We start from the raw sequence: 230,686 nt of genomic DNA on the forward strand, positions 1-230,686 counted from the left end.
TTAACGCCAAAATAAAAGCATTTAGAAGTCAATTTAGAGGTGTAAGAAAGATAGATTTCTTCTTATTCAGATTATCCAACCTTTTTGCGTAATCCCCAACTTTTGAACTTGATCCGATTTCTTCTTATTCAGATTATCCAACCTTTTTGCGTAATCCCCAACTTTTGAACTTGATCCAAAGTGTGTCTGGAAATGTGGTTTGAAAACAAAAAACCCGAAACTTTCGTTTCGGGTTTAAAATACTGGCGGAGAAAGAGGGATTCGAACCCCCGGACCTGTTACAGTCAACAGTTTTCAAGACTGCCGCATTCGACCGCTCTGCCATTTCTCCAGTATGTCGCTTTCATTACCTGATTGCGAGTGCAAATATAAGAACCTTTTTTGGTTATGCAAATCTATTTTTATAAAAAAAGCATCTATTTTTAGGACTACTTTTTAAAGGTTTCATTTTCTTTACTTTAGATGAAACTTATTTTCGCAAAAAATTAACAAACAGGTTTAATACTTTACATATTCTGTTATTTCTAACCCATATCCTATCATTCCAACACGTTTGGTTTGCTCAGCATTAGATACCAATCTGATTTTTGAGATGTCAATATCATGCAATATTTGAGCTCCAATTCCAAAATCTTTACTGTCGATGATAATTTTTGGTGCTTTCATTACTCCTTGAGTTTGTAATGATTTAAGTTCAGCTATGCGATTCAATAAATTTACGGATTGCATATCCTGATTGATGAAAATAACAGCGCCTTTTCCTTCCTCATTAATCACTTGGAACATATCATCCAGTTGTTGGTCTGCGTTATTAGTCAATGTGCCTAATAAATCATTATTCACCTGTGAGGAATTGATTCTTGTTAAAATCGATTCTCCCAAATTCCAAGTCCCTTTGGTCAAAGCAATATGAATTTGTTTATTGGTCGTTTGTTGATACGCTCGTAGTCTGAAAGTGCCAAAACGGGTTTCAATGTCAAAATCTTCTTTTTTAACAATCAAACTATCGTGTTGCATTCTATACGCCACTAAAGCTTCAATAGAAACTAATTTCAAATCGAATTTTTTAGCAACTTCCACTAATTGCGGGAGACGAGCCATCGAACCATCTTCGTTCATGATTTCTACAATCACACCTGCTGATTTAAATCCTGCTAATCTTGCGAAATCTATAGCAGCTTCGGTATGCCCTGTTCTTCTTAATACACCACCTTGTTTTGCAATAAGAGGGAATATATGTCCTGGACGTGCTAAATCATGTGGTTTAGTTTTAGAATCAACCAATGATAAAATAGTTTTTGCTCTGTCTGCGGCTGAGATTCCTGTAGTTACTCCATTACCTCTTAAATCTACCGAAACGGTAAAAGCGGTTTCCATTGGATCAGTATTGTTACTTACCATTACATGAAGACCTAATTCTTTACATCGGCTTTCCGTCAGTGGAGCACAAATCAATCCTCGTCCGTGTGTTGCCATGAAATTAATCATTTCAGGGGTTACTTTCTCGGCTGCAGCCAAAAAATCACCTTCGTTTTCTCGATCTTCATCATCAACAACAATAATAATTTTTCCTTGACGAATATCTTCTATCGCTTCTTCAATTGTGTTGAGTTGTATATTATTTATAACCATTTGTGTTGTTAATTTTGTGATGGTAGTATTTTTTTAATTATTTTTTGGAATGGAGCTAAAATAACATCCATGTTTATTAATCCAATGTCGTTTGTGGCTCTGTACGTTAATAGAACAGCTAATGGGGTTAGGATTAATGAGGATAACCAAGCTCCCATAAAAGGTGTCATTTCATTTTCCTGTGCTATTCTTTTTCCAAAAGTATTTATAAAGTGAAATGTTATAAAGATTAAAATAGCAAAAACAATTGGAAGCCCCAAACCACCTTTTCTGATAATTGCCCCTAACGGTGCTCCAATGAAAAACATTAGAAAACAAGCAAAAACAATTACAAATTTATCGTAAAAGGCCAATAAATGTTTATTGATATTCTTTTGTTTATTGTCTAACTCTGCTTTAGTGGTGTCAATGGAATAGGTCGTACTGGTAAGATTACTAACTGCTATTTTTAAAATATCCGATTTTTGTTCTAATGTATATAATGACAAAATATCTTTAGGAAGTGGTTTTCTTTTTGTTGCTTTCTCCATTTTTTTATTCAAAGGAATGCCAACTCGCAGATTACTGTTCTCAGAAAATGAAATAATGTCGTTTTTTATGTTCTTATTTAAGGAATCCAAGGTGTACTTTAATTCATTAACGTTTAGCATAGAGTTCGTATTAGCAACACTTTCATCGGTTACATCTGTCTTATTTAATTCAGACAAATCGATGTTGATGATGTGTTTCTTAAAGGAACTTTTTGCAAAAGGCATTTTACTGCGGTCTTCATATTTTTTTGGAACAATATCTTCGTAGTAATAGCCATCGTTTAGGACTAATTGTAAAATACTGGATTGTTCACTGCTGATTAACTCACCATCTTTTGCTTTAATCACGGTTTTACTTCCGTCACCAATGTTTGATTTTTTGTGAATTGTTACTCCGGTAAGAATATTGCCTTGTTCACCGGATTTTTTATTCACCTTGATATTGTAAAACCCCACATCGTTAAACTGACCTTCGGCTATTGCCAATGCCGGTTTTACCTGAGCTATGTTTTTTCTGAAATTGATGAATTTATATTCAGCATAGGGAATTACATTATTTGCAAACAAAAAAGCAACGATGCTTAATAATGATATAAAAACAGTTAAACTTCTCATCGCTCTTTGCAACGAAATTCCGGAGGATTTCATCGCTGCAAATTCATAATTTTCGGCTAAATTACCAAAGGTCATTATGGAGGACAATAGTATAGAAAGAGGCAATACCAATGGCACTATTCGAGGCATAGAAAATGCCAGGAATTTAATAATCATTAGTAAGTCTAAGTCTTTACCGGCCAATTCAGATATGAATAACCAGACTGTTTGAAGTATAAAAATGAAAAATAGGATTACAAATACCGTGGTAAATGTAGTCAAGAATGTTTTTAATAAGTATTTGTCAAGAATTTTCACCGAATAGATTAATCTAATTTGTTGATGTAGTAATTTGGATATTTACTTTCCGCAAATGTAAATTGATTTTTTGACAAAGGTTGGTTGGTTTTGAAAGAATTCACCGTTAAAGTTGTTTTTGTACCTTTTTTACCTATTTCTATTAAGTTATAGATGTGTTTTGTTTGGATATCAATTCCTAGTAATACTTCTTTTCTTTGATCTTTAGCGTTTGTAGGAACGAGTTTAATATACTGAATTTTTCGTCCTTTTATATCCTTTAAATCATTCATTGTACATTTATAACCTGTGTTGAAAAAGGTCAGCATCTTCGATGGAGTAATGGCATTATCGTCTTTTTCGTTGACTTTAGAAATAGTAATTTCCTCATCTTCCGGAACAATAGTGTATGTTTTTTTACCATCAAAAATCTTAGTCACTCCCATGAAATTCAAAACATATTGATTTCCCTTCATGGTTACATTTCCTTTACTATCCTGATTGATGTTTTCCTTGGCGTTATTCAAGGAATATTTGAAATCGATTACGATTGTATTGTAGCTTTTAACTTTTGCGGTAACTTGATCTAAAAGTTCTTTTGCTTTTTTGTCTTGTGCTTGTATTGAAAAACTAAAAAATAATAATGCTGCAATCAAAAGGAGTTTTTTACCCATACTTTCTGTATTGTTTTTTTTAGATTCTTGAATTTTTGATTTCATGGTATTAATTGTTTTGTTCATTGTTGAAAAATTGATCAAGAGAACTCATATCCAGAATGTTTACACTACGTGCTTTACTTCCTTCAAACGGGCCTACAATTCCTGCAGCTTCTAGCTGATCAATCAATCGACCTGCTCTGTTGTAGCCTAGTTTTAGTTTTCTTTGTAACAATGAAGCGGAGCCTTGTTGTGCATTTACAATGATTTCGGCAGCTTCTCTAAACAAAGTATCTCTATCGGAGATATCCATATCAAGATTAATGCCACTTTCCTCCCCAACGAATTCAGGAAGTAAATAAGCCGTTGCATATGCTTTTTGGGAACCTATAAAATCAGTGATTTTCTCCACTTCGGGTGTGTCGATAAAGGCACATTGTACCCGTACCACATCATTCCCGTTTGTGTAAAGCATATCACCACGTCCTATCAATTGATCCGCGCCCTGAGTATCCAGAATGGTTCGGGAATCAATTTTTGAGGTAACTCTAAAAGCTATTCTCGCAGGGAAATTGGCTTTTATCAAACCAGTAATTACATTCACCGAAGGCCTTTGTGTCGCTATAATTAAGTGAATTCCAATGGCTCGCGCTAATTGTGCCAGCCTTGCAATAGGTACTTCGACTTCTTTTCCGGCAGTCATAATCAAATCGGCAAACTCATCGACTACAAGAACGATATAAGGTAAAAATCGGTGACCGTTTTCAGGATTCAATTTTCGAGCCTTAAATTTATCGTTGTATTCTTTGATGTTACGCACCATCGCATCTTTCAATAAAGAATAACGGTTGTCCATTTCCACACACAGCGAATTTAGGGTATTCACCACTTTTGCATTATCCGTAATAATAGCATCATCCATATCTGGAAGTTTCGCTAAATAATGCCTTTCAATTTTATTAAAAAGTGTAAGTTCTACTTTTTTAGGATCGACCAAAACAAACTTAACTTCGGCTGGATGCTTTTTGTACAAAAGTGAAGTCAGAACGGCATTCAATCCAACCGATTTTCCTTGTCCGGTAGCACCTGCCATCAATAGGTGAGGCATTTTGGCTAAATCAACCACAAAAGTTTCATTCGAAATTGTTTTTCCAAGAGCAATAGGCAATTCCATTTCGGCTTCCTGAAATTTGGCAGAGCCAATGACACTTTTCATAGAAACCATAGTTGGATTCTTGTTAGGAACCTCAATACCAATTGTTCCTTTTCCAGGAATAGGGGCAATGATACGAATTCCTAATGCCGAAAGTGACAACGCAATATCGTCTTCTAAACTCTTAATTTTTGAAATACGAATTCCCGCTTCCGGTACAATTTCATATAAGGTAACCGATGGTCCAACGGTCGCTTTTATTTGTGCAATTTCAATTTTATAATTGCGAAGCGTATCGACAATTCTGTTTTTATTTTCTTCTAATTCTTCCTGATTGATGGTAATTCCACCAGTTGAATATTCTTTTAATAAATCAATCGTAGGAAACTTATAATTGGATAAATCCAAAGTTGGGTCGAATAATCCAAAATCAGCGACCAATCGAGAGGCTAAATTTTCTTCGATAATATCTTCTTCCGGAGCCGTTTCTATTACAAAAGAATCGTCAACATTCGAAATAACTTCTGGAGTTGCAACTGGCGTAACTTCCATAGCCAGCGGTTTTGTAACTGGATCTCTGTTAATATCAGATGAATTGCTGATGGTTGGTTTCAACGCTTCTTTGTTGATTTCGAATTGTGAACCATTCGTTTTTAAATGAATGTCATCCACTTCCTCAACAACAGCAAATTCTTCCAGATTATAACCACTTTTTCCATTATTTAGCGGATTGGTGATTGAAACTGCTTTCAGTTCTTTTTTGGTAGTATCAAAAAAGGCCTGAATACTCTCCGGCGAAAGTTTGATTTTGAAAATTATATAGATGATTAGTCCGAACAATAAAATCAATAGTGTGCCTGTTTTTCCAATGTAATCTTGCAGGAATAAATTCAATTCATATCCAATAGTCCCTCCTAATTCTGGGACTGAAGTGGCAAAAAATCCAAATAAAACGGATAAGATTATAATCACGAATAAATCCCAAAACCAAATATTCTTAAGCTTTCCTAAAGAAATCCCAAGAATCATGTATATGCCGGTAAGGAAAAATAAGCGTACGAATATAAATGCGGCAATTCCAAAACCTTTATAAATCAGTAAATCTGCTAAAAAGGCGCCAAATTTCCCCAACCAATTGTGAACTATTTCAGCTCTATTAGTTAATTCTCTAACAGCGCTTTGGTCTTGTTGTCCGTAAATGAAAAAGGAAATAAACGCAAATAGTAACGCTATTGAAAACAATACCAAAAGAGAACCAAAAACAATTTTGTGTTGTTTGGTGATTTTTGACGAATTATTTCCCTCAGCTTTAGCATCGTTTTTTTTATCCAAAGGTGCTGTTTTTTTTGTTTTTGCCATTCTTGATTATAATAATACCTAAAGTAATATTGGGATATATATGATTAAACCGATTGCTATTGCCGTTATAGCTGCCATAAATACAGCTCCTGCCGCAATGTCCTTTATAAAACCAATTCTTTCATGGTAATTTGGATGAATAAAATCAGCAATTTTTTCAATTGCTGTATTTAAACCTTCAACACTTAAAACTAAACCAATAGCCAAGGTTTGAAAAAGCCATTCTGTTTTAGAAATGCCAAAATAAAAACCAGCAATGGTAATCAATATTCCTATTGAAAATTGTACCATAATGCTGTGTTCTGTAGTAATCAATTTTACAGCACCCTTAATAGCATAAATGACGCTTTTTAATCTTCCGGTAAAGAAAGTATTATCTTTTTGAAATTCCATTCAGATCTTGTTAAAGTACTGCTAATGCAGCTTCGTAGTTTGGTTCATCTTTTATTTCAGGAACTTGTTCTGTGTGTGTAACTGTTCCGTTTTCATCAACAACAATTATAGCTCTGGAATGCAATCCTGCTAAAGGGCCATCAGTGATTTCTAAACCATTAGTTTTACCAAAATTTCCTTCTGGAAAATCAGATAAATTAACAACATTTGCAAGTCCTTCAGCACCACAAAAACGTTTCTGGGCAAAAGGTAAATCTCTGGAAATGCATAATACATTAGTGTTTTCTAATTTGCTCGCACTTTCGTTAAATTTTCTAACTGACATGGCACAGGTGTCGGTATCGATACTTGGAAAAATATTCAATACTAATTTTTTACCCGCAAAGTCGCTTAATGTAGCAATAGAAAGATCGCTTTTAACTAATTTAAAATCAGCGATTTTTGTGCCTATTTTTGGTAATTCCCCTGAGGTATGTATTGGATTTCCTCCTAATGTTATTGAAGCCATAGTGTTTGTTTTTTAATGAGGTTCAAAAGTATGAAAATTATTTAATAATTTGTCCTCAAATGTCGCGATAAGTTTACCATTTTGGCTCAAATTATCAACCATAAGATTCCAAAGTGTTTTTGGTTTATTGCATAAAAAAACGCACCAGTTTCGGAGTGCGTTTTAGAAATATTGAATTAAAAATTCTTTTATTTATCGATAGAACCCAAAACACGTTTCATGAAAGTGTTTAAAGCTTCTTTTTTATCGGTTCCGGTTTTTACCAGCTTATTAACTTCTAAAGCGCCGTACATATTAGAAATTAATTCCCCAATAACATCTAATTCTTCATCTTTCAATGACGAAATTTCAGTCATTGCTTCCAGAACTTCGATTGTTTCTATGATGTAATCTTCATCATTTTCTTCTATAAACTGCGTTAAATGCTTAATTACGGGTAATTTCATTTTTTTAGATTTTTAGATTGTAAGACTGCTTAGATTTTTAGATCACCTAGAACTCGTAATTGAGTTAAAATAAAAAAAACATTTTTAGATTTTCAAATCTAAGAAGTCTAATAATCTAAGCAGTCTATTAAATCAATTAAACGATTTCGTTTACTAATTCAATCAGCACTTCTTGTTTATTGGTTTGTGTTTCGTTTACCAGTTTACCATTTACAAAAGTGGCAAAAGTTGGTAAATTACTCACATTCGCTAATTTTCTGGATTCCGGAGAATTTTCGGCATCAACAAGAACAAAAGTGATTGTTTCGTTTTCTGAAGCTAATTTTTTAAATTTCGGCTTCATAATTCGGCAATTTCCGCACCATGATGCCGAGAATTGAACGACTACTTTTTCGTCTTTTGCAATTAAATCCTGTAACGTATCTTCGGTTAATTCGATTAACATATTTTTAAAATTTCAATTTCAATTTCAATATCAATGGCAATTTTTAATATTGAAATTGCCATTGAAATTGCCATTGATATTAGTTAAGACTTAGGTATTCAGCAGTACTTTTTCTGTCAGCGTTCATTGCTTCTTTTCCAGCTTCCCAGTTTGCAGGACAAACTTCACCTTTTTCTTGAATGTGCGTGTAAGCATCAACCATACGTAAATATTCATTTACATTACGACCTAATGGCATATCATTTACACTTTCGTGGAAAATTTTTCCAGTTTCATCTATAAGGTACGTAGCTCTGTAAGTAACATTTGAACCTTCAATAATGATAGAATCTGTTTCTTCACTATAACCAGTTTCTTCAATATCAAGGATTCCTAAAATGTTAGATAAGTTTCTGTTAGTATCAGCAAGAATTGGGTACGTAACTCCTTCAATTCCTCCATTATTTTTTGGAGTATTTAACCAAGCAAAGTGTACTTCATTTGTATCACAAGAGGCACCTATAACAATTGTATTTCTTTTTTCGAATTCTGGTAAAGCTGCTTGAAAAGCATGTAATTCAGTTGGACAAACAAATGTAAAATCTTTTGGGTACCAAAACAAAAGTACTTTTTTGTTGTTTTTTGTAGCTTCTTCAAAGATGTTGATTTTTAAATTATCACCCATTTCAGAAATAGCGTCTACTGCAATACTTGGAAATTTTTTACCTACTAATGACATTTTATTTACTTTTTTAGTTATTTTTTTTGATGATGCAAAAATAGCTCAAACAAAAGGCTATTGTTATAAATTATGATTATAAATATTTATTTTAAAATAAATATTTCTTATGCTTGTTCTTTTGCGAAATGCAAACGGTAAATTATAGACCACTAACCACCACAGGTAGAGTTCCTTTGCATTTTGAGTTTTCTAAAAGTTGCTCAGTAGCGGTTTCTTGAAATTCTGTAAAATCTTGATACATTTCTACAATTCCTAAAGCATGTTCCAGATTTGGAATAACTTGTAGTGCATAAGGATTCCCAAAAACATACAAAACACATTTTTTAGTGGTAAATAAGTTGCCTAAAAATTGAAGTACGGATTCTTCAATATCAAAATTATTTAAAGGTTTTGCCTTTGGAACAAATAAAGAAATGACTAGCGTGTCAAATTTATTCAGTTTTTTTTCTAATTCATTTAGAACGGAATCGCCTCCAGTTTTATAACTAAATTCAGGTGAAGGTAAAGCAGCAGATAAGTTCTTGAAAAATGAATTATCGGTATTCTTATAGATGCTGATTTTGGCAAGATCCTCTCTGTTTTTAGCATCAAAAACGGTCACGGTATTGTGATTGTCTTTTATTTTTGTAATGCAGTTTTGAGCAATTTTTAGATTTAATTTCGAAGTAGTTTCAAAATCAAAGTCATTCCTTGAAAGGTTTGGCAAACTTAGTTTTCCATCTACAATTCCTGCTTTTTCTTTGCATTTCCAGATGCGTTGAAAACTGGCTTCAATTCTTTCGGAGGTTGCATTTTTTAGGATTTCCTGGATTCCTTCGGGCACGTTTTCGGCAAAACATAACACATCATTTCCGGCATTGAAAGCTTCCCATTCCAGTTGTCCTTTTTGGTCATATAATTTAGAAACGCTGTGCATATTCAACGCATCCGAAATCACTAAACCATCATACCCCAATTGCTTTCGCAAAAGCGTTTCGATTACTGATTTTGATAATGTAGCCGAAGTGTCTTTTCCTTCATTCAAAGCGGGAACTGCCAAATGACCAATCATGATCGAATCGACATTATTCTCGATTCCTTTTATAAAAGGAACTAATTCATTGGCTAATAATTCTTCCAATGTTTCTTCTAAAACGGGTAATCCTAAGTGCGAATCGACATTCGTATTTCCGTGTCCGGGAAAATGTTTGAGACAACCTAAAATACCGACATCATTCATTCCTTTCAAATATTCAAGAGCAAAATCAGCTACTTTTTCTTTGTTTTGACCAAAAGAACGGTACCCAATCACAGGATTATTCGGGTTATTATTGATATCCGCCAATGGCGCTAAATTATAATGGATCCCAACTGATTTTAAGTCCAAACCTATTTGTTTCCCAACTTCGTAAACCAAATGTTTTTCACTATTCGGCAAAGCACCAAGTGTTATGGCATAAGGATATTGAGGTGTTTTTTCGACGCGCATGGCTAATCCCCATTCGGCATCAATACTCATTAATAACGGAGTCGAAGCACAATTTTGATACCTGACGATGAGTTCTTTTAGACGCTTAAAACTATCATCATTCAGGACTATTTTTTTCTTGGTTTCATAATTCGTCGCAGCGCTGGCTCTACTATGAAAAAAGGTCAATCCGCCTATATTGTACTCTCTGATTAATCGTTCGGTAGCTTGAATGTTTTCTTCTGTATCATTGATGAAAACGGCTGGGAAGAAAAATTGTCCTATTTTTTGTTCTAATGTCATTTTGAAATGAATATGATATTAATTTTAAACATATAAGTCATGTAAGTTAAATTATATAGAATAAATAATTACATAAAAGTGGTTGTAAAAAAACAGTTATTTTAAGAGAGTCTTACTTACTTAAATAAACTCATATGACTTATATGTTAAAAAAAAAAGCTAGTTTGTTTATTCTTGTTCGGATTTCTTTCCGAAATCGGCTGGAAAAATTAAAAAACGAGATAAAATTAATCCTGGAATGGTTGCCAAAAACACCCAAATAAAGAAATTTCCGTATCCCAAATATTCTTGGATATAACCGCTCAACATTCCCGGAAGCATCATTCCTAAAGCCATAAATCCGGTTGCGATAGAGTAGTGGGACGTTTTAGATTCCCCATCAGCCAGATAAATCAAATACATCATGAAAGCAGCAAAACCAAATCCATAGCCAAATTGTTCCGCGATTACCGTTGCATAAACATAAAAAACGGAACCAGGATGAAAATGAGACAATAAAATGAATCCTATTATGGGTAAGTGCATGGCTAAAATCATCGGTAACATCCACTTTCCTAATCCATCTCTAGAAATGACAATACCGCCCAAAATACCACCAACCGTAAGTGAAATCACACCAAAAGTTCCATAAATAACGCCAACATCCTGCGTAGTTAAGCCCATTCCGCCTGCAGCTATCGGATCGATTAAAAAAGGAGTCAGCATTTTTAATAGTTGCGATTCCCCTAATCTGAATAACAGAATGAAAGCCAAAACTAAACCAATTTGTTTCTTTTGAAAAAAAGTAGCGAAAACGGCTCCGAAACTCTTATTTGGAACCGATTCCGTTTTTGTTTCTACGATTTTTGTTTCGGTTTTTGGAGTCGAAAAATAATTGTAAATTGTAATTACGGTCATAATTAATCCTACAACTACCATCGTATACGACCATGCTTTTTGTTTATCGCCATATTCTTGTTCCAGATAACCGGCTATAACTACGATTAATCCGTTTCCGGTAAGCATGGAAAGTCTATAAAAAGTACTTCTAATTCCAAGAAAAAAGGATTGTTGGTCTTTTTCTAAAGCCAGCATATAGAATCCATCACTGGCCACATCATTAGAAGCTGAAGCAAATGCGGCAACCCAAAAAACGGCTAAACTGATAACGAAAAAATTACTCAAAGGAATCGTTAAACCCACAATTAAAAAAGCAACAGAAATTAGCAATTGCATGCTTAAAAACCATTTTCTTTTGGTCGAATAAAGATCAATAAACGGACTCCACAACGGTTTAATTACCCATGGTAAATAGAGTAAACTCGTATAAATTCCGATGTCCTCATTGTTAATTCCGAGGTTTTTATACATAATTACCGATACCGAAATAATGATGGCATAAGGCAAGCCGGAAGCAAAGTTTAAAACGGGAATCCAATACCAAGGTCTATTGTCTGTTTTCATTTTTAGCGTATTATATTCGATTAAATTTTATAGCGTAAAGTTCACTAAAGTTGCTTCACTTTCATTACCATAAAAATCAATGAATGTAATGGCGCAGGTTGTATTTTTGTCTAATTTATAAGTTGGTATCACAACTTCAACAGTATCAATGTTATCTTTGAATGCTATTTTGTCAATAATTTGGCTTGGATCGTTGACATCAATTTTTGAATTAAATTTAGCTCCATAAACAATAACATAACGCACTTTGCTGTACAAAGGATAAGTAACATTAAATCTTGATGAAATAGGGTCTATCAAAATGTTATTCGCTGTGGGTACGATAGCCATTTTTTTTACGGAACTAGGCACCACAGTAGGAAGAGCAGGATATTTGTATTGATTTTCTGTTAGTAATTTAGTCACACTTTGATTTTTGTTCAAAAATGATTTGGCACTAAAAAAAGCATTTCCCTGAATGTTTTTGTAGGATCTTGTAATGTCTATTTGATTCGGAATTTCATTTGGATTATTCCATCTTTTATCAGAATCAGTGTTAATTTTATAAGTTCCGTTTCCAATGTAGATTGCTGTATTCGTTGAGTTCTCAGACCACCAACGCAATAATTTTGAATACGAAGCTTTAGGATGGTCCATGCTCCAGTACAATTGAGGAACAAGGTAATCAATCCATTTATTTTCCATCCACGCTAACGGATCAGCGAATAAATCATCGTAATTAGTTTGTCCCGCTTCTGTTTCTGAACCTTTTGGATCCACTGATTTATTTCTCCAAACTCCAAACGGGCTGATACCAAATTGTACCCACGGTTTTATATTTTTAATCGAAACCGAAACATCTTTTACAAAAGTATTCACGTTCGAACGTCTCCAATCCTCTAAACTCATTCCGTTTCCATATTTTTTAAAAGAATCCGTATCGTTAAATACTTCTCCTTTTATTCTGTACGGATAAAAATAGTCATCAAAATGAATGGCATCAATATCATAATTTTGAACAACTTCTTCGACAACCGTCAATAAATGCTTTTGAACTTCGGGTAATGCCGGATTGTAATAATATTTTCCACCGTATTTGATCATCCATTCCGGATACTTAAAATAGTCATGTTCCGGACTTAAAAGCGAGGTATTGTAATCCATTGTAGCGCGATACGGATTTAACCAGGCATGAAATTCAAATCCACGGGCATGAGTTTCAGCAATCATCCAAGCTAATGTGTCAAAATAAGGTTTTGGGGCTTGTCCTTCTTTTCCGGTTAAAAAACGAGACCAAGGCGCTAGTTTTGTTGGATAAAAAGCATCGCCAACACTTCTAATCTGAACAATTACGGCATTATAATTTAGTTTTTTATACGTGTCTAAAATCTCAATATAATCCGCTTTTTGTTTTGCGATGTTATCTGTACTGCTTTTTGGCCAGTCAATATTTACCACGGTAGCAATCCAAACGGCTCTAAATTCATTTTTTGGATTTGTTGCCATGATTTGCGCTTTTACATTCGAAAACGAAAGTAAAAGAAACATAGTAAGAAATCCTATATGTTTGTAATTCTTCATTATTGTTGTGTTTATAAAGTATTCAAAAATAGTTTTTTTAGTGAAATTTACCAGTTAAAATCCTGATAAAATTTGACTTATTTCATTAGCGCAATTTCTTTGCCAAAATTTTTATATGTCGGTTTAAAGTAAATTTTCTTTCAAAATATTTACTATTGGATGAACTATAAATGTTACACTTTAAAAATTAGTTTGTTTTTGAATTAATCATTTACGATGCCTCTGTTACTGTAAAAAATCTATTTTCCTTTATGAATGAAATAGATTTTCAGTTGAGTTCTTAATTTGGGAATGATATTTTTCCCATAGAAACCGATGGAATTCCTTTGCGTGAACCAAAATCAGAGCCTCCGCCCGAAATCGTTTCATTGGCTAAAACAGCAAATAATACGGCTTCTTTTGCATCACCAGAAATCCCTAAGTCATTAGTCGTTAAAAAAGGGCAAGGCAATAGTTCTTTTAACCAACTTACTAATAATGGATTGTGCGTGCCGCCGCCTGACATATAAATAGTAAAACTTTCTAAATCGTATTCTGTGTTTTCTATAGCATACTTAATTGCTTCGGCTATAGTTTCGGCACTAAATCTGGTTAATGTTGCCAATATATCAGGAACAGAAATGTTTTCTGTATTACTTTGGGCTTGGGCTTTTCTAACGTACTCGATATTAAAAAGTTCCGGACCCGTAGTTTTTGGGAAAGAATCCCTGAAAAATTTATTTGATTTTAAAGTCTCCAAAAGCGATTGATTTACAGTACCAAGTTTTGCGATTTCGGCATCTTTATCATAGGATTTACCAGGATAAAATAACCTGATACAGGCATCAATTAAAGTGTTTCCAGTTCCTGTGTCCGTTACGAAAACCTCTTCGGGGTTCATGCTTGAGGGTAAGTATGTGAAATTTGCAATACCGCCCATGTTCAGCATAATGCGATTTTCGCCTTTTTTTCCAAAAATAAAATAATCGCCGTAAACCGCCAAGGGAGCTCCTTCACCACCTGCGGCGAGGTGTTTTTGCCTGAAATCGGAGAGGGTTATAATTCCTGTTTTTACAGCAATGTGATCCCCATCACCAATTTGTAAAGTAGCATTTGGAAATTTTTCTTGCTGATGCAAGATTTTAGGAAGATGCATTACTGTTTGTCCGTGTGAAGCAATTAAATCTACGTCATTACTCGATACATTCCAGCTTTTCAGGCATTGTAAAATCATATTGGCATGCAGTATGCCAATCCATTCATTTAATAGTACAAGGTCATGAAAATTAATATTTTGTTTTGCAAAAACTTTCTGAATTTCTGTTTTTATTTCTTCGGAATACTCAACCGTGTCAAATTGTACTAATGTAACTTTTGTGCTTTCTCCAGCACCCGAAATTTTGCATAAAGCAACATCAAGGCCATCCATTGAAGTACCAGACATAAGACCAATAATCATACGGGCAGGTTTTTGAGCAATTTTATATAACAATTGTAGATTTACATTCATGATTCAATTTTTAGAGGGCTATTTTTAATTTCTGGTATTATTTGAACAGTATAATGTTCTTATTTTAATATATTCGGTCTAATGTACCACTTTTTAAAAATGTACCACTTCATCAGAAGTTTTACTGATCAGGTAAAGCCCAATAAATGTAATTAGCCCATTTAATAGGATTAATTCATTGTCAAATACGTACCCAAAAAATAATGTTTTAGAATTTTCACTAATGATATAAGTTAAAGCAGGGGATAATATACATATTAAAGGAACTAGTTTGTCATTTACTTTTTTTGATTTTAGAAATAAGCCAAAAGAATATAACCCTAACAAAGGACCATAAGTGTAGGAAGCAACCTTGAATATCATTCCTACTACAGAACTGTCGTTAATGGAATTGAAAATGAGTATTACTAAAAATACTAATGCTGAAAATCCGATGTGTACTAAATGTCTTCTTCTTACCACATTTTGTTTACTTCTATTTTCGGCTTTATCCATACCCAGAAAATCAACACAAAAAGAGGTTGTAAGTGCTGTCAATGCAGAATCGGTAGTTGCAAAAGTAGCCGCAATAATTCCTAGTAAAAATACAATGGCCGGAATTGTTGATAAATGATTTAATGCAATTTCAGGAAACAACAAGTCAGTTCTTGGTTTGTTTGTAACGAGATCAAGAGGAACTGCAATTCCATTTTTATTAGCATATATATAAAGTAGTGCGCCAACACTTAGAAAGAAAATATTGATAATAACAAAGATTCCGGTAAAGGTAAACATGTTTTTTTGAGCTTCGCCAATGTTTTTACAACTCAGATTTTTTTGCATCAAATCCTGGTCAAGGCCTACCATTGCTATCGTAACAAACATACCTCCTAAGATTTGTTTCACAAAATGAAATTTACTCGTCATAAAATCATCAAAGAAAAATACTTTTGAATAATCGCTGTTTTTAACTTCATTAAAAGCACCAATTGCATTTAAATCGAGACTGTCACAAATGAAATAAATGGTAAGAAAGACAGAAGTTACCAGAAAAAAAGTTTGTAAAGTATCTGTAATGATTATTGTTTTAAGACCTCCTCTGTAGGTGTAAGAAAAAATTAAAAGCAATGATATTAATACCGTCAAAAAGAACGGAATTTTATAAAAATCAAAAACATAGCGTTGCAGTACGATTACTACTAGATAAAGTCTGAATGCAGAACTAACGGTTCTGCTTACTAAAAAAATAGTTGCTGCTGTTTTGTAGCTATAGGACCCCATTCTTTGTTCTATATAGCCATATATAGAGGTCAAATTCATTCTGTAATAGAGTGGCAATAGTAATTTTGTAATTATTATAAATCCTATGGCATTACCCAATATAAACTGAAAATATTTGAATTGTTCCCCACTTGGAGCACCAACTTCTCCTGGAACCGATATAAATGTCACTCCGGATAGTGCCGTCCCTATCATTCCAAAAGCTACTAAATACCATTTTGAATTTTTATTAGCTTTGAAAAATGCTTCGTTACTGTCATCTTTCCTGCTGACTCTATGCGATATATAGAACAATATACCAAAATAAATGATGATAAGGATTAGGATTGCACTTGGTGTCATTTTATAAGCTTTAGATAGTTAGTATTTTAAATAATGGAGCGTTAAATGGCTAGATTTTTATTTTCAGCCAGTAAAACAGCTCTAACGCTTTTGTGTTTTTTTAATAATTGAGAAGCTAATTTTTCATCAATTTTCAATTCTTCTACAATCATTTCAACACCTCTTTGAACTAATTTTTTATTAGACAATTGCATGTCAATCATTTTGTTTCCATAGATCCGTCCAAGTTTTATCATAACGGATGTCGAAATCATGTTTAAGACTAGTTTTTGAGATGTTCCGGCTTTCATTCGTGTACTTCCAGTAAGAAATTCAGGTCCTACGATCAATTCTATAGGAAAATCAGCCTCTTTAGAAATCAGACTTTCACTATTACAAGAAATACTTCCTGTAACGATATTATTTTCTCGAGCTTTATTTAAACCGCCAATAACATAAGGTGTATTTCCAGAAGCGGCAATTCCTATTACTACATCTAAACTTGAAATGGCATAAGCTGATAAGTCTCTCCAAGCTTGATTGATATCATCTTCGGCATTTTCTACGGCTTTTCTAATGGCAGAATCCCCACCGGCTATGATGCCAATAATCCAATTGTCAGGAACCCCAAAAGTAGGAGGACATTCTGATGCATCAAGAATACCAATTCTTCCGGATGTGCCTGCTCCAATATAAAATAGCCTGCCACCCAGTTTCATTTTGGATACAATACTGTCTACCAGTTTTTCAATATTAGGGATTTGTTTTTCAATGATATCCGCTACTTTTTTATCTTCTTTGTTGATATTTAAAAGTAGCTCATGAGTACTCATCTTATCTAAATTCGAATAAAGGGATTCTTGTTCTGTATCAGGGTTGTTCTTTTTCATTTTTTGTAAATTAATTGATTTGGAAAAAATTGAGATTCATTTTTTTGTAAAAAAAAACGGCATAAACGACCTCTGAAAACTATTTTTTATAGAAAGTTATTGCTAACTTTTGTATAATAAAATAGAGATTTAGGGTGTTAATTGTATAAAAAAAACGAGGCGAAATAACGGATTAAATGCCTCGTTTGTGTTTTACATTTTTAATTAGCCGGGTCAGCTGGAGTATTTGGGTTGTTAAACCTTTCTGAATCGGGATAAGGATACCAATCGCGATTTCTTTCGGTATTAGGACGATTAAATCTTTTACTGTCTTCCAGTTTTAGACCAGACATGTATAATTCGATACAACGATTTCTGTATATTTCTGTCAAAATACTGGTTTGATTAACAGTACCGGTATAAGGGAGTAAATTAGCGCCAACACCAAATGCATCAGCTGCTGCAGTTTTTGTCAGCACTTTGTTTAGCTCTAGAATAGCTTCTGGTAATTGATTTTTTCGTGCATATGCCTCCGCTTTAATAAGCATTATTTCGCCAGGAAGATATAAAGTAATCAGCTTTGAATTTGAATCAAAAAAACCGGCTCCAGTTGTAGGATTAGAACCTGGTGTTATATAGAAATTAACTCGACCATCAGATGAAGTAGGGGCAAGTGCTGTTGGTAAACCAAAAGTACGATCAATAGGTTGGTAATTATTGGGTGTCAAGATAGCAGCGTTTGCAATAGGATTATTACTGATGGCATCGTATAAAAAAGTAGATTTAGAGGTTAAATCAACCAAGTTTGCATACAATAAAGCATTATCATTATCGCCGGCCATTAAATAAAAACGAGCCAAAAGAGCATTAACCGTATTCTTGTATTTGATACTACCCACTAAACCCGAAAATCCATTCGCTGTTGCTAAATACGGTTCGGTTGATTTCAAAGTAGCAATAGTTGCTGCAATAACTTCGGCTCTTGAGCTGAATGTCGCATTTTTCATGGTTTCCAATGGCACTTGTTCAAAGAATTGAACAAGTGTTCCAATTGCTAAAGCTTTGTAAATTGAAGCATGTACAAACACACTTGCTTTTTCTGCAGGGACAGTAATAATATCAATTTTATCTAATACTTTTTGAGCTTCGGCATTAATAACCAAACTTTGAGACCAAAGATTATTGATTAAAGCATTTTTAGAAGATACAGATACGCCTCCTGCTAAAAGTTCAGCTTCATCAGCATTACCTGCGTTTAATAAACGAAATTCGTTTGTGGTAAAGCCACTTCCAGTTATTATTGTATATACAGGACTTTGTCTTCCTACGCTCCATTTACTTTGTAATCCGTTTGCTGCTCCTATTAAACCGGATCTGCTCGAAAATACATCTTCTTCAGTTGGTTTTGTAGGGTCTAAAAACTCATCATCACATGAGGTTAAAGAGAGACCTAAAAATAGGAATAATAAAATTATTTTTTTCATGATAGTGTTGTTTTAAATTAAAATTGAAATTTTAATGCTATTGAATATGATTTAGGAATTGGAATAGATCCAAAGTTGTATTTTGCTACAGATGATTGCCCACCAGAGTTCGTTTCTGGATCATAACTAGTAAATTTGTCCCAAGAATATAAATTTCTACCACTAGCGTTTATAGTCAAATCATTAAAAAAGCTATTTAATTTACCAAAAGAATAACTCAAAGAAACTTCTCTTAATTTTATATAGCTTCCGTCAACTACTCTAAATTCTTGTATTTGATAGATAGACCAAATGTATCCCCTTGGCAATTCACCAGTAAGTTCTTTTGCTGCTAATTCCCCAGTTCCAACACCTTGACGTGTTCTATAATCTGCATCAAAAACATCTACACCCTGAACACCATCAAATAATACAGAAAAATTAAATTTCTTTACATTTAAATTTGCTCCAAATGATAGGATATAGTCAGGATTTGGATCTCCAATTTGTTTATTAAGAAAAGTTCCTATAGGCTGACCTGATGCATCTCTCTGCGCTGCTCCTGTTGTAGGATTTCCTTTTTCACCTTGTGGGTATCCTGACGGTGTTAGTAAAAAACTTCCATCATCATTTCTGGCATAATAAGTTCCGTAGTATATGCCTATAGGCTTACCAACTTCAACAAAAACAGGTGCTCCAGCAGGATTACTATCCAATTGAAATCTTGGTTGTGGTAAATCTGTTACAACATTTTTATTTTTGCTGAAATTAAAGCTTAAATCAAGATTAATGTTTTCTTTTCTGATAGCATTGTATTTAAAACCTATTTCTATCCCTTTGTTATTCATTTTTCCAACATTCTGAATTGTATTTGTAGATCCAGTTGATGCGGCAGATTGAACCGGTAACAATAAATCTTTTATATCTGCCCTGTAATAACTTAAAGATAGATTTACGCGGTCATTGAATAATCCAACATCAGCGCCAACTTCATAAGTTGAACTTTTTTCAGGTCTTAAATCTAAATTTCCTTTTTTGTTTCCTTCAATAGTAAAAGTAGTATTACCAACTAAGTTTCCTGTAGCATAATTTGTAAAACGAGCGTAAGGCCCAATTGCAGTTAAACTTCCGGATTCACCCCAAGAACCACGTAAACGTGCAGAACTGACAAAAGCATCCTTCATGAAATCTTCGTTAGATAATACGTAACTCGCACTTAATTTCGGGTAAAATTGAGAACGATTTTCTTTAGAAAATACCGTTGAGGCATCCAATCTGGCAGCCGCAGTAAAAAATAATTTATCTTTAATTCCTATTGTTTCTTGTAAATAGTATCCCCAAACATTATATTTTGCTTCTCCTGAACTTGGAGAACCGGCAATCAAAGTATTAAAAGCATTTATAGTTTCCACAAATGGTTTTAAATCCCTGCCTTCCACTGCAAAAAATTTGTCCCTGTAAGTCTGGATATTATAACCGGCAGATGTTGTTAGTTTATAATCCGGGTTGATTTCCCATAAATACCTTAAGTTTAAGTCGTTATTTAATTGATTTACTTTATTAGAAGATTCAGAAACATATCCGTTGTCAAAAAAACTAGGATTTACATTTGCATAAGGATATCTTGGAATAAATACATTTCCTTTTTGATTAAAATTATCTACCCCTACAATAAAGTCAGCAGTGAAATTTTTAAAAGGTTTGTAGTTCAATTGAAAATCCGAAACTATTCTGTCCGTTTCTTGTGTAATTTTAAAAGTTTCAATTACAGAAAGAGGATTTATTCTGCCCAACTCTACGGCTTTTAAATCACCATTTGCATCTCTCTCGTTTAAATCGTAAATGTTATTTGTAATTATTACGGAGTTTATAGGGCTCCAAAAAACATTTCCGTCAGGTTTTTCATTTGAACTCGAATTAATATAATTAATACCAAAAGAAGCCGTTAATTTAGAGTTGAATTCATGTTGTAACTTTACTTTAGTACCCAATCGTTTAAAATCAGAATTTTTAACAATTCCCTCATTTTTCATATATCCAATTGAAGCCGAATATTTTGTTTTATCATCTCCCCCTTGTAGAGAAAAATAGGTGTCATTTCCTAAACCCGTTGTGAAAATATCATCTTGATAATCATGTCTTGTCACATCAAAAGTTCTCGTGTCTAAATTTCTTCCTAATACATTTACAGTGTTCGCTGTTGGTGTAGCAGAAGCATTATTGATAGGATAAAGCCCTGCAGTAAGTGGATTCATGAATTGTTTGCCTACCAAATTTGTATATACTTTTTTGCGCAATGAATTTGTAGTTAAGCTTGTTGAAAAAGTATACTTTGTAGCTCCAGACCTTCCTTTTTTGGTAGTAATCAAGATAACACCATTTGCAGCGCGGGAACCATAAATAGCCGCAGCAGCACCACCATTTAACACCTCAATGCTTTCAATGTCGTTCGGGTTTATATCAGAAGATCTGTTTTGTCCAATTTGGATATTTGAGTTTCCTGAAGTTACATTTAAGTTAGTAACATTAGTTGTTGAATTATTCATAACAACACCATCAATAACATATAAAGGGTCAGAGGAACCAAGAATAGAAGAAGTACCTCTCAATTTGATGCTAAATCCTCCTGAAGGATCTCCTGAGTTTTGAGAGATTTGAGCTCCTGCAATTTTCCCTTGTAAAGCAGATGTTATTCCTATTGGTTGGGCTCTGGTTAATTCCTGAGCCTTAATACTAGTCACTGCATTTCCTAATTCTTTACGAGTTGCACGTAGAGTAGAACCGAGAACAATAACCTCGTTCAAAGTTTTTAATTCTTCGGATAAAGTAATATTTATAGAATTAGTGTTGTCTGAAATTTTAATTGTTGAAGTTGTAAAACCCATAGAACTAAAACTAAGTGTTTGTCCTACTGAGGCAGTGATATTGTATTTTCCATCCATGTCCGTCACGCTGCCGTTATTTGTTCCTTGAATAATCACAGAAGCTCCTGGTATAGGAATTCCATCAGCTTTGTTTTTAACAGTTCCTGTAATTGTTTTTGTTTGTGCAAATGCAGTTTGTACGAATAAAAACAACAATAAAATTAGGAATGATTTTTTCATAATTAGTTGGTTTTTTATGGTTATAAAGCAAATATATTTATTGCGTATAAATGCGATATTTCATATTTTATTTTTAAATAACGCAAAATAACGCATTTATTGATTCGTTTACTATTGTAAATTACACGTTTTTAAGCCATATATAAGCATGTAAAATGACTAAAAAACTAGAAGCAGAATAATAAAGCATATTTTTGATATATTTGTAATATCATAATTTATTTTATAAAAATGCTAAAAGTAGAAAGACACAATTATATAATGGCTAAAATTCTTAAAGAGCAGAAAGTCAATACTATTGAATTAGCCCAAGAGTTGAAATTATCAGAAGATACTATTAGAAGAGATTTGAATGAATTGAATGATAAAGGACTGCTTGTAAAAGTATATGGAGGGGCTTTTCCTGTAACAGATAGGCCTGCTAATATTTTTGATATAGTTATAGTCAATGAAGATAAAAAGAAAATAATAGGAAGTAAGGCGCTTTCTTTATTGTCTGATGGTCAGGTGATTATAATGAGTGGAGGGACTACGAATTTGGCTTTTTCAAAATTAATACCATCCGATTTAAAGGCGACTATATATACGTACAGTTTGCCGATAGCGATGCAATTGTCACAGCATCCCAATGTAGAATTGATATTTATTGGAGGTAAACTGCAAAAAAACGCAATGGTTACTATAGGTATGGATGTGGTGCAGGTACTGTCAACACTAAAAGCAGATATTTGTTTTATGGGGGCAAGTAGTATTAATGTGAAATTAGGGCTTACGGAGATGGGTTATGAAGTTTCGGTTGTAAAAAAAGCAATGATGCAAGCTTCTGATAAAGTGGTGTCTATGGTTACCTCTGAAAAACTAAATACCAAGATGCCTTATGTTGTTTGTGAGCTGAATCAACTGCATACAATAATTACGGATTTGAATCCTAAGGATTCAAGACTAGAAGAATATGTCAAGGCAGGAGTCCATGTATTGTGATGTTTAATAATAATCATGCGTTATTATGCGTTATTGTATGGTTTTATTTTAATTAACGCATAAATTAGCGTTATTTTCTTTTTCTTTTTTATATTTGCTATAATAACCTTTAATTAGTACAGGCAATGATTATGGGTATAATGGGAGTCTTAAAGAAAAAACAACAGCTTAAATAGTAGTTGTTGTATGGATTTTATAAATTTAATTTTCCTAAAATATACAACCTTGCCTGAATTAATACTAAAGAATCAATAATGTCAATCACGCCTCAATTACAGCAATTATCCCAGTCATTAGAAGGAACACTTTTATATGATGATCTCCATAAAACAGTGTATGCCACAGATGCTTCTGCGTATCGAATTATGCCACTTGCTGTAGCGGTTCCAAAATCAGAGGAAGATATTGTTAAAATTATTCGCTTTGCAGCAAAAAATAAGATTTCAATAACGCCTAGAACTGCCGGAACTTCCTTAGCCGGTCAAACAGTAGGTAACGGAATAATTGTAGATGTTTCGAAACATTTTACCAAGATTGTTGCTTTTGATCCCATAAAAAAAACGGTTACTGTACAGCCAGGTGTAATTCGGGATGAACTGAATTTATATTTAAAAGAACACGGATTGTTTTTTGGCCCCAATACTTCAACCTCAAATCGATGTATGATAGGAGGAATGGTGGGAAATAATTCATCGGGAACTACGTCGATACGATATGGCGTTACCCGAGATAAAATAGTGGACATTAAAGCGGTTTTGAGTGATGGAAGTTTGGCAGTATTTAAAGAAATAACTTCGGCAGAATTTATTGAAAAAACAAAAGGAAACACGCTCGAAAGCTCCATTTATAAGGCTGTTTATGAGGAACTTTCGAATACAGAAAACCAAAAAGAGATTATAAAGGAATTTCCAAAACCTGAAATCCACAGACGAAATACCGGATACGCGATAGATTTATTATTAAAATCGGAACTTTTTGGAGGAACAGAAAACACCATAAATTTAGGGAAACTTCTTTGCGGAAGCGAAGGGACTCTTGCCTTTACCACCGAAATTACGCTCAAAGTGGACCATGTGCCACCAACGTATAATGTTATGGTAGTGGCCCATTTTCATACCATTCAGGAAAGTTTAGAAGCCGTAGTTACTGCTATGAAACATCATTTGTATACGTGTGAAATGATGGATGACACGATATTAGATTGTACAAAAACCAACAGGGAACAAGCTAAAAACAGATTTTTTATACAAGGTGAACCAAAAGCGGTTATGATGTTCGAAGTGGCGTCGCATAACAGTATAGAAGATGCCGAAAGACAAGCTGATGATTTGATTGCAGATTTGGAAAGAAATAATTTCGGGTATGCTTTGCCTAAAATTTATGGGGCTGATATTGATAAAATAAATGAGTTGCGAAAAGCAGGTCTCGGACTTTTAGGAAGTATTGTTGGCGATAATAAAGCCGCAGATTCCATAGAAGATACCGCTGTTGAGTTGAGTGATTTACCCAATTATATTGCTGAATTCTCCGCCATGATGGAGCGTCACGGGCAGAGTGCCATTTATTATGCACATGCCGGAGCTGGAGAAATTCACTTGCGACCGGTTTTAAATTTAAAAACAAAAGAAGGTCTGCATCAATTTAGAAACATCGCAACCGAAGTGGCTATTTTGGTAAAAAAATATAGAGGTTCATTGAGTGGGGAGCATGGAGACGGGATTGTTCGTGGCGAGTTTTTACCTTTTATGATAGGAAACCAGAATTATGAATTGTTGAAAAGAATCAAACATGCTTTTGATCCCAACACCATTTTGAACGTGGGGAAAATTGTAAACGCCGACAAAATGGATGAAAATCTTCGGGTGGCAGCGGGCAGAGAGGAACCGGAAATACAAACAATTCAGGATTTTTCGGATAGTATGGGGATTTTGCGCGCCGCAGAGAAATGCAATGGTTCGGGCGATTGCAGAAAATTACCTTCGGCTGGCGGAACTTTGTGCCCCAGTTATCGCGCTACCCGAAATGAAAAAGATACGACTCGTGCCAGAGCCAATGCGCTGAGAGAATATTTGACACATTCAGAGAAAGATAATAAATTCGATCACGAAGAATTATATAAAGTATTTGACTTGTGCGTGAGTTGTAAAGCCTGCGCCAGCGAATGTCCCAGTAATGTGGATGTGGCAGCTTTAAAATCGGAGTTTTTGTACCAATATCAAAAAGCAAATGGGTTTTCATGGCGAAATAAAGTATTTGCTTTTAATGCGAAACTGAATGGGCTAGGAAGTATTACTCCAAGATTTACGAATTTCATGGTGAACTTGCCTTTGGTGAAAAAGAGCATGGGAATTGCTCCAAAAAGAGAAGTGCCGCTTTTGGCTCCGAAGACTTTTAGAAAATGGTACGAAAAAAATTGGAATCAGGCGCCAAGTGATTCTTTTGTAAACGGAAAAGTATGTTTGTTTTGTGACGAATTTACTAATTTTTATGATGTTTCGGTTGGAATCGATGCCTATGAGTTATTGACAACATTAGGATATGAAGTGATTCTGGTAGATCACGAAGAAAGTGGAAGAGCCTTTATTTCTAAAGGTTTTCTCGAAGAAGCAAAAGCAATTGCGAATATAAATGTTGCCGTTTTTTCGAATTATATTACGGCTGATTGTCCTTTGATAGGAATTGAACCTTCGGCGATATTGACTTTTAGAGATGAATACATTCGATTGGCAGATGATAAAGAAAGTGCCGAAAAATTAGCTAAAAATGTATTTACGATTGAAGAGTTTTTCAAAAAAGAGATTACTTCGGGTAAAATTCATTCGGAGCAATTTTCTGATGAGGAGAAAACAATAAAAATTCACGGACATTGTCACCAAAAGTCTTTAAGTTCTATTGAAGCGACTTTTGCGATGTTGAATGTGCCTAAAAACAGTTCGGTTACCATTTATAATTCGGGTTGTTGCGGCATGGCAGGCTCTTTTGGATATGAAAAAGAACATTATGAGATCAGCATGCAAATGGGTGAAGATACTTTATTTCCTAAAATTAGAGCTACAGATCCTAATGTAGCCATTGCTGCTGCAGGAACCAGTTGTCGTCACCAGATTTTTGACGGAACCAGCAGAAAGGCCTTGCATCCGATTACTATTCTAAGAAGTTGTGTGAAATAATTTTCAGCTTGAAATGAATTCTAAAAGAAATAGTAATTCTCTGTCTATTTAAATGATTTTTCTTTTATTGATTGAATTGTGTTCGATTTGACTTTTTAAATTAATAAAAAAAATCATTTTGTCTTTTTTGAAAAATAATATAAAAAAAAAGCTCGAGAAACTTTATTAGTTCAATTTGTTTTATACTTTTGATTTTTCAAGATAATCTGCATTATTTTTAAGATAAGAGCATATAATTTACAGTATATTAATTTTTAATGATAAAATTTACAATATGGCATTAAAGGGTTTATTCAGAAAGAAAACAGTACAAGATATTTTAAAACAGGTTGAAAAAAGGGATGCAGATGGATATAATGCTTTAGGTAAACATTTGACAGCGCGTGATTTGACAGCCTTTGGTATTGCAGCAATTGTAGGAGCAGGTATTTTTAGTACCATTGGAAAAGCGAGTGCTGATGGAGGTCCTGCGGTTATCTTTCTTTTCTTGTTTACTGCTATAGCGTGTAGTTTTGCTGCTTTTGCTTATGCTGAATTTGCTTCGATGGTTCCCGTTTCAGGAAGTGCTTACACGTATTCTTATGTTGCTTTTGGTGAAATTATAGCCTGGATTATTGGTTGGGCATTGATTATGGAATACTCAGTAGGTAATATAACGGTCGCCATATCGTGGAGTGATTATTTTACAAGTTTACTCGAAAGTGGTGGTCTTCATTTGCCAAAATGGGTTCAAATGGATTTTTTATCCGCCTCCAGAGGATTTGATGACGCTACTGCATTGATGCAGGGTGGAAAAGAATTTGTGAACTTGAGTCCTGCTTTGCAAGATGCTTATACCGCTTGGACGACTTCACCAGTTATTGGTTCGTTTCATTTTGTAGCAGATCTTCCCGCTTTATTGATTATTGTTTTAATTACGGCATTGATTTACCGTGGAATGAAAGAATCCCGAAATGCCAGTAATATTATGGTTGTGGTAAAATTATGTATCGTTCTTTTGGTTATTGCTGTTGGTGTTTTCTATGTAGATACTACTAATTGGGATCCTTTTGCACCTAATGGTGTTACAGGAGTTTTAAAAGGAGTTTCGGCAGTATTTTTTGCATACATTGGGTTTGATGCTATTTCAACAACAGCCGAAGAGTGTAAAGATCCGCAACGTGATTTGCCAAGAGGAATGATGTGGGCTATTATTATATGTACCATTTTATATATTGCTATAGCATTGGTGTTAACAGGAATGGTGAGTTATGACTTATTGAATGTAGGTGATCCATTAGCTTTTGTATTTGAAAAATTAGACCTGAAATGGATGTCAGGAATTATTGCGGTTAGTGCGGTTGTGGCTATGGCAAGTGTTTTATTGGTTTTCCAAATGGGACAACCTCGTATTTGGATGAGTATGAGTCGTGACGGTTTGCTGCCAAAACGTTTTTCAAAAGTACATCCAAAATATAAAACGCCTTCTTATGCAACAATTGTTACTGGTTTTGTAGTAGCGGTTCCAGCTTTGTTTTTGAACTTAACATTGGTTACCGATTTGTGTAGTATAGGAACGCTATTTGCTTTTGTATTGGTTTGTGCGGGAGTTTTGGCTTTACAAAATAAGACTGATATTCCAAGAGGGAAATTCAAAACACCGTATGTAAATTCAAAATTTATTATGCCGGTTTTACTTCTTATCGGATTGGTATTTGCTTTTGGATTCAATAAGAAAGCGACTATGGATTTTATCACTAATGAAACACAAATCAATAATTCAGCGGATATAATTACATCTTTAAATAAAGAGGAAACCCAAAAAGTATATGACTATTTAGTACGTATCGATGCGAAAAACAGTACAGATGAAACGCCGGATTTAGAACATTTGTTAAGTCAGTACCAACAAGATGATGCAAAATATGCTTCAGTAATTGCTGGTTTGCCAATTGCGGATTCTGTTAAATACGAAAGTGGCTTTGACTTGTTTAAGCATAAAATTCCAATGTGGATTTTTCTAATTGTTTTGGCTGGATTGATGGTTTGGTCTTACAAAGAAAATTTATCTTTAATCCCATTATTAGGTTTGATTTGTTGTTTGTATATGATGGCAGAGCTTAGTGTTTGGAATTGGATTTATTTTGGGGTTTGGCTTTTAATTGGATTAGTAGTCTATTTTAGCTTTAGCCATAAAAACAGTAAGTTGAATAATGTAGAAATTTAAAAGATTAATATACCATATAAGAAACCGTCTCGTTAAAGAACTTGACGGTTTTTTTATGCTGTTTAGTCAAGTCTTCAAAAAGAGGTAGTAAGCCTAAAATAAGTTCATTAGGCTCAAGAAACGTATTGATTTCCCAACTGTTTGATAGGTTTACAATAGCCCGAAAGAAGGTTTAATGAATGTGATTATAGTTTAGTAGTAAGTTCGTAAATCTTATTTTTAGTGTTGTGAGAGCACGATTAAGACAATCGCTATTAAAGCCAGAAAAAGGCCTATAAGATTCATTTTACTCAGTTTTTCTTTAAAAATTAAAGTACCCACAAGACTGCCTAAAATAATCACTCCCATATTCATGCCTGCAAAAACGGTTGAAGGATTTTTTGAAAATTCCTGATGTGCTTTAAGGTAGAAAAGAATATTTCCAAAGTTGAAAATACCGACTAAGCCACCAAAAAGAATATTAAGGATATTTAATGTTGCTTTTTTAAAAATCACTTCATAAGCAACCACAGTAATCATTATACTCATTGCTATTGCTAAGATGACAAATAGTGAAGTGGTATAAGGCAGGCTGGTATAAGTGGCAATTTGTTTGAAGAGAATGTCTATAACTCCAAAGCCTATCAAAACTACTGCTGGATAACCCCATTTATTTTTAGTGTTTTCGGTGTTTTTAGTGAGAATAAGCAACAGTGCCGGGATAGCCAATACGAAAGCCGAAATTTTCAGCATACTGAATTGTTCTTTGAAGAGTAGCCAAGCCGCAAGAATAGGAATAAATAATGAGAGGCGTTGGGCAGCGTCGGTTTTTACGATTCCCATGTGTTTAATGGATGCCGCCAAGAAAAGAAATATAGAAGGTAATAAAACACCAATGGTTATATAAAGCCACCATGGCGCTGTAGTTTTAACTGTATTTAAATCTGGGCTGAATGACAGGTAGCAAAATATGCATGCAAACACATAATTCCAAGTGACTATTTGGGTGTGGCTGATGGTATATTTACGGGCGACTTTAAATATCACGCCCACGGTTACACTGCAAATAATACTTAAGATTAGAAATAACATAGATTTATATATTTATGCTGTAAAATTACTGTTTATATGTTTGGATTGCATATCCATCATCTGAAAAAGGAATCGTACTTGTTTTTTGGTTTACTTTTTTTTAAATTGGCAGTACTAACTGGAGTAAGAGTACTGGGGTATAAACATAAAAAAACCCCAACTTTTGTTGGGGTTTTGTGACCTTGACTGGATTCAAACCAGTAACCTCTTGAGCCGTAATCAAGTGCGCTATTCAGTTGCGCCACAAGGCCTTATTGCGGGTGCAAATATAGGAATAAATATGTAAATTGCAAGACTAATTTTAGATAAAAATAAAAAAATATGCCACTAGAAAAGTATATACGTGATATTCAGGGATTTCCCAAAGAAGGAATTTTGTTTAAAGACATCACTCCCTTGTTAATTGATCCCGAAGCAAGGAAAAAATGCTTGAATATATTGGTTTCATCCCTTGCAGATAAAAAAATAGACAAGGTAATAGGAGTGGAGAGTCGAGGGTTTTTCTTTGGGATGCTGATTGCACAGGAATTAAATGTTGGTTTTATTCCGGTTCGAAAGCCTAACAAGTTGCCTTACGAAACCATTTCTGCAACGTATGATTTGGAATATGGAACGGATACTTTAGAAATTCACACCGATGCGATTCAAAAAGGAGATCGAATTCTGATTCACGATGATGTTTTGGCAACCGGAGGAACAGCCAAAGCAGTTTGTGAATTGGTGGAACGGTTGGGTGGCGAAATTGTGCAATGCAATTTCCTGATGGAATTGGCTTTCTTAAATGGAAGAGCAAAAATTAAAGGCAATGAAATTTTTGCTGCGATTACGTATTAATCTAATGCACGTGTGGTTACGTAATATCTAAAACCAATAATTGCCATCTGCCATTTTTTGGCTTTAGCCAAATCCAATCGCTGCTTGGTGAAACTAGGTAAAATGACTTTGTTGATTTGTGCCAGAATTTTATACATACGGTTTTGTTTTGGACAAAGATATAAAAAAAGACGGTCTTGATGAAGACCGTCTTTTTTTTGTTATTTATGGGAGTTGTTATTTTTTTCTTTCGCGTTCTAAGTTAGAATGATATTCTTCCATTTGTTGTTCATACACTTTCATTTTTTTCTCAAAAGCAGCCATTTCTTTATTGAATGGCTTCATTTTCTTTTCAAATTCTTCCATCTCTTTATCGAAAGCTTCTATTTGAGGTTCCAGTTTTTTCATTTTAGCCTCGTAGTCTTCCATTTTTTTATCGAATTCTTTCCAAGCTTTTTTATCACCTGCCGTGGGGTCTCCTTTTGGTGCCTTCGGTGCTTTGGGAAAAAGGGGTGCTTTAGGAGCTTTAAATTTAAAATTTGGAGCAATAGGTGGAGTTGGTGGCTCTGGTATCATTTCTTTCCCATCTAAATAGCTTTTAGTAATAATACGGATTGAATTCTTAGTTGAAGTACCATCTTTTTGTACATTTACTGAGCTTATATGATTCGGATTCATGCTTTCTGCCTCTAGCGGGCTTACTTTTTTTCCGTCAATAAAATATTCTGCATCTCCAGGAACGCCATTTTTTTCTGTCGTTACCTTTGTAACCGTATAAGTTCTTTTTGGTTTTTGAAGAATATTTAAACTATTAGGATCTACATTTTCTAATCTCAAATCCGTTGTTTGTACATCAGAATTAAATATACTTGTACTTTCTGCGGTTTTACCTTTTGTTACAATTCTTATTATAGATTTGTTATTATCCTTAGTGACATTCATTGTAGTTATGTCATCCGGATTGGTTCTATCTAATTCTTCTTTGCTCACTTTTTTTCCATCAATAAAAATTTCTGTATTTTGATCAATACCTTCATTTTTGGTATTATTAACTATGAGAGCTTTAATTTTTTTGATACTGTCTTTTTCTTGTTGTATTTCTATAGCAGCAGTAACCGGATGTTTTGATTGCACTTTATTGGTTTCTTCTTTTACTTTTTCCTGAGCAATTACCTCAATTTGAAATAAAGATATAAATGCCACTAATACGGGAAGAATAAGTGCATACTTCCAGGAATTTCTTTTGTTTGATTGATTTTTGTTTAACATAACGATTCGTTTTTTGATTAATGATTGATAAAAATGATTGGTAATGGCAACACAATTTTCATGTGTTGTTATTTTTAAAAGCGTGAACTGATACGCTTTTTTGTCGGATATCTTTTTTGTGGCTTCGTTGTCAGCAATGAATTCCAAGTTTTGCAAAATCGCCTTTTTATACAACCAAATGAATGGATTGAACCAAAAAAGAATACAAAAAACTCTGGAAATCAATGCGTCAACGGTATGGTTTTGCTCACAATGCACTTTTTCGTGTTCCAAAATATTTTCTAATTCGGAGTTGCTGTACAATGACGAATTGTAAACGATAGTATTAAAATAAGAAAATGGAGCAACGTTTTCAGTGGTATCAATAAATTTAAAATCAGCTTGATTTTGAATGGTTTTTCCTTTCAAAACGGTACTTAAGCTATAAAAATCGAAAGCAAATTTGACCAGAAATAAAACTATTCCAATTGCGTATGCAATTCCAAAAATTAAATACCAATTGATCTCAAAAGCGTCATTTTCGATACTATTTGTCACAGGAATTTTTGACCAGTCGATGTTTTTAGAACTTGGCGCTACCACTATTATTTTGGTATAAACGACTAACGGTAAAACTACAGAAGTGAGTAAACCCAGTAACAGAAACCAACGATTACTCGTGAAAAAGGTTTCTTTTCGCAACATAAAATAATAAGCCAAATAAAACAGTGCGATTAATCCACTGGATTTGATGAGGTAAATGTATAATGCTTCCATAACGATTCTTGATTTTATTCTGGAGTTATTTTTTTAAAGAAGGATTATTTTTCTTCTTTTTGAGTTTCAATCATTACCAAAATCTCCCGTAATTCGGCTGCAGAAATTTTCTCTTCTTTGGCAAAATGTGAAACCATATTTTTGTAGGAACTGTTAAAGTAATTATCGATAGCCGTGTTCATGAAGCGTTTTCTGTATTCTTCTAAACTCACGATAGGATAGTATTGGTGCGTGTTTCCAAAAGCATTGTGCGACACAAAACCTTTTTCTTCCAGATTACGCACAATAGTAGAAAGTGTGTTATAGTGGGGTTGCTCTTCTGTTATTTCTGCCATGACTTCTTTTACGAATGCTTTTTTGAGCTTCCATAAAATGTGCATGATTTCTTCTTCTTTGTTCGTCAGTTTTTGCATGATTTTTTTATTTGAATCAAACATACAACTATATTACTAGTTATGCAACTAAAAATATAGTTAATTAACTAAAAAAACAGGTTTTGTGCTAAAATCAAATTTATTTTAGCACAAAAACATCAAAATCAAACAAGTATATTGGGGAACTATCTGTTTTCCAGCTTAATTAATTTTTGCAGCCAAATACAACCGACTACCGAGAGAATTCCTAAACTACCCATGACAAACCAATTGGTTTGGTAGCCAAAGGCAGCAATGATTTCCAGTCCAGTTTTAGAGCTTGCAATGTGTGCTAAGCTGAAACTCATTGTAAACAAAGCCATGTAGCGACCTTCGTGACCTTTTGGTGCTCGGCTTAAAGCGAAAGAATTGGAGAAAGGGAAGATGAACATTTCTCCAAAAGTGATAAAAAGAATACTGACAATTAATATTCCCGCCCAAATATTAATCATTAAAACATAAAAACTAATGGACATTAGCAGCGAACCCCAAAGAATAATTTTGAGTTTATCGATGTTTTTTCTTTGGCTAATGCTCACAATTGGCATTTCCAGGAAGAAAATCAAAAGTCCATTTAAGGATAATAAAAGTCCGCTTTGAAATTCTGTCAGCCCAAATTTTTCATTGTGATACAATGGCAAAGTGGTAAAAAGTTGAAAGAAAAGCATTGCCGTTATAAAACAGATAAAGAGAAAAATCCAGAATATCTTGTCTTTGAAAACAGAAGCAGGTATTTCAGTTTCACTATTTGCTGTGTCTAAATCGGCTGGTTTTTTACGTTCTTTTACCAATAATGTGAAAATCAAAATAGATACGATACAGGAACTTCCATCTACCCAAAATAATCCGCTGTAACCTAAATTCATAATGATTAAACCTCCCAAAGCAGGTCCTGCGGTAAAACCTAAATTAACCGCTAATCGAACTAAAGTCAATGCTCTGGTGCGATTTTCAGGTTTTGCATACGTTCCCAGAGATACAAACATAGCGGGACGAAACATATCAGCAACGGTCATTATGAAGAACATTGCAAAACACAATCCCCAAAAAGTTCGTATGTATTGTACTAAAAACAGTAATATTCCGCTGGTGAATAAGCTGAAAACCATGATTCTGTAAAAACCTATTTTATCGGATAATTTGCCACCAAGCCAAGATCCTAACATAGAACCAAAACCAAAAGCAACCATAATCCATCCTACTTGAGCATAAGAAAAGCTTAAATCTTCTTTCAGATATTTGGATAAAAAAGGCAAAACCATTGTACCGGCACGATTGATAAAAGTAATCAGCGTAAGAATCCAAACTTCTCTTGTAAATCCTCTGAAATTATTTATGTAGCGTTGAAAAGCAGTTTTGAGCATATCTAAAGTTATAATTTCACAAAGGTAGAAAACTTTGTACCGATGCGTCTTTGTGTCCTAGTAACTTTTAAACTATTTTTGCATAAAAATCAGAACATGAGAACGCTATTCACTTTGTTGTTTTTAGTACAATTGAATTTTGGCTTTGGCCAAGAACAATTTGACGTTTCGGCTGTAGCCAAATTTCAAAAGGAATTAAACACAGAATATGCGGATGCAAAGACAAGTCCTTTGACTACAGAAGATTTAGCAGAATTTAAAACACTTGATTTTTATCCTATTGACGAAAAGTTTTTTGTGGCAGCTGCATTTCTCAGAACAGAAAACGAGCAGCCTTTTGAAATGAAAACATCAACGGACAGGAAACCATTGTATGTAAAATATGGTGAACTTTCTTTTACAATCGATGGTCGGGATTTTAAACTGAATGTGTACAAGAATATTGAGCTTTCGAAAAAGGAGGAATACAAAGACTATTTATTTCTGCCGTTTTCTGATTTGACTTCAGGTACCGAAAGTTACATTGGCGGGAAATATATCGATTTAAGAATTCCAAAAGGAAATACAATTGTGATTGATTTTAATACATCATACAATCCGTATTGCGCTTATAATCCTAAGTATTCCTGTCCAAAAGTCCCGTTGGAAAATGATTTGAATATTGAAATAAAAGCTGGGGTTAAAAAGTTTCACGACTAATGGAATTCTTTAATCTGCATACGCATAAATGTACCAATCAACCCAATGTGTTGGAATTAGTGAATCAATATCCACAGGAATTTGATGCTACGATTCCGTATTATTCCATCGGGATTCATCCGTGGTTTATCGTTGAAGAACGAATAGAAGCTGATTTGGCGATAATCGAAAGTAAATTACAAGAGGCAAATTGTCTCGCTGTTGGCGAATGCGGATTGGACAAACGCATCGAAATTCCAATGGAATTGCAACAAATGGTTTTCGAAAAGCAATTGCTTTTGGCACAGCAATATCAAAAACCAGTGGTAATACATTGTGTTGCGGCTTTTCAGGAATTGATTGCACTTAAGAAAAAATTGAATATTTCAGTTCCAATGTTGATTCATGGATTTTCGAAAAATGCACAAGTTGCCAAACAATTAGTGGACAATGGATTTTATATTTCGTTTGGAAAATATTTATTGCAATCCCGAAGCTTCGGGACGGAATTTGATCCCGATAGCTATCGGGATGTTTTTAAAAGCGTTCCCAATAATCGATTTTTTCTGGAAACGGATACTGTTGAAGAAGGAATTGAAGCAGTTTATGAATCAGCAGGAAAGTACAAAGGAATTTCGGTGGAAAAAATAAAGGAAATAGTGAATACAAATTTTAATGAAGTATTCAAGATTAAACTATAATTGATTTAAGAGTGAAGATTGCTTCGCCAGTTCGAGCAGAGCTCTCGGGTAACGATTTTTGATTTCAGATTTTTGAGAGCAACAAACTATAAACAATAAACTAAAGAAAATGGCAGAGTGGACAGAAAGAGCCGAACTTTTATTTAAAAAAGAAGGTTTAGATAATTTAAAAAATGCAAATGTATTGGTTGTAGGATTAGGTGGTGTTGGTTCTTTTGCGGCTGAATTTTTGGCAAGAGCAGGAGTGGGAACTATGACTATTGTTGATGGTGACGTAGTTGACATTACCAATATAAACCGACAATTACCGGCTTTACATTCTACTGTGGGACAACCCAAAGTGACTGTTGTTGGGGATCGATTGATGGACATTAATCCAGAATTGAAATTGACTCGTGTGCAGGAATTTCTTTCGCCGGAGCGTGCTTTCGAAATTGTTTCAGAGGAATTTGATTATGTTTTGGATTGCATTGACAGTGTGACTCCAAAGTTGAATTTGATTATTGGCGCCAAGCGAAAAAGAGTAAAAATCATCAGCAGTATGGGCGCTGGCGGAAAAATGGAAGCTTCTAAAGTGAAAGTGACGGATATTACCAATACCGTGAATTGTTTCTTTGCCAAAACCATCCGAAGACGATTGAAAGAAGTAAAAATTGATAAACTGAAAGTGGTTTTTTCTTCTGAAATTCAAGACGAAACGAGTTTGAAAATGACTGACGGATCCAATTTTAAAAAATCATTTTACGGAACTAATAGTTACATGCCGGGATTATTTGGTTTGTATGCTGCAGAAACCGTGATTCGCTATTTACTTAAGAAATAATGTTAAGTGTTAAAGGTTAGAAGTTAAGCGTAAGCAAGTGTAACTTCTAACTCATAACCAAATAATCAAAAAAACTCAAATGATACAAACCGTAATTTTTGACATGGATGGTGTAATTGTCGATACTGAACCCGTACACCGTTATGCTTATTTCAAACAATTCGATGAATTAAATATTACTGTTACGGAAGAAATGTACACTTCTTTTACGGGTTTTTCTACTCGAAATACGTTTCAGAAATTGAAGGAGGTTTTTGTAATTGAACAGGAAGTTGAAGATTTAATTCAAAGAAAACGGACTATTTTTAATGATGCTTTTGATAGTAAAGCTGATTTGGAATTATTGGAAGGTGTTGAAAATCTTATTAAAGAATTACACGAAAACGGAATGCAATTGATTCTGGCTTCTTCGGCTTCAAAAGTTACTATTGAACGTGTGTTTAGCCGGTTTAAGTTACATGACTATTTTACGCATGTGGTAAGCGGGGAAGATTTCCCTAAATCGAAACCACATCCTGCTATTTTTGAACATGCATCAAGTTTATCAATTGCACCAAAGGAAAGCTGTATTGTGATTGAAGACAGTACGAATGGAATAAAAGCGGCGAAAGCTGCCGGAATTTTGTGCGTGGGGTACAACAGTATTCATTCTGAAGCGCAAGATTTATCGGAAGCTGATGTTGTGATTAATCATTTTAACGAATTGGGTTTTGATGCCGTCAAGAATATTGACTCTAAATTAAGAAATAATTAACATTTGAAAGCCGCTGAATTTGTAAATTTGGAAATCATAAAAAATTATAACATGAAAAAAATAATCATTGTATTTGCCATTATTATAGCAAATTTCACCATTGAGGCACAAGTAAAAACACCTCAGTCAAGTCCAAAATCTACAATCATGCAAGCAGTAGGTTTGACAGATGTAGAAATTAATTATTCGAGACCAAGTGCAAGAGGAAGAGCAGTTTTTGGTAATTTAATCCCTTTTGGAAAAGTATGGAGAACTGGAGCGAATGAAAATACAACAGTATCCTTTAGCGACGATGTTGTTATTGATGGTAAAACGTTGAAAAAAGGAAAATATTCGTTGTATACGATTCCAAAAATAGAAAGCTGGGAAATAATATTTTATAAAACCACTGATAACTGGGGTAATCCAGAAGAATGGAAAGAAGAAAATGTTGCACTTAGAGTTACTGTTAAACCAGAAACGTTAAATAGAAAAGTAGAAACATTTACTATTGGAATTAGTGGTTTAGACAACAATTTTGCCTTTTTAGAAATGTATTGGGAGAACTCGTATGCAGCTGTGAAATTTGAAGTGCCTACACAACAAAAAGCAACGGCTAATATCGAGAAAGCATTAGCGGGACCAACTGGTGCAGATTATTTTTCTGCAGCTCAATTTTTATTTCAATCGAATGGTGACAATGCAAAAGCATTAGTTTATGTAAACAAAGCGTTAGATATGTCTAATGACAAACCGTTTTGGTATAACAGATTGAAGTCGTTGATTCAAGCAAAACTTGGAGATAAAAAAGGAGCGATCGAAACTGCAAAATTATCTCTTGCAGCGGCTGAAATTGCTAAAAACCAAGACTACGTAAAAATGAATAAAGATAGTATTGCAGAGTGGAGTAAGAACTAATTATTCTAACTGTTTTGCAAAAAAATCCCGTCTTGAATTATCGAGACGGGATTTTTTTTGTTTGAAAAATAAGGAATTATGATTTTAATTGTAGAACATAATACCATTTTATTTTTAAAAATACTGGAATATTTATTGGTAATATTGTCATTGCTTCGCTAGTTCGCTATCGCTCGTGCAATGTCATTAAGTTAAGGAAAAACGAATTGAATTTAGTAGGATTGTCGAGTTACTAGTGTGATCTCTCCTTTGTCGAGATGACAAACTTTCTTGATAAAACAACTGAACTACGCACGCTTTGTCATTGCTTCGCCAATTCGGGCATAGCCCTCGTGTCCGACGAAGGAGGAATCACACAATCTGAATAACTTGATGAGATTTCTCCTTCGTCGAATGGCAAATTTTGCGGTTGTTTATTACAGTAATTACAAAAGAAAAATGCTATTATTAATATAATCTGTGAATCTGCGGTTAATAGTTTTTAGAAACTAAACAATCATTTAGTTTTAATATTTTTATTTAGGCTGTAATCGCTCTCTGTTTCCTGAAAATGGTCCATTGCAATAGCAAGGAAATTACAATCGTTAACATTGCTCCAATGAAATTAAGCCATAAATATCCCAGTTTTTCTTCTCCGCTAGGGAAAATATAAATGGCGTAATAGTAAATGATAAAAATAGTAATCTGACTTACTACGGCGCTGTAAAAAATAGCTTTGGACTGTACATTTTTTAAATAAAAACCAACGAGGAAAATTCCCAATACAGTTCCGTAAAATATAGATCCAATGATATTTACCAATTGAATTAAATTTTCAAACAGCGTTCCAATACAAGCAAATAGTATTGCAATAACTCCCCACAATAATGTAAAGAATTTTGTAGCATAGAGGTAATGCCGTTCTGATTTTTCTTCTTTCAGATTACGTTTGTAAATATCAATTGCTGTTGTAGATGCCAATGCATTCAGTCCCGAAGCGGTAGATGACATTGCTGCTGAAATGATAACAGCCAGCAATAAGCCGATAAGTCCTTTGGGTAAATAATTGAGTATAAAGTGAAAAAACACATAATCTTTATCGTTGGTTTCACTGTTGCTATCGGCTTTCAGGATTATTTCTTTAGCTCGATCTCTTAAATCTTTTTCTTTATTGGACAAAGCCACTAATTCTTTTCGAAGGATTGGATTGTCATAATCTTGATTGAGCTGATCGATGTACAACAGATTAATTACTTTTTTATCCTCGGATAAATCGTCTAATTTTTTCTCCAAAGCATTGTATTCGCCTTTGTAAGCCGACTTTTCAATCATGGCTTTGTTGTTTGGATTAAAATTTAACGGAACAGGATTGAATTGGAAGAAAACAAAAACCATAACTCCGGTAAGTAAAATAAAGAACTGCATAGGTACTTTTAAAAGACCGTTCATAATCAGTCCCATTTGACTTTCCCGAACTGATCTCCCTGATAAATAACGCCCTACCTGAGATTGATCGGTTCCAAAATAAGCTAATGCAAGGAAAAAACCTCCTGTGATTCCGCTCCAAAAAGTATATTTTTCTTCTGGATCTAAAGAGAAATTGACAATATCCATTTTGTCATTTGCGCCGGCAATATGCAACGCACTGGTAAATGTCATATCATTAGGTAAATAATGTAATATCAGAAAAAAGGTGATTAGCATTCCGGACATAATCACAAACATTTGCTGTTTTTGAGTTACATTCACTGCTTTTGTTCCGCCCGAAAAGGTATAAATGATAACTAAAACACCAATAATAATATTCATATAGGTAAGATTCCAACCCAATATTGCCGACAAAATGATGGCTGGCGCATAAATGGTCAATCCGGTTCCTAAACCTCTTTGGAACAAGAAAAGAATGGCTGCAAGGGAACGGGTTTTTAAATCAAATCTTTCTTCGAGGTATTCATAAGCCGTATACACTTTGTATTTGTGGTACAAAGGGATAAATGTGACGCAAATTACCACCATGGCAATTGGCAATCCAAAGTAGAATTGTACAAAACCCATTCCGTCATGATAGGCCTGTCCTGGAGTGGAAAGAAATGTAATCGCACTGGCTTGTGTTGCCATAACTGAAAGTCCCACAATATGCCAAGGCGTTTCATTGCTACCCAGAATAAAGTCTTCAACATTTTTACTTCCTTTGGTTTTCCAAGCGCCGTAAATTACGATGAACAGTAAAGTAACTATCAGTATAATCCAATCAAATAATTGCATAGTTTAAGAGTATAATTTCATGATGAGACAAAAGATCAGGATGTATATTGCATTGGCTACGAGTACCCAAGTATAATTTTTTTTCCAGGTTTTTATTTTTTTTGTTTCCATTTTTGATTGGGTTAAGGCTTGATTTTTTGAGCAGGAATTTTTTCGGATGATTTCAGCGAAATGATATTGGAAATTAATTTATACGCACCGGTAACGCCCTCAGGTAATTCTCTAAAAAAGCTTAAACCGGTGTAAATATAATGCCCTTTTCCGTACGGAGCGATTAATAATGCACCATTTTTAGGGCTTTCTCCTTTGTCATTAGAAGACAGAATAGGAGTGAAGGCTTTGTCGTATTCGCTTGGGTAATACAATCCTTGTTCCTGTTTCCATCCTTCAAAATCTTTAGAAGTGATTTTGTTAGGGAAATTCAAAACGGGATGATTGGGCGCTAAAAATCGTACTTCAGCATTTTCTTCGGTTACACGGTCACGGGAAAGTTTTAATGGAAAGGGTGCTATATTTTCGGTTACAAGATCACCCGCAGTATTGTACTGAACCAGCATTGTTTTTCCTCCTTTTACAAAGTCAAAAAGTATATTTTGCTTATTTGCTAATGCTGCAACGGTATTGTAGGCACGAACACCTGTCATAACTACATCAAAATTCTCTAGTTTTTCGGGTGTTATTTCTTCGGGTTTAAGCAGTGTAACAGTATATCCCAATTGGGTCAGGCTGCTTGGGACTTCATCCCCGGCACCCATGATATACCCAATTCTTTCTTCATTTGTTTTTATATCAGTTTTGATGCATTTGGCTTCAGCCGATTTTAAAACTTGCTGTTTTGTGATGTGGTCATAATTAATGATAATTTGTTCTTTATCAAATCGTTTATTGTCAATAATTGCAACACTTTTGGCTACAGCTTCTTCGGATTTATTTGGTGCAGTTACTTCAAAATAAACAATTTGTTCCGTTCCCTTTTTTTCGATATTAAAAGGAATTGATTTTGGAGAAACACCCCAGTTTTGAGGAAGTTCAAGTTGTAAATTTCCTTTTACTGCATCTTTACCCGCTTTAATTTTTACGCCTACGTATTTAATTTTTGTGTCTTTAAAAAGTAATACTTTGTCCAAAATTGAAGTGGTAACCTCAGGAACTATGTCGAGATAATTATACACTTCGCCTTTTACATCATCATTGTATTTATAAACAACGGTTCGCTCAAATGGGATTTCTATTCCGTTAATTTGAATATTAAAGACCACTTTAGTTTCCCGAATAATATCCGGAATTCCTATGTTTTGTTGTAGATTTACGGCATACATCCCAACTGTTCCATTATCTTTTAACCAATATGGTTGTGTGTAGTTGATTGATTCGGGTAATTTTAAATCTAGGGTTATATTATTTAGAATATTATATTTTAATTCGCGATTTTGAGGTGTATTTATTTGTTCAGGCAAAGCCGTCACACTCATTAATTGTATTGGCGCAGAGCTTCTGTTAATAGCTTCAAGTTTCAATTTAATAATGCTTCCGGGAGTCGCTTCCTGATTTTGGGCTACGGCTTCAAGATACAAACCGGAACAGGCTGCTATAATTTCTTTTATGGCTGCGGATTTCAGTGGTACCCAGTGATTTTCGTCCAAAGCTTTCATCATGGAGTAGGCTTTCGCCAAATTTGGAATACTTGCCGAAGGATTATTATGGTCGAATTCAGCTGCAATAGTTGTCAATAACTCTCCAATTGCTTTTCCTCCTTTTACCCGGTTCCAAGAGGTATCAATTCCTTCAAAAAGAGATTTTTTTTCTTTTAAAAGATCTCCATTTATAAACTCTAAATACTCTGTTTCTTCGCCACGCGTACCAGTGCTTCCAAAACCTTGCGATTGATGACGGCTGCGACTTAATGCCGCTATTTCCTGATTTGATTTCCCTAATCCGGCATAATAAACCCCAGTTTGCAGGGCAATTAGATTCGTTTTATCGGCAGCATTAAATTTTTCGACACTTCCGTAAAACCACCAAGAAGTATTGAAAAACTGGCGTTTGGTTTGCCAAGGTTTTACAAATTGTAATTGTTCCGGAAAAATAGCAGGATTATTGGCCAGTTCAAAACTTTCTACGCTCAACATTGCCGATGCCGTATGATGACCGTGTGTAGTTCCGGCAGATCTATGGTCAAACCTGTTGACGATTACATCGGGTTGAAATTTTCTGATTGCCCAAATAACGTCAGCCAATACTTTCTCTTTATCCCAAATTTCTAACGTCTCTGTTGGATTTTTTGAAAACCCAAAATCATTGGCACGAGAAAAAAATTGTTCTCCTCCATCAATTTTTCGAGCTTCGATAAGTTCTTGAGTTCGTATCACTCCTAGTAATTCCCTTAATTGTGTACCAATTAAGTTTTGGCCGCCATCACCACGTGTTAAAGACAAATATCCCGTTCTGGCTTTTTGTTCATTGGATAAATAAGAAATTAATCGGGTATTTTCATCATCTGGATGCGCTGCTATATAAAGTACCGAACCTAAAAAATTAAGCTTTTGAATTTGATTGTAAATTTCAACAGAATTTGGTTTTTGTGGTTGTTGCGCATTTGTTATTTGGCAACAGAGAAGAAATATTAGAATAGCTGATACGTATTTTTTTTGCATTTTTTTAAATTTAATTTGCAGTAACTTCAAATGTAGGAATTAAATAATTTTTTCTGAAATATTTTGGGTTTTCTTTAATAATAAAAAATAGGACTGTCCGCAAAGCGGACTAAATTTACAGGATACAAACGCTTTGAAAAGTTAACCACGAATTACACTAATTTTTACTAATTTTTAAAAATTAAAATAGGAATTCGTGGCTGAAATAATTAATATTAGTTACGGGACTGTTATATAAAAAAAGAGAGAGAACCAATTTTGGTTCTCTCTCACTTTTAAATAAACGTTTAATTAATCTCTATCACGTCCGTTTCCACGTCCGTTTCCGTTCCCATGTCCGTTCCCATGTCCATTTCCATTATTTCGATTATCATGTTTTCTATATTCTCTGTGGTTATCATTATCATATCTTCTATGATCGTCATTCCCTCTTTGTTTTACATATACTCTACGGTTATTGTTATAGCCTATATTTCTTTGTTCTCTCCCATGATATCCTCTGTAATATTTTACTTTATGATTATTAAAGTGGCTATACGGTCTTGAACCATGATAATCATTTAATACTACTTTGTATCCATCATATAGATCATAGTTTCTATATTGATTTGGTAGGTATCTTGAACGTATCCATCTTCCACCTCCAAAATAAATGAATTGAGTGGCTCTTACATCGTAATACGCTTCAACATCTGGCAAATAATAATATTCAGCTTCTGCATATCCTACAGGTCCCCAAGATGGAGCCGTACCTATGTTTACACTTACTGAGACTTGTGCATGTATTGAACTTGATGCTAAAAGGATAATTCCTACGGCGAGTAATTTTAATGTTCTCATTTTTTCAAATATTTAATTAGTAATAGCTTTTTATAATAACTCTTTATTACGGTGCTTTTTTCATTAAGCCAACAACTGTGCCAAAACAAAAAAAAATACCATTTAATTATGACTTTGTGCTTTAAAAAAAAGAGAGTCCCAATTTTTTTGGAACTCTCTTTTTAAATTATATGAAATCAGTATTAATTTTTCCCATTTCCATGGCCATTATTTCCTTTTCCTCCTTTATTCCCATTTCCTTTATCCCCTTTATTTTTATATACTTTGTTGTTATGACTACGATTGGAACCTATTGATTTTTGAGGTTTACCTTTGTATCCTTTGTAATATTTTACTTTATGTGTATTAAAGTTACTGTATGGTCTTGAACCATGATAATCGGTTAATACTACTTTGTAACCATTATATAAATTATAGTTTCGGTATTGATACGGCAAGTTTCTTGAACGAATCCATTTTCCTCCACCAAAATAAATAAACTGAGTAGCTCTTATATCATAATACGCTTGAACATCCGGTAAATAATAATAATCTACAGCTGAGTAACCAACTGGACCCCATGCTGGAGGACTACCTATATTTACATTTACTGAAACTTGTGCTTGCATCGTATTACTGGATACTAAAAGTATAATTCCTGCGATGATTAATTTTAATGTTTTCATTTTTAAAAATTTTAATTAGTAATCAATTTATAGTAACTTTTCAATTACTATTTCATTTTATAATAAAGCCAACAATTGTGCCAATAGAAACTCATTAACATTTAATTGGGTTCCGTAAGATTTCATAAAAAAAGAAGCGATGATTCATTTCCTTTTTCTACAGCTATAAATTTATTTGCAATAAAAGTTAAGACGATTAAGCAAAACTTAATGACAATACCATCATCATTAAGTAAAAGGTGATTTTTTCATCTCTTTATATAGGTTTTTGGTTATTAATTTCTGTTCTATAAAAGTAAGCAATATTACTTAATGGAATCTTATATAATTATAATATTAAATTATATAATTTACACTCTTGGAATATTAAGAGTGTTTTAATGTTTTTAAAATCAGATTTTAAAATTGACTTGTACAAAATTACGGCAGCTAAATGGACCTTTTGTTATTTGAAAATTACGGTACGTGGCTTGGCTAATTCAAAATCCTGAAAACCAAAATCAGTAGTTTCAAAAGCGTTCGTTTTGAAAATATTTTCACCATTACCCGGTATCGATGGATAATAGGAAAGTGAAATTTGGAAAGAACTAAATACTAAAAAATCATTGTTTATTATTAATCCAATACCAATTTTAGAATATGCTTTATTTTCCAGTAATCCTTTTTTGGGATTTCCCAGCATCGCAACTGAATAGTTTAAATAGGGGTTTAATCGAAATCCCCAAAGATCCCATGGGGCATAGGTTTGAGTTTGTAAAGTCAGTATTGCTTTTTCGGTTCCATAGTCAGCACTGTTAAATCCCTGAATACCGTAGTTTTCATTAATATTAAGTTGATCGCCAATAATATTCACATGATTGGAACCAATAATTAATTGAGGTTTAATAAACTGCCGCAATTTCCATTTTCCAAGACTTATTAAATTAGTAAAATAATTAGCCTGAAAAGAAAAAGCATTCTGTTTCGTATTCGATTTTTCAAAAAAAGTACCCAACTCAAAATTAGCACTTAGAAATCCCCATTTATAATAATTCCCAAAGGCTGCCCGAGCTCCTAAATAGTAACGACCGAGATTGTTTTTATATTGATAGCCCGAAGTTATTCCAAATATTTTTCCAATAGGAACATCTTCAATAATTCCATTTTTGAAAATATAGCTGTCTTGAACGAACTTGCGGGAAGTGATACCAATACCTAAAAGCGAAAATTTTTCATTGGAATAAAAAGCATTAGGATCGTAATCAATTAGTGGACTATCCAGGTATTTTACATTCAAAAACCGACCAGCAACTACTAAATTTGTTGTTCTGTCATTCTCCGTATTGTTTTTGAAAATCCTAAAAGCACGGCCAAACCATGCATCTTGCGAATTGTATTTAAAATTTTGGAAAGCAAATGTTGCATTACTATCAGGAAGCGTATCTTTTCTAAACTGTTTGTCAAAATAGATTCCACCAGCCCATTTAGTAAAAGGCGAATAAAATAGGCGTTCGATGTTTATACTTTTACCATAATAATCATCTAAATCGATATGATAATTCACGGTGGTTTTAATGAATGTATTCTTGAAGTTGGGAATGATGTACCCTACGCGATAAGCATTTTTGCCATCGCTGAATCTGTTTGTGAATTCAGTACTAAATTCATGGCCTGAACCCAAAATATTACGATCATTTAGTTCAAAATTGACTTTTGAACTTGAAATAGACCCTTTTGGAATAATACTCCAGGTATCTAAAACCCGAATGTAAACGTCTACTGAATCCTTATTATTACTAATCAATTGCGGGGTTACATCAACCCGACTGATATATCTTTGAGTTCTTATTAAACGTTCCGATTCTTTTACTAATAAGGAATCTAAGGGTTTATTTTTTTTTATAAGTAAGAAATTCCTAATTGCTAGCCTATTCGTTTTAATGTGAATTCTGTTTCCGGTTCGCTCAGCCCAGTTTTTAGGTTGTTTTGTAGTATCAATTTCAGAATAGCCAAATGGATCTAATGTAACAATATTGATGTTCCTGATAATTTTTCCTTCAAAGTTTTTGAATTTTTTTGGTACTACTTTTTCCTTATTGTTTCTTGCAATAACAGGTCTGAAAACTAATTTATGAAAGAGTTTGGTGAATTTATTTTTTTTGGAATAGGTTTGAATTTGCTTATACACTACTGAAGAATCTTTTTCCTTTTTGTCTACTTGAGCAAAAGAAATCTGATAGCAGCAGCAGATCAAAATAGTTAGAATCAGTTTTTGTTTTTTAAACATGATAAAAAAATTAATTTTAAACATTGTTAACGAAACAAAAGAAAAAATCTTTTAAGTACTGGTTCGAATTAACAAAATTCAGAATTTGAATATTCGAATTTACTATTTTAGAAACGATTCATTGGTTTTATTAGCGTCTTTTTCTGTTGTAGTTTCAGTAAATACCGGAACTATAATATCTGTTTTAATGATAGTTTTTTTTGGTGTAGATTCAGAATCAAACAGCGGTAATTTAATATTACGCCAGGTATACGTTTTTGGTAAATGATCACCCATCAAGTATCCCCAAGGCTCTAAGGATTCTATCCTGTCAAAAATTACTTTAAGCACAGCCAGAACTGGAAGTGCTAAAAACATACCGGAAACTCCTGCAATTGAGCCACCGATAATAATTCCAATAATCGATACAAACGCATTTATCTCTACTTTAGAACTTACAATCATAGGAACTAAAATGTTATTATCAATTAACTGAACAATTATGGTAATAATAATTATCCCAACTATTATGGATAAATCCGGTGAACCTGTAAGCGAAGCCACAATACTCAGCACTCCGGCAAAAAGTATTCCTATGTAAGGAATTAGATTTAAAATCCCTGTAATTATGCCTAGCAAAATAGCATACTTAACACCAATAAGCATGAATCCGAGCGTAGTCATTACCGAAACTAAAATCATTTCTATAATTAATCCAACAATGTAACTGTTGATGGCTACTCTTATATTTGTTAAAATATTTTTTAACTGTTCATGATTCTCTTTCTTGAAAAGTTTAGATAAAAACAACATGAAATGTGTTCTGTACAGTAGTATTAAAAAAGTATAAATGGGTATTAAAGTCAAATTGACTAAGGTATCCGTAAATGACATTATAGTCGTACCAATCATTTCTTTTCCTTTTTCCATGGAATCTTCGGTGGCAGTATCCAAATATTGTTTTTGTTCCCTAGAACTTAAATGAAAATGATCTTTGATAAACCCTTGAAAATTTCTAATATGAATATTTATATTTCTTTCAATTTTATCAAAATCATTGGCAATGTCACTAATCTGAAAGGAGAGGAATACAAAAAGAGCAATAAAAGCGAATACAAAAAGGAGTACTGAAATCATTACTGCCAATACATGCGGGAAATGGAGTTTTGATTTTAAAAACTGAACGATAGGATACAATAATATTGCAAATAAAAACGACATCATTATGGGAACCAATATATCCTGACCAATATAAAAAATAAAAAGAAGAGCCATCAATCCCAATAAAATCAGGGTTAATTTAGCATAAAATGGAAGTTTTAAGATCTCATTCATATTCTCTTACTTTTTTAAATAACGAATTTATTATTCAATTATGAATCGCATTGTTTCTAATTGACAAATATGAAGTATTAAAGAAAGTAAAGTATTATATATTTCTCATTAATAGTTGTAAAATTATCACTTTTAATCAATTGATTTGCAAAATAGAATGAAATTGGTAATTTATTTTTTATAAAATTACAATTAATCCATGAATTCTCTATCCTCAAAATGGTCTTTTAGTATTGAAATCCCTTTTTGCAAAAGCAGGTTGTTTGGATAAATAATTTTTTCTCCATCAATGGTTTTTAAGTAGACATGAAAAGCACCAATATCCTCAATCTCTGCTTCAATGGGAAAATCTTTATCATGGATTTTTATGACATCCCCAATTTTAAACGGAAAAGAAAAAAACAAAATAACACCGGATGTAATGTTACTCAAAATAGACCATTGGGCAAACATAGCAACACCCACAACGGTTGTAACAGAGGTAAGTCCAATAAAAATGTCTTTGGTCTCAACTCCCCAAATTATGATTAAGGCAATAATTACTAAAATATTGATAAATAAGTGAATGTATTTAATCACTAAATTGGATCTATGCTCAAGGGTTTGGTTTGATTTTGCGTAGCGTCGTACCAGTTTTGTTGAAATAATACGGAATAAAATCAGCAAAATTCCCAGAATTCCTGTCGCAATTAGTTCTTTTGTATATTCTTGAAAAAAGGCCATATTCATAATTTAATTACGCTAATTTACTCAAATATTCATACACTTTATCCGTAGGCATTCCCATCACATTCGCATACGAACCTTCAATTTTTGAAACACCTATAAAACCGATCCATTCCTGAATACCATAAGCGCCGGCTTTATCGTAAGGTTTGTAGTTTTCTAAATAATAACGAATCGATTCGTCGCTTAATTCGTTGAACGTAACTTTGGTCACTTCGTGCAATACATCCGCTTTTTCATTGGTTTTAAAACAAACAGAAGTTATTACTTCATGCGTTGCATTTGATAATGATTTCAAGATTTCAAAAGCATCTTGCTCATCTTTTGGTTTACCCAAAGCGGTATTGTTATGCCAAACGATGGTGTCGCTGGTAACCAGAATTTCATTCGGTTTTAATTCTCCTTCAAAAGCGCTGGCTTTCAATTCGGCCAAATAATTAGTGATTTCCTCCGCTTTCAATTCCGGAGGGTAAACTTCTTCAATTTCTTTTAAACGAATTTCAAAATCCAGGTCTAAATCCTTGAAAAATTGCTGGCGTCTCGGTGAACCCGAAGCCAGAATTAAAGTGTATTTTTTTAATTTATTTTTAAGCATTGTATTTGATATTTAAACTTATAACAATAACGGACAGAATTCCAAATAGCAGAATCCATTTTAACAGCAGACTCAGCGTATGGAACTCTTTTTTAGATTTTGCAGTCCAAATTTTTACGGTGAAATAAAATAATGGTCCCACAACAAAAAGCAATAAATATACAGTTGTAAATACTAACTCTAGTAGGTATTTATTGATGTAATAAAGCATAAAAAGAATAGGAATAAAGCTCAATCCAAAAACTATTTTTGTGGTTCTCGATTTGCCTATTGCAATTGGTAATGTATTCATTCCTTGGTTATAATCACCATCAACATCTTCTATATCTTTAATTATTTCCCTCATGAAATTAAGAAAGAAAGTAAATAGGGCGTAATCTAAAAGGATTGAAAAAAGAACTCCCATTTGTTGTTGATTTCCTTCATGAATCGTTGGGAATAAATCAAAAATCCCAATGATAATCACACTAAAAGAAAGCAACAATGCCACAATAATATTACCAATAACCACCATTTGTTTCAGGCTTGTTGCATACAAATAAAGCGTGGCTGCAATCAGAATAAAAATAGAGGCAAAGCCAGGTTTTACTATAACATTTGAAAGATAAAAGCCAATAGCCACACCAGCAACAGTAAGCCCAATGTATAAATTATAGGCATTAGTTTCAGAAATGGTTTTGCCTACAATTACGTTGTTAGGTTTGTTGATAATATCCGTATTTTGATCAAAAATATTATTGATAACATACCCTCCCGCAGCAATTAAAATAGTTGATAAAACCAATAACCCATATTGCCAATCGGCTAATGCCAAAGGAATATTCTGAAATTTAAAAAAAACATACCTGAAAATAAGCTGCATAAAAGCAAGCATCAGTAGGTTCTGGTATCGGATTAGTTTTAAAAATGGAAACATTTATGTCATTTAAAATTTATAATTTAACATTTAAAAAATAATAACTAATCGTGTTTCCCATCAAAATGAGCCATCCATTTTCCTTGTGCTTTCATCACTTGTTCAATAACATCTCGTGCAGCTCCTTTTCCTCCGTTTTTATGTGAAATATATCTGGAAATAGCTTTAATTTCAGGGCTTGCATCCTGTGGACAAGCCGGTAATCCCACTAATTTCATCACGTGATAATCTGGAATATCATCACCCATGTACAAAACATGCTCTGGATTTATTTGGTAAACATCAGTATATTCATCAAATGTTTCTACTTTGTTTGGTGTGCCCAAATGGATATCTGTAATGCCCAGATTTCGTAATCTAACGCGAACACCTTCGTTGCTTCCTCCCGAAATAATACAAACATTATAACCGCTTTCTACCGCAGCTTTCATGGCGTAACCATCACGAATATTCATGGTGCGAAGAATTTCTCCTTCATTGGTTACAAAAACGGAACTGTCAGTAAGTACGCCGTCTACGTCAAATATAAACGTAGTAATATCATTCATTATTTCTTTATAACTTTTTGCCATTCTCTTGTATTGATTGTGTTAGTGTTTTATAAATTTTAAGGTGATTTTCATTGGATAAAAATGCCTCATGTGCTTCGATAGTTGCAGTGTCATTGCGTTTAGCCGGCCCGGTTTGAGCTTCTGACGGCGAAAGTAACATTATTTTTTGAGCTGTTTCTGTAATTAAAGGATTTAAAATTTCAAAAGGAACCTGATGCTCCTGACAAATTTCCTGACCTATTTGGTACAAATGATTGGTGAAATTATTGACAAAAACCGCTGCAACATGCAATGCTTTTCTCTGTTCGGAGTTGATAGCGAATATTTTATCAGAAATTGATTTGGCCACTTTATCCAATAATTGATAATCCGTTGCATTTTCGCTTTCTAAACAGATTGGAATTGTTCTGAAATCAACCGCCTTGTTTTTGGTAAAAGTCTGTAAAGGATAGAAAACTCCTTTTCGATTATTGTCATCCAAAGCATTCAAAGGAACACTGCCGGAGGTATGGACCACCAAGCGATTTTTGAAAGGAAGCTTCGAGGAAATGGCAGCAATAGCATCATCGGAAACGGCAATAATATACAAGTCAGCTTCAACTAAAGCATCCAAATCATTTGTAATATGACTTAAATCGAGTAGGTGAGAGACGCTTGCTGTTTGTCTTGAAAAAACTTGAACCAATTCGATTTCTGCTCCCAGATTTTGAGAATTTTGAAATGCCGCAATCAGATGTTGCGCTACATTTCCGGAACCAATAATAATAACTTTAGTCATGTGACAAAATTAGCAAAAAAATATTAAGAGTTTTATTCAATTTTCGATTGGGTAACAAACTGTAACTCTAATTAAAATATACTTTTATCCCAGAAAACAAAGTCACTTAATTTTGGATTAAATTAACAAATGCGCGGATATAGAAGTCAACAATTTTAAGTACTTTTGTGGCACTTTTACAAAACATAATCCCATAAAAATGGATAAAAAAATATTTTCTTTTTTGTTTTCTACTCGATTAATGGCCCTTTTATTTATTTCTTATGCCGTTGCAATGGCTACCGGAACTTTTATCGAAAGCAAGTACAATACCGACACAGCAAAAATTTTAATTTATAATGCCTGGTGGTTTGAGGCCATACATGTGTTTTTCATGATTAATTTCATTGGAAACATCAAGCGTTATCAGTTATTAAAAAAAGAAAAATGGGCTACTTTATTACTCCATTTATCTTTTATCATCATTATTGCTGGTGCTTTTGTAACACGTTACATCAGTTATGAAGGGATGATGCCCATTCGCGAAGGCGCTACTGAAAATCAAGTTTTTTCAGATAAAACGTTCCTGACTGTTTTTGCAGATGGTGAATATAAAGGAGAAATGAAACGCAGGGTTTTTGAAAAAAAAGTATTGCTTTCTCCAGCTACCAACAATGATTTCAGTATTTCAGGTAAGTTTGCGGATACACCATTTGAAGTAAACTATGAAAATTTTATCATGGGAGCTAAAGAATTCATTAAACCCGATCCTAAAGGAACTGTGTATTTGAAATTAGTGGAAGCCGGAGACGGTGGACGAGAAGAACACTTTTTGAAAGACGGTGAAGTTCAAAATATTCATAATGTATTATTTGCTTTAAATAAATATACTGACGGAGCCATAAACATCAATACAACAGGAAGTAGTTACACCATTCAAACGCCTTTTGAAGGAGCATTTATGCGAATGGCAGATAAATTTCAAGGGAAAGTAATCAAAGATAACAGTCAGCCATTGATGATGCGTTCGTTATATACCATTGGCGAAATGCGATTTGTATTTCCTGACCCTGCGGTAAAAGGTGGTATTGATTATGAATCTCAGAATGATTTTAAAGCAAAGAACCATGAAGATGCATTATCGATAAAAATCACTGCCGACGGCCAAGAAAAAACGGTTACTGTTCTAGGTTCCAAAGGTAAATTAGGCGATTCTAAAACAGTGAAAATAGGCAAAATCGATTATACTTTTTTCTACGGAAGTAAAGCGTATGTATTGCCTTTCAAGATAAAATTGAATGATTTTATTGCGCAGAAATATCCGGGAACAGAGAAAAGTTATTCTTCATTTGAGAGTAAAGTTACTGTTCAAGACAAAGAACCTTTTGATGCCAGAATATATATGAATAATGTGTTGGATTATGATGGATATCGCTTTTTTCAATCGGGTTTCGATCCTGATGAAAAGGGAACTATATTATCTGTAAACCACGATTTCTGGGGAACCGGAATTACCTATATTGGCTATTTTATGCTGTATTTTGCAATGATAGCGATTATGTTTACTAAATATTCCCGTTTTGCGGATGTAAAAAGAAAATTGGAAGTTGTAAAAATGAAGAAAGCGAAGCTCTTGACGATTTTGATTTTGTTGTTCAGTTTCAATAGTTACGCCCAAGAGCAAGAACACAATCATGCAGATCATGAAGGACATGCTCATACTGAAGCCGAAGCAGCGCCTGCAACACATGCAAATCACACTAAAAAAGTATTGAGTCAAGACGAACTAAATACTTTGATTACTAAATATAAAGTTCCGGAAGTGCATGCTGCAAAATTTGGAAGATTAGTTATTCAGGATGCTGGTGGAAGAATGAAACCTATCAATACGTTTTCTTCTGAATTGTTGCGAAAAGTAAGTCATGATGATTCTTATAACGGAATGAATTCTGATCAGGTATTTTTGTCCATGACACAATACGCAAGTTATTGGATTGAAATTCCAATAATCTATATCAAACCGGAAAACGATAGTATCCGAAAAATTATTGGTATCGATAAAAAAGCAAAATACGCTCCTTTTGTCGCTTTTTTTGATGAAAAAGGGAATTACAAGCTTTCAAAGTATTTAGAAGAATCATTCAAATCAGCGAATCCGAATAGTTTTGAAAAAGGTTTTATCGAAACTGACAAAAAAGTAAATCTGATGGAATCTGCGCTAAGCGGACGAATATTGAAAATTTTCCCAATTCCGGAGGATAAAAATAATAAGTGGATTTCTTATTTAGAATTGAATGAATCAGGCTTGAAAGGAATGGAAGCTACCTATACTAAAAATGTATTGCCATTGTATTTTGGTTCTTTGGCTAATGCTTCCGTTTCCAATGATTACAAAACAGCCGATGAATTACTGGAAAGCATGAATGGTTTCCAAAAAAGATTTGGCAGCAAAGTGAGACCAAGCGAAGAAAAAATCACGACCGAAATATTGTATAATACATATGATGTTTTCATGAAACTTCCTTATTGGTATATTTTAGCGGCGATTTTGATGTTGTTTTTTACGATTTTGCAAATCTTCAAAGAGCGTAAAGTATTAGCTATAGCAGTAAATACAATGCATATTATTATAGGATTATTATTTGTATTGCATACTGCGGGCTTAATTGCCCGTTGGTATATTTCCGGTCACGCACCTTGGAGTAATGCGTATGAATCGATTATATATATAGCTTGGGCAACCATGTTTTTTGGTTTAGCATTTGATATAAAATCAAAATTGACTGTTGCTTCATCAGCCTTTGTAACCGCAATGATTCTTTGGGCTGCTTATCAAAACTGGATTGATCCGGAAATTGCGAATTTGCAACCCGTTCTGAACTCCTATTGGTTGATGATTCACGTTGCGGTAATTGTGGCGAGTTATGGGCCTTTTGCATTAGGAATGATTTTGGGAGCTGTTTCGCTGTTACTGATTTTGTTTACCAATGAAAAAAACAAAACCAAAATGGATTTGAATATTAAGGAAATCACGTATATCAATGAAATGGCATTGACAGTAGGTTTGATTATGCTTACTATTGGAAATTTCCTTGGTGGACAATGGGCCAATGAAAGTTGGGGGCGTTATTGGGGTTGGGATCCAAAAGAGACTTGGGCTTTAATTAGTATTATGGTGTATGCTTTTGTAATTCATGCTCGATTTGTACCTTCTTTACGTGGAAAATGGATTTTTAATTTGATGAGTATGTTTGCTTTTATATCTATTTTGTTTACGTATTATGGTGTGAATTTTCACTTGGTAGGATTGCATTCCTACGCAAGCGGAGAAGCCCATTCCTTAAACTGGATTTGGTATTCATTAGGAGCAATAGCTTTATTTGGAGCTGTTTCGTATCCAAAATACAAGAAGTATTACAAGAAATAAAATTGGTTATTTTCATAAAAAAAAGGTTCAACTGCAAAGTTGAACCTTTTTTAGTAGGATAGAAAAAGATATTATTTAACCCGTTGGGTGTAATTCCAAAAAACATTTCTTTTTACCACATAGAAACATAGAAATAAAACTTATAATTAAAGAAATAATAGAAATAGTACTATTTTTCGCATAGTTTTACTATGTGAAAAGTAAAACATCTATCAAACTCTTTTTAAATACTATAATTTCTATGTTTCTATCTGGCAAAAATCAATTACACCCAACCGGATAGTATTTACACTTTTCCTAACGTATATAATTGTTCCATTGTAGGAGTCAAACTTCCACCGGCAGGTTCTAATGTAATTCCAAAAGCTTCTGCTTCATTAGCATTATTGACTGCAAATAATTTTTGTTCATTCCCTTCAAAGTTTTCCAATAATCCAATGCTTGTTGGAGTCAACGGACTTAATTTCAATGCCCAAACCTGATATACCATTCCTTTAGGTGGTTCCGGCAAACCGGCAGCATCAATATAAACTACTTTAGTTTCTTGATTCCAGTACACTTTTGCAAAAGATTCTGGAGCAACTGCTTGCCCTCCTAGAGCAACAACAGTGTTTTTAGTATCTCTTACAACCGCTAAATTGGTTTCGTTTGTTGTGTTTTTTAATTTTAAGGCGTTAAATTCTTTTTCTAATTTGGCTTTCTCAATTTCAGTATTGACTACTTGTGTATTGGTTTGATCCAATTGATTGTATTGGTATCCAATTCCGACTAATAATAGTATTGCAGCTGCCCAACCAATGTATTGAGACCAATTTTTAGAGGACTCTAATTCAATTACCGCTGCATGTTTAAGTTCTAGTTTTTCTTTTATTTTTTCGAAATTAGCCACAGAATGAAACGGCGAAAAGCTGGAAGATAAAGCAACAATCGCTTTTTCAATAGCTATAATTTCGTCGTTAATTTCCGAATTGTTTTTTGCCATGATGTTTACCGCTTCATTTTCAGGTTCACTGAGTAAACCGTAAACATAGAGTTCTAGGATGCCTGATTCTATATATTCTTTTGTTTCCATTATACTTTCAAATAATTTCTTAAGTCATTAATACAATTTCTATTTTGTGTTTTTACCGTTCCCAAAGGAATCTCCAATTCATCCGAAGCTTCCTGTTGGGTGTAACCTTTAAAAAACAGTAAATCGATTATTTGAATACATTTCGGTTTTAGTCTTTTTACAAACTCTTGCAATCCGATAGTATCCATTTTGTCGGCAAGTTTAGAACTGTCTTCAAAATAATTTACGAAATTATCGGAGGAAAGGTTTTTTTGACTGTTGTTAAAGTTTTTAGAACGCAGCTTATCAATAGAAGTATTTCTGGCAATGTTCAGAATCCAAGTATAGAATCTTCCTTTACTTTCATGGTAGGAATCTATGTTTTTCCAGATTTTTACAAATACATCCTGAAGCACGTCTTCTGCTTCTTCTCTATTTTTTACAAGAACATTAATAACCGAAAATAAACTTTTGGAATACATATCATATAGATGTGTAAATGCCCTTTCGTCTTTCTTATAAATTAATACTAATAACTCTTCTTGACTCATATACTTATATTTTACTATTACAAACTTATACATTCTTATTTACAAATGATTGATTTTATGATTGTCAACATAAAAAAACAATTAAAAGTAAAATAGTTGTGGTTTTTTTAAACGTTTAAAATATTGATTATCAGTAATTTGAAAAATAAATTAATTTTTTATTATGATTTTTAAAACCAAAACAAATACAATCCCGTAAATGCTTTTATAACCTTTTAACTTATAACAAAATGAAAAAAACAAAAATGATTTTAGGTCTATCGCTAGTGGCGATTTCGGGCTTAATATTAGTAGCTGCGGATCACATCGATGCTCCGGCAACAATGTCTGGCGACGCAGGTGATATTACTGATGTGTACGCTTTTCAAGGACAAAACACTAACAATTTAGTATTTGCTGTAAATACACAAGGATTGTTAAGTCCTAATGCTACAGGTGCTGCTACATTTAAAGAAAATGTGATGGTCGAAATCAATATTGATAACACAGGCGACAATGTTGAAGACTTAGTGATTCAAGCAATCAAGAGAGGTGACAAGATGTATTTCTTTGGACCGGTTGCTCCAGGAACTACAGGAACATCAAGTACGGTTAAAACTGCTGCTGCTTCAGGAAGTGTTGCAATATCTTCTTATGGTGCTACTGCTTTAACTGCTGAACAAAACGGAATGAAATTTTTCGCAGGACCAAGAGACGATCCTTTCTTCTTTGATTTAGGTCAATTTAAAGCAATTCTTGGCGGAACAGCTTCAGGATTTAATAATCCCGGTACAGACACTTTTGCAGGAACGAATGTAATGGCAATAGTAGTAGAAGTTCCAAAAGCAATGTTAGGTTCGTCAAGTACCGTAAATGTTTGGGCTGAAACTAAGAAAAAACAATAATTAATTTTATTTAAAAAAGTAAAAACATGAAATCGAGATTCACGACTCGACCTTTTGCGAACAGGCGAAGCAATTCCAAAAAAACTTAAATATAAACATCATGAGTAAAATAAATAAATTCAAAATTATAACAATCGCACTAGTAGCTGCAGTTGTTTCAGTAAATTGTGATAATGACGATTCATACGGTGGTTCTGGGGTAAGCCTTGATTTTACAGGAACTTATGTTCAGCAAGATCAAATGGCAAGACCGGCAATCAACACTGTATTCATCGCTGCAGGAGCACCAAAAGATGAGTTCAATGCTGCAATTCCTTCGGCAATGGGAGCTAAATACCAATCTATTTTTCAATCTAGGTTATTGGCTCTAAACCCAGCTTTTACAACAAATGCCTTAGGACAAACTGCTGTTCAGTTTACGGGTCTTTTGGCTACAGATGTATTAAATGTTGATAAAACTAAAAAAACAACATTCTTTGACGGAACTAATATCTTGACAGGTAGAGCTTTGGCTGACGATGTAATAGATGTGGAATTATTATTGATTTTTGGAGGATCAGCGGGTACTTCAAATCCTACTCTTACAAAGGATAATGTGAATGCAAATGATAAAGCATTTGGAACAACTTTCCCTTACTTAGCTTCAGCTTGGTAGTATTTTTATAAAAAAAGACAGAGTGTAGGTAATAATCTTCGCTCTGTTTTTTTACAAAACAAACAAACAAACAAACAAAACAATTAGAGTATGAAAACTTTAAAAACAATATCATTTTTAGTTTTCACAACCCTATTCCTATTCGGTTGCGAGACTAAATCAGAACAAATTACAAATACGGAAGACTACAATAAATATTTGACTTTAAAAGACAATAAATCAGTGACTTTTGCCCATAAAGAAATTGACTTTTGGCAGAAAAAATTCGATGCTGCTCCAAATCAAATTAGTTATTTAAGTCAATTAGCATCAAATTATAACATGCTTTTCGAATATACAGGCGATATTAAAAACCTATATAAAACAGAAGAATTATTGACAAAATCAAACGAAGCTTATGATTATTGCAGAGTTTCTACTGTTCGATCTTTGGCAAGAAATTATATTTCACAACACCGTTTCAAAGAAGCATTAGTGTTAGCTAATAAAGCATTAGCAATAGGCGAAGGAAAAAAAGAAACTCAAAAATTACTTTTCGACGTTCAAATGGAATTGGGAAATTATCCTGAAGCGGTTAAAAATTTGAATGCGATAAGAGACATGAATAGTTTTGATTATTTGATTCGCTTGGCAAAATGGAATGATTACAAAGGCGACTTGACTACTGCTATAGTTTTCATGGAAAAAGCCAGAGATATTGCTGAAAAAGAAGACAATAAAGCACTTAAAATTTGGTCTTACTCTAATCTAGGAGATTTTTATGGTCATGCCGGAAGAATTCAGGAATCGTATGACAGTTTTCTAAAAACAGTAGCATTAGACCCTAATTATTCCTATGCTTTAAAAGGAATTGCTTGGATTGTTTTCTCTAAAGAAAAAAATACAAAGGAGGCAAATAGAATTATTGACGCTATAGCCATAACGCATAATACGCCTGATTTTTATTTATTGAAATCTCAAATTGCTCAATTTGAAGGAAATAAAAGGGAGGAAATAAAAAACAGAAACGCTTATTTTTCTATGATGAAAAATAATAATTATGGCGCGATGTACAACAAATACAATGCTTTGATTTATGCCGACGACAAAAAAACGGCTTCAAAAGCATTAGAAATTGCCAAAATTGAAGTAGAGCACAGACCTACTGCTGATTCCTATGATTTATTGGCTTGGGCGTACCTAAATGTAGGTGAAAATAAAAAAGCATTAGAAATTGTTCAGAATCATGTGGTTGGAAAATCCTTTGAACCGAAGGTACAATACCACTTGGCAATGATTTACAAATCGAATAATTTAGCGCTCAAAACGAAACCTATTAAGGAAGAATTACTGTCTAGTTTGTATGAATTGGGACCCAATTTTGACAAAAAGGTAAACCAATTGTAGCGTATGAAAAATATTATTCTAGTGATGATTACCCTTTTTGGGTTGTCTTCCTATGGCCAAATCCAAAAAGGAAAAGTGTTGGATAGTGATGGAAATCCTGTTGAAAACGCCTATTTAGTGAATGTAAATTCTGAAAGTCATGCCCATACGAATGAATTCGGATTGTTTAGTTTGGATAAAACGGTTTTGGGAGATGTTATTAAAATTACGGCGCTAGGATATAAAAAGTCAAATTTCACCATTGTTACTTCGGATGATACAATTATCATGGAAGATGATATTTTTAGATTAAATGAGATCGTAATCCAACCGAAACTTTCGGCTATGAATGTAATTTTGAAGATAGATTTACAAACGACTCCAGTGAATTCTTCGCAGGAAATTCTACGAAAAGTACCGGGATTATTCATCGGACAACATGCCGGTGGCGGAAAAGCGGAGCAAATATTCTTGAGAGGTTTTGATATTGATCACGGAACAGATATTGCCATTTCAGTAGACGGAATGCCAGTAAATATGGTTTCTCATGCGCATGGTCAGGGGTATGCCGATTTGCATTTTGTAATTCCGGAAACGGTGGAAAAAATAGATTTTGGAAAAGGAACGTATTATGCCAACAAAGGGGATTTTGCAACGGCAGGATATGTTGCTTTTCAAACTAAAGATAAAATAGAAAAAAGTAGTATTGGTCTCGAAATAGGACAATTCAATACGATGAGAACGGTAGGATTGTTTAATCTTTTGGGCAACCAAAAAACACAAAGCGCCTATATTGCCACAGAATATATTCTAACAGATGGTCCTTTTGATTCCCCCCAAAATTTTAATCGAATCAATCTGTTAGGTAAATATTCGGCTATTTTGAATGATAACAGTAAGTTTTCAATCTTGGCTTCTCGCTTTTCCAGCAAATGGGATGCTTCGGGTCAAATTCCGCAAAGACTGATTGACAATGGAACGATTTCAAGATTTGGTTCTGTTGATGATACCGAAGGAGGAAATACGTCCCGAACGAACTTTAATGCGAGTTTGAGCAAACCAATTGATGAAAATACATTTTTAAAAGCGAATGCTTTTTATTCGAATTATCAATTTGAATTGTATTCTAATTTTACGTTCTTTCTGGATGATCCAATAAACGGAGACCAGATTAAACAGAAAGAAAACCGAGATGTTTACGGAATAAATGCTGAATTGAACAAGAAAATGAAAATAAATAATACCGATGTTTTGTTGCAATTTGGTGGAGGTTTTCGTGCTGATGCCACAAAAGATACCGAGCTTTCTCATACTTTGAACAGAAGAACGGTTTTAGAAAATATAAAATTAGGAGATATTGATGAGTCTAATTTATTCTCATATTTGAATTCAGAATTCAATTTTGGAAAACTGATGATTAATCCGGCCATTCGATTGGATTATTTCAAATTCAATTATCAAGATAAGTTGACTGAGAATTACAAAACACAATCGGAATCCAAAGTTAAGTTTTCTCCAAAACTGAATTTCATTTATTCGCAGAATAACAATTTGCAGTTTTTTATAAAATCAGGAATGGGTTTTCATTCGAATGATGCCCGAGTGGTGGTTCAAAACAGTAGAAAACAAATTTTACCAACCGCTATCGGAACCGATGTTGGTACTATTTGGAAACCATTTCCAAAATTAATTGTGAATTCAGCTTTATGGTATTTATTTTTGGAGCAAGAATTTGTTTACGTGGGAGATGCCGGAATCATTGAGCCAAGCGGAAAATCAAAACGTATGGGAGCAGAGCTTGGATTGCGTTACCAACTGAATGACTGGTTGTATTTTGATGCGGATGCAAATTATACCTATGCCAGAAGTATTGATGAACCAAAAGGGCAGGATTACATTCCGTTAGCACCTGATTTTACCACTACTGGAGGTTTAAGTTTCCAAAAAGGGAATGGTTTCTCAGGAGGAATCCGATATCGTTATTTAAAAAATCGTCCGGCAAATGAAGATAATTCCATTGTTGCCAAAGGCTATTTTATTTCGGATTTAAATGTTAATTACCAATATAAGAACATCAATTTCGGAATAGCAGTCGAGAATATTTTTGATACCGAATGGAATGAAACACAGTTTGCAACAGAATCCAAATTGCAAAATGAGCCTGAAAGTGTAGAGGAAATTCATTTTACTCCAGGAACACCTTTTTTTATGAAAGGCAAAATTACCTATACTTTTTAATACGCATTGAAGATTTGTTGTTTATTTGTTTGGAAGTCTGGCATTTTCATAATGTCAGGCTTCTTTGTTTTTTAACGTGTGTTTAACCAAAATAAATTTCCAGAAGACAATTTATTACTTAATTTTATAAAAAAATAAACATGAAAAAAATAGTATTAGCCAGTTGTGCCATATTCCTTTTTAGTATTCAAAGTGAAGCTCAAACGAAGCAGAATATTTATCAGTTCAAAGTAGAAGACTTATCAGGAAACACTTTTGATTTTGCTTCTTTGAAAGGGAAAAAAATAATGATTGTGAATACTGCTTCAAAATGTGGATTGACGCCACAATACAAAGATCTTGAAGCACTGTACAAAGAATATGCAGCCAAAGGATTGGTGATTGTTGGATTTCCAGCTAATAATTTTGCTTCACAAGAACCAGGAACGAATGAAGAAATCGCTACTTTCTGTCAGCTGAATTACGGAGTAACGTTTCCTATGATGGATAAAGTTTCTGTAAAAGGCGATGATATGGCTGCTATTTATCAGTTTTTGACTCAAAAATCTAAAAACGGTTTGCAAGATTCAACTGTGGAATGGAATTTTCAAAAATACCTAATCAACGAAAAAGGAGAATTAGAAAAAGTGATTTCTCCAAAAACGTTACCAACTGATGCTTCAATTGTAAATTGGATTAAAGAATAATCAAGAAATAATAAAATAAAAAAGCGATTTTCGGGAAACTGAAAATCGCTTTTTTATTTTAGAAACAGTTATAAATTAAAATTTTTCATTTTTGAAGATTTCTGCAACAGCTGCTTCGTAATTTCGGATACTTTGTGCTTTTTTTATTTTTTTTAAAACCTTATGCGGATTAGAAAACGTAGCCGAAAAGTATTCCCATAAATGGTACATTTTCAATAAAATATGTGTTGATCCAGAAAGCGATTCACTATAAATAGCATACAAAGTATCGTGAAACGCGCTGAATAGTTCCATTTTGTTTGCAGGATATTCTGAAGTATTGTTTTTTATCATGCTTGGTAAAAAAGGATCCGAAATTAATCCTCTACCAATCATCCAATGATCAATGCTTGGAAATCGTTGTTGCATTTCATGAAATTTAGCCACCGAAGTGATATCACCATTGTAATACAGTTTATGTATCGTGTTATCGATGCACTGTTGAAACGCATCCAGATTCACGCCACCTTTGTAAAGTTGTTTTCCAATACGCGCATGAATCGCAATATTCTTAATAGGATAGGTATCTAAAATAGGTAAAACATCCAGAATTTCTTCACTGTTTTCATAACCCAAACGCATTTTCATAGACACAATAATATCCGATTCAGAGTGTGCTCTGTGAAGGATGTTATTGATTTTTTCGGGATTACTGATCAAACCGGAACCCATACCAGATTTGGTAACCATCGGATAAGGACATCCTAAATTCCAGTTTAATTCCTTATAACCCAATTCTCGAACATATTTCGCCACAAATAAAAATTCATCGGCATCGTTCGTTATAACTTGCGGAATTACCTCTAAATCAAGATTATTTTCAGGCAGCAGGTCGCGTTCGTAAGACGGTTTGATAACCATTTTTCCGTTCAAACGGATATAGGGCGAGTAAAACGTGTCAATTCCTCCAAAAATTTTGTTTTGGGCATTTCTAAAACGAAAGTCGGTAAATCCCTGTAAAGGCGATGAGAGTAAGGTATAGTCCATGAAATTTTTAGTTGTGCAAATATACTATAAAGTCTCAGGTCTTAAAGTCATAAAGTTTTTAAAGTCAAACATAGTAGAAAATGAACCAAATTGTGGTACAAATTGATTTACTCTAAAATCAACTGCATAAAAACCAAATCGAGCCAATGATCAAATTTGTAACCTACTTCACGAATGGTGCCAACCACTTTGAAACCAAATTTTTCATGAAAAGTAATACTTCCTGAATTCTCTGCATCAATAGCGCCAATCATCACGTGATATCCTTGCCCTTTTGCCAATTGGATAAGTTCAGCCAATAATAATTTGCCAACACCTTTCCCTATAAATTCTTGAGCAACATAAACAGAATGTTCTACCGTATATTGATAACCTATTTTTTTCCTAAAGGAGCCATAGGTTGCGTATCCAATCGGGGCATTTTCAAATTCGGCCACAATTACAGGTAAGTTTTTTGCCAATTTGTCTTCAAACCATAATTTCTGGGTTTCAAAATCATGTGGTTCATAGTCATAATTAGACGTACTGTGAAGTATTTGATGATTGACGATTTCCAATATTGTATCTAAATCGGTAAAAACAGCCGGTCTTATCTTGATTTCCATATAGAATCTATTTTCCTTCAAATTTAAGAAAACTATTTAAGATTAAAGAAAAACCTTTGCAACTTTGTATCTTTGTTCCTTTGAAACTAAAACAATGATTTACCCCAAAATACCTTTAGCACAAAGCATTATTGAAATTTGTTTGGACAAAGGAATCACCACCATAATTATTTCTCCGGGTTCTAGAAATGCACCGTTAACAATAGGTTTTGTGAGCAACCCAGCCTTTCAATGTTACAGTATTGCCGATGAACGTGCGGCTGCTTTTTTTGCATTGGGAATGGCGCAACAAACGAAGCAGCCAGTGGCTTTGCTGTGTACTTCCGGTTCCGCTTTATTGAATTATTATCCGGCTTTTGCGGAAGCATTTTACAGCCAGATTCCTTTGATCGTGATTTCGGCAGACAGACCGCAAAGCAAAATTGATATTGGCGACGGACAAACGATTCGGCAGGAAAATGTATTCGAAAACCATTCGTTATACAATGCTAATTTGCACGAAGTGGTTTCGACCGAAAATGATTTAAAAATCAACGAAGCCATCAATACGGCAATCACTCAAAAAGGTCCCGTTCACATCAATGCGCCTTTTGAAGAGCCTTTGTACGAAACCGTTTCAGAACTTTCCGTTGCAGTGAATACTATCGCTTCCGCAAATGGTATTCAGACGATTTCCAACGAAGATGTTTCGGAATTTGCAACAATTTGGAACAGTTCCACCAAAAAAATGATTTTGGTTGGCGTAAATGAACCCAATGCAATCAACGAAAAAATAATTGAAGCTTTTGCGAAAGACGAGTCGGTTGTAGTTTTGACTGAAACGACCTCTAACTTGCATCATGATACTTTCATCAAAAATATAGATACGATAATTACGCCTTTTACTAATGACGATTTTGAGGATTTCCGTCCAGAAATTTTAGTCACTTTTGGCGGAATGGTCGTTTCTAAACGAATCAAGGCTTTTTTAAGAAAATACAAACCAAAACACCATTGGCATATTGATTCTTTGAGAGCGTATGACACTTTTGGCGCTTTGACCAAACATTTTGAAGTAAATCCAAATGTATTTTTTGATACTTTTTTGCCACTTACAAATTCAATAGGAAGCAATTATTTTCAGCAATTAGACGCTGTGAAATTATTGCGAAAGCTAAAAAGTGATTTGTATCTTTCTAAAATTCCTTTTTCGGATTTTAAAGTTTTCGAAAAAGTAATTCAGTGTTTGCCTACGAACAGTCAATTGCAAATCAGCAATAGTTCAGCAATCCGTTACGCACAATTAATAGATGTTCATCCTTCGATTGAAGTGTATTGCAATCGCGGTACCAGCGGAATCGACGGAAGCACTTCTACCGCAATTGGTGCGGCTGTTGCCAATGAAAAACAAACCGTTTTCATAACGGGAGATGTTGGATTTTTGTACGACAGCAATGCGTTATGGAACAATTACATTCCAAAAAATTTCAAGATTATTCTAATTAACAATGGAGGTGGAGGGATTTTTAGGATTTTACCAGGACACGAAGAAAGTCCCGTTTTTAATACATTCTTTGAAACTTCTCATTGTTTGACAGCAGAACATTTGGCAAAAATGTATGGATTTGACTATAGTATTGCCAGCGATAAAACGGGTTTAGAAACAAGTTTGAACGCTTTGTATGCTCAAAATGAAAAACCAAGTATTTTGGAAATTTTCACACCCACTTTGGAAAATAACAGCATTTTACTGCAGTATTTTAAAGAATTGGTCTAATTATTTTTGGGTGTCCGTTAAAAGGCATGATTAAATGTTTAAATTTGAGAGTGTAAAAATCTATGAATCAAATATTAAACTTTTATTTATGAGTGCAAGAGACGAATTAATTGTAAAGTATGCCGCCGATTTGAAAGACAAATGTGGTGTAAATCCAGACATGGATTTGTTGACAAAAGTAACTATTGGTTGTGGTCCGTCGATTTATAATGATGATTCTGCAACGGTTGCCGGAACCCAACAATCAGAATTGGATACAGTGAAAAACAACTTTCTAATCAAAAAATTAGAGCTAGTTGACGGAGCCCATTTAGATGCCGGAATAGAAGCTGTTATGGAAATATACGGCCGTTCCAATAAAAATAAATATAGAGCAGTGATCTATTATTTATTGGCTGTTCATTTCAAAAAAGAAAGTGTTTACAATTAATACTTAATTTGAGAATGTTACCCATAAAAAAAGCGTTTGCCTCGGCAAACGCTTTTTTGTTTAGTACTTATCTCTATAATTTATTCAATGGGCTCTTAGTCTCTTAATCTCATTGTATAAATTTAAAAAGATTGCAGCTAAATTAATTTTCTAAATGCCTTAATGGTTTATAATCTTCTTATGCTTTAACGAATTGGTACTGGGAAAACCGGTAAACTGGAATGCCCTAATGCATCTACAGCTTGTACAGCAAAGAAAAAATTATCTTTAGAATACGGAATTTCAGCTTTAGTATCTTTCACGAATATTGTTTTTTCCCAATGTTGTGATGCCGTTTCTCTGATAAGAATGTTATATCCGTAAACCGATTTTCCTTCAGGAGCTGTCCAAACTAAAGTAGAAAAATTAGTCAGGTCCTTTACTTCAATTCCTACGTTTGTTGGTGCTTTTGGAGACCAAGCCAAATTACTGAACGTAGCCAAGTTAGAACACGTTACTTTCTTCAAGTATTCAAAGTCCATAAATTCAGCAAGATCACCGTATTGGATGTTATTTTCTTTTCTCACGTTTTGATGCTGATGATTGTAGTTTTCATTCATTTCACAAAAACGAATGGCAGTAAATCCATTTTGACTGAAAGGCGTATGGTCGCCACCACGTAAAAAACGGTCGTTGCGATACACTAAATTAATGTCCAGTTGTTCCACATATTGATTGGTAACCGTTTTGATGTATCGGGCTAATTGTCTGGATGGGCTGTCATTCTCACGATTGGTCGATTTACGCATTTTTGACTCCGCTTCAGTTTCTAAGAATGGAATTGTTTCACTGAAAACGCGAACTTTAGTATTGTCTCGCAATAAAGTACCACTGGACAAACTGTTTCCAATCATATCATTATTGATCATCGCAATAACATTCCATTTTCCGTCTTTGGCCACATCAGCTAAATGTTTGGCTCCGTACAATCCTTGCTCTTCACCAACTACAGCCACAAAAATCAGTGTAAAAGGGAATTCTCTCAGGCTCATTATTCTGGCAAGTTCCATCATGGCAGCTACTCCGGAAGCATCATCATTAGCACCGGGCGCATCTGATTTAGCATCCATTACATCCGAAGCACGAGAATCTAAATGGCCGCTTATAATTAATACACGATCATCTGTAGGATCAGTTCCTTTTAAGGTAGCCATAACATTGCCTAATTGGCTGTCGGTTGTAATACGTTTTCCATCGGCTTTGATGGTAAAAAAATCAATAACAGAAGTCAGTCTTCCGCCTGATGCCAAAGCATATTTATCAAATTCTGATTTTACCCAGCGTTGCGCCGCGCCAATGCCGTGCGTGTTACTTTTGGTATCGCTCAACGTATGTCGGGTTCCAAAAGACACTAGTTTACGAACCGTAGTTTCCATGTTCTCCGACTTTACCTCGGCAAGCATTTTTTTTATTTCGGGGTCATCGACTGTGGTCTGTGCGTAATTGGTATGGGAAATGAATAGTAGTAGCAATAAACAGAGAATTGAGGTTGGTTTCATTAATAGGATTTTTTTAGTTTTCTCAAAGTTAGGGAAAAAGAAAAGGAAAGTATAAGTGAAATCAGATTTTAGGATTTGTTTAGTTGCCTATGGAAGCTACTTTGAAATTATTTTCAGCTCCGCAAAGTCTTTGACTTTGTGGTTGTGTTTCTCGGTCTTTGATCGCTTTTTTTTAAGGTAGTTTTTAATTTGGTAGCGGTCGGGAGACCGTTTTAACTTCCTCAAAGTCGGAGACTTTGCGGAGCGGGGGGCATTTTTTAGAAAGGTAAATCGTAATCGTTATAATAAGACTTGACAACCTTAAATTTTCTGTCTAATCTGTCCGCCGTCCAAATTGTTATAAGTTTTCTGTTTATTAAGTTGTAAATGAAAATATCTTTTAAACTATCAATTGTGGTCTCATTAAAAAGGTGGAAGATTCTAGAGTTGATTAATCTTACCAGAAAATTTCCGGAATACAATTCTGTTTGCAGAAAATCATAAACATTCATTTCCGTAAATGACTCATTAATGCTTTTTTTGTCTAGATAATCTACAAATCGATTAATCATTAAAGGAGTTTTGATTCTCTTCGCAGCATATTCAATTTTACCACCTTCGTATGCCTTTTTACAATATCTCAAAATGAAAAAAATAAGTATAATAAAAACTAAATAATTGAAGGCTTTAGGATCAAGTGGAGAGTATTTTTTTATAAGGTTAGCGATTATTGATAAACTTTTATAGGTATTCCTATTTTTTGGATGGGAATGACAATGTCTCGGTTATAAATATTTTTGTCATCAATAAGGATATTTTGATTAATGGTTTTTAATTTTGAAAAATCATCAATGATATTTTCTTCAATTAAGACAAAGTCAGTATCATTAATTTTTTTGCTTTTGTAACCTGTTCTATTTCCAATACACATTGTTTTTTTTCCGTCAGATATAAAATCAGTTTTATTATCTCCTTTGTATAATAGTTTTATGTTTTTAATATCCATTGTGGTATGAACAGGCATACCGTTAAAAAACAGATGGTTTTTATAGGTATAAACATTGTCTTTTAAATATTTAAATTTTTTTTGATTTAATTCTTCTTCTTTTTTAGTGTCAATATTATAAATAAAGATGTTATTTATTTTTCGGATCTTGTTATTACCCCCAAATGGAATAAAATAATATCCATTGGAAGTTTGAATTACCGTACCAGAATCTTGGTTGCCAAAATCCTGAGTTCCTTTAAACAATAAATCTGTTTCATTTTTTGGAATAAATTTTAAATTGTTTGAGAATACATATTTGATATCAATACCTTCAAAGAAAGTAACATTGGTTCTACGACGATCAGTTTTAAAATCAAAAATTTTATAACCATCACGCCAATTTTCATACGTTCTCTTTCCATCAGTTAATAAACTATAATTGGAATATTCATTTATGACAATTTCCCACATTTTAGCTTTGTTAAGCTTTAATTCTGAAGGTGTGTCTGCTGTTCCAAATACTTTTTCTCCATAAATAAAATAGTTTTTTGTAACTATGGGGTTACTATTAACTCCATTGCTAGAGCAAATCTTAGTTAACTTTCTAACAATGGAATTACTATTATCCCCATACTTTGGACATAAATACAAACCGTTTTTATCTTTTATGTAATTGTTAGTTACATATTCAACAGTGTTTAGGTCTATTTCATTGGGCTGTTGTATTCTTGCCAACTGTAATTCATAATCTCCCGTTAAAAGCATCAAATCCCCGTTAAGGTCTTTATATATATTATTACTTAGCTTTTTAAATTTTGAAATATCAATTTCAGATGATCCGTGGCCAGCCCAATAGGTGTAGATTTTATTCTTATCACTAAAAATCACCAATTGATCATTTGATTTGATGACTTCAATATTATTAAAATCGCAATTAAATGGAAAATGCTCTTTAATAAAGATATGATCCCCTATAAAAATTAAGTTTGTAGTATCGAAGTTAATTTTTGGGTCAACGGTATATTTATAGCCATCCCAAGTCACCCCTCCTGTCATTCCGCCTACAGCAACAGTTTTCTGTTTGGGATTAATCATATAATTACCAATTATATAAGTAGAATCCTTTTCAACGAATTTATTTTCTTGCTTTGTTTGTCCGTTGCAACTTATCATAAAGAAACAAACTATAATGAATTTTACTATTATGTGGGATTGGGTTTTCATTTGTTAATTTTTTTTAAATGTTAATTGCTGATTTACAACTATTCTTTATAAGTGTTTGTAAACCTATATTTTTTATTTGTTTTGTCAATTTCTAGTTCATCCAAGCCCCCTAAACCGACACTTGAGCTTTGGTCTTTTGAAATCACAAAAAATAAAGTTTCTATGGAATAATCACTACTTAGTACTTCTAACTTTCTATATTTTTCATTTCCGAAATACATTTTTGATTCTTTTTCAGAACTTTTAAAGAATATTTTTTCAGGAATTTTAAGTTTGCCAAAATCATAATTATCAATACTATTTTGATAAATATTATTTTTAATATTATGATCATATAGTTCTTCAAATGATTCTTTATTGAACTTTGAATTAGCATAATATTCAATAACTCTATTTGATAAAGAAGCAACTCTTAAATTAAATTTTCTCAATTCTTGAATTTCTTTACAATTAAATCTATTGAATTTAGTTTTGTCTTTCTTATGAAAAAAAAACACATTATAGTTATTAAGACCAAAATAATTTTGACTTTCGCTTTGCTGGATGTCATTTTCTAAATATTGATATTTAGAAAGCCTTGTGTCATTAAATTGATAAATATTTAAAGTGTATTTTTCATCAGTTCCAGACTTATATATAGTCTGTTCGAGTGATAGTTTATTTATTAAGTTTTTAATACTGTCATTAGAAAAAAAATCTTTATAACTATACTTTGTAATAATTGCTATGTGAAATAAATCTTCATTGTAGAGATATTTAAAATTTTTATTTTCTATCGTATCACCTTTTACAATTCTGTTTTTAAGTGTTTTTAAATAAGTATCTTGCTTATAATAATCCTTTTTAAATTCTGTTAGTTTAGGTTTTTCAAAACTATAAGAAACATTCAAAGGGTCATAAAGACGTAATTTTAATTCCTTTGGTAATCCCATAACATTTTGAAAGCCTTTTTCATTGTATTTTTTATGATACGCCATAACAGTATTATAACCGCTTGGTATTTCAGTAAAATAATAGACTTTCTCTTTTTTATCATACTTTGCAGTAAGGGCAGGAATTTCAAAGCCTTCGAGAGTTACTTTGGCATCATCAATATTTTTTCCTGTTTCGGCATTTTCGAGATATATTTTGATGGCATAAGCCTCTTTTTCTTGAGCTAAGACACAAAAGGATAACAATGTAAAATAGAGAATTGCTAGGTTTTTCATTATTATGATATATTAAAATTGGTTCCTTCAGTTGTTTTTAAAAGCTTTTTATATGCAAAACAATATTCAATGTTACCTTTAAATAGTTATGTTGAATTATTAAACTAAAAAGCTTCTTGAGGCTAATTTAATAACTAAAAGTAATTATCTGGATAATTTTATATAATTAATTACTGGTTAAAAACCGCAACACCGCATTTTGTGCTAGAACCACCGCTCGCATAAGTTATTTTGAAAAGCAAAAAATCCTAATCTAGCCCCGATGGAAGCAAGTATCCTTTTTATAAACGCTTTTAACCCTTTCAGAGTTTTGAACTCTGAAAGGGTTGCGGAAAGTGTTGCGTTTAAAAAAGATACTGCGTCCCGATAATTATCGGGAAGCGGAACAATTCGTGATGAAAGAACGGAAAGTTATGCTCCTAAAAAAGAAAATATCCAGCGGATTCAGGCTTTATTTTTTTGTGGACGGTTTCTTAATTTACTATTTTCAAACTTCGTACCTTTGCGCTTTAGAAATTGAAAGAAAATGATTGAAATAGGAAAATACAATACGCTTACCATTTTACGCGATACCAAAGTGGGTTTGTTTCTGGGAAATCCAGAAGAAGATCCCGAAGGAATTCATGACATTCTGTTGCCAAACAAATACGTTCCAAACGAATTTGAAATAGGCGAGGAGTTGATTGTTTTTGTGTACTTGGACCACGAAGAAAGACCCGTTGCCACAACATTAGAGCCATATATATTGTTGAATGAATTTGCACTTTTGCGTGTGAATTATACCAATCAGATTGGTGCTTTTATGGATTGGGGAATGGAAAAAGATATTTTGGTTCCGTTTAAAGAGCAGGCGCGTCCTATGGAAAAAGGAAAACGTTACTTGGTGTATCTTTATATGGACGAAAAAACCAATCGTTTGGTCGCTTCCAGTAAATTGAATCAGTTTTTAAAAAATGATCACCTAACGGTTGAAAAAGGAGAAGAGGTAGATTTAATCGTTTCCCATATCACTGAATTAGGAATTAACGTGATCATCAACGAAAAGTACAAAGGTTTGCTGTACAAAGATGAAGTCTATGATGATGCGATTCGTACGGGAGACCGCATGCGAGGCTACATTAAGACGATTCGTCCTGACAATAAAATTGATGTGGCATTGCAGGTACAAGGATATCAAAGTATAGAGCCGAATGCCGAGAAAATCCTTGACGAACTAAGAGCCAGCAGAGGTTTCTTGCGTTTGACCGATAATTCACATCCGGAAGATATTAAAACGGTTTTGAAAATGAGTAAGAAAACCTTCAAGAAAGCCATTGGCGCTTTGTATCGAGAGAAATTAATCGAAATCAAGGAAGACGGAATTTACTTGGTTAAGGAATAAAAAAAAAGAAAGACTAATCGTAACGGTTAGTCTTTCTCTTTTTAATGCTGTTTTAGAATATTAAATTCTAGCAGCACTAAAATAAATTTGAAGTTTAAAGTAGCTTTATCCGCCTTTAAGAATAATAGTATGCTCTATACTATTTTAAAAATATTAACTTAAGCGTAAAGTACTTTAAAGAATAGTTTGTCTTTAAATGTCCAATCACTTGCTTAGGAGTTAAGAAATAATTTCACGATAAAGCCGTTGGTTTTGTATATATTGGAAGATAATTTTCTAAAACAATTGTTTATTAATGTCTCACTTTTGCAAGAACAAGAAAAATAAATCTTTATTTAACCGTAGGTGTTACTTTTTATTTTTTACTGCTGGGGCAAATGGTTGTAGCATTAACTCGTTAATCGGGGCTTTAAAAATATTTTTATAAGTTATTACCGTAGAAAAAGGAGCGACAACATTTTTAATTACATTCAATACATTCTTTTTTTAGGTTAATAAATCAGTGAAGAATCAATAATTAATCAAGATAAACAATTTGTATTCATCTGATTAGCATTATTTAAATTTAAAAATAATTTGAATTACTGACTGTTAAAATGGTGCTTTTTTATTGTTTTTTAACATTTCAAAGCCTTTAATCAGAGAAGGATTACCATAAGCTTGTCTAAATAGAATAGATAAAATGTAAAAAATGATTTATTTTTACGCTAAAATAATTTAAATCAATTGTAATGGATTGGATCACTGCTAAAGAATACGAAGATATCACTTATAAGAAATGCAATGGCGTTGCCAGAATTGCTTTCAACAGGCCGGATGTGCGCAATGCGTTCCGTCCAAAAACGACTGCCGAATTGTATAATGCATTTTATGACGCGCAGGAAGATACGTCTATTGGTGTCGTTTTACTTTCTGCCGAAGGACCTTCTTCTAAAGATGGCGTGTATTCTTTTTGTAGCGGCGGCGATCAAAACGCACGTGGACATCAAGGATATGTGGGCGATGACGGACAGCATCGTTTGAACATTTTGGAAGTACAACGTTTAATCCGATTTATGCCAAAAGTAGTTATCGCTGTAGTTCCCGGTTGGGCTGTTGGCGGAGGACACAGTTTGCATGTGGTTTGCGATTTGACTTTGGCGAGTAAAGAACACGCGATTTTCAAACAAACGGATGCCGATGTAACGAGTTTTGATGGTGGATACGGTTCGGCTTATTTAGCTAAGATGGTGGGACAGAAAAAAGCACGCGAGATTTTCTTCTTGGGACGCAATTATTCGGCTCAGGACGCTATGGATATGGGAATGGTGAATGCTGTGATTCCGCATGCTGAATTAGAAGATACGGCTTACGAATGGGCACAGGAAATTTTGCAAAAATCTCCGATGGCTATTAAAATGCTGAAATTCGCGATGAATCTTACGGATGATGGAATGGTAGGACAACAGGTTTTTGCTGGAGAAGCGACAAGACTTGCCTATATGACCGAAGAAGCTAAAGAAGGCAGAAATGCATTTCTTGAGAAAAGAAAACCGAATTTTGAGAAAAAATGGTTGCCGTAATTTAGTAATCAGTGTCCAGTCTCAAAATAGTGCATAAAAAAACTTAGCGCCTTAGGGTCTTTGTGGCAAGAAAAAAGCATCGCTTTTGCGGTAAAAAAAATAGTTTAAATGGAAAATTTTACAAACGAAACAATTGATACCGGCCAACTTCCTAAATTTGAGGAAGTCACTTTTACGAATTTGCATCCTAAATACATAAGAGTGGTTTTAATCAATGTTGCCATAATAATAGGAATACTTATTCTTGTTCCGGTACTAATTTCTATCTTCAAGCCAAAGCTGTTTTCAGGAAGAGTCTGGTTGATTTTGGGAGTTGTAATTCCGATACTTTCACTTTTGATTATTGTGTTTTCTTATATTGGATTCCAGAAAAAAGGATTTGCATTTAGGGAACATGATGTGCTTTTTAGACACGGAATTTTTGCTACAAACACCATTGTAATTCCTTATAATAGAGTGCAACATGTAGCTTTGCATGAAGGATTAGTTCCACGTTATTTTGGTCTGGCCAAAATAGAAATTTTTACTGCCGGCGGAAGTTCAAGTGATATTGAAATTCCGGGAATCGGAAAAGAACAAGCCGAAAATATCAAACAGTTGTTGATGGGTAAAATACAAAAGCAATTGTAATGGGAGTCGATTTTAGTCAGCCACAAAGACAATCTGTAATAGGAATTTTGGTGATGTTTTTTTACACGCTTCAGCAATACGCCAGAGCGTTGTGGCCTATGATTGTGATCTGGATTTTTAAATTTGATGAGATTAACAAATTGTATCTTTTCCTTGGGATGATTGCCGTCTTTGTAAGCATTGGAGTTGTTTCCTATTTGAAATATCTGAATTTCACATTTGCTTTAGATTCAGAAAACGAAGAATTTATCATTACAGATGGAGTTTTCAATAAAACCAAAACTGCTATTCAGTTGCGTAAAATCCAACAGGTAAATATCAATCAGTCTTTTATTCAAAAGTTAATTGGTGTTTATGAATTGGATGTGGATACCGCAGGAAGCAATAAAAAAGAAGGCGCCATAAAAGCGATTTCGCATGAATTGGCTTTGGAATTAAAATCCCGTTTGTTAGAGAATGAAGGAAAGAAGAGCATCATTGAAACTGAAGAAATTTCATTGGAGGAAACAGAGCAAAAACTGTTTGAAGCTGCGCATCCTTTCATAAAGATACGTTTTTTGAGTTTGTTAAAAGTTGGAATAACTTCGAACTACGAGAGAAGTATCGCCTTATTGCTTATTTTCTTTAGTACAATTTATGAGAATTTTCAAAATTTTGGAGACGAAAGCAATGTTTACAAGGAAAAAGTGGGGTCTTATATAGATGAAAACTTAGTGTTGCAAACTATTTTAATATCGATAGTATTGTTGTTCGGTATTGTTTTGGTTATAAATGTAATACGAATAGTTTTTAAGTATTATAATTATAAAATAACCCGACAAAAAGGATCTTTGTTATTGTCTTTTGGGTTGTTGAATACTAAAAGCACCATCATCAAACCTGAAAAAGTTCAGATTACGACCGTTACCAGAAATTATTTCCAAAAGAAAATAGGGATTTTAGAACTAAAAATCAGGCAAGCGACCAGCGGTGAAAAAGAAGAACGCAAGTCGGTAATAGAAATTCCGGGATGCAGCGAGACGGAGAGAGATTCTATTTTAAAGTTATTGTTCCATAAAATTCCGGAAAAAGGATTAATGCTTCAGCCTAATTTTCGTAAACTTGTTTTTTCTGTTTTTCTTTCAATAGGATTACCTTTGTTGGGATTTATGTCGATTGGTTATTGGTTTGAACCTGTATTTTTTGAATACAGTTATGTAATGCCGGTTTATGTTGCTTTTATTGGATTAATCCAATATTTTAAATTTAAAAATAACCGATTATTCATTAACGAGAATTTTATAATAAAACAAAGTGGAGCTTGGGATGTCAGCAATGATATTATTGAGCCCAGTAAAATACAAGCAATTACAACTTCTCAGCTTTTCTGGCATAAAAGGTTGAATATTGGTTCAATAACATTGCATACTGCAGGAGGAAATATAGCTTTTCAGTTAGGAAATTATTCAATACTAAAACAACAAGTCAACCTTTGGTTGTACGAAATAGAAACGTCCGATAGTAATTGGATGTGAAGAAGAAGTTAGAGGTTAGAGTTATGAGTTAGAGGTTAGAAGTTAAAGGGAAGGAGTTAGAGGCTGTTTTTCGAAACAATAACAATAACCCATAACGTATAGTCTATAACGCATAACGTATAGCCCATAACTTATAACTCATAACGAATAACATAAAAAAAAATGAAACATTGGATTGAAGCGGCACGATTGAGAACATTACCATTATCCGTATCTGGAATAATAGTTGGAAGTATGTATGCTTTGGCGCACCCAACAGATACGATTTTGACACCAACAGAAGTTTTTAACTGGAGGCTGTTAGGCTTTGCCATATTGACAACATTAGGATTGCAAATACTCTCCAATTTTGCCAATGATTACGGTGACGGCATGAAAGGAACGGATAATGAGGATCGAGTAGGGCCAAAACGCGCCATACAAAGCGGCGTGATTACTCCGCAAGCTATGAAGCGCGCAATTATAATTACTTCGGCATTAACGTTGCTTTCGGCGATGTTGTTGATTTATTATGCGTTTACCGATACTAATTTGTGGTATTCCTTGTTTTATTTAGGTTTGGGTATTTTATCAATTGTATCTGCGATTCGTTATACGGTTGGAAATACGGCGTATGGCTACCGTGGATTTGGCGATGTATTTGTCTTTGTGTTTTTCGGTTTGGTAAGCACTTTAGGAGTGAATTTTTTATACTCCAAACAATTGGATTTTGAATTGGTTTTACCTGCAATAGCCATTGGATTATTGAGCGTCGGCGTTTTAAATCTGAATAACATGCGAGACGAAGCTTCGGATAGAAAATCAAATAAAAACACGATTGTCGTAAAAATTGGCGGAGCCAAAGCTAAAATATACCATTATATTCTGATTGTAACAGCGATGATTTTGGTGTTAATTTTTGCAATTATAGACGATTTTCACTTTGATCAATACTTGTTTTTATTGGCTTACATTCCTTTAACTAAACATTTAATTACCGTTTATAAGAATCAAAACCCTAAGGAATTAGATCCCGAATTAAAAAAACTGGCATTGAGTACTTTTGCACTTTCAGTATTGTTGGCGTTGTGCATGATTTTCTTCTTTTCGGATTTGATTGTGAATAATTATTAAGCTCAAAGGTCAATAGCAATGACAATTTCAAAAATCAATTTCAATCTTTAAGTTTTTCAATTTCAAAAATTAAGTTCAAATGAAAATAACATTTTACGGTCACGCATCATTAGGGATAGAAGTTGGTGGCAAGCATATCATTGTAGATCCTTATATTTCTGCTAATCCAAATGCAGCGCATATTGACATTGACACCTTAAAAGCGGATTATATTTTAGTAACGCATGCGCACGGAGACCACATTCTGGATGTCGAGGCAATTGCCAAAAGAACCAACGCGGTAATTGTTTCCAATGCTGAAATTGCCGGTTATTATTCCCAAAAAGGGTTTCAATCGCATCCTATGAATCACGGCGGAAGCTGGAATTTCGATTTCGGGAAACTGAAATATGTAAATGCGATTCATTCCAGTTCTTTTCCTGACGGCAGTTACGGAGGAAATCCGGGCGGTTTTGTAATAGAAGGCGAACATAAAAATGTCTATATTTCAGGTGATACGGCGCTTTCTATGGATATGAAACTCATTTCCATGCGCACCAAATTGGATTTGGCAATTTTGCCGATAGGCGATAATTTTACCATGGATGTGGAAGATGCGATAATAGCTTCTGATTTCTTGGATTGCGATAAAATTCTAGGCTACCACTACGACACTTTCGGTTATATCGAAATCGACCACGATGACGCCATTCGTAAATTCTTCAATAAAGGAAAAGATTTGATGTTGCTGGAAATAGGAAGTTCCATCGAATTGTAATTTTTTTTTGAAGCTAATCCAGCTATCCGTTGCAATCTTTTTAAAGCTTCCAGCCTTCAAAAGGCTGGAAGCTTTAAAAAAGGATTTTCACTACTATCTGGGCTAGGGGTATCGTTGGCTTGACACTTTGTGAACTTTGCGAAACACTTTGTGGGCTTAGTGTTTAAATTTTAAAGAATTCTAAATCAATCATGCAAAATAAATATTTCATTGTTTTATTTCTGTTTCTAATTACTGCAAATACCGTTTTCTCTCAAAAAGACGGCTATTGGGATAAAACCCGCGCTACAACGGAAGAAATTACCGTTTCCGCGAGAGACAGAATCATTATAAAAACCCAAGATTTTCCTGAAGGAACCACCGAAGTGGTGTATAGGATAACGCTTTTGGATAAAAATCAGCAAATGGCGGGTAGTTTGGTCTCGGTTTTAAAAGCTATTCCAGATCCAACAGGAATCAGTCAAGGATCAGCAGGAGCTGTTTTTATCTTGTCTAAAATCTCTGGAGATGACAAATGTAAGTACGCTGTTTTTTCTAGCGCCTACTTAGCCACAAAATACAAAGAAAACGGAAAAACCGATGATGCGTGTTTGGTGCAAGATACGCCAGTCAGCAAAGATGCCAAGCGACTTTCTACAGATAAATCCGCTTGCATGCAATTGAATTCCGGTAATTTATGGTTTGGTTTCGAAAGTAAAAACTGGATCATGAATCAAAAAATAATTTTGGAAATTGTGCCGTGGGTTGATAACAAACTAAGTCGTGGCTGGACGCTTGAAAACAGAAAAGCAATCATCGATCAATGTAAAACCTCTAATTTGGCTCAAAAAATGACCAATTCAGATGATTTTTGTGTTTGTATTCTTGATAAAATCCAATCCAAGTACAAGTTTAAGGAATTTCAAAAATTATTGGCTGTAGAGCGCGCTAAGGCGTTCAAGGATTTTGGTAGTAGTTGTTTTGGACAAACCAGTCTTTCTAAAAGTGTTTATGACGATTTGCGCAAGCAAGCCGCTGTATTGGCAAAACAAGGAAAGCAAGGTGAAGCAATCATGAAATTGACAACCATAATCAATGATGGAAAAGCAACTGCTTTGGATTACAATGCCATAGGAAATAGTTATCTTTTGACCAAGCAATACGGTAAAGCGATTAAATTCCTGAAAGTAGGTGAAAAACTTGATGATACGGAGTTGCTGATAAAGCTAAATTTGGCGCACGCCTATTTGCTGAATGATAATTATGCCTCGGCAAAAGCCATTTACAAAGAGTATCAGTCACAAAATGTAACGGATAGTTTGAGTTGGACCCAAAAAGTAAAACAAGATTTTGCTGCTTTCGAAAAAGCAGGAATAGCTTCCGATGACTTCGAAAGAGTTTTGAAGTTGATGGATAAATAGCTTGAACTTTAAAAACTTAAATGCCTTATATGTTTTAAAGAAGCGATTTTTTTTACCATATAGGGCATTTGAGTATGTAATTCAAATAGTTAAAGAAATAAATTCCCAAAACGGGAACTTTTTGCGTATCTTTGTAGAATAAATTTAATTTGAGAGTAATTGCGAAAAAAATACTGAGGGATTTCTGGCTAGCGCATACTGATTGTGAACAGCAGTTAAAATCTTGGTTTCAGGAAACCAGCAAAGCAGAATGGGAAAATCCCAATATGATAAAACAGCAATATCCAAGCGCAAGTATTTTAAATAGTAATCGGTTTGTTTTCAATATCAAAGGAAATAATTACAGATTAATAGTTAAAATAAATTTTGATCATCAAATGGTTTGGATTAGGTTTATTGGAACGCATGCAGAGTATGATAAAATTGATGCCAACAAAATTTAATTATAATGGAAATTAAACCTATAAAAACAGAAAACGATTATAACCAAGCTCTCGAAAGACTTGAAGTTATTTTTGATGCTAAAAAAGGCTCGTCTGAAGGCGACGAATTAGAAGTACTTGGGATTTTAATTGACCAATACGAGAATGAGCATTTTCCTATAGGCATGCCAGACCCAATTGAAGCTATAAAATTCAGAATGGAACAAATGGGATACAATCAAAATGATTTAGCTAATATTGTTGGTCTTAAAAGTCGTGCGAGTGAAATCCTAAATCGGAAACGAAAACTTTCTTTGGAAATGATCCGTCAATTACATGAGCAATTAAACATTCCTACAGATGTTTTAATTCAAGCGTATTAAAATTGATTGAGTTTATTTCAACCTATATCATAACTCATACTTTATAACTTTTGAAAGCAACGTATCACAAATACATTCTCAATTTCAAACGACCATCAGGAACTTCCCGTGGCGTTATGACCGAAAAAGAAACTTGGTTTATTGTCTTGGAACAAGAGGATAAAAAAGGAATAGGGGAATGCGGAATTCTGCGCGGACTGAGTATTGATGACCGACCGGATTATGAGGATAAATTGCAATGGACTTGCGACAATATCCATTTGGGAAAAGATCAACTTTGGGAAGTTTTAATTGAGTTTCCTTCGATACAGTTTGGAGTCGAAATGGCGTTCCAATCTTTGGAGAGTGAAAACCCTTTTTTGCTGTTTCCTTCGGACTTTACAAACGGTACAAAATCAATCTTGATAAACGGTTTAGTTTGGATGGGTGAGGAGTCATTTATGAAGCAACAAATCGAGGAAAAACTAGCTCAAGGCTTTCGTTGTATTAAACTCAAAATCGGAGCGATAGATTTCGATAAAGAACTGCAATTATTACGGTTTATTCGACAGTATTTCTCTCCGGAACAAGTTGAAATTCGGGTGGATGCAAACGGTGCTTTTGATGAAAATATAGCTTTAGATAAATTAATTCAACTATCTGGATTTAAGTTGCATAGTATAGAACAACCGATACAAAAAAATCATACTGACAGGATGGCAGAGCTGTGTAAAACCACTCCTTTTCCCATTGCTTTGGATGAAGAGCTGATAGGTGTGTTTGCTTTGGTAGAAAAAGAGCAATTGCTGGAGAAAATAAAGCCACAGTACATCATTTTGAAGCCAAGTTTTGTAGGTGGTTTTCGAGGCACACAAGAGTGGATTTCATTGGCTGAAAAGCATAAAATCGGTTGGTGGATTACCTCTGCTTTGGAGAGTAATATTGGACTGAATGCCATCGCGCAATGGACTTTTTTGCAGCACAATTTGATGCCTCAGGGATTAGGAACCGGAGCACTTTATACGAATAATTTTGACTGTCCCCTGGAAGTTTCACAGGGGCAATTGTGGTATAAAAAAGAGTTGGATTGGACGTTTGATTTTGCTCTTTTGAAATAGATTATTTCGTATTTTTCTTTTGTTCGCCATCTCCCAATAAAACAGATAACGTCTTTAAGCTTGGTGTGCGGTCTGCAATCAATTTTATGATGCTGATGAACGGAATGAACAGAATCATTCCTGCAGCACCCCATAAAATGCCTCCCACGATTACTACAATAATGATGACAAGTGTGTTTATTTTTAAACGGCTTCCCACTGCAAAAGGAAATATAATATACGCTTCGAGTGCTTGAACAACTGAAAAAACGGCAATGACTGCTAATGGATACCAAATCGAATTGTACGTTATCCAGGAAACTGCAATAGGCAAGAGCGACGATATCATGATTCCTACATACGGAATAAAAGTAAGGATTGAGGCTATAAAACCAAATAGAAATGGGTGTGGTACTCCGATAATCAATAGTCCGATACTGTTTAACAGTCCAACTATTAAATAGACCACTAACATTCCTTTGATGAAATTGTAATAGGCATGAATGGTTTCAACAAGGATTTCGTGAATGGTTTTTTTTCTTTCGGGAGGGAAAAGTTCATAGAGGGCATTCGATAACATCTGGCGATGGAAAAGTATCAATGCTGAGAAAACAGGAATCATTAATAGGAAAAATACAGATTCAGACAGGGAATAAGCGGTGTTTCGTACTATTGAAAAAGCTTGAGAACCGGAGTTGTTGAGTGTGTTATTGATAAATTCCGTTTGTTTTTCCAAACTAATATCAAATCGTTCCGAAATAAAAAGACTCAATTGATTTATCGTTTCGGTTAGTTTGGTTCTTAAAGATTGCCATTCCTGCAGGAACTCCGAGAACTGTGCGAATAATAGATAGATCACAGCTCCCACCAAAAGTGTTACTCCTAAAATAGAAATAACAATTGCAATTCCTTTATTGATCCCTTTTGTTTCCATCCATTTACAGATTGGATACAGAATGAAGCCAATGAGTAATGAAAAACTCAATGGAATAAATAGTGTTTTGCCAAAATAGAGTATCAAAGAGGATACTACTATAAACAGAAGTATTTCTAAAACAGAATATCTCTTGTTGGATTGAAAAGGAACGGGTGTTTTAGAAGATTGTAACATACAAATTTGTATTATAACCGTTATTTCTTACTCTTCTATGCTTTTATTTGCAATTAAAGTATACATTTAAAACGTGTAACAGGGCACTAAATTGTTTATTTTCGCGAATGTTCTAAGATTCCAATAATCGCCTGTGGTAATTGATTTGTCCCAGATGATAGGCTAGGTGCGTGGTCAAATGGATAAGCATAAACTCAGTTGAAGTCTTGTTTTCGAAAACTAAAAGTGGAAATTCCATTTTTAATTCTTCTTCTGAGATGTTATTAAGCGCATTGTCAACGACAACAATGGTTTCTTCGATTTTTTGTATTAATTCTGCTCTTGGAATATCTTTCAGTGAAAATTCTAGTGCTCTATTTCTGATATATCCGATTTTTCCAAATTCGGCGCCAATATACGTATTCAGATTTCCCACCAAATGCAAGCATAGATTCCCGGCTGAATTAGCTATTCCTTTTTGAATTTTCCAAATATCACTTTCATTTTGGTACGACTCAATTTCGGTTTTTAGCTGATTTAAATCTCGGTTGAACAGTGTTTTTAAACTTTCAATTAGCATTTTTAGTTTCTTTGTATTTTTTCAATGATAATAGTGCTTGTTGTTGTATTTTTTGCTGAAAAAAACCAGTCCAGCCTAATAAATATCCAGTAATTCCAAAAGCTTGTTTGGACCATTTCCAAATGTCGAAATCATCCGTGTGTTTCTTTATTAATCCATCTTTAAACTGAAACTGCGAACGAATAACATTTACTACTTTTCTATTGGTTTTACTGAAGTTGTAGGTAGCGATCCATTGCGCGGAACCAACGTATTCATCTGCTTTTATATCTGAGAATTCAATTTTTATATTTCCTTTGCTTTTTTCAATAAGCATTTTCCACATTCGGCAAACATCCTTTTCTTTTAACAAACCGAAAGCCGGATCACGAAACCCAATTTTAGAATGATAACATTCACACATTGTTGAAGCATCGGCATTGGCAAAAGCGGTATAGAACTTAATGAGGGTTTTTTCGTTTGGGGTCATATCTACATAAAGTGAGTAGTAAAAATAATAATTTTTTTGTTAAAATTTAGGTTTTAAAATACTAATATAAAAAAAATAGATGTGGTTTATTTTTTGTTTGGACCAATCAATAGTGTTGATTGGTTGTGATTCATCGATTTGCGTTGACTATAGGTTTTAAATTTTAAACAAAAAAAGAAGATAGACTTTTAAGTTTCTATCCTCTTTTATAATTTATTTTAAACTGTATACTGTATTATTCCGACTTATTTAACGGCAGGAATAATATCAATTATTACGGTACGATTGTAAAAACGTTCTTCTGGAGTTTTGTTTTCAAAAGGTGATTTGTTTTCATTCTCACCCTCTCCGGTTACTTCAAATTTAACATCATTTCTACCCGCTTTAGATAAGCTACTTTCAAGAATTTTTTTAACATCATTAGCACGAGCTAGAGACAAATCCTGATTGTGGACTTCTTCACCAATAATATCAGTATGGCCATGAATAATGACTGTTGCTCCTACAGGAATTTTTGGTGTAACCACTTCGGTAAGGTATTTTTCATAAATAGAAATCGCTTTTGATTTATTAAATTCATAAATAATGCTGTATCTAATCCCTTCTTCCATTTTTGCTGGTGTCCAAAGTACCATGTGTACAGGAGTTTCTTTTTCTACAATTTTACCACTTTTAGTCTGGCCAATCATTTTTACTTTGTAATCTCCTTCTGGACGACTACCTAAAATTGTTTTTCCAGGAATGCTTACCTCATCTTGAGTATAAGGTCCAAAAGACTGTACTTTTCCTTGTTCATCAGTTATTTGTAATGACCATGAAGATAAAGCTTCGTTAGCGCCTTTATTATTGAACGTAACATAACTTTCAACTGGCGCTTCTTGTAGTGCAACAATCTGAACTGGTTTTAATTGCGCATCAGGACCACTTTGAAATTCCATCAATAAATCTGGAGAATTGCTTTCGATAGAAACTCTGCGATCTCCTTCACGTAGCAGAACTAATTCTAAAGTTCCACCGGGTTGTTCTGATGGGATATTTGGTTTATCCTGACCTTTAGTGGTAATTCTAGATGGATTTATTGCAAATACATTTACCAAATACGTTTTGATTGATTCTGACATAACAAGACCGTCAGCTGGACCTTTCTCTGATGAACCCACCAAAGTAATAGTTGCCGAAGGATTTTTTTGCATGCGGTCTCCAATGATGTTCAGTACATTGTAATAGACAGTCATTTGACGTTTAGAACGATCTGATAAATTTTTTGGAGCAAATGTTTCCAATTGATCTTCTTTGAAGTCTTTCACTTGATCTTTTGTCAATAAAATATAACGATTTGGAATTTCCGTTGATCCTTCATTAAAGAAAACATAGTTTCTAAGTGGAAAAATTTCAGTCATTCTTCTTTCTCCGGGAACATTGCTAGGAGAATTTACGGAGAACTGCACTTCACGGTCTTTAGCCATATCAGTAGCCTCTTGAATATTTTTTCCTTGTCCGAATTTAAGTGCAACACCAGCTCTAACGGTTGTTATATTCCAAGTTTCTGTTGAACGTGGATTTTGACCAAAATAAGGTTGGAAAGAAACAAAAGGAGATAATACAAATTGTGTTTTGTTAGTATCTGAAGAAAGTGGAATATCATATCCTGCACCAATTTGCATTGATAAAATAGTTTTCTCAACCTCATTAAATTCACCTGTTACCGCAGGAGAAGGAGCTTGATCAGGGAAAGCTGGATTAATGCCTAATTGATATGTAAATGATTTGTCCATGTTGAAAGCCAATCGCGGACCTCCATAAAGATAAAAATTAGATTTAAAAGGAGCAAAACGTACGCTTGGTTCTACAGTAATATAACTCAAGTTCGCTTTTAAATCAGCTGGGCAGTCACAATCGGTAACCACTTGGTCAAATTTACCTTTACGGTTATCATAACCCGCTTGTAACATAACACCCCATCTTGAATCAGCAGGACGGTATTCTAAAAGTGGTGCAATGAAAAGTCCAGCACCAAATCCGTCATGAAACGCAACTGGAGATGTGAAACTAGCATTCATTTGTTGAGTAGAACCACGATAGAAATTGAAATTAGCACCACCTGCTACTCCAAAGTACCAAGAAGGTTTCGCATATTTAACTGCTTGAACTTCTTGAGCTTGAACCGGAGTTTGATTGCTTAACCATGCTAAAGCAATTATTGCAACGCTTTTGAAGGTTAGTTTATTTGTGGACCATGCAATGCATGATCCACTTTTAAAATTAGTTTTAGTTTTCATTTTTTTAAGGCTTAGTGATTATGTTAGTATGAGTCATTACTACAGCTCCATTTCTGGCAAGCATTCTACCTTGTGCGGTTGAATGTGATCCCATTGTTATCGATTGTAGGGCCAATATGTTACCAACAAATGAAGTGTAATCTCCAATAGTTGCTGAACTTCCCGTTTGCCAAAAGACATTTTTAGCAAGTGCTCCTCCAGCAAGTTTTATACTTCCACCAGCTCCACCAACAGTGGTGAAAGCAGATGCTACTTGGAAAATCCAAACGTCAGTTGCGCTACCGCTAAGGGTTAAATCACCATTTTGGACTAAAAGTGTAGATGTTGATTTATAAATACCGGCAACAAGTGTTTTTCCGCCTTGATCACCAGATACAGTTATTGGTGCGCTATAAGAAGCTCCTTCGGCAAAAAGATAGGCATTGGTAAGGTCAAGTTTAGCTTGCGTTAGCATGGCAGCAATCCCTACAGGAGCAATATCATCAGAAGCATAAATTGCACCATTCACTATAACTGCAGGAGGAAATCCTGTAATTGAAGAACGAACACCTGGGCTTATACCAACGTCCATATTATTAATTATACTGAAACCAGCGTTATTGCTTACTCCAACACCTGATAAAATTCCAAATCTTTCAGCTGATCCAAGATTTACGGTATTTCCAACTACAGCTGAATTGGTATTAAAGTTCCAAACGTAATCATTCGCTAAAGAAACACCGGCCACGTTTTTAGCACTTGAATTAATTGTAGCTGTATAAGTAGTTCCGGGTAATAAATCACTATCTGGATTAAATGTGGCTGTTGTACCTAAGTAAGAAACAGTTCCTGTAATTATTGCGGAACCATTTTTTAAAGTAAAAGTCGTAGTGCTAATAGTCAAAGGATCCATTGCCATACTAAAATTAGCCGTAATGTTTTTATTAAGCGCAACTCCCGAAGCATTGTCAGCAGGGTCAGTGGCAGTTACAATAGGAGCTGTAACAGATCCTGTAGTAAATGTCCATGTATAGCTACTGGCTATTGTTGTTCCTTGTACATTTTTTACTTCAGTTGTAATGGTACCCGTATAAAGGGTATTGGTTGCTAGAGGAGCGGTAGGGGCAAAATAAGCAGTTGTTCCATTATATGAAACTGATCCTGCTACAGATGTTGTTCCTTGTTTTAATGTAAAAGTTGTTGCGTTTATAGTTGCCTGATTCATTGGCATATTAAAATTAACAGCAACTATTTTATTAAGGAATACATTTGTAGCATTATTTGCTGGGTCTGTGGAAACCACCATAGGCGTTACAGTTGAACCAGTACTAAATGTCCAAACATAATCGGCTTGTAAAGCATTACCCATTATATCCTTAACCGATGTTTTAATTACGCCAGTATAAGTAGTATTTGCAGCAAGTGGGCTTGTTGGATCAAACGTAGCAGTTGTTCCGCTAAATGAAACTGTTCCTGCAACTGCCGCTGTCCCTTGTAAAGTAAAAGAGGATTGGTTAAAAGTTGCCGCATTCATTTCTTCATTGAAGATTACGGTAATAGTTTTGTCTAGTGGAACATTAATAGTGCCATTGTCAGGATCTGTTGATAACACAACTGGACATACGCCTTCGATTTCTTCGAAATCGTCTTTTGCGCAACCAGAAATTAATGCAATAAATAGTATTGCAAAGGTGAATAGTAAATTTTTAGTTTTCATTTTTTTTGATTTTAGGGGATTAATTATTTTCTACAGCAAAGATTGTTTAGTTATTGGCTAAGAGTGTTACATAATTAAAAATGGAAGTTGTAAGATTCACTTATTTAAAATGTTAAATTTTACTTATATCACTGTAAATCATTTTATTATGGTTTTGAATATGTTAAAATAGATTATAGTACTTAAATTTGTTTTCTGTAAAAGGCTAGAAATGTCAAAAAAGTTTAATCCGAAACGCATTGTAGCAGAAGTGCTTTTGAAGAAAAGGACCAATATAAATATTTGGAAAACATAAAAAATAATAGTTGATGCCAATTCATAACTGAAAATTAATTCTCTATCAGTTCTTAAATTATTTATGAAAAAAGGGTTCAACTTTAATGAAAAAGTTAAACCCTGTTATTTTTAAACTGACACACTTTTATGGGAGTGTCTATTATTAAATTTAAAAGTCCGAAATGTTTTTATTTGAATACGATTTTCCCTTTTTCTCCCAAATTAAAAATAAACAGGGTAAGTTCTTTTGTAAAAGTATCAAGACTCAAAGCAGATTGTTTGATGTAATCTAACGATTCTTTCAGCTCATCGGGTGAATTTACAGATTGATTATTTAGCAAATAAGATAAACCTAAAATATTAGCAACGGGCTGCCTCACTTTATGGGAAGTCATGAACATCATTTCCTCCAGTCCATTGATGTATTCTTTTTGGTATTCTTCGGCTCTTTTCAGTTCTTGATTAGCAATAATTAATTCAGCTGATCGCTTTTCTTTTTCTTCATTTTGAAAAAGAAGTTCTCTGTTAGCAATGTTAAGTTCCGCTGTTTGAATTCTTCTTTCTTGGTTTTTAAGCGCAAGTTTTTTGTTTGCAAGGTCTAGTTCTCTGGCACGCTCTTCTTTCTCCTGGTTTTGAAAAGCAAGTTTTCGATTAGCGATAATCAATTCAATTGCTCGTTTTTCTTTTTCATCATTTTGAAAAGCGAGTTCTCTGTTAGCAATAATTAATTCAGCAGCACGTTTTTCTTTTTCTTCGTTTTGAAAAGCAAGTTCTTTATTAGCAATAATCAATTCAGCGGCTCTTTTCTCTTTTTCTTCGTTTTGAAAGGCAAGTTCTTTATTGGCTATAATCAATTCAGCGGCTCGTTTTTCTTTTTCTAAGTTTTGAAAAACAAGTTCTTTATTGGCTATAATCAATTCAGCGGCACGTTTTTCTTTTTCTTGATTTTGAAAGGCAAGTTCTTTATTGGCTATAATCAATTCAGCAGCTCGTTTTTCTTTTTCTAAGTTTTGAAAAACTAGTTCTTTATTGGCTATAATTAATTCAGCAGCTCGTTTTTCTTTTTCTGAGTTTTGAAAAGCAAGTCCTCTATTTACTAGTAGTAACGTTTCCTTTTTTATTCTTTTTTCCATGCTCTTTCAAATTAGTTTTCAAGCCATATATCTTAAATTAAATAAATTCAACAAGTTAAAAACCTTTGCTTATGAGCTTATTTAAAAGAGAACAAATAAATAGTTTATCCTTAATTATACAGGATTTATCGATTTATTGAGAATGTTGGATTTAAATAAATCAGTTCAAAACTAAAGTTCTAATCGTAGTTATGATTTTGAAGTATCGGAATGTTTTGTGACAAGATTAGTAATTACGAATTGTAGTAGCGTACCTAATATTCTTTTGATGGGATTATGGGTTGATCCCAGTAAAATTTTTTTAGTCAAATAACCTGTTGATATACCAATAACATTACCAAGTATATTTCCTTTAAAATCAGATGAGGTAGCCATTTGGCCAAAAACATTTTTGATTAAATTCAAAGGTTTTAAGCTTTCATACGTATGATAGTACTGATCTTTGAGGTGTACTAATTCGTTTGCTTGTTTTATTCTCAGCAATTGTATCGTTTCCTTAAGAATGTCTGTTTCGTTAATCGTTTTCATATTAACTTTTTTTAAGCATTTTGACAATAATAAAATTGCTGATTGGCATTTTAAGCCATTGATCTTTATAAATGTATAACACTATTGAAATCAGAAAATATGCGCTGGATACTATAAAAAAACCATAATATACTTTACCTAATAATTCGCCTATCCATAAGGAAAGACCAATGTTAGCAAGGAAGGCAAACATAACAAAAACAATAGAAACAGTTAATCGAGAAAGAAGCGAGGATAAAACATCAGCAGTTTTATCTACTGCATTTAACTTCACCAATTCTATGGTTGTTCGGGTATAGTCCTCCGCTTTCTCAAAAAGCATTTCTATTGTTGTTGCGTTGTTTTCCATGGTATTAATTGTAAAGGTATTTACTTGTGAAATCTTAATACTGAAGTGTCTTTTTAGATACTTGTGTTTTTAATTTCGTTTTTTGCATCATAAAATTTTGATTTTCCTTCAGCAATTAAAGTTTCACCATTATGTTTTGCATCACTAAATTTTGATTTTCCTTCAGCGATTAAGTTTTCGCCTTCGCTCCAAATTTTCTCATACTTTTTATTGATTGTTCCCAATAAAGTATCTAATTTGTCTTTTAATTCATCAGCATAATCGTTGCTTTTATCCATGATTTTTTTTCTTGTTTTATCCCCTTTTTCAGGTGCAAACAATACTCCTAATAATGCTCCAACGGCTACGCCTCCTAAAACTCCTAATATTATTTTATCTGCTTTCATAATTATGTATTTTATTGTTTTTATTATTTGATTAGATACTTCTACCTTGTATTAGTCTAAATAGTATTGCAATAACTGCAATAACAAGAAGCACGTGAATAATTGATCCTGCGCTGTATGCAAAGAATCCAATTGCCCAAAAAATGACTAAAATGACTGCGATTGTGTAAAGAAGATTGCCCATGATTTCTAGTTTTTAATTATTTATACTTTATTCTATTTGTTTTCATAGTTCAATTGATAGGTAGAAGTTTTAGATTCTTCTTCCTTGTATGATTCTAAATATAACTGCAATAACTGCAATAACAAGAAGTATGTGAATAATTGATCCTGCGCTGTATGCAAAGAATCCAATTGCCCAAAAAAGGACCAAAATTACTGCGATAGTGTAAAGAAGATTGCTCATGATTTTTAGTTTTTAATGATTAATTTTTAGTTGAATTTTAGTAAAGTTACAAATAAAATAAACACGTATCGTATTGTTTTGCAAAGCTTTACGTGTTTATTATGATGAATTTTATTGCAATTAAGATAGACTCATTACAATTAATTAAAATGCAAAAGCAGCGTAGAAACTCAAAACACTATTTTTAGCATCCGGAGAACTAAAGCTAGTCGATGAGTCCTCTTTCCCAATTTTAGTTAATCCATAATTGTAACGTACTCCAAAACTAACTGGTTCTAAATCAATCCCGACACCACCGGCAAGACCTGCGTCAAACTTGTTAAAATCATCTGTGTCAATGTTGTCTTCAAAATTATAGCTGCCACTATCTGACTTATTAGTCGTTTTGGCACCAACCATATAAGCAGCATAAGGACCTGCGTGAATATTAAAATTCTTGGTAACATTGACCACTAATAAAAGAGGTACTTCAATATAATCTAATTTAAACTGAGCAGTTCCACTTACAAAAGCGTTATTGTAAACTAGTTCTGCTCCTTTTCCAGTATAGGAGATTTCAGGTTGTAAAGCGATATTATCCGCAATAGATAATTTGGCAAAAAAACCAACATTAAATCCTGTTAGCATATTATTGTCGTCAACATCATCAGTATATAAATTAGAGAAGTTTACACCTCCTTTTACACCAAATTTCGCAACGTTTTCTTGAGCATTAGCATTAGTTAAAGTCATGAACGTTATGACTAATGAGGTAAAAATTAGTTTCTTTGAATTTTTCATTTTATTTGTTTTTTATGAATTACTATACTACAAATATCAACATCTTACTCTTTAACTTTGTTACAATACTTTTGGTTAAGTTTACATTATTCACACTTTAAATGATTTAGTATCAAATGTTTTTCAACTTTTTTTTTAATCAAAAAAATAATTAGACAAAAAAAGACAAGTTTTTTAACTTGTCTTTCTAATTCACTATTTATTATCTACTGTCAAGTTTTTCAATGCCTGACCGAGTTCATCCATATCACGATTGTATTCCTGTTTAAAAGATTCCCAATCACTATTGGCGTCATTTTTATAAGTTTGAATCTTGGCTTTTATTTCATTATTTTTTCGTTCTAAATCCACAATTTTTTTAGCATATTCTTCATCGATTGATTTGCCGGTTTTTTTCATACTGGCTTTCATTTCTGCTATTCGCATTTCGTTTTGAGCAATTGTAGCAGTAGTGCTTTCCTTGAATGCATCCCATTCTTCCTGAGTTGCTGCTTTTCTCGCATCTGTCAATTCTTCTTTTGCATCATCAAGATTTTCTCTAGCGTCTTCTACATTATCCAGAGCAGCTTCTTCTTTTTTGGAAGAATTCTGACAACCTGTTAAAACGGTTCCAGCCATGAAGGCTGTTACTGCAAGGGTAAAAAGTGTCTTTTTCATTTTATATAATTTTAAGATTAAATTTTTTGATGTGATTAAAAGGTTTTTTAGAATGCCATTTTATAATTCAAACTAGTAGAATTTTATGCTGCTAGTTTGAATTATGCAACGGTATTAACCAAAGTAAACAATGTAGTAATAGGGGCAAACAAGGGTTTTTTTGAAATTCAATTATTAGATGGATTCAATAATCTTAAGTAATTCTTCTTTTGTTATGCCTAATTTGATTTGAAGTTTAGCGATCATTTCCTCTTTCTTACCTTCTGTAAAAAGTAAATCATTCTCAGTCAAAGCGGCAAATTTTTGTTTTAATTTTCCTTTTTGCTCTTCCCAATTTCCCTTTAGTTCTGTTGAATTCATTTTTTTTTATGTATTGTATGCAAAATAGTTTTCACAATAACAAAGTTGGTGTGTTTAAGCATTAAATCAATTATATAACTTTTGGAATAAGTTGTTTTATTCACTGATTTTATAAAAATTAACAGGATTCCTGGAAAAAAGACTATTAGACTAAAAAAAATATTTTCAAGACATTGAAAATCAATAATTAATTTGCTGATTAATTAGGAAGTCTTGTTATGATTTGGAATGTATTTTTTTAACATATTTTCTAATGATTCGTAATAATCCGTTAGTGTTTTACTGTTTATTTCAGGATTTGAAATGTCCGGAATAGTTACAGGCATCTCTGATAAATATTTAGATAATTCAGGATAGTCATTTCGTATTTTCATTGTAATTTTAAGAATAGCTTCATTGAGTTCTTTTTCGGTTTTCATGTTGAATTAAATTTGAGATTATTTAGATCGGTATTTTTATTTGAACCTAAAAAAATAAAATCATTAAAGACATCGTAATATTGAATGATGTTTTTAATGATTTTAGATGTATCAGGTTGTATGTAAATGCTGTTTTGAGTTAAAAACCAGCATTACAATCCTCTTATAATAAAATAAAAGCTCCTATGTCAGTTGTAATACCGGCTGTAACTACTATATCAGTTTTTGTTACAGGCAATAACGGTAGAGCAGGAGTGATAGTAATGGTGTAAGTTCCGGGAGGAAGTCCCATTACTAAGAAATCACCGTTTTCATTTACATTGCTAGTATAACTGATGGCTGTTGATGAAGTAGCTTCAACTACCGCCATTGTTCCTATTGGAGTAATTTTACCTTTTATAGAACCGCTAATTGCTTTTTCTATTGTTCTGATAACCGGTTTCAATTGATACCCGCCATTTCCTAATTTAACTACAGATTTATTGGCATCAAAATCAAGAAGAACACTATACAAGATACCTTCTTGAAGTGTTTGGTTAACTTGAAGTTTTAATCCGCTTTGTTGTGCACTTGGAGTACTCAAAGGATAACTCACACCATCAAGAACTACTGTGTTATTTGGTCCTAGAATAAGTCTTATTTGTTTCACTTTAGCTGTTCCTAATGAATCAGTAGCAATTAGCGTATCGACACCATTAGAAAAATCAAGTAGGTTATAAACTCCTTTGTTTACATTTAGTGAAACACTTTCACCAGATTCACCAGTAACTTCTACTCCTTGTATGTCTACATTCACTTCATCATAGGGTCCCGGAGCGTCAGTCAATCTCACAGCATACGGGTAACTCGCATTGGTATCATCATCGTTACATGAATAGATTAATAATCCAAGCATGATGAAAGACATAATAAATTTCATTTTTTTCATTTTCATTTTAATTTAGGGGTTCAAAATATTTATAGTTTTGTAAAGATAATGCCTGCTTTAAAAGAGAGTGTTATAGAACTTTGCCATAAAGTTATAGGATTCACACTTTTGATATAAAAATAATAAGGCTTTTCGTAGATTACTGGTTGTTACTGTTTTGAGGTAATAAGTTTACTGTTTCAGCAAAGTTTTTATTGAGGATTATTTTATGGTGTCAAATTTGGCACCTATGTTTAATTCCTTTTTCATTTCCATTTCTTCCTGATTTTCCAAATCATCCAATTTTTTATCTTCTGCTTTTTTCTTTTTATTGAAATAACCTCTCAACAGGAAATTATGTTTTGCAGCTTCTATAACTTCATTAAGTCCTACTGTTCCGGTCTTAACATTTGTCAAGGTAGAATCAATCATCTGGCCCATTTTTTCATCACTCACTAATTTTGACAGCGCTCCTTTTCCATTATTCATTTTGACAGTAAATTTTTTAAATTCGCTGGAACTATTTTCGAGATTAGCAACCATGTTTTTTATGCTGTTTCCAAATTCCTCATCGGAGACTAATTTAGATAATGTCCCATTTCCATTATTCATTTTATAACTGAATTGGGCAAGTTGAGCCGTAATTACACTAGCATTATCAACACTTTTTTTAACACTAACCATTAAATCATCCATTTCTATAGCTTGTTTTGAAGCTATGTTATCGTTGTCTTCTACAATTATTTTAGAGTTTTTTCCGGAGGATATTGTGAGTACTTTATCGCCCATTAAACCATCTGAATTGATACTTGCAATAGCATCTTTTTTAATGTATTTGCGAACTTTCTCTTTTATGACTAATTTAATTACTACAGAAGTATCTGTAAGAAATTCAATCTCTTCTACTGTACCTATATTGATACCCGAAAAACGAACATTATTACCTACTTCAAGCCCGTTCACTGAATTAAATTTTGAATTTAATTCAAATGTAGAACCAAATAAATTTTTCTGTTTTCCAACAAAATAAATTGTTGTCACAAAAAGTACCAACCCTATAGTTACAAACATTCCTAATTTCCATTGGTATCCAGATTCTGTATTCATTTTTTCTTTCTTTATTGGTTATATGAAAAAAGAACGAACCCATTCGTCATCGCTTTTTTCTAATTCTTCATAAGTTCCCTCGGCATGTATTATGCCGTCTTTTAAAATCACCAGTCGATCAGCGGTGTGCTTTGCACAAGCCATGTCATGAGTAATAATAATGGAAGAGGTTTTATGTTTTTTTTGGATTTCTAACAATAATTCGCTGATTTCTCTTGACGTTATAGTGTCTAATCCAGTGGTAGGTTCATCATATAATACTATTTCGGGTTTCAGAATAAGCGTTCTGGCAAGTCCTATCCTTTTTCGCATTCCTCCTGATAATTCCGAAGGCATTTTATCAATTACTTCACTCAAACCGACACTTTCTAAAACCTCTTTAATTTGATTTTCTACCTCTTCAGCAGATAAATCTTTAGCATGTCTTTTTAAGGTAAATCCTAGATTTTCTCGAACGCTCATGGAATCATACAAAGCTGCATTTTGAAAAAGAAAACCAATTCGAACTCTAATTTTGTTAAGCTCATTAGTATCCAGTTTAGTGATATCGGTACCCAGTACTTTTATTTCGCCTTTATCAGCTATTACTAAACCAACTAAACATTTGATTGCTATTGATTTGCCAGAACCTGATTTTCCCAATACCACTAGGTTTTCTCCTTTTTTTACAGAGAAAGTAACTCCTTTTAAAACCTCATTATTCCCGAAGGATTTATAAAGTTTTTTTATTTCTATAACTGGAGCATTCGTTTTAGAAATAGGAGCAGGAGCTATTATTGTTTTTTCTTGTATCATTTTAGAAAAATAAATCGGTTAATTGTACGGCAAGCATATCAATAATAAATATTGCAAGCGATGCAGTAACTACGGCGGAGTTAGCGGCTTTTCCAACACTTTCGGTTCCATTAGTAGCATTAAAACCTTTATAACAGCCAATCATACCAATAAAGAAACCAAAGAAAAAAGTTTTCATAGTCGCCGGAAAAATATCTAAAAATGCAATAGATTCTAAAACTTGAGAGATATAACGGTATAAATTAACATCACTATGAATGTTTATACCTACATATCCTCCGATAATACCAATACCATCAGCATAAATCACTAAAAGCGGAATCATAAGCGTAGTGGCCAAAATCCTTGTAACGACTAAATATTTATATGGATTTATGGCCGAAACCTCCATCGCATCTATTTGTTCTGTCACTTTCATGGAACCTAATTCAGCACCAATACCGGATGAAACTTTACCGGCACAAATCAAAGCGGTAATTACGGGGGCAATTTCCCTGATTAGAGAAAGGGCAACCATACTTGGCAACCAGGATTCTGCACCAAACTTGGCCAATGTAGGTCTTGATTGCAACGTAAGCACTAATCCCATGATGAAGCCTGTGATGGTTACTAACGGCAAAGATTTATACCCAATAACATAACATTGTTTTATGAATTCCTTGATTTCATAAGGAGGCCTAATCACTTCTTTAAAAAAACGCATTGAAAATAATGTAATATTGCCTACATCATTAAAAGTTTCTTTCAAATAGATGATTATACTTTCTTTTTTGGCTGTTACTCTATTATTCATTTATTATTGTGTTTTTTATGGACGTGAATTAATCAGTTACTTAAAGTAAATTAGAGAAGAAAATATTTTGTTTAAGACAACATTAAATCTCCCAGTTTTTTGACTTTATCATGATGTGCCGTTAATAAAATTTGTTGTGATTTAAGCATAATAAGAAGTTCAGCGGTAAGATGATCAAAATTATCTGCCAAGGTGTCTTTATAGTTTTTTATCGCTATATATTCATTGTATTCAAGAGTATTCAAAATATCTTCTCGGTCTTTATCGATAAGACTTGCTTTGAAATTAATCCAAAACCTCATCAAAAAGCTGTTTTTTTTAATTACATCAACAGGAATTCCACCCATTTTTTGAACTTCTTCTGCCAGTTCTGATTTAAAATTTTCACTTGTTTTTTGGAATTCAGAAAACAAATCTTTTAAATTACTTTCTTCGATTACTTTTGTTGCAGTTTCATAAACCTGAATTCTATCATTATTGATTTCAATAAGATTATTTAATACCACGATTGATTTCTTTTTATTCATCTTATTATATTTTAACAGTCTAAGCTAGATTATACTGTACTACACTTTATTTAAAATAAGCTGCTTTACAAAATTAATCAGAATTATAGGTAAATGTGTTATATAACTATAATTTATTGTTGCATTATTCACACATTCAGTAGATTAGGCTATATATGTAAGAGTTAAGCTTCTTTTTTGCTTATTACTATCAAAACAACACCTCCCACAGCAAGTACAATTCCTATAACTGGAGACCATTTTATGGGATGATTGACTTCTTTGTTGATTTGAATTGGACCTATGTCAACCACTTTTTCAGTTGTTACATAATTAAAACTGGTATACAGCAACATAATTATTCCTAAAATAATCATAACGATTCCTATAGTTCTTATTTTCATTTTTAAAGTTTTTAAGTTGATATATAATTTTATGAAGTTTGAATTAAGCTCTTGAAAAGTATTCTTTTACAAAAGTATGTTGCAGATTCTCTGTCATTTTATCGGTGTCTTTAATTTCGAATTTAATTTTTAAAAAACGGATGTCTTCACTCAAAAGATCAAAGAGTTCTATTTTTGCATTCGTTGGCCCAAAGAGAATTACGCGTTTGTAATTTTTTATGGTTTCTCCAATTTTTTTATAGTAATCAAAGAGTTGTTTTTTCTCTTTACTGAAATTTGAGTTTTCGGATTTCGCTAAACTTGCAATTTTTTCCTGATTGCCAAGTTTAGATTTGATGGTTTCTATTTTAAAATGCTTAGTGGTAAATTCCATTAAATGAGCCATGGAATGATCCATCCAAATGCCTAATTTTTTTGTTGTTTTCATAGTTGTTTTTTTAGTGTTGTCTGATGTAACTGTTTTTATAATTAATTACAATTGTTTAAAGTTCAGTTGTTTAATTTAAAAAAAAATATTACATTATTTTAGGTAAAAAATTGTATAATTTACATGTTTGTAAATTGTATTAATGGGTAAGATTCATTTTTGATGAAGGGAATTTTGTCAACTTATTTGGATTTCCAATGTGTATAGGAATAGTTTTTCCTTCTTTTTTAAATGATTTTTCTATTGTTAATCTTGCCATCAAATAGCTTACTGTTGACTCCGCACCTTGATTTAGATTTACATAATCTTCTTCTAATCCGTCATAGCATCCCCCTGTACAAGGATTATAAATAATTTGATGTAAATGATTGTTTCCTAAAAACCAATTAAATGCTGTTACCATTTTTTCAAAGTATTGTTCATTTTTAAAAACAGCAGCAAATTTTCCTAAAGCCAGAATAGTATACGCCACATCAATAGGTTGTTCGCCTCCTATAGGGCTCTGAGCTAATTGATTTTCTTTGTCAAGCCATCCTTTATTAGAAATTACCTGAATCCTGTTTTCTATAAAAATTTTAGAAAGAAGAAAGTCAAAGGATGATTTTGCAATTTCCTTATAAATTAATTCATCTGTGGCTAACCAAGCACAAAGCATCGCTTCAGGTAAAATACTGTTGCCGTAAGTAAGATAACTTTCAAACCAATTCCATTCCTTAACTGCTTCGTGTTTGTACATTTGTACTAGCCTGTTAGCTAATTTCTTAATTATAGAAATGTTTTGTTGTGACACGCTTTTTGTATTATAATAATACACTCCTTTGATTATGAAAGCCATTGCTCGCGTGGAGTGAATTTCAAAAACATTTACTAGTGCACTTTCCATGGTAAGAGCAGCATCTTTAGCTAACTCTTCGGGAAGAATGCCGCTGATTGAATTTAGATAGCCCAAAGCCCAAATTGCTCTTCCATTTGAATCTTCTAAGTTTGTTTTGTAGTTTTGTTTTGTGAAATTATACTCTTCATTTATATAATTTAGAAAATATCCATTGGGTTGCAAACAATATTTTATAAAATCAAAATAGATTTGGATGTATTTTAAATCATTATAATCCTTTGTCAATTCATATTGCTGACATAGGGCTACCATGGCTCTGGCATTGTCATCTAGAGTATATCCAGAATCAATATCCGGTTGATTGATAATTGAAAATTGAATCATTCCAAAAGAAGTAGTTAGCTTTTTTATATGATTAAGATTGACTTTTGGAAGTTTATAATGCAAACCGAAGTCTTTCTCTCCAATTTTTTTAAATAACATTGCATGAGCAATAGCCGCATTTTCCCAAGCGGTAGGGGCAATTCTATGCACCCCGTTTGAGCTAATATTCTTTCTCAATTGTTCATTAAGCAATAGAATATTAGTTTCTTCAGCTAATTGTTTTGGATTGTCAAAATCAATGATAATTCCAACATCATTCTTCAACACTTCACAGGCATGGGGAATAGGTGTTGAAATAATTGGGCAACCGCAACTAATAGCATACGAAAAAGTTCCGCTTACTGCTTGATTTGGGTCTTTGGAAGTAAATAGATAAATATCAGTTAGTTGTAAATACTCTAAAAGATCGGGTAAAGGCAGAAAATGATTTATAAATTGAACATGTTCTTGAAGTTGTAAATCTTCTATCTTAGCTTGAAGCATCAAACGGTATTTTTCGCCTTCCTCTTTTACCACAGACGGATGGGTTTTTCCAATAATTAAAAAGAGCACATCTTTATTCTTTTTTACTATTTCAGGCAATGCTTCTAAAGTAGTTTCAATGCTTTTTCCAGAGCTTAATAATCCAAAAGTCGAAAGTATTTTTTTTCCTTCTAATTGGTACTTGATTTTTAATTCCTCTTTATCAGAATGGGGAACTAAATGGGTTCCGTGCTGAATTATTGTTATTTTATCTATTGCAACGCCATAATCTCTAACTAATAACTCCGCAGCTGAATTCGTCATTACAATTACAGAATGCGCTTCTCGTGCTATATCTTGAACATTTGCTTCTAATGATGGATTAGGTCTGGGGAGCACGGTATGGAAAACTATGATAACAGGTTTTTGAAGTGTTTTTATAAACTGTCTTAAATGGGCCTCACAATTTTTAAATAATCCAAATTCATGCTGAATCAACACCATTTGTAAATTATCACTAGTGTTAATTTGATTTGCCAAATTGATAAAGGCATTCAAATGATCTGTATTGAGAATGTATTTTATAGCATCAGTATAAGTATGTTGCTCATTATTCGATTCCAAAGGACAAATTTTTATTTTAAAAAACTTCTGAAATTTATTATTCAGAGCTTTAATCAAATCCTGTGAATACGTTGCAATACCGCATTCTCTTGGAGGATATGTTGTGATAAATAAGATTTCAGGTAACTCCTTTTTTGTGTCCGGATGCAGTAAATTATTTAACTCATTCCCATACGTATTTTTTGGAATACTTACAGATTGTATATTTTGGCTTTTAACGACGATTTTATTAATCATGATCTATTGTGTTTAGCATTAATTCTTTAAGTAATTCTGATTGATTAAGTGAGGCACAGCCAACACGCTCATCTGCGGCACCATAATAGATGTACAGCGTATCTCCAAATAAAGCAGTACCGGAAGGGAAACATACATTATTCACCTCTCCTTTTAATTCCCAACTTAGTTCAGGTTTAAATAGGGGATAAGGCAATCGTGCAATTTCTTTCTGGGGATCATGTAAGTCAAATAACGAGGCACAGGCGGAATAAACATAGCCTTTTATGGTATCTTCTACACCGTGATAGATTAATAACCAACCAAATTCCGTTTCAATAGGAGGGCAGCCTCCTCCGATGTAGCTTGACTCATGGTTGTATTGTGGTGCTAAAACAATAGTCTCTTCAAAACCAATAAAATAATTTTCCCAGAATTCAGGCGTGAGTTCCACTAATTCATTTACTGCAACAACGATTTGTATATCAGGCTTTATTCGATGCAAAAAATACAGCATTCCATTAATTCTTCGTGGAAAGAAAATTAAATTTTTATCCCAAAGGAGGACTTTTTCGCCATCTTTTTTACGAACGCCTTTCTGTCGATTATAACGAAAGTATTTTTCACTTTTTGGGTCATCAGATTTAGAAAGTTTAACAAATTCCTGATATGTTATTTGTGCCACGATTATGCCTTGTTTTACCCATTCGATTAAATCTTTCGATAAAGCCAAAGCACCTAAAGCATTTACACCATCATAAGCGGTATAGGTAAGGTAATATAAATCATCAATTTTTACAATGCGTGGATCTTCAACGCCATGAGATTCATAATCAAATTCAGAAATGATAATGGGTGAATCATTTCGATTTTCAACCGTAAGCGGCCCATCTAATTTACTATAGCCGATACTAGAGTAATTCCCATAGCTTACCGCCCTATAAAAGAGATGTACATTATTTCCTTCTTTTATTGATGCAGGATTTAAGACTCCTTCATTTTCAAAATTGAGTACTGTTTTTTGAATTATAATGCCTTCTTTTTTAACTGCTATCATGATAAATGGTATGAAAAGATTATTTAATAATTCTTCAGTAAAAACAATGTTTTCGAGTAGTACATATGATTCACAAAAAATATAAAGGTCGATTTCTTATCCGTCAAATGTGTTATATAAATTTTTAAATTAGTTATACTATTCACAGTTTTAAACACTAAGGTTCTTTTTATTATGCAAGTAGCTAACTTTAATTATTGGTCACAAAAAAAGGGCTGTTGTCACCAACAGCCCTTGCCAAACCAAAAAAAACCCAACCTAATCTTATTGTCTTTAGTAGTTCATTTTCAACTCTACTCTTCTGTTTTTTGCACGGCCTAAAGCGGTTTTGTTACTGGCAATTGGTTTGCTTTCACCATAACCTATCGCTGTCAATCTAGAGGCAGCAATACCTTTTTCCATTAAATAATTTTTAACGCTTTCAGTACGTTTTTGAGATAATTCTAAATTGAATGCATCACCACCATTACTGTCTGCATGTCCTTCAATAACCAAATTAGAAGCTTGATATTTATTAATTAAGGTTACTAATTCGTCCAATTGTACTAAAGAAGCAACTTTTAATTTTTCACTATTATTTTCGAAGAAAATTTTGCTGCCTAAATAGGTAATTCTTTGTATGTCTTGTTTTGTGATTTCAGGACATCCTTTATTTTCGATAGTTCCTTTAACAGTAGGACAACGGTCATCCATATCAGCTACACCATCACCATCAGAATCAGGACAACCATTTAAACTCAATGGACCCGCAACATCTGGACAACGGTCTAAATCATTTACTACTCCATCTTTATCATTATCCATAGGACAACCCGTTGCATCAACTTTAGTTTCCATTTTAGTATCTGGACATTTATCGTTGCTATCAGCTACACCATCATTATCAGCATCAGGACAACCATTTAAAGCAACAGTTCCCGCAACATCTGGACATGTATCTAAATAATCAGCAACACCATCTTTGTCTTTATCCAAAGGACATCCATTTGCATCTACTGAAACACCGGCTGGAGTTTCAGGACAAGTATCATTACGATCCGAAACACCATCATTATCAGCATCTTTTTTGTCTCCAAAATTGAAAGTCAAACCAGCCATGTGTGATAAGTAAGCATCTTTTTTACCTGAAACAACTCCATCTCTTCGGTCTTTATTAGAATAACTGAAGGTTTCTTGTAAATTAAGCATGATTCCAGGACTCAACCGGAAATTTAATCCACCACCTGCAGTAGGTAAAGCGTAATCAATTCTATCTTGATCAAAGTTTAAATCATTGTCAAACAACATAGCACCAACTCCTACAAATGCGTAAGGTCTTACTATAGATTCTGGTCCAGTCATATTAAATCTTAAATTTAATGCTACCGAATTGAAATCACTCTTGAAACTTCCTGAAGGACTATTATAACCAATTGTTCCTTTTGAAGCCAGAAAATTTAAATCAAAATAGCGACCTAAATATCGCGATACTGACAAACCTCCAAAACCATAAAATGCTTTATCCGTTTTGTAAAAATTATTACCAAGATCCCCTTGATATTGGGTTACACCACTATGAAGACCAATATTCCATTTTTTATCTTCTGTTTGGGCTTTCGAAATTAATGTAAATGCTAAGCATGTACAAAGTAGCAGGATTTTTTTCATTTTAATTTATTGCTTGATTAATTAATGCAAAGATGACTAAGAAGAAATGGATTAATGTTATAGAACTTTATGAATAAGTTGCATCATTCCCACATTTCGATTATTGCATTTCTATCCCAAAAAAAGAACTATTAAAAAACTAATTTTCTATTAACTGCTCTGGGATTGAGGTTAAAAAAAATTTTTTAATAGTTCTGATTTCTATATTAAAAAAATACAGAATTTGCATTAAGTAAATGATTATAAATTATTTATAATTTAAATCCGTATCATGTTTTTCAAGATATTCTGTTTTAAAATCAGTTTCTGTTATTGATTTATCTTCTTCCATTTTTTTAGGAATTATTCTACCAACTCTACAATGACTTTTGGAGGCTGAATAAACTTTGTTTTCTGAATTTTCCATCTGTTTTATGTTTTTTATTATTCTAAATATCGTCTTAGTGTCCAAGCCATTGTTTCGTGTGCTTCCATCAAACCGGTAAGGAAATCAGCCGTTCCGGCATCCTTATTTTCTTCCGCACTTAGGTCAACATCTTTTCGAAGATGAATAATAACGGTTTCATGATCTTCTAATAATTCTTTAACCATTTCTTTTTGAGACGGGTAATGATTAGGCGATTCTTTGATTATAGTTAAATCTGAAAACTCTTTCATTGTTCCAATAGTTTTCCCTCCTAATTTGCTGATGCGTTCTGCAATTTCATCGATTGAAGCTTCCAGTTGTGTATATTGGCTTTCAAATAATTTGTGAAATTCCATAAAACTTTCGCCGGAAACATTCCAATGAAATTTTCGTAATTTAACATACAGTGTCATTTCATTCGCTAAAATTGAGGACAGGATAGAAATGCTATTTTTTAAATGTTCTTGTGTAATTCCAATTTGTAGTTTCATATTTCCTATATTTTATTATTTAATTGCTACTTTTTTAATGACTTCATACAAGTTCTTTTTGTAATTATTTAAACGGTATGTGACAAGTAAGAAAGTATCCTAATTATTACAAAGGTCCTTTTATTCCTTTCTTAAAGTATTATAGAATTGTGAAAATAAGTTACATGATTCACACCTTGTGGTTGCTTAAAAGGTATATAATCAATGTTTTAGTTTGTTTGGGAAGTTTTTTTAAATGCAGTTTTAAGCAATTGAAACTTCTTTTGCCAGATAAATTTCCTGTACTGCATTTATAAGTTTTACGCCTTCGCCAAAGGGACGCTGGAAAGCTTTTCTACCCATAATCATTCCGGCTCCACCAGCTCGTTTGTTTATAACGGCTGTTTTTATGGCTTCGGCTAAATCAGTTTTGCCTTTTGATTCGCCTCCTGAATTAATCATACTGATACGTCCGGAGAAACAATTCATTACCTGATAGCGGCATAGATCGATGGGATGATCGCTGGCTAATTTGGTATACATATCTGGATTTGATTTAGCAAATTTTAACGAAGTAAAACCACCGTTATGTGTAGGTAGCTTTTGTTTAATAATATCTGCCTGAATAGAAACCCCTAAATAATTGGCTTGACCGGTAATATCAGCTGCTGTATTGTAATCCATGCCATCTTTTATAAATGCGTCATTTCTGGAATAACACCAAAGAATGGTTGCCATACCCAAATGATGCGCTTCCTCAAAAGCCTTTGCCGTTTCTATGATTTGCCTGTCCGATTCGGCGGAACCAAAGTAAACAGTCGCGCCCACAGCTACAGCGCCCATATTCCAAGCGTCTCGAACACTCCCAAACATAATTTGATCGTATTTGTTGGGATAGGTCAGGAGTTCATTGTGGTTAATTTTCACTACAAACGGAATTTTATAGGCATATTTTCTGGATAGCATGGCAAGTCCTCCCATTGTAGAAGCTACTGCGTTACAACCTGCCTCAATGGCTAATTTTGCAATATTTTCAGGATCAAAATAAATGGGATTTGGAGAAAATGAACTTCCCGCAGTATGTTCAATTCCTTGATCTACGGGTAAAATAGAAATATAACCTGTGTCAGAAAGTCGGCCGTGATGGTACAACTGCGCTAAACTCCGAATCGTTTGTCCGTTTCGATTGCTTTGTGAAAAAACGGTGTCTATATGTGATGGATTGGGCAAATGAATTTGATCTTTCGAAATTGTTTTACAGACATGATTCAATAAAGAGTCTTTTTCATCGCCTAATAAAGCTAATAATTGGGTTATATCTTTCATTTTAATTTTGATTTGAATGATTGCATCCTTTTTATAAACTATTAGAAAATTATTTTTTTCGAAAGTATATTTGATTTTATCTCGAAGGTTTCATATTGTTTCCTGTTTTAAATTTTTCCGGAAATTGTTTAATGATACCATTGGCAAGCATATCTGACATTTGCAGAATTTCATTATGTACTTTATCGTAAGCAATAACATCAGCATCGTAATTCTTTTTGATGCGTTGTACGGCTTCATTCGTAGTTAGTTTGAGGTGATCGTTCATCATCATTTTCATATCTTTTAAAGCCCATTTAGGATTTGCTTTGCAGAGAAATTCAGATATCTCGTCAGCGTTGGCATACCATTTTTTATTTGCTTTATTAAGTGCAACAGTATTTCCGGCTTCTGCCGCGTTGACAACATCTGCCGCGATGATAATATGTTCTTTCAGTAATTTCGTTAATTTATTTCCGGCTGCTTCTCCGTAAAATGGTTTAATGGCGTTACCAATGTCAACCTGGTTTTGAAGCAGTCGTTTTATTGCTTGATCCGTTCCGGGAAGTTCGTCAACAAGACACAAAATTACATTACGAGTCCATGTAACATGGTCTTCCCAAAGTTTGCGCATGTTGGTTTTGAGTGTGGCAGCACTTACTGTCGAAACCGTTTTTTTACTTTCCATTTTCATTTGACCGAAGGAAGGACTGGAAATAAGTACCGCAATCATCACTGTGATTGCTGAAAAAAATGTCGTTGCTTTTTTCATTTTGTATGGTTTTTATGGTTTTATTTTTTTGAAACAGTAAAAAAAATACTGTTTAACAAACGCTGCTACAACGGCATCTTTCTCAAAAAGAAAAGGATTAAACCGTTGCAATAATTTTATGTAATTCTTTTTTATTTTACCAATGCTTGATTTGGGGTTTTATCAAGCACCTTTCCTTTTTTGTTTTCTTTTAAATATCAGGTCATTGTCCATTAAGACTATAGATGTCTGTTTGAGTTTAGCTCTCTGCTCATTCCAGTTTCTGTAGTTTTTATTTCTTTGGGAGAATAAATTTACAGAATAAATTTAATATTACATAGGTAAGTGTTTTATTTTAAGGAAGTTATATGTTAAAATAAATTTTATATAATAAATCCATGATCTTTGCAACGATACTGCTTTTCGGGAAATAAAAAAGAGGCTGACCTTACGGACAGCCTCTTTTTGAGGATTTAATTTTTTTAATTTATTGTGGCTGTGTCACAGCATTCATTTGAAGTGTTACCGCAGTTTGTGCTAACAACCTTCCGTTTATTGATGCGCCTGTTTGCAAATTAATAGCTGTTTGTCCCAATATATTGCCTTCAAAATGACTTGTAGTCCCTAAGGTTACGGAGCCAGTGGTTTGCCAGTAAATGTTTTTGGCTTGTGCACCTTCACTCAATGTTATTCTCACGGCTGAACTCATATCAAGTGTTCCTGATATTTGAAATATCCAAACATCATCTGGACCTCCCGAAATTGTAATATCAGTTGGGATTATAACTGCACTTGTCCATTTATACAGTCCAGGTGTAAGTGTTTTACCTCCAATGTTTCCAGCACCTAAATTTAAGAAATCTGGGTTTAAGCGTCCTGCGGCGTCAGTGTATGCGGTTTGCATATCGCCTATGGCTGTGGTTAATCTTGTTGCGTTAGTTACTCTGCAAGGAAGTGGGCCTGCTGCATCAACTGTGTATATTGTCCCTGTTACTTCTGCACATTTTAGTAGAATAGCAGCACCAGTGATAGGACTTGAACCAACATCGCCAGTAACAGCAGATTTATAGACATCAGTAATTCCTGTTTTTGACAGAATCACAAAATCGCCCGAAACTCCAAGATTTACACCTTCTAATCCACCAGTTTTTGACGGAAGATTATAAGTTTCATTTATTGCGTATATATCAGAGTTTAGAGGATCTGATTTCTCAACTGAAGACAAATTTGATGTTGAATTCTCATCTGTTTCGTTACTGCAACTGGACATAACTACTACAAGCAGTAAGGCTAGTGCAGGCAATGTATTTTTTAACTTCATAACTTCGTTAATTAAATTTGTGACTTAATTATCACTAAACAAAGATGAACCCTTGGTTTTTATATAAGTTATGTAATTTTGAAAAAAAGTTATAACATTCCCACTTTTAAAAAAAAAGAGCTATATACTATCCATATACCAACTTAATTTTTTTTCCATTTTTTGATATTTAAAAAGTGTATGGATGATTTTTTACAAACGAACAAAGCAGTTTCACTTTTCACTAAATAATCAAATGTATTATTGACTAAGAAAAGATTTGTTTTCATTTTTCATTATTTTTGAGAATCGCATATTCAATTTCAAGTTCTCTGCAGACTTGATTTAAAACTTCTTCAAGTTGAATCACTAACCCAGATATTTCATCAACTTCTTGTTGTGTAGTCGGATATTTTTGAATTTTTTTTGCCATGTTTTCATAATCAGCGCTTATTCCCATGATTGAAAAGGAGGGAATCATTTTATGCACAGCCGCTTGCAATAAATCCCAATTTTATCGTGTAAACTTTGTTTAATCGTGCTGATTAATGTAGGGATTTGTTCCAGATAAATGGAGATCATTTCCATCATTAATGCAGGATTAGATTTAGTGCGATGGTTTAAATAACTTAAATTTATGTTTTTAATTTTTTTGTTTCATCGGGGGAATTTATTTTATTTTTTTTCAGATTTAGTAATTGGGTTCTTTACTAAACTAACTATTTTGCTATATAATAATCTTTCATCAACTGGTTTAGCTATATAATCATTCATTCCTACAGCTTTACATTTTTCCAGATCAACAGTTGTAACATCAGCTGTCAAAGCAATGATTGGGATTTTTAAATTCATAGTGTTTCGAATGTATTCTGTAGTTTCAAATCCATTCATTACTGGCATTTGCAAGTCCATTAAAATAATATCATACGATTTTACCAGCAGCTTTTCAATGGCAATCTTTCCATTGTCAGCAATATCACGTTCAAATCCGAAATCATCCAATATTGTTTTCATCAAGAGTTGATTGAGTTTTATATCTTCTACAACCAATATTTTTATATCTTTTACTTCTGTATCTACTACTTTTTGGGTAGTTTCTAATTCAGTATTTATTTTTGTTTTTTGAAAAGGCAAAGTAAAACTAAATGTAGAGCCTTCATTAATTTTGCTTTTGACACGAATACTTCCTCCTTGTGATGTTACCAGTTGCTTAACAATGGCGAGCCCTAAACCGGTCCCTCCATATAGACTTGAAGTTCCGTTGGCAGCCTGTTGAAAGTTTTCAAATATTAAATCGATATTATCCTTTGGAATACCAATTCCACTATCTGTAATTGCAAATTCAATAATTACTTTTTCTTCATCTTCAAACAATAAACTGGTGCTAACCATAATTTTACCCTGAGAAGTAAATTTCACGGCATTGCTTACTAAATTTAAAATAATCTGGTGCAATCTAATAGGATCTCCTAAAAGTACAGCAGGTATTTTTTGGTCATAATTTGTAACTAATTTTAAATTTTTTTCTTGAATTTTTGTCTCAAATAATTGAAGCATTGAAGTTATAGAAGCTTCCATTTTGAATGGTTTTTGTTCAAAAGTCATTTTACCGGCATCAACTTTTGCTAAATCAAGTATGTCATTAATCAATGCAATTAATGTATCACCACTCATTTTTATGGCATTTAAATATTCTTTTTGTTTATCAGATAAATCGGTTTTTAAGATCACTCTGGTAAATCCAATGATGGCATTCATTGGAGTCCGGATTTCGTGACTCATATTTGACAAAAATTGTTGTTTTGCTTTCATCGCATCTTCAGCAATTCGTGTAGCCTCTTCTGCTTTACTTTTAGCTTCTTCAGCTGTTAAAGTTGCCAATTCTGCAAATACCTTTGATTCTATTAATTCGGATTCAATTCTTTTTTGATCCGTTACATCTCGGGCAACAATAACCACACCGAGAACATTTCCGCTGTCATCCTTGTAAACTGATCCGTTTAATAATACGTCAGTAAGTTTGCCATTTTTGTGAAGTAGCTTGAGAGGGGAATTGGTAATAAGGCCTTTAGCAAATACTTCCTGATAAATAGCTCGTGCCTTTTCAGGTTCAGTAAAATATCCAAAGAAATCAGATCCTTTTAATTTTTCACGGGATATGCCTGTGATATTTACTGTAGCTCGATTCATATCCGTAATCTTACCTTCATTACTTATTGTCATTAAAGGGTCGAGACTGGCTTCAATAAGATTAAGGAAATATTTTTCTTTGAGATAATAGCGAGAACGGTCCGTAATATCTTCTATAGCAAGAAGAATTAATTGTTCACTATTTGTTTTTTGAATAATCAAATGAGCATTAAGCAACATTATTCTTTCCCCAATTCCAGAAAAAGTGTGCGTTACTTCAAAATTTTCGAAACTGCTATTTTTCGAAAATATTTCATTTAAAACTTCACGGAGTTTTATAATGTTCCATTGTTTATTTCCTAAATCAAATAATAATTTCCCTTCCGTTTCGTCTTTATCAACCAGAAATTTTTTGTAAAAAGATTTATTAGCTGAGATTACATGAAAATTCTTATTCAGAATAAGCATAGGCTCATGTATGGTAGCAATAATGGCTTCAGAATACTCATGTGATTCTATTAATAAATCATGTCGCATTTGTAATTCTTGATTGGTCGAAATAAGCTCTTCATTAGTGGCTTCGATTTCTTCTTTTGAGGTCTCAAGTTCTTCATTCAAGGTTTGGAACTCTTCATTTGAGGAAACTATCTCTTCATTTGCAGCCTGTAATTCCTCATAAATAGTTTCTTGCGATTCAATGATAGCAATCATTTCTGTACGGGTCGTATTTAACTCCTCGGTCAGTTTTTTTATTTTTATGTCTTTTAGTGTCGTATTATTTGTTGTATCAGAATCACTATCGATAAATTTTTCTATCAAATCCTGAGGTTTAAAAACAATAAGCAGTAAGGGCTCGTCCCACTCAATTTTTAGGGGACAAACTTCAAAAGACATCAATCTTAAAACGGAGTCTATTTTTATTTCAATGCCTGATTTGTATGCGGATTGTTTTGTTTCTATTACTTTATTAATCGCATTGCGAAGTTCAAAAGCAAATTCTGGCCGTGCCATTTTTAAAATATTAAGACTGGCTTTACCCGAAGCATGTTCGAGGTAGGAAGAAACGGGACCTCTAAATTGCAAGATTTCCATGTCTTTATTAACTACCGCACAAGCAGGCATATAATTAGAAAGAAGCGTAGAATCGATAGCGTTTTCTAAACCTTCTTGATTCACACTTATATTTTTAGAGGTAATATTTGTTTTTTTACTGGACATATTAGTACGCGTAAAACGAGGTGTTAATTCAAGTATCTTTCTCACTCCCAAATTATTTTTTCGAGAATAGATTTTAAATTTATTATTTATTAGAGTGAAAAGCAGCGATGATGTTCCTGTACTTTCGGCTTTACCAAGCATTAAAAATCCACTGTCATTCAAGGCAAAATGAAGGGATGTAAAGACTTTTTTTTGTGCAGCTGAATCGAAATAAATGAGAAGATTACAACAGCTGACAAAATCCATACGTGAAAAAGGAGGATCACGTAAAATATTGTGAGGGGCAAATATGCACATTTCACGAAGTTCTTTTATAATACGATAGTTATCACCTTCTTTAGTAAAAAAACGGGACAAATACTTTTTGGGAATACCATCGATATCACTTTGCGAATATTCTCCTATTCGAGCATCCCTTATTGCTCCTTCGCTTAGATCAGTTGCGAAAATTTGAACGGGTATCTTATTTGTTTTATTGTCTTGTAATTCGGCAATAATCATTGCAATCGAGTATGCTTCTTGTCCTTTAGAGCAGGCGGGAACCCATATTCTCAGCGTTTCTTCAGAAGATTTACTATTTAACAGTCTTGGAAAAAGATTCGTTTTTAAAAATTTGAAGGTTTCGGTTTCTCTAAAAAAACTGGTTACATTAATTAGTAAATCCGTATAAAGAATTTCAATTTCATTATTTTTTTTAAATAAAAGTTTTGCATATTCTTCTATTGTTTTTATTCCATATTGCTGCATTTTATGGTTTATCCGTCTCTTGATGGTGGGCATTTTATAGTGACTGAAATCTACACCCGTTTGTTTGAGTAAAAGTTCAAAAATGGTGTTTAAATCATAGTTGTTATCTTCAACGACAGTTTCTTCTTTTTTATCTTTTTGTTTAGCATTCTTTTCAAGAAAACCATTTTTACTAATGCGAACTAATTCGTCTGCAATTTCCTCTGGAGATAAAATATAGTCTACCACTCCTGAAGAAATAGCAGATTTTGGCATACTGCTGGCTTGTGCCGTTTCATCTTGTGCAAAGGTTATTCCTCCAGCATCTTTAATCGCTTTGAGCCCAATCATACCGTCACTGGCATAACCCGAAAGCACTATACCAATAACATTTTCTTTGTGGGTTTCAGCTAGTGAGGAAAAAAGAAAATCGATTGTGAGGTTAGGAACGTTTTTTTTAATACGGGGATGTAATTGAATGTGCCCGTTAATTACCTCAATTACTTTATTAGGAGGAATTATATATAGATTATTGGGCTCCATTTTTTCCATATTATCAATTTCCTGCACTTTCATTTTAGTAATCTTAGAAAGAATTGAAGTCAGTAAACTTTTATGGTCAGGACTTAGGTGTTGGACATAAATATATGCCATACCAGTATCTGGAGGTAATTTTTTTAATAAAAGGCTAAAAGCTTCCAGTCCTCCCGCTGAGGCACCTATAGCTACAACCGTAAAAGATTTTTTTTTTGCTTCTTTTTCGGATGTCAATTTTTTAGGAGAGGACTTTTGAACTAATTCCATTTTTTAGTTTTGTATTTTAAGTCATAGTTTGATGATGGCCTATGAAATGTTGTCTAAACTGTTATACTTTGTCACTCTTGAAAACTTCGATTTGAAAATAAAATCAAATTAGAACATATTGTGTCACAAATATTGAATATAAAGATACAGGTAATACTTTTAGAGATTTAATAAATGATGGCTTTTGCAATATAAAAACAAGTAATTAGGAATAAAATTTACATCCTGTCCATATACCAACTTAATTCTTTTTCCATTTTTTGATATTTAAAAATGGTAGTGATTATTTTTTGCAAGCGAACAAAAGCAGTTTCACTTTTCACTACATAATCAAATGCTTTATGATGCATACAGTTTATAGCTACTTCAATTTTATCTTGTGAAGATAGCATTATAACTGGAGTTTTTGGATTGAAGGCTTTAATTTTATCTAATGTTTCAATTCCGTTCATAGCATTTTCTACAATACCATCAAGTTGATAGTCTAAAATTACTACATCTGGATTATTGGGTATATTGTCTATACAGAGTTCTCCTGTCGCATAGGTTTCTACAATAAAATCAGCATTTTCCAAAAATTCAATTTCTAAAGATTTTAAAAATAACGCATCATCATCTACCAGAAAAATTTTTATTTTATTTTCGTTTTTAGTCATTATGTATTTTTAATTAAGTTAAGTTCTTCTTCTAATTCAATGCAGGCTTGCAAACAAATTTCCTCAAGCTGCAGTACTAAGTCATCTATTCCTTCCAGTTTTTCTTGTGCAGTTGCAAATTCCTGAATTTTTTTTGCAATATTTTCAAAATTAGTGCTGATACCCATTATTGAAAAAGACGGAATCATTTTATGTGCAGCAGCTCCTAATAACGGCCAATTTTTTTCCTCTAAACTTTGTTTAATGGTATTAATTAAAGAAGGCGTTTGGGATAAATAAAGCGATATCATTTCCATCATTAATGTTGGATTCGATTTAGTTCTCTGATTTAAATAAACCAAGTCAATGCATTTTATTTTTTTCTTAGGACTATTATTTTCTTCTAAATTTTCATTAAGCTTTGCCGTAAGTTTTGCCAGTTTAGGCTTCTTTAATATTCCAACAATTTTACTGTATAACAGCCTTTCATCAACAGGTTTTGCAATATAATCATTCATTCCTACCGCTTTGCATTTAGCTAAATCAACAGTTGTGACATCAGCAGTTAAAGCAATAATTGGAATTTTTGATTTCATCGTATTACGAATGTATTCTGTAGCTTCAAATCCATTCATTACTGGCATTTGTAAGTCCATTAGAATGATATCATAGTCATTTTCTTTTAGTTTTTCGACAGCTATCTTACCATTTTCGGCAATATCTCTAGCAAATCCAAAATCATCCAGTAATGTCTTCATTAGTAATTGATTAATAGGGATGTCCTCTACAACCAATACTTTAATATTTTTTATTTCAGTATCTAATTCCATCATCTCATTTTCTAATTCTGCATCGGCATTTGTTTTTTGAAAAGGTAATGTAAAACTAAATGTAGTTCCAACGTCAATTGTACTTTTCACTCGAATTTTACCTCCTTGCGGTTCCACTAATTGTTTCACTATGGCCAGTCCTAATCCGGTTCCTCCATATAATCTGGAAGTTCCGCTAGTTGCCTGTTGAAAATTTTCGAATATGGTATTTATTTTTTCTTTGGATATACCAATTCCCGTATCAGTCACTGCAAATTCAATAATTACTTTATCTTCATCCTCGTGTAATAAATGAACACTTACCGTAATTTTTCCTATTGTTGTGAATTTTACGGCATTACTGACCAGGTTTAAAATAATTTGATGCAAACGAACGGGATCACCTATAAGAACATCAGGAATAGTGTCGTCATATTCCTTAATTAATTTTAAATTTTTTTCTTGAATTTTTGTTTCAAATAAATGAAGCATCGCTGATGTGGAAGATTTCATTTTGAAAGGTGTTTTTTCAAATGTCATCTTACCGGCATCTACTTTTGCCAAATCGAGTATGTCGTTTATGAGTACGATTAAAGCGTCACCACTCATTTTAATTGCGTTTAAATATTCTTTTTGTTTTGCTGTCAAATCTGTTTTTAGAACCACTTTTGTAAATCCGATAATAGCATTCATCGGTGTACGAATTTCATGGCTCATATTCGACAAAAATTGTTGCTTTGCTTTTACTGCATTTTCCGCTAGAATAGTTGCGTTTTCCGCATTTATCTTAGCTTCTTCGGCAATTTCGGTGGCTAACTCTGCAAAAACTCGTGCTTCAATCAACTCATCAGCAATTATTTTTTGCTCCGTTACATCCCTTGCCACAATTACAACACCGAGTACATTTCCTAGATCATCTTTATAAACGGAACCATTGAATAATACATCTGTTAGTTTGCCGTCTTTATGACGAAGTGTAAGGGGGGAATCTGCAACAGAACCTTTTTTAAATACTTCCTGATATACTTCACGTGCTTTTTGTTGTTCGGTAAAATAATCGAAAAAATCAGAATCTGTAAGTTCTTCCCGAGTCATACCCGTAATATTTACCAATGCCTCATTCATATCCGTAATTTTTCCATTGGTATTTATAGTTACTAATGGATCCCGACTTGCTTCAATCAAACTAAGAGAATATTGCGACGCTAATTTAGCGGTATAGCTAAGTTCTTCCAATTCTTTATTTGCAATTTCCCGTTTCTCTTTTTCTTTATTTTGAAATATAAGTTCTTTGTTGGCAATGATTAATTCGTTCGCTCGTTTTTCTTTTTCATCATTTTGATAGGCCAATTCTTTGTTGGCAATGACTAATTCAGCGGCCCGTTTTTCTTTTACCTTGTTTTGAAAAGCAAGCTCCTCATTTGCAATAACTAATTCAGCTGCCCGTTTTTCTTTCTCATCATTTTGATAGGCCAATTCTTTATTTGCAATGACTAATTCAGCAGCCCGTTTTTCTTTCTCATCATTTTGAAATAGTAACTCTTTATTAGCAATAATTAATTCGGCTGCCCGTTTTTCTTTCTCATCATTTTGATAGGCCAATTCTTCGTTAGCAATGACTAATTCAGCTGCCCGTTTTTCTTTCTCATCATTTTGAAATAGTAACTCTTTATTAGCAATAATTAATTCGTCTGCTCTTTTTTCTTTCTCATCATTTTGAAAAGCAAGCTCTTCATTAGCAATGACTAATTCGGCTGCCCGTTTTTCTTTCTCATTGTTTTGATGTGCCAATTCTTCGTTAGCAATGACTAATTCAGCTGCCCGTTTTTCTTTCTCATCATTTTGAAATAGTAACTCTTTATTAGCAATAATTAATTCGTCTGCTCTTTTTTCTTTCTCATCATTTTGAAAAGCAAGCTCTTCATTAGCAATGACTAATTCGGCGGCTCTTTTTTCTTTCTCATTGTTTTGATGTGCCAGTTCTGTGTTCGCAATTCGTAAATCTAAAGCCCATTTTTGTTCGGCAATATCTCGGGCAACAAGTACTACTCCTAGTACATTTGACATATGGTCTTTGTAAACGGACCCATTGAACAATATATCTGTCAATTTCCCGTCTTTATGTCTAAGTGTTAGCGGAGAATCACAAACAGAACCTTGTTCAAACACTTCCTGATATACTTTACGTGCTTTTTGTTTTTCGGTAAAATAATTGAAAAAATCAGAATCTATTAAGCGATCTCGATTGAGTCCCGTAATATTTACTGTTGCCTGATTTACATCCGTAATTTTCCCTTCCATATTTATTGCAATTAAGGGATCTAAACTAGCTTCAATTAAACTTCTGGCGTATTGTGATTCTTGAGTTTTTATGATTTCTATTTTTATTTATAAAATTTATATAAATTGGTAGTTTCGAATTTTACTAATTTCCAATTTCTTCAATCGGATTGCGTCTTTTATCTTTTAATTGCTTAAAATGGGAAGGAGAGAGGCCGGTAACTTTTTTGAATTGACTGGATAAATGAGCAACGCTGCTGTAATTCATTTTCCAGGCAATTTCAGTGATGTTCAATTCCCCATAAATAATCAATTCTTTTATGCGTTCCGTTTTATGGGAAATTATAAATTGTTCAATTGTAGTACCTTGTACTTCCGAAAACAAGTTAGACAGATACGTGTAATCGTGATTTAATTGTTGACTCAAATAATCAGAGAAATTGATTTTTATATTTTCTGTTGAATGATGAACCATCTGAATAATCACATTTTTTATTTTCTCGATAAGCATGGCTTTCTTATCATCCATTAATTCAAGTCCGGAGTCTAAAAGTGCAATTTTCAATAGTTGTCTCTGATCCATAGAAATGTTTTCCATAATTTCAACTTCGCCTAAATCAACAACAATGAAGTGCAGTCCAAGTTTTTTTAATTCCTCTTTTACCGCCATTTTACAGCGATTACTGACCATGTATTTTATGTATAGTTTCAAATTATTTTTTTTTAACAGATTATGTAAAAATCGAATAAACTTTATCAAAAAAACTTATATAACTAAAAAAAAAAATTATATAATTCACACATTATTAATTTTAATACCTCTTTAATAATGTAGTGTTAGAAGAAAAAATAGGCAATTAAATAAGAACCGCTTTTAATGCAGTTTCGCTTAGTCACTATTCTTACTGTATATAAATTTACAAATAAACAGCGAGAAAGAGAGGTGATTTGAGTTTTAATAAAAAGAGCAGTATTGTGGAATTGTAATAATCTTGAAATAGGAGGAACACATTACTACATAAAAACACTAAAAGAAATGTTTTTGATTTATGAATTCAGTTCTATTATTTGAAATTATTTCATCGAGAATGGAGTTACCCAATCCAATGATTTAATAGACGAAACTTTGTTTTCTTGATTCATTGAAACCCGAAGTTCCTTGTTAGCTACTTTCTTTGAATACTGTGCTTTATAACGGTAAATAGTTGACTTGTCAAAATTGTCTCTATAAATTTCAACTAATTGAAGATCTATAAAGGATCCATAATATTGACGAAATCTTGTACATGTTTTTGTCAGTCTTTCCTCGGTTGTATTTTTAATGACAGAAGCCGTTGCTTCACTTTCGTTAAAAGGTTTAAACTTAGAAGTGTTGCAGGTCATTAGAACTCTCTTCCCTAACTCGTAGGCTTTGTTTTTTTGAGATTCACTGACTTCAGAAAACAGTAGTTTTACGATTTTAGCTTCTTCTGGCTCTGTAACAACAGTTTTAGATTTGCAACCGACTAGCAAAACGATGCTTAGAATGATAATTATCTTTCTCATAATTTATGTGATTTTTAATAATAAGTTCGGATCTGGACAGTTTTCTAGATAATAATCCAAATCGCTTTTACTGCAAACTCCCGGATAATCTCCAAAATTATTTCCGATGTTTTTTATAATCTGAAAATGTAAATGTGGTGCATAATCCCCATTATCGGATGCATCACCCAAAGTGGCTATTTGTTGTCCTTTTTTGACAACGTCTCCAATTTCAATTTCAGTGATACTTTCTAACGAAAGATGACCGTATAAAGTATAAAAAGCCTGATTTTCTATTTTATGTTCCAAGATAATAGTTGGGCCATAATCACCCATACCAGTATTGTAATTAAAACTATGTATAAATCCATCAAGTGCCGCTAATACTGGAGTTCCGGCTTTAATCCATAAATCTAAACCAATATGGATATTTCTTTCTTCCGTTTTAGATCCGTTAAAAATTTCACTTCTTTTATACAAATCTCTAACTTCGTTATAACCTCCAAAAGCTACTTTTGCATTACTTTCTGCTAAATGGCTTTCGATGTATTTTTCAAAATCGGCTGCATTATCTACATTCTGTTTTCTAAAAGCTTCATTTGTAATGGATAAATCCAATGGAGTATATTGGCTATAATCAATTGATTCGGCTATCACTTTTACATTTTGTATGTCTTTTAAGATAGTTTCCAGTACTGTCATATTTTTGTAAATTTTTATAAATTCTAAATTTAAAATAAAATAGGCCAACATAAAGAACTTAGAGTAGCATTATAACTTTTAATTATGAAAATGAGTTTTTTTTGATTGTTCAAATTATAAACAATGTAAGGAGTGATTATACTCATTTTGGAATTTCAATAAGAGAAAACCTTGTTACCGGAAAAAAATAGTACACCACTATTTTTGCTAAAATATAATTTTGATTCACAATAAAAAAAGCCAGACAAAAAATGAATTTTGTCTGGCCTTTTAATGATTTATGATGTTTTAATACAAACTTGGATATTTCGAAGGATTTACCTCATGCATCATTCCGTATACTTTTTCAAAAATATCTTCTGCAGAAGGTTTTGAGAAGTAGTCACCATCTGTACCATAAGCAGGTCGGTGTGCTTTTGCAGTTAAAGTTTGTGGTTTACTGTCTAAATAGTTATAGGCGTCTTGTTGCTCAATAATTTGTTGCAAAATATAAGCCGAAGCTCCACCTGGAACATCTTCGTCAATCACTAAAAGACGGTTTGTTTTGGCAATACTTTTTACAACATCTTGATTAACATCAAAAGGAAGTAACGATTGCAAATCGATAATCTCGCAATCAATACCTACTTCCAGAAGCTCATTTGCTGCTTGTTGCACTAATCGCAACGTAGATCCATAGGAAACGAGTGTGATATCAGTTCCTTTTTTCAACGTTTCCACAACACCAATTGGTGTTTTGAATTCTCCGTAGTTCAAAGGCATTTTTTCTTTCAATCGGTATCCATTCAAACATTCGATTACTAAAGCTGGTTCATCACATTCTAACAAACTGTTATAAAAACCGGCCGCTTGTGTCATGTTTCTTGGAACCAATACATGAATTCCTCGTATGGCGTTTATGATCATCCCCATAGGTGAACCGGAATGCCAGATTCCTTCTAAACGGTGACCACGGGTACGTATAATTAAAGGGGCTTTTTGTTTTCCAACAGTTCGGTATCGCAACGTAGCCAAGTCATCACTCATGATTTGAATGGCATATAATAAGTAATCCAAATATTGAATTTCGGCAATAGGGCGTAAGCCTCTTAATGCCATTCCTATACCTTGACCTAATATGGTTGCTTCACGAATTCCCACATCGGCAACACGTAATTCTCCATATTTTTCCTGCATTCCTTCTAAACCTTGATTCACATCCCCGATGGCTCCGGCATCTTCACCAAAAATCAATGTTTCAGGATATTTTGTAAAAATAGCATCAAAGTTATCACGTAAAATCATGCGACCATCCGTATCTTCTTTAGCATCTTCAGGATATACCGGTAAAACTTTTTCTACAGAAAATACATTTAAATCTGTTTCTGAAAATAAGTTGCTGCTAAAATTCTTTTGAGTTTTAGTCGTATAGGATGTGATCCAATGTGACAATTCTTCTTTACTGTTTTCATTCAGTATCAAACGCAATACTTTTCGGGCGGTAACCAGAATTTCTTTTTTCAAAGGTGATTTAATACTGCTTAAATCAGATGTGAATTGTAAAATTATGTCTTTGTTTTTGCTGGTTTCAGCAATTTTTTGTAATAAAGTGACAAGTTCTTTTTGCTCTTCAACGATAGGATCAATAAATGCATTCCAAGCCGCTTTTTTGCCTTCTAAAACATCTTTTTTGGCTTGAGTATCAATCGCTTCAATATCTTCCGGAGAAGCAATATTGATGGCAATCATCCATAATTTCATTTGACGAATACAATCAAAATCTTTTTCCCATGCCAAACGATTTGCATCTTTATACCTTTCATGGGAACCTGAACTGGAATGTCCTTGTGGTTGTGTCAATTCATTTACGTGAATCAGGACAGGAATGTGATTTTCTCGGGCAATATCCGCTGCTTTTTCATACGTAGCAATCAAGTCAGCATAATTCCAACCTTTTACTTTTAGTATTTCAAAACCGTTAGTATTTTTTTCTTTTTGGTATCCTTTTAAAATCTCAGAAATATTTTCTTTGGTAGTTTGGTGTTTTGCATGGACAGAAATTCCATATTCATCATCCCAAACACTCATAACCATAGGTACTTGTAATACACCCGCAGCATTTATGGTTTCAAAAAATAAACCTTCAGATGTACTTGCATTTCCTATAGTTCCCCATGCAATTTCATTTCCTTCATTAGAAAAATTAGCCGCATTTGGTATTCCGGAAACTTGTCGGTATATTTTTGAAGCTTGTGCAAGTCCTAATAATCGAGGCATTTGTCCGGCTGTAGGAGAAATATCAGCACTTGAATTTTTTTGTTTTGTTAAATCTTTCCAAGAACCATCTTCATTCAAACTATGTGTGGCAAAGTGGCCTCCCATTTGTCTTCCTGCTGACATGGGATCCTGTTCAATATCAGTGTGACCGTATAATCCGGCAAAGAATTGTTGGATAGTCAATTCACCAATGGCCATCATAAAAGTCTGATCGCGATAATATCCGGAACGGAAGTCACCATTTTTGAAGGCTTTCGCCATCGCTAGTTGCGGAACTTCTTTTCCATCACCAAAAATGCCAAATTTAGCCTTTCCAGTCAATACTTCTTTACGTCCTAAAAGACTGCATTCTCTGCTTGTTATAGCTAATTTGTAGTCATTCAACACCTCGATTTTGAAATCTTCAAATGTCAATGTAGTATTGGTTTTTTCTTTTATCATAATTGAAAAGTATAACTTTATGGGACAAATTTACTTAAAAACTAGCTATTTTCATAGTTCATTGAAAAAATAAAATTAAATTATTTCGATTTATTCTAATAAAAAGAACTTTATTTTTTTACTATGTGTAATTTTATTTGTGTTTTAATGAGAATAGTTTAATAAATGATGATAATTGTTTTGGATTAGAACCATTTTCGATTAAAAAGATTGATTAATGTTTTTGGAGAAAAAGTAACTATAAAACGTACTTTTTCATTATAATTGTTTTGGGCTATTTCCCATCCATTGTTCGAATATACCGGAAAATACAACTCAAAGTAGTCTGTCACTAAATTGAGACGGATACCGCTATCATATACAAATTTTTCATTTTGACCTTTATTTTTGATGAAACCTACATCACCATAAACTTCTATCCAGTTCCATACACTGACACTTGCATTTAAGCTGGTAATCCATTTATTTGCATAAGGTGTTGCTATTTTTGATTTAAAGCCGCCTTCAGCCATTATGTATTGTTGACTAAAAAAACCAGTGCTTTCAGATCGTCCAAAATAATTATAATCAAAGAGGTAATCGGTAGGTCTGTCTAGTGCGAAACTAAAAAAATCCGATGCTGTTTTATTGTATAAAAAACTTCCGGCATAAAACCGCAGATTAATTTGACGATTGTTTTCAAAGAGTTTTCTGTATTCTATTTCGCCGGTAACTTTTCCAAAATTACCTGAGATTTGAACATCAGAGCTAAAGTTAAAATGATTGGTGACTTCCGTTTTGGAATTCACATATCGGGCATCAAAAATCGAATAATTGGATGGGGAGTTATCAATAGCGAAAGCACTTTTTTCTTTGTTTACAATAACTTGTCGGAATAGAATCAGCTGTTTTCTGTTGTCTCTAAAATTAGGTTCCCTAATCCGCAATTGGATCGTAGGATTTAGTTTTAGATAAGTGGCATCTTGTGCATAATGAAAGTAGGAACCACTTAACGAATATCTTGCGTTATATAGTGTACTGTTTCTATAGTTTTGGTTTACCACGAAAGAAGCTGATCCGGATAAATTATTGGATTTAGTAGAGTAGGACGGGTTAAGGTCAAAAGTAAAAGGTTTGTCTAAAATAGTCTTATTATGCAATCGCATTCCCGGAGTCAAACCATCGTATAGATTATAGGATAATGTGGGTACATATAAAACCTGATTGTAATACGGATCCTCTAAATCTTTCATAAATACAAACTTTACAGGACGGTTGTTTGGAAAAAAACCATCTAGTTTTTTCCAATTATTTCTTAAATTATATTCAGGAACTTCATTTTTTAAATTTAAGATGATTTTATCAGCACCATTTCTTTGAATCGTAAAAGTACTGTCGCGTTCTTCAATATCCAGCCATTTTTTAAAAACAACAGCTCCTTTTTTTGTGCCATAGACAGGAATGGGAATAGGAGCTCCGGTTCTGTTTATTACTGAAAAAGTGATGCTGTCTTTAGTTTTTGAAACATTGGAAAATTTATAATCAATAATAGCTCTGGAATTAATAATGGTATTAAAAAACCAGTTAATGTTTTTATCGGTATTTGATTTTAATGTGGTTTCAAAATCAGTTCTGGAAACTTGTTTGATCTGATTTTGATTGTAAAATTGTCTTATACTAGTGGTAACAGCATCATTTTGTAAATAATCATCTAAAAACAGGATGCTTAATCCAGCTCTATATTTACTGGCAATTTGCTCGTTGAATTTAATTAAAGTGTTTTTAGAATCTCCAAGTGCTTGATCCAGATTTTTTCGAGCCATCAGCATATAGAAATAGCTATACTGATTGTTAAAACCAATATTGGCAATATTAAAACTTTTTAGCAGTTTGATATTAGAGGCACTTCCCATCATTTTAGTGTTGGGGTGATTTTCATCCATATATTTCATCATGGCATAGACCTGTAATCCATCATAGATCCAGTTGTCTTTTCTGGGGTCTAATTGTAAACTTGTTTTTAGGTATTCATTCAGATAGGTTTTCAAAAATTTAATTTCAAAAAGAAATTCATCTGGAAACGGACTTATAAAAGAAGGAAGCTGATTCAATCCATAAAAAGGGTTTCTCTCGTAATCCGTTTGAGAAACAATAATTTTTTCATGCGGATATTTTCCGATTAAATCGTTTGTGAAATTCACAACTCGGTCTATTACAACCGCTTTTTGAATAGTATTCAATTTATTGTTTTTTAAATCAGTCAGCACTTCAACAGTACTATTTTTATAACTTTCAAAACTGGATTTTGGTTCTATAATCACGCTAAAATTAGCTCTGTTATTCCCAGATAATTTATAGTTTAAAAAAGTTTTATTAGCGGTTGATGTACTGCTTTTTAAATCGGAAATGACTTCTGAATTTTCAGGTACTTTTAAATCAATTTCAAAACTGGAATAGGCATTGGCGATATCATCTAAATTAGTATTGTTGTATCGTATGAAATTATGGTTTTCATAACGGGCTGGCGTAAGAAACCAGTTTTTAAGATTTATGGTTCCGCTATTATTGTACCCATATTTTGTGAATTTGTCACTGGGTATTTTAGTGACATAAGTCAGATGTAGAACGACTTTATGATTCGGAAGTAAATTCTCGGTTAATTTAACTTCAATTAAATCAGGATTTTTGTCCGTTCTTTCCCATGATAAAACCGATTTATTTGCGTCTAAAAGTATCAGGTTTTTAGTACTACCGCGTTCTTCTTCTTTGGCTAAATGGAAACCTCTATAAAATTCATCAGAAAATCGTTTGGCTAAAGGGGTGTTTTTAGTAGAAAAAGCATTATTCCAATCATTCAATACAATCGAGGTTAACGTATCATTTGACTGATTAAAAAAAGTAATTTCCTGTTGAATATTCAATGTCTTATTCTCGGTATTCAACTCCGCCTTTATATCAGAATGATGTTGTGCATATTGTTTTATAGAAAGTAATAAAACAAGAGTATAAAGCGTAATTTTAAAGAATGAGTTCAAATTCCGGTATTAATTTATTAAAAAAATAAATATACTTTTTTTTAGATTAAAACACTATAAAAACTACCTAATTAACATAAAAAAAGCTGTTGATTAGACAGCTTTTTTGTTAAAAATTTGGAGTTAAATCGTATTTTTTATAGAATTTATCCAACACATCAACCACTTCATCTTCGGTATCAACTATTTTAAATAAATTCAAGTCTTCGGCACTTACGGTACCTTCTTTTTCTATTAAAACCGTTTTGATCCATTCGATTAATCCTGACCAAAAGCTGGTTCCTACTAATATTATTGGGAATCTCGCAATTTTTTTAGTTTGAATCAAGGTCATCGCTTCAAACATTTCATCCAAAGTGCCAAAACCGCCCGGCATCACTACAAAACCTTGGGAATATTTGACAAACATCACTTTTCGAACAAAGAAATAATCAAAATTCAGGTTTTTATCGCTGTCAATGTACGGGTTGAAATGTTGCTCAAAAGGCAGTTCAATATTCAATCCCACCGATGTTCCTCCACCAAGATGCGCGCCTTTATTTCCGGCTTCCATAATTCCGGGACCACCGCCAGTAATCACGCCATAACCGGCTTTACTGATTTTATAGGCAATCTTTTCGGCAAGTAAATAATAAGCATCTTCGGGTTTCGTTCGTGCCGAACCAAAAATTGTCACACACGGACCAATGCGTCCCATACTTTCATAACCGTTTACAAATTCGGCCATAATTTTAAAAATCGCCCAACTGTCATTGGTTCTAATCTCATTCCAAGTCTTTCTCTTCAGTCGGTCTTGGATTACTTTATCCTCATCATTGTCAAAATCTTCTAATCTCATATTATTTTATTTTTTATTTTAACCCTGTTAGGGTTCAAAACCCTAACAGGGTTAAAATTCAACTTTTACTAAAGTAACTCTTTTTTCAAAAACTGCGCCTTATAACTCTTCTTAATTTTTATAATTTCTTCTGGTGTTCCTTTGGCATTACACTGCCCTTCTGCTTTTCCCCTCATTTGGAGGGGTGCCCGTAGGGCGGGGTGGTTTTATTGTCTAAATTTTTAGATATTACTCGCTTTATTTCCAAATTCTACAATAATATATTTCTCTAGTTCCATCATTACATTATTCAGATCATGTTTTACCCTTAAATCAGAGATTCTATAAACTTTTAATCCTAATGAAACGAGATAATCGTCTCTTTTTTGGTCGTAATCATCTTTGTTATCATGGCTTGAACCGTCAATTTCGACGATCAATCCTAAGGTTTTTACATAAAAATCTACAATAAAATTGCCTATAATTCTTTGTCTGTCAAAATCTATTTTCCAGAACATTCCTTTGTGTACTTGCAACCAAAAAATTACTTCTGATAGTACACCTGCTTTACGCAATGCTCGTGATCTTGCTTTTAGTTTTATATTATAGGGTAAGTTTTCAATGTAATTTGAATAAATAGGCTGAGTGTTTATAAAAGCGGTTATTTCGCCATTGTTTTCCATACTATTTGCTTTTTTATTTCTCTCCTTTAATATGTGTTACCATTTATCTAAGAGTTGTGTTTACGGCTGAATTTACAACAAAATGTAATTGTAGAGGAAATAAAAGGAAATAAAAACCACCCCGCCCTACGGGCACCCCTCCAGAGGGGAATTTAAGTCAACTCTTTTTTCAAAAACTGCGCTGTATAACTCTTCTTAATTTTTATAATTTCTTCTGGTGTTCCTTTGGCAATAAGCTGTCCGCCGCCTTTACCACCTTCAGGACCAATATCGATGATGTAATCAGCCAGTTTGATCACGTCCATATTGTGCTCAATAATCAAGATCGTATTGCCTTTGTCTACCAGTTTATTAATCACTTCCATCAATACCCGAATGTCTTCAAAATGCAATCCTGTTGTAGGTTCGTCCAGAATATAAAACGTGTTTCCGGTATCTTTCTTAGACAATTCTCCAGCCAGTTTGATGCGTTGTGCTTCACCGCCGGAAAGTGTTGTGCTTTGTTGTCCAAGCGTAATATAGCCCAAACCAACATCCTGAATGGTTTTTACTTTTCTATAAATCTTCGGAATCATTTCAAAAAACGGAACCGCTTCATCAACCGTCATATTCAAAACATCCGAAATGGATTTTCCTTTGTATCGAATCTCCAATGTTTCTCTGTTAAAACGTTTCCCTTGACAAGTTTCGCATTCCACATATACATCAGGCAGGAAGTTCATCTCAATCGTTCGTACACCTGAGCCTTCACAGGTTTCACAACGTCCGCCTTTTACATTAAAACTAAAGCGACCCGCTTTATATCCCCGAATCATACTTTCAGAAGTCATCGTGAACAGATTCCTGATTTCAGTAAAAACTTCCGTATAAGTAGCCGGATTGCTTCTTGGCGTTCTGCCAATCGGGCTTTGGTCAATATCAATCACTTTATCGATATGTTCCAATCCTTCAATTTTTTTATACGGTTGCGGTTTTTTGACGCCATTAAAATAATACGCGTTCAAAATAGGGTAGAGCGTTTCATTAATCAAAGTTGATTTTCCACTTCCCGAAACTCCGGTCACACAAATCATTTTACCCAAAGGCAATTCTATCGAAACATTCTTCAGGTTATTTCCTGTTGCACCGGTCAGTTTCAGGAATTTTCCATTTCCTTCCCGACGTTTCGCTGGAACTTCAATTTTCATTTCGCCATTCATGTACATTGCCGTAATGGTATGGTGTTTCAAGATTTCAGCAGGAGTTCCTTTGCTGATAATTTCGCCTCCATACTTCCCTGCTTTTGGACCAATGTCAATCACATAATCCGCACGTTCAATCATGTCTTTATCGTGTTCCACCACAATTACCGAGTTTCCAATATCGCGTAATTGTTCGAGAGAATGAATCAATTTATCATTGTCTCTTTGGTGTAAACCAATACTGGGCTCATCCAGAATATACAAAACACCAACGAGTTGGGATCCAATTTGAGTGGCCAATCGAATACGTTGTGCCTCACCACCCGAAAGTGATTTGGAGCTTCGGCTTAAAGCCAAATAATCCAAACCTACATTCATCAAAAAGTTCAAGCGGTCCTTAATCTCTTTGATTACTTCAGTGGCGATAATCTTTTGTTTGTCAGATAAATGATTTTCTAAATCCAAAAACCAAGCTGTCAAATCTGAAATGTCCATATCACATAATTCGGTAATATTTTTTTCATTGATTTTAAAGAATAGCGCTTCTTTTTTCAAACGGGAGCCTTCGCAAACAGGACATTTTATTTCGTCCATAAACTCCTTCGCCCAACGTTTTATAGTTGTTGAACCGCTTTCGTCATGTTGGTTTTTTATGAAATGTGAAATCCCTTCAAAATCAATTTTGTATTCTCGGGCAACGCCTAAATCTTTGGAGTTGATGGTGAATTTTTCTTTTCCGCCATTCAGAATCATTTCCATGGCTTCCTCAGGAATTTTTTCAATGGGATCAGTGATTTTGAAGTCGTATTTTTCTCCTATGATTTCCAGTTGCTTAAAAATCCAGGATGATTTGTATTCGCCCAAAGGAGCAAAACCACCGCCTTTTATAGATAATTTCGGATTTGGAATAATTTTTTTAGTGTTGATTTCGTTTACCGTTCCCAAACCGTTGCAATGATCACAGGCGCCTTTTGGGGAATTGAAAGAGAATAAATTCGGTTCTGGATTCTGGTATGAAATTCCAGTAGTTGGACACATCAAATTCCTGCTAAAAAAACGAACTTCATTAGAATCTTGGTCTAAAACCATCAACACATTCTCTCCGTGATGCATGGCGGTATTGATGCTTTCAATCAAACGTTTTTCGTTATCTGGTGTATCTTCAATAACCATTCGATCCACAACAATTTCTATATCGTGTGTTTTATAACGGTCTAATTTCATTCCCAAAGTAATATCCAGTATATCGCCATTCACTCGAACTTTAAGGAAACCTTGCTTGGCAATTTGTTGAAAAAGCTCCGCATAATGTCCTTTTCGAGCACGAATAACCGGAGCCAAAATATTGATGCGTTTTCCTGTAAAATCCTGGATAATCAAATCCTTGATTTGCTCATCAGAATAGGAAACCATTTTTTCGCCAGTATTGTAACTGTATGCATCAGCACCACGGGCGTAAAGCAAACGCAGGAAATCATAAATCTCAGTAATAGTTCCCACTGTGGAACGCGGACTTTTACTGGTGGTTTTTTGTTCGATGGCAATTACTGGAGAAAGTCCATCAATTTTATCGACATCGGGACGTTCTAAACCTCCAAGAAACTGTCTCGCATAAGCAGAAAAAGTTTCTACATAACGGCGTTGTCCTTCGGCATAAATGGTATCGAAAGCCAATGAGGATTTACCCGATCCCGAAAGACCCGTAATAACTACCAGTTTTTCACGAGGAATGGAAACATCTATGTTTTTTAAGTTGTGAACGCGAGCGCCTTGAACTTCAATGGTATTGTCTTTGTCTAACATAATTTTTGCAAAAAAGCAAAGTTACCATTTTGATTTATTCTTTTCGCCCAACGGTTTGGAAGATTTTGTTAAAGATTCTTTCTGAAATTAGATTTGCGCAAATAAAAAGTTCAACATATAAAAAAAGCGTCAACATAATTGTTAACGCTTTCTTTGAGGAATTTTGATAAATATTATTCGGTTACAAATTCATTAAAAGGCTTAAGCACGAAAGGAATATTGCTTTCTTTTGCTTTCTTTTGATAAGAAGCTTCGTGTTTTGACTTTAACGTTTTAAACTCGTTTATTGAATTGTCAAATCGTTGTTTTATCACTTCCATGTTCTCCAGTTGTGAAGGGGACGGTGCCGTAAAACTGCTGGCGATATTAGAATATAATTCTCCCAATTTTTCTCTTAATTGTGGCTCTGCAGCACCTACGTAGTTATCACCAGTTGTCACCACCAATTTTGCTTTTAAATTATCAAAAGCCGTTTTTATTTTGGTAGCTTCTTTGGTATATCCTTTGTCTTTTGCCATAAGTTCGGTCAGCAAACTATTAGTCTGATCGATTTCATATACTGTGTAGGCCAATTCTTCGTTCATGTTGAATAATACACGCGTAATTTTTCTTTCTTTTTGACGGTCTGCAGCAGAAATACTACTTTTTGGGTCGTTTACTACTTTTAGTATGTAAGTGTAGGTTTCTTTTCCTTTTGTAAGGACCGCTTTGTAGTTCCCTTCGGCTACTCTTGGTGCTGTAAATCCATAATAGGAGAGCGTTTTTCCTGCTGCAATTTTAGGATTTTTCATGTTGTAATTCCAATTTACAACATTGATTCCTTTTTGTTTACCAGGTGTAAGAGTAGTTATTTTATTGCCATTTTCATCTTGAATCTCAAGATCCATTTTCCCTAAAGTATGACGTTTTTTTAGGTAATAAATAATCTGGGCACTCGAAGATGGATTATTTCCAACAAATTCCAATTCAGTTGCCGTTGTTCCAAAATTAGATTGCTCTTCTATTACTGCTGGTTTTAAATCGAAGAAATGCAAATCTTTATTTAGAACTACTTGATTTATTTGACGTAATGGGCTAATGTCGTCCAGAATGATTATTCCTCTTCCGTGGGTTGCCATAACCAAATCGTTGGTTTTTTTATTCAACTCCATGTGGTGAATCGCTACTGATGGCATTTTGTTTGTAAAATGCGACCAATTGCTTCCACCATCAATAGTTATATATAATCCTTTTTCGGTTCCTAAAAACAATAAATTTTCATTTATATAGTCTTCCTGAATGTTGCGTACAAATCCGTCCACATCAGCCGTGATTATCGATTTCCAAGTTTTACCAAAATCCGTTGTTTTATAGGTGTATGGCGCATAGTCGTTTTTGGTATGCCCTTCGAAAACGGCATAAGCTGTTCCTTCTCCAAAAACACTGGCTTCAATATGATAACACCAAGTGTTTTTTGGTAATCCTGTGATATTAGCCACAACATTTGTCCATGTTTTTCCTCCATCTTTTGTCACCTGAATGTTGCCGTCATCACTTCCTGCCCAAATGATATTTTCGTTTAGCGGTGATTCTGCAATGGTAAAAAGTGTACAATGATTTTCGGCTCCCGAGTTATCTTTGGATAAACCACCTGAATTTTCCTGATTCATTTTCTTAGGATCATTTGTGGTCAAATCTGGAGATATTTTTGTCCAGGTACGCCCCATGTCTTCCGATTTATGAACAAATTGACTTCCTATATAAAGGCGATCGGTTTGTTTTTTGCTGACTTCTATAGGGGTATTCCAGTTGAAACGCAGTTTAGGGTCTCCTTTTACGGCAAGTGGCTGTATAGTAATAAGTTCTTGACTGTCAATGTTGAAACGCCATACATTTTCGGCACCTTGCATTTCGCTATAAATAATGTTTTTAGATGGATGTTTCACTACTCTGAAACCATCTCCATAACCTACGCGAGTCCAATCTCTTGCTTCAATGCCACCCGGACTTTTTGAAGGCCCATACCAAGAACCATTATCTTGCAATCCGCCATATACATTATAAGGCTCTTTATCGTCTATACTTACATGATAAAATTGGGAAACGGGTAAACTACTTACCATTTCCATGGTTGAGCCACCGTCCCAGCTTCTATATACACCGCCATCGGTTCCAGAATACATGCGATTACTGTCATTAATATCAAAAGTAACATCGTGAATGTCGCCATGCATATTTCCTAAACTCTTAAAAGTCTTTCCGCCATCTCGGCTAATAGAACCCATTAATCCGCCTTTAACAACGATGTCAGCGTTTTTTGGATCGACCACAATTCTTGAAAAATAAAAAGGACGCACCACCAAACCAAAATCACTGTTTAAATGTTTCCATGTTGCGCCAGCATCATCGGAACGGTATAAGCCATTTTTATCACTTTTTTCAGTTTCGAGTACGGAATATAAAATATTCGAGTTAGTAGGCGCAACGGCGATTGCGATTCTTCCTAATTTGCCTTGAGGAAAACCATTGTGGATTTTGTTCCATGTTTTGCCACCATCAACCGATTTGTATAATGCAGATTGTTCCCCACCAGAATTGAATGACCATCCCGTTCTTCGGAATTCCCAAAAACTGGCATACATGATGTTAGCATTTTTTGGATCTATAATTAGATCCGAACAACCTGTTTTTGCATCAACGTAAAATTCTTTTTTCCAAGTGGTTCCGCCGTCTGTAGTTTTATAAATACCTCTTTCTTCGCTGTCTCCCCATAAGGCTCCTAATACACCCACCCATACCACATCGCTGTTTTTTGGATCGATTACAATAGAACTGATACGGTCGGATTTTGGCAATCCCATATTTTTCCAGTTCTGTCCACCATCTGTAGATTTGTATATTCCGTCACCTACGGATACGCTGTTTCGTGTCCAGGTTTCACCAGTTCCTACCCAAATATTTTGATCAGGTTTTGATGGGTCAATGGCTACACAACCGATAGACTGAATGTGTCCATCGAAAATGGGAGCGAATGAGGCTCCGCCATCATAACTTTTCCAGACACCACCACCAGCGGTAGCCGTATAGACTATTTTGTTATTGGTTGGGTGCATTTCCAAGTCGGTAATACGACCGCTCATCAACGCCGGACCAAGATGTCTTGCGGAAATGTCACCAAATAATTCTTTTCCTTTAAGGATTACTTTTTCTTGTGCATTAATTGCTGATGACACAAAAAGAAGTAAAGTTGCTATTAATAGATTGGTTTTTTTCATACGTAGATAATATTTTTTTATAGGAATAGGTTATACGCCATGAGGAAAAATCTTTAGACACAATTTGTGTTTTAAGAAACATGGCTATTTCATAAAAAGAGTTTTAAAAAAATCCCCAACGCAGGTTGAGGATTGATTGTTATAGCTTGATATTATTGCGCTGGAAAAGCAAAAGCGCTGTCAGCAACTGTAGGGTTTAAAGTTACTTTTTTAATTTTCATATCTTGGCCTCCCATATTCATGGCAAATGGGAAAAATACACCATCAACTTCTTGATAATCACTCATTGTTGAAACCGATTTTTGACCTTTCATTGGACCTTGTTTAATCTCTGTTTCTGTTGCTATTGCTAAATAATTTTCGGTGTCAAAATAGTAATAGGATATATCATCCATTTTTACACCATCAACAGTAACTGGTTTTTTTGTGAATTTTATCTTGAAGCATTCCGTACCTTCTTTAGTTTCTTTTCCTATAAATTCTGCGGCGTATCCTTTAGCTTTATAGTCTAACAATGCATCTGGAAAGTCGTTGTTGCTTAGAATAGCATTTGCTGTTGTCTCAGCATCACTTTTTTCCGCTTTCATCGTCATGAAATTAGTATTCCAAATGGTTTTGCCGTCCGATGCCATTTGAGTGATTTCTTTTCCTTGTAAAGAAATTTTAACATACATCTTACCTCCAGCTAATTGTACCATTTCAACTGGAATTTCCATACCCTGAGCATTAACGCTCATTTCCATTTTAACACCTTTAAGGGGTTTTAATTTTTCTACACCTCCAATAGTTGTAAAGTATTTAGAGATAACTTCATCTGCACTTTGTGCAAAAACTGAAGTACTTACAATAGAAAATAAGAATGCAACGATCGATAATTTTAATGTTTTCATAATTTTTTGTTTGGTTTATTGTGTTAGTATAAATTTATTTTAAAATGTTACAAGATGAAATGATATTCTTGTTAATTAATTTAGAGATTATAATTATGCCTAAAGATATTAATTAATAAAGTATGAAACAAAAAAAATGTAATTAGGGCATTATGTGATTGTTAGGGACTCAGTCACCTATCATGCTTCTTCGGAAAGCACATTTTAATTTATTCTTTCGATAGAACACTTTAGAAGTTTATGTTAAATTAGGATATAAAAAAACGCCAACCTAAGTTAGCGTTTTCTATTATGGATGTGGATCAATAATATCATTTTAATATTAGAAATTATTCAATCGTCATTGATTTTAGTTTTGTTCGATAGGCTTCTAGCGCAAAAGATTTCGAAATAAAACCATAATATTTCCCCTCTTTGAGAACGGGTAAGAAGGCTTTTTTCGATTTTTCAAACTTATTCATGACCATTTCCATACTATCATCAGGAGAAATGATTTCTGTAGGTTCTATCATTATTTCTCTAACCAAAGTATATTTTACTCGGTACGTATTGAATATTATTTCTCGAATATCATTAAAATGAACAATACCCAATAAATTTTTTTCAGTATCCACAACTGCAAATATAACTTGATTGGAATGGGAAATTAAATCCACCAGCCTTTCTAAATTTTCATCAGGTGAAACCGTTAAATAATCCGTTTGAATTATGGAAGTGGTCTCTAAGGTCGAAAGGATATTGGTGTCTTTATTGCTCGTAAAAGCATGTCCTTTTTTGGCTAAATTCTTTACATCCATAGAATGTTTTTCAAATCGTTTTGAAATCGCAAAACTAATTGAAGCAACAATCATCAAAGGAATCATTAAGTTATACCCTCCAGTAATTTCTGCTATTAAGAAAATCGCAGTCAAGGGTGCATGAAACAAACCACTTAAAATTCCTGCCATTCCAACTAATGTGAAATTACTTACTGGTAATTTAGCAAGTCCTGTCAGATTTAAAAATTTAGAGAAAAAGAAACCAACATAAGATCCCAAAAATAGGGAAGGAGCAAAGTTTCCTCCATTTCCGCCACTGCCTAAAGTAATTCCAGTTGCAAAAACTTTTACCATCATAGTCAAGCCTACAAATACCAATAAAGCCCAACTATTGTCTCGAAAACCGCTAAATAATGTGTTTTCCAATAATTTCCCGGGATCATTCTCAGATAATGTTTTGATGCTTTCGTATCCTTCGCCAAAAAGCGTCGGAAAAATAAAAATAAGAATGGCCAAAATCGAAGAACCAAACAACGCTTTTTTATAAGGTGATAATTTAAGTCTTGCGAAAAAATGTTCTACTCTCTGAAAATTACGGGAATAATAAACCGAAATAAATCCGGTAAACAAACCTAAAAGGATATAGAAAGCAATGTTATGATAATCAAAACTTTGTTGTTGTTTGAACGAAAGCAAAATTTCCTCATCTAATGCAATTACCGAAACTAAAGCACCTGTTGCAGCGGCAATCATAATGGGTGTAAATGCAGCAATACTCACATCAACAAGCAAAACTTCAATAGCAAATAAAACTCCGGCAATAGGCGCATTAAAGGCAGCGGCAATTCCTGCAGCAACTCCACAACCTATAAGTAGCGTTCGGTCTTTATAACTTAATTTATATTTTTGGGCATAATTCGAGCCAAAAGCAGCACCGGTAATAACAATAGGACTTTCTAAACCTGCAGAACCTCCTAAACCAACAGTTAACGAACTGGTTACAATTTGAGCATACATTTGTTTTTTTGGAATAATACTCGCTTTTTTGGCAACAGCATACAAAATTTGCGAAGTCCCTTTTTGGATGGTTCCTCCCAAAACTCTTTTGACAACAAAAACAGTAAGCAGAATACCAATTATGGGCAAAATACTATTGATGAAGCCCAATTTTAAAATTCCACTGACATACGTAGCAAAAGAAAATACCCAGTGCGCAAAAGATTTTAATACAATTACAGCAAAAGCGGAAGAAATACCAACCAAAACCGCCGATAAAAATATAAACTGCTTTGGCGTCAACATGGATTGCGCGAAAGCTATTATAGTTTCTAATTTCGAAATATATTTTTTGAACATGATACTTTTTAAAAGGGGTGCAAAACTACTATTATTTTATCCTAACACATATTTTTCAACGCTTCTTTTGTGCTTAATGGTTTTAAATTACTGGTTTTTACAAATTCTTTAACCGCTTCAGGATTTGACTTTGCATATTCCCTTAATGCCCAGCCTATTGCTTTTTGAATGAAAAATTCCTTAGAATGAGACTGTTTTAAGCATTCTGAAAATAAAAAATCAGCATTCGTTTTTTGTTTGTAGCCCAATTGAAATAAAATAGCACTTCGGTTCAACCACATATTCTCTGACTTTGAAAATCGTTCTATTATATTCTTGGTTTCCAATGGAAATTCCAATAAATACTCACCCAAAATGTACTTCGCAATCGTATCGACGCTGTCCCACCAAGAATTGTTGCCTATCAGTTTTTCAATCAGTTGAATGTCTTCTTTTTTATAATTCCCTTTGAGCTCTTTTATCAAAATTTCAATCGCGCAATAATGAAATTCCCGTTCTCTTTTTGAATATAAATCCAATGCAATTACTCTTGCATTTGCAGCAACTTCTTCTTTGTTTTCTTTCCAAATTTCCTTGAAAATGCGTCTTCGTTCCTCTGTTTTTATTACAAAAAACGAAAAATTATTCTTCATGTATTTTGCCATCGGAAAGGCATTTTCTGGATTTTGATTTGCTTTAAAAGCGTTTTCTAATGCTGTAATAAAATTCATAAAATAAAATTTCAATGGCAAAATTCAATAACAATGGCAATATCAATTTAAAATGCTCAACATAGTCGATAACCCATAACCTAAAACCTAAAACCCTACAGCTTTATCGTCTCCTCTAAAATCAGCGCCACCTTCGAGTTTTTTACTTGGCAAAACCAAAATGGCATCCACTTTTCCTATTACGGGTGTTGTTTTTTCATTGATAAGGTATCCTTTTGATTTCAGGGATTCAAAGGTTTTAGTATCGAATGTATTGGGTTCAAAAGTGATCAAATCCGGTAACCATTGGTGGTGAAAACGAGGTGCATTTACGGCTTCTTGCATACTCAAACGATACTCATAAACATTTAATATCGTTTGCAATACCGATGTAATAATCGTAGAACCTCCGGGAGAACCCACAACCATAAATAATTTTCCGTTTTTCTCTACAATAGTTGGCGTCATAGAACTCAACATTCGTTTTTGTGGCTCAATACTGTTGGCTTCATTTCCCACTAACCCAAACATATTCGGTTCACCTGGTTTGGCACTGAAATCATCCATTTCGTTGTTTAGGAAAAAGCCCAATTCATCACAATAATATTTAGAACCGTAACCGTCGTTTAATGTTGTAGTTGATGAAACCGCATTGCCAAACTGATCCACAATTGAATAATGGGTAGTCTCTGTACTTTCATTATAATTTACTTTTCCTTCTTTTACATCTGATGATAAAGTGGCTTTTTCAAAACTAAAATTCGACATTCTTTGTTTCAAATAATCATCAGCCATTAATGCTTTCAAAGGAATTTTCACAAAATCAGGATCACCCAGATAATAACTTCTGTCTGCGTATGCTCTTCTTTCGGCTTCTACAATAACTTGAATGGCTTCCGTTGAATTATGTCCCATTTTAGCCAAATCGTAAGGTTCAATCATTTTGAAAATTTCAGCGAGACATATTCCGCCACTGCTGGGTGGAGGCATAGAAATCACCTTCAAATCCTTGTAATCAAAAGTGAGTGGCGTTCTCCATTTAGCTTCATATTTAGCCAAATCTTCCAAGGTGATTATGGCTCCTTTTTCTTGAAGATATTTAACTAATATTTTAGCTGTTTCACCTTTGTAAAATTCATCTCTGCCATTTTTTGAAATCCTTTTTAATGTAGCAGCCAGCGCAGGATATTTTATAACATCATTTTCTTTAAAAGCAGTTGCAAATAGCGTTTTGTCACCATTTACTTTTATAATTTTCGCTCGATAAGCAGCCAATCGGTCTTCTTGTTTTTTGGTAACAATAACACCTCTTTCGGCTAATGCAATTACCGGTTTTAGAATTTCTTCGATAGGCAATGAACCCAGTTTTTTATGAACTGCAAAAACACCGGCAATCGTTCCGGGAACTCCAATAGCAAGAGGAGATTCGGTACTTTTTCCTTTAATAACATTTCCTTTTTCGTCAAGAAACATATCTTTAGTGGCTGCTAATGGCGCTTTTTCGCGGTAATCTAATGAACCAATTTCGCCGTTTGCTTTTCGATAGACCATAAAACCACCACCGCCAAGATTTCCTGCAAACGGATAGGCTACTGCCAAAGCCAATTCGGTTGCCACCATCGCATCAAAAGCATTGCCTCTTTTTCTCATGATTTCAACTCCAATTTTTGAAGCTTCTTCACGTGCTGAAACTACCATTGCTTCATTAGCAACGAGTCCAGTGGGTTGAACCATTACATTTTGGGTTTTGCAACCAATAGAAAGAATACTCAATAGAATAATAATTTTTTTCATTCAGATACTATAATTTTAAAAACCAACGGCTTTGTTATCACCTCTTTTATCTGCTCCACCTTCCAATTTACCATTCGGAAGAACCAAAACAGCATCTACTTCACCAATGATTTCTTTGTTTTTTTCATTAATGAGATACCCTTTTTTCTTTAAATTATTCAATAATTCTTTATCGAAAGAATTCGGTTCAAAAGTAATTTCATCCGGTAACCATTGATGGTGAAAACGAGGTGCGTTTACCGCTTCTTGCATACTCATATCAAATTCATACACGTTTAGTATCGTTTGTAATACCGATGTGATAATTGTGGAACCTCCCGGCGTACCCACAACCATGAAAAGTTTATCGTCTTTCTCGACAATGGTTGGCGTCATGGAACTCAACATTCTTTTTCCGGCAGCAATGCTGTTGGCTTCACTTCCAGTCAATCCATATAAGTTTGGAACCCCTGGTTTGGCGCTAAAATCGTCCATTTGATTGTTCAAAAAGAAACCCAATTCGTCGCAATATATTTTAGAACCATAATTATCATTTAAAGTAGTCGTTGCCGAAACTGCATTTCCAGCAGCATCAACAATAGAATAATGCGTGGTCTGATTGCTTTCATATCCTTTAATTGCTCCATGGGCAATGTCGGAGGATTTAGAAGCTTTATCGAATGAAAAATCACTCATTCTTTTTTCTAAATACGATGGACTTAGTAATTCTTTTATCGGAAGTTTTACAAAATCAGGATCACCCAAAAAGTAATTCCTGTCAGCATACGCTCTACGTTCTGCTTCTGTAATAACTTGAATCGTTTTTACGCTGTTGTGTCCCATTTGTGAAAGATTGAAAGGCTCAATCATTTCCATGATTTGATTCAGACAAATTCCGCCACTGCTTGGTGGAGACATCGAGGTGATTTTTAAATTTTTATATTGAAAAGTAATTGGAGTTCTCCATTTGGCATTATAACTGTTTAAATCTTCTAATGTAGCATTTCCGCCTTTTTTAGTAAGAAAAGCAACTAACTTTTGGGCTGTTTCCCCTTTGTAAAATTCATCCCGACCGTTTTTAGCAATTCGTTTTAATGTTGCTGCTAATGCAGTATATTTTATGGTATCATTTTCTTTATATGCTTTGGAAAACAAACTATTCTTTCCATTGCTTTTTATAAAGGAAGCTCTGTAATAGGCCAAACTTTCGGCTTGAAATTTAGTGACAACAACGCCTCTTTCTGCCAAGGCAATTACAGGTTTCAGAATGTCACTTAAGGGTAAAGAACCATATTTTTTGTGTACTTCAAATATTCCTGCAATGGTACCCGGAATACCAGATGCCAAAGCGGTTTCTCTACTTTTTCCTTCTATTACATTTCCTTTTTCGTCCAGAAACATATCTTTTGAGGCTGCCAAAGGTGCTTTTTCTCTATAATCTATTGCTCCAGTTTCGCCATTGGCTTTTCTGAAAACCATGAAACCGCCACCGCCAATATTTCCTGCCTGTGGATGTGAAACTGCCAAAGCCAGTTCCGTGGCAACCATCGCATCAAAAGCATTTCCGCCTTTTTTCATGATTTCAACTCCAATTTTCGAAGCTTCTTCACGAGCTGAAACTACCATAGCTTTTGAAGTTACTAAACCAGTTGGTTCTACCGTTTTTTCATTCGATTTGCAACCTATAAGGGCAAAGGCAAGGAGAAAAAGTATTTTTTTCATAAGGTGGTTATTTTAGTATTCGAAAATAGGATTAATTCTTGAAAAAAATTGCTAAACTCTTTTTCAAACTCCGCATAAAATTCGGAAAGTTCATGGGTAGCAAACCGCATTTTAGATTCGTTTTTAGTACGTTGATCCATTTGCGTCAAAATTCGATTAATTCCTTCCACCGTTTGATAACTCACCAGCCAATTTTGTTCAATCATGTACGGCATTATTTCCTTAGTTCTTTCCGAAAGAATGATATGATTATCCTGTAAAGATTGGTAGAAACGTTCTACAAAATGGTCTAGGTTTTCATCAGAGTATTTAGTCCAGTTTTTAGCCAAAAAATGATCATAAAAAACATCTACAATAACACCGGCGTAATGATGGTATTTTTCATGTAGTTTTTTGGTGCTTTGTCTAAAAATGGGATGCGCATCGGTAAAAGTGTCAATGGCACGATGCAGAATGATTCCTTTTTGAATTTCTAAAGGATAACTTTCAAAATGTTTTCCACGAATTCCATCGGCCATGAAATTGCCAATTTTGATTAAATCATTGTCACCGGAAAGATAGATGTGTGCTAAAAAATTCATTCGCCTAATTTAGGAATTTAAATGATGAATTTTGAATTCTAAATGACTTTTATAAACCGCCAATTATTATATTTGTGGACAAATTAAAATTTATAATTCAAAAATTAAAATAATAATCAATGACTTTAATAAAATCAATATCAGGAATTCGTGGAACAATAGGAGGTAAAGTTGGTGATAATCTGACACCTGTTGATGCAGTTAAATTTGCTTCGGCGTATGGAACTTGGTTGAAAAAATATATTGGAAAAGAAAAAATAACAGTTGTTGTAGGTCGTGACGCCCGTATTTCGGGACCAATGATTCACAATTTGGTGGTAAACACTTTAATTGGTTTAGGAATTGACGTGATTGATTTGGGTCTTTCAACAACGCCAACTGTTGAAGTTGCTGTTCCTTTAGAAAAAGCGGAAGGTGGAATTATCCTTACGGCTTCCCACAATCCAAAACAATGGAATGCCTTGAAATTATTGAATGAAAAAGGAGAATTCCTGAATGGTGCAGAAGGATTAAAAATTCTTGAAATTGCTGAAGCGGAAGCTTTTGATTTCTCGGATGTGGATGATTTAGGAGCCATTATGATTAACGATGCGTACATGGATATTCATATTGATGAAGTATTGAATTTACCTTTAGTGGATATTGATGCGGTAAAAGCGGCTAAATTTAAAGTAGTTGTTGATGGCGTAAATTCTTCGGGTGGAATTATTATCCCAAGATTGTTGGAATTAATGGGCGTTGAAGTAGTAGAATTATACTGCGAACCAAACGGACATTTTCCTCATAATCCGGAACCGTTGAAAGAACATTTGACTGATATTTCAGAATTGGTAGTAAAAGAAAAAGCACATTTAGGAATTGTAGTTGATCCAGATGTAGATCGTTTGGCTTTCATTTGCGAAGACGGAGAAATGTTTGGAGAAGAATATACTTTGGTTGCTTGCGCCGATTATGTATTGAGTAAAACGCCAGGAAACACCGTTTCGAATATGTCGTCTTCCCGTGCGTTGCGTGATGTGACTAATATGCATAACGGAAGCTATGAAGCCAGTGCAGTAGGTGAGGTGAATGTAGTGGAATTGATGAAAAAGAATAATGCTGTGATAGGTGGTGAAGGAAACGGCGGAATCATTTATCCGGAATTGCATTACGGACGTGATAGTTTGGTAGGAGTGGCGCTGTTTTTAACGCATTTGGCCAACAAAAAAATGACAGTTTCTGCTTTGCGTGCTTCGTATCCTGAGTATTATATGAGTAAAAATAAAATTGAATTAACGCCACAAATTGATGTTGATGCGATTCTTGTCGCCATGACTGAGAAATACAAAAATGAAGATATTACCACTATTGACGGTGTGAAAATTGATTTTGCTGAAAATTGGGTTCACCTAAGAAAATCTAATACAGAACCTATTATTCGTATTTATACCGAAGCGGCTTCACAAGAAAAAGCGGATGCTTTGGCACTTAGAATTATTGACGAAATAAAAGCGGTGGCTGGATTATAATCAAAACCCGACGAGAGTCGGGTTTTTTTATGGCATAATTTTTTTTAATGTTTTAGATTTTTAAAGTGAGGTCAGTTTTTATTGTTTTGTTGTGGTGCTCAACGTTAATACATTTATTCTCCCTAATTATTTCAGTTTGGATACCACTTTTTAGCCAAATAAATTTATCTTGAACATTCGAGTTTTCTATTTCATTTCTTAATGATTTTACCGATTGTTTAAAATGCCACCAACCCTCATAATGTATGGGGATTACATAATTAGCATTTAACAAATTTGTAGTTTTAATTGCCTCCTCACCATTCATTGTTAGTCTTAAATTCTTCTTTAAATAAGGAAATGCTCCTGCTCCCAAATGTAAAATTGCTACATCAACTTTTTTTCTTTTGGCTAATTCATATACGCCTTCAAAAAGCACCGTATCTCCTGAAATATAAATACAACCGTTTTCTTGCCCTTCCCATTCTATGGTAAATCCCAGAACCTTACCCATTAGTTTGTCTAACCTTTTAATGTTTGTATGTTGTGCAGGAATGGCAGTAATTTTTAATCCTTTTACTCTTTCGTCTGTAATCTTATATTCTTGCCAGTTTTCAAGCCCTACGGTGTTATCGTTCTTCAATCGTTCAACCGCGTCTGTTGTTGATAGTACTACTGGAACCGTTTTTATAAAAGCTTTACCGTTTTTGTCTAAATTATCTTTATGATGGTCATGACTTAATAAAACCAAATCAACTTTCCCAATTTCTTCATTTGAAAGAGCAGGATCTATATATTTTTTGGAAAACGCAAGCGGTTTGCTTACATATTGGGGTAACCATCCATCTTTATTGTTGAGTGTTGGGTCAGTCAATATTTTAAAACCATTTATGTTTATTAAAACACAGGCTGTATCAATGTGGGTGATAAATACTTTCATTTCAATTTATTGTTTTATAAGTTAATTATTTCAACAAAATTGAGGAAGTATTTTCTCAGTCGAATTGACTTTGGTCAAGAAATGCGTTTGCGGATTCGACTCAATGTTTCTGGGACGACACCAATATAAGAAGCGATGTATTTTTGGGGTATTGATTTAATAAGTTTTGATTGCTCTGTAAAAAGTGCCTCGTATCTTTCTTGCGGTGTTTTTATGAGTAAATCCAGTTCTCTTTTTACTTTTTTTGATAATAAAAATTCGGTTGCCATTTGCCCGAGTTTTCTGGAAGTTTCACATTTGGAATATAATAAAGTCAGGTTTTCGAAAGAGATGGAATACAATTGACAGTTTGTTATGGCTTGAATATAGACCGAAGTACTTTTTCTGTTATAAAAAGAATCATAAGCACAGTAAAAAGAATTTTCAAAGGCAAAGTCAAAAGTGATCTCTTTACTATTGTTAACGGCATAATATCGAACGATACCTTCATCGATAAACGAAAGGTAATTTTCTATTTGTCCTTCAAATAAAATGATTTCATTGGCATCAAATTTTCTTATCTTAATGTGTTTTAAAAATTCAGTAAGGTCGCTTTCTTCGAAGCCCAGTTTTTTGAAATAATTTATAAGTGTTATCATTAGATGCTCTCTTAACTTGCAAAGTCTTTTTTAATATAGTCTAAAACACCAAATTTACACACTTAATTTAAAAGGACACACTTTTTTGGACGATGTCTTTTATGAACCGTTTCTCTGGTTACGGATATGCTAGCGGGACAATTCTTTCCGTTACTTGTTTTGCAACGCAATGACAACAAAACTTCCATTGGTCCCTAAAACGTCATGCATGGCCTGAATTTATTTTTTATTTCTGGGGTCATCGGCAGGATTAACGTAGGCGATTCCCCAAGGACCCATGCCATGTAATTGTATGATGCATTCCTCCTTTGTGAAGAAATAGTGGTGAGTGCCGGTTTTCATCACTGCAAATCCTCCTGTCGTCATCTTCATAGCTGTTTTTTCGTCAAATTTATCTCCGATTCCCATATAACAAGATCCTTCAAGAACAGTAATGTGCTCATCGGCGGGATGGAAATGGGGCATTATCATATAATTAGCTGGAATTTTAGCTCGCATGGTAAATAATCCCATTGCTCTTGGGTCTCCTTCTATTACTACTACTTTTGCTCCAGGCGGCAGACTAGGAGGAGCATCGCCCCACTTAATGTCACCAGGCATAACCATGATATGGTCAGCATGCATTTTCATATCTTGAGCCTGAACCTGTGTGACTAAGCTGAAGATACCTAATAGTATCAAGGCAGCTATTTTCTGTTTTGCTTTCATTTTCGTTGTAATTTTTGTATCGCTTTATTAAAAGAGGATTCCACTTTCTAATGGATAACGTAACATCTTAAAAATCAAGAACTGGTCAAATGAAGTTTTGATGGTTCCAGTGTCCATTCCATTTGTTTATATCTAGTTTTTATCCTGAACAGAATCTGAAAATACAAAAATGGAAGTTAGGTAGTTTTTCATTTTTGTTACAGCATACAAACTCGAATAATTAGGGAGGAACTGTCTGCCAGAGACAGTCCGCCCTAATTTACCTTTAACTGTCATAATTATACAGATTTGATACCACTATATTCATAGTGTAGCGGTAAAATAACCGGTTGTATTGATGGAATCCCATTCTTGCTAAGAATAGGCATCAACTTTTGCCCAAATTCATTAAACTTGTTTATATTTTCCCAAACATCCACCACTTTCCAACCTTTATCGGTTGGTGCACCTACGTGGTGTTGCAATCCTTTTGGATTTTCATGACCTGCTGCACGCAGATCTTGCCAAACTTGATCATATTGCTTTGCTGTCATGTTAGGAAAGTCAAATTGAACCATTACTTTTTTCATGTTTTCCATTTTGCTGTTTTTTAATTTTTCTACTCGTTTGGCTTTTCGATGACGCCCCGTTTTTTTAGTGGCTTCTGGTCTCCACTTTTAAATGATATAATGTCAGCTTCGAAAGTCAAGAATTTATTAGATACTCTTGTGACTGATTCTTGCTTTAAACTTTTCAATGCCATCCGAGTTTAAACTCCTTTTTCATTTTATTTAATGAACCAAAAGAAAAGAATTTTACTAAGGAAAATATCGATAGTATATATCGGTAAACGCATTTTAAACCTAATGTTTTTCGATGGTGAAAAGCCTAACAAAAATACGATTATTTAATTTTTAATGTATTGATTATTAGGCAAATATGTTTGTTTTTTTTAATTTTATTGCTTTAAATAAAAAAAGCATTATTAAAACATTGTTAAGTAAAATGTTCCTATAAAAACAAACTTAAAATTAATGAAACAAGTCTGTTTTTAATAAATAACCCTTTCAAAGTGCTGCACTTTGAAAGGGTAGGTTGTAAATCAAGCTAAATATTAAAAACTCACCCTAAAACTTATATTTGGGGTTAAGCCAAGTGATTTGTTGTCTACTTGAAGGGCATCATTGGAATCATTTGGATTCACTTTGTAATACCGATTGATCAGATTGTTTTGGTTTGTTGCGTTAATAATACCGGCAGTAAACGAAGCTTTAATAAATTGTGACAGGTTGAAATTGTAATTTAAAGAAGCGTCTAAACGCATGAAATCATCTAAGTTTTCACTGTTTGGAGAATCATAATTTACCATGGTATTATTTCCGTTTTGTACGGTTTCATTCCCTTCAATTGGTTTTGTATACGGCGACCCATTTCTCCAAATACCACCAACAGCTATTTTTAGATTTTTAAGAATGTCGTAATAAAAACCTAACGATACTGAATGTCTTATATCTACATTATTAGGGAAAGTTGAAGGTGTAAAAGTATCAAATTCATAGTCATTTGTACTAAACGTATAGCTTACCCAAACGCTATATTGACGTGCTGTTTTATTGGCTAAAAATTCAAAACCTTTAGCGGTGTAACTTCCATTAGCATTAGTAAACTGAAAGCTGTTATAGAAACCCTGATTAGAAGCTGTAATGCCGTCAACAATTTTATAAAAACCTGTAGCCTCAATATTTAGTTTGCTTTTATTGAATTCTACACCAAAAGAGCCTTGTTTACTCGTTGCAATTGGAATGTCTTTATCGGTTACTAAAACCCAACGTCTTTTTTCGACACCTAAAAAATCATCTTCAAAATCCACGATTTGAGTAGTAGATTGATTTTTAAATTCTCCTTCTAATTTTAAAGCAAATTGATCTGATAATTTTTGTCGAATGTTTATTCTTGGCTCGACCAAAAGCTTTTCGAATTTTTGAAAATAATTCAAACGCAATCCAACTCGCAAATAGGTATTGTTTTTATTGTATTCGACTTCAGAAAATAAAGCGTGATTCAATAAAACATCTTTTTTAGTGCTAGAGTAAAACGGAGCGCTAACGGTGGTTTGGTTTAACATTCCCGTTTCATTGAATTGGTACCCAAACAAAAAATTTAAGTTGTCATTAGTTTTGTAATACGTATTGAGTTTAGCTCCAGTTTCCAAAACTTCATTGGCTTCGGTTAAGCGCTGGTCCGTTTCCACTCTGTAATCGGTAGCATCAATATTGTATCTGGAAAAGTAAGTGATGAAATTTGAGCTTAATTTTGGATTCCATTGAGCTTTCCAATTTCCTCCGTAACCAATGTTTTTCTGGGATAAATTACTGGTTTTAGATTGGGTTTCGTTTGAATTTGTAATGCGACTTTCTGAATAATCCAATGCATTATTAATACCAATAATATTAGCTCTGAATTGATGTTTTTCATTTAAATCGAAAAGTAATTTAGCGGTATAATCATAAAAGTAAAAATCAGAAGCGGTATTATTCTGGTCACTATCTGCATTGATTTCAGTGTCCTGAAAACTACGATCAAAGTATTTAGTGTACGTAGGCGATTTAAACAAATCAGTAATCGAACGACGTCCTGAAATATGAAGTTCTAATTTTTTAGTTATTGGAATTTCTAAAAAGGCATCGGCACTAATGGAGTTAATTCCTGCGCCACCAGAAAAGGTATTGGTAACCAGATCTTTCGTATACATGTTGATAGTACTGGAAACGCCATCACTATATTCAGCACTTGTTCCGTTTTTACTGACGATAACTTTATTGGTAAGATTAGGATTGTAAGCAGAAATTAACCCGAAGAAATGACCGGAATGATACATTTTGATATTATCCCAAAGCACTAAATTCTGATCATTAGTTCCGCCACGCACGTTAATGTTAGCAATGCTTTCATTGGTACTTTCTACACCGGGAAGCGCTTGAACAGATTGCAAAATGTCAGGTTCTATTAATCCGGGAAGAATACCGAATTTTTTAGTGTTTAAAACGGTGCTTCCATCCAGGTATTTTTGTAAGCCGGGCGTTAAATAAACATTTATCAGGACCTGATTTAACTCTTCGTTTTTTGTAGAAAGAACAATGTCCTTGCAATTATTTTGTGCAGAAAACAATTCGTTAGCCGAAAACTGTCTGGATTCAAAACCCAAATAGGAAATGGTCAGCGTTGCATTGATTGGAATATTTTGCAGGCTAAATGTACCGTTTTTATCTGTTATTGTACTTCTTCCAATGTCATTTACAACTACTGAAGCGCCAACTAAAGGAGATTTTTTTTCATCGGAAAAAACAATGCCACAAACGGATATTGTTTTGTTTAACACTGAAACGGTAACATATCGATCGTCTAAAGCTTTGAAATTTAAAAGTGTTTTCGAGTTCAGATAATCAATAGTTTCTTGTAACGTAAAAGAAGCATTTGGTTTGTCAATTGTAATTGTGGCTACATCTTCAACGGCATACGAAAACTTGATATTAAATTGTTTTTCGATGGAAATGATAACCTCACTTAAAGGTATTTTTTTAGCTGTATTCTGTCCATAACAAATACTGCCAATGCAAAGTAGTAGAGAAATCAGCCATCTATTTAACACCATAGTTGTAAAATATAATGGTTTTGCCTTTAATCTTGTAGCTTAATTTAAGCGGAATTGTAACCGCCTGAAGCGCTATTTCTTTGTCAGTATGTGTAAAACTTCCCGTAAAGAGTTTTGAAGTATCGACACCCTCTACTTTAATTTTTATATCATATTGACGCTCCAATTCTGCAATAACCTGATTTAATGGAATCTTATTAAAGCTTGATTCTTGTTGAATCCATGAAGGATTTTGGGCATCAAAATCTTCAACATTTTCGATGGTGCCATTTATAACTCGGAAGGTTTTTCCGGGAGGTAATTTAATAGTTTCGTTATTATACGTTACACTCACCAAACCTTCGTAGCAATTCACTTCAAAATAGTTTTTGCGTTCTTTTACGTTAAATTGTGTCCCTAAAACGGTAACGACTCCCGCAGTTGTGTTTACACTAAAAGTTTGCCCTTTCTGAACTTTGAAAAAAGCTTCTCCTTCTAATGTTAAAGTTCTTTTATCAGCCCATTTCTTTTCGTTAAAACTTAATTTTGAAGCGGAGTTTAAGATCACTTCAGAATTATCAGGAAGTGTAACTGTTTTTGTTTGCGCTATTTGGGTTTCAAAAGATGTAGTATTGTTAAAAAACAAGAAATAAGCAGAGGTTAACATAACAACCAGAACAGCGGCAACTCTATAGAATGCCTTGAAGTTTAAAGTTCTGACTTTTGTTTTCTTTTTAGAATGGTTTCTGGCTTTAAAAGCTTCCAAAGCAGAGTGGGCATCTATTTTTGGAGCTTCCAATTGTGATGCATAATGAGCAATTTTTTCAAGTGTTTTCAAATCTTCAGATTGTTTTAAATCTTCAATTTCTTGGCTTGAAAGCTCATTATTCAACCATTTTAATATCTCTTTATCGGTTTTCATTTTATATCTCTATGTTTATAAGACAACTAACTTTTAAATTACCCTACAGCTAAATGACTAATTATATATTTTCTATTTGGGCTCTTAATAGTTGCAGCGCTCCTGACATTCTTTTTTCTACTGTTTTTTGAGAAATATCGAGTAATTCAGCTATTTCTCTGTACTTTTTTCCATCTATTCGATTCAATAAAAATACTTCGCGCTGTGCTTCACTTAATGATGCGATAGCTTTTGTGAGTTTTTGTTTGAATTCTTCTTCTTCGAATAAATATTCGGGACTTTGATTATTCGTATCTAAGTTAGGCGCATCTTTAGCATACCTTAATACTACTTTTTGATGCTTTATGTTATTCAGGAATAAATTATTAATGCTGGTAAACAAATACGTTTTGACTTTACTAAAGTCGATTTTGGAACAATTTTCCCAAATTTTGGTAAACGCATCTTGCACCAAATCTAATGCAGCTTCATCATCACCACATTTATAATAAGCAAAATTATTTGCTGATTGCACGTGCTTTAAGTAAAAGTCTCTAAAGTGATTTTCTTCGCAAAGTGTACTTTTTTCGTCGCTCATTGAGTATTAATTCATTTTTTGTAGGTTGTAAATGTAAATTATTTTTTCAAAAAGCAGTTGCCTTAATTATAATTGCTTTTTTAGGAATAATAGTTTAAAATTTAATATGTTGATTTGTAGTATTTTATGAATTTATTTGTAAAATTTTATATTTTTTTTAAAATTTTGGTAGGGTAAAAATATGCGTAGTTGTCTTACTAATAGAAAGGCGCTAAAAACATCGCTTGTAAATATAAAAATACACTAAATTTGAAAATTATGAAAACATTAAAAATTGTTACAGGAATTGCATTGATGGCTATCTTAGGTTTTACATCATGCCAAAGTGAAGTAGATGAGGTAGAAGGAGAAAATCCAAATACCAATTCGGCTAATTCAACTACAACAAGTAATCTGAAACGTACTTCGATGTACGATGGTTCATTTGATGATTTCTTGGATGGAGCATCATGTTCTTCTATCTTATTACCAGCTATTGCAAAAGTGAATGGAGTTCAGGTTGCTGTGTCAACTAAATTAGATTATCAACGGGTTATTGAAATTTTGGCACAGTTTAATAATGACCAGGATTCAGTAATATTACAGTTTCCTTTAAGAGTTCAATTAAGTAATTATACAGAGGTCACCGTTACTAATCAAACAGAATATAATGCACTATTAAATGCTTGTACATCAGCGGAAACTTCTAATAAAGATGCTATTTCTTCTGTAAATATCAGTTTCCCAATTACAATTTTTACGTATAATTTAAGTTTTCAACAAACAGGAAGTGTTGTCATCACATCCGAACAACAATTATATGCGTATATGTCTAATGTAAGCAGCACGGAATTATTTTCGGTAAAATACCCAGTTTCAGTGGCAATTGCGGATGGAACAAAATTAACGGTTTCAAGTGATGCTGAATTACAAGCAGCTATTAATGCATCTCTAAAAACAGAAGCAGCGATGGCAGAAGCAGTTCAAAATGGAAAAAAATTAGAAACGATTTTGGTTAACGGTAAGTTTAAAGTAGATTCATTTGTAAATGCAGGAGTGAACTCAGCAACGAATTATAAAGATTTTACGATAGATTTTGCAAATAATTTATCGGTAACAGCCGTAAATCTATTGAATACAACAGTAAATGGGACTTATGCGGTAAGATCGGAATTAAATGTTTTTCTAAAACTAAATTTTTCAGGAAATGCTTCGTTTGCTTTATTGAATAATACTTGGAAAGTAACAAGTTTTACTGCTTCGACAATCACATTACAAAGTACAACTAATGCAGGATTAACATTAGTATTGAAGCAAATATAGGTTGGTTTAGATTGGTTAGTTTTTTCAAAGAACAGCTACTAAACGTATTGTAGCTGTTCTTTTAAATAAAAATAATAATATAAAATAATAATGAAAAAAGTAATTACTCTACTAACTATAGGTTTGTTCCTGTCAGTAGCATCCTGCTCAAAAGAAGATGATTCAATAGACAATTCCGGCACTGTAAATCCTAATACGAATAAACAGCAAACAGGAAGTTCTTCTAACGATTTATTATCTGATAAAAAGTTCAAGAGTATGGTTATTGAAGTGGTGTATGTAGCCGGTTTTGAGCCAAGCAGTACAGCGATCAGTAATTTTGTAAGCTTTCTTACTGCAAGAACCTACAAACCAAACGGTATTAATGTTATAAAGCGGTCTATACCATCACCAGGGAATTCACCTTATACTGATGGGGAGATTGTAAGTATTGAAGATGCTAACAGAACAAAATACAACACTTCGGATCAAATAGCGGTTTGGGCATTTTTTGCAGATGGGAAATCTTCAAAAGATACTGACACAGGAGTTATTCTAGGAACGGCTTACAGAAATACTTCTTTTGTTATTTTCGAACAAACTATTCAAGGTTTGAGCGATAGTCCAGTTGAACCCAGTAGAAGTTTGTTAGAAACAACAGTAATTACCCATGAATTTGGACATATCCTGGGACTGACTAATCTTGGTACAGCCTTGCAAAGCAGTCATGAAGATGCAGCGCATCCAAAACATTGTATTGAAAAAACCTGTTTAATGTATTGGTCATCCGAAACAGGAAGCGGTATTGGAAATATGGTTTCGGGTGGTGCAGCACCACAATTAGATGCGCAATGTATTGCAGATCTTCGTGCCAATGGAGGAAAATAAAATTTAATTTAAATAACTATTATAATATGAAACAAATGAAAACAAAATTTTTAGCAATAGCTTTATTCATTGGAATAGGTGCAACAATGAATGCTCAGGACAGTGCTATTCCCAAATCGAATGGAGGAATAAAAGGAGGTTATAATTTAGCAGCCGTAAGTTTTGATGGAGATGGAGAAACAGAGCAACGACACGGCTTTCATATAGGAGTTTATGGCGAGTCATTTATTAGCGAAAGCTTTTCTATTCAACCTGAATTAATGTATTCTCAGCAAGGATACGAAATAACAAATAGCAGTGGGACTTTTACACAAAAATTAGATTACATAAACTTACCAATAATGCTTAAAGCGTATCCTTCTCAAAATTTCTTTTTGGAAGCGGGCCCACAAATTGGATTAGCAGTTTCGCATAAAGAAGAATATGATGGGTTTTTTAGTGGTTCACAAGAGTATGATCCTAATAATTTTGATTGGGGATTGAACTTTGGAGGAGGATTTAAAACTAATTCCGGTATCAGTTTAGGAGTACGCTATCATTTAGGTTTAGGAGATTTATATGATGACGACAAAGCACAAAACAGAGTTTGGCAATTCTCATTAGGATTTGATTTGTAATTTAAATAGCTTTAAAAATAGAATGCCCAGAAATTTTCTTGGGCATTTTTTTATGTGTTTTCGAAAGTAAAATAAAGAGAATTGGTAATATAAAAACAATTTTTTTCGTGGTCAAAGTATGATTTTCATTTGGACCATGTTTATAAATTTATTTAATCATCAGTATTAACTAAATTTGAAAATGACTATTTAGTAAAAATCAATATCTTTGAACTCAAATTAGACATAGAATGATTACTAAAGTAGTACCAACACAATTAGAGCAATACTTTCAACAGTTTCGTGATAACATAATCGGAATAGATCAAGAGTTTGAATCTCCCTACGGACGAAAACAAATTATTTATACGGATTGGACGGCGAGTGGTCGTTTGTATCGTCCTATTGAAGAAAAATTAATGAATCAATTTGGTCCTTTTGTGGCCAATACCCATACAGAAACTACGGTTTCGGGAACAGCAATGACGAAAGCGTATCATCAGGCGCGCCATATTATTAAACATCATGTAAATGCGAGTGCTGACGATGTTTTGATTACTGACGGAACAGGAATGACAGGTGTTGTCAATAAATTTCAACGTATTTTGGGTTTAAAAGTTCCTGAAAACTTAAAAAATTTCATCACTATCCCAGCCGAAAAGAAACCAATTGTTTTTATTTCGCACATGGAGCACCATTCGAATCAAACGTCTTGGTTAGAAACTATTGCTGATGTTGAAGTTATTCCTTCTTCAGAAGATGGCTTGTTCAGCATAGAAAATCTGGAACTTTTATTAGAAAAATATAAAGAGCGATCTTTTAAAATAGCTTCGATCACATCTTGCTCGAATGTTACGGGAATAAGAACTCCGTATCATGAAGTGGCAAAAATAATGCATCAAAACAACGGACTTTGTTTTGTGGATTTTGCTTGTTCAGGACCTTACGTGAAAATCGACATGCATCCTGAAGATGCTGAAAGTTATTTGGATGCGATTTTCTTTTCGCCTCATAAATTCCTTGGCGGACCCGGAACATGTGGTGTTTTGGTTTTTAATAAAAAATTATATCAAAATTTAGTTCCCGATAATCCGGGAGGAGGAACGGTAAGTTGGACGAATCCTTGGGGAGAACACAAATACATCGATAATATTGAAGATAGGGAAGATGGTGGTACTCCTGGGTTTCTTCAGGTAATAAAAACCGCATTGGCTGTTCAGTTGAAAGAGCAAATGGGAATTGAAAATATCTTAAAAAGAGAACATGAAATAGTGGATTATATTTTCTCGGAATTAGGAAATGTTTCCAACATTAAAATTCTTGCAGGACAGCATCATGATAGGTTAGGGGTGATTTCTTTCTTTGTGGAAGATTTGCATTTTAACTTGGGCGTTAAATTACTGAATGATAAATTCGGAATTCAAACTCGTGGCGGTTGTAGTTGTGCAGGAACCTACGGACACTTTTTATTGCACGTAGACCAGGAAACGTCCCATAAATTAATTGACGAAATTACTCTTGGAGATTTAATCAGAAAGCCGGGCTGGATTAGAATGTCTATTCATCCTACAACTACAAATGCCGAAATTGAATTTGTTTGTAACGGAATAAAAGCATTGGCTGAAAATCATAAAACTTGGGCTTTGGATTATGATTATAATCCTGCTACCAATGAGTTTGTAAACAAAAATGCGCAACCTTTAGAAGATGAATTGGTAAAAAACTGGTTTTCATTATAACAGTTGAGGTTTTAAAAGGACTAAATAAAAAATCACTTTTCATAAACAATAGATTTTATGATAAGTGATTTTTGTTTTTTTTACTGAACACTGTTACTGAGTCCTACTAACGGAAACTATCTTCTGTGTTTCCATCTTTTATGCGTCCAGAAATAATATTCAGGAGCTTCCAGAATTTGTTTTTCTACTTCTCGTAAAAAGGTATTGGTAATTTCAAAATCAGGAATTGATCTGGGATTATCAGTAATGGGTACAAAAGTAGCTTCGTAAAATCCTCTTTTTACTTTTTTTACTTTTACAAAAAGAACATTCAAATCATATTTTTTGGCAAGCATTTCGGCACCGGTATGAACAGGAACTTCTATGCCCATAAATTTATCCCAATGAAAGGCTCTATTCAATTTTGGAGATTGATCACTGGCTAATCCATACATACTAAGAATCCCATTTTTTTGATTTTCTGCCATCAACGGAATCGCTTTTTTAGTTTCCACTAGTTCAGCATTGTATTTTGATCGAATGTCTCGTATCAGTTTGTCAAAGAATTTATTGGCAATTTTTTTATAAACGCCTATTCCTTTAAATTTTGTTTGTTCGTTAATAGACAATAACCACTCCCAACTCGCGTAATGAGAGGCTAGCAAAACAGTGCTTTTTCCTTTGTTTTCGAATTCTTTCACCAATTCGATATTGGTGGCTACGAATCTTCTGTTCATTTCAGCAGCTGAAATTGTCATGGTTTTTATCATTTCCAAAAACATATCACACAAATGGTGGTACGATTTTTTTTCGATCACAAGACGCTCTTCGGCACTAAGATTAGGGAAAGCCAGTGCCAAATTATATTTAACCGTTTTTTTGCGATAGCCAATAATATAATAAACAATTAAATAGATACAATCAGAAAACCAATAGAAAACCCTAAATGGAAGAATGGAAATAATCCATAAAAACGGAAAGGTTAAGATAAAAACAAGAAATTGCATGCCGTAATTTTTCTTGCAAATATAAGTCAAAAATGTAGATTGATATTAATTTTGACAGCTTACTGTATCGGTATTTTAGAATGACTATCTTTACAATTCACAATAAACACACTTTATGAATACCGTTTTAATAGCAATAATTGTAGTAAATGTTTTAATTAGTTACAAGGGGTTTAACGACCTTTCTTTTTTTAGAAAATATGAATTTCATGTTGGGAGTATTCGGGCAGGAGAACAAATTAGAATGTTATCGTCTGGTTTTCTTCATGCTGACATGACTCATTTGATTTTTAATATGTTGACGCTTTGGTTTTTTGCTCCGGTAGTCATTAGCTATTTAGGTGATTTTTCTTTTGGATTGATTTATTTTGGAAGTTTAATTTTTGGTAGTTTACTGACGATGGTTTTTCATAAAAATGATTATGGTTATAGAGCTGTAGGTGCATCTGGAGCGGTAACCGGAGTTTTATATTCAGCAATATTATTACAGCCGGATATGATGTTAGGAATCTTTTTTGTTATCCCAATGCCTGCTTATATTTTCGGAATCCTTTATTTGTTGTATTCCATTTACGGTATGAAGGCTAAGAATGATAATATTGGACATACGGCTCATTTTGGAGGCGCTGTAGGAGGTTATTTGATTACATTGCTCAAAGAACCTGCTTTGTTAGTAGATCACACTTTGATGGTAATATTATTAGCTATTCCAATAGTTATTCTTTTTGTAATGGAAAAAATGGGGAAGCTATAATGGCACAACTTTTGTTTAGAAATCAGTTCAAATAATTAAATTATATAAAAAATGAAAAAAGCACTACTAATTCTGTCTATTCTATTTGTTTCGATGTCTTATGGACAAGAAGTTAAACAAGTTCCTCAAATAAACGTAAGTGGAGAAGGTAAAGTAAAGGTAATTCCGGATCAGGCTACTATAGCAGTTACTGTTGAGACAAAAGGGAATAACGCCAAAGACGTAAAAAAACAAAATGATCAAAAGATTGAAGCGGTTTTAAAGTTTATCAAAAAAATGAACTTGGCACCGGCAGATTATAAAACGCAACGTGTTTCATTGAATCCACAATACGATTATGAAAAAAAGAAACACAGTTATAATGCGACTCAAACAATCGAAATTTTATTGAGAGATTTATCAACGTATGATGAATTGATGGAAGGATTAGTTGACGAAGGAATTAATAGAATTGACAATGTTACTTTTCAATCTTCAAAGTTGGCACAATATCAATCAGAGGCTAGAAAATTAGCAATGAAAGAAGCTAAATTGAAAGCAGAGGATTATGTTTCTGTTTTAGGACAAAAAGTTGGGCGTGCCATGACAATATCTGATAATTCGCAAACCTATTATCCGCAGCCAATGTATGCAGCAATGAAAACAATGGAAATGAGTGATGCTAGTGCTCCAAGAGAAACGCTGGCTATTGGAGAAATCAATATTACTGCTAATGTAACGGTAAGTTTTATTTTAGAATAAAGAAGCTAAAATCATAATTAAAAAATCCCATCTCAGATTCAAAAATGAGATGGGATTTTTTTTTGAATAAACTACAACGCGATATGATGAAAGTATCAATTTTGTATATATAAAACGCCTCAATTGCTTGAAGAGTTTTTGTGGGGAGAGCAGTCCCGAATCCCGAGACTTCGGGGCGGGAGAACCTGCGAATTTATATAAATAAAAAACTCTTCAATTGCTTGAAGAGTTTTGTGGGGAGAGCAGGATTCGAACCTGCGAAGTTTACACAGCAGATTTACAGTCTGCCCTCGTTGGCCGCTTGAGTATCTCCCCAAGACTCAATAAGCATTGCTTATCGTGCTAACCGGGTGCAAATATAGAAACACTTTTGAAGTTTCCAAACTATATTTGCACTTAATTTTACTATTATTTTTAATGTATTGGTATTGAATAAAATAAAAAAATCTCCGCTAGGGAGATTTTTTGTTTTATAGCGATAAATGGGATTATTTTGCTAAAAGTTCTAAAACTTTTGCTCTAAGTTCCGCACCTCTCAAATCTTTTGCGACTACATTTCCAGATGCATCAAGAATAAAAGTAGCCGGTATCGATTCTACTTTGTATTGCTTAGCTATAGGTTCATCCCAAAATTTCAAATTTGAAACATGATTCCATGTTAGTTTATCTTTTGCAATAGCATCTTTCCAGGCTTTGGCATCTTTATCTAAAGAGACACCAATTATGTTTAGACCTTTGCTGTGTAACTCTTTGTATAGGGCTACAACATTTGGGTTTTCTTGTCGACAAGGGCCACACCATGAAGCCCAAAAATCAACGATTGTTACTTTTCCTAAATTTTCTTTTAGAGAAATTGTTTTCCCTTGAGGATTAGGACCTGAAAAATCGGCTCTTCATTTAGCTTCAGCAGCCGGAGCTGATGGAGCAGGAGTAGCTCCTACAGAAGGCATTTTCATTTCAGCAAGTTTAGCTTTAATAGCGATACCTGGTTTTGTTTTTTTCAATGACTCTTCTAAGCTGTTGTATAATTTTTCAGATTTTGCAACATCAGCAGTTGGATCATTTAACATACCTTGTATAATCAAAGCAGAAATAAATGCTTTAGGATGTGTTTCAGCATAAGTAACGTATTTGGCTTTTGAAGCTACACCAACTTCTTCTTGAATTTTAGAAAACTCTTGCATCAACTTATTGATAACTACTGTATCTTTAGTTTGTTGCGCTGTATTCATAGCCTGCATGTTTTTGGTTTGAAAATCCATTAGTTTCTTTTGAACTTTAGAGATTTCTTCGTTGAATGCTACGTATTCGTCGTTATTATAAGTTCCAGAAACTTTAGATTTTTGGATACTGTCTTTGTTAATGGCGATAGTTACTTCTCCATTTTCTAATATGAAAGGTATTTTAGCTTGCGCACCTTCTAATTGGATTGTATAAAATGATGGCTCAGTAATTGTTCCTTTCATTTCAAATTTACCGTTTTCAACCTTCACAGTGTCTTTAGCAATCAATCCCATGCCATTTGCATCTTGTGTTTCCAAGATAATTGTTTTGCCATTTTCAATTCCTGTTGCAGTCCCTGAAATCATGTATTCATCTTTGCCAACTTTGCTACAAGAAATTAAAACAACAGCTGCAGAAAGTACTAAAATTATTTTTTTCATTATTAATTAGTTAATTAAGTTAAGGTTGCAAAAGTATTTAAAATTATAAATTATTAATAATTTTACAACCTAAATTTTTGTTATTATTTTTCATTCTTAATTAGGAATTGATCTATATTCTATATTGTAGTCATTTTGTATCATAAGAAATGAGGTGTATTCGTTATTTGAAAGGATAGTTTGTCAAAAAAAAGAATCGAGGAGTTTTGTTCTCAGTTAAAAAAAAGCTTGTTTTGATTTTGAATTAAAAACGATTTTCGTCCCGATAGCTATCGGGACATTTTTTGTTCCGTTTTACTCCAAAAAAAACAATCATTGACGTTTTTTACTATGTGGAGCTTCTTCCGATAGTTATCGGAATGCGCTCAGCCTGACAGTTTGAATGTCATTTTATATTGCTTTTTTTGGTAGAAAAAAATCCTGCCTCGAACTGATGTTTTGAATAATGATACCCAACAGGTTATGGTTGTGTCTCTTTTATTGAAAAATCATTTTTTGATTCATACTTAAGTATAGCAGATTTTGTATGTTCTATCTCATTTTCCGTAATCTTTATATTCAGGTTTACAGTTCTTAATTCTTTATGCAAAATGGAACAAATAGGATTTGTTTTGAGATTAAAATCAATTTGTGCTTTTTGTTTTTCAAGAATAGTAAGCGTTTCTTTAGCTTTCTTATATTGAAATTGGTACAGAACACATGAGTCTTTCATGATTGGCAGCTTTAAGGATGATTTTATATACTTGCTAAAATACTTAAAACAAGTTGATTATAAATAATAATTAATTATTTTTTTTACAAAATAATTATAAAGAAAATACGTAAAAATAAAAAAGCACCCTTTAGAAGGATGCTTAGCTATTTGTGATCTTGTAAAAACTAGTCTTGGTTAATCGTTTTTCTCCAAGTAAAAGAATTCAGGATATGTCTTTTTGCAAATCTTCCAGGGGAATCAGCATTTACCATTTTTACATAAGTTGCTTTAGGCACACTGATGTATTCGTAAACACTACCATTTGAAAAATTAATAATTAATCTTCCTTCAACAAACTTGTAATCCGAAATTGTAGCGGTTGCTATAGTTTCAGTATATTCAGGTAAGTTTTGTTTAAGAGTTTCAGGATTGATACTTACCAAGAAATGATATGCTTCAATAATTTTTTTACTATTTTCTTCTGCAGCTTTCAGTCCGGCTTCATCGCCCTGAAATTTGTCAGGATGCGCTTCTTTCATAGCGTTACGATAAATCGTTTTCAAATCTTTTAGCTCTGCAGTTTTATCTACATTTAGCAGTTTGCGGTATTCAACTATTTTTTTCATAAATAAGGTAACTACTTGTCTTTTAGTATTAAATCAATGTAATTTGATTTCAAAATCGACAAATTTTTTGCAAAGGTACACTTTTTTTTATTTTTTTAGTTTGTGACAAAAAAATATTCAAAAAAAAGAACTTAAATTCTATTTTTTGGTTAAAAAAGTAAGATAAAAATGTACTATTGTTGGGGTTTATTATTGGCTTTGTCGAAATTTTTAGACTTTTTCGGATATTTATTATAACTGATATCGCTTGGATTTTCAATTATTGATTTTATTGTAATCCAATCACCAACAGTATGTTTTTGGGCCATTTTATAGTCTAAAAGATATTCACCACAAAAAAAGTTGTTGTTTTCATCTTTTTCCATAATTCCGGTGTAAACACCTTTTTGTAACATTCTTTCTTCAGAAGCTTTGGTCATAATCAATTTATTTTTACTAATTCTAGTTGGCAAAGTTAATCAAATATTACTTGTCTTGCTCTATTTTAGACTTTCTGATTACCTTTGTTTAATGGAAAAAATATTTCGTCCCAACCCCAATTCCTTCAAAAATACTTTTTGTGTCTTTCATGAAGCGTCTTTGGACAGCATAAATGGATTAGAACTTCAATACGACAGTAAATCGGGAAGTAAATATTATTATACTAAAGTGGGAATGTATCGCTTGTCGAATCACTGGGGACGATTGGCTAACAGCAAATGGCGTTTAGAACCATTAGAACCAGAAAAAGATTCTAAAATAAAATTAGGTTTTGCGCCTTGGGCTAATTTTTATCCAGATAATACTTTGGAAGAACTCTATTATTTAGAAGCCAATTATCTAAAGAAAACGGTCAATTATCAACATAGGAACAATCCAAGCTATGATAAAAAAGCCATACTCAGAACCAGTTTTGAAACTACAAAAAAAATCAAGCAAGTTCGTAATTTATTTAATCTGACTTCGTGGGCTAAGTATTTTGATTATGATGATTTGGATTTTTTGAGAAAGAAAATCATTGATGAATTAATCTTTACCAATAAATCTTTGGAAGAAATAAAAAAAGAATTGAAATAAATCTAAGGGATGATTTATACAAATTAATCATTCGAAGCAATCAATACTAAGTCGTTTATGCTTACAGGTTTAGATAAATAACCCAATATGTCTGAATAGGTTTTTGATTTGTTTTTATCCTCAGCAGCAATAGAGGAACTTACGATATATACGGTGATTGGTTTGCTGAATTTAGATTTTATTAACCCCATTTTTTCCATGAATTCCCAGCCATCCATAATTGGCATATTGATATCCAATAGGATTATATCTGGAAGTATTTCAGTAGTATCCTGTTTGTGATGTACTGTGTCGTGCAATGCGTCTATAGCTTCTTTCCCGTTTTTGAAAGTAGTAATGGCTGAAAACATTTCAGATCTTTGAATGATTTTATTAATGATAATTTGATAAATAGGATCATCATCGATTACCCAGATTGCTTTTTTTGTCATTGAATATAGATTTTGAATGTTGTTCCTATATTGGGTTTGCTTTCCACGGTTATATTTCCACCCATGGCATCAATTTGATTTTTTGTAATAAATAATCCAATTCCTTTTGAATCAGAATTATCAGAAAATGTTTTGTACATCCCGAAAATTTTATCCGCGTTTTTAACAAGGTCAATGCCAATACCATTGTCGGAAATCTGAAGTACTTTTGTGTCGTTCTCCTCTATCCATTGAATGACTATAATTGGTTTTCGTTCCGGATGGCTATATCTAATGGAGTTAGAAATAATGTTGTAAAGGATACTCTCCAGATAGGCTGGATTATAATTTATCATCACATCCTCTGGCATGATGGTAGAAATGGTAACATCTTTTGTGGTTATTTGCTCAGAAAGCACTTTTTGAACAGTATCTAAATACTGCTGTAAGTTCAAAGGTTCAGATACTAAACCTATATTAGTCCTTATATTTATGACCTCGTTTAAGTGAACCATTGTTTCATTTAAGGAATTAGAAACAGATTTCAATAATTGTATCATTTCATCTTTCTCTTCTTCTGATTCAGAAGATTCTATCAAAGACATAATAGAGGCAATGTTGCTGGTATGTGATCTTAAATTATGAGAAACAATATAGGAAAAATTCAGTAGTCTTTTGTTTTGTTCGGTCACTAAATTGAAAGAGTCATTTAAATCTTTCTCTGCTTCTTTTGTTTTTGTAATATCAATCATTATACCTCGCAAACTAAAAGCCTGATTATTTTCGAAAATTACATTTACAATATCTCTTAGCCAAATAACAGCTCCGTTCTTTGCAATCATTCGATACTCAAAATCATGATTTAAATTTTCTTTAGTTTTTAAAATACAATAATTCAGGGTCCATTCCTTATCTTCAGGATGAATATGGTCAGCCCAAAAGGTTTCACTCGCTAACCATTCCTCAGAAGTATATCCTAATATTTTTTCTGCTTTTTGACTTATAAAATTAAAAGCGAAGGTTTTAGCATCACATTCCCAAACTATTCCATCGATGGTATTAATTAGGGATTCAACTCTTTGCTGTGATGTAAGAATTAAATTTTCCGATGATTTACGGTCTGTAATGTCTTCAGTTGAGACAATAATTCTTTCCAATGTTTTTTCATAACCGCGAATGACATTCCATCTCAAATTTACATCTCGGTATTCACCAAAAGAATTTTGTATTTTAGAATCGGTAATCAATTGTTTCTCGTCTTGAGTAATCGCAATGAGCTGTTTTGTAAAACCATCAATAGATTCTTTAGAAATGATTTGATCAAGTCCTGCGATTAATTCTTTTTTGGATTTGACCTCATGAAGCTTTAAACATAAATTGTTGACATCAATTACTTTAACTAGGGAAATACATTCGTTTACAACCTCAGGATGCTCATTTAAATAAAGTAAAACCTCTTTTGAATCTTTATGGATAAGGTTCAATTCTTCAAGATAGTTTTTTACTTTCGAGAAATCTTCTTCCCACAAAGGTATTGGAGAATCTTCAAAGAGACTTTTAAATCGTATTTCACTTTTTTTGATTATTTCATCGGTTTCTTTTTGTAAAGTAATATCTTCAGCAATAATGATATTGGTAGTTGGTCTTGCACTTGTTTCCAAGAGTGGCGTAACGGTCAAGTTTGCCCAAACAATTTTCCCTGATTTAGTGAGGTATTGTTTTGTTCCAGAATTTTCCGGAATAATTTTTTCATTCTTTCTTTCCGTGTTCGATACATCATTAGAATTGGTTACCAGTTGAAAATTTTGTTCCTTCATTTCCTGTGGTGTATAGCCTAGCATGTTGCAGTATTGTTTATTAATTTCAATATAAGTACCGGAACTGGCATCGACAAGTGCTATTCCTACAGAGGCTTGATCGAAAATGGTTTTAAATTTTATTTCACTATTCAAGAGTTTTGTTGCTTGAGTATTTACTAAAAACTGTAATTCTTCCGGTATTTTTAATAAAGTGTATATCAAAACGCCAAAAAGAGCGGCTAAAATAAATCCAATAATTGCTGGAATTAGAATCTGGGCATAAAGATAATTATGATGCTTAGATATTAGGTATAATTTCCAATCACCATCCGGAATAATTGTAGAAATATTGTATTTTTTAGAAAAATCAGTTTTATTTGGTAAGTAAAAAATTTCCTTTTTGGTAGTTGTATTTTTCTTTGAAAATTGAAAATAATATTTTGAATCATCAACTGTATTTATTCCTGAAGATTTCAATAAATTATCTAATTTAATTATAACTGCTGAAAATCCCCAAAATTTATTGTTCCGAAAAACGGGAAACCTTCCTACAATTCCCATTCCGCCTTGTTTTAATTTAAGTGGACCGGCAAAATACATTTTTTGAGAAGAAACTGATTTTAAGGCTTCTTCTTTAAGATAAGGAGAAGCTAAAATATTTAGATTTATAGCTGCTTCGTTCCCTTTTATGGGATAAATGTACTTTATCACTCCATTAGGGACCAATTGGACAGCATTAATATTGGTATTTGATTCCATCAGTTTTTTACCTACATCATCAAAATTTTCTGGAACGCCCAGGTCATTAATAGTCAATGCTAATGTTAATGTAGTCGTATAACAGTTTTTTAGTGATTGCTCTATATTTTGATTAACAATGCGAAGTGTATTATTCATTTCTCGTTGCTCATCTTCTTTTATAAGTTGATATTGCTGAGAGACGATAAATCCTGCTACATAGCTCAGGAATATGAAAGTGATAAAACCCGTTGTTTTTGGCCTGTCTAAGAACCATGTGATAAATTTAGGGTATTTTTTATTGTCCATTTGTACTATTTGAAAGAATTGAGAATGCTCAATTTTTTTGTAAATAAATATATATATAAATAGTATAACGACATAATGTTTTATTAGTATAGTTAAATTCTTAATTTTTAGGGTATTAAAATGTTTAACGTGATTAATCCTATTGATTGCAACATCAGAATGTATATAAAAACTACTATTTGTAAAAAAAAGTGTGTTAGCTTTTTAAAAAAAATATAAATAATTAGAGAAAACACGGGGAATAATAAAATGGATCATTATCTAAAATGATTAAATTAAAAACAATTTGAATTTCAATAAATAAGCCGAACTTTGCAGGAGTTCCTAAATCGAATAATTGATTTGATAGTTAAAAGATAAATGCCATGAGTAGAAATAACGAAAGAAACATAAAAAAGCACAATGATAAGTTGCATAAGGCTCAGGATAAAGTAAAACAGGCTGAAATTCTCCGCAAAGAAAAACTAAAACAAATTGTTAAAAAGTTCAATGAAGATAAGGCTTCAGAAAAATAATTAAAGATGGAAAACAATAAATTTACGGATCTAAAAAAAGGTGTTCAGGAAATAATTGATTTGATTGCCAGTAAAAATAGTAAAGAGGCTAATAATAAATTGGTTGAAGTCAGTGAGGATCTAGATGAATTACTTGATTTTGCAGAAGATGATGAAGATCTAATCGAAATCAGTAAGTATCAAGTACTGTTGAATCAATTGCAACAAAAAATAATTGCACTTAATGGTCAATTATAACCGATAGGTTTCAATAGTTTTTAGATAAAATGACAACAATAAAATGTCCTTGTGGTTCTCAGAAAAATTTTAAGGAATGTTGTGAACCATTTATTAATGGAACTCAAAAAGCACCAACTGCTGAAGCTTTAATGCGTTCCCGTTATTCAGCTTACGCAACACATACAGCTGAATATTTATTGGCAACAACCCATATTTCAGAGAGAAAATACTACTCGAAATCTGATATTCTAAATTGGGCCACTTCAAATCAATGGCTTCAATTAGAAATTATAAAGGCTACAGAAAACACGGTGGAGTTCAAAGCCTACTTGTTGGACAATAAACTACAAAAACAACTTCATCATGAACGATCTACTTTTAAATTCGAAAATGGAAATTGGTTTTATGTGGATGGGAAGTTTTTTGATTGAATCTAGCTTTTGTATGTTCTCTATAAAATAATTATAAAAAATGGTATTATGATTAAAAACGTCTTTTTTAGTATTGTTTTATTAACTATTGTAAGTTGTAAAACCAATAAAGTACCAACTCAAATTACGGCTGAAACCGAGCCAACTCCAGCCTACAAAGAACAAATGGAAAACTTAGAGCAAATGATTTATTTTAGAGCTACAGGTAATGAACCTTTTTGGAGTTTAAAAATATCAGAGAATAGTATCGTTTTTACATCATTGAATGCGGGATTTGAATCTTTCAATGCGCCATTTGTAGCACCGATACAAGCGATGGATGCCAATGTAAAAATGTATCGAGTTGCTACAGAATCTGGAAATATGAATATCGAAATTAGGCAGGAAGAATGCATTAACTCTATGTCGGGTGCTATTTCTCCTTATGTTGTTAAAATCGAAATAACTAAAGGCAAAACAGATAATAGTACTGTTTTTAATGGTTGTGGAACCTATATTACAGATTCTAAACTGCATGATATTTGGGTGTTAGAAAAAATGAATGGTGAGAATGTAACTCGTACGAAGTTCAAAAGAGAGTTTCCAAGAATTGAAATTAATACAACTACAAATAAATTTTTTGGATTTGGAGGTTGTAATTCCATGAATGGATCTCTATTTTTTGAGAAAGGACTTTTACGATTCACAAACATAGCTTCTACTATGATGGCTTGTGAACCACAAAATAGAGAAAGTGAGTTTCTTACTTCTTTGCAAAGTACTACTTCTTATAGCGTTGAAAATATGAAACTAACTTTGAAAAATCATTCCGGAATTGAATTGATATTCAGAAAAGTAGATTAATTTTAATCATTTCGTAAAAAAAAATCACAGCTCCGTTGTGATTTTTTTTGCGATAGTTTTAACTAAAATGCGAATCAAGGGTTGAGAATCTTTTTTTGTGCCGTTAGGTACTAAATATCGGTAGCAATTAGGTTCAAAATTCGTTAGCGTGCCGTAGGTACGCAACAAAACGATAAATGTTGCGTATCTACGGCACGCTAAATCCGTTCCAATTCATAGTTTCTACCGAGATTTAGTGCCTATCGGCACATTCCAACCCTTGATTCACATTAATAATTAATAAACGTTTGTTTGAAGTACATAAATTCAATTTTAAAATATAGCATTTGTTTGAGCTTCAAAAAATGGACTACAACAGATCTATTGATTTTTAATTAGCGAATTGGCGGTTTATTTTATGCAACAAGTCTTTTTAAGGAATATTTATAAAGAAATAATTTTATTTATTTCATAATGAGAGTCTAACAGTTTTATTTAGTCTACCTTGTCCCGTTGGCAGTCTATGCAGCCAATGAAAATAGATATGGAAAATAGCTTTGAAGCTTTGATTGCTACTTATATTGAAAGTAAAGTAGGTATATCCGAACATTTTTTGAGTGCCAATTTGGCCAATAATCTAAAACAAAATTTGATTGCTTTAAACCAAAAAAGTTTATTGATGACTGCGGGAATTGGTAATTCTGAGAAGGTTTCTTATGATGCAGCCATACGAAGCGATTCCATTTATTGGCTTGACAAAAAACACAATAATGCATTCGAAAATGAATTCTTTGCTCAAATAGAAGAATTTATTCTTTATCTGAACCAAAGTTGTTACGCGGGAATAACGGGGTATGAATTTCATTATTCGTTGTATGAATCGGGGGATTTTTATTTAAAACATTTGGATCAATTCAAGAACAATCCCAGCCGAAAATACTCCATGATTAGTTATTTAAATAGCGATTGGCAAGAAAGTGATGGAGGAGAATTGCTGATTCATCAATTAGACAACAATCAGAAAATTTCACCCACGCAGGGCAAGACTGTTTTCTTTAAAAGCGACGAGCTAGTTCATGAAGTTTTGGTAACCCAAAATACAAGAATGAGCATTACAGGATGGTTGAAGAGTGATTGATGACTAAAAAAGAGTTCCTTGTACAAGTTTCGGTTGTGCATTACCGTTGAACTTAAACTCATGGATTACAAAAAACTGTTTTATATTTTCATCAAATTTTCGTAAAACGACACTGTCACACAAAAAATAAACGTCAATTGCGGTAAATAAACAGTTCGCTTTTTCAAGATTTTCTGGAGTTAATCTTCGTGCAATGGACAGGTGTGGATCATTACTTTTTTGCATGTTCAAGTTTCGAAGCGATTCGTAAACCTGTTTCATTAGGAGTTTCACACGGTTTTTAGAATCTTCGTTTGGCGACATAAAAAATGCACCATTGGGATAGGAGCCAAATTCATTTAGAGAAACTTCAGCGGGTTCCAAAGTATCGCACAATCTGTTTAATTGATTTTTAATGATTTCAATTTGTTTATCAGTTGCTTTGAATTCACAAATGGTAATATGACCAACAGAATTTCTACTGTGAAACCATCCCACTTCCTGGGCTAATTGTTCTTTCATCGACTTAACCAAAGCAACAACTGCTTCCGAAGGGTATATCGCAACAGAATATTGTTTTTCCATAGGTTATGATTTTATCATACTACAAATGTAAAGAATTACGACAAGCGTTATTGTGAATCTTATGAAGAGTCCTGATATGTATTAGATGACAAAGTTACGGATTCGTTAATGTTTATAATTTCCCATAAACACGTGCAATATAATTCCCGTTTAAAAATTGTATTGGATCAATTTGGCTTTGCAAAACAACTCCGCGATGAGGAGTTTCGAGCAATAATTGTGCTGCTTGTGCTAGTGGCGCTGCCGTAGTTGTTTGGATGGCTCTCAATTGATGTTTTCCTACTTTTTGAGGAAGTATACATTTCGCAATCTCTCGTCTGCGTAAAATTCCAGCTGCATCTTTGCCTTCTACGGCAGCATACAAAACAATTTTGTCGTCTTCAATATGAGGGATTACAGCTTCCATTTTTTCTTGAAGAGTTTTAATTGCGTCAGATGTATTTCCTAAAGTAGTAAGTTGCTCTTGTACCCAAGCATAATGCCCTTGATGACGTAAGGTTTTGTAGTCAAGTGAACGCACCTTTCCTAACAATGCATCAGGCAAATCTGCTGCGCCACCAGAGGTGAGATCCTCTTCATAAGCAATGCCGTCAATAATAATAGTAGCTTTTTCCGACAATGAAGGCAGCGTAGTTTTTTTAAAATCCCTTAAGACTATAGTTTCTTTCAGATATTCGGTAGCAACACCCACTGGACTCCAAGTAAATCCATAATAATGCGGAGCAACAGCGTGATTGGTCAGAGCGCCAACTTTCATTTCTAATTTATCCACTTTATCTACTCCAAAGTCAATGCAAAACTGTTGAAAAAGACCATTGGCGAGCAAGTCGATGTAACCGGGAGCCAGACCTGTTTGAAGCACAAAACCAGTTTTGGCATCTTTTGCCAAAGTCATTATTTCTTCGGTTTCTGAAACATATTCTGTGAGATTAGCATAATGCAGATTAAAATCTTTTGCAAATTGGGCTATCCTTGGTGCTTGGCTGCCCGGTAGGCAGTCGAGAATGATATCTCCTTGACGCAAGATTGCTGTCATTTCCTCCGTTAGGCCTTTTTCAGCAAGGTGAAAGCCGGTAACGGAGTAGGATTTCGTTGTTCCTTCTTCAATCCAACGAGCTACTTTTTTTGCTTTTGAATGGGTTCTGTCACCAATAAAAAGAGTAGGGGGGACTTCGCTCCATTCCATCAATAACAAACCGACAGCTTCGGCAATTCCACCAGCTCCGGCAACAATAATATTGTGATGCTTTTTCATATACTAAAGTTACTGTTTTTTCTTGATTTAATATTTGATGTAAAGTGTTAATTTGCTGACTTTTAAATAATTATATTTGTGTTAACTACGTCAAAATTGGATTTTTTGTATTGCACGTTGGTTGAATGATAATTATTAATTCTCATAGTAAAAAATATTTTTGTATACAATTAATTCATACTTGGAGATTGAGGTATTTTGATCTTATTTTTTTTCGCCATTAACAAATATAAAGATACAGCACCTAAAATAATCAGTAAAGCGATCTGAAGTTGACCAAGTATGTTATTACCGTTATACAAGGCATTTGAGTTTGACAATTTTGAACTACCTTCTTTAATTTGAATTTGTGATAGTTGCTCCAGCGTTTGTAAGGCCTGATCAGTTGAGTAAACTACTTGATTCCAGTTTTTATTTTTAGTTTGTTCATTAATCGCTGAGGAAGAAGCCAGAAATGCTGTAAAGGATATTTTTTCTTTGGGTGTTAATACTGTTTTTAAATATAATTTATCTATGCTTTGAATGTTTTTTAATGCGGCTGTAATCTCCTCCTTTTTTTGGATATCATTTAGTTTTATTTGTATTGCGTTTGCTTTTATGAAATGAAGTTCATTTGCATACTGAAAGATATATCGGGCCACGACCAATCTGTCATTATAGATTGCATTAATATTCTCATTTGCCTTTTTTGAGTTTTGTAGCGTATTGAAATTGCTTAATATGATAATAAGCATAACAATAAGTATGACAAAAGCCGCTTTTGTTTTATTACTATATTTTTTTAGATCTTTCATCGTGATGGATTTTAGGACTACTGCAATATAAGGCATTGTTTTGGATTTGTTTCAACAACAGGAAAGATTACAAAAAAGTGCTGAAGTTTCTTTTTTAAATTAACTTCTTTAGTGTATTATAACCCTAATATTCTGCATAACAGATCCAATAATTTTCTGTTCTGTATGATTAATTTCCTTTTAGTCGTTTGAAAATCTTCTGAAGCAATCGTTTACCGTCTCGTTTTTCTTTGGTTACTTCAACAGCTTTTAATTCTGAACTGGTTTGGATAAATTTATAACTGAAAGCAAACTGTGGCCGTTTTGGATTGTCATTTAACAAACCAAAACGTAAATCATTGAAGTATAAGGTTTCGTTTTGTTTAGAAACGATGTACCAGCCCTCACTTACTTTTTTTAGCTTTTCAAAGTCAGAATTTCCTATTAACCGGTGCTCTAAATTGGTATCCCTAACATAGGCGGTAAACGAAATTGGCTGACTGTCAAAAAGGGAATAATCCCCTAATAAGTAATCATCAGCAGTTGCTATGTTCGCATTCCATAAAATTAGGTTGAAAGCTGTTGGTTTTACTATAATTTCAGAATATTGGATTCCTTGTTTCGTTAATGCTTTTTCAAATTGGTTCAAAGCATATAGTTTTATAAAACAGGACAAGAACAAATAAGCACTGCTGATATATAAGCCTCTCATAATGTATTTTTTACGGAGCAATACTTTGTTAGTTCTCCAAACCATTATCAATGAAATAAGTAATGGGATAGTGTATAAAGGATCAATTACAAATATTGTTTTTAATGCAAATCGATGGCTAAGTGGCCATAAAATCTGTGTGCCCCAGGAAGTAAACATATCAAGTAATACATGGGTGAATAAGCACCAAAATACCATCAATGTTGCTCCAAGAAAGTTAATTTTTTCCTTCTCTATTTTTGAAATAATCCAACCCAAGAAAGGGGATAGAAACAGAAATAAGATAAGAGAATGACTTATGCCGCGATGAATCATAATCCCGTCAACCGGATTCAAAAATAAACCGATTACTACATCTAAATCAGGAATTGTTCCTAAAATCGCACCATATAAAAAGGTTCTGTTTTTAAGTTTTTTGCCTACACATACCTCGGTAACGGCAATTCCTAAAACAATTTGTGTTAATGAATCCATTTATAGTTTTACTTCCCAATGCAGAAATTAGCAACCTTGTGTTTACAGACCATTATTTATTTATTTATGGCGTCTTTTGAGTCTCAGAAGTATTTGAAAGAACACATAAAACCAGTGGTGGTACAAAGTTATAAAATAATAATATAAGAGTTTCGAAGTTTATGAAACATATTGGTTTCATTATTTGGCGTCAGCCACACACCTGAAACCGGTATGTTCTAAACCGGTATCGGGAGATGATTTCATTCGAGCCGTAACCCGATACCCTTTGCAATAGGATGCATTACAAAGAAAAGAACCGCCTCGTACCACTTTTTTAGGAACAGAGGGTTCCATAGGATCGTAACTTTTTGCCGGGCCTTGCGGGTTAGCCGAAAGACCGCTACCCAACTCCTTATAATATTCCGGGGTATACCAGTCGCTGCACCATTCCCAAACATTGCCCGCCATATCATACAATCCAAATTTGTTCGACGTAAAAGATTTTACAGGAGCAGCTCCTTTAAATTTATCGATTGACTTATTTAAATAGGGAAATTTTCCTTGCCAGATATTTGCTTTTGGCTTCCCTTTTTCGGGATCTTCATCGCCCCAAAAATATTTTTTGTCAACCAATCCACCTCGAGCGGCGAACTCCCATTCGGCTTCTGTCGGCAATCTTTTACCCGCCCATTTTGCATAAGCATTGGCATCATCCCAAGAAATATGCACAGCAGGATAATTATCCTTCCCTTTGATGCTACTTGTTGGTCCTTGCGGATGTTTCCAACTTGCATCTTGAGTCCAACTCCACCATTGAGAGGCATCATTTAAATTTACCGCCGTAGCAGTGGGTGTAAACACCAAGGAGGCTGCCACTAATAAACTCTCGTCTGGTTTTGGCGTACCTGCCGGTAACTGCTTTTTCATTTCTTCCCAATCCGGTTTTATTTCGGCAGTGGTGACATAGCCCGTTGCATCCACAAATTTTTTAAATTGGGCATTGGTAACTTCTGTGGCATCCATCCAAAAACTATTAATTTTCACACGGTGTTGCGGATATTCATCAGATCTTCCTTCATTATCTGAAGCGCCCATCATAAATTCACTTGCGGGTATCTGTACCATTCCCTCATAAGAAACCTTCCCCGATTTATTGATAGCAATGGTGTCTTTTGTTGCCGAAAAACGGGACGGAAGCCCCGATTCACAACTCATAGAATCATTAGTAGCGTTAGAAGTTTTGTCTGACTTCTTATCGCAAGCCACGAGTGAAAATAATAGTAATCCCAGAATGACCGCTTTATACTTCATTTCTATATTTTATTAAATCTAATTGCCAAATTTTAAAGAAATAATTTAATGGCTCTACTTTTTATCTCTTGCTTTTTGCAATAAAGCCGCTAACTCATTTACCCTCATCGGATATTGATTCGCAAGATTATTTTTTTCTCCAATATCAACACTTAAATCATACAACTGAGGCTGTTGGTTATTACCCAACTCCGTATTGGTAGACATATCCATCGCCGGTCCATTATTCGGCTCAATGTATTTCCAGTTGCCTTGAACAATGGCCAATGATCCCGATCCTTGTTCAACCAAAACAGTGCGACCTTTTGTTGATTTTCCCAGTATTACATTCAACATATCTTCACTATCCGAGGCATCACTTTCCTGCAATTTAATGTTCAACATCTTAGAAAAAGAGCTAAATAAATCAACCTGACAAAGTAAGGCGTCAGAAACAGCCTGTTTTGTTTTCCCTTGCCAGCTCACTATAAATGGAACTCTTGTGCCGGCTTCAAATAAACTGTATTTTCCACCTCGTAAAACGCCTGCAGGTGTATGCCCGTTTAGTTTTGTGACCGCTTCGTCCCGATAACCATCGTCGAGTACCGGGCCATTATCACTGCTGAAAATGATAATGGTATTTTTTGCAATGCCAAGATACTCCAACTGTTTCATAATTTCCCCTACCGTCCAGTCTAATTGCAAGATTGCATCACCACGATAGCCTAACTCACTTTTCCCTTTAAACATTGTGGAAGGCATGCGGGGCACATGTGGTTCAGTCAACGTATAATAAAGAAAGAACGGATTGCGTTTATTAGTTTCAATAAATTCTTCAGCTTTTGATAAAAAAGTCAACGGCATTTCTTCATCGGTCCATCGGGCTTTATTGCCACCGCTCATATAACCAATACGACCAATCCCATTGACAATTGTATTATTATGCCCCTGCCCGGGAGAAGATTGCATTTTTAATAATTCGGGATGTTCTTTTCCTATTGGATCATTTCCAACTATTTTTTTATAATCAACCTGAATTGGGTCAGCGGGATCCAATGCAACTACCTTGTGATTTTCTACAAAAACCGTGGGTACACGATCTGCAGTAGCCGGAAATATAAACGAATAATCGAAGCCCACTTCATTAGGTCCAGGTTTTAATTCACCATTCCATTCTTTTTCTAAACTATTGCCCAATCCCAAATGCCATTTCCCAACTATACCCGTTTGGTAACCTGCCTTCTGAAACAAGGAAGGTAAAGTTGTTTTATCCGTTGGAACAATTAAAGCGGCATCCCCCGGTAGAACTCCCGTTCCTTTTTTTCGCCAGGGATATTGCCCCGTCATTATTGCATAACGAGAAGGCGTGCAGGTGGCCGAAGTAGAATGCGCATTGGTAAACCGAATGCCATGTTTGGCCAGTTTATCAATATTGGGCGTGTTGATCTTTGTGGCTCCATAACAACTCAGATCGCCATAACCCAAATCATCCGTTAAAATGACTATAACATTTGGTTTTTGCTGAGCAAACAGTACACTCGTTACCAAACATGTGATTAGCATCACTCTTATTTTATTCATATGTAGATAATATTTTTTTTATCGGAATATGGAATTCGCATATCTTCATCGGTGCTTGCATCGAGTTTCCGTTATGCTCATTTCATGCTGAAAGGTTATTAATTACTTATTTTATTAGCGGATTCTTAAAACTACCCTTTAAATTTCTTTCTTTATTTTTCAGAAAACTTTGGATCTATAAATTCCCAATCTTTTATATGAGAGGATTGATGTTCTTTTTTTACAATCTCTTCAAACTTCTTTGCAAGTTCCGGATGTTGGGTAGCAACATCAGTCGTTTCTTTTTCATCCGTAAGAAGATTGTAGATTTCCCAAGGTGCATTCCTATTTTTCTTCATATTGCTTTTCACCCCTTTCCAGTCCCCAATACGAATAGCTACCTGACCTCCCTTTTCAGGAAATTCGAAATAAAGATAGTCGTGTTTCTTTTGTTTATTATCATTACCTATCAAAGTTGGTAAAAGCGAAATTCCATCATTGTCCCATGCTTTGACTCCTGTTATTTCAGACAAGGTCGCCATTATATCAAATTGCGCGGAAACATGATTCGTCACTTTCCCCGCCGGAATTTTTCCCGGCCAACGCGCAATAAAGGGCTCGCGGATTCCGCCTTCGTATAAATCTTGCTTTCTTCCTCTTAATCCTCCGACACTATTAAAAAACTTTGTGTCTGCTCCGCCTACATCAAATGTGGCTCCGTTATCGCTGGAAAACATCACTATGGTATTTTCATCTAATCCAAGTTCTTTCAACAACTTCATAATACGACCAACCTGCTCATCCATATAGGTAATCATCGCTGCATAGGTCGATTTGGGATAAAGTGTAGAAGCATATCCCTTTTCACCACGATAAGGCTGTTCCTCAAATTGACCAATGTATTCTTTCACCGCTTCATCCGGTGCCTGAAGAGAAACATGCGGTCCTGTATAAGGCAAGTACAAAAAGAACGGTTTCTTTTTGTTCTTTTTAATAAAATCCAAAGTTTTCTCAGCCATTTTTGTTACTGAATATTCTTTCCCTTTGAAATAGTCGAAAGCAGTATCTGGAGCATCTTTAGCCAGTGGTTTGTGCACTTGTATGTACGGATTCTTCAATGTATCCCATTTTCCATTCTCCCAAAGATGTGTCGGATAAAAATTATGCGCTTGTTTCTGGCAGAGGTAACCGTAGAAATAATCAAAGCCCTGTTTGTTTGGGTCACCGGTGGTGTTACTCATTCCCAATCCCCATTTTCCGATGGCTCCTGTAATATAACCCGCCTGTTGCATCAATTTTGCAATCGTGAAAGTACCTTCGGGCAGTGGCATTTGTCCGCCCTCGTTCTCGTCTTCAAATCCCCCTAATTCGTAATTCCCGCGAATATAAGAATGCCCACTATTCTTTCCGGTCATCAACATGCAACGGGCAGGTGCGCAAACAGGCGCTCCGGTATAATGTTGGGTAAATTTTATTCCTTCCTTGGCAATCTTATCTAAATTGGGTGTTTTTATTTTTTGTTGGCCGTAAGAGCCTAATTCCCCATAGCCCAAATCATCTGCATAGATGTAAATGATATTAGGTTTTTGCTGGGCAAATACTATACTTGTTATCAAACATGCGATTAATATATTCCATATTTTATTCATATTGTGGATGTTTTTTTGTCATATGTAACTCGCATATATCTTAATTTGCGTTATGCTCATTTCGTATCGAAAATTTTACTTCTTCAAAATACTGCATTATAAGCGACGAAAACAAAAAAAGCCTACCGGAAAATCAATGGAAATTATTGTTGTGGTATAATAATCACAAAAAAAAACTACAAGGCCTATTTTTTAGCAAATGAAACTTCTTAAAAAAAAAACAGCACCATTTCATTCTTTAGAACAGTAAGAGAAAATCCGATGTAACAGGCTTTAGGTTTTTATAGATTTTTAATGAAAAAACAAAGCAATTACAATCTCGAGAGCAATTAATATAATAACAACCCATTCCAGACGGGAACTTTCCCTTACGTTCAGTACGTCAGTAAACAACGTAAGATTGTTTTCTACAATTTGAAGGCGGTAATCAAGGTCTTTGAAGCGGGTATTGATATCAAAATTAGCTTTGAGGTGGCGGTTGAGCAGGTTGAGTTCTTCGTTGTCCCAAACGAGATTTGGATCATCAAGAATATATAAATTGTCTACAATACTATTTTTGACATTCAGGACTTTTCCGATGTATTTCAGCAAATTGGTTTTGGAAATACTGAGTTTACCGCGTTGTTCCAATTCCAGAATATAGTTTTTTGAAGACGTAATGAGTTCATTGGTCAATACCTCATAATAATCCAGTGCTACTGATTGCCCAATGTTAAGCATCACAATACGCAATATGGAAGAGTCTATTTGAGGAACGGTGACATAATTGTTTTTCACGGTGACCTTTTGTAGTTTATTATCGGTTTCAATGCGGTATTCTTCCGATAAATCCAAGTCAACTAAAGTTGTCGCATAATTTTTTATAAAGTTTACGAATTCACTTTTGGCAACCACGTCATAATTTGCAAAGACCACCACACCATAATCAAAAACATACAAATAACGCTCGCTTTCCTCTAATGCATAGAAAACTTCCGAAGTGGAACCGGAATGTGCTTCGGCACGAAAATCCCCGCGGAATTTTTTGATATTGAAAGATTCAGCGATTTGAACAGCTTCGATTCTGATTTCCATAATCAAACTATTTTATACAAATTTAAGAAATTTTCACTTTGGAGAAAGATTTTCAGGGTGTTATTGTATTAAAATTCAACGTTTCCATTACTGACAGATCATCATTAAACGTAACGAAACTAGCCGGAAATCCAAGTTTTATTTTACCCAATTGATCCTGCATATCAATAGCGCTTGCAATACGGAAGGCAGTAATTTTGATGGCTCCATCAGCAGATACATTCAAATGGTTGATAGCACTTTGTACTGCTTCCTGCATCGAAATGTAGGTTAAATTTTCGCCATTTTCATAATAAATTCCCAGTGTACCATCAGGTAAATCCGTGACGACTATTTTTAGGACTGGACATATTACAAAGAATTTCTAATGAGTAAAGCGCTCTTATTTTCTATTTGTTCTTTTTTTCCTTTCAAAATCATTTGGGATAAAATCTTTCCCATGGCCACAAAATTTGTCGAAATGGTTGTTATTCCGTTTTCTACCACTTTTTTCAATGGGGTTTCGTTGTAGGAGATAATTCCGTAATCGTTCCCCAATTTCAAATTTTGAAGTTTTGATTTTTCTATGACAGCCACCAAATCCCTGTCGTTCGGAATAATGTACACTTCGCCAATTGTGATTTCTCTATCGCCAAATTCCGTAATTACCTGATATTCGAAAGAGAAATCATGACAGAAATTGATAAAGCCTTCCTTCATTCCTAACGGTTCGCGAAATCCAGGAAAAATCAAGATCAGTTTCTCATATTTATTTAAATGGGATTTGCCTTTTATTAAAGCGTCATAAATGTCTTTCTTGTGGTTTTGATAGACCGCAGGGAAGGATTCCAATTCGGGATTAGTTTGATCCAATATAAACACCTCGTTTACCGGTAGGGTTTTAATGATTGAAGCGGCATCGGCTAAATTGGTTGGCATTATGATGTATTTGGTGTAGTTACCGTTGCTTTCAGTAATTAATTTTCTAAACATTTCGATGTTAAAGTGGTGAAAATATATGTCTACCTGAACATCCTTTCCGGTGTTCTTTAAAAACGAATTGTAAATGTCTTCTTTGAAACTGTTCAATTCATCAAACAACAGGAATATTTTTTGTTTTATGGTTACCTCTATGCTCTTTACGTAATAGCCCTTGCCAAGAATGGCATAGATGATGCCTCTTTTTTTCAACTCCTCATACGCTTGTAAAACGGTGTCTCGAGATAATGAAAATTCCAAACAGAGTTTGTTTATCGAGGGAAGTCGCTCGCCTTTTATCAGTTTTTCATTTTCAATAGCCTTCTCGATTGATAAAACAATTTGCCTGTATTTGGGTATGCCAAGATTATTTTGAATAGAAATGATTTTCATAATAAGAAATGATTTTTGTGCAAGTTACAAAAAACTGGTAGGTACTGGTATATTTTTTTTGAAATTTAGTATAATTTTGAATTTCATTTTTCTTAATAAAACAATGAAAATAAAACAAGAATCCCATTTTATTACCAATTCCGAAACAAAATTATTTGGTTTAATGCCGGATGGCGAAGCAATTTTCGCTTACCAAATTTCCAATAAAAACGGAATCAAATTAGAAGTTATCAATTATGGCGCTACGGTTAGTTCGTTGAAAATTCCGCTGAAAAATGGCGAAGTTGTAGATGTCGTTTTGGGCTTTGATAATTTGGAAGCCTACCTAAAATCATTCGATTTAGAAAGTGCACCTTATCTGGGAGCAACTGTCGGAAGATTTGCAGGAAGAATTGGCGATGGGACTTTTAGCTTAAATGATAAAATATTCCATCTCAATAAAAATAACAATAAGCATTCGCTTCACGGAGGTACTATAGGCTTTAGCCAAGTAGTTTGGAAGGTGAAAAACGTAAATTATGGAGAAAATCCATCCATAACGTTGACCTATCTTAGCCCAAATGAGGAAGAAAATTACCCGGGAAACCTGTCTGTGGAATTAATTTATACCTTGTCTGAAGGAAACGAGTTGATTATTGAATACAGCGCAACAACGACAGCGAATACTATTGTGAATTTGACGCATCACAGTTATTTTAATCTCAACGGACACGATTCAGAGGTGTTGAGCCAAGAAATGACAGTTAGCTCCGATAAAGTATTGGAGAAAACAACAGAGAATATTCCAACGGGCGTGTTTTTGGATTTGGCCGATTCTCCTTTTGATTTTTCATTGCCCAAAAAATGCCCCGCCACAATTGACACCACTTTTGTTTTAAATAAAGAAAGCGACGTGGCAGCATCACTTTATAGCCCAAAAAACAAGTTGAAAATGACTGTTTATACGGATCAGCCTGCGGTTCATATTTATGTTGGAGGGAATTGCGGAACTATACTCGGGAAAGAAAAAGTGTTGTACCATTCGTCGAGTGGCATCTGTTTTGAAGCGCAAAATTTCCCGGACGCTCCCAATCAAGCGCATTTCCCGGATGCAGTCCTAAAAACAGGAGAAACGTATTGTCATAAGACCAGATATAAATTTGAAATTTCTTAAAAAAAGAATGCTCTTACAATTACTAAATAATGAATGATATTTTAATACAAAAAACGATAAGTCATTTTCAAGAAAAATTTGGTTTGGCTCCAGAAAAAGTAGTGCTGTCTCCAGGGAGAATCAATATTATTGGGGAACATATCGATTATAATGACGGTTATGTTTTGCCCGCGGCTATCGACAAAATTATCTGTTTTGCTTTCGAAAAAAACAATTCGAACCAATCCAGAATAGTTGCCGTAGATCTTGATGATGAGTTTGAAATAGATCTTGCAGCTGTTGTTGCGTTGAACGAAAAGGTTTGGACAAATTATCTTCGTGGTGTTATCAACCAGTTGAAAATTAATGGGTTTGTTTTTGAAGGTTTTAATTGCGTTTTTAGCAGCAATATTCCCGTTGGTTCTGGATTGTCCTCATCGGCAGCCTTAGAATGTGGTTTTTTATATGGGATAAACGAACTGTTCCATTTGCATATAAAACCAATTGATATCGCCTTGATGGGACAAAAATCGGAGCATTGGGTGGGAATCAATTGCGGTATAATGGATCAGTTTTCGAGTGTTTTGGGACAAGAAAACAAAGTGATAAAAATCGATTGTCGAACGTTGGAATTCGAATACCACGATGCGGATTTCAAGGATTATTCCCTAATCTTATTTGACAGCAATGTGAAGCATTCTTTGTTTACTTCGGCTTACAACAAAAGAAGAGAAGAGTGCGAAGAAGGGCTTGCGATTATCAAAAGCAATTTCCCGGAGGTTGGTAGTTTTAGGGACTGTAACGAAAGTCAGGTTTTGAGTGTGAAAAACCAGATGAGTGAAGAGGTCTTCAAAAGAAGCCATTTTGTGATACAAGAAATTGGTCGTGTTGCCAAAGCCTGTGAAGCGCTGGATAACGGAAAAATTGAAGTTTTAGGGCAGCTTATGTTCGAAACGCATCAAGGATTGTCAAAAGAATATGAAGTGAGTTGTGATGAATTGGATTTTCTGGTTGACGCTGTTAAGAATGAAGAGGCCGTGATTGGATCCCGACTAATGGGAGGTGGTTTTGGCGGGTGCACCATTAATTTGGTAAAAAAAGGACATGAAGAGGATATCAAAAATAGACTCTCGAAACTGTACCATCATGCATTTGGAATAGAATTAAAAAATTATGATGTCAAAATCGGAAACGGGACATCACTTTATATCCTGTAATTAAAAATGAAAAATTTCGATATCAACGAAGATCCGCACAGACGCTACAATCCATTAATTAACGAATGGGTTTTGGTTTCTCCGCATCGTGCCAAACGACCTTGGCAAGGCCAAAACGAAACGGTAGCTTCTGACGCATTGCCTGAATATGACCCCACCTGTTATTTGTGTCCGGGAAATATTCGGGCCAATGGCATGACGAATCCTGAGTATGAAAATAGTTTTGTTTTCGAAAATGATTTCGCCGCACTAAAGCAGGAGGAAATTCTTTTTGAGGACAGTATTAAGGAGACTTTTTTCAAAGCACAACCCGAGAGAGGTATTTCAAGAGTGGTTTGCTTTTCGCCAAAGCACAACCTGACGTTGCCCGAAATGACGGTAGATGGCATTGAAAATATCATTCAAACCTGGCAAAAAGAATACATTGATTTGGGCAAGATTGATTATATCAATTATGTCCAGATTTTTGAAAATAAAGGAAGCGTCATGGGGTGTAGCAATCCACATCCGCACGGTCAAATTTGGGCGCAATCGTCCTTGCCTACCGAAGTGGAGAAAACGCAAAACAACCTGAAAACCTATTACGATTTACACCAAAGCAATCTGTTGCAGGATTATTTGCAGGAGGAATTAAAGCTAGACGAACGAATTGTTATCGAGAACGATCATTTTGTGGCGCTCGTTCCTTTTTGGGCCATTTGGCCTTACGAGACGATGATCATCAGTAAGCGCCATTTTGGGAAAATTACCGATTTCACTTTGGACGAAACAACTGCTTTCTCAACGATTTTGAAACAATTGACTACCAAATATGATAATCTTTTCGAGACATCATTCCCGTATTCGTCAGGAATTCACCAAACTCCAACCGATGGGGAATCGCATCCGGAATGGCAATTTCATATGCATTTTTATCCGCCTTTGTTACGTTCTGCCACGGTAAAAAAATTCATGGTGGGTTACGAAATGCTTGGCGAATCTCAGAGGGATATTACACCCGAGAAGAGTGCTTCGATATTGAAAGCGATTTCAGATACGCATTATAAAAACAAATAAATCAATTAACTTTTAAACCGAAATTATGCATAAAACATTGTCAACCAATGATTACATTGTTTTTTTCCTCTATTTCATAACCATTGTTGGTTATGGATTGTGGATTTACAACCGAAAAAAGAAAGAGCAAGCCAGTAGCAAAGATTATTTTCTTGCTGAAGGCTCGCTAACATGGTGGGCAATTGGCGCCTCTTTGATTGCCAGTAATATTAGTGCCGAGCAATTTATAGGAATGAGCGGGAGTGGTTTCAAATTAGGATTGGCCATTGCAACTTATGAATGGATGGCAGCATTAACCTTGGTTTTTGTAGCAATATTTTTTATGCCGGTGTACCTGAAAAATAAAATTTCGACCATGCCACAATACTTAAATCAGCGTTACAATGGTAATGTTGCCATGATTATGGCTGTTTTCTGGTTGTTACTTTACGTATTGGTCAATTTAACATCGATTCTCTATTTAGGTGCACTTGCCGTGAGTAGTATTTCAGGTTTAAACATCACCCTTTGTATGGTTTTTTTGGCTCTTTTTGCTGTAATGATTACCCTTGGAGGAATGAAAGTAATTGGGTATACTGATGTTGTTCAAGTGTTTTTCTTGATTTTAGGAGGTCTGGCAACTACTTATTTGGCACTTAATTTGGTTTCTGAAAAATTCGAAACTACTGGAGTGATCAACGGATTTAATTTAATGACTGAAAAAGCCGATGGTCATTTTCACATGATTTTTGATAAGTCAAATCCGAATTATATGGATCTTCCCGGATTATCTGTATTAATAGGAGGGATGTTAATTATGAATTTTAATTACTGGGGTTGTAATCAATATATAACGCAACGAGCCCTTGGAGCTGATTTAAAAACGGCCAGAAGTGGTATTTTATTTGCTGCGTTCTTAAAATTATTAATGCCAATTATTGTAGTATTACCTGGTATTGCTGCTTATGTTCTTTATCAAAATGGAAGTTTTCAGACAGAATTATTACAAGATGGAAGTTTGAATCCTGATCGTGCTTATCCAGTATTGTTGAATTTGTTGCCTACAGGATTAAAAGGGCTTTCATTTGCCGCTTTGACCGCGGCTATTGTTGCTTCATTGGCAGGAAAAGCGAATAGCATCGCTACAATTTTTACTTTAGATGTTTATAAGAAAAAATTAAACGTTGAAGCAAGTGAACAAAAATTAGTAAACATTGGGAAAATGACCATTATCGCGGCTATGATTATTGCTGTTATTGTAGCGCCATTTTTAGGAATTGACAAAAAAGGAGGTTTTCAATACATTCAAGAATATACCGGTTTTGTAAGTCCTGGTGTTTTTGCCATGTTTATTTTAGGATTCTTTTGGAAAAAAACCACATCTAATGCAGCAATGTTTGCTATGATTGGCGGTTTCTTAATGTCGATAGTGTTCAAATTCATGCCTCATTTTGTTGATTTGTCATTTCTAAATGGCATGGGCTTTTCAGTGCCAAATGCAGAAGGTGTTTATGAAATTCCATTCATGGATCGTATGGGATTTGTGTTTTTGATATGTGTCATCGGAATGTATGTGATAAGTATTTATGAAACACAAAGAGGCGTTAAAACAAATGGCTTGGCAGTTGATAAATCTATGTTTAAAGTTTCGCCAGGATTTACTGTAGGATCTTTGATTATAGTTGCTGTCCTAGCTGCTTTGTATACCTTTTTCTGGTAAGAAATAATTTTACGCAGGTGGGATTTTTTTTAATAGAAGTATTACGTTTCGTTTTTTGTCATTTTTTTGATAAAAAAGGATTGGTTTATAATGTCCCGCAACACATCTCAAATTTATTTTTGGGTTTACAAAAACGGCATAGCTTATAATGTTTATCTTTTGCGGGGTAAATAATATAAACTATGCCGTTTTGATTTTTGCAATACATGAATTGCCATTGGTTTGACTGATAATATGAAGCTTTTAGTAGCATCGGCTTTAGCTTGAAATTAAAAAATTGTATTTCGGGATTCTTTTGAATTGGGTAATTTTTTTACACATGCCATAAAAAAAACTGGTAGGTACTGGTATATATTTTAGAGGAACTGTTATATTTTTGAATTTATAAAAATGAAATCAAAAATTTGCGTGAACTGAGTTTTCAAGAAGTCAGGTATAATAGGCAAAAAATAGGTTTAGACACTATAAATAGAGTATTTGCAAATATTTAATATAGTCTAAGAAGATTTGGATAATGTAATAAATGAAAAGAGAAGCGGCATGAATTGCCTTAATACATAAAACTAAAATGGATATAAATATAATGATGAAAACAATGTGGAGCAAAAGTAGGAAGCTACAGAAATCGAAAGGAATCACCATTTTTGGAAACATGAAAAAAACAAGAATGGCGATTGTTGTCTTGTTAGTATCAGTAAATATTTTTGCGCAGCTGCCTGCCGAACTGCAAAATCCTGAAATCGTTTCCTTGAATCGAATGCCAATGCGAAATAGCGCTTTTGGTTTCGAAAATATGGAAAAAGCCAAACAATACGACAGGGAAAAGTCGGCTAACTTTTTTTCATTAAACGGGAGTTGGAAATTTAATTGGGTACAAGACCCGAACCAGCGTCCGCAAAATTTTTTCGAACTTGCTTACGATGATACCAAATGGACGGATTTTCGTATACCAGCCAGTTGGGAAGTAAATGGGTATGGTTTGCCTATTTATGTGAACCAGCCGTATGATTTTGCCGGTCATAATTTGCGTTATGCAAAAATGAATCCGCCATTCGATATTCCTGCTAATAACAATCCCGTAGGTTCTTATCGCAAAAAAATCAATTTACCTGCCAATTGGAAAGGGAAACAGGTTTTTATTCATGTAGGTAACGCAAAATCGTGTCTGTTTGTGTGGGTAAACGGAAAGAAAGTAGGGTATAGCGAAGACAGTAAGATGGCTGCCGAATTTGACATCACCAAATTTGTCAAAGCTGGGGAAAATTTAATCGCTTTTCAAGTATATCGTTGGAGTGACGCCAGTTATTTAGAGTGTCAGGATATGTTCCGTTTTTCGGGCATCGAAAGGGATGTTTTTTTATATGCCACTGAGAAATTGAACATTCGTGATACAAAAATTATCAGTACACTCGATGATACGTATACCAATGGATTACTTAGTATTAATACAGAAATCGCCAGTTACAAAACTGAAAAAGGATTATACAGCAAGAAAGACAGTCTAACGGTTGAAGTAAGCTTGGAAGATGCCAAAGGAAATGTTGTTTATCAAGACAAAACTAAGGATTTTAAAACCATATTAGGGAAATATAAAACGAATATTGAATTTAAAACCACTATAAAAAACGTCCAAAAATGGACCGCGGAAACGCCTTATTTGTATCGTTTGTACATCACTTTAAAAGATGCTAAAGGAGTAGTGAAGGAAGTGGTGCCACTTCGTATTGGTTTCAAAAAAATAGAAATTAAAGGAGCTGATTTTTTAGTTAATGGTAAACGGGTTTTCATAAAAGGGGTTAACCGACATGAGCATCATCCAACAAACGGACACACGCTCAGCAAGGAAGATATGAGAAAGGATATGGAGATGATGAAGAAACTGAATGTCAATGCCGTTCGTCATTCGCATTATCCGCCGGATCCGTATTGGATGGAACTTTGCGACGAATTTGGTTTGTATGTTGTTGATGAAGCTAATATTGAATCACATGGTTTGGGTTATGATTTAGATGTAACATTGGCTAACAATCCGCTGTGGAAAGAATCGCATCTGCAACGTATTCAGCGCATGTATGAAAGAGACAAAAATCACGCAAGTGTGGTGACCTGGTCTTTAGGAAACGAAGCGGGTGACGGAACTAATTTTTACGCAGCTTACGATTGGTTGAGAAAGGAAACGACTTTGCCAATCCAGTATGAAAGAGACATTAATTATGAGAAACCGAATGATACTCATTATTCAGAGATTTTTTGTCCGCAATATATGTCTCCGGATGATCTGTTGAAATATTCAAAAAGTGACGCCAGAATACCAAATATTCAAAGTGAATATGCCCACATTATGGGGAATAGTTTGGGGAATTTCCAAGATTATTGGGATGTTGTAGAAAACAACCCTAAACTACAGGGAGGATTTATTTGGGAATGGATTGACCAATCTATTGATACGGTTAAGAACGGCAAACGCATTAAGGCGTATGGTGGAGATTTCCCGTTGGAAGGGCCGGTTGACGAAAATTTAAGCGATAATAATTTCTGTGTAAAAGGAGTGGTTACGGCATACCGTGAAATTACGCCAATGGCTTTGGAAGTGAAAAAAGCGCACCAAAACATTAAAACAAAATTCGTTGGTAACAACACCATCACAGTTAAAAACGGCTTTTTCTTTAAAAACCTGGATAATGTGATGATGCGTTGGGTATTAATGGAGAATGGAATTGCCAAAGAAAACGGTACCATTAACACGATTTCATTGGAGCCACAAGCGGAAAATGATTTTAAATTGGCCATCAAAACGGTTCAAAAAACGGATAAAGAATACCAGTTGAATGTGTATTATTCGCTAAAAACCGAAGAGCCTTTCTTGCCTAAACAATATGAAATCGCTGTTGAGCAATTGATATTGAAAACGCTTCCGGCAACTGTTTTTATGCCGAGTTCAAAAAAGGTTTTGCAATTAAAAGAAACGCAAGAGCAGTGTACCATTTCAGGAGACAAATTTGAGGTTGTTTTCGATTTGAAAAAAGGAATTTTGTCTGGTTATAGTGTCAAAGGCGAGCAGTTTATAGAACAAGGGCCAAAACCTTCTTTCTGGAGAGCTCCAACAGACAACGACATTGGTGCCGGATTTAATACAAGCTTAAGAAAATGGAGAAATGCTTATGATAATGGTACCGAAATGCAAGCTGTAGTATCAAAGAATACTGACGGTTCAGCGCAGGTAAAATTCACAACGAAGTTGGTTGACGGAGAAGCCTCACACCAACAAATATTTACGGTTTACGGCGATGGAAGCATAAAAGTTGATAATGAATTTACGGCCATCAAGGGAAAAAATCCTTTATTGTTGAGAGCAGGAAACGATTTGGTTATCAATAAAAATTTCAATACAATCAATTGGTACGGTCGTGGTCCGGGTGAGAATTATTGGGACAGAAAAACAAATACTTTCATCGGTCAATTCAAACAATCAGTGGAGGAACAGTATTTTCCTTATGCCAGACCTCAAGAAAGTGGTAACAAAACAGAAGTACGCTGGGTAAGTTTCAGTAATGCAAAGGGAAGAAAAATACAATTTGCATTTGTGGACAATTTATTGAGTTTTTCGGCTTTGCCTTATAACTTGGATGATTTAGATCCTGAAGCTCAAAAGAAACAATACCATAGCGGGGAACTCAATAAAAGGAACGAAATCTACCTGCACATGGACTTACAACAAACCGGTTTACAGGGAATGGATAGTTGGGGATCCTGGCCAATGGAAAAATACAGAATTCCTTTTAAAAATTACAGCTACAGCTATTGGATGAAATTTGAATAATGAATTAGTGCCAAAAAAGAGGAAGGAAATACTATATTTTCTCCTCTTTTTGTTTTTCCGTAATAAAGAGGCAGTCACATGTTTTTGATAAAGTAAAAAAAGGAGCATGATAACAAAACAGCCTGTTCGGATATCGTGAAAATAGAATTTAGTAAAAAAATTATAAAGTATGCGTGCCAAAAACAAAGTTCTTCTATTCGTATCTCTTTTTGCTTCTGCGTTTTGCATTTATGGACAAAGCGACCAAGAAATCAAGTTTGATGCTCCCGCAACGCACTTTACACAATCCATCCCTTTAGGAAATGGATGTTTGGGCGCCATGGTTTATGGCAATCCTACTAAGGAACGCATTGTGTTGAACGAAAACTCGATGTGGTCAGGCGGAGTAGAAAATCCCAACAGAGATGATGCCTCACAGCATTTACCGGAAATTCAACGTTTGCTGAAAGAAGGAAAAAATAAAGAAGCCCAAGAATTGTTGCAAAGCTATTTTGTCAGTGCCGGTCAAGGTTCTGCCTATGGAAATGGAGCAAAGGCAAAATTTGGCTGCTACCAGATTTTTGGGGATTTGTTGATTAACTGGAAAGATAGCGTAAGAGCAGTTTCTGACTATAAAAGAACGTTGCATTTGGATAAGGCATTGGCTGTAACCGAATGGAAAAAGGGCGGTACCACTTTTAAAGAAGAAGTTTTGAGTAGCGCACCGCAAAATACAATCATCATTCGCTTAAGTGCCACTAAAGCCAAAGCTTTAAATTTTAAGGTTTTATTAGATCGAAAAGAAAATGCAAAATTCTCTTCGAATGGAAACGCGATTACCATGACCGGACAGTTACCGGGTGGGGATGGTGATTTAGGAATTCGTTTTGCAGGCTACGCCAAAGCGATTGCTGTTGACGGGAAAGTGATGGCTCAAAATAATGGTTTGACTATAGAAGGAGCAACAGAATGCATACTAATTTTCAGTGCAGCGACCGATTTAAACTGGCCAACGGTTGAAAAGCGAGGAACAGATCCCTTGCCTGTTGTACAGAAAGCGGTGAATTCCGCCAGTAAAATTTCTTGGAAGAGTATTAAAGATAAACACATTGCCGATTTTCAATCCTATTATAATCGCTGTAAAATACAGTTTACTGCGAAGCAAAATGCGACTATCGCAAACCTGTCAACCGCAGAACGTTTAGTGCGTTTTGCAAAAAGCGAAAGCGACGTGACCTTGCCGGCATTGTATTTCAATTTCGGAAGATATTTGTTGATTTCCTCTTCTCGTCCGGGTGGATTACCAGCTAATCTACAAGGGCTTTGGGCTGAGGAATATCAAACACCATGGAATGGCGATTATCATCTGAACATTAATTTACAAATGAATTATTGGCCTGCCGAATCCACAAACTTGGCTGATTGTCATAAACCACTAGTTCAGTTTACAGAACAATTGGTAAAACCCGGAGAAAAAACAGCTCAGGCCTATTACAACACTAAAGGTTGGGTAGCTCACGTAATTGCCAATCCTTGGAAATTCACGGCACCGGGCGAAGGCGCAGAATGGGGATCGACCTTATCAGGGGGCGCTTGGTTGTGCGAGCATTTGTGGCAACATTATTTATACAATCCCAATAAGGAAGTTTTAAAAGAAATATATCCGGTTTTGAAAGGAGCTTCAGAGTTTTATAAAGGTATTTTAATAGAAGATCCTCAAACAAAATGGTTGGTAACGGCACCTTCAAATTCACCTGAAAACTCATATAAGACCGAGGATGGTTTTGTTGGGCAAACCACTATGGGACCAACAATGGATATGCAAATAGGAAGGGAGTTATTTACCAATACCATTGCAGCTGCTAAACTATTAGGCTTGGATGCTGATTTCGCTGATACTTTGGAACAATTAAAGAGCCGTTTGGCACCCAATCAAATCAGTGCAAAAACGGGCGGAGTTCAAGAATGGATCAGGGATTATGATGAAACGGAACCTACACACCGTCACGTTTCACAACTGTATGGTTTGTATCCTTACGATGAAATTAATACTATAGAAACTCCTTTGATGGTTGATGCAGCCCGTAAAACTTTGTTGAGAAGAGGTGATGCAGGGACAGGATGGTCGAGAGCTTGGAAGATTAATTTTTGGGCCAGATTGGAAGATGGCGATCACGCCTTGAAGGTCTTGAAAGGATTGTTGATTCCTGCTTTCAAAGAAACTGGAACGACCTATACAGGAAGCGGAGCCGGTACTTATCCTAATCTTTTCTGTGCACATCCTCCATTTCAAATTGACGGGAATTTTGGAGGGACAGCCGCCATTGCAGAAATGCTTTTGCAGAGTAATGGCAAGAATTCGGTTATTCGTTTTCTACCTGCTTTACCTACAAATGCTGATTGGAGTTCGGGAAATGTAAAAGGAATCTGCGCCAGAAATGGGTTTGAAATAACCTTTGACTGGGATAATCACAAATTAACAAAAGCCGAAATTATTTCTAAATCAGGAACCAATTGTTATGTAAATTTACCTATGGGAATGAATGTTTATGATACGAAAGGTAAAAAAGTAAATGTGAAATCCGCAGGGATGAATATTGTTACATTTTCGACTGTAAAAGGAATGAAATACGAGATAAAATAAAAAGCTTAATGTTGTATATTAATTACTAAAAAAAACAGATTAACAAATATGATAAAGCAATTGCTAATAACCGTATTATTAATAATGGGATATATGACCACAGCTCAACAAACGATATTTCTATATAAAAATGGAATTCCCAATAGCAAACCTGCAGAAATAAAAGAAAATCAGGAGCTAGGGAAGGATGGGATTTTACGAATTAGTAATGTTATATCTCCAACACTAACTGTTTTCAAGCCAGCTGCTGCCAAAGCCAATGGGACAGCGGTAATCATTTGCCCAGGAGGAGGTTATGGTATTGTTGCGTTTGGTCATGAAGGAACAGATGTGGCTAAAGTTTTTAATGAATGGGGTGTTACGGTATTTGTTTTAAAATACAGGTTGCCTAATGATATGATTATGGATGATAAAAGCATCGGGTCACTGCAAGATGCACAGCGAGCCATACAAATGGTAAGGGAGCATGCACAAGAATGGAATGTCAACCCCAAAAAAATTGGTATAATGGGGTTTTCTGCCGGTGGGCATTTGGTATCAACAGCCGGAACGCATTTCAATAAAGCATTTATCGAAAATCCGGAGAATACCAATCTTCGCCCCGATTTTTTGATGCTCATTTATCCGGTCATTAGCTTTACAGATAGCATTGGGCATATAGGTTCACGAAATGCTTTGCTTGATAATAATCCTTCTATGGAAAAAATATTGGATTACTCAAACGAATTGCAGGTTACCAAAGAAACGCCAACCAGTTTTTTAGTGCATTGCAGCGATGACGATGCGGTAAAAGTGCAAAATAGTTTGTCTTTTTACGAAGCTTTGCAAAAAAATAAAGTGCTGTCCGAATTGCATATTTATGCCAAAGGAGGGCATGGCTTTGGAATGAATAACCCAACTACTAAAGACAAATGGATGGACAGACTAAAGAATTGGATGGACGGAAATGGTTGGATTAAAAAATAAACAGGAACCGATTGTAATGTGAATTTACCTTTCAGGATAAATATTGTTGCGTTTTCGACTGTAAAAGGAATGAAATGCAACATAAAATAGTGATATCATTAGAAGACAATTGCATTAAAAGAAATAAAAAAAACCATGATAAAAAATATTTTTTCAATACTATTGCTAGTATTAAGTTCTTTAATTCTTCAGGCACAAGCAGTTCCCGAGGAAATTATTCTGCAAACTAAAAATACGGCATTGGTTTACCGGGTGAATAATAAAAAGCAATTGTCACAAGTGTATTTTGGTGTCTCTTTATTATTTCGGGATGATTACAAAAAAATGGCTACACCACCCGGAGATGCTTTTACAACTGGCGGTCTAAACTACGTAAGAGACCCAGCCATTCAAGTAACACATGCTGATGGAAACCCATCTTTGCAATTACAATATGTAAAGCATACAGTTGAAAAAACGGATGACAATGTAAGCACAACCCATATTGTTTTGAAAGACCCGGTTTATCCGTTTGAACTGACCCTGCATATCAAAACCTATGCAAAGGAAGACGTGATGGAACAATGGACGACCATTCGGCATAAAGAAAAAAAGGCGGTATTGTTGAACCAGTATGCATCAGCGGCCTTGCAATTAAAAGGGGATAAATATTGGCTGAGCCATTTTTTTGGCGATTGGGCCAATGAAATGCGAATGGAGGAAGTGCAATTGCCCGAAGGTATTAAAACAATCGAGTCGAAATTAGGGGCAAGAGCGACCAATTTCGATCTCCCGTCGTTCATGCTATCCATCAATAAACCGGCTGAAGAAGAAACTGGTGAAGTCTTGGCGGGTACATTGGCATGGAGTGGGAATTATCGTTTGTTGTTTGAAAATATACGGTATAGCGAAGATGTAGATCATTTGTTGCAGATCAATTCTGGCATCAATCCATATGCTTCAACCTATACTTTACAGCCTAAAGAAACCTTTACTACGCCCGCTTTTATTTATACGTATACTGCAAAAGGAAAAGGTCAGGCCAGTCGCAATCTTCATAGCTGGGCTTTGAATTATGGAATATGGAAAGGAAAACAACAGCGACAAACCTTGTTAAACAACTGGGAAGCTACTTATTTCAAGTTTGACCAAAATAAATTGGTAACCCTCTTTGATGATGCCAAAAAATTAGGGGTTGATCTGTTTTTGTTGGATGATGGTTGGTTTGGTAATAAATATCCACGCAATAATGACGATGCTGGTTTGGGAGATTGGGACGTGAATAAAACCAAATTACCTGATGGGATTGGATATTTGGTGAAAGAAGCTGAGAAAAAAGGAGTGAAGTTTGGTATTTGGGTCGAGCCCGAAATGGTGAATCCTAAAAGTGAGTTGTATGAAAAACATCCTGACTGGGTTTTAAAATTGCCTAATCGTGATGAAAATTTACGCCGCACACAGTTGGTATTGGACCTCAGTAATCCTGCGGTGCAGCAGCATGTATTTGATGTGGTCAATAAGCTGATGAAGCAAAATCCTAATATCGCTTATATTAAATGGGACTGTAATCGTTACATGACCAATGTGTATTCTCCTTATCTGAAAAACAAACAAGCTAATTTGTATGTGGATTATGTGGATGGGCTCTATAATGTATTAAAAAGAATAAGAGCTAATTATCCCGATCTGGAAATGATGTGGTGTAGTGGTGGTGGTGGCCGCGCCGAATATGGCGGCCTGAAATACATGCAGGAGTTCTGGCCGAGTGATAACACCGATGGGCTGAGCCGTATTTTTATTCAATGGGGGTATTCTTATTTCTTTCCGGCGGCGGCAGTTTGTGCCCATGTTACATCATGGGGCAATCAATCCATTAAATTCAGGACCGATGTGGCCATGATGGGCAAACTTGGTTTTGATATACAGCTAAGCCATCTCAAAGATGATGAATTGAACTATTGTAAACAGGCCGTTCAAAACTATAAACGTTTGCAGGATGTAATTGGTTATGGCGTTGTATATCGATTAGTGGCGCCATACGATAATTTGGCGGCCTCATTGATGTATGTGGATGAAACAAAGAAAAAATCAGTGTTGTTTGCTTTTTCGTTGCATCCAAAGCACGGAGATGTTTTTCCAAAACTTCAATTGAAAGGGCTGGATCCCGCAAAGAGATATGTAGTAAAAGAAATTAATTTGATGGACGAAACCAAACCCCAGTTCAAACAAAGTGGACAAACATTCAGTGGTGATTATTTAATGAAAGTCGGACTGGATTGGTATATGCAACAATCCTTAAAAAGTTCCGTATTGGAAATAAATGAAACGGAGTAAAATAAATTTATAAAAAAGGATGTATAAAAATTAAGACATGCAATTAACAAAACCACTCAGAAATTGTTTTATCCTGGTGAAGTTTTTGAAACCTTTAGATAATATAGATATGAAAACAAGGTTACTCTTTTTATTGTCCTTTTTAATCTTTGGATGGGCTTCTCAGGCGCAACAAATTTCGACCCAACCCAAAATTAATGGACCAAGGTTATATGGAGCCAGCCCAGGAAAAGAATTTATGTATACTATTCCGGCCAGTGGAGTAAGGCCTATGGAGTTTGAGGTGAAGAATTTGCCCAAAGGTGTTAAGATCAACAAGGCGAACGGAGTTCTCTCTGGGGCCATAAAAAAGGCGGGAGAATACGCCATTGAATTGATAGTCCAAAACAAATTTGGGAAGGTTTCAAAATCATTTACATTGGTTATTGGCGATAAGTTGGCATTAACACCACCGATGGGATGGAGTAGTTGGTATAGTTTTGGACGCAATGTGACCTTAGATAAAGTAATCCGTTCTGCCGAAATCATGAAAGAGAAAGGCTTACAGAATTACGGCTGGAGTGTTATTGAGATTGATGATCCTTGGACCAATCAGCCCAATAAAAATGATTCCGTATGGAAACAACTTAAATCAGGAGCGAAAGAAGTATACGGATATTATGAAGGGCCGGATAATCTTCCCGAAAGGCAAGGAGAAATGAGGAGTTCAAAAGGAGAATTGTTGCCCAATTCCTATTTTACCAATATCAAAAAATTCCCGACTATCATGCACCAAATGGGCTTCAAGGCTGGTATCTACAGTTCACCGGGACCGATAACCTGTGGTGGTGTGGCAGGCAGTTATGGCTATGAATTGGTGGATGCAAAATTTTTTGCTGACAATGGTTTTGATTATTTAAAATACGATTGGTGTAGTTATGGTTCTTTTGCCAAAAGTAATTCGAAAGAAGAATTGATTAAGCCCTACCGTAAAATGTCAGACGCTTTGAAACTCCAAAAAAGAGATGTCATCCATGCTCTTTGCCAGTATGGGATGGGGAATGTTTGGGAATGGGGTGATGAAAGTGGTGGACAGCTTTGGCGTACCGGAGATGATGTACACGACACTTGGGAATCGGTACGGAATGCTTTTAAAAAACTATCCGATAAATCAGCTTTTGTGAAACCGGGTAATTGGAATGATCCCGATATATTGCAAGTGGGAGCAGTGGGAGCGCAAAGTTCCGGCAAGGCAGGAAAGAATCGTTTGACATTTGAGGAGCAAAAAACGGTAATGAGTATGTGGTGTATGTTGAGTGCTCCTTTATTAATAGGTACTGACATGGAACAGCTTGATGATGCCACGCTCAGTTTACTGACCAATGAAGAAATAATTGCTGTAAATCAAGATGCATTAGGCAAAGCGGCTTCTTTGCTAACTACTTTAGAGAATACAGAAGTGTGGAGCAAACAGCTGGAAGACGGTAGTCTGGCGTTGGGATTATTAAACCTGTCGAATGAAACGATACAGACGAAATTCCCTTTTTCCGCACTTCAATTGAAGGGGAAATACAAAATGCGCAATCTTTGGAAAAAAGAAGATTTAGGCATTCTTGAAAATGAATTTGAAACAAATATTCCGGCTCATGGAATAGTGATGTTGCAAATTTTTAAACAAAAATAAGCAGTTTGTTGTAATTGGTTTATTGAGTAAAGTTTTTTAAAATAAAAGTAATATGAAAACAAGGTTTGGCTTTTTATTGTTCTTTGTGGTTTTTTGCGTAAATCTTCAGTTGCAGGCACAGGATTTTAGAGGTGTAACTGCACTAACCCAAAGAATCGCTCCCTGGACAAAGGGTAAAATTGTTTTTCATTCACTCCCAGCATCCGCCAATGACCGCTTTGAATTGATTAGTCAAAATAAGCAACTGCATATCTCGGCCACATCAGCTTCGGCGGCAGCAATGGGTTTTAATTATTATTTGAATCATTTTTGCAATCAAAGTGTATCTCATGGTGCCGAAAATTTAAAGCCACTGGACATATTGCCAGAGGTTAAAGAAAAACTTGTAATTGAAACGCCTTTTGAATACCGTTATGCATTGAATTATTGTACGTATAACTATTCCATGAGTTTTTACCAATGGAAGGATCCAATAGCTATCGGGTGGGAGAAAGAACTGGATTGGATGGCTTTGCATGGAGTGAATTTAATGTTGGCTATAAACGGTACCGAAATCGTTTGGCAAAAAACATTGGAGCAATTTGGTTTTACCGATAAAGAAATAAAAGGCTTTATACCGGGTCCTGCTTATACGGCTTGGTGGTTGATGGGGAATCTGGAAGGTTGGGGCGGTCCGGTTACCAATGATATGATTAACCGACAAGCGGAATTGCAGAAGAAGATGCTTGCTCGAATGAAAGAACTGGGTATTGAGCCGATTCTTCAGGGATTTTATGGGATGGTGCCTTCTACATTGCAAGCTAAGTTTCCATCGGCAAAAATTGTTGCGCAGGGCAAATGGGCGGGCGATTTCCAACGGCCTGCAATGCTTTCCCCACAGGACAGTCTGTTTACAAAAATGGCAGATGTATATTATCAGAATATAAAAAATATTTACGGCGATTGTAAAATTTTTGGAGGAGATCCTTTCCACGAAGGCGGAAGCAGTAAAGGACTCGATGTTTCGCTTTCGGCAAAAAACATTCAGGGGCAAATGCAATCTAATTTTCCAAAAAGCACTTGGGTATTACAAGGTTGGGGCGGTAATCCCAAAAAGGAATTATTGCAGGATTTACAAAAAGAAAAAGTTTTGGTGATCGATCTTTTTGGTGAAAACCAAAACAATTGGGAAACTTCCAATGCGTATAATGGAACACCTTGGATATGGTCTAGTGTCAATAATTTTGGTGAAAAACCAGGTTTGTATGGGAAATTGCAACGCATTATCGAGGAGCCACATCGTGCACAACAAAGCCCGCAAGGGAAATACATGAAAGGCATAGGTATCATCCCCGAAGGAATCTTGAATAACCCTTTGTTGTATGATCTGTCACTGAACAGTGCTTGGGGCAACACGACCAATACGGATAGTTTGCTGCGCGATTACGCAAAATATCGCTATGGCAAAGAAAATAATGATGTGATCAATGGATTGCTTTCGCTGAAAAAATCAGCCTATATTTCCCATACCGATTATCAGGAAGGATGTACCGAATCCTTGTTTGCCGCAAGGCCTGCTAAAAAAATTGAAACGGTGTCAAGCTGGGGAACCAGAAAGCTGTTTTATGATAATCACATATTGGAAGAGGGATTGAAATCTTTTTTGAAAGCCTCTGATACTTTCAAAAACAGCGAAACCTTTCAATATGATATTACGGATATCGCCAGACAGGTATTGGCGAATCGCGGCCAAATGGCTTACGATTCTTTGATGAAATCTTTCGGACAAAAGGATGTTGTTACTTATAATCGGTATAAAAAGGAATTCATTCGATTGATGCAATTTCAGGAAAAATTGATGGCGACCAATAAAAACTTTTTGGTGGGAAGCTGGATCAAACAGGCTAAAGATTTTGGTAAGACCGCTTATGAAAAACAATTAGCCGAAAAGAATGCAAGGATGCAAATCACCATTTGGGGGCCGGATACAAATCCAAAAACCAATTTACATGAATATGCCCATAAGGAATGGTCAGGTCTGATAAAAGATTTGCATGAACCGAGATGGAAATTATTTTTTGAGCAATTGGATAATGAACTGGCTGGCAAACCTTTTAAAGAAGTTGATTTTTTTGCAATGGAATTAAAATGGGCCAAGCAACAGAATATTTATACCACAACTCCAAAAGGAAATTATTTGGAAGTAATACAAGCGATTATCACTTTTTGCAGGATTTAGTAAATCAAATTGGGGGTAAAGCAGGACATTTTGCTTTTAAAAATTATTTCAAAACATGCACACGAAAATCCATATCGTGTGTGATTTCTCCTTCGTCGAAATGACAAAATCACATTCTATAAGTGATTTATTTTAAAAATGGTTGCCCTGAATAGTGATGTTTACAGCCTATTTTAAACCTTAGTTTTAGCTTTTTTCTGTATTCTTTAGGAGTGGTTCCAGTTATCTTTTTGAAAAATTTATTAAAATGGGAAGCCATAATATACATTTTAGTAGGGTTTATTTATTCCGGTAAATTCTAAACTAAAATAGCATCACAATCATAAACCTGTCCGAAAATTAAATCTAAATTTCTTTTGCAACTATTTTTAGCGGCAACCATAAAAATATCCCTTCCACTTTTAATTAATTAACCAACCCCGGAACACCTCTTTCAATTAATAAAATGCATTTCAAAAACATTTAAAACATTTATTAAATTAATAATAACGTTTTCATTTTTATTGAAATGTTTTATTGAAAACACACCGTATCAACAATTATTACACTTTTAAAAGGAAAATTAAAACAAAAAAAATTCAAAAACTATGTCAAATAAATACATAAACAATAATTAATTGCATAAAATGCTAATGATATAGCTGAAAATTTCTTTCAAAAGAGTAATTATCGTATGTGTTTTGAGTTGTTTTTACATATTTCAATTTTATAATTTGGTTTTATGAAAACGTTTTTATAATATTGTCAAATAAACTAAACCAACCAACAAATTATAATGCATATGAAAAAAGATTTGAAATTGAAATGCCAACCGCCAGCAATACTATTTAAATATTTGCTTGTTGGATTTCTGATGTTAGTTGCACCTGCATTTGCACAGGCGCAGAATAAAACAATAAGCGGCGTAGTGTCCGATGTAAACAAAATGGGGATTCCCGGAGTAACAGTCCTCGTAAAAGGAACCAAAGCCTCAGCTGTAACCGATTTTGACGGTAGATATCAAGTTAAAGCTTCAGGCGAAAATCCCGTATTGGTATTCAGTTACATTGGCTTTGAGAATAAAGAAATTGCAGCAGGAAATAAAAACCAAGTAAACACAACATTAAAAGAGAGTCTTTCTCAACTTAATGAAGTGGTTGTCGTTGGATACGGAACCCAGAAAAAAGAAAACCTGACAGGCGCCGTTTCTACAGTGACTTCTAAGGCGATTGAAAATCGTCCCGTTACGAGTTTGGCAACTGCGTTGCAAGGGACAGTTCCGGGAATGAATATAACACGAACAAGCGGACAACCCGGTAACGAAAATCTAAACATTCAAATTCGCGGGGTGACTTCTGCTAATGGGAGCGTAAATCCATTGTTACTTATAGATGGCGTAGCAACCCCTTTGTTTAACTTACAAACCATAAACCCCTCAGATGTAGAAACTATAAGTGTTTTAAAAGATGGAGCAGCGGCGGCAATTTACGGTGCGCAAGCGGCCGGAGGTGTAATATTAGTGACTACAAAAAAAGGTAAAGAAGGTAAAACTATATTTGAATATTCCACTCAGTTAGCGGGTCAAAAACCATTATACCTCCCACAAAGAATGTCATTATTAGACGAAGCAACTATGTCTAATCTTGCCAGAAAAAATAAAGGGGTAGCGCCTGAATACTCTCCGGCAGACTTAGATAACATTAAAAATGGCGTGGAATTCATATTGGATCCTACTGATCCTAACAAGTATATTTTTTACAATCAAAAAGATTTTACCAAGCAGATGGTAAGAGAACAATCATTTATCAAAACACATAATTTAAGCGCTCGTGGTGGTACTGAAAAAACAAATTATTTATTTTCTGTAGGCTATTTAGATCAGGAAGGAATGTTTAAAGTAGGTGAAGATAATTTTAGTCGTTTTAACTTACGCATGAATATTGGAACTGACTTAACAAAATACATTCATTTAGATTCAAATATATCGTATGCCAAACATGACACGGATTCGCCCTCAATTGATATTAATGGCGCTGGCTTACTCTCTCAACTGTATAAAACAAGACTTAGATTCCCAATATTTACCCCTGAAGGACGTTTAAATGGTTTAGCCGGATCATCAGGAATTAATGCCTATGCCAACTTAACACAAGGAGGATTTAACAAACGTACCATAGACGATATCGACGGGACATTTCAAATGACCATAAAAGATTTGGTTAAAGGGCTTAAATTCAGAACAATATATGGACGTAAACTAAGACTAGCAGAGTCAGAAACTTTTAGAAGAACTGTTGAATTATGGGGACGTACAAAACCCGTTTTTTACTTGGGTAACCCAAATTCATATACCATAAATCAAGTTGTTTCGTCTGAAGATGACAAAAATCCAGGTGTTTTGAAAACAGAAAATTTTCAATTCCTGACCGATTACAATCTCACAATAGCCGAAAACCATAAATTTACTGTTTTAGCGGGTTACCAATGGGAAGATTACCGATTTTCAGTTGTCACTTCTGGCGCGACTAATTTAAAAAGTAACGATGTCCCTTCTTTAAATTTGGGAGATGCAACAACTAAATCAAACAGCCAGACTATTAACACGTATGCGAACCAATCGTATTTCGGGCGTTTTAATTATAGTTATAAAGGCAAATATCTTGTGGAAGCAACTATAAGAACGGATGAAAGTTCCCGTTTGGCACCCGGATTGCGTATAAAAACGTTTCCATCTGCTTCATTGGGATGGAACATAAGTAAAGAAGAATGGGTATCAAAAAATGCTCCTTTTATTTCTGAACTTAAACCAAGGGTATCCTGGGGACAATTAGGAAACGCAAAGGGTATTGGCTATTATGATTACCTAAATATGCTTTCCACAAATTCTAATTTGGTATTAGGAGGCTCAGAAACAAGAACATCTTACTTTTATCAAAGCACTATACCTTCTTCCGATTTATCTTGGGAAACAGTAGAAACATTCAATTATGGAGTTGATTTTGGATTTTTCAAAAACAAGTTGACAGGCAGTTTTGATTATTATACAAAAGAAAATAAAAACATGCTGACTCCCTTGCGCTTACCCGGCACCTTTGGCGTAGGCACACCAAAGATCAATAATGGTATATTAGAATCCTGGGGTTGGGAATTGGCAGTAAATTATAGAGACAAAATAGGCAGTGATTTTAATTATGGCATTGGATTCAACCTGTCTGACAATCAAAACAAACTGGTTAACTATGCCGGAGTCAGTGTAATAGGAATTGGAACAAATACGCTTATCGAAGGGTATCCTTTAAATACTATATGGGGATATAAAACGGCAGCAGGATACATCAACACTCCGGAACAATTAGCAACAACACCAGTTTATTCTACTCTTACGGGAGTGGGTGATATTGCTTATATCGATCAAAATGGCGATGGAAAAATTAATCAAGGTAAAGGAACCGTAGCAGACCATGGTGATTTAGTACAATTAGGTGAAGATCAACAACGTTATTTATTTGGAATTAATGCTAATGCAAATTGGAAAAATTTAGATTTTAGCATTTTAATTCAAGGGGTAGGTAAGAGAGCTTTCATGCCTAACTCAGAAATGATAACACCATTTGCCGAAGGGTGGATTATGCCAATGGCAATTCACGGGGATTATTGGACCGCAGAAAATCAAAATGCTGCTTTCCCAAGACCTTATTTAAACGGATACCACAACTATATTACTTCCGACAGATGGGTTTTAGATGCCGCCTATGCACGACTAAAAAACATACAATTGGGCTATTCCTTGTCAAAAAGCGTGTTGGATAAAGCATTTTTAAGCCGAGTAAGATTCTATCTCTCAGCAGAAAATATTGCTACCGTTTCTAAATTTGGCAAGTTTAAAACAACCTTTGACCCCGAACAAAAAAATGGCATTTATGCTGATTACCCAGTGTTTGGAACAGTTTCATTTGGAGTTAACCTAACATTTTAATTTTTTTTAAATTACGAATTATGATACCTAAAAATAAAACAATCGTTGCCGTATTATTTTTGATAGCAACTATAATATCATGTGATGTGGACCGAGTTCCGGAAACAAGTTTAAGCGACCCCTCTTTCTGGTTAAGCGAAAATGATTTGAAATTAGCTGCGAATTATTTTTATTCCAGATTACCCACTTTGCCGGTAACCAACGACACTTGGTCAGATGATGCTTATGGAGGAGGCCCAAATGCCATTAGTGATGGGTCTAGAATTCCCGGAGCAACTGATGGAAGCTATAATAGTAATTACACCACCATTAGAGCCGCCAATAATATGATAGAAAAATCGGCTAAAGCTTTAGCGGCAGGTGTGACGGAAGAACGTGTCAATTGGTATGTTGCTGAAGCCAAATATTTCAGAGCCTGGGCCTATTATCAATTATTGCAACGTTATGGAGGCGTTCCCTTAATACTAAAAACATTGGAAGTAAATGCACCTGAATTACAGGCTGCGCAAGCCACAAGAGAAGAAATTGTTGATGCCATATATACTGATTTGGACGATGCTATTCTCAAATTAAGAACCGTAACGCAATTAGGATCTGTGGATTACGGACGAATTTCCAAAAACGCTGCTTTGACTCTAAAAGCCCAAGTTGCTTTGTTTGAAGGAACACGTTCAAAATTTCATGGATATGGAAATCCTGCAAAACACCTGACTATAGCCAAAGATGCTTCAAAACAGGTAATGCTTTCAGGAGAACACAGCTTGTTTAAAGATTACTTTCAACTGTTCCAATATGAAGGAGAAGGTTTTGCCAATAAAGAAAATATTCTGGTGAGACAATACGGTAAAAATATCTCGGAATCGATACTTAATCATGTTGTTCAGAGAAATTTAGAGGGAGGGGCAGCTAGTCCTACAAAAGCATTGGCAGACTCGTATTTGATGACAGACGGTTTACCTACAACCCAGTCTCCTCTATATGTAACACCTACCAAAACACTTGAAGTTTTCAAAAACAGAGACCCTAGAATGGGCAACCGATTTTTTAAGACAGGAGATCCCTATATTGGAACGGCTCCAGTATTCACCGTTGCTCCATTACGTTTTGACCAAACAGGTTTTTCCAATAGATGTTATGCCAATATTGCTGATTGGACCTTACAAAGATCCTATATTGACTTGCCAATTACAAGATATGCAGAAGTGTTACTGATGTATGCAGAAGCCACTTATGAATTGAATGGCAGCATTAGTGATACTGACCTGAACCTCTCCATTAATTTACTGAGACAAAGGACTTCAGTTAATATGCCTAAACTAACAAATGCTTTTGTGGCGGCTAATGGCTTGGATATGAGAACAGAGATAAGAAGAGAACGCAGAGTGGAACTTGCTCTTGAAGGGTTTCGTTATTGGGATTTAATCAGATGGAAAATTGCCGAAACTGAACTTCCTAAAGATGTGTTAGGGAATTATTTCTTTACCGAATTTGGCACCTCAGTTATACCTTTGTTAAATCCACAAAATTTCATCATAGCTCAAAAAAGTGCTGTTAGAAAATTCGACGTTGCCAGAGATTATTTATGGCCTTTTCCTATCAATGAATTGGCTCTTAATCCTAACTTAAAGCAAAATCCAGGTTGGTAATTGACACAAAAATTAAAAAGCCGTTTACCCCAAAAAATTAAACGGCTTTTTATTACTAATAACCCGTTGGGTGTAATTAGTTTTTGATGATAATTTTCGTCAGTTCGAGTGATTTTCTCCCGAAGCCTCGGGAAGAAAATTGTATCGAGAACTAGAAAATTAGTATTAAAAACGGTTCTCGATACATTTTTTGTTCCGTTTTACTCCACAAAAAACACTCAAACTGACGTTTTGAATTACACCCAACGGGTTACTAATACTCTTTTAGTTTTGTATTTACTGGAATAAATAAACAGATAGTTTGTGATACAACATTATCAATAAATATTCCAGTAAATTTTTAAAATTAAATGGAATTAGATACTATAAAGTTGAACATTATTAAAGCATTTTATCATGACAGATTTTTTTTCAATTTCCTTCAAAACAAGCAAAAGCAATAATAAGTCCTCCCTTGGACGGCTTATTTTTGGAATGTTTTTACTTTTTTCTATTGTTTCAAATGCCCAGAAAAAAAGAGACTTACTCACGGCAATAATTCAAAAAGACGTGATAGAGTCACTCGATTCAACACAATACAAACCATTTGAAAAAAAAGAATTCCATAATCGCCTGATGAACTTGCCTAAAGACGTCCAAAAAAAGATACTATCTGACGCCAAGGAAATTATGACGTATAATTGGCCTAGTATTCCGGCAACTGCGTATCTTGATTATAAACGTAGCGGAGATCGTATGGGAATGGAGAAATATTGGTCGGATGGCCTTGATGTTTTAAAAAAATTGGTTCTTGCTGAGGTTTTGGAAGGAGAAGGAAAGTTTTTGGATGCTATTATTAATGGAAGTTGGGCTGTATGCGAACAATCTACATGGGCCTTATCAGCTCATTTGTCCGCTCAAAAAGGAGGTATCGGAATTCCAAATATTAACGACCCAATTATAGATTTAGGCGCTGGAGAAACCGCGAGTACACTGGCGTGGACGTATTATTTTTTTAAAGATGACTTTGAGAAAACTTCCCCTTTTTTAAAAGCAAGGATTCCTTATGAAATTACCCATAGAATTATCGAACCCTACACCGTTCGAGATGACTTTTGGTGGATGAGTTTTAAAAACGAGAATTTCGTAAACAATTGGAACCCATGGTGTAATTACAATGTACTATTAAGCACCTTGTTATTGGGGAACGAAGTAACACCAAAAGTACGTAAGCAAGTAATCACAAAAAGCATGCAATCTGTAGACAAATTTATAAATTACTACAAAGACGATGGCGCTTGCGAAGAAGGACCGGCGTATTGGAGTCATGCTGCTGCTAAGATGATGGAATATTTGGAACTTCTTAAAACATATTCTAAAGGGAAAATATCTTTATCTGATGCTCCTATTATAAAAAATATGGGAACCTATATATTAAATGCTCATGTTAATGAAGATTATTATATCAATTTTGCAGACTCTTCCGTGAGGCTGCATACCTATCCAGGTGTGGTTTTTCGATATGGAAATTATGTAAATGATACTTCATTAAAACAATTTGGGTCTTTTTTGGCTAATCAAGAAAATTTTTATGGCTCTCCTACAAAAGGTTCTTTAGATGTTGCAATACACAATGTCGATCTTTATCCATCAATTCAAGTTACTCCCGCCGTCAAATCAACAGAAATGTCATTTTGGTTTAATGGTACGGAAGTTAGCGGGGGAAGAACCGACAAAGATTCTTCAAAAGGTTTTTTCTTTGCTGCAAAAGGCGGTTATAATGATGAAAGCCATAATCACAATGACATAGGCACTTTTGTTCTTTATCATGAAGGGACACCCCTTTTAGCAGATATTGGAGTAGAAACCTATTCGTCAAAAACTTTTGGTCCTAAGCGATATGAAATTTGGACCATGCAGTCGGACTACCATAATGTACCTATGATTAACGGTTTTTCCCAAGCCTATGGAAAAAAATTCAAAGCCTCACAGGTTAGTTTTCAAAACTCAAAATCCCAGCTCCGCTTTGGTTTAAACGTAGCGGGTGCCTATCCCGAAGAGGCTTCTTGTAAATTTTGGAATAGAACCTATACCCTGAAAAGAGCATCCCAGCCCGAATTAGTAATTGAGGATCAATTCTCATTGAAGGAATACAAAGGGGAATCGAAGCAACATTTTATAACAACACAGCTTCCAGTACTGGTAAAAGCCGGTGAAATAAAACTGAAAGAAAAAGGAGGGAAAAGCATCAATTTCTATTATCCAGCAGCCATTTTTGAAATAAAGATAGAAGAATTGCCCCTTACCGATAAGCGATTACTAACTTCTTGGAAACAAGACAAGTTATACCGCATTATATTGACAGATAAGAAAAAATTATTGCTCAATAATTATAAATTAAGAATAGCCGAAAACTAAAAAACTGCAAATAAATACACAATTTATGAAAACGTTTTTATAATATTGTTAAAACTATTAAACCCCGATTAAAACAAATATAATTTAACCAAAATAACATGAAACAATCATCAAAAAGAGAGTCCATTTTTATACTACTCTTATGCCTATGGATGTCCAACACCATTATTGCACAAGATAAATCAAACAAAAACACCTCAACTAAAAACAAAATGACGCAGCTCATCGATGAGCAGTTCAGTTTTGCCGCCCAGCAATACAAGGTTTTAAGTAAAAATGTGGCTGGGGATGTTATGCCTAAAACATTTAATACCAAAACTAACAAGGTGGAAACGAGCGATACTAAATGGTGGTGCAGCGGTTTTTACCCTGGAACTCTTTTGTATATTTATGAATACACAAAAGATTCAGAAATAAGAATAGAAGCGGAAAAACGCTTGGCGATCCTGGAAAAAGAAAAACATTTCACAGGCAACCACGATCTCGGTTTTATGATGTATTGCAGTTTTGGCAATGCTTACAGATTATTTGGAAAACCTGAAGATAAGGCTACCATCGATACTGCCGCAGCCTCATTAGCAACCCGATACCGTCCTTCTATAAAAGCAATCCAGAGTTGGGACAGCAGTAAAAGATTTAAATGTCCGGTAATTATTGACAATATGATGAATCTGGAATTGTTAAGCTGGGTCAGCGATAACGGAGGAGATCCTAAATATAAAGAGATTGCTATTACACACGCGAATACTACCATCCAGAATCATTTCAGACCGGATTACAGCTCTTATCATGTTTTAGATTATGATTTGGCTACGGGCAAGGTTATTCAAAAAATAACTTGGCAGGGAACAGCAGATTCATCTGCTTGGGCCCGCGGTCAGGGATGGGGATTATACGGTTATACGATGATGTATCGCTTTACGAAAGACAAAAACTATTTACAACAAGCAAAAAATATCGCCAAGTTTATACTCAGTCATCCCAATTTGCCTGAAGATAAAATTCCGTACTGGGATTTTAACGCACCAAACATGCCAAATGCTTTACGAGATGCTTCTGCAGGCGCATTAGTGGCTTCTGCATTATTAGAACTGGGACAGTACGCCACTAAAAAAGAGAAAAAACAATATGTGGCGGCGGCTGAGAAGATGATCCAATCTCTTGCTTCAGACAAATACCGCGCTAAGTTGGGAGAAAACGGAGGATTTCTTTTGATGCACAGCGTAGGGGCTTTACCGTTTAATTCGGAAGTTGATGTACCGCTTACTTATGCCGATTATTATTTTTTGGAGGCATTACAGAGATATAAGAAATGGTATTTGTAAACCTGGTTAAGATTTATTCATTGGTCAAGCCAAATGCAACCATCGATTATCGAAAAAATAAAAAGCAATTTGAAACAGTATAAAAATAGTAACTAATGCAAAGAAGAAATTTTCTCAAATGGTCATCCTTACTTGCTTTTACAGGTTTTGTTCCCGGACAAAATATAGTGGCAGGCACAAATTCTATTTTCGATGATACTGTAGCAACCAAACCAAATGACCGTGCTTACTGGATAGACTTACTGGATAAAATTGCTACTCCCGTATTAAGTAATATGAGTAAGGGAGAATTGCGAAAAAACATGCCTATGGAATACAGCCCGACCTGGGACGGACGAAATGAACAAGTGGCTTACATGGAAGCCTTTGGCCGATTGATTCCAGGGCTTGCTCCTTTTCTTGCCTTACCCGAAGACACTACTGCTGAAGGCATAATTAGAAAGCGGCTCCTTTTGCAAGCACAACAAAGCCTTGCTCATGCCGTAGATCCAAACAGCCCCGACTATTTGTATTGGGGTTCCTCAAAAACACAACAGCCTCTAGTAGATGCGGCTTATATAGCACAAGCATTATTAGCAGCTCCCGATACATTATGGAAACCCTTGGATGCGGTAACCAAAGAACGCTTCATCCATGAATTCAAGACCATTCGTCAAATAAAACCCTGGAACAATAACTGGATTTTATTTGCCGCCATGATTGAGAGTTTTTTATTAAACATTGGTGAAGACATTGATGCGGCAAGAATTGATACTGCCATTGACAAAATAAACAAATGGTATATAGGCGATGGTTGGTATAGTGATGGGGATAAATTTCATTTTGATCACTATAATGGTTTTGTCATTCATACTATGTTAGTTGAAGTACTGAGAGTAAATGTTGCAAAAGGAAGAAGAGACAAAAAGGAATATGACATTGCTTATAAAAGGATGCAGCGTTATGCTTCTTTCCAAGAGCGGTATATTTCACCCGAAGGAACATATCTGGTTGTTGGTCGTTCATCCACCTATCGTGTTGGTACATTTTGGCCATTGGTAAAACTGGCTTTGGATAATGCTTTGCCTAAAGAGATAAAACCTGCCCAAGTACGATCTGCATTAACATCGGTGATGAAGAAAATGTTCATCCCATCCACATTTACAAAAGGAGATTGGCTTACACTGGGATTGATCGGCGATAAACAAAAAAATCTGGCTGATTATTATTCCAACACGGGTAGTATGTACATTACGTCATTGGTATTTTTACCATTGGGTTTACCTGCCACTCATGAATTTTGGTCAGAACCTTTTACAGATTGGACACAACGCAAAGCTTGGAGCGGCCAACCTTTTGAGAAAGATTATGCGGTCGATTATTAATTTAGAAGCTAAAAAAGGACAGCATGTTAAGGAATAGAACTAATCAAATTTAATCAAGAATAGTTAAATGAAAAATTGCATAAAAAAAAGATCCATTCCTGCTATTGCTGCAATAGTATTACTGGCGGTATGTGTGCCAATAACAAATGTTATGGCACAAAAAAGCAAAAATAAATCTAAAAAACAGGTAGTTGCAATGGTAACCGGTGCACAGGATCGGGAATACTGGAGCAACCTGTTATATAAAATAGCCTCGCCTGTTATTTTAAACTTGGCACAGGGCACCTTGAAAAAAAACATGCCTTTAGAAAAGGGTCCGGGTTACGGCTTGCAGGTGGAAAAAGTAACTTACTTAGAAGCCGTTGGCCGTACCATGGCTGGCGTAGCTCCCTGGCTGGCACTGCCCGATGATGATACGAAAGAAGGAAAACAGCGGAAAGAATTACGGGAGGCCTTGCTGAAAGGAATTGCCAATGCAGTTGATCCTAACAATCCGGATTATCTCAACTTCAGAACCGAAAGCCAACCGATAGTTGATGCTGCCTATATGGCCCAGGCTTTTTTAAGGGCTCCAAAAGCATTGTGGGAACCATTGGATTCCGTAACAAAAAAAAGAGTAATAGAAGAATTTAAAGCATTGCGTACCAGAACAGGTGCCTATAACAATTGGCTTTTGTTTGCCGGTATTAATGAGGCTTTCCTGCTGAGCATTGGTGAACAACCGGATCCTGTCCGTATTGATTTTGCCAAAAGAAAAATGATTGAGTGGTACCAGGGTGATGGCTGGTATAGCGATGGTCCCAGTTTCAGCATGGATTATTACAATAGTTATGTAATACATCCAATGCTGGTGGACTTTTTTAAAGTGCTGTTGGATAAGAAAAAAATTAAGATCGAGGAGTATGAAACCGCCGTAAAAAGAATGGTGCGTTATTCAGAGTTTTCAGAACGTTTTATTGCACCTGATGGAACTTACCCCGCCTTTGGACGTTCCATTACCTATCGTACCGCAGCCTTCCAAGCTTTGGCACAAACAGCATTAATGGAAAAATTACCGGAATATGTCGCACAGGCACAGGTCCGTTGTGCATTAAGTGCAGTAATGCACCGCATGTATGACGACTGCAATAATTTTGACAACAACGGATGGCTGGTACTTGGTTTTTGTGGCCATCAGCCCATGATAGCAGATTACTATACCTCTACCGGAAGTTTGTATATGGCTACATTGGGTTTTTTAACATTGGGTTTACCGGCAGACAATAAATTCTGGACCGACCCCGCGACTGACTGGACTTCAAAAAAAGCATGGAGTAGCCAGCCTTTTAAAAAGGATTATCATGTGGAATATTAACTACCTAGAATAATTGCCATTTAATAATAGTGCACACTTGTTTGTGAAATTGAAATAACAATGAATAAAAAAGTAAAAATCATAGCAGCAAAACAGTTACTCTTTATCTTTTTTATTGCAACAGTCTGCTTGCCTGCAAAATCATTTAGCCAGGAAAAAACAAAAATTCCATTGCAGTACGGTTCACACCGAGAAGGTAAAAGAATGGATGCTGATATGGCTCGTTGGAGAGGATATGGACTGGGACAGTTTATCCACTGGGGAGTATATGCCATTCCGGGAGGGCATTGGGATGGAAAATATTATGGAGGAGCAGCAGAATGGATTCGTTCCTGGGAAGGTATGCCGAATGCCGAATATGACAAGCTGTACAAACAATTTAACCCTGTCAATTTTAGCGCTGCAGCATGGGCAAAACAAGCTAAAAACATGGGCGCTAAGTATGTAATTATAACCACGAAGCATCATGATGGATTTTGTATTTGGCCAAGTAAATACACGGATTACAACATTAAAAACACCCCTTATAAGAAAGACATACTTAAAGAAATAGTGACTGCTTATGATAAAGAAGGGATTGATGTTTACCTATATTTCTCTATTATTGATTGGAATCATCCGGGTTATCAGGCAGGTACTGGGATAACTACAGAAGACAGACTGAATTGGTCTAATTACAAACCTTTTAAAACGGATGAAGAAAAGACTAGGTATGCGACATTCAAAGAATTTACCCGCAATCAGTTGATCGAGCTATTGACGGATTACCCAACAGCAAAAGGACTTTGGTTCGATGGCACTTGGGATGGCGCATGGATGAAAGAATTTGCTTGGGTGGACCAATTGGAAAAAGAATTAAGAGCAATGCGTCCTGGACTAATAATAGGAAGTCGATTTAGAGCTGATGAAAACGGAAAACGTGGTTTTGATTCTAATGGTGTTTTGATGGGCGATTATGAACAAGGATGGGAACGTGATTTACCAAATTCAATTGAGGATGTACACGGAAATGATTGGGATTGTGTGATGACAGTCCCCGAAAATCAATGGGGCTATCATTCAGATTGGAGAGGGTATGTAAAAACATCTCATGATTTAATAGAAATGCTCGTAAAATCGGTCTCCTTAAATGGCAATTTCGTTCTCAATTTTGGTCCTGATGGGAAAGGAGCTATCAGACCCGAAGAAACCAAATTGGCAAAGGAAATAGGGGATTGGATGAAGATAAACAATGAAGCTATATATGGTTGCACCTACGTTAATTTAAAGAAACAAGGATGGGGTTATTATACCAAGAAAGACAACAAAATTTATCTCACTGTCATAAACAGACCAATTAATGAAAGAGTAAACATCGAAATCCCAAAAGGAGGATTAAAACCTGTTAAAGCCTATTTATTAGAAAATAAAAAAACAGCAGACATTATTAACAGAGGAAGAAACAAACAGAATTCCAGCCTTTATAGCATTGCAATTCCTACGGAATATAAATCAAATAAACCTTTTGTTATCGTACTCGAAGTAGGAGGAACAGAAGAAATAAAAGAAGCCTATCAACAAGCCAAAACGTAAATAGAACTATGAAAAAAGTATTTTTTTGCTCATTTATTTTCCAAAATTTAGTAATAAAAAGCGTTTAACATAAAATAAAAACTCTTATTTTGAAAATAAAATTTATTTTAGTAGCATTTGAAAATGAATATAAAGCAGAAAAAAATAAATAACATTAAAAAACACATCAATACCTTTAAAATTAATTAGTTATCATACTATAGATTATGCCAAAAGAAAAAAAACATCAAGATAATACCATACTCGATATTGCAGAGGCTTTAAAACTCTCTCCTGCAACAATCTCTAGAGCATTAAATAATGGGACCTATGTAAAAGCGGAGACCAAAAAACGAGTGTTGGATATGGCTGAAAAATTGGGGTATCGTCGCAATTTAATGGCTTCAAGTCTACGCAGTAACAAAACCCATACTATAGGCCTAATGGTTCCTCGCATATCGATGTTTTTTCATGCTGAAGTAATTACGACTATACAAAATCAATTGCATAAACTGGGTTATAATTTGATCATTTGCCAGTCAAACGATTCTTTACAGTTAGAGAAAGAACTGGCCAACATTATGTTTTCCTCTCGGGTTGATGCTTTGATTGTTGCCTGCACGCTCCAAACCGAAGATTTCAGCCATTTTGATGTGTTTGTCAACAACAATATTCCTTTGGTTTTTTACGATAGGGTACCTACCAAACCTTATAAAGCAACGATTGTTAAAGGCGATGATTTCAGAGGAGGATATTTGGCTACCCAACATTTATTGGAATTGGGCTGCAAAAAAATAGTCCATATTTCAGGACCGCTGACTTCCAATCTTTATATCGACCGCTCTACAGGTTATAAAAAAGCACTGGCACAATACAACATTCCGATTAATGAAGACCTAATTTTCTATCAAGAACTAACACACGAAAATGCCCGCAAGGCGATGGAAAAAATATTTGAAGACGAAATAAAACCTGATGCCGTTTTCACATCCAATGACACTAGCGCCATTGCGGTATTGGAGTTTGCCCGCGAACACAATATCGCCGTGCCCGAAAATTTGAAAATTGTTGGTTATTCCAATGATTCCAGAACAGAAATCATCAGGCCATCGATTACTACGGTAGAACAATTTCCAACATTGGTCGGCAATAAAATAGTCGATGAATTGATGAAAAAATTAACCGAGAAAACAAATGAAGTCGAGACTACTGTACAAACTGAAGTTACAACAATACCTGTGCAGTTGATAAGAAGGATGTCAACCTAAAATACTTCATTTTTGAATAATTCAGTAGAAAAATCTCATGCCAAAAAAGCAGTATTGGAGATTTTTCAGCTAAATAATGGGCTAAAATCAAACCCTAAGAATACAAAAAAATAAAAAAACACTTATGAATTCCAATTTTGAAAGCCGTTTTGCGGTAAGTCCAAAAGAAGCAAAACAAATGGATACTGAAGCTTTACGCGAAAATTTTTTAATTAAAACCGTTTTTAGTGGCGATGAGGTTAGACTGACTTTATCTCATTTCGACAGATATATTATAGGAGGTGCCATGCCAATAAACCAAAAATTGACGCTACCCAATCCTAATGATTTAAAAGCTAAATATTTTCTGGAAAGAAGAGAAATCGGTATGATTAACGTAGGCGGAAAAGGGATTGTTACCGCAGATGGCGAGCGATTTGAAATCGACTTTAAAGAAGCTTTGTATCTTGGAAAAGGTACAAAAGAGGTGTTTTTCGAATCGGTTGATGCCAACGACCCTGCAAAATTCTATTTAAATTCGGCTCCGGCTCATCATGTTTATCCATCCAAAAAAATAACAAAATCTGATGCAGAGATTGTAGAATTAGGATCAGCAGAAACGGCTAACCATCGTGTCATCAATAAATTAATCGTGAATAGTGTGGTGCAAACCTGTCAGGTTCAAATGGGAATGACCGAACTAAAAACTGGAAGCGTTTGGAACACCATGCCGGCCCACACCCACGACAGACGCATGGAAGCGTATTTTTATTTCGAAATACCAGAAAATCAGAGTGTTTGCCATTTTATGGGTCAACCACAAGAAACGAGACACATCTGGATGCAGAACGAACAGGCTGTAATCTCACCTAATTGGTCCATCCATTCGGGAGCGGGAACCTCCAACTATACTTTTATTTGGGGCATGGCTGGAGAGAACTTAGACTATGGCGACATGGATCATTGTGCTATTAATGAATTAAAATAACTCATTATGAAATTTATCAAATCCCTTTTATTGCTTGCTCTTATCTTGCCAATGGGTCTTTTGGCACAAACGAAAGCGACCATTCGTATTCAAAACAATTCAGCTTTAGAACGAAAAGAAGCCATCGTAGCAGTGAAATGGGAAACTGTTTTATCCCATTATCCGCAAATAGATACCACTAATTTTGTGGTGATTAATCCCGTTACCAAGAAACAGATCCCTTTCCAATTGGAACATCAGGGACTTCCTGCAATTCAAAATTTGCTAATTCAGGTTAATGTCAAAGCAAAATCGACACTTACTCTTTTAATACAAAAAGGAAAACCGGAAACTTTTGTTGCCAAAACCTATGCTCGTTTTGTGCCGGAACGCAAAGATGATTTTGCTTGGGAAAATGACCAAATAGCCTTTCGTACCTACGGTAAAGCCATAGAGAAAACAAAAGAAGATGCTTACGGCTTAGACGTTTGGGTTAAACGAACTGATAAATTGATAATCAACGAACGTTATAAACGGGGAAATTATCATATAGATAACGGCAATGGGATGGACTATTATCATGTTGGTTTTTCATTGGGCGCAGGCAATATGGCGCCCTATGTGAATGACACTATCCGCTATTCGGCAAATTACCACCAATGGAAAGTATTGGATAATGGCCCTTTACGCTCCTCATTCCAATTGACTTATGACACTTGGGATGCTGGCGGAATAAAAGTTAGAGCCACAAAAACTATTTCTTTAGATGCCGGTTCACAGTTAAATCGCATAGAAAATGTTTATACTTTCGAAGACAGCAAACCACTACCAGTTGTTGTAGGTATAATCAAAAGACCCGAAAATGGTGTTATTTCGTTAAACGAACAACAAGGCATAATGGGTTATTGGGAACCCACTCATGGCGAAGATGGCACAACTGGTGTTGGCACCATATTGACCACTCCGGCAAACAACATGATTGTAGGCAATACACAAATATTAGCCAAAACCGCAGTAAAGAATAATGAACCTATCGTATACTACACCGGAGCCGCCTGGAATAAAGCCGGAAAAATAACCAATGCCAAACAATGGTTCAAGTATTTGGATGATTTTTATCAGCAAATAAATTTGCCGTTGACAGTAAACTTGAAATAACCACAATTAATTAAAGACAAAATGAAAACTCTGGATATGTTTCAATTAGACGGAAAACTTGCCTTGGTAACCGGATGCAAAAGAGGAATTGGCAAAGCAATGGCTGTAGCTCTGGCGGAAGCCGGTGCAGATATTATTGGTGTTTCGGCCAGTTTAGAAGCAGCCGGTAGTGAGGTAGAACAAGAAGTATTGGCTAGCGGAAGAAAATTTTACGCTTATCAATGTGATTTTTCCAATCGAGAAGCATTAAAAATATTCATTAAAAAAGTAAAAGAAGACCATCCTCAAATCGACATATTGGTAAATAATGCCGGCACTATTTTACGCAAACCTATTGCCGAGCATCCCGATGAATATTGGGATGAAGTTATAGCCATAAATCAAACCGCTCCTTTTATTCTAACACGGGAAATTGGCAAGGAAATGCTGAAAAGGGAACAGGGAAAAATTATATTTACCGCTTCATTGCTTTCATTTCAAGGGGGAATTACCGTTCCTGGTTATGCCGCAAGTAAAGGGGCTGTCGCCCAATTGACAAAAGCTTTCGCCAACGAATGGGCCTCCAAAGGCGTAAATGTAAACGCCATTGTCCCTGGTTATATTTCTACCGATAATACCACAGCCTTACGGGCTGATGAAAACCGAAGCCGTTCCATTTTAGAACGTATTCCTGCCAATCGTTGGGGAGAACCGGAAGATTTCAAAGGCCCTGTCGTTTTTTTATCCTCAAAAGCAGCCGACTATGTGCACGGTACTTTATTGACCGTTGATGGCGGATGGATGGGAAGGTAAATAATTGATTCAATTATTAAAAGCAATTTTTAACGTTTCATCACTAAAAAATATTTTGATTCAATTATGGGTAAAGTACTTTGTTTTGGGGAAATTCTTTTGAGGTATAGTATGGGGGAAAACTTTCCGTTCCAGCAAGATATAGCGGCCTATATAGGCGGTGCAGAGAGCAATGTTGCTTTGGCATTAGCCAAATGGAATATCCCTGTAGCTTATTGTACTGCTATGCCCGATCATTTCCTGTCGGATACCATTATTGCTTATTATCAACAAATGGGTGTTGATACCAATCCAATTATTAAGTCGGGCGAACGCATTGGAGCCTATTACCTTAATCAAGGTGCCGATGTTAAAAATGCAGGCGTAATTTATGATCGTAAGTATTCCTCTTTTTCAGAATTAGAACCGTCAAGCATCAACTGGGAAGAAATTTTTGAAGGCATCTCTTGGTTTCATTTTACTGCCATATCGCCTGCGCTAAATGCAAATATCGCAGCTCTTTGCGAGGAAGCGCTGATTGTAGCCACAAAAAAAGGAATCACCATTTCCTTGGATTTGAATTACAGGGAAAAACTTTGGAAATATGGCTTTGAGCCCATAGATGTAATGCCTAAACTGGCAAGCTATGCCCATGTGATTATGGGTAATATCTGGGCTGCTAAAAAAATGTTGGGCATCGCAATTAATCCGAAATTAATAGAGTCAGGAAGCGATTCCGATTTAGTGGACCAAGCCAAAAATACCTCTGAAGAAATTTTGGCAAAATATACCAATTGCAACACTGTTGCTAATACCTTCCGGTTTAATGAACAAGAAAGTGTAAAATATTTTGCGGTTTTATACCAACAAGGGAACATTTATAAAAGCAAAACTTTGTTTGCAACAAAACCCATAGACAAGGTGGGAACTGGAGATTGTTTTATGGCCGGGCTCATTTATGGCATTCTACATAAAAAAGAACCGCAACAAATAGTTGAATTTGCGGCAAGAGCAGCTTATCAAAAATTATTTTTAAAAGGAGATGCTACCACATCTGAAGCAGAAGAAATCGAACAGTTAATACAGCAAGATGAATAGAAAAGAACGTGTTATTCAACAAATCATACAGTCGGGCTTGTTGCCTTTGTACTACCATGAAAAGAAAGACGTAAGCATTAACATATTACGGGCTTTGTATCAATCAGGAGTCCGCGTACTCGAATATACCAATCGCGGAGAAAATGCTGCGACTAATTTCGAAGCACTTAAAGCAGTCGCTCAACAGGAAATGCCCGATTTATTATTAGGTATTGGCACGATAAAAACCGCCGAAGCCGCTAAAGAATTCTTGGATTTAGGAGCCGACTTTATCGTGAGTCCCATTGTTTCTCTAGAAGTGGCCAAAATTGTTCTGGAACAAAACTTGGCTTGGATCCCAGGTTGTTTAACCCCAACCGAGATTCACCAAGCTCAAACTTTGGGAGCCACATTGGTAAAAATATTTCCAGGCAATTTAGTGGGTCCTTCTTATATTCAATCTATAAAAGATATTTTTCCCGAACTCCTATTTATGCCTACCGGTGGGGTAGAGCCTGAAGAACAAAACCTGAAGGCTTGGTTTGGAGCCGGAGTGTCAGCCGTAGGCATGGGTAGCAAACTACTGCAAACCAGCTTAATTGAAGAAGGTAATTTTGAAGCCCTTTCCGATTATATAACAAAGGCTACTATTCTAATTCAATCTTGTAAAAAATCCTAAAATGAATATATCTTCAGAAAAAAGAGTTCGATATGGTATACTGGCCTTGTTGTTTTTCGGAACCACTATTAATTATATCGACAGGCAAGTGATTGGTTTATTAAAACCTACATTGGAAAAAGAATTCAACTGGACAGAAACGGATTATAGCAATATTGTGATGGCTTTTTCTGCAGCCTATGCCATTGGTCTTTTGGGTTTCGGACGATGGATTGATAAAATTGGAACTAAGCTGGGTTATTCAGTATCCGTATTCTTTTGGAGTATAGCCGCCGTTGCACACGCATTTGCCAAAAGCACCTTTGGTTTTGGATTGGCCAGAGTAGGTTTAGGTTTGGCGGAAGCCGGTAACTTTCCAGCCGCCATAAAATCGGTAGCGGAATGGTTTCCTAAAAAAGAACGCGCGCTGGCTACCGGAATTTTCAACTCGGGTGCCAATGTGGGTGCCGTTGTTGCTCCCATCATGGTTCCCGCAATTTTAGGTGCTTACGGCTGGCAAGAAGCCTTTGTCATCACTGGTGCCATTGGCTTTATTTGGTTAATTTTTTGGTGGAAGTATTATGAAACTCCTGCGAGACATAAAAAAATATCCAAAGAGGAATTCGATTATATTCACAGCGATAATGAAGTAGTCTTGGAAACGGAAGTTCCGGTTAAATGGATTACATTATTTAAAATAAAACAAACCTGGGCATTCATTTTTGGAAAGCTTTTAACCGATCCTGTTTGGTGGTTTTTCCTGTTTTGGCTGCCTTCTTATTTTGCCGAAACTTTTAATCTCGATTTAAAAAAACCAAGTTTACCTTTAGTTATAGTTTATACTGCCACAACTATTGGCAGTATAGGAGGTGGTTTTTTATCTTCCTATTTAATTAAAAAAGGATGGAATGTGCAAAGAGCCCGTAAAACGACCATGTTTATCATTGCCATTTGCGTATTGCCTATCATGCTGGCACAGTTTACTCAAAATATCTGGGTTGCAGTGGGATTAATCAGCTTGGCAGCGGCAGCCCATCAAGCTTGGAGTGCCAATATTTTCACGACAGTGTCTGATTATTTTCCAAAAAAGGATATCAGCTCAGTAGTAGGTATCGGCGGCATGGCAGGCTCCGTGGGAGGCATCCTTTTTCCTTTAGCCATCGGTATGATTTTAGATCATTTTAAGCTTTTGGGCAATATAACAGCTGGGTATAATATTATATTTATTATGTGTGGTTCCGCATATTTACTGGCCTGGCTAATCATGCATTTTTTAACCAATAAAAAAAAATAGCTAAACTCTTAGGGAATAGCAAAATATAAGAGATAAACGTTCTATCTTGGTACAGTTTTTATAAAATAAACTGGGAATTTGAATTAGTACGCTGGAGTCGAAATTTGTTTAAAGGAAAAAGACTAAAAAAGTGAACAGAACTATTTAAAGTGTAGATTTAAAAAAATCAGAAATATAGAATATGTCCAGATTAGATGAAACACGAAAAATGCCTCTTATGCAAAAGGCAGAACAAATTATAAAACTCACTCAAGGATTAGTACAAATTGTTCCTGCTGATAATGAATTTTTGCAAGAAACTACAGTTCGTTTTATGCTTGAAAATGCAATGATAATTCCAGCAAAAATTGCAGGAGCAGAAGCGGGTGATTTATACGATTTACGAATGGAAAATGCTGCAATAATTAGAAAAGCTGCTCGGGAATTATATGTTCAGGCCGGAAGTTTGCGTTTTGAGGAAGATATCACAGACAAAGACTACATCATATTATTGCGCAAAGAAATTGATGAATTCCGTTTGCTATTCATTGAGTGGGTGACGGGTTTTGACATGTGGAATTATATCAAAGATGAATGGGGATTATTCAATCCACCGGGAGTTTCTGCCCATGACAAAGACCCAGATGATGATATTCCTTTTAATCCGAAAGATTTTTTTGATTTTGACGATGATGAAGAAAATTAAACTTTAAGGATTGTTTGCTATTGTCTAAAATTATTCTTTCTTGTTAGTTCAAATTGAAATCGCCATTGAACTTACTTTCCGATGCAAAAATTCGCAAATATATTCCCCAACAATTCATCGTTAGTAACCTGTCCCGTGATCATCCCAAAATGATACAGCGCTTCCTTAATATCAAGAGCCATCAAGTCACTTGACAAGTTAGTTTCAAGTCCGTATTTTACTTTTTGAATTTCATCTAAAGCTTTCAGTAAAGAATCGTAATGCCTTGTATTGGTTATGATTGTTTCATTATTTCGTAATGCTCCAGTATTCACAAACGAGAGCAATTGATTTTTAAGATCATCGACGTTTGTTTTTTCTTTAGCAGATAAAAGCAAAACTTCCGGAATCTCTTTTTTCAGATTTTGAATTTCATTTTCTTCTAATTTATCGGCTTTGTTACCAATGATAACTAAAGGTTTTAACGGAAATTGATTCTTGATTTTCTCTAGTTCCACTTTCAACTTTAAACCGGATACTTTAAATTCGGAACTATCAAAAAGAAAAACGACAACCTGCGCTTGTTCAATTTTCTCGAAAGTCTTACGAATTCCGATGCTTTCCACAACATCTTCGGTTTCGCGAATTCCTGCGGTATCTATGAATCGAAATCCGATTCCTCCAATCACTAATTCGTCTTCAATCGTATCACGTGTAGTTCCCGCAATTTCGGAAACGATGGCGCGTTCTTCGTTTAATAAAGCGTTCAAAAGTGTTGATTTCCCTACATTGGGTTCGCCCACAATAGCTACAGGAATCCCATTTTTTATGACATTACCCACCGCAAACGAATCGATTAATCGTTTTAGGACAAATTCAATTCTGTTTAATAATTCATGGAACTGGGTTCTGTCTGCAAATTCCACATCTTCTTCGGCAAAGTCTAATTCCAGTTCGATTAGCGAAGCAAAATTTAATAATTCTTCCCGTAATTTGGCTATTTCGTTAGAGAAACCACCACGCATTTGTTGCATCGCAATTTGATGTGAGGCTTCATTATCGGAGGAAATTAAATCGGCAACGGCTTCGGCTTGTGACAAATCAAGTTTTCCGTTTAAGAAAGCTCGTAACGTAAATTCGCCTGGATCTGCCATACGGCAGCCTTTTCGAAGCAATAACTGAATGATTTGTTGTTGGATATAAGTGGAGCCGTGACAGGAAATCTCAATCGTATTTTCGCCAGTATAGGAATTTGGTCCTTTAAAAATAGACACCAAGACTTCATCCAAAGTTTTGGTATTATCCATAATATGGCCCAAGTGTAACGTATGTGTTTTTTGCGTTGTTAAATCTTTGTTTTTGATAGATCGAAAAACAGAATTACCAATAGTAATGGCATCTTCGCCGGAAATCCGAATTACGGCTATTGCTCCGGCTCCCGAAGGAGTTGCCAGTGCCACTATGGAATCTTGAGGTATCATATTTGTATTCAATTTTATGCAAAAGTAAGTAAAACTTGTAAAGCAACAAGATTCCCTTATAAAACCATTAACTTTATTTTCAGTTAAAAATAAGACTATGAGCTATTTATCCTAATTAATTTATTTTTTTGTTGTAATTTTATGTAAATAATTGACTAACAATTAATTAATAGGTGTCATGAAGAAAATTCTATTTCCAACCGATTTTTCGGATGCATCCAAAAATGCATTTATTTACGCATTAAAACTGGCAGATTCGATAGATGCTGAAATTATTACAATGCACGTGTATCAATTTCCAAAGGTCAATTATGTTAATGTTTCGGAATACTTACATGAAATTTATGATGTTACCGAGTTAAGTAATTTCGAAAACTACAAAGATGAAGTTCCAATTTTAAGAAATATTGCCGAAGAAAATAATTTGGATAAAGTAAAAACAAGTCATGTTTTGATTTTAGGGAATTTGATTGATGAAATACAAAAAATAATAAAGCACGAAAATATTGATTTTATAGTAATGGGAACTAAAGGCGCGACCAGTTTAAAAGAGACTTTTTTGGGTACGGTAGCGACAAAAGTAATGAATGATGTCAAAGCAATTGTTTTGGCCATTCCTGAACACTGTAAATACCAACCTATAAAAAATTTACTTTTTATTACAGAATATAAACCCGAAGATATTGAATCCTTTATTCGAGTGAAGGCTTTGGCTAAAGTATTTCAAGCACATATTGATTGTTTGCGCGTACAATCGCCACATCATGTAAATAAGAATGACTATATGGAAGATTGGAATGAATTAATTAAAGGCCATAACATAGCTTTGCATTCCATTTCAGGCGATGATGTAGAAGGTATAATATTAAATTTCGTTGATTTATATAAAATCAATATGATTGCAATGCATGTGTACCATAAAAATTTCTTTGAAAAATTATTTCAAATTAGTCTTTCAAAAAAATTAGCCTTTCATGTGAATGTACCTATTCTTGCTATTCATGAATAAAGCATTTAAGATTTGGATAATTTGATTTTATAAAGATTTAGGATAATGACTGAATTAACCGATAATTTTAATACATTGTCTGATATTAATCATATTTAACTTAAGTTTTTATAATTATCTTTGGTAGACGTACCATTTTAATACTTAATAAAATGAAAAAGATTCTATTCCCGACAGATTTTTCTGAGGTGGCCACAAATGCTTTTGTCCATGCTTTAGAATTTGCAAAAATAGTTCAGGGTGAACTCGTTTTATTGCACACCTTTGAACTGCCAATATATGATAATCAGTTTTTCCCTGAAAATTACGCTGTCATTTATGATTCTTTACAGTTGGCAAAATTTAATATGTTCAAGGAGGAAATCCCAAAACTCCGCGCAATAGCGGAAGAACGTAATCTTGACAAGATTAAGATTTCTCACAGGCTTATGGATGGAGATTTGCTTTTTAATATCAAAAGATCGATTAAAGAAGATAAAATAGATTTTGTAATTATGGGAACTTCAGGCGCCACTGGTTGGGAAGCATTTTTTATAGGAACTAATGCAGGAGCTATAATCTCTGGAATTGAAGTCCCGATGTTATGTGTTCCTGCTGAAGCAAAATTTAAAAAAATTGAGACCATTGGTTTTACAACCCGTTTTAGACCTAAAGATAAAAAAGCTTTGAAAATGGTTTTGGAGATTGCTAAAAAAACAAAAGCCAAAGTGAAATGTCTTTATGTCAAAACCAATGAATCTGATGTTTCCAAAGATACAATAACTAGTTGGGAAGAGGAATTCATGCAGGAGCCCATTGAGTTTTTTGTTATTAGCTGTAATGAAGTGAAAGAAACCATTTTAGACTTTATTATGTATAAAGACATTGATATTTTGACAATGCTTACGTATAAAAGAGGTTTTTTTGAAGGGATTTTTAATCCTAGTTTAACCAAAAAAATAGCGGTTAACTTTGATATTCCAATTTTAGCGATTCATATTGATTAACGTGTTAAATTTGGCTTTCCCCCGAAATCTAATTTGCTATATTTGTCTTTCATTCAAATGAATTATGGAAATATACAAAGCAAAAAAAGAAGGGTTTTCAGCAGTATTAAATGGAATTAATAAAAAGTACAATAGTATAAGCATCTTAAGATTGCTGGCTATTGTATTTTTTTTGGTATCCCTGTATTATTACATCAAAAACAGCGGAATTGTTTTCATTGTTTTGTCAGTGCTTCTTTTTGGATTCTTTGTGTTCTTGATGCGTATTCACAGTAAATTACTTTTCCAGAAGCAAGTCAATAAAGCATTATTGGATATTAATGAAAATGAAATTTCCTATCTCGAAAGAAACAAAATCCCTTTCGAAAACGGACAGGAATTCAATGATTTTCACCATCCGTATGCGTATGATTTAGATATTTTCGGCGCACATTCTTTGTTTCAAAACTTGAATAGAACAGCTACTTTTATTGGTAAAAAAACATTCGCAAACCAACTTTTATCCATTTTGCCAAATGAAGAGATTCTTAGAAATCATCAAGCGGTAAAAGAATTATCCGAAAAATTAGATTGGCGTCAGGATTTCGCGGCTTTAGCCAAAATAAGTAATGACAATCAATCCAGTTATGAAACTTTATTACAATGGTGTAAATTCAATAGTTCTCCTTTGTCAAAAGCTAGTATATTGGTTTCCTTTATTACGCCTTTTCTGTTTTTGGGAACTCTTACTGGGTATTTAGTTACATCAAACCCAGTGTTTGCATCCTGTCTATCGTTTTTGTTTGTTTTTAATTTGGCTGTTTTGGGTATTTTCTATAAACGAATTAGCATTGAAATTGCCAATGCTTCAGCTATTGATAAAATCATCAATCAGTACGGTTTACTGCTGCAGAAAATCGAAGTTGAATCCTTTCAATCCGAAAAACTAATCGATTTGCAACAAAAATTAACTTATAAAAAAGAAAATGCCAGCGTTCATTTTAAAAAATTGGCTTCGTTGTTTTCTAATATGGACACGATCGGGAATTTTGTGACAGCACTATTATTTAATGGTACGTTTCTTTTTAATCTGCATGTTTTAAAATCATTAATTCAATGGAAAAAGGATCATGCGGAAGCCTTGGAAGATTGGCTAGAAGTTATTGGGGAATTCGAAATGCTGAACAGCTTGGCTAATTTTTCCTATAATAATCCCGAGTTTGTGTATCCAACATTAAACACCAATTTTGAAATTGATTTCACTGATTTAAGTCATCCATTGCTAAATGAAAAAACCAGAGTAGGGAATGACGTGAGTTTTCAACCGCAATCGTTTATGATTTTAACGGGTTCTAATATGTCCGGAAAAAGTACTTTTTTGAGAAGTTTGGGAATCAATATGGTTTTATCAGGAATGGGTTCGCCGGTTTGTGCCAGCCAGGCAAATGTACATACGTTACCCGTTTTGGTTTCGATGCGATTATCGGATTCGTTGTCAGACAGTGAATCCTATTTCTTCGCCGAAATAAAACGCTTAAAGCAAATTATGAACGAACTGGAAAACAGGCCCGCTTTTGTATTACTAGACGAAATATTACGAGGAACCAATTCAGATGATAAACGCAACGGAACAATCGAAGTGGTCAAAAAAGTGATTGGTAAAAAAGCCATTGGAGCCATAGCAACGCACGACATCGAAGTTTGTTTGACCACAAACGAATATCCAAATATATTGACTAATAAATGCTTTGAAGTGGAGATTGTCAATAATGAACTCCATTTTGACTACAAACTTCGAGACGGAATTTGTAAAAATAGAAGCGCAACATTCCTGATGAAAAAAATGGGAGTGATTTAGTTTGGGATTGTTAGACTCCTTAGATTTTTGGATTAATTAGATTTCAACGTTAAGTTGTCATTCCGACGAAGGAGGAACCTCACACGATGAGATTCCTCCTTCGTCGGAATTGACATAAATAAAAAGGAATAAAAGCAAAAAACCGTCTCGTAATTAAACGAGACGGTTTTTTAAATATAAAAATGGTTTGGTTAATAGCGTATCTGTTATACAATGGTAAGTATTATATTTGAATTTTAAAAATTAAAATACAACAAAATCATAATATAATGTTAACTGTTCAGCATTACCGGCATTACAAGCATGGTAACAGTTTCACCTTCTTCTAATCCATCAACAGGAGTAAGGATTCCGGCTCTGTTTGGCAATGACATTTCAAGCATAATCATATCCGATTGCAAGTTAGTCAACATTTCAGTTAAGAAACGAGAATTATACCCTATTTGCATATCATCACCTTGATAATCACATGTCAATCTTTCTTCGGCTTTGTTTGAATAGTCAATATCTTCAGCAGAAACATTCAATTCAGCACCAGCGATTTTCAAACGAATCTGGTGTGTAGTTTTATTCGAAAAGATAGCAACACGACGCACAGAACTCAAAAATTGAGAACGGTCAATCATTAATTTATTTGGATTCTCTTTTGGAATTACCGCTTCGTAATTTGGATATTTTCCATCAATCAAACGACACATTAAAAGATAATTGTCAAAAGAAAAAGTAGCATTCGAATCGTTGTATTCAATTTTTACTTCAGCATCCGAAGTACCAAGAATATTTTTTAAGATGTTCAAAGGTTTCTTTGGCATAATGAAATCAGCCACTTGAGAAGCCACTACGTCAGTACGCGCATATTTAACTAATTTGTGTGCATCAGTTGCTACAAATGTCAATCCTTGTGGCGAAAACTGGAAGAATACACCAGACATTACCGGACGCAAATCATCATTTCCGGCAGCGAATATTGTTTTGCTTATTGCTGTTGCCAAAACATCAGCAGGAACAAGTGTTACAGATGGATCGTCTAAGTTAACCGATTTTGGAAATTCATCTCCAGGAGCATAAGCCAAAGCATATTTTCCAGAATTAGAACTGATTTCTATCGTACTATTTTCTTCAACCGTGAAAGTTAAGGGCTGTTCCGGGAATGTTTTAAGGATTTCCAAAAGCAATTTTGCAGGGACAGCAACGCTTCCTTTACTTTCTGAATCAATTCCTAAAGTAGCAGACATGGTTGTCTCTAAATCAGAAGCAGAAACCGTTAGCACATTATGGTCTAAATCAAATAAAAAGTTATCTAAAATAGGCAAAGTATTACTGCTGTTGATAACGTTACCTAAAACTTGTAATTGTTTCAATAAGTACGAACTCGATACTATAAATTTCATCTGTTTTGTTTTATTTTTTACGGTATTTCTTTAAATCCGAAATACGATACATTTTACAAATATATCGTAAACTATTCTAGTTTGGAAACTTTTTTATTAACATCTATTTGCTGTATTTTCTTTTTCGAAGGAAAGTAAATACGACACCAAAAAGTATCAAAATAAGAATTGGAAGCCCGATAGTTAGGATTTGTGTTCGAGTATAGTTTTCATAAACTTTTTCTTTATCCAATAAAGGTAAATCAAGATCTTTACTTCGAATGTTAATAAGTCCGGTATCATCCAATAGATAATTGACGCAATTTATCAGGAAATCTTTATTATCATACAAATTACCAGATCTTTGATCATAACCCAATTCTACGGGTTGAAAGTTTTTATCCAATTGGTTTTTTATCAAATCCCCATCAGAAATCACAATCATTTTGTTGTCTTTTCCTGTGGCTTGAAATGTTTTTTGTTCAAATGGCAACACTCGATTTTCAAACATAGAATGAAACGAACCTTCCAATAAAACCGAAAGTGGAATCTTTCCTTTATTTAAATAATCGTTTGGCGAAGTTTCTTCGGCAACACTATTCAGGTTTATCTCCGTTGGAGTTCCTATTTTCTTCGAATATTGAGACGATTGCAACAAAATGGTTTTCTTAATTCCGTTTTTCAGGGTATCGATAGGATTCGCAAAATCAAATTTGATTCCACCTAAATTTTTCACAATCGGATGCAAACTGTTTGGATACACCTGAGGCGCAAATTTCCAATTAAATTCTTGAAATTGAGTCGCACTTCCTTGTTCTCCGGTGGCTAGTTTTATTGGACTTCCTTGTTCGTCTTTTACTAAATCAGGATTGATTCGAATTCCGTATTTAAAGAACATGTCATTCAAATTCAAATCTTTCGGATACGCCAAAGTGGCTCCGGATGAATCATACAAACTATCCATTTCTGCCGAAACTTGGTCAATTAGCCACAATGTTTTTCCGCCATTGATGATGAATTGGTCTAAAACTTGTTTCTCCGCATCGGTAAATGTTTCGGTAGGTTTAGCGATTACAGCCAAGTCATATTTTTCTAAAGCTTCAAGACTTTCAATAGGATTTTTGGCAACCGAATCTAAAGTAAAAGGTCCGATATGATAACTTTCGCGAACCTGCAAAAGAAATTTAGCCATCAAAATATCTTGCAATTCACCGTTTCCTTTGATAACAGCAATTTTCTTTTGTTTGGCTTTGGTAATTTTATTCAACCCTTCGGCAATGGAGTATTCCAAGTGCTGAACAGATCCAATCACTTTTTGGGTAGTTGTTGCGCCCATAATATTTTTCAACAATGGAATATTAACTTCCTTATTGTCATAAACGGCAATCGCCCAAGGAAAAACCATCGCTTGGGATTGCTTTCCTTTGTCGTCAACGGTTATGTTTATTGGCGTAAGCCCTTTTCGATACAAGTCTTTAATATTGTCCATGCTTGTGTCTTCGTTCTCCAATGGATCTACGAATTCAAAAACAATATTGGTATTGTACGCCTGAAATTCTTCCAGTAATTGCTTTGTTTCTTGTTGTAAACGTTTGAATTCAGCCGGTAAATCGCCTTGCATATATACTTTTATAGACAAAGGATTTTGAACCTGCTTAATGATATTCAAAGAAGTAGGGGAAAGCGTGTATCTTTTATCTTTTGTTAAATCAAAACGATGGAAAAAGTGATTTCCAATGCCATTTGCGATCAACAAAATAACAATGGTGAACAATACGTTTTTTAGATTTTTGTTTTTAATGGGTATCATTACGATTTGAAAGATTTTAGATTATAAACAGTAAATGAAAGAAAGACAACGGTTATGCTTGTAAAATAAAGGATATCTCTGGTGTCTAATACGCCTCGGCTCATGCTTTTGAAATGATCTTGCATTCCTAATGAAGCAATTATGGAAGACCAATTTGGAACTACAGAAGCTAAACCTTCAAATCCAAAATAGAAGAAGAAGCATAAAAATACCGCAACAATGAAAGCCACAATTTGATTGTCAGACAATGTTGATGTGAATATTCCAATGGCTGAATAGGCAGCAATCAGGAATAATAATCCAAAATATGAACCAATTGTGCTTCCCATATCGATATTGCCCTCCGGCATTCCTAAACTGGAAATAACGGCTACATAAATGAATGTTGGGATTATTGCCATTACGATTAAAAGCAAAGCACCAAAAAATTTTCCGTTTACGATTTGCCAAATACTCAAGGGTTTGGTCAGCAATAATTCTAAGGTTCCTTGTTTTTTTTCATCCGAAAAACTGCGCATCGTTACTGCAGGAATCAAGAATATCAAAATCCAAGGCGCCAAGGTGAAAAATGGAGTCAAATCAGAAAAACCGGTATTCAAAATATTGTAATCTCCTTCGAAAACCCAAAGAAACAATCCGTTAATAATTAGAAAAATGGCAATAACTAAGTAGCCTATGGGCGAACCGAAAAAGGATTTTATCTCTCGTAATACTATTGATTTCATATTTTATTTTTTTGCACTAAGACGCTACAGGCGCAAAGTTTTTTATATCGCAATTTTTATTATTCTAAACTTACTAATTTATCAACGCTCCAAGCTTCCGGTTTGTCGTTGAATAATTTCTTGGTGAATGTCCAAACATCGTAAAAAAGTTCAGAATTCCTGTAATTTTCTAAATCAGCTTCGGTTTCCCAATAACTGTAAGTAAAGAAAATACTTTTGTTATTTTTATCCTGGTACAATTCTAAGAAACGATTTCCGGGTGCATTCCGTATTTTATCTTTCATTAACTCAAAGTTTTCTAAAAATGCAGGAATATGTTCCTCGTGAAAACTCAATTTTACTATTCGTACAAACATTTGGGATTTATGATTTTAGATTAACGATTTTAGATTTTTTAACTGATTACTGAACACTGTTATCTGAATACTATATTTATAATATCCCTATAATTCAATCCCAGCAAGCTATTTGCAGATCCTACTTTAGAAGGATTGCTTCTAAAAATGGCAATTTCAAGATAACCGGCTTCGTTGAAAATAGCTAGTTTTTCTCCTTCATACGATTTAATCGGATATTTTTCAGAACTCGCAATTGCGGAATAATTGGGCAAAATTGTTTTGATATTTTTGGTTTTCAAAACAATTTCATAGGGTCTTCCTTTGGCAACTTCGATAAAATATTTTTTAGAAATATTGGTAATTACATTCCCAAAATGATCAATGTAAATCACATGACCTTTTAGCGAATTCCCATCATCTGAAATAGTGGCTTGCAGATTTGTAACTTGCTTAATCGTATTTATTTCTTTACCAATGACATTCATTAAACCACCTTTGGCTAAATGGCAAGCAACTTTTACAAATACATCCAGATCAGTAGCTTCACTCGGCAAACGATCATGAATATTAATCGCAACTATTTTTTGTGGAACAATTTTTTGCGAAAGCATGCTTAAAATCCCATTATCGGCGGCAATAAAATAGTGATCGTTCCATTGCATCACAATATGTTGATTCTCTTTGTTCGATTCCATATCCACTCCTACAAGATGAACCGTACCTTTTGGGAAGCTCGCATACGATGCTCCAATAATGTAACTTGCTTCTACTGTGTTGAATGGGTCGATATCATGTGAAATGTCAATAATTATTGCTTCGGAATACTCAGACAAAATTTTCCCTTTCAACGCACCTACAAAGTGATCTTTCAAGCCGTAATCGGTAGTTAGGGTAATTGTTGACATAAATTTGTTTATAACTATTGGTGTTATGTAAACCTAATTTTATTAAATTTGAGAAGTGCAAAGCTAATAATAGTAAACTCAAAAAACGAAAAACAAAAAACAAATTCAATTTAAAAACAAGAAATATACCCGACAGCCAATTGATTTATAAAAAAATTAATTCTAATTTAAAACTACCTCATTTGAACGAAAGAATAATCGAGCTCATAGACATCGCTCCAAAAGACTTTTGGGGCGCTCAAGACACTCATCTTGAAACAATTAAAAAATACTACCCAAAATTAAAAATTGTCGCTCGGGGAACAACTTTAAAAGCTTTTGGAGAAAAAGAGGTTTTAGACGAGTTCGAAAAACGTTTTCAACGGTTAATGCTTCATTTTACACGTTACAACACTATCGATGACAATGTTATTGAACGCGTTATTCTAAGCGACGGTCAAGACGAGAGAAAATTATTGGGACATGATAAAATTTTAGTACACGGAGTAGGAGGAAAAATCATCAAACCTATGACGCCCAATCAACAATTGTTGGTGGATACCATGGAAAAGAATGATATGGTTTTTGCAGTGGGACCTGCGGGTACCGGTAAAACCTATACCGGAGTCGCTATGGCAGTAAAAGCATTGAAAGAAAAAGAAGTAAAAAGAATTATTCTTACCAGACCAGCAGTAGAAGCAGGGGAGAACCTTGGTTTTTTGCCAGGCGATATGAAGGAAAAACTAGATCCTTATATGCAACCTCTTTACGATGCTTTACGCGATATGTTACCCAACGAAAAATTGGAAGATTATATTTTAAAGGGAATTATCCAGATAGCGCCATTGGCATTTATGCGTGGAAGAACGCTGGATAATGCTTTTGTAATTTTGGATGAAGCCCAAAATACTACGCATTCCCAAATGAAAATGTTCTTAACGCGTATGGGAAAAAGTGCCAAATTCATGATTACTGGTGATCCCGGTCAAGTCGATTTACCGCGAAGAACCATTTCAGGTCTTAAGGAAGCTATTTTGGTTCTAAAAGATGTAGATGGAATTGGGATTGTTTATCTGGATGACAAAGACATTGTAAGACACCGATTGGTCAAAAAAGTGATTGATGCCTATAAGCAGATTGAGAATAACGATTAAAAATTGAGAAGTTAAATTTTTTTGAAGCGGAAAGAAGGATCATTTTCAATAGATAATGTATTCGCTTTCCGCTTTAATTTTTTGCGAAACAAAAGAATTTCCTTTAATTTCTTAAAATAAAATCCAAACGATTCCTTTTGTATCTCTTCAAAATGCAATAAATTTGGAATTATTAAAAATGACAGTTAAAAAAAAATGATTTCAACAGAAAAAATTAAAGTCGTAATTAGCGATTTAGACGGAACTTTACTCAATTCAGAACATAAAATATCCCAATATACCAAAACCGTTTTTCAAGAACTCCACAATCAAGACTATTTAATAATTGTTGCTACCGGCCGTCATCACCTAGATGCACTGGATATTGTAGCAGATTTGGGTTGCCCGGTTTATCTGGTAACTTCAAACGGAGCCAGAATCCATTCGCCCCAAAAAGAGCTTCTTTTTTCTTTTGATATTCAAAGCGATGCTGTAAAATCTGTTTTTGATTTACAAATTGATCCCGAGATTACCACTATTTTATTCAGGGAAAATCTTTGGCAGACTAATAAAAATAACGAAAAATTGAACAGTTATCAAAAAAAATCCAAATATCTTCCCGAAATTGTTGATTTTAAGACGTTGGAAGATTTTGAAAGTATAAAATTTTATTTCACTCATGATAACCATCAAAAATTAGTCGATTTAAGAGACCAAATTCTAGAAAAACATCCGGATGATTTTAGCCATGCTTTTAGCCTTCCTTTTTGTTTGGAGTTTATGGATAAATCGGTAGATAAAAGTGTTGCTATTGCCAAAATTTTGGAAAAAGAGAATTTTGTTTTCGAACAAACAATTTCTTTTGGAGATGGATTTAATGATGAAAATATGCTTAAATCTTCTGGTAAAGGTTTAATTATGGGTAATGCACCCGAAAGTTTAAAAGATAGACTTTCTCATTTAGAAGTGATTTTGACTAATGATAATGAAGGAGTTGCAAAATACATATCGCAGCAACTATTAAATAGTTAAAAGCTTTTAAATAAGTACTTTTGAAAATAATTTTAGAATCCATTTTTTAATAAAAACAGTAAAATGAACAAAAAAACAATCCTTGTTATCTGTATTTTGTTTTCCATAATAGTTCAAAGTCAAACGCTAAAACTGGAAGAAATCATGAAAGGTAACGCTTTCATTGGTGCGCAACCAGAGAATGAAAGATGGTCTTTAGATGGTCAAAAAGTTTATTTTGATTGGAATCCAAATAATGAATTGGGTACGAGTACTTATTTTTGGAAAAACGGATTGTCAAAACCAGAATTAGCGTCACCAAATGAAGTTGCTTTTTCAAAATTAGAATTCAAAAAAACAGCCAATCCGGATTTGTATTATTACATCGATAAAGGAAGATTGTTTTCGTATGCTGCAAAAAGTAAATCATCCAAAAAATTGTACCAACAAAGCAGTCCGATTTCTAATTTGCAAATGGGTTCTGTCGCTGGAATACTTTATTTCAGGCAAAATGAAAACCTCTTCCAGTTCAACACCAATGAAGGTTCCATCATTCAAATCACTAATTTCAGACGAGGAAAAGGAGATGATGCTGCAACTGAAAAAGAGTCCTTTTTGAAAAGCCAGCAGGAGGAATTGTTTCAATTTATTAGAGATCAGGAAGCGTTGAAAAAATGGAATTTGGCAAAATCAAAAACTATAAAATCTGATTTTCCAAAGCCCTATTATTATGGAAAAAGTACCTTTGGAAGCTTGAAAGTGGATCCAAAAGGAAATTTTGCCACCTTCAGATTAATAGAAGATGCAGAACGTAAGAATGAAAAAATGGAACTTTTCATTACCGCTGATGGCTACAATCAAATCGAAGATACTAAAGACAAAGTTTCTGTAGATAATTTGGTAGCAACCAAATTTGGAGTGTATAACATCGCCAAAGATTCAGTTTATTTTGTAGATTTTTCATCGTTAAGTCACATTCAGGATACACCTAAATATTTAGAATTATATGAGAAATCAAAAGCTACAGAAAAAAAGAACAAATTAATCGTAGTTCAGGAGCCTATTTACAATGAAAATGGATCTTTTGCCATTGCCGAAATCAGAAGTCAGGACAACAAAGACCGCTGGATTGTCAGTTTAAATTTAGAAAAAGGAACTTTTCAGGAATTAGATTATCAACATGATGAAGCTTGGATTGGCGGACCCGGAATCCCTTCCAATTCTTACGGAAGAGGAACACTTGGATTTTTGGGAGACAATGAAACCGTTTATTTCCAATCGGAAGAAACAGGTTATTCCCATTTGTACTCGTATAATTTAAAGTCAAAAAAGAAAACCCAACTGACCAAAGGAAATTGGGAAGTGCGCAACGTGAGTTTGGCAAAAGATAAAAAGTCTTTTTATTTAACCACAACTACTACGCATCCGGGAAACAGAAATTTCTATAAATTAGAAGTTGCAAATTCGGTTTTACAGCCTATTTTAACTAAAGATGGCGCGCATGAAGTGAGTTTGTCTCCAGACGAAAGTACATTATTGGTTCGTTATTCGTATAAAAATAAACCATGGGAATTGTATGTAGCGCCTAATAAAAAGAATACGAACTTAAATCAGATAACGTCTTCTACTGCGGAAAGTTTCAAAGGATATTCTTGGCGTGAACCGGAAGTGATTACTTTCAAAGCGCAGGATGGAACTCCCGTAAATGCCAGATTGTACAAACCACAAACTGCGAATGCGAATAAAGCAGCTATCATATTTGTTCATGGTGCAGGGTATTTGCAAAATGCACATAACTATTGGAGTACGTACCACAGAGAATACATGTTTCATAATTTATTGGTCGATTTAGGCTATACCGTTTTGGATATTGATTATAG

General features: G+C 34.4%; 190 protein-coding genes, 3 tRNA genes and 2 pseudogenes (1 of these 195 cut by a window edge). 71 read left to right on the forward strand and 124 right to left on the reverse strand.

Going from position 1 to position 230,686, the window contains the following annotated elements; genetic code table 11:
- Positions 1-243 precede the first annotated feature (243 nt).
- From ACNQGX_RS06400 to ACNQGX_RS06485, 18 genes are all read right to left on the reverse strand, one after another.
- Positions 244-331: transfer RNA gene (locus ACNQGX_RS06400), tRNA-Ser, on the reverse strand.
- Between the two features lie 167 nt (positions 332-498).
- Entirely contained in the window at positions 499-1,632 is a 1,134-nt protein-coding gene (gene ribB, locus ACNQGX_RS06405) for a 3,4-dihydroxy-2-butanone-4-phosphate synthase (protein WP_131916161.1), read from the reverse strand.
- An 8-nt stretch (positions 1,633-1,640) separates the two neighbouring features.
- Entirely contained in the window at positions 1,641-3,074 is a 1,434-nt protein-coding gene (locus ACNQGX_RS06410; protein WP_417975107.1) for an LptF/LptG family permease, read from the reverse strand.
- An 8-nt stretch (positions 3,075-3,082) separates the two neighbouring features.
- Positions 3,083-3,727 carry an outer membrane lipoprotein periplasmic chaperone LolA1 gene (gene lolA1, locus ACNQGX_RS06415; RefSeq protein ID WP_470303506.1) on the reverse strand — a complete coding sequence of 215 codons (645 nt, stop codon included), beginning with the start codon at positions 3,725-3,727 and terminating at the stop codon, positions 3,083-3,085.
- Between the two features lie 49 nt (positions 3,728-3,776).
- Positions 3,777-6,221 carry a DNA translocase FtsK gene (locus tag ACNQGX_RS06420; RefSeq protein ID WP_417975108.1) on the reverse strand — a complete coding sequence of 815 codons (2,445 nt, stop codon included), beginning with the start codon at positions 6,219-6,221 and terminating at the stop codon, positions 3,777-3,779.
- Positions 6,222-6,239: 18 nt separating this feature from the next.
- A complete protein-coding gene (locus ACNQGX_RS06425) occupies positions 6,240-6,614 on the reverse strand; it encodes a diacylglycerol kinase family protein (protein WP_417975109.1) in 375 nt (124 codons plus the stop codon).
- Between the two features lie 10 nt (positions 6,615-6,624).
- Positions 6,625-7,122, reverse strand: coding sequence for a thiol peroxidase (gene tpx / locus ACNQGX_RS06430; RefSeq protein WP_417975110.1), 498 nt, complete (start codon positions 7,120-7,122; stop codon positions 6,625-6,627).
- 188 nt (positions 7,123-7,310) lie between these two features.
- Positions 7,311-7,568, reverse strand: a complete 258-nt coding sequence (locus ACNQGX_RS06435) for a DUF6952 family protein (protein ID WP_091172168.1) — start codon at positions 7,566-7,568, stop codon at positions 7,311-7,313.
- A 136-nt stretch (positions 7,569-7,704) separates the two neighbouring features.
- A complete protein-coding gene (locus ACNQGX_RS06440; protein ID WP_417975111.1) occupies positions 7,705-8,013 on the reverse strand; it encodes a thioredoxin family protein in 309 nt (102 codons plus the stop codon).
- 79 nt (positions 8,014-8,092) lie between these two features.
- Entirely contained in the window at positions 8,093-8,731 is a 639-nt protein-coding gene (locus ACNQGX_RS06445; protein WP_417975112.1) for a peroxiredoxin, read from the reverse strand.
- A 142-nt stretch (positions 8,732-8,873) separates the two neighbouring features.
- Positions 8,874-10,484 carry a glycoside hydrolase family 3 protein gene (locus tag ACNQGX_RS06450; protein WP_417975113.1) on the reverse strand — a complete coding sequence of 537 codons (1,611 nt, stop codon included), beginning with the start codon at positions 10,482-10,484 and terminating at the stop codon, positions 8,874-8,876.
- A 168-nt stretch (positions 10,485-10,652) separates the two neighbouring features.
- The gene (locus ACNQGX_RS06455) at positions 10,653-11,927 is read right to left on the reverse strand and encodes an AmpG family muropeptide MFS transporter (RefSeq protein WP_417975114.1); all 1,275 of its coding nucleotides are present in this window, start codon (positions 11,925-11,927) and stop codon (positions 10,653-10,655) included.
- Between the two features lie 27 nt (positions 11,928-11,954).
- Entirely contained in the window at positions 11,955-13,487 is a 1,533-nt protein-coding gene (locus tag ACNQGX_RS06460) for a glycoside hydrolase family 10-like protein (protein ID WP_417975115.1), read from the reverse strand.
- 280 nt (positions 13,488-13,767) lie between these two features.
- On the reverse strand, positions 13,768-14,976 hold the full coding sequence (locus ACNQGX_RS06465; RefSeq protein WP_417975116.1) for an anhydro-N-acetylmuramic acid kinase: 1,209 nt from the start codon (positions 14,974-14,976) through the stop codon (positions 13,768-13,770).
- A 93-nt stretch (positions 14,977-15,069) separates the two neighbouring features.
- Positions 15,070-16,578, reverse strand: a complete 1,509-nt coding sequence (locus tag ACNQGX_RS06470) for a sodium:solute symporter (protein ID WP_417975117.1) — start codon at positions 16,576-16,578, stop codon at positions 15,070-15,072.
- Positions 16,579-16,619: 41 nt separating this feature from the next.
- Positions 16,620-17,447: an N-acetylmuramic acid 6-phosphate etherase gene (murQ, locus tag ACNQGX_RS06475; RefSeq protein WP_417975118.1), complete on the reverse strand. Its 828-nt coding sequence runs from the start codon at positions 17,445-17,447 to the stop codon at positions 16,620-16,622.
- Positions 17,448-17,647: 200 nt separating this feature from the next.
- The gene (locus ACNQGX_RS06480; RefSeq protein WP_417975119.1) at positions 17,648-18,910 is read right to left on the reverse strand and encodes a RagB/SusD family nutrient uptake outer membrane protein; all 1,263 of its coding nucleotides are present in this window, start codon (positions 18,908-18,910) and stop codon (positions 17,648-17,650) included.
- Positions 18,911-18,927: 17 nt separating this feature from the next.
- A complete protein-coding gene (locus ACNQGX_RS06485) occupies positions 18,928-21,993 on the reverse strand; it encodes a SusC/RagA family TonB-linked outer membrane protein (protein WP_417975120.1) in 3,066 nt (1,021 codons plus the stop codon).
- Between the two features lie 231 nt (positions 21,994-22,224).
- Here ACNQGX_RS06485 and ACNQGX_RS06490 point away from each other — a divergent pair, with 231 nt between their 5' ends.
- From ACNQGX_RS06490 to ACNQGX_RS06500, 3 genes are all read left to right on the forward strand, one after another.
- On the forward strand, positions 22,225-22,974 hold the full coding sequence (locus ACNQGX_RS06490) for a DeoR/GlpR family DNA-binding transcription regulator (RefSeq protein ID WP_417975121.1): 750 nt from the start codon (positions 22,225-22,227) through the stop codon (positions 22,972-22,974).
- Positions 22,975-23,228: 254 nt separating this feature from the next.
- The gene (locus ACNQGX_RS06495) at positions 23,229-26,144 is read left to right on the forward strand and encodes an FAD-binding and (Fe-S)-binding domain-containing protein (protein WP_417975122.1); all 2,916 of its coding nucleotides are present in this window, start codon (positions 23,229-23,231) and stop codon (positions 26,142-26,144) included.
- Positions 26,145-26,418: 274 nt separating this feature from the next.
- On the forward strand, positions 26,419-28,350 hold the full coding sequence (locus ACNQGX_RS06500; protein WP_417975123.1) for an amino acid permease: 1,932 nt from the start codon (positions 26,419-26,421) through the stop codon (positions 28,348-28,350).
- Positions 28,351-28,569: 219 nt separating this feature from the next.
- Here the strand turns inward: ACNQGX_RS06500 and ACNQGX_RS06505 are convergent, their stop codons facing one another.
- Both ACNQGX_RS06505 and ACNQGX_RS06510 read right to left on the reverse strand, forming a co-directional pair.
- Positions 28,570-29,421: an EamA family transporter gene (locus ACNQGX_RS06505; protein WP_417975124.1), complete on the reverse strand. Its 852-nt coding sequence runs from the start codon at positions 29,419-29,421 to the stop codon at positions 28,570-28,572.
- 177 nt (positions 29,422-29,598) lie between these two features.
- Positions 29,599-29,672, reverse strand: a tRNA-Arg gene (locus ACNQGX_RS06510).
- A gap of 70 nt (positions 29,673-29,742) precedes the next feature.
- Between ACNQGX_RS06510 and ACNQGX_RS06515 the strand changes: the two genes are divergently transcribed.
- Positions 29,743-30,255 carry an adenine phosphoribosyltransferase gene (locus tag ACNQGX_RS06515; RefSeq protein ID WP_282716710.1) on the forward strand — a complete coding sequence of 171 codons (513 nt, stop codon included), beginning with the start codon at positions 29,743-29,745 and terminating at the stop codon, positions 30,253-30,255.
- On the opposite strand, the gene ACNQGX_RS06520 is transcribed toward ACNQGX_RS06515, so the two are convergent.
- The 4 genes from ACNQGX_RS06520 to ACNQGX_RS06535 all read right to left on the reverse strand — a co-directional run bounded on the left by ACNQGX_RS06520 (position 30,252) and on the right by ACNQGX_RS06535 (position 34,036).
- The gene (locus ACNQGX_RS06520; RefSeq protein WP_091170625.1) at positions 30,252-30,392 is read right to left on the reverse strand and encodes an SsrA-binding protein; all 141 of its coding nucleotides are present in this window, start codon (positions 30,390-30,392) and stop codon (positions 30,252-30,254) included. The two genes, ACNQGX_RS06515 and ACNQGX_RS06520, sit on opposite strands and share 4 nt — an antisense overlap.
- A 79-nt stretch (positions 30,393-30,471) precedes the next feature.
- Entirely contained in the window at positions 30,472-32,259 is a 1,788-nt protein-coding gene (locus ACNQGX_RS06525) for a M56 family metallopeptidase (RefSeq protein WP_417975125.1), read from the reverse strand.
- 44 nt (positions 32,260-32,303) lie between these two features.
- Positions 32,304-32,672 carry a BlaI/MecI/CopY family transcriptional regulator gene (locus tag ACNQGX_RS06530; RefSeq protein ID WP_417975126.1) on the reverse strand — a complete coding sequence of 123 codons (369 nt, stop codon included), beginning with the start codon at positions 32,670-32,672 and terminating at the stop codon, positions 32,304-32,306.
- Between the two features lie 146 nt (positions 32,673-32,818).
- Positions 32,819-34,036 carry an MDR family MFS transporter gene (locus ACNQGX_RS06535; RefSeq protein ID WP_417975127.1) on the reverse strand — a complete coding sequence of 406 codons (1,218 nt, stop codon included), beginning with the start codon at positions 34,034-34,036 and terminating at the stop codon, positions 32,819-32,821.
- A gap of 96 nt (positions 34,037-34,132) precedes the next feature.
- Here ACNQGX_RS06535 and ACNQGX_RS06540 point away from each other — a divergent pair, with 96 nt between their 5' ends.
- The 5 genes from ACNQGX_RS06540 to ACNQGX_RS06560 all read left to right on the forward strand — a co-directional run bounded on the left by ACNQGX_RS06540 (position 34,133) and on the right by ACNQGX_RS06560 (position 37,889).
- Positions 34,133-34,735 carry a DUF1684 domain-containing protein gene (locus ACNQGX_RS06540; protein ID WP_417975128.1) on the forward strand — a complete coding sequence of 201 codons (603 nt, stop codon included), beginning with the start codon at positions 34,133-34,135 and terminating at the stop codon, positions 34,733-34,735.
- On the forward strand, positions 34,735-35,415 hold the full coding sequence (locus ACNQGX_RS06545; protein ID WP_417975129.1) for a TatD family hydrolase: 681 nt from the start codon (positions 34,735-34,737) through the stop codon (positions 35,413-35,415). Before ACNQGX_RS06540 ends, ACNQGX_RS06545 begins: the two co-directional genes overlap by 1 nt.
- Positions 35,416-35,524: 109 nt before the next feature.
- Positions 35,525-36,238 (forward strand): tRNA threonylcarbamoyladenosine dehydratase, encoded by a 714-nt coding sequence (locus ACNQGX_RS06550; protein WP_282732395.1) that lies wholly within the window; start codon positions 35,525-35,527, stop codon positions 36,236-36,238.
- Positions 36,239-36,317: 79 nt separating this feature from the next.
- Positions 36,318-36,992: an HAD family hydrolase gene (locus tag ACNQGX_RS06555; RefSeq protein WP_417975130.1), complete on the forward strand. Its 675-nt coding sequence runs from the start codon at positions 36,318-36,320 to the stop codon at positions 36,990-36,992.
- A 51-nt stretch (positions 36,993-37,043) separates the two neighbouring features.
- Positions 37,044-37,889 (forward strand): DUF2911 domain-containing protein, encoded by an 846-nt coding sequence (locus ACNQGX_RS06560; RefSeq protein WP_417975131.1) that lies wholly within the window; start codon positions 37,044-37,046, stop codon positions 37,887-37,889.
- 519 nt (positions 37,890-38,408) lie between these two features.
- On the opposite strand, the gene ACNQGX_RS06565 is transcribed toward ACNQGX_RS06560, so the two are convergent.
- From ACNQGX_RS06565 to ACNQGX_RS06615, 11 genes are all read right to left on the reverse strand, one after another.
- Positions 38,409-40,133, reverse strand: coding sequence for a sodium:solute symporter family protein (locus ACNQGX_RS06565; protein ID WP_417975132.1), 1,725 nt, complete (start codon positions 40,131-40,133; stop codon positions 38,409-38,411).
- Positions 40,134-40,255: 122 nt separating this feature from the next.
- On the reverse strand, positions 40,256-42,787 hold the full coding sequence (locus ACNQGX_RS06570) for a PIG-L family deacetylase (protein WP_417975133.1): 2,532 nt from the start codon (positions 42,785-42,787) through the stop codon (positions 40,256-40,258).
- A 291-nt stretch (positions 42,788-43,078) separates the two neighbouring features.
- Positions 43,079-43,627, reverse strand: a complete 549-nt coding sequence (locus tag ACNQGX_RS06575; RefSeq protein ID WP_417975134.1) for a hypothetical protein — start codon at positions 43,625-43,627, stop codon at positions 43,079-43,081.
- 182 nt (positions 43,628-43,809) lie between these two features.
- Complete coding sequence (locus ACNQGX_RS06580; protein ID WP_417975135.1) at positions 43,810-44,292, reverse strand: hypothetical protein; 483 nt, start codon at positions 44,290-44,292, stop codon at positions 43,810-43,812.
- A 445-nt stretch (positions 44,293-44,737) separates the two neighbouring features.
- A complete protein-coding gene (locus ACNQGX_RS06585; protein WP_417975136.1) occupies positions 44,738-46,558 on the reverse strand; it encodes a BamA/TamA family outer membrane protein in 1,821 nt (606 codons plus the stop codon).
- Positions 46,559-46,660: 102 nt separating this feature from the next.
- Positions 46,661-47,872, reverse strand: coding sequence for an AI-2E family transporter (locus ACNQGX_RS06590; protein WP_417975137.1), 1,212 nt, complete (start codon positions 47,870-47,872; stop codon positions 46,661-46,663).
- 192 nt (positions 47,873-48,064) lie between these two features.
- Positions 48,065-48,595 (reverse strand): mechanosensitive ion channel domain-containing protein, encoded by a 531-nt coding sequence (locus tag ACNQGX_RS06595; protein ID WP_417975276.1) that lies wholly within the window; start codon positions 48,593-48,595, stop codon positions 48,065-48,067.
- 13 nt (positions 48,596-48,608) lie between these two features.
- Complete coding sequence (locus tag ACNQGX_RS06600) at positions 48,609-49,193, reverse strand: Maf-like protein (RefSeq protein WP_417975138.1); 585 nt, start codon at positions 49,191-49,193, stop codon at positions 48,609-48,611.
- On the reverse strand, positions 49,186-50,109 hold the full coding sequence (locus tag ACNQGX_RS06605; protein ID WP_417975139.1) for a geranylgeranylglycerol-phosphate geranylgeranyltransferase: 924 nt from the start codon (positions 50,107-50,109) through the stop codon (positions 49,186-49,188). Before ACNQGX_RS06605 ends, ACNQGX_RS06600 begins: the two co-directional genes overlap by 8 nt.
- Positions 50,110-50,153: 44 nt before the next feature.
- Entirely contained in the window at positions 50,154-50,681 is a 528-nt protein-coding gene (locus ACNQGX_RS06610) for a KdsC family phosphatase (RefSeq protein WP_291247944.1), read from the reverse strand.
- Positions 50,665-51,438, reverse strand: coding sequence for a Rossmann-like and DUF2520 domain-containing protein (locus ACNQGX_RS06615; RefSeq protein WP_417975140.1), 774 nt, complete (start codon positions 51,436-51,438; stop codon positions 50,665-50,667). The genes ACNQGX_RS06610 and ACNQGX_RS06615 overlap by 17 nt, the downstream gene beginning before the upstream one ends.
- Positions 51,439-51,637: 199 nt before the next feature.
- On the opposite strand from ACNQGX_RS06615, the gene ACNQGX_RS06620 reads away from it, so the two are divergent.
- Entirely contained in the window at positions 51,638-54,844 is a 3,207-nt protein-coding gene (locus ACNQGX_RS06620) for a cytochrome c biogenesis protein CcsA (RefSeq protein WP_417975141.1), read from the forward strand.
- A gap of 286 nt (positions 54,845-55,130) precedes the next feature.
- On the opposite strand, the gene ACNQGX_RS06625 is transcribed toward ACNQGX_RS06620, so the two are convergent.
- Both ACNQGX_RS06625 and ACNQGX_RS06630 read right to left on the reverse strand, forming a co-directional pair.
- On the reverse strand, positions 55,131-55,916 hold the full coding sequence (locus ACNQGX_RS06625; protein ID WP_417975142.1) for an anti-sigma factor: 786 nt from the start codon (positions 55,914-55,916) through the stop codon (positions 55,131-55,133).
- Positions 55,916-56,446: an RNA polymerase sigma factor gene (locus tag ACNQGX_RS06630; RefSeq protein ID WP_417975143.1), complete on the reverse strand. Its 531-nt coding sequence runs from the start codon at positions 56,444-56,446 to the stop codon at positions 55,916-55,918. Before ACNQGX_RS06630 ends, ACNQGX_RS06625 begins: the two co-directional genes overlap by 1 nt.
- A 230-nt stretch (positions 56,447-56,676) precedes the next feature.
- Here ACNQGX_RS06630 and ACNQGX_RS06635 point away from each other — a divergent pair, with 230 nt between their 5' ends.
- The 5 genes from ACNQGX_RS06635 to ACNQGX_RS06655 all read left to right on the forward strand — a co-directional run bounded on the left by ACNQGX_RS06635 (position 56,677) and on the right by ACNQGX_RS06655 (position 62,274).
- Entirely contained in the window at positions 56,677-57,330 is a 654-nt protein-coding gene (locus ACNQGX_RS06635; RefSeq protein WP_417975144.1) for a DUF4331 family protein, read from the forward strand.
- A 100-nt stretch (positions 57,331-57,430) separates the two neighbouring features.
- On the forward strand, positions 57,431-57,985 hold the full coding sequence (locus ACNQGX_RS06640; protein ID WP_417975145.1) for a DUF4331 family protein: 555 nt from the start codon (positions 57,431-57,433) through the stop codon (positions 57,983-57,985).
- 90 nt (positions 57,986-58,075) lie between these two features.
- Complete coding sequence (locus ACNQGX_RS06645) at positions 58,076-59,371, forward strand: tetratricopeptide repeat protein (protein WP_417975146.1); 1,296 nt, start codon at positions 58,076-58,078, stop codon at positions 59,369-59,371.
- Between the two features lie 3 nt (positions 59,372-59,374).
- Positions 59,375-61,588: a TonB-dependent receptor gene (locus ACNQGX_RS06650; protein ID WP_417975147.1), complete on the forward strand. Its 2,214-nt coding sequence runs from the start codon at positions 59,375-59,377 to the stop codon at positions 61,586-61,588.
- A 140-nt stretch (positions 61,589-61,728) separates the two neighbouring features.
- Positions 61,729-62,274 (forward strand): glutathione peroxidase, encoded by a 546-nt coding sequence (locus ACNQGX_RS06655; RefSeq protein WP_417975148.1) that lies wholly within the window; start codon positions 61,729-61,731, stop codon positions 62,272-62,274.
- Positions 62,275-62,349: 75 nt separating this feature from the next.
- On the opposite strand, the gene ACNQGX_RS06660 is transcribed toward ACNQGX_RS06655, so the two are convergent.
- Together ACNQGX_RS06660 and ACNQGX_RS06665 are read right to left on the reverse strand one after the other, a co-directional pair.
- Positions 62,350-63,300, reverse strand: a complete 951-nt coding sequence (locus tag ACNQGX_RS06660) for a tRNA dihydrouridine synthase (protein ID WP_417975149.1) — start codon at positions 63,298-63,300, stop codon at positions 62,350-62,352.
- Between the two features lie 107 nt (positions 63,301-63,407).
- Complete coding sequence (locus tag ACNQGX_RS06665) at positions 63,408-63,905, reverse strand: GNAT family N-acetyltransferase (protein WP_417975150.1); 498 nt, start codon at positions 63,903-63,905, stop codon at positions 63,408-63,410.
- A gap of 94 nt (positions 63,906-63,999) precedes the next feature.
- On the opposite strand from ACNQGX_RS06665, the gene menD reads away from it, so the two are divergent.
- Positions 64,000-65,661: a 2-succinyl-5-enolpyruvyl-6-hydroxy-3-cyclohexene-1-carboxylic-acid synthase gene (gene menD, locus ACNQGX_RS06670; protein ID WP_417975151.1), complete on the forward strand. Its 1,662-nt coding sequence runs from the start codon at positions 64,000-64,002 to the stop codon at positions 65,659-65,661.
- An 88-nt stretch (positions 65,662-65,749) separates the two neighbouring features.
- Positions 65,750-66,091, forward strand: a complete 342-nt coding sequence (locus tag ACNQGX_RS06675; protein ID WP_417975152.1) for a DUF2853 family protein — start codon at positions 65,750-65,752, stop codon at positions 66,089-66,091.
- 185 nt (positions 66,092-66,276) lie between these two features.
- Here the strand turns inward: ACNQGX_RS06675 and ACNQGX_RS06680 are convergent, their stop codons facing one another.
- The 4 genes from ACNQGX_RS06680 to ACNQGX_RS06695 all read right to left on the reverse strand — a co-directional run bounded on the left by ACNQGX_RS06680 (position 66,277) and on the right by ACNQGX_RS06695 (position 71,028).
- Complete coding sequence (locus tag ACNQGX_RS06680; RefSeq protein WP_417975153.1) at positions 66,277-67,629, reverse strand: M28 family metallopeptidase; 1,353 nt, start codon at positions 67,627-67,629, stop codon at positions 66,277-66,279.
- Positions 67,630-67,886: 257 nt separating this feature from the next.
- Positions 67,887-68,252, reverse strand: a complete 366-nt coding sequence (locus ACNQGX_RS06685) for a hypothetical protein (protein ID WP_417975154.1) — start codon at positions 68,250-68,252, stop codon at positions 67,887-67,889.
- Positions 68,253-68,335: 83 nt separating this feature from the next.
- Positions 68,336-69,691 (reverse strand): hypothetical protein, encoded by a 1,356-nt coding sequence (locus ACNQGX_RS06690; RefSeq protein ID WP_417975155.1) that lies wholly within the window; start codon positions 69,689-69,691, stop codon positions 68,336-68,338.
- A 167-nt stretch (positions 69,692-69,858) separates the two neighbouring features.
- Positions 69,859-71,028, reverse strand: a complete 1,170-nt coding sequence (locus ACNQGX_RS06695; protein WP_417975156.1) for a hypothetical protein — start codon at positions 71,026-71,028, stop codon at positions 69,859-69,861.
- Between the two features lie 526 nt (positions 71,029-71,554).
- On the opposite strand from ACNQGX_RS06695, the gene ACNQGX_RS06700 reads away from it, so the two are divergent.
- The 10 genes from ACNQGX_RS06700 to ACNQGX_RS06745 all read left to right on the forward strand — a co-directional run bounded on the left by ACNQGX_RS06700 (position 71,555) and on the right by ACNQGX_RS06745 (position 81,287).
- The gene (locus ACNQGX_RS06700) at positions 71,555-72,409 is read left to right on the forward strand and encodes a CvfB family protein (RefSeq protein WP_114754132.1); all 855 of its coding nucleotides are present in this window, start codon (positions 71,555-71,557) and stop codon (positions 72,407-72,409) included.
- A gap of 731 nt (positions 72,410-73,140) precedes the next feature.
- Positions 73,141-73,971, forward strand: coding sequence for a 1,4-dihydroxy-2-naphthoyl-CoA synthase (locus ACNQGX_RS06705; RefSeq protein WP_091170323.1), 831 nt, complete (start codon positions 73,141-73,143; stop codon positions 73,969-73,971).
- Positions 73,972-74,079: 108 nt separating this feature from the next.
- Complete coding sequence (locus tag ACNQGX_RS06710) at positions 74,080-74,601, forward strand: PH domain-containing protein (RefSeq protein WP_417975157.1); 522 nt, start codon at positions 74,080-74,082, stop codon at positions 74,599-74,601.
- Entirely contained in the window at positions 74,601-76,115 is a 1,515-nt protein-coding gene (locus ACNQGX_RS06715; RefSeq protein ID WP_417975158.1) for a PH domain-containing protein, read from the forward strand. The genes ACNQGX_RS06710 and ACNQGX_RS06715 overlap by 1 nt, the downstream gene beginning before the upstream one ends.
- A gap of 162 nt (positions 76,116-76,277) precedes the next feature.
- Positions 76,278-77,228: a 1,4-dihydroxy-2-naphthoate octaprenyltransferase gene (gene menA / locus ACNQGX_RS06720; RefSeq protein ID WP_417975159.1), complete on the forward strand. Its 951-nt coding sequence runs from the start codon at positions 76,278-76,280 to the stop codon at positions 77,226-77,228.
- 79 nt (positions 77,229-77,307) lie between these two features.
- Positions 77,308-77,985 (forward strand): metal-dependent hydrolase, encoded by a 678-nt coding sequence (locus tag ACNQGX_RS06725; protein WP_417975160.1) that lies wholly within the window; start codon positions 77,308-77,310, stop codon positions 77,983-77,985.
- A gap of 191 nt (positions 77,986-78,176) precedes the next feature.
- On the forward strand, positions 78,177-79,385 hold the full coding sequence (locus tag ACNQGX_RS06730; RefSeq protein WP_417975161.1) for a tetratricopeptide repeat protein: 1,209 nt from the start codon (positions 78,177-78,179) through the stop codon (positions 79,383-79,385).
- Positions 79,386-79,534: 149 nt separating this feature from the next.
- Positions 79,535-79,828, forward strand: coding sequence for a type II toxin-antitoxin system HigB family toxin (locus tag ACNQGX_RS06735; protein ID WP_417975162.1), 294 nt, complete (start codon positions 79,535-79,537; stop codon positions 79,826-79,828).
- 5 nt (positions 79,829-79,833) lie between these two features.
- A complete protein-coding gene (locus ACNQGX_RS06740; RefSeq protein ID WP_291251288.1) occupies positions 79,834-80,190 on the forward strand; it encodes a helix-turn-helix domain-containing protein in 357 nt (118 codons plus the stop codon).
- A gap of 50 nt (positions 80,191-80,240) precedes the next feature.
- Complete coding sequence (locus tag ACNQGX_RS06745) at positions 80,241-81,287, forward strand: o-succinylbenzoate synthase (RefSeq protein WP_417975163.1); 1,047 nt, start codon at positions 80,241-80,243, stop codon at positions 81,285-81,287.
- A 1-nt stretch (position 81,288) separates the two neighbouring features.
- Here ACNQGX_RS06745 and ACNQGX_RS06750 read toward each other — a convergent pair whose 3' ends face one another.
- From ACNQGX_RS06750 to ACNQGX_RS06990, 49 genes and pseudogenes are all read right to left on the reverse strand, one after another.
- Complete coding sequence (locus ACNQGX_RS06750) at positions 81,289-82,377, reverse strand: AI-2E family transporter (RefSeq protein WP_417975164.1); 1,089 nt, start codon at positions 82,375-82,377, stop codon at positions 81,289-81,291.
- A 112-nt stretch (positions 82,378-82,489) separates the two neighbouring features.
- A complete protein-coding gene (locus ACNQGX_RS06755; protein ID WP_417975165.1) occupies positions 82,490-82,936 on the reverse strand; it encodes a DUF1572 family protein in 447 nt (148 codons plus the stop codon).
- Positions 82,926-83,405, reverse strand: a complete 480-nt coding sequence (locus ACNQGX_RS06760; RefSeq protein WP_417975166.1) for a nuclear transport factor 2 family protein — start codon at positions 83,403-83,405, stop codon at positions 82,926-82,928. Before ACNQGX_RS06760 ends, ACNQGX_RS06755 begins: the two co-directional genes overlap by 11 nt.
- Positions 83,406-83,650: 245 nt before the next feature.
- Positions 83,651-85,684, reverse strand: coding sequence for an outer membrane beta-barrel protein (locus tag ACNQGX_RS06765; protein WP_417975167.1), 2,034 nt, complete (start codon positions 85,682-85,684; stop codon positions 83,651-83,653).
- Between the two features lie 4 nt (positions 85,685-85,688).
- Complete coding sequence (locus tag ACNQGX_RS06770; RefSeq protein WP_417975168.1) at positions 85,689-87,380, reverse strand: Ig-like domain-containing protein; 1,692 nt, start codon at positions 87,378-87,380, stop codon at positions 85,689-85,691.
- A gap of 464 nt (positions 87,381-87,844) precedes the next feature.
- A complete protein-coding gene (locus ACNQGX_RS06775) occupies positions 87,845-88,789 on the reverse strand; it encodes a diguanylate cyclase (RefSeq protein WP_417975169.1) in 945 nt (314 codons plus the stop codon).
- 189 nt (positions 88,790-88,978) lie between these two features.
- Positions 88,979-89,317 carry a hypothetical protein gene (locus ACNQGX_RS06780; RefSeq protein WP_417975170.1) on the reverse strand — a complete coding sequence of 113 codons (339 nt, stop codon included), beginning with the start codon at positions 89,315-89,317 and terminating at the stop codon, positions 88,979-88,981.
- Position 89,318: 1 nt separating this feature from the next.
- Positions 89,319-89,666, reverse strand: a complete 348-nt coding sequence (locus tag ACNQGX_RS06785; RefSeq protein WP_417975171.1) for a hypothetical protein — start codon at positions 89,664-89,666, stop codon at positions 89,319-89,321.
- Between the two features lie 53 nt (positions 89,667-89,719).
- Entirely contained in the window at positions 89,720-90,052 is a 333-nt protein-coding gene (locus ACNQGX_RS06790; protein ID WP_417975172.1) for a YtxH domain-containing protein, read from the reverse strand.
- Positions 90,053-90,083: 31 nt separating this feature from the next.
- On the reverse strand, positions 90,084-90,236 hold the full coding sequence (locus ACNQGX_RS06795) for a lmo0937 family membrane protein (RefSeq protein WP_417975173.1): 153 nt from the start codon (positions 90,234-90,236) through the stop codon (positions 90,084-90,086).
- Between the two features lie 69 nt (positions 90,237-90,305).
- Positions 90,306-90,458: a lmo0937 family membrane protein gene (locus ACNQGX_RS06800; protein ID WP_131994138.1), complete on the reverse strand. Its 153-nt coding sequence runs from the start codon at positions 90,456-90,458 to the stop codon at positions 90,306-90,308.
- Positions 90,459-90,602: 144 nt separating this feature from the next.
- Positions 90,603-91,238, reverse strand: coding sequence for a porin family protein (locus tag ACNQGX_RS06805; RefSeq protein WP_417975174.1), 636 nt, complete (start codon positions 91,236-91,238; stop codon positions 90,603-90,605).
- Between the two features lie 195 nt (positions 91,239-91,433).
- Positions 91,434-91,895, reverse strand: a complete 462-nt coding sequence (locus ACNQGX_RS06810; protein ID WP_417975175.1) for a sll1863 family stress response protein — start codon at positions 91,893-91,895, stop codon at positions 91,434-91,436.
- A 174-nt stretch (positions 91,896-92,069) separates the two neighbouring features.
- Positions 92,070-92,255 carry a CsbD family protein gene (locus tag ACNQGX_RS06815; protein WP_417975176.1) on the reverse strand — a complete coding sequence of 62 codons (186 nt, stop codon included), beginning with the start codon at positions 92,253-92,255 and terminating at the stop codon, positions 92,070-92,072.
- Between the two features lie 203 nt (positions 92,256-92,458).
- The gene (locus ACNQGX_RS06820; protein ID WP_417975177.1) at positions 92,459-92,674 is read right to left on the reverse strand and encodes a hypothetical protein; all 216 of its coding nucleotides are present in this window, start codon (positions 92,672-92,674) and stop codon (positions 92,459-92,461) included.
- A gap of 163 nt (positions 92,675-92,837) precedes the next feature.
- On the reverse strand, positions 92,838-93,602 hold the full coding sequence (locus ACNQGX_RS06825) for a DUF4382 domain-containing protein (RefSeq protein ID WP_417975178.1): 765 nt from the start codon (positions 93,600-93,602) through the stop codon (positions 92,838-92,840).
- Positions 93,603-93,803: 201 nt separating this feature from the next.
- On the reverse strand, positions 93,804-94,688 hold the full coding sequence (locus tag ACNQGX_RS06830; RefSeq protein WP_417975179.1) for an MlaD family protein: 885 nt from the start codon (positions 94,686-94,688) through the stop codon (positions 93,804-93,806).
- Positions 94,689-94,706: 18 nt separating this feature from the next.
- A complete protein-coding gene (locus tag ACNQGX_RS06835; RefSeq protein WP_417975180.1) occupies positions 94,707-95,483 on the reverse strand; it encodes an ABC transporter ATP-binding protein in 777 nt (258 codons plus the stop codon).
- Position 95,484: 1 nt separating this feature from the next.
- A complete protein-coding gene (locus ACNQGX_RS06840; RefSeq protein ID WP_417975277.1) occupies positions 95,485-96,243 on the reverse strand; it encodes an MlaE family ABC transporter permease in 759 nt (252 codons plus the stop codon).
- A 104-nt stretch (positions 96,244-96,347) separates the two neighbouring features.
- Positions 96,348-96,803 (reverse strand): PA2169 family four-helix-bundle protein, encoded by a 456-nt coding sequence (locus tag ACNQGX_RS06845; protein WP_417975181.1) that lies wholly within the window; start codon positions 96,801-96,803, stop codon positions 96,348-96,350.
- 164 nt (positions 96,804-96,967) lie between these two features.
- Positions 96,968-97,186: a YidH family protein gene (locus ACNQGX_RS06850; protein WP_417975182.1), complete on the reverse strand. Its 219-nt coding sequence runs from the start codon at positions 97,184-97,186 to the stop codon at positions 96,968-96,970.
- A 43-nt stretch (positions 97,187-97,229) separates the two neighbouring features.
- Positions 97,230-97,613 (reverse strand): hypothetical protein, encoded by a 384-nt coding sequence (locus ACNQGX_RS06855; RefSeq protein ID WP_417975183.1) that lies wholly within the window; start codon positions 97,611-97,613, stop codon positions 97,230-97,232.
- A 139-nt stretch (positions 97,614-97,752) separates the two neighbouring features.
- Positions 97,753-100,155 carry a glycosyltransferase gene (locus ACNQGX_RS06860; protein WP_417975184.1) on the reverse strand — a complete coding sequence of 801 codons (2,403 nt, stop codon included), beginning with the start codon at positions 100,153-100,155 and terminating at the stop codon, positions 97,753-97,755.
- Positions 100,148-101,191 carry a glycoside hydrolase family 130 protein gene (locus tag ACNQGX_RS06865; RefSeq protein WP_417975185.1) on the reverse strand — a complete coding sequence of 348 codons (1,044 nt, stop codon included), beginning with the start codon at positions 101,189-101,191 and terminating at the stop codon, positions 100,148-100,150. The genes ACNQGX_RS06860 and ACNQGX_RS06865 overlap by 8 nt, the downstream gene beginning before the upstream one ends.
- A gap of 273 nt (positions 101,192-101,464) precedes the next feature.
- The gene (locus ACNQGX_RS06870) at positions 101,465-102,838 is read right to left on the reverse strand and encodes an OmpA family protein (RefSeq protein ID WP_417975186.1); all 1,374 of its coding nucleotides are present in this window, start codon (positions 102,836-102,838) and stop codon (positions 101,465-101,467) included.
- Between the two features lie 247 nt (positions 102,839-103,085).
- Positions 103,086-103,244, reverse strand: a complete 159-nt coding sequence (locus ACNQGX_RS06875) for a hypothetical protein (RefSeq protein WP_417975187.1) — start codon at positions 103,242-103,244, stop codon at positions 103,086-103,088.
- A 17-nt stretch (positions 103,245-103,261) separates the two neighbouring features.
- The gene (locus ACNQGX_RS06880; RefSeq protein WP_417975188.1) at positions 103,262-103,735 is read right to left on the reverse strand and encodes a Dps family protein; all 474 of its coding nucleotides are present in this window, start codon (positions 103,733-103,735) and stop codon (positions 103,262-103,264) included.
- A 243-nt stretch (positions 103,736-103,978) separates the two neighbouring features.
- Entirely contained in the window at positions 103,979-105,040 is a 1,062-nt protein-coding gene (locus tag ACNQGX_RS06885) for a class I fructose-bisphosphate aldolase (RefSeq protein WP_417975189.1), read from the reverse strand.
- Between the two features lie 76 nt (positions 105,041-105,116).
- Positions 105,117-105,791, reverse strand: a complete 675-nt coding sequence (locus tag ACNQGX_RS06890; protein ID WP_417975190.1) for a hypothetical protein — start codon at positions 105,789-105,791, stop codon at positions 105,117-105,119.
- A gap of 466 nt (positions 105,792-106,257) precedes the next feature.
- Positions 106,258-107,091, reverse strand: coding sequence for an ice-binding protein (locus ACNQGX_RS06895; protein WP_417975191.1), 834 nt, complete (start codon positions 107,089-107,091; stop codon positions 106,258-106,260).
- Positions 107,092-107,356: 265 nt separating this feature from the next.
- Positions 107,357-107,572, reverse strand: a complete 216-nt coding sequence (locus ACNQGX_RS06900) for a hypothetical protein (RefSeq protein ID WP_417975192.1) — start codon at positions 107,570-107,572, stop codon at positions 107,357-107,359.
- Positions 107,573-107,745: 173 nt separating this feature from the next.
- Complete coding sequence (locus ACNQGX_RS06905; protein WP_417975193.1) at positions 107,746-111,948, reverse strand: chemotaxis protein CheB; 4,203 nt, start codon at positions 111,946-111,948, stop codon at positions 107,746-107,748.
- A gap of 218 nt (positions 111,949-112,166) precedes the next feature.
- On the reverse strand, positions 112,167-112,604 hold the full coding sequence (locus tag ACNQGX_RS06910) for a response regulator (RefSeq protein ID WP_417975194.1): 438 nt from the start codon (positions 112,602-112,604) through the stop codon (positions 112,167-112,169).
- Positions 112,604-115,750, reverse strand: a pseudogene (locus tag ACNQGX_RS06915) (PAS domain S-box protein); the annotation flags it as partial. The gene ACNQGX_RS06910 and the pseudogene ACNQGX_RS06915, both read right to left, overlap by 1 nt.
- A 67-nt stretch (positions 115,751-115,817) precedes the next feature.
- Positions 115,818-116,363 carry a helix-turn-helix domain-containing protein gene (locus ACNQGX_RS06920; RefSeq protein WP_417975278.1) on the reverse strand — a complete coding sequence of 182 codons (546 nt, stop codon included), beginning with the start codon at positions 116,361-116,363 and terminating at the stop codon, positions 115,818-115,820.
- Between the two features lie 383 nt (positions 116,364-116,746).
- The gene (locus ACNQGX_RS06925; protein ID WP_417975195.1) at positions 116,747-117,217 is read right to left on the reverse strand and encodes a hypothetical protein; all 471 of its coding nucleotides are present in this window, start codon (positions 117,215-117,217) and stop codon (positions 116,747-116,749) included.
- A gap of 3 nt (positions 117,218-117,220) precedes the next feature.
- Complete coding sequence (locus ACNQGX_RS06930) at positions 117,221-117,898, reverse strand: peptidoglycan DD-metalloendopeptidase family protein (RefSeq protein ID WP_417975196.1); 678 nt, start codon at positions 117,896-117,898, stop codon at positions 117,221-117,223.
- A gap of 288 nt (positions 117,899-118,186) precedes the next feature.
- Positions 118,187-120,595, reverse strand: a complete 2,409-nt coding sequence (locus ACNQGX_RS06935; RefSeq protein ID WP_417975197.1) for an alpha-ketoacid dehydrogenase subunit alpha/beta — start codon at positions 120,593-120,595, stop codon at positions 118,187-118,189.
- A gap of 185 nt (positions 120,596-120,780) precedes the next feature.
- Complete coding sequence (locus tag ACNQGX_RS06940; protein ID WP_417975279.1) at positions 120,781-123,528, reverse strand: gluzincin family metallopeptidase; 2,748 nt, start codon at positions 123,526-123,528, stop codon at positions 120,781-120,783.
- Positions 123,529-123,718: 190 nt separating this feature from the next.
- Complete coding sequence (locus ACNQGX_RS06945) at positions 123,719-124,447, reverse strand: LOG family protein (protein WP_417975198.1); 729 nt, start codon at positions 124,445-124,447, stop codon at positions 123,719-123,721.
- 221 nt (positions 124,448-124,668) lie between these two features.
- Positions 124,669-125,109, reverse strand: a complete 441-nt coding sequence (locus ACNQGX_RS06950; RefSeq protein WP_417975199.1) for an endonuclease domain-containing protein — start codon at positions 125,107-125,109, stop codon at positions 124,669-124,671.
- A gap of 152 nt (positions 125,110-125,261) precedes the next feature.
- Complete coding sequence (uvrA, locus tag ACNQGX_RS06955) at positions 125,262-128,093, reverse strand: excinuclease ABC subunit UvrA (protein ID WP_417975200.1); 2,832 nt, start codon at positions 128,091-128,093, stop codon at positions 125,262-125,264.
- A 173-nt stretch (positions 128,094-128,266) separates the two neighbouring features.
- On the reverse strand, positions 128,267-131,347 hold the full coding sequence (locus ACNQGX_RS06960) for a WD40/YVTN/BNR-like repeat-containing protein (protein WP_417975201.1): 3,081 nt from the start codon (positions 131,345-131,347) through the stop codon (positions 128,267-128,269).
- Between the two features lie 152 nt (positions 131,348-131,499).
- Positions 131,500-132,237 (reverse strand): LolA-like protein, encoded by a 738-nt coding sequence (locus ACNQGX_RS06965; RefSeq protein ID WP_417975202.1) that lies wholly within the window; start codon positions 132,235-132,237, stop codon positions 131,500-131,502.
- Between the two features lie 329 nt (positions 132,238-132,566).
- On the reverse strand, positions 132,567-134,351 hold the full coding sequence (locus ACNQGX_RS06970) for a chloride channel protein (RefSeq protein ID WP_417975203.1): 1,785 nt from the start codon (positions 134,349-134,351) through the stop codon (positions 132,567-132,569).
- A 41-nt stretch (positions 134,352-134,392) separates the two neighbouring features.
- Complete coding sequence (locus ACNQGX_RS06975; protein ID WP_417975204.1) at positions 134,393-135,061, reverse strand: DNA alkylation repair protein; 669 nt, start codon at positions 135,059-135,061, stop codon at positions 134,393-134,395.
- 87 nt (positions 135,062-135,148) lie between these two features.
- Positions 135,149-136,834: a gamma-glutamyltransferase gene (gene ggt, locus ACNQGX_RS06980; protein WP_417975205.1), complete on the reverse strand. Its 1,686-nt coding sequence runs from the start codon at positions 136,832-136,834 to the stop codon at positions 135,149-135,151.
- Between the two features lie 15 nt (positions 136,835-136,849).
- Positions 136,850-138,535 carry a gamma-glutamyltransferase gene (ggt, locus tag ACNQGX_RS06985; protein ID WP_417975206.1) on the reverse strand — a complete coding sequence of 562 codons (1,686 nt, stop codon included), beginning with the start codon at positions 138,533-138,535 and terminating at the stop codon, positions 136,850-136,852.
- On the reverse strand, positions 138,532-139,116 hold the full coding sequence (locus tag ACNQGX_RS06990; protein WP_417975207.1) for an acyl carrier protein phosphodiesterase: 585 nt from the start codon (positions 139,114-139,116) through the stop codon (positions 138,532-138,534). Before ACNQGX_RS06990 ends, ggt (ACNQGX_RS06985) begins: the two co-directional genes overlap by 4 nt.
- 119 nt (positions 139,117-139,235) lie before the next feature.
- Here ACNQGX_RS06990 and glmM point away from each other — a divergent pair, with 119 nt between their 5' ends.
- Positions 139,236-140,624, forward strand: a complete 1,389-nt coding sequence (glmM, locus tag ACNQGX_RS06995; RefSeq protein ID WP_417975208.1) for a phosphoglucosamine mutase — start codon at positions 139,236-139,238, stop codon at positions 140,622-140,624.
- A 52-nt stretch (positions 140,625-140,676) separates the two neighbouring features.
- On the opposite strand, the gene ACNQGX_RS07000 is transcribed toward glmM, so the two are convergent.
- The 7 genes from ACNQGX_RS07000 to ACNQGX_RS07030 all read right to left on the reverse strand — a co-directional run bounded on the left by ACNQGX_RS07000 (position 140,677) and on the right by ACNQGX_RS07030 (position 147,998).
- Entirely contained in the window at positions 140,677-141,543 is an 867-nt protein-coding gene (locus ACNQGX_RS07000) for an MBL fold metallo-hydrolase (protein ID WP_417975209.1), read from the reverse strand.
- 74 nt (positions 141,544-141,617) lie between these two features.
- Positions 141,618-142,181, reverse strand: coding sequence for a Crp/Fnr family transcriptional regulator (locus tag ACNQGX_RS07005; RefSeq protein ID WP_417975210.1), 564 nt, complete (start codon positions 142,179-142,181; stop codon positions 141,618-141,620).
- Positions 142,182-142,400: 219 nt separating this feature from the next.
- Positions 142,401-142,889 (reverse strand): cupin domain-containing protein, encoded by a 489-nt coding sequence (locus ACNQGX_RS07010; protein ID WP_417975211.1) that lies wholly within the window; start codon positions 142,887-142,889, stop codon positions 142,401-142,403.
- Positions 142,890-143,167: 278 nt separating this feature from the next.
- Positions 143,168-143,467: a hypothetical protein gene (locus tag ACNQGX_RS07015; RefSeq protein ID WP_417975212.1), complete on the reverse strand. Its 300-nt coding sequence runs from the start codon at positions 143,465-143,467 to the stop codon at positions 143,168-143,170.
- Between the two features lie 515 nt (positions 143,468-143,982).
- Positions 143,983-146,520, reverse strand: coding sequence for a TonB-dependent receptor (locus tag ACNQGX_RS07020; protein ID WP_417975213.1), 2,538 nt, complete (start codon positions 146,518-146,520; stop codon positions 143,983-143,985).
- Positions 146,507-147,421, reverse strand: a complete 915-nt coding sequence (locus ACNQGX_RS07025) for a FecR family protein (RefSeq protein WP_417975214.1) — start codon at positions 147,419-147,421, stop codon at positions 146,507-146,509. The genes ACNQGX_RS07020 and ACNQGX_RS07025 overlap by 14 nt, the downstream gene beginning before the upstream one ends.
- A gap of 61 nt (positions 147,422-147,482) precedes the next feature.
- Positions 147,483-147,998, reverse strand: a complete 516-nt coding sequence (locus ACNQGX_RS07030; RefSeq protein ID WP_417975215.1) for an RNA polymerase sigma factor — start codon at positions 147,996-147,998, stop codon at positions 147,483-147,485.
- A 258-nt stretch (positions 147,999-148,256) separates the two neighbouring features.
- Here ACNQGX_RS07030 and ACNQGX_RS07035 point away from each other — a divergent pair, with 258 nt between their 5' ends.
- The 4 genes from ACNQGX_RS07035 to ACNQGX_RS07050 all read left to right on the forward strand — a co-directional run bounded on the left by ACNQGX_RS07035 (position 148,257) and on the right by ACNQGX_RS07050 (position 152,502).
- Positions 148,257-149,300 carry a hypothetical protein gene (locus tag ACNQGX_RS07035; RefSeq protein WP_417975216.1) on the forward strand — a complete coding sequence of 348 codons (1,044 nt, stop codon included), beginning with the start codon at positions 148,257-148,259 and terminating at the stop codon, positions 149,298-149,300.
- A 90-nt stretch (positions 149,301-149,390) separates the two neighbouring features.
- Positions 149,391-150,167: a membrane metalloprotease gene (locus tag ACNQGX_RS07040; protein ID WP_417975217.1), complete on the forward strand. Its 777-nt coding sequence runs from the start codon at positions 149,391-149,393 to the stop codon at positions 150,165-150,167.
- Positions 150,168-150,202: 35 nt separating this feature from the next.
- Positions 150,203-150,784 carry a porin family protein gene (locus ACNQGX_RS07045; RefSeq protein ID WP_417975218.1) on the forward strand — a complete coding sequence of 194 codons (582 nt, stop codon included), beginning with the start codon at positions 150,203-150,205 and terminating at the stop codon, positions 150,782-150,784.
- Between the two features lie 230 nt (positions 150,785-151,014).
- Positions 151,015-152,502, forward strand: coding sequence for an aminotransferase class V-fold PLP-dependent enzyme (locus ACNQGX_RS07050; protein WP_417975219.1), 1,488 nt, complete (start codon positions 151,015-151,017; stop codon positions 152,500-152,502).
- Positions 152,503-152,618: 116 nt separating this feature from the next.
- Here the strand turns inward: ACNQGX_RS07050 and ACNQGX_RS07055 are convergent, their stop codons facing one another.
- On the reverse strand, positions 152,619-153,488 hold the full coding sequence (locus tag ACNQGX_RS07055; RefSeq protein ID WP_417975220.1) for a lysophospholipid acyltransferase family protein: 870 nt from the start codon (positions 153,486-153,488) through the stop codon (positions 152,619-152,621).
- A gap of 115 nt (positions 153,489-153,603) precedes the next feature.
- Here ACNQGX_RS07055 and ACNQGX_RS07060 point away from each other — a divergent pair, with 115 nt between their 5' ends.
- Positions 153,604-154,242: a rhomboid family intramembrane serine protease gene (locus ACNQGX_RS07060; RefSeq protein WP_417975221.1), complete on the forward strand. Its 639-nt coding sequence runs from the start codon at positions 153,604-153,606 to the stop codon at positions 154,240-154,242.
- A 51-nt stretch (positions 154,243-154,293) separates the two neighbouring features.
- Positions 154,294-154,983 carry an SIMPL domain-containing protein gene (locus ACNQGX_RS07065; protein WP_417975222.1) on the forward strand — a complete coding sequence of 230 codons (690 nt, stop codon included), beginning with the start codon at positions 154,294-154,296 and terminating at the stop codon, positions 154,981-154,983.
- 234 nt (positions 154,984-155,217) lie between these two features.
- Here the strand turns inward: ACNQGX_RS07065 and ACNQGX_RS07070 are convergent.
- The 6 genes and pseudogenes from ACNQGX_RS07070 to ACNQGX_RS07095 form a co-directional block, all read right to left on the reverse strand.
- Positions 155,218-155,298: transfer RNA gene (locus ACNQGX_RS07070), tRNA-Tyr, on the reverse strand.
- 173 nt (positions 155,299-155,471) lie between these two features.
- Positions 155,472-155,858 (reverse strand): annotated as a pseudogene (locus tag ACNQGX_RS07075) (TlpA family protein disulfide reductase); the annotation flags it as partial.
- Between the two features lie 18 nt (positions 155,859-155,876).
- The gene (locus ACNQGX_RS07080) at positions 155,877-156,647 is read right to left on the reverse strand and encodes a DUF4369 domain-containing protein (protein WP_417975223.1); all 771 of its coding nucleotides are present in this window, start codon (positions 156,645-156,647) and stop codon (positions 155,877-155,879) included.
- A gap of 460 nt (positions 156,648-157,107) precedes the next feature.
- Entirely contained in the window at positions 157,108-157,359 is a 252-nt protein-coding gene (locus tag ACNQGX_RS07085) for a hypothetical protein (protein WP_417975224.1), read from the reverse strand.
- A gap of 167 nt (positions 157,360-157,526) precedes the next feature.
- A complete protein-coding gene (locus ACNQGX_RS07090; RefSeq protein WP_196851061.1) occupies positions 157,527-157,967 on the reverse strand; it encodes a KTSC domain-containing protein in 441 nt (146 codons plus the stop codon).
- A 173-nt stretch (positions 157,968-158,140) separates the two neighbouring features.
- Positions 158,141-158,386 carry a hypothetical protein gene (locus ACNQGX_RS07095; RefSeq protein WP_035672083.1) on the reverse strand — a complete coding sequence of 82 codons (246 nt, stop codon included), beginning with the start codon at positions 158,384-158,386 and terminating at the stop codon, positions 158,141-158,143.
- 91 nt (positions 158,387-158,477) lie between these two features.
- Between ACNQGX_RS07095 and ACNQGX_RS07100 the strand changes: the two genes are divergently transcribed.
- Positions 158,478-159,023, forward strand: coding sequence for a hypothetical protein (locus ACNQGX_RS07100; RefSeq protein WP_417975225.1), 546 nt, complete (start codon positions 158,478-158,480; stop codon positions 159,021-159,023).
- A 23-nt stretch (positions 159,024-159,046) separates the two neighbouring features.
- Here ACNQGX_RS07100 and ACNQGX_RS07105 read toward each other — a convergent pair whose 3' ends face one another.
- Together ACNQGX_RS07105 and ACNQGX_RS07110 are read right to left on the reverse strand one after the other, a co-directional pair.
- Positions 159,047-159,454: a response regulator gene (locus ACNQGX_RS07105; protein ID WP_417975226.1), complete on the reverse strand. Its 408-nt coding sequence runs from the start codon at positions 159,452-159,454 to the stop codon at positions 159,047-159,049.
- Entirely contained in the window at positions 159,451-162,279 is a 2,829-nt protein-coding gene (locus ACNQGX_RS07110) for a PAS domain S-box protein (RefSeq protein ID WP_417975227.1), read from the reverse strand. The genes ACNQGX_RS07105 and ACNQGX_RS07110 overlap by 4 nt, the downstream gene beginning before the upstream one ends.
- A gap of 365 nt (positions 162,280-162,644) precedes the next feature.
- On the opposite strand from ACNQGX_RS07110, the gene ACNQGX_RS07115 reads away from it, so the two are divergent.
- From ACNQGX_RS07115 to ACNQGX_RS07135, 5 genes are all read left to right on the forward strand, one after another.
- Positions 162,645-162,794 (forward strand): hypothetical protein, encoded by a 150-nt coding sequence (locus ACNQGX_RS07115; protein ID WP_131916035.1) that lies wholly within the window; start codon positions 162,645-162,647, stop codon positions 162,792-162,794.
- A 6-nt stretch (positions 162,795-162,800) separates the two neighbouring features.
- Complete coding sequence (locus ACNQGX_RS07120; protein WP_417975228.1) at positions 162,801-163,031, forward strand: hypothetical protein; 231 nt, start codon at positions 162,801-162,803, stop codon at positions 163,029-163,031.
- Positions 163,032-163,060: 29 nt separating this feature from the next.
- On the forward strand, positions 163,061-163,444 hold the full coding sequence (locus ACNQGX_RS07125) for a YchJ family protein (RefSeq protein ID WP_417975229.1): 384 nt from the start codon (positions 163,061-163,063) through the stop codon (positions 163,442-163,444).
- Between the two features lie 48 nt (positions 163,445-163,492).
- On the forward strand, positions 163,493-164,287 hold the full coding sequence (locus tag ACNQGX_RS07130) for an META domain-containing protein (RefSeq protein WP_417975230.1): 795 nt from the start codon (positions 163,493-163,495) through the stop codon (positions 164,285-164,287).
- A 523-nt stretch (positions 164,288-164,810) separates the two neighbouring features.
- The gene (locus ACNQGX_RS07135) at positions 164,811-165,404 is read left to right on the forward strand and encodes a 2OG-Fe(II) oxygenase (RefSeq protein WP_417975231.1); all 594 of its coding nucleotides are present in this window, start codon (positions 164,811-164,813) and stop codon (positions 165,402-165,404) included.
- 3 nt (positions 165,405-165,407) lie between these two features.
- Here the strand turns inward: ACNQGX_RS07135 and ACNQGX_RS07140 are convergent, their stop codons facing one another.
- The 10 genes from ACNQGX_RS07140 to ACNQGX_RS07185 all read right to left on the reverse strand — a co-directional run bounded on the left by ACNQGX_RS07140 (position 165,408) and on the right by ACNQGX_RS07185 (position 176,087).
- A complete protein-coding gene (locus tag ACNQGX_RS07140) occupies positions 165,408-165,968 on the reverse strand; it encodes a 2'-5' RNA ligase family protein (protein WP_417975232.1) in 561 nt (186 codons plus the stop codon).
- 112 nt (positions 165,969-166,080) lie between these two features.
- Positions 166,081-167,223, reverse strand: a complete 1,143-nt coding sequence (locus tag ACNQGX_RS07145) for a saccharopine dehydrogenase family protein (protein ID WP_417975233.1) — start codon at positions 167,221-167,223, stop codon at positions 166,081-166,083.
- A gap of 170 nt (positions 167,224-167,393) precedes the next feature.
- The gene (locus tag ACNQGX_RS07150) at positions 167,394-168,017 is read right to left on the reverse strand and encodes an MCP four helix bundle domain-containing protein (RefSeq protein ID WP_417975234.1); all 624 of its coding nucleotides are present in this window, start codon (positions 168,015-168,017) and stop codon (positions 167,394-167,396) included.
- Positions 168,018-168,186: 169 nt separating this feature from the next.
- A complete protein-coding gene (locus ACNQGX_RS07155) occupies positions 168,187-169,182 on the reverse strand; it encodes a metal-dependent hydrolase (RefSeq protein ID WP_417975235.1) in 996 nt (331 codons plus the stop codon).
- A 180-nt stretch (positions 169,183-169,362) separates the two neighbouring features.
- A complete protein-coding gene (locus ACNQGX_RS07160; protein WP_417975236.1) occupies positions 169,363-170,475 on the reverse strand; it encodes a formylglycine-generating enzyme family protein in 1,113 nt (370 codons plus the stop codon).
- A 54-nt stretch (positions 170,476-170,529) separates the two neighbouring features.
- A complete protein-coding gene (locus ACNQGX_RS07165) occupies positions 170,530-172,035 on the reverse strand; it encodes a sulfatase family protein (protein ID WP_417975237.1) in 1,506 nt (501 codons plus the stop codon).
- A 152-nt stretch (positions 172,036-172,187) separates the two neighbouring features.
- A complete protein-coding gene (locus tag ACNQGX_RS07170; RefSeq protein WP_417975238.1) occupies positions 172,188-173,663 on the reverse strand; it encodes an arylsulfatase in 1,476 nt (491 codons plus the stop codon).
- Positions 173,664-173,954: 291 nt separating this feature from the next.
- Positions 173,955-174,737 (reverse strand): RMD1 family protein, encoded by a 783-nt coding sequence (locus ACNQGX_RS07175; RefSeq protein WP_417975239.1) that lies wholly within the window; start codon positions 174,735-174,737, stop codon positions 173,955-173,957.
- 52 nt (positions 174,738-174,789) lie between these two features.
- A complete protein-coding gene (locus ACNQGX_RS07180) occupies positions 174,790-174,996 on the reverse strand; it encodes a hypothetical protein (protein WP_417975240.1) in 207 nt (68 codons plus the stop codon).
- Between the two features lie 92 nt (positions 174,997-175,088).
- Complete coding sequence (locus ACNQGX_RS07185) at positions 175,089-176,087, reverse strand: GntR family transcriptional regulator (RefSeq protein WP_131916013.1); 999 nt, start codon at positions 176,085-176,087, stop codon at positions 175,089-175,091.
- A 103-nt stretch (positions 176,088-176,190) separates the two neighbouring features.
- On the opposite strand from ACNQGX_RS07185, the gene ACNQGX_RS07190 reads away from it, so the two are divergent.
- The 25 genes from ACNQGX_RS07190 to ACNQGX_RS07310 all read left to right on the forward strand — a co-directional run bounded on the left by ACNQGX_RS07190 (position 176,191) and on the right by ACNQGX_RS07310 (position 216,243).
- Positions 176,191-177,240 (forward strand): aldose epimerase family protein, encoded by a 1,050-nt coding sequence (locus ACNQGX_RS07190; protein ID WP_417975241.1) that lies wholly within the window; start codon positions 176,191-176,193, stop codon positions 177,238-177,240.
- A 29-nt stretch (positions 177,241-177,269) separates the two neighbouring features.
- Positions 177,270-178,436, forward strand: coding sequence for a galactokinase (gene galK, locus ACNQGX_RS07195; protein WP_417975242.1), 1,167 nt, complete (start codon positions 177,270-177,272; stop codon positions 178,434-178,436).
- A 6-nt stretch (positions 178,437-178,442) separates the two neighbouring features.
- Entirely contained in the window at positions 178,443-179,492 is a 1,050-nt protein-coding gene (locus ACNQGX_RS07200) for a UDP-glucose--hexose-1-phosphate uridylyltransferase (RefSeq protein WP_417975243.1), read from the forward strand.
- 25 nt (positions 179,493-179,517) lie between these two features.
- Complete coding sequence (locus tag ACNQGX_RS07205) at positions 179,518-181,191, forward strand: sodium/sugar symporter (RefSeq protein WP_417975244.1); 1,674 nt, start codon at positions 179,518-179,520, stop codon at positions 181,189-181,191.
- Positions 181,192-181,759: 568 nt separating this feature from the next.
- Entirely contained in the window at positions 181,760-185,011 is a 3,252-nt protein-coding gene (locus ACNQGX_RS07210) for a glycoside hydrolase family 2 TIM barrel-domain containing protein (protein ID WP_417975245.1), read from the forward strand.
- 169 nt (positions 185,012-185,180) lie between these two features.
- The gene (locus ACNQGX_RS07215) at positions 185,181-187,634 is read left to right on the forward strand and encodes a glycoside hydrolase family 95 protein (protein WP_417975246.1); all 2,454 of its coding nucleotides are present in this window, start codon (positions 185,181-185,183) and stop codon (positions 187,632-187,634) included.
- Positions 187,635-187,727: 93 nt separating this feature from the next.
- Positions 187,728-188,600 (forward strand): alpha/beta hydrolase, encoded by an 873-nt coding sequence (locus ACNQGX_RS07220; protein ID WP_417975247.1) that lies wholly within the window; start codon positions 187,728-187,730, stop codon positions 188,598-188,600.
- A gap of 135 nt (positions 188,601-188,735) precedes the next feature.
- The gene (locus tag ACNQGX_RS07225) at positions 188,736-190,913 is read left to right on the forward strand and encodes an alpha-galactosidase (protein ID WP_417975248.1); all 2,178 of its coding nucleotides are present in this window, start codon (positions 188,736-188,738) and stop codon (positions 190,911-190,913) included.
- A 109-nt stretch (positions 190,914-191,022) separates the two neighbouring features.
- Positions 191,023-192,576, forward strand: a complete 1,554-nt coding sequence (locus tag ACNQGX_RS07230) for a putative Ig domain-containing protein (RefSeq protein ID WP_417975249.1) — start codon at positions 191,023-191,025, stop codon at positions 192,574-192,576.
- A gap of 52 nt (positions 192,577-192,628) precedes the next feature.
- Positions 192,629-194,794 carry an alpha-N-acetylglucosaminidase gene (locus tag ACNQGX_RS07235; protein ID WP_417975250.1) on the forward strand — a complete coding sequence of 722 codons (2,166 nt, stop codon included), beginning with the start codon at positions 192,629-192,631 and terminating at the stop codon, positions 194,792-194,794.
- A 781-nt stretch (positions 194,795-195,575) separates the two neighbouring features.
- Complete coding sequence (locus ACNQGX_RS07240; protein WP_417975251.1) at positions 195,576-198,749, forward strand: SusC/RagA family TonB-linked outer membrane protein; 3,174 nt, start codon at positions 195,576-195,578, stop codon at positions 198,747-198,749.
- Positions 198,750-198,769: 20 nt separating this feature from the next.
- Positions 198,770-200,395 (forward strand): RagB/SusD family nutrient uptake outer membrane protein, encoded by a 1,626-nt coding sequence (locus ACNQGX_RS07245; protein ID WP_417975252.1) that lies wholly within the window; start codon positions 198,770-198,772, stop codon positions 200,393-200,395.
- Between the two features lie 396 nt (positions 200,396-200,791).
- Positions 200,792-202,792, forward strand: a complete 2,001-nt coding sequence (locus ACNQGX_RS07250; RefSeq protein WP_417975253.1) for a heparinase II/III domain-containing protein — start codon at positions 200,792-200,794, stop codon at positions 202,790-202,792.
- A 152-nt stretch (positions 202,793-202,944) separates the two neighbouring features.
- Positions 202,945-204,117 carry a glycoside hydrolase family 88 protein gene (locus ACNQGX_RS07255; protein ID WP_417975280.1) on the forward strand — a complete coding sequence of 391 codons (1,173 nt, stop codon included), beginning with the start codon at positions 202,945-202,947 and terminating at the stop codon, positions 204,115-204,117.
- A 95-nt stretch (positions 204,118-204,212) separates the two neighbouring features.
- Positions 204,213-205,481 (forward strand): DUF2264 domain-containing protein, encoded by a 1,269-nt coding sequence (locus ACNQGX_RS07260; RefSeq protein ID WP_417975254.1) that lies wholly within the window; start codon positions 204,213-204,215, stop codon positions 205,479-205,481.
- A gap of 67 nt (positions 205,482-205,548) precedes the next feature.
- Complete coding sequence (locus tag ACNQGX_RS07265) at positions 205,549-206,835, forward strand: DUF2264 domain-containing protein (protein WP_417975255.1); 1,287 nt, start codon at positions 205,549-205,551, stop codon at positions 206,833-206,835.
- A 60-nt stretch (positions 206,836-206,895) separates the two neighbouring features.
- Entirely contained in the window at positions 206,896-208,407 is a 1,512-nt protein-coding gene (locus ACNQGX_RS07270) for an alpha-L-fucosidase (protein ID WP_417975256.1), read from the forward strand.
- A gap of 206 nt (positions 208,408-208,613) precedes the next feature.
- A complete protein-coding gene (locus ACNQGX_RS07275; protein ID WP_131915998.1) occupies positions 208,614-209,654 on the forward strand; it encodes a LacI family DNA-binding transcriptional regulator in 1,041 nt (346 codons plus the stop codon).
- Between the two features lie 124 nt (positions 209,655-209,778).
- Complete coding sequence (gene kduI / locus ACNQGX_RS07280) at positions 209,779-210,621, forward strand: 5-dehydro-4-deoxy-D-glucuronate isomerase (protein ID WP_417975257.1); 843 nt, start codon at positions 209,779-209,781, stop codon at positions 210,619-210,621.
- A 6-nt stretch (positions 210,622-210,627) separates the two neighbouring features.
- On the forward strand, positions 210,628-211,758 hold the full coding sequence (locus ACNQGX_RS07285; RefSeq protein ID WP_417975258.1) for a DUF4861 family protein: 1,131 nt from the start codon (positions 210,628-210,630) through the stop codon (positions 211,756-211,758).
- 21 nt (positions 211,759-211,779) lie between these two features.
- On the forward strand, positions 211,780-212,550 hold the full coding sequence (locus ACNQGX_RS07290; protein ID WP_417975259.1) for an SDR family NAD(P)-dependent oxidoreductase: 771 nt from the start codon (positions 211,780-211,782) through the stop codon (positions 212,548-212,550).
- Between the two features lie 66 nt (positions 212,551-212,616).
- On the forward strand, positions 212,617-213,627 hold the full coding sequence (locus tag ACNQGX_RS07295) for a PfkB family carbohydrate kinase (RefSeq protein ID WP_417975260.1): 1,011 nt from the start codon (positions 212,617-212,619) through the stop codon (positions 213,625-213,627).
- On the forward strand, positions 213,620-214,285 hold the full coding sequence (locus ACNQGX_RS07300; protein ID WP_417975261.1) for a beta/alpha barrel domain-containing protein: 666 nt from the start codon (positions 213,620-213,622) through the stop codon (positions 214,283-214,285). The genes ACNQGX_RS07295 and ACNQGX_RS07300 overlap by 8 nt, the downstream gene beginning before the upstream one ends.
- A 1-nt stretch (position 214,286) precedes the next feature.
- On the forward strand, positions 214,287-215,558 hold the full coding sequence (locus tag ACNQGX_RS07305; RefSeq protein WP_417975262.1) for an MFS transporter: 1,272 nt from the start codon (positions 214,287-214,289) through the stop codon (positions 215,556-215,558).
- 217 nt (positions 215,559-215,775) lie between these two features.
- Positions 215,776-216,243: a hypothetical protein gene (locus ACNQGX_RS07310; protein ID WP_417975263.1), complete on the forward strand. Its 468-nt coding sequence runs from the start codon at positions 215,776-215,778 to the stop codon at positions 216,241-216,243.
- 71 nt (positions 216,244-216,314) lie between these two features.
- On the opposite strand, the gene mnmE is transcribed toward ACNQGX_RS07310, so the two are convergent.
- On the reverse strand, positions 216,315-217,703 hold the full coding sequence (mnmE, locus tag ACNQGX_RS07315; protein ID WP_417975264.1) for a tRNA uridine-5-carboxymethylaminomethyl(34) synthesis GTPase MnmE: 1,389 nt from the start codon (positions 217,701-217,703) through the stop codon (positions 216,315-216,317).
- 178 nt (positions 217,704-217,881) lie between these two features.
- On the opposite strand from mnmE, the gene ACNQGX_RS07320 reads away from it, so the two are divergent.
- The 3 genes from ACNQGX_RS07320 to ACNQGX_RS07330 all read left to right on the forward strand — a co-directional run bounded on the left by ACNQGX_RS07320 (position 217,882) and on the right by ACNQGX_RS07330 (position 221,535).
- Positions 217,882-218,712, forward strand: a complete 831-nt coding sequence (locus ACNQGX_RS07320; protein WP_417975265.1) for a universal stress protein — start codon at positions 217,882-217,884, stop codon at positions 218,710-218,712.
- A 152-nt stretch (positions 218,713-218,864) separates the two neighbouring features.
- Positions 218,865-219,698 (forward strand): universal stress protein, encoded by an 834-nt coding sequence (locus tag ACNQGX_RS07325; protein ID WP_417975266.1) that lies wholly within the window; start codon positions 218,865-218,867, stop codon positions 219,696-219,698.
- Positions 219,699-219,762: 64 nt separating this feature from the next.
- Positions 219,763-221,535 (forward strand): MutS-related protein, encoded by a 1,773-nt coding sequence (locus ACNQGX_RS07330; protein WP_417975267.1) that lies wholly within the window; start codon positions 219,763-219,765, stop codon positions 221,533-221,535.
- Between the two features lie 272 nt (positions 221,536-221,807).
- On the opposite strand, the gene dnaN is transcribed toward ACNQGX_RS07330, so the two are convergent.
- The 5 genes from dnaN to ACNQGX_RS07355 form a co-directional block, all read right to left on the reverse strand.
- Positions 221,808-222,926, reverse strand: coding sequence for a DNA polymerase III subunit beta (gene dnaN, locus ACNQGX_RS07335; protein ID WP_131915977.1), 1,119 nt, complete (start codon positions 222,924-222,926; stop codon positions 221,808-221,810).
- 103 nt (positions 222,927-223,029) lie between these two features.
- Complete coding sequence (gene gldG / locus ACNQGX_RS07340) at positions 223,030-224,715, reverse strand: gliding motility-associated ABC transporter substrate-binding protein GldG (protein WP_417975268.1); 1,686 nt, start codon at positions 224,713-224,715, stop codon at positions 223,030-223,032.
- Positions 224,715-225,440 carry a gliding motility-associated ABC transporter permease subunit GldF gene (gldF, locus tag ACNQGX_RS07345; RefSeq protein ID WP_417975269.1) on the reverse strand — a complete coding sequence of 242 codons (726 nt, stop codon included), beginning with the start codon at positions 225,438-225,440 and terminating at the stop codon, positions 224,715-224,717. Before gldF ends, gldG begins: the two co-directional genes overlap by 1 nt.
- A gap of 59 nt (positions 225,441-225,499) precedes the next feature.
- A complete protein-coding gene (locus tag ACNQGX_RS07350) occupies positions 225,500-225,796 on the reverse strand; it encodes a putative quinol monooxygenase (protein ID WP_121365948.1) in 297 nt (98 codons plus the stop codon).
- A gap of 59 nt (positions 225,797-225,855) precedes the next feature.
- Positions 225,856-226,683, reverse strand: coding sequence for an SAM hydrolase/SAM-dependent halogenase family protein (locus ACNQGX_RS07355; protein ID WP_417975270.1), 828 nt, complete (start codon positions 226,681-226,683; stop codon positions 225,856-225,858).
- Positions 226,684-226,865: 182 nt separating this feature from the next.
- Between ACNQGX_RS07355 and ACNQGX_RS07360 the strand changes: the two genes are divergently transcribed.
- The 3 genes from ACNQGX_RS07360 to ACNQGX_RS07370 form a co-directional block, all read left to right on the forward strand.
- Positions 226,866-227,816, forward strand: a complete 951-nt coding sequence (locus ACNQGX_RS07360; protein WP_417975271.1) for a PhoH family protein — start codon at positions 226,866-226,868, stop codon at positions 227,814-227,816.
- 195 nt (positions 227,817-228,011) lie between these two features.
- Entirely contained in the window at positions 228,012-228,827 is an 816-nt protein-coding gene (locus ACNQGX_RS07365; RefSeq protein ID WP_417975272.1) for an HAD family hydrolase, read from the forward strand.
- A 63-nt stretch (positions 228,828-228,890) separates the two neighbouring features.
- Positions 228,891-230,686, forward strand: the 5' portion of a protein-coding gene (locus tag ACNQGX_RS07370) for a S9 family peptidase (RefSeq protein WP_417975273.1). 553 nt of this gene lie beyond the right edge of the window; 1,796 of the gene's 2,349 nt are visible here — the first part of the coding sequence; the start codon lies at positions 228,891-228,893; its stop codon lies beyond the right edge, outside the window.

Source organism: Flavobacterium glycogeni, assembly GCF_048286775.1.
Classification (GTDB): Bacteria; Bacteroidota; Bacteroidia; order Flavobacteriales; family Flavobacteriaceae; genus Flavobacterium.

Bases quoted from the DNA above. Each gene is read 5' to 3' on its own strand.
- ribB (WP_131916161.1), bottom strand. From the start codon at position 1,632: ATGGTTATAAATAATATACAACTCAACACAATTGAAGAAGCGATAGAA.
- lolA1 (WP_470303506.1), bottom strand. From the start codon at position 3,727: ATGGGTAAAAAACTCCTTTTGATTGCAGCATTATTATTTTTTAGTTTT.
- ACNQGX_RS06420 (WP_417975108.1), bottom strand. From the start codon at position 6,221: ATGGCAAAAACAAAAAAAACAGCACCTTTGGATAAAAAAAACGATGCT.
- ACNQGX_RS06425 (WP_417975109.1), bottom strand. From the start codon at position 6,614: ATGGAATTTCAAAAAGATAATACTTTCTTTACCGGAAGATTAAAAAGC.
- tpx (WP_417975110.1), bottom strand. From the start codon at position 7,122: ATGGCTTCAATAACATTAGGAGGAAATCCAATACATACCTCAGGGGAA.
- ACNQGX_RS06435 (WP_091172168.1), bottom strand. From the start codon at position 7,568: ATGAAATTACCCGTAATTAAGCATTTAACGCAGTTTATAGAAGAAAAT.
- ACNQGX_RS06440 (WP_417975111.1), bottom strand. From the start codon at position 8,013: ATGTTAATCGAATTAACCGAAGATACGTTACAGGATTTAATTGCAAAA.
- ACNQGX_RS06445 (WP_417975112.1), bottom strand. From the start codon at position 8,731: ATGTCATTAGTAGGTAAAAAATTTCCAAGTATTGCAGTAGACGCTATT.
- ACNQGX_RS06450 (WP_417975113.1), bottom strand. From the start codon at position 10,484: ATGACATTAGAACAAAAAATAGGACAATTTTTCTTCCCAGCCGTTTTC.
- ACNQGX_RS06455 (WP_417975114.1), bottom strand. From the start codon at position 11,927: ATGAAAACAGACAATAGACCTTGGTATTGGATTCCCGTTTTAAACTTT.
- ACNQGX_RS06460 (WP_417975115.1), bottom strand. From the start codon at position 13,487: ATGAAGAATTACAAACATATAGGATTTCTTACTATGTTTCTTTTACTT.
- ACNQGX_RS06465 (WP_417975116.1), bottom strand. From the start codon at position 14,976: ATGAATGTAAATCTACAATTGTTATATAAAATTGCTCAAAAACCTGCC.
- ACNQGX_RS06470 (WP_417975117.1), bottom strand. From the start codon at position 16,578: ATGACACCAAGTGCAATCCTAATCCTTATCATCATTTATTTTGGTATA.
- murQ (WP_417975118.1), bottom strand. From the start codon at position 17,447: ATGAAAAAGAACAACCCTGATACAGAACAAGAATCCCTTTATTCGAAT.
- ACNQGX_RS06480 (WP_417975119.1), bottom strand. From the start codon at position 18,910: ATGAAAAAAATAATTTTATTATTCCTATTTTTAGGTCTCTCTTTAACC.
- ACNQGX_RS06485 (WP_417975120.1), bottom strand. From the start codon at position 21,993: ATGAAAAAATCATTCCTAATTTTATTGTTGTTTTTATTCGTACAAACT.
- ACNQGX_RS06490 (WP_417975121.1), top strand. From the start codon at position 22,225: ATGCTAAAAGTAGAAAGACACAATTATATAATGGCTAAAATTCTTAAA.
- ACNQGX_RS06495 (WP_417975122.1), top strand. From the start codon at position 23,229: ATGTCAATCACGCCTCAATTACAGCAATTATCCCAGTCATTAGAAGGA.
- ACNQGX_RS06500 (WP_417975123.1), top strand. From the start codon at position 26,419: ATGGCATTAAAGGGTTTATTCAGAAAGAAAACAGTACAAGATATTTTA.
- ACNQGX_RS06505 (WP_417975124.1), bottom strand. From the start codon at position 29,421: ATGTTATTTCTAATCTTAAGTATTATTTGCAGTGTAACCGTGGGCGTG.
- ACNQGX_RS06515 (WP_282716710.1), top strand. From the start codon at position 29,743: ATGCCACTAGAAAAGTATATACGTGATATTCAGGGATTTCCCAAAGAA.
- ACNQGX_RS06520 (WP_091170625.1), bottom strand. From the start codon at position 30,392: ATGTATAAAATTCTGGCACAAATCAACAAAGTCATTTTACCTAGTTTC.
- ACNQGX_RS06525 (WP_417975125.1), bottom strand. From the start codon at position 32,259: ATGGAAGCATTATACATTTACCTCATCAAATCCAGTGGATTAATCGCA.
- ACNQGX_RS06530 (WP_417975126.1), bottom strand. From the start codon at position 32,672: ATGCAAAAACTGACGAACAAAGAAGAAGAAATCATGCACATTTTATGG.
- ACNQGX_RS06535 (WP_417975127.1), bottom strand. From the start codon at position 34,036: ATGCTCAAAACTGCTTTTCAACGCTACATAAATAATTTCAGAGGATTT.
- ACNQGX_RS06540 (WP_417975128.1), top strand. From the start codon at position 34,133: ATGAGAACGCTATTCACTTTGTTGTTTTTAGTACAATTGAATTTTGGC.
- ACNQGX_RS06545 (WP_417975129.1), top strand. From the start codon at position 34,735: ATGGAATTCTTTAATCTGCATACGCATAAATGTACCAATCAACCCAAT.
- ACNQGX_RS06550 (WP_282732395.1), top strand. From the start codon at position 35,525: ATGGCAGAGTGGACAGAAAGAGCCGAACTTTTATTTAAAAAAGAAGGT.
- ACNQGX_RS06555 (WP_417975130.1), top strand. From the start codon at position 36,318: ATGATACAAACCGTAATTTTTGACATGGATGGTGTAATTGTCGATACT.
- ACNQGX_RS06560 (WP_417975131.1), top strand. From the start codon at position 37,044: ATGAAAAAAATAATCATTGTATTTGCCATTATTATAGCAAATTTCACC.
- ACNQGX_RS06565 (WP_417975132.1), bottom strand. From the start codon at position 40,133: ATGCAATTATTTGATTGGATTATACTGATAGTTACTTTACTGTTCATC.
- ACNQGX_RS06570 (WP_417975133.1), bottom strand. From the start codon at position 42,787: ATGCAAAAAAAATACGTATCAGCTATTCTAATATTTCTTCTCTGTTGC.
- ACNQGX_RS06575 (WP_417975134.1), bottom strand. From the start codon at position 43,627: ATGAGAACATTAAAATTACTCGCCGTAGGAATTATCCTTTTAGCATCA.
- ACNQGX_RS06580 (WP_417975135.1), bottom strand. From the start codon at position 44,292: ATGAAAACATTAAAATTAATCATCGCAGGAATTATACTTTTAGTATCC.
- ACNQGX_RS06585 (WP_417975136.1), bottom strand. From the start codon at position 46,558: ATGTTTAAAAAACAAAAACTGATTCTAACTATTTTGATCTGCTGCTGC.
- ACNQGX_RS06590 (WP_417975137.1), bottom strand. From the start codon at position 47,872: ATGAATGAGATCTTAAAACTTCCATTTTATGCTAAATTAACCCTGATT.
- ACNQGX_RS06595 (WP_417975276.1), bottom strand. From the start codon at position 48,595: ATGGCCTTTTTTCAAGAATATACAAAAGAACTAATTGCGACAGGAATT.
- ACNQGX_RS06600 (WP_417975138.1), bottom strand. From the start codon at position 49,193: ATGCTTAAAAATAAATTAAAAAAATACACTTTAATTCTGGCTTCGGGT.
- ACNQGX_RS06605 (WP_417975139.1), bottom strand. From the start codon at position 50,109: ATGTTTCCATTTTTAAAACTAATCCGATACCAGAACCTACTGATGCTT.
- ACNQGX_RS06610 (WP_291247944.1), bottom strand. From the start codon at position 50,681: ATGGCAAAAAGTTATAAAGAAATAATGAATGATATTACTACGTTTATA.
- ACNQGX_RS06615 (WP_417975140.1), bottom strand. From the start codon at position 51,438: ATGACTAAAGTTATTATTATTGGTTCCGGAAATGTAGCGCAACATCTG.
- ACNQGX_RS06620 (WP_417975141.1), top strand. From the start codon at position 51,638: ATGGATAAAAAAATATTTTCTTTTTTGTTTTCTACTCGATTAATGGCC.
- ACNQGX_RS06625 (WP_417975142.1), bottom strand. From the start codon at position 55,916: ATGGAAACAAAAGAATATATAGAATCAGGCATCCTAGAACTCTATGTT.
- ACNQGX_RS06630 (WP_417975143.1), bottom strand. From the start codon at position 56,446: ATGAGTCAAGAAGAGTTATTAGTATTAATTTATAAGAAAGACGAAAGG.
- ACNQGX_RS06635 (WP_417975144.1), top strand. From the start codon at position 56,677: ATGAAAAAAACAAAAATGATTTTAGGTCTATCGCTAGTGGCGATTTCG.
- ACNQGX_RS06640 (WP_417975145.1), top strand. From the start codon at position 57,431: ATGAGTAAAATAAATAAATTCAAAATTATAACAATCGCACTAGTAGCT.
- ACNQGX_RS06645 (WP_417975146.1), top strand. From the start codon at position 58,076: ATGAAAACTTTAAAAACAATATCATTTTTAGTTTTCACAACCCTATTC.
- ACNQGX_RS06650 (WP_417975147.1), top strand. From the start codon at position 59,375: ATGAAAAATATTATTCTAGTGATGATTACCCTTTTTGGGTTGTCTTCC.
- ACNQGX_RS06655 (WP_417975148.1), top strand. From the start codon at position 61,729: ATGAAAAAAATAGTATTAGCCAGTTGTGCCATATTCCTTTTTAGTATT.
- ACNQGX_RS06660 (WP_417975149.1), bottom strand. From the start codon at position 63,300: ATGGACTATACCTTACTCTCATCGCCTTTACAGGGATTTACCGACTTT.
- ACNQGX_RS06665 (WP_417975150.1), bottom strand. From the start codon at position 63,905: ATGGAAATCAAGATAAGACCGGCTGTTTTTACCGATTTAGATACAATA.
- menD (WP_417975151.1), top strand. From the start codon at position 64,000: ATGATTTACCCCAAAATACCTTTAGCACAAAGCATTATTGAAATTTGT.
- ACNQGX_RS06675 (WP_417975152.1), top strand. From the start codon at position 65,750: ATGAGTGCAAGAGACGAATTAATTGTAAAGTATGCCGCCGATTTGAAA.
- ACNQGX_RS06680 (WP_417975153.1), bottom strand. From the start codon at position 67,629: ATGAAACCAACCTCAATTCTCTGTTTATTGCTACTACTATTCATTTCC.
- ACNQGX_RS06690 (WP_417975155.1), bottom strand. From the start codon at position 69,691: ATGATTAATCCCAAACAGAAAACTGTTGCTGTAGGCGGAATGACAGGA.
- ACNQGX_RS06695 (WP_417975156.1), bottom strand. From the start codon at position 71,028: ATGAAAAACCTAGCAATTCTCTATTTTACATTGTTATCCTTTTGTGTC.
- ACNQGX_RS06700 (WP_114754132.1), top strand. From the start codon at position 71,555: ATGATTGAAATAGGAAAATACAATACGCTTACCATTTTACGCGATACC.
- ACNQGX_RS06705 (WP_091170323.1), top strand. From the start codon at position 73,141: ATGGATTGGATCACTGCTAAAGAATACGAAGATATCACTTATAAGAAA.
- ACNQGX_RS06710 (WP_417975157.1), top strand. From the start codon at position 74,080: ATGGAAAATTTTACAAACGAAACAATTGATACCGGCCAACTTCCTAAA.
- ACNQGX_RS06715 (WP_417975158.1), top strand. From the start codon at position 74,601: ATGGGAGTCGATTTTAGTCAGCCACAAAGACAATCTGTAATAGGAATT.
- menA (WP_417975159.1), top strand. From the start codon at position 76,278: ATGAAACATTGGATTGAAGCGGCACGATTGAGAACATTACCATTATCC.
- ACNQGX_RS06725 (WP_417975160.1), top strand. From the start codon at position 77,308: ATGAAAATAACATTTTACGGTCACGCATCATTAGGGATAGAAGTTGGT.
- ACNQGX_RS06730 (WP_417975161.1), top strand. From the start codon at position 78,177: ATGCAAAATAAATATTTCATTGTTTTATTTCTGTTTCTAATTACTGCA.
- ACNQGX_RS06740 (WP_291251288.1), top strand. From the start codon at position 79,834: ATGGAAATTAAACCTATAAAAACAGAAAACGATTATAACCAAGCTCTC.
- ACNQGX_RS06750 (WP_417975164.1), bottom strand. From the start codon at position 82,377: ATGTTACAATCTTCTAAAACACCCGTTCCTTTTCAATCCAACAAGAGA.
- ACNQGX_RS06755 (WP_417975165.1), bottom strand. From the start codon at position 82,936: ATGCTAATTGAAAGTTTAAAAACACTGTTCAACCGAGATTTAAATCAG.
- ACNQGX_RS06760 (WP_417975166.1), bottom strand. From the start codon at position 83,405: ATGACCCCAAACGAAAAAACCCTCATTAAGTTCTATACCGCTTTTGCC.
- ACNQGX_RS06765 (WP_417975167.1), bottom strand. From the start codon at position 85,684: ATGAAAACTAAAACTAATTTTAAAAGTGGATCATGCATTGCATGGTCC.
- ACNQGX_RS06770 (WP_417975168.1), bottom strand. From the start codon at position 87,380: ATGAAAACTAAAAATTTACTATTCACCTTTGCAATACTATTTATTGCA.
- ACNQGX_RS06775 (WP_417975169.1), bottom strand. From the start codon at position 88,789: ATGGAAAAAAGAATAAAAAAGGAAACGTTACTACTAGTAAATAGAGGA.
- ACNQGX_RS06780 (WP_417975170.1), bottom strand. From the start codon at position 89,317: ATGAAAACGATTAACGAAACAGACATTCTTAAGGAAACGATACAATTG.
- ACNQGX_RS06785 (WP_417975171.1), bottom strand. From the start codon at position 89,666: ATGGAAAACAACGCAACAACAATAGAAATGCTTTTTGAGAAAGCGGAG.
- ACNQGX_RS06790 (WP_417975172.1), bottom strand. From the start codon at position 90,052: ATGAAAGCAGATAAAATAATATTAGGAGTTTTAGGAGGCGTAGCCGTT.
- ACNQGX_RS06795 (WP_417975173.1), bottom strand. From the start codon at position 90,236: ATGGGCAATCTTCTTTACACAATCGCAGTCATTTTAGTCATTTTTTGG.
- ACNQGX_RS06800 (WP_131994138.1), bottom strand. From the start codon at position 90,458: ATGAGCAATCTTCTTTACACTATCGCAGTAATTTTGGTCCTTTTTTGG.
- ACNQGX_RS06805 (WP_417975174.1), bottom strand. From the start codon at position 91,238: ATGAAAAATTCAAAGAAACTAATTTTTACCTCATTAGTCATAACGTTC.
- ACNQGX_RS06810 (WP_417975175.1), bottom strand. From the start codon at position 91,895: ATGAAAAAGACACTTTTTACCCTTGCAGTAACAGCCTTCATGGCTGGA.
- ACNQGX_RS06815 (WP_417975176.1), bottom strand. From the start codon at position 92,255: ATGAATTCAACAGAACTAAAGGGAAATTGGGAAGAGCAAAAAGGAAAA.
- ACNQGX_RS06820 (WP_417975177.1), bottom strand. From the start codon at position 92,674: ATGAAAACCGAAAAAGAACTCAATGAAGCTATTCTTAAAATTACAATG.
- ACNQGX_RS06825 (WP_417975178.1), bottom strand. From the start codon at position 93,602: ATGAAAAAAATGAAATTTATTATGTCTTTCATCATGCTTGGATTATTA.
- ACNQGX_RS06830 (WP_417975179.1), bottom strand. From the start codon at position 94,688: ATGAATACAGAATCTGGATACCAATGGAAATTAGGAATGTTTGTAACT.
- ACNQGX_RS06835 (WP_417975180.1), bottom strand. From the start codon at position 95,483: ATGATACAAGAAAAAACAATAATAGCTCCTGCTCCTATTTCTAAAACG.
- ACNQGX_RS06845 (WP_417975181.1), bottom strand. From the start codon at position 96,803: ATGAATAAAAAGAAATCAATCGTGGTATTAAATAATCTTATTGAAATC.
- ACNQGX_RS06850 (WP_417975182.1), bottom strand. From the start codon at position 97,186: ATGAAAATAAGAACTATAGGAATCGTTATGATTATTTTAGGAATAATT.
- ACNQGX_RS06855 (WP_417975183.1), bottom strand. From the start codon at position 97,613: ATGAAAACAACAAAAAAATTAGGCATTTGGATGGATCATTCCATGGCT.
- ACNQGX_RS06860 (WP_417975184.1), bottom strand. From the start codon at position 100,155: ATGATTAATAAAATCGTCGTTAAAAGCCAAAATATACAATCTGTAAGT.
- ACNQGX_RS06865 (WP_417975185.1), bottom strand. From the start codon at position 101,191: ATGATAGCAGTTAAAAAAGAAGGCATTATAATTCAAAAAACAGTACTC.
- ACNQGX_RS06870 (WP_417975186.1), bottom strand. From the start codon at position 102,838: ATGAAAAAAATCCTGCTACTTTGTACATGCTTAGCATTTACATTAATT.
- ACNQGX_RS06875 (WP_417975187.1), bottom strand. From the start codon at position 103,244: ATGGAAAATTCAGAAAACAAAGTTTATTCAGCCTCCAAAAGTCATTGT.
- ACNQGX_RS06880 (WP_417975188.1), bottom strand. From the start codon at position 103,735: ATGAAACTACAAATTGGAATTACACAAGAACATTTAAAAAATAGCATT.
- ACNQGX_RS06885 (WP_417975189.1), bottom strand. From the start codon at position 105,040: ATGAAAGATATAACCCAATTATTAGCTTTATTAGGCGATGAAAAAGAC.
- ACNQGX_RS06890 (WP_417975190.1), bottom strand. From the start codon at position 105,791: ATGAAAAAAGCAACGACATTTTTTTCAGCAATCACAGTGATGATTGCG.
- ACNQGX_RS06895 (WP_417975191.1), bottom strand. From the start codon at position 107,091: ATGAAGTTAAAAAATACATTGCCTGCACTAGCCTTACTGCTTGTAGTA.
- ACNQGX_RS06905 (WP_417975193.1), bottom strand. From the start codon at position 111,948: ATGGAATTAGTTCAAAAGTCCTCTCCTAAAAAATTGACATCCGAAAAA.
- ACNQGX_RS06910 (WP_417975194.1), bottom strand. From the start codon at position 112,604: ATGACTAAAAACGAAAATAAAATAAAAATTTTTCTGGTAGATGATGAT.
- ACNQGX_RS06920 (WP_417975278.1), bottom strand. From the start codon at position 116,363: ATGGTCAGTAATCGCTGTAAAATGGCGGTAAAAGAGGAATTAAAAAAA.
- ACNQGX_RS06925 (WP_417975195.1), bottom strand. From the start codon at position 117,217: ATGAGAAAGATAATTATCATTCTAAGCATCGTTTTGCTAGTCGGTTGC.
- ACNQGX_RS06930 (WP_417975196.1), bottom strand. From the start codon at position 117,898: ATGACAGTACTGGAAACTATCTTAAAAGACATACAAAATGTAAAAGTG.
- ACNQGX_RS06935 (WP_417975197.1), bottom strand. From the start codon at position 120,595: ATGATAAAAGAAAAAACCAATACTACATTGACATTTGAAGATTTCAAA.
- ACNQGX_RS06945 (WP_417975198.1), bottom strand. From the start codon at position 124,447: ATGAGATTAGAAGATTTTGACAATGATGAGGATAAAGTAATCCAAGAC.
- ACNQGX_RS06950 (WP_417975199.1), bottom strand. From the start codon at position 125,109: ATGGAAAACAATGGCGAAATAACCGCTTTTATAAACACTCAGCCTATT.
- uvrA (WP_417975200.1), bottom strand. From the start codon at position 128,093: ATGTTAGACAAAGACAATACCATTGAAGTTCAAGGCGCTCGCGTTCAC.
- ACNQGX_RS06960 (WP_417975201.1), bottom strand. From the start codon at position 131,347: ATGAAAAAAACCAATCTATTAATAGCAACTTTACTTCTTTTTGTGTCA.
- ACNQGX_RS06965 (WP_417975202.1), bottom strand. From the start codon at position 132,237: ATGAAAACATTAAAATTATCGATCGTTGCATTCTTATTTTCTATTGTA.
- ACNQGX_RS06970 (WP_417975203.1), bottom strand. From the start codon at position 134,351: ATGTTCAAAAAATATATTTCGAAATTAGAAACTATAATAGCTTTCGCG.
- ACNQGX_RS06975 (WP_417975204.1), bottom strand. From the start codon at position 135,061: ATGAATTTTATTACAGCATTAGAAAACGCTTTTAAAGCAAATCAAAAT.
- ggt (WP_417975205.1), bottom strand. From the start codon at position 136,834: ATGAAAAAAATTATTATTCTATTGAGTATTCTTTCTATTGGTTGCAAA.
- ggt (WP_417975206.1), bottom strand. From the start codon at position 138,535: ATGAAAAAAATACTTTTTCTCCTTGCCTTTGCCCTTATAGGTTGCAAA.
- ACNQGX_RS06990 (WP_417975207.1), bottom strand. From the start codon at position 139,116: ATGAATTTTTTAGCACACATCTATCTTTCCGGTGACAATGATTTAATC.
- glmM (WP_417975208.1), top strand. From the start codon at position 139,236: ATGACTTTAATAAAATCAATATCAGGAATTCGTGGAACAATAGGAGGT.
- ACNQGX_RS07000 (WP_417975209.1), bottom strand. From the start codon at position 141,543: ATGAAAGTATTTATCACCCACATTGATACAGCCTGTGTTTTAATAAAC.
- ACNQGX_RS07005 (WP_417975210.1), bottom strand. From the start codon at position 142,181: ATGATAACACTTATAAATTATTTCAAAAAACTGGGCTTCGAAGAAAGC.
- ACNQGX_RS07010 (WP_417975211.1), bottom strand. From the start codon at position 142,889: ATGAAAGCAAAACAGAAAATAGCTGCCTTGATACTATTAGGTATCTTC.
- ACNQGX_RS07015 (WP_417975212.1), bottom strand. From the start codon at position 143,467: ATGGAAAACATGAAAAAAGTAATGGTTCAATTTGACTTTCCTAACATG.
- ACNQGX_RS07020 (WP_417975213.1), bottom strand. From the start codon at position 146,520: ATGGTGTTAAATAGATGGCTGATTTCTCTACTACTTTGCATTGGCAGT.
- ACNQGX_RS07025 (WP_417975214.1), bottom strand. From the start codon at position 147,421: ATGAAAACCGATAAAGAGATATTAAAATGGTTGAATAATGAGCTTTCA.
- ACNQGX_RS07030 (WP_417975215.1), bottom strand. From the start codon at position 147,998: ATGAGCGACGAAAAAAGTACACTTTGCGAAGAAAATCACTTTAGAGAC.
- ACNQGX_RS07035 (WP_417975216.1), top strand. From the start codon at position 148,257: ATGAAAACATTAAAAATTGTTACAGGAATTGCATTGATGGCTATCTTA.
- ACNQGX_RS07040 (WP_417975217.1), top strand. From the start codon at position 149,391: ATGAAAAAAGTAATTACTCTACTAACTATAGGTTTGTTCCTGTCAGTA.
- ACNQGX_RS07045 (WP_417975218.1), top strand. From the start codon at position 150,203: ATGAAAACAAAATTTTTAGCAATAGCTTTATTCATTGGAATAGGTGCA.
- ACNQGX_RS07050 (WP_417975219.1), top strand. From the start codon at position 151,015: ATGATTACTAAAGTAGTACCAACACAATTAGAGCAATACTTTCAACAG.
- ACNQGX_RS07055 (WP_417975220.1), bottom strand. From the start codon at position 153,488: ATGCAATTTCTTGTTTTTATCTTAACCTTTCCGTTTTTATGGATTATT.
- ACNQGX_RS07060 (WP_417975221.1), top strand. From the start codon at position 153,604: ATGAATACCGTTTTAATAGCAATAATTGTAGTAAATGTTTTAATTAGT.
- ACNQGX_RS07065 (WP_417975222.1), top strand. From the start codon at position 154,294: ATGAAAAAAGCACTACTAATTCTGTCTATTCTATTTGTTTCGATGTCT.
- ACNQGX_RS07080 (WP_417975223.1), bottom strand. From the start codon at position 156,647: ATGAAAAAAATAATTTTAGTACTTTCTGCAGCTGTTGTTTTAATTTCT.
- ACNQGX_RS07085 (WP_417975224.1), bottom strand. From the start codon at position 157,359: ATGAAAGACTCATGTGTTCTGTACCAATTTCAATATAAGAAAGCTAAA.
- ACNQGX_RS07090 (WP_196851061.1), bottom strand. From the start codon at position 157,967: ATGAAAAAAATAGTTGAATACCGCAAACTGCTAAATGTAGATAAAACT.
- ACNQGX_RS07095 (WP_035672083.1), bottom strand. From the start codon at position 158,386: ATGACCAAAGCTTCTGAAGAAAGAATGTTACAAAAAGGTGTTTACACC.
- ACNQGX_RS07100 (WP_417975225.1), top strand. From the start codon at position 158,478: ATGGAAAAAATATTTCGTCCCAACCCCAATTCCTTCAAAAATACTTTT.
- ACNQGX_RS07105 (WP_417975226.1), bottom strand. From the start codon at position 159,454: ATGACAAAAAAAGCAATCTGGGTAATCGATGATGATCCTATTTATCAA.
- ACNQGX_RS07110 (WP_417975227.1), bottom strand. From the start codon at position 162,279: ATGGACAATAAAAAATACCCTAAATTTATCACATGGTTCTTAGACAGG.
- ACNQGX_RS07115 (WP_131916035.1), top strand. From the start codon at position 162,645: ATGAGTAGAAATAACGAAAGAAACATAAAAAAGCACAATGATAAGTTG.
- ACNQGX_RS07120 (WP_417975228.1), top strand. From the start codon at position 162,801: ATGGAAAACAATAAATTTACGGATCTAAAAAAAGGTGTTCAGGAAATA.
- ACNQGX_RS07125 (WP_417975229.1), top strand. From the start codon at position 163,061: ATGACAACAATAAAATGTCCTTGTGGTTCTCAGAAAAATTTTAAGGAA.
- ACNQGX_RS07130 (WP_417975230.1), top strand. From the start codon at position 163,493: ATGATTAAAAACGTCTTTTTTAGTATTGTTTTATTAACTATTGTAAGT.
- ACNQGX_RS07135 (WP_417975231.1), top strand. From the start codon at position 164,811: ATGGAAAATAGCTTTGAAGCTTTGATTGCTACTTATATTGAAAGTAAA.
- ACNQGX_RS07140 (WP_417975232.1), bottom strand. From the start codon at position 165,968: ATGGAAAAACAATATTCTGTTGCGATATACCCTTCGGAAGCAGTTGTT.
- ACNQGX_RS07145 (WP_417975233.1), bottom strand. From the start codon at position 167,223: ATGAAAAAGCATCACAATATTATTGTTGCCGGAGCTGGTGGAATTGCC.
- ACNQGX_RS07150 (WP_417975234.1), bottom strand. From the start codon at position 168,017: ATGAAAGATCTAAAAAAATATAGTAATAAAACAAAAGCGGCTTTTGTC.
- ACNQGX_RS07155 (WP_417975235.1), bottom strand. From the start codon at position 169,182: ATGGATTCATTAACACAAATTGTTTTAGGAATTGCCGTTACCGAGGTA.
- ACNQGX_RS07160 (WP_417975236.1), bottom strand. From the start codon at position 170,475: ATGAAGTATAAAGCGGTCATTCTGGGATTACTATTATTTTCACTCGTG.
- ACNQGX_RS07165 (WP_417975237.1), bottom strand. From the start codon at position 172,035: ATGAATAAAATAAGAGTGATGCTAATCACATGTTTGGTAACGAGTGTA.
- ACNQGX_RS07170 (WP_417975238.1), bottom strand. From the start codon at position 173,663: ATGAATAAAATATGGAATATATTAATCGCATGTTTGATAACAAGTATA.
- ACNQGX_RS07175 (WP_417975239.1), bottom strand. From the start codon at position 174,737: ATGGAAATCAGAATCGAAGCTGTTCAAATCGCTGAATCTTTCAATATC.
- ACNQGX_RS07180 (WP_417975240.1), bottom strand. From the start codon at position 174,996: ATGCAGGAAGCAGTACAAAGTGCTATCAACCATTTGAATGTATCTGCT.
- ACNQGX_RS07185 (WP_131916013.1), bottom strand. From the start codon at position 176,087: ATGAAAATCATTTCTATTCAAAATAATCTTGGCATACCCAAATACAGG.
- ACNQGX_RS07190 (WP_417975241.1), top strand. From the start codon at position 176,191: ATGAAAATAAAACAAGAATCCCATTTTATTACCAATTCCGAAACAAAA.
- galK (WP_417975242.1), top strand. From the start codon at position 177,270: ATGAATGATATTTTAATACAAAAAACGATAAGTCATTTTCAAGAAAAA.
- ACNQGX_RS07200 (WP_417975243.1), top strand. From the start codon at position 178,443: ATGAAAAATTTCGATATCAACGAAGATCCGCACAGACGCTACAATCCA.
- ACNQGX_RS07205 (WP_417975244.1), top strand. From the start codon at position 179,518: ATGCATAAAACATTGTCAACCAATGATTACATTGTTTTTTTCCTCTAT.
- ACNQGX_RS07210 (WP_417975245.1), top strand. From the start codon at position 181,760: ATGGATATAAATATAATGATGAAAACAATGTGGAGCAAAAGTAGGAAG.
- ACNQGX_RS07215 (WP_417975246.1), top strand. From the start codon at position 185,181: ATGCGTGCCAAAAACAAAGTTCTTCTATTCGTATCTCTTTTTGCTTCT.
- ACNQGX_RS07220 (WP_417975247.1), top strand. From the start codon at position 187,728: ATGACCACAGCTCAACAAACGATATTTCTATATAAAAATGGAATTCCC.
- ACNQGX_RS07225 (WP_417975248.1), top strand. From the start codon at position 188,736: ATGATAAAAAATATTTTTTCAATACTATTGCTAGTATTAAGTTCTTTA.
- ACNQGX_RS07230 (WP_417975249.1), top strand. From the start codon at position 191,023: ATGAAAACAAGGTTACTCTTTTTATTGTCCTTTTTAATCTTTGGATGG.
- ACNQGX_RS07235 (WP_417975250.1), top strand. From the start codon at position 192,629: ATGAAAACAAGGTTTGGCTTTTTATTGTTCTTTGTGGTTTTTTGCGTA.
- ACNQGX_RS07240 (WP_417975251.1), top strand. From the start codon at position 195,576: ATGAAAAAAGATTTGAAATTGAAATGCCAACCGCCAGCAATACTATTT.
- ACNQGX_RS07245 (WP_417975252.1), top strand. From the start codon at position 198,770: ATGATACCTAAAAATAAAACAATCGTTGCCGTATTATTTTTGATAGCA.
- ACNQGX_RS07250 (WP_417975253.1), top strand. From the start codon at position 200,792: ATGACAGATTTTTTTTCAATTTCCTTCAAAACAAGCAAAAGCAATAAT.
- ACNQGX_RS07255 (WP_417975280.1), top strand. From the start codon at position 202,945: ATGTCCAACACCATTATTGCACAAGATAAATCAAACAAAAACACCTCA.
- ACNQGX_RS07260 (WP_417975254.1), top strand. From the start codon at position 204,213: ATGCAAAGAAGAAATTTTCTCAAATGGTCATCCTTACTTGCTTTTACA.
- ACNQGX_RS07265 (WP_417975255.1), top strand. From the start codon at position 205,549: ATGAAAAATTGCATAAAAAAAAGATCCATTCCTGCTATTGCTGCAATA.
- ACNQGX_RS07270 (WP_417975256.1), top strand. From the start codon at position 206,896: ATGAATAAAAAAGTAAAAATCATAGCAGCAAAACAGTTACTCTTTATC.
- ACNQGX_RS07275 (WP_131915998.1), top strand. From the start codon at position 208,614: ATGCCAAAAGAAAAAAAACATCAAGATAATACCATACTCGATATTGCA.
- kduI (WP_417975257.1), top strand. From the start codon at position 209,779: ATGAATTCCAATTTTGAAAGCCGTTTTGCGGTAAGTCCAAAAGAAGCA.
- ACNQGX_RS07285 (WP_417975258.1), top strand. From the start codon at position 210,628: ATGAAATTTATCAAATCCCTTTTATTGCTTGCTCTTATCTTGCCAATG.
- ACNQGX_RS07290 (WP_417975259.1), top strand. From the start codon at position 211,780: ATGAAAACTCTGGATATGTTTCAATTAGACGGAAAACTTGCCTTGGTA.
- ACNQGX_RS07295 (WP_417975260.1), top strand. From the start codon at position 212,617: ATGGGTAAAGTACTTTGTTTTGGGGAAATTCTTTTGAGGTATAGTATG.
- ACNQGX_RS07300 (WP_417975261.1), top strand. From the start codon at position 213,620: ATGAATAGAAAAGAACGTGTTATTCAACAAATCATACAGTCGGGCTTG.
- ACNQGX_RS07305 (WP_417975262.1), top strand. From the start codon at position 214,287: ATGAATATATCTTCAGAAAAAAGAGTTCGATATGGTATACTGGCCTTG.
- ACNQGX_RS07310 (WP_417975263.1), top strand. From the start codon at position 215,776: ATGCAAAAGGCAGAACAAATTATAAAACTCACTCAAGGATTAGTACAA.
- mnmE (WP_417975264.1), bottom strand. From the start codon at position 217,703: ATGATACCTCAAGATTCCATAGTGGCACTGGCAACTCCTTCGGGAGCC.
- ACNQGX_RS07320 (WP_417975265.1), top strand. From the start codon at position 217,882: ATGAAGAAAATTCTATTTCCAACCGATTTTTCGGATGCATCCAAAAAT.
- ACNQGX_RS07325 (WP_417975266.1), top strand. From the start codon at position 218,865: ATGAAAAAGATTCTATTCCCGACAGATTTTTCTGAGGTGGCCACAAAT.
- ACNQGX_RS07330 (WP_417975267.1), top strand. From the start codon at position 219,763: ATGGAAATATACAAAGCAAAAAAAGAAGGGTTTTCAGCAGTATTAAAT.
- dnaN (WP_131915977.1), bottom strand. From the start codon at position 222,926: ATGAAATTTATAGTATCGAGTTCGTACTTATTGAAACAATTACAAGTT.
- gldG (WP_417975268.1), bottom strand. From the start codon at position 224,715: ATGATACCCATTAAAAACAAAAATCTAAAAAACGTATTGTTCACCATT.
- gldF (WP_417975269.1), bottom strand. From the start codon at position 225,440: ATGAAATCAATAGTATTACGAGAGATAAAATCCTTTTTCGGTTCGCCC.
- ACNQGX_RS07350 (WP_121365948.1), bottom strand. From the start codon at position 225,796: ATGTTTGTACGAATAGTAAAATTGAGTTTTCACGAGGAACATATTCCT.
- ACNQGX_RS07355 (WP_417975270.1), bottom strand. From the start codon at position 226,683: ATGTCAACAATTACCCTAACTACCGATTACGGCTTGAAAGATCACTTT.
- ACNQGX_RS07365 (WP_417975272.1), top strand. From the start codon at position 228,012: ATGATTTCAACAGAAAAAATTAAAGTCGTAATTAGCGATTTAGACGGA.